Consider the following 230,686-nt stretch of genomic DNA (forward strand, 5'->3'; position numbering starts at 1 on the left):
GGCACCAAGATCCGGAAAAAACCGACCTTATGGTCGGTTTTTTTATGCCTGAATTTTGGTCTCACGTAGAGATTGCAGCTTGGAAAGTCACGGCAGGAGCGGCACGGAATAATTGACGGCACCCCAATGACTTCGCGCCCTGCAGCCATATCTCCATTCTATTGGCCGCAGTCAGGATTAACACTTAAGCTGTCATTCGTCGGATATAAGCCGAAAGTATTGTTAGCGTAATAGCACTTGGCCATAGTTGCGCTCCCATTTCTCCACGCCTGTGTGACCCATGAAAACAATCGCGCCCTGTATGGCGGCAATGATGCTGCTCAGTGGGTGCAATGGAGTGCCAACGTCGTACGTTTCAGATCCCGTTTACAGCCAGGCTTTCGTGGTCACCTCAGGTGCGCCCCTGCCGATGTTGCTGATGGCCAGTGCTATCCAGTGGAACGAGGATTACGCAGTAACCGCCAAACACACCCCCTTCCTGCGCAACGTGGTCCACGAGGGCCTCGGCGATGTGGTGTTCTTCAAGCACAAGGCCAGCAGCGTGCCGCGCTGGCGCCAGTACGTGCCAGGGGAAGCGGTGACGGCGGTAGGTTTCAACAGTTTCATGATGCCGATGCAGGGCAAGGGCCATGCCATGCCGTCATTGGTACGCCTGGAAGGCACCCCTGGCAGTGTCTTCTACTCGGTGCATGACGGCCCGATCACCAAGGGCATGTCGGGCGGACCCGTGTTTGCCGATGACGGCACGGTGGTGGGCATCAACGTCGCCATCATTCCCACCAGCGAGATTGACGCCGGCAAGCGTCCCGACCTGGCCGGCAAGGACCGTATCAGCGTGTTCATGTCGTTCAGCGAAATCGACAAGGAATGGCGGCGCTATCAGTACCTGCTGGCGCACAAGGCCAAGCCCCAGGCACCGGCTTCGGTCAAAGGCTACGTGGCGGTGGCCGCCAAGCCGTGAATCGGGGCGCGATGTTGGATGGAAAGCGGCCTATGATGTGAGGCTGATGGCCTCTTCGCGGGTAAACCCGCTCCCACAGGGCCTGCACACGATTTGAGTCTTGTGCAGTACCTGTGGGAGCGGGTTCACCCGCGAAAAGGCCCGATCCGCCAGCGCAAGAGGGACCTGCCATGCACCTGACCCACCGCCCCATCCACCCTGACGACATCCCGCTCATCTGCAATTTCCCGCAGGGCCCAGACGAACTGTTCTACATGTTCCCCAAAGCCACCTATCCCTTCACCCCTGCCCAGCTGAGCGACGCCATAGCCCAACGCAGCGGCTCCACGGTGGTGGAAGGCAACGGTACTGTCCTGGCCTTCGCCAACTTCTATAAAGCCGAACACGGCGGCGCGTGTGCCCTTGGCAATGTGGTCGTGGCCCCTGCCGCCCGTGGCCATGGCGTAGCGCGTTACCTGGTAGCCACCATGATCGACCTCGCCCGCCAGCAATACGCTGCCCGGGAGGTGTGGGTGTCTTGCTTCAATCACAACACCGCCGGCCTGCTGCTTTATCCACAGCTGGGCTTCACACCGTTCGGCATCGAGGAGCGGCAGGCGTGGGACGGCACGCGGGTAGCGTTGGTGCAGATGAAGCAAATACTGACTTAACCGAGCTGGATCAGGGGGTCATTGCATGTGGCTGAACGAGAAGGTCCACTCCCAAGGCACGAATGACCCTCAATACAGTGTCAAAACGAGGCTTCGCGCCAGGGCTCAGCGCCTTGTACAGGCTTTCTCTACCCAGCCCACTCTCCGTAGCAATATGTGTCATGCCCCGTGCACGAGCGATATGGCCAAGTGCTCGAATGATTTCCTCGGTATCGCCATCTGATAGCACCTGGCTAAGGTATTCACTGATTGCCTCATCGCTGCTCAACAAGGCTGCCATATCAAACGGGATCGATTTTTCGCTCATTTCATCTCCTTCAGGAGCTTTCTGGCTTTGAGGATGTCGGCGGCTTGGGTCGACTTATCGCCGCCGACCAGCAGTAAAACCAACCTCTGCCCCTTTTGCGTGAAATAGACGCGATAACCGGCAGCTACGTCGATGCGAAGCTCACCAATACCGCCTCCAAGCCACTTGAAGTCACCAAGATTGCCCGCCGCTGCTCGCTCCAGCCTACGACCTATCGCCAGCCTGGCCCTCAAATCTCTCAAGCTCGATAGCCAAGCGGCAAAGCTTTCTGTCTGTTCAACGAGAAACATCAAGTGGCCACCCAATCGTATCCTTATGGATACACCCATTCAAGGATTGAAGCGACCCACTCTGTCGTTTTTCAGCTAAATCAGGAATTCAGGCACATCTCATAAGCTGGTCGGATTTTTCCCTTTGTTTCAGCTACAAAATCCCTTGCAACATTCCACCCTCGAACCTTCGACGAGCCTCGACGTCCCATCCTGCATCCCCCGCGTTTCGAGGTACCCCGCGTGAAAGACATCATCACCCGCAAGTACCGCCTGGTCGTGAAGACCATCGGCTACATCGGCTGGTCGCTTTTCTGGCTGCTGATCTGGGATGTGCTGGTCACCATCGATTTCATGCTGTTCTTCAACAGCAAGTTCACCCTGCCGCTGATCCCGCTGACCTTGCTGGGCTCGGCGCTGGTGGTGCTAGTGAGTTTTCGCAACAGCAGTGCCTACAACCGCTGGTGGGAGGCGCGCACGTTGTGGGGGGCGCTGGTGAACGGGTCGCGCAGCTTCGCCCGGCAGACGCTGACCCTGATCGATGACCCGGATGATGGCCTGAACCCGGTAAAGGCCACCCTGCTGCGCAGGCATATCGCCTATGTGAACTGCCTGGCGGCGCACTTGAAGGGGGAACGCTGCCCGGACGAGCTGATGGCCTTCATCCCGCCCGCGGAGTTCGAACGCCGCAACCGTTCGAACAACTTCGCCAATGACATTCTCGGCGGTTCGGCGGCCTTGCTGGCGCGGGAATACAAGGCCGGGCGGCTGGACAGCATTCGCCTGGCCCGGCTGGAGTCGACGCTGGTGGACCTGTCCAACGCCCAGGGTGGCATGGAGCGGATTGCCAACACGCCGCTGCCCTACCCTTATGTGTATTTTCCGCGGCTGTTCATTACCTTGTTCTGCCTGATCGTGCCGGTGGGGCTGGTGGAGTCGCTGGGCTGGTTCACACCGCTGGCATCGACGGTGGTGGGGTTCATGCTGCTGGCCATCGAGCGGATCGGGACTGATTTACAGAGCCCGTTCAGGTTCAGTGAGCACCAGATTCAGATGGATACCATTTGCGAGACGATCGAGCGGAACCTGGAGTCGATGCAGCGGGAGGCGCAGTGTGCTGAAGTTGTGGGGGCCTGAGGTATTTTGGGGCTGCTTTGCAGCCTATCGCGACACAAGGCCGCTCCTACAGGGACCGAGCAAATGTCATGGGCCGCTAAGCGGCCCCACAAACACTCAGGCGCGCACATAGCGCTGACGCAACGCATCGCTCAATACATCCACCAGCAACACCAGCACCAGCATCCCGATGATCACCGTGCTGGCCTGGGCCTCCTGGAACAGGCTCAAGGTGGTGTACAGCATCTGCCCCAAGCCACCCGCGCCGACAAACCCCAGCACGCTGGCCATGCGGATGTTGTTCTCCCAGCGGTACAAGCTGTAGGCCAGCAATTGCGGCCATAGATTAGGCAAGGTACCAAAGCAGAACGCCGCCACCTGGCTGCCGCCCTGCAGGCGGATAGCCGCTGCCGGCTCTGGCGGTGCGTTCTCCAGCGCCTCGGCAAACAACCGCCCCAGCACGCCAGCGGTGTGCAGCGCCAGGGCCAGGGTACCCGCATTGGGGCCAAGGCCTGCCGCCAGCACCGTCAGCGCCGCCCACACCAGTTCAGGGATGGCCCGCAGGGCATTCAGCAACAACCGCGCCGCGCCCTGCAACGGCCAGCCGAAGCGCCCCGCCGCCGGCAGCGCCAGCAGCATCCCCAGTACCATCGCCAACAAGGTGCCCAGGCCAGACATGGCCAGGGTCTCCAGCGCCCCTCGCCACACTGCCTTCAGGTGATCGGCAGACAGGTCCGGATGCAGGAAACGCCCGGCATACTCGCCCATCTGCCCCAACCCGCCATTGCCGACCAGTGCGCGCAAGTCCAGTTCCAGATAAGCAAATGAGGCCACCACCGCCACCGCGATGGCGCCAAGCAGCAACAGGTTGATTGCGCGGTTCATGCCAGCCTCCAGCGCAGCAGGCGGCTGAGCAGGTCGGCCAGCATCACCAGCAGCAGGAACGTCAGCAGCATGCTCGCCACTTGCGCACCGGCGAACATGCGCATCGACAGGTCGATCTGCTGGCCCAGCCCGCCAGCACCGACAAAGCCCATCACCACAGAAGCCCGCACCGCGCACTCCCAGCGGTACACGGTGTACGACACCACTTCAGATGCAGCATTGGGCAGGATGCCGTAGAGAAACGCCGCCAGCCGGCCACTGCCCGCCTGCAGCAAGGCATGGGCCGGGCGCTGATCGACCGACTCGAAGATTTCGGCGTAGACCTTGCCGAGCATGCCGCTGTAGGTGATGGCGATAGCCAGTACACCCGCCGTCGGCCCCAACCCCACGGCGCGCACAAACAGCAGCGCCCAGACAATTTCCGGCACGCTGCGCAGAAAAATGAGCAACCCGCGCACCGGCAGGCGCAGCAGCCGCGACCAAAGCCCGGCACGCCCGCCACGGGAGGCTGCACGCAACGACAAGGCGCGGCTAGCCATAAGGCCGGCCGGAACGGCCAGCAGCAATGCCAACGCCATGCCGGCGGTGGCCACGGCCAGGGTCTGCAGCGTGGCTTCGTACAGCAACGCAAGAAACTCGGCATCGTGTGCCGGTGGCCAGAAGGCGCTGGTAAAACTGGCAATCTGCTGTCGGTTCTCAGCTTGCAGCAGTACCCATGGGTTCAACTCGCTCAACTGAATGCCAGGCCACAGCACGACCACGGCCAGCAAGGCCAGCAGCAACCGCGGCAGCAGGGCCGGGTCGCGGGTGTGGGCCTTCAGCATCGCGGAATCTGCACGGTCAGGCTCGGCCCTTGGGTTGGCGGCGAAGCCAGTTGTTCGTTGGCGTACAGCGCATCCAGCATGGGTTGGGTGACCGCATCGGCCGGGCAGTCAAACACCACCCGCCCCTCGCGGATACCGATCACCCGCGGAAAATGCGCCAGCGCCAGCTCCACGGCATGCAGGCTCGCCACCAGCGTCACACCGTTGGCCTGGGCATGGCGGTTGAGCAAGGCCAGGCTGTGGTCGGCCAGCACCGGGTCCATGGCCGACACCGGCTCATCGGTCAGCAGCACCTGCGGCCGCTGGTACAGCGCCCGGGCAATGCCCACGCGCTGCAACTGGCCACCGGACAATTGCCCACACTGCACGAACAGTTTGTCGGCCAGCCCCAGCTCCGCTAAAACCTGCCGTGCCCCGGGTACATCGCCGGGGTACAGCAGGTTGAGCAAGCCGCGCATTACCCCCCACTGCCCCAGGCGGCCGGCCAGTACTGCCGTCACCACCCGCTGGCGTGGCGGCAAGGGCGGCGCCTGATGCACCAGGCCAACCCGCGCCCGCAGGCGCTGGCGTGCCCGGGCCGACAACGCCCAAGGCTGCTCGCCGAGCAGCTCCAGGCGCCCGCCGCTGGGCTGGATGGCCGTGGCCATCAGGTGCAGCAAGCTCGACTTGCCCGCCCCCGACGGCCCGATGATGGCGACTCGCTCGCCCTGCACGATGCGCAGGCTGACCGCATCAAGCGCGCGAACCTGGCCATGGCGCAGGCTGGCACCGTGCAGATGGATGGCTACATTCGAAGCAGTCACTTGAGCAGGCCGGCCTCGCGTGCGGCTTGCTCGGTGCCCTCGTAGTTCTCAGGCTTGGTTTCGATGAAGCGGCTGGCAGCCTGCAGGTCCAGGATCGCCTTGTGCTCCGGGTTGGCCGGGTCGAGGCCAAGGAAGGCTTGCTTGATCTTCTCCTTCAACGCCGGGTCCATGTTGCCGCGCACGGTCCAGTTGTAGTCGAAGTAGGTAGGCGTGGTGGCAAACACCTTCACCTTGTTGGTATCCACCTTGCCGGCGTCCACCAGCTTTTGCCACACACTGGCGTTGAGCACGCCACCATCGACCTTGCCAGCCTGCACCCAGGCCACGGTGGCGTCATGGGCGCCAGAGTAGGCCACACGGCTGAAGTACGCTTCAGGCTTGATGTTGTCCTGCTTGAGCATGAAGTAACGCGGCATCAGGCTGCCCGACGTGGACGAAATGGAACCGAAGGCAAACGACTTGCCCTTGAGGTCGGCCAGGCTCTTCACGTCGGGGTTGGCAGTGATGAACTTGGAGGTGAACTGCGCGTCCTGCTCACGCTGCACCAGCGGCGTGGCAGTCGGGTCCTTCAGGTGTACCTGGACAAACGTGAACCCGCCCAGCCAGGCCAGGTCCAGGCGGTCGGCGGCCAGCGACTCGACCACCGCCGGGTAATCAGCCACCGGTACGAACTTCACTTCCATGCCCAGCTGCTTGGCCAGGTATTCACCCAGTGGCTTGAACTTGCGCTGCAGTTCGGTAGGCGCTTCGTCGGGGATGGCGCTGACCCGCAGGGTTTCAGCAGCCTGAACGGCAACGGCACAGCAAGACAGCACGAGACCTGCGGCGAGCGCCAAGGGGCGGTTGAGCATGTGTATTCTCCGGTTCAATAGCGGGGAAATGCCGACAAATCCGCCGACGCTGTGAATTATAAGAGGCAGGGGCACAAAGGCCAGCTTTGCTACAATCGCGCAACAATTTGACCTGCTGAGGTACACATGAGCGAGCCGATTCGCCTGACCCAGTACAGCCATGGTGCCGGCTGTGGCTGCAAGATTTCCCCCAAGGTGCTGGACGTGATCCTCGCCGAAAGCGGCACCCAGGCCCTGGACCCTAAACTGTGGGTCGGCAATGCCTCGCGCGACGATGCAGCAGTGTACGCACTGGACGATGAGCGCGGCGTGGTCTCGACCACCGATTTTTTCATGCCGATCGTCGATGACCCGTACGACTTCGGCCGCATCGCCGCCACCAACGCCATCAGCGACATCTATGCCATGGGCGGCGACCCGCTGATGGCCATCGCCATCCTTGGCTGGCCAGTCAACGTGCTACCACCAGAAGTGGCCCGTGAAGTGATCCGCGGCGGCCGCGCCGTGTGCGCCGAAGCCGGCATCCCGCTGGCGGGTGGCCACTCCATCGACGCCCCTGAGCCAATCTTCGGCCTGGCCGTCACCGGTGTGGTCAGCAAGCGCCACCTCAAGCGCAACGACACCGCCACTGCAGGCTGCCAGCTGTACCTGACCAAGCCACTGGGCATCGGCATCCTCACCACCGCCGAGAAAAAGGCCAAGCTGCGCGAGCAGGACCAGGGCCTGGCCCGCGACTGGATGTGCACCCTCAACACCCCCGGCAGCCGCTTCGGCAAGCTTGACGGGGTCAAGGCCATGACCGATGTCACCGGCTTCGGCCTGCTCGGCCACCTGGTCGAGCTGGCCGAAGGCAGCGGCCTCACCGCGCACCTGGACTACGCCGCGGTACCGCGTCTGCCCAGTGTCGACCACTACCTGGCCGAGGGCTGCATCCCCGGTGGGACCCTGCGCAACTACGAAAGCTACGGGCACAAGATCGGCGCCCTCAACGACGACCAGAAACACCTGCTGTGCGACCCGCAGACCAGCGGCGGCCTGCTGGTGGCGGTTGCGCCGGAAGGTGAAACCGAGTTCCTCGCCGTAGCTGCCGAACTGGGCCTGCAACTGTCGCCTATCGGCAAGCTGGTCGAGCGACAGAGCCACGCGGTCGAGGTGATCTGATGCGCCCCGACTGCACCCACTTCCGTCAGCTGTTCCTCGACGACGTGCCGATGATGGACATGCGCGCGCCTGTCGAATTCGCCAAAGGCGCCTTCCCTGGCGTGGTCAACCTGCCGCTGATGAGCGACCAGGAGCGGCAGAAGGTTGGCACCTGCTTCAAACAGCAGGGCCAGGCGGCCGCCATCGCCCTGGGTCACCAACTGGTCAGCGGCGCCACCAAGCAAGCGCGGATGGACGCTTGGGTGGCGTTCGCCCAGGCCCACCCGCAAGGTTACCTGTACTGCTTCCGGGGCGGCCTGCGTTCGCAGATCGTGCAGGGTTGGCTGCGCGATGAGGCGGGCATTCAGTACCCGCGTGTCAAAGGTGGCTACAAGGCCATGCGCACCTTCCTGCTGGAGACTACCCAGCAGGCGGTGGCGCAATGCGATTTTGTACTGGTGGGCGGTTTGACCGGTACCGGCAAGACCGATGTGCTGCACCAGCTGGACAACGTGCTCGACCTGGAAGGCCACGCCAACCATCGCGGTTCCAGCTTCGGCAAGCGTGCCACTGCACAACCGGCGCAGATCGATTTCGAAAACCAGCTGGCCATTGATGTGCTGAAAAAGCGCGCCCGCGGCTGCGAGCAGTTCGTGCTGGAAGATGAAGGCCGCATTGTCGGCAGCTGCACGGTGCCACTGGAGTTGTACCAAGGCATGCAGCAGTACCCCCTGGTGTGGCTGGAAGACAGCTTCGCCAACCGCGTGGAGCGCATCTTGCGCGACTACGTGGTCAACCTGAGTGCCGAGTTTATCGCCGTGCATGGCGAAGAGGATGGCCGCCGGTTGTTTGCCGAGCGCATGCTGCAAAGCATGGCCAACATCTGCAAGCGCTTGGGTGGGGAGCGCTATCAGCGGCTTTCGGAGATCCTGCGCCTCGCCCTTGAAGCGCAACAGCGCAGCGGCGCGGTGGACCTGCACCGGGGCTGGATCGAAGGCTTGCTGAACGAGTATTACGACCCGATGTATGCCTACCAGCGTGCGGCCAAAGCCGAGCGTATCGAGTTTGCCGGGGATGCCGTGGAAGTGCGCGAATACCTCAAAGCCCGGGCGCTGCGCGAACCGCGCAAGTAAAAGCGGGGCCGCTTCGCGCCCCATCGCCGGCAAGCCAGCTCCCACAGGTTGAGTGCCATCTTCTGCCAGTGAGCTGTACCTGTGGGAGCTGGCTTGCCGGCGATGAGGCCGGTACAGGCAACCTCACTGCCCCGGGCTGAGCACCCGTTCCAGCTCCGCAGCCCGGTCGCGGGTCATGTCCATCATGCATGATCCTCCCTCCAGCTGCGCCATGGTCCCGCCACTGATCTGCACATGGAACTGGCAATTGCCATCGCGGTAGGCAAGCCATTTACGCTGCACATCCCGCAAGCTTTTCTGCTGCCCGGCATCCAGCTTGCCCATCAATTGCTTGTACACCCGGTTCAGACGCTGGTCCTGCACGTGCGTCTCGGCCTGGATGCACTCGCTCATAGCCACGGTGCTGGAGGCCTTGTCCATGCACTGGCCGTAGGCCGGCGTGTAATCGTCCGCCACGGCCAGCGGCAAAATGCAGGCCAGTGCCAGGCCTGTCAGGCAATGCTTGATCATGCAAACCCTCCTTGCGGGTATCAAAACGACTGCGGCTGTTCCGGCGGCATCAGTACCTTGCCTGGCTGGAAGCGCAACGATGGCATCTGCGTGGCCGAATATAGCGCCACGCCCAGCGCCGCAATCAACGCCACATCCAGCCAGTTCCAGCCCGGCATGTCGTCGGCGCTACGTGCTTTCCAGCAATGCCAGGCCTGCCCCAGGCAGAACACCCCGATGGCCGCCAGCCACAGATAGAAACCAGCACCAAAACCGGTCAGGTCGTGAAACTCATAGCTCTGGTTGTCCGGCAGACGGGTGATGCCGAAACTGCTGGCCGCCAGGTACGCCGCCGCCAACCCGGCCAGCAATGCCAGGCGGCGGAACCGCCGATGGGCAAGAATGGCCAGGGCCAGCAGCGGGTTGGCAAACCATTGGTACAAGCCGAAGGGCATGCCCCATGGCCCGTACAGCAACATCTGCAGGGCCGGCATGTGGCGTGCGCCGCTCATCAGCGCGCCATCGAAAAACAGGGCGAGCAGATACAGCAGCAGGCTGATGCTCAAGTAGAAAACGGGCAAGGGGCACACCTGGAGGAAACGGGACAGCCTACGACCATAACCCAGGCCCTGCCCCGCTTCCAGACCCTCAATAGGTGCCGCGCAGGGTTACCATGAAGTTGCGTGGCTCACCGTAGAAGTTGCCATAGGTCGAAGTACCCACAGTTTCGTAGTACTTCTTGTCGAACAGGTTGTTGCCATTGAGCGTGACGTTCCAGTGGTCATCGACGCGGTACTCGACCAGTGCGTTCCAGATGGCATAGCCGCTCTGATCGAAGTCGAAGGGCACATTGCGCTCCGCCACTGCGCCATTGCTGTCATAGCGGTTCACCGTCCCGGACGTGTAGGTGGCACTTTGCACCTGCACGCCACCACCGACTTTGAAGTCGCTGAAGATGCCCGGCAGGCGGTAGGTGGTGTACAGCTTGAACAGGTGCTTGGGCATAACCGTGCTCAGCGGGGCGTCGGCGCTGCGGTTGCGATTGAGGTTGAAGGTGTAGCCACCCACCAGCATCCAGTCTGGCAACAGCTCGCCGGACAGCTCCATGTCGATGCCCTTGCTCACTACCTTGCCATTGGACACGTAGCAGCAACTGCCAGAGAAACCGGCATTGGTCGCCGCGAAGTTCGGGTCCTGCACCGCCTCGTTTTCGCGGGTGGTGTAGTACACCGCCAGGCTGGCGTTGAGCGCGCCGTTGAACAGTTCGCCCTTGAGGCCGGTTTCGTAGGTTTTGCCGGTCATGGGTTCAAGCGGCGAGCCTGTTCCTGCCGGGCCGCTGATCCTGCTGGACTGTGGTTTGTAGATTTCCGAGTAGCTGGCATAGGCCGACCATTGGTCGTCCAGGTCGTAGACCAAGCCACCAAACGGCGTGACCTTGGTGCCGATGCGCTGCTCGGGGCTGGAGATGCTGGCCGGCGTCACAAGGTTGTTGGTGTAGGTCTGCCAGAAGTGAAAGCGCTGGGCACGTGCACCGACTATCAGGTGCAGCGGCTCGGCAAGCTGCAGGCGCAGGCTGCCATACAAACCATACTGGCGCTGCGAGTTGGGGCTGTAGTCGCGCTTGTAGTCACGCCCATTCCCAGGGTCGTCAAAGGCCGAACTGTCGGGGTCAAACACGTTGGCCGGCGAGCCCGATGCGGCAAATGGCGCGGTGCCCAGCCAGCGGCTGTCAATCTTCTGGTAGTCGGCGCCGAACACCACTTCATGGTTCAGGCCAAAGGCCTGGAAGTGGCCTGAGACATTACCGTCGTAAAGGTGCTGCTCGTTCTCCTGACGGGACGAGGTGCCGTACCAGGTCGCCCCGGTATTGGTCACCGGGTCCACCGCATTGAGGGTGGTGGCGCTCTTGAACAGCCCCAGGTCCCAGGTGTTGGTGTAGCTGAGGTTGAGCTTCCAGTCGTCGTTGAAGCGGTGGTCGATCTTGGCGAAGTACTCGCGTGCGGTGGCATCGAGGTAAGCCCAGTTCCGGGTCAGGCCGGTATGCCGTGGCAAGTTCAGGTCGGCACCATTGCTGTAGCGGGGCACCGCGCTGTTGGTGCCATTTTCGTGGGACTTGTTGTAGCGGGCACCGAAGGTGAGCATGGTGTCGTCGGTGACGTCCGCTTCAAGCACACCGTACACCAGCGGGCGCTCGGTGGAACGGTTGTCCGTGAAATACTGGCGATCGGTGTTGGACATCACCAGACGTCCGCGCAGGCGGCCATCCCAGCCTAGCGGGCCGGAGAGGTCGAACTCCTGGCGGTAGTTGTCCCAGCTGCCGGCCGACAGGGTCAGCTTGAGCTGGTTGTAGGCAGTCGGCCGCTTGCGCACCATGTTGATGATGCCGCCCGGGTCGCCCGAGCCGCCATACAGCGCCGCGGTACCGCGCAGCACCTCGATGTGGTCGAACTCGGCCAGCTCGAAGATGTTCGACGAATAGAACGAGCCCATCGCGGTACCCAATGCCTGTGGCGCAGCGCCGTCGATCTGCAGGTTCTGGATGCTGAAACCGCGTGAAAGGAAGTCCTGGGTGCGGAAGGTGGTGCTCTGGGTGACGATGCCCGGCGTCACTTTCATCGCCTGGTTGATGTCGGTCAGTTGCTGGTCTTCGATCAGCTGTCGGGTCACCGTCGACACCGATTGCGGGGTCTGGCGCAGGCTGGTCGGGGTTTTGGAGCCGACGCTGATCAGGCCCGGGGCATACGAGCCGGTGTTCTCGGTGCTCTCACCCATGCCTTGCCCGGCCACGGTGGTAACGCCCAGTTCCATCGCGTCACCGCTCACGGCCGCCTGCGGCTCGGCCACCAGCCGGTAGCCGTTGTCGCTGCGCTCCACCCGGTAACCACTGCCAGCCAGCAACACGGCAAAACCGCTGTCCACCGAATACAGGCCGTGCAGGCCACTACTTTGCAGCCCGGTCAGCGCTTCGGGGGTGAAGGCCAGCGGCACGGCGGCTTGCTGGGCATACCTGCCAAGGGCCTCGGCCAGGTTGCCGGCGGGCACGTCGAAGCTACGGCGGGCGGCCTCCTCGGCCACGGCCGGCAGGGCTGCAACAGATAGGGCCAGCCCAGCGCAGGACAGGCGCAAGGCCAGGGCTAGGGGGCTGAGGACGGGGTGGCCAGGGAATCGGCGCATGGTGGATCGGCTCCTTGTTCTTGATCGGTTGGCCTCTTGTTTGACGGGCCACTGCGCAGAAGCGGAACCACCCTTATCAATTTTCTCGCGGGGCTGGCTCGACCGTGGTCCACCAGCGGCCAAAACCGCCGATACGAATCGGCAGCGCCTCGGCCAGCAAGCGCAGGGCGCGCTCGCTGTCATCCAGCGGCAGCACCGCCGAAACCTTGATGGCCTGCATGGCCTGGCGGTCGAAGCGCAGCACGCCGCGCCGCTGTTGCGACAACGCGTCCAGCACCTGATCGAGCGGCACGCCTTCGGCCACCAGTTGGTGGTGCTGCCAGGCCCGGTCTACCCGCGCCGGGTCGATGGCCGGCAGCGGTCCAAGCCCGTCGCGTGCCACCCAGGCGCGTTCACCCCGCCCGGCGACCAGCTGATCACCGGACACCGCACTGCGCGCCTCGACCCTGGATTCGAGCATGGTCAGCTCGCTGCGTGCGTTACGTTGGCTGACCACGAAGCGCGTCCCCAGCGCCTTGAAGCTGCCCTCATCGGTTAGCACCACGAACGGCCGCGTCGGGTCATGGCTGACATCCACCAGCACCTGGCCATGCAGCAGGCGGATGCGCCGCTCGCCAGCGCTGAGTTGCACATCCACGGCAGAATTGCCCGCCAACGTCAGCTGCGAGCCATCTGCCAGGGTTTCGCTGTGCCACTCGGCCGGCGCGGTGTGCAGATCGGCCAGCCAGTCCGTTGGCGATACCCCGGCAAACGGCAAGGCGCCCAGCAACGAGGCCGCCAACACCAGGCCGAGCAAGGTGCGCCGCGCGCCCGAGCGTGGCGTCGAAGGCTGTAACCCGGCGCGCAACCCGGCGCCCACCGGCCCGCGTTGCTGACGCAGCGCCTGGACTTGGCTGATCACCCCCTGCATGCGGCGCAAGGTGGCGCCGTGGCGCGGGTCGGCCTGCAGCCAGGCCTCAAGTTCGCACGCATCAGCGGCATCCAGTTCGCCTTCGCCCAGGCACAGGGCCCACTCGGCAGCCTCCTGTTCGATGCGGGACGGGTTCACGGTGCGGCAATGTCCAGCGTGCGGTGGCAGTGGATAAGCGCTTGGGCCAGGTACTTGCGCACCATGCGCGGGGAAATCTGCAGGCGCTCGGCAATCTGTGTCTGGGTCAGGTCGTCCAGGTAGTACCCCACGAACGCTTCACGTGCATTCACATGCAGGCCTTCGAGCAGGAAGGCGATCTGCTCCAATGCCTCAAGGGTGATGAGGATGCTCTCGGGGGACTGGTGCCCTTCCAGCGCCTCGGCAGCCTGGGCCAGTTCACTGAGGTAGGCCGCTTCGATCTGCTGCCGGCGTACCCGGTCGATCAGCAGGCGGCGCGCCGTGGTGCTGAGGTAGGCGCGTGGCTCGCGCATGCCCAGCAGGGCATCACGCGAAGCCAGGATACGCACGAAAGTGTCCTGGGCCAGGTCGGCTGCGCTGTGCGAACAGCGCAGCTTGCAGCGTAGCCAGCTGAACAGCCAGCCGTGGTGCTCGCTGTACAGCTGTTCAAGCGGGTACGGGCTGGTTGAGTCGGCTACGGGCATGGGGTACCGGGACACAAGTGAGAATTGTTCCCGAATAGTAGCTATTCGCCGTAAGACTATGCAACAGGTGGTTCAAGCAACAACCCGTAGATACCCGAGTCGGACAGCTCGCCGGCCACGCACCAGCGCGCCCGCAGGGTGCCTTCAAGCACGAAACCTTGGCGTTCGAGGGTACGCGCCGAGCCCTGGTTACGCGGGTCGATCTCCCCTTCCAGGCGGCGCATGTGGAGGGTGTGAGCGAGATAGTCGATGAAGCAGGTGAGCGCTTCGTCCATGTAGCCCCTGCCCTGCACGGCACTGGCCAGGCAGTAGCCGATTTCGCCGCGGCGGGACACATCGTCGATGTTGAACAGCTGCACCATGCCGATGAGCTCACCATTGTCACGGCGATACATGCCGAGCTTGAGCTGGTCGCCATTGGCATAGGCTTCGCGGTCGGCGGCCAGGGCGCTTTCGGCTTCGGCCAGGTCTTGCCAGGGTGCATGGTGCCAATAACGCATGACCTCGGGGTCGGCCATGATCGCCAGCCATTGCGCGGCATCGGCATGGCGCATGGGGCGCAATTGCAGACGCGGGCTGTCGAGGCAGAGGTCACTGGGGAAACTGCGGGGTGGGGTCACGCCGGATCTCCTGTCCATTGCTGGGGAGATGACAGTTTAACGTCAAGTGGCGTGGCTGGGGCAGGTCTATGGAGTGTGTTTGAGGAGGCTTGGCTTGGGATTTTTAGTGGCGCGCAAATCGAGCGCCGCCCGCGCGGCGCATCGCGAGCTAAGCTCGCTCCTACGTTTGTTTCTGGCCAGTCATTCCTGTGAATGCGCGCGCGACCTCTTGGCGTATGGCGCGAAATCGAGTCGGGCGAACGAGGCGGTCGCGCGGGTTGGCACAGGCCGCATGGCCCGAAAAATGGAGGAGCGAGCTTCGCTCGCGATGCGCCGCGCGGGCGGCGCTCGGTCTCAAAACCACTGCAACCATTTCGGCATAACCTCAGATCCAGACCGCATCCCAGTGCGGATAATCCCCTACCTTGGAGACCAATCCCGCTCTTATCGGATTGGCAATGATGTATCTGGCGACCTTCACCACATCATCTTCATGACGCAAAGCCCGGTCGTGATAACCCGCCTGCCAGACAGGTACAACCCTTGCTCCAGCTTTTCGTAAAGCATGACTGGTTCGGGATTTGAAACGCTGCATCAATGTCCCGAGCGTTACGTCTTTCAACTCAAACAACCAATGCACATGGTCGGGCATCACAACCCAGGCCAACGTTCGACAGTGGTGTTCCAGATCTGCTCTGTGCAGGTGATGGACCACTAGCCGAGCAAATTGGAAGTTTTGGAATAACGGGCGACGGAGGTACGTGACGGAGGTAAGCATGTAGAATCGGCCAGGCTCTGAACATCTTCCGCGGCGGAGTAGGCATCCATGAGGTTTGGGCATGTGGTCATCCTTGCACAGACATGTCCAGGGCAGGATAGCCATGGCCTGCAAAAGGCGATCAGGTATAGGGTAACAGGGTGTGTGCTTGCATCTGCATGGTTGTAGATTGCGACAAGGCCATCAAGTGCACGATTTGGTTTTTGTGGTAGCGCACAAATCGAGCGCCGCCCGCGCGGCGCATCGCGAGCGAAGCTCGCTCCTACATTTTTTCGGGCCAATGCGGCCGGTGCCAACCCGCGCGACCGCCTTGTTCGCCCGACTTGATTTCGCGCCATGCGCCAAAGGGTCGCGCGCGCATCTCACAGAAATGACTGGCCCGAAACAAACGTAGGAGCGAGCTTCGCTCGCGATGCGCCGCGCGGGCGGCGCTCGATCTCGAAGGCGACGAACAACTCAAGGCATGCACCTCGCAGCCGCAACTGGCCCGCCGGACAGGCACACCAAGCCTTACTCAATTCCCTCGGTTCATGCCCATTTCCATGTCATTGATCAGCGCCTTGGCCATGGCACTGAGAATCCGCGCTGCGCTGCCGGCGATCTTGTCGCCCTCCATCTCGGCTTCCTCGTTGAGGTGCTTGATGCAGCCGATCAGCACCGACAATTCATCGAATGCCAGATCAAGCGGTACACCTGGCTCTACCCGGTACAGCTCAAGGAATTTTTCCACGCCTGCGGTGGTGCGGGATTTAAGGTGGTTGGTCATGCCTTTGCCTCCAGCGCTTTCATATGGGCTAGCAGGGCATGCAGCTGGCTGGTCTGGGCCGACATGGCTTCGAGCAGTGAAGCACGCAAAATCGGCGCTTCGGCGTCGAGATACTGGATGATGATGCTGGAGAGGGTGTCCATTACCTGGGTGGCCTGGGACTTGGCGGCTTGATGGGTAAGTGCTGTAACAGAAGGATCAGGTGCGAGTTCAGTCATAGTCATCTCGGAAGTATTCTCAAAGGCACCCCATAACGACGGGCTTCTCACACCCGGTAGCCAATTACGGCGACGCTGGAACGGTATCTCTGAGGTAGGTACTTGCCTATCAGACGGCATCCGACTGAGGTCGTAGGATAATTCCCAATCCCTGGCAACCTGAAGCATTTGGTTTCAGGTTCAGAATTTTCTTACAGCTGATGGCCCTATCGCCGGCAAGCCAGCTCCCACCAGATCACCACAGAACCTAAGCCTTGTGCAGTACCTGTGGGAGCTGGCTTGCCGGCGATAGGGCCAGTCCAGGCGAGCAAAAAGGGGGTTCAGGCCACCTCAGCCCCATCATCCGGCCAATGCGGCTCGTTGGCCCCTGGCGGGGTCAGTGGTGGCAGCCCATAGGCGGCACGCGCATCGTCGCAGCTGGGGTTATGCACCCCACCCTCCCACGATGCATCGAACTCGCGGCAAGGGCTGGAACGGTTGGCATAAATGGTACAGGCCACCTCTTTGCCGATCTCGCCCTCAAGGCTGACGCAGCGGCAGGGCTTGGCATCGGTGCCGATCATGGCAACGCGGGTGGGGTTGATCTGTACCACCAGGTCGTCCGGCACAAGGCCCCCGGCAGACTGGCATTCGCCCCAGAAGAAAGACACACGGAAGTACCCGCAGCAGGCGCCGCAGTCAAGGCAAGGGTTATATTCAGACATGATGCCACGGAGGGAAGGTTGTTGTTATCGGGGTTGGCCCGCGGCGCCATTCTCAATCGAACCCGGGGCGGCTGGATAGAGGGTGCATGCAAAAAAAATTGCCACTGATCCGGCCGCCCGCTTCATTCAGCCCAATGCCTTGTAGGTGGAGGCATCCCAACGCTGCAGGGCAAGCCCTTCGGTCGGGTCATAGTCATCACCACACACCTTGCTGAAGTGCGTACGGTCTTCGCCGCAATGCACCAACCGGTCGTGCTTTTCACCCTCGGTCAGCACCGTGTAGGAGTTACCGCGCATGGCTTGATACTGTGCTTCGGCTGCGGCCATTGCCTGGTGACATTGCATCAACTGGCTGTCATTCAAGGCCAGTCGCTTGCCCAGTTGAACACCCCAGCGGGTCAGGCACACTTCGGCGAAATGGCGCACGATCAGCCCGGGTTCCTTTAGCACCTTGCCGTCGCTTGCACCATCGACCGATGCATTACCGACCAGCGTGGCATGACGCCCCGGCATCGGATAAATACAGATTTGCGTGCCACTGGCGACTGACGGGATCACGCAGGCAAACCCTTTGGAACGCTCATCCCGCGAGTAGAAGCCGACATACTCACGCACGTTTTCCGCCAGTGCGATGCGCTCGGCTTGCACATTGCCGACACCGGGCACCGGGTCGATCGCAAAAATATTGACCGGTACGTTTTGCAATACCGGGTCTTTCGCCATGGCGTTGGCCAGCATGTGGCAGCTGATGCCACCCCGGCTCCAGCCCACCAGGTTCACCTGGGTCGGAATGCGCGGCTTGCGGAACATGCTGATGATGCCCTCTTGCAACGCTTGCGGGGTTGGGTGGCGGTCACCGTAGTCGTAGGTACGCCAGAACCAGGAGGCCGTGGAGGAAGCCTCCGGAACAGGCACGCCTGCGTCCTTCAGCCGCTCGTATTCTTCCTCGCTCAGCTTGGTGCGCTGCCAGCTGCTTTCGCCTTTGATCACCTGCAGTACATGGTTGACGTTTTCTTCCCAGCCGCGGCCGAACAACTGGCCGGTCCAGTTGAAGTAGCCGCCGGGCTCGACGAACAGGTTGTCATCCTGAAGGTTGCCGCTGCCGGGGCCATCAACGGCGATCCAGTGGGCGAATTCGCGGCCCTGGTCGTTGCTGGCCAAGGTCGAGACCAGCTCGCCGTTCCAGAAGTTGGGGTTTGCGTCGTCGAAGCGGTGGGAACCGGTGCCGCAGAAGTAGGCGGTGAACACACTCATGGGTGGGTCTCTGTAATGAGAAATGAGTGCTGAAGATAGGTAGGCTGATCGGTGAAACGCAGGCGGAAAGCTCGCCCTGCTGCAAAATCGAGGGGCTGCTTTGCAGCCCATCGCCGGCAAGCCAGCTCCCACAGAGCCCCCACAGGTCGTGAGAGCGGCGCCGCACCTGTGGGAGCTGGCTTGCCGGCGATGGGCCGCAAAGCGGCCCAGGTTGCTTACTTGCGGGCCAACCCGTCAGCCCGGAACATCTGCCGGATGCCGCGAATGGCCTGGCGAATGCGGTCCTGATTCTCGATCAGGGCAAAGCGCACATGGTCATCACCATACTCACCAAAACCGATCCCCGGCGACACGCACACCTTGGCCTCGGCCAGCAGTTTCTTGGCAAACTCCAACGAGCCCATGTGCGCATACTGCTCAGGGATCTTCGCCCACACGTACATCGATGCCTTGGGGTTCTCGACCATCCAGCCCAGTTCGTGCAGCCCTTTCACCAGCAGGTTGCGGCGCTGGCGATACTGCTCGGCAATGTCCCGTACGCACTGCTGGTCGCCTTCCAGCGCGGCAATGGCCGCCACCTGTAGCGGGGTGAAGGTGCCGTAGTCGTGGTAGCTCTTGATCCGCGCCAGGGCGCTGACCAGCTCGGGGTTGCCGACCATGAAGCCGATCCGCCAGCCTGCCATGTTGTAGCTCTTGGACAGGGTGAAGAACTCCACCGCAATGTCCTTGGCCCCCGGCACCTGCATGATCGATGGGGCTTTCCAGCCGTCGTAGACGATGTCGGCGTAGGCCAGGTCATGCACCACCAGCACGTCGTACTGCTTGGCCAAGGCCACCACACGCTCGAAGAAGTCCAGTTCCACGCACTGGGCGGTGGGATTGGACGGGAAGCCGAGGATCATCATCTTCGGCTTGGGGATCGACTCACGGATCGCCCGCTCGAGTTCGTTGAAGAAGTCCACACCGGGTACCAACGGCACCGAACGCACCTGGGCACCGGCAATGACCGCACCGTAGATGTGGATGGGGTAGCTGGGGTTGGGCACCAGCACCGTGTCGCCCTGGTCGAGCGTGGCCAGCATCAGGTGGGCCAGGCCTTCTTTCGAGCCGATGGTGACGATGGCTTCGCTTTCCGGGTCGATGTCGACCTCGTAGCGTTCCTTGTACCAGTTGGAAATGGCCCGGCGCAGGCGCGGGATACCGCGAGAGGTGGAATAGCCGTGGGTATCTTCACGCTGGGCAACCTGCACCAGCTTCTCGACGATGTGCGGCGGGGTGGCGCCGTCGGGGTTGCCCATGCTCAGGTCGATGATGTCCTCGCCACGGCGGCGGGCAGCCATCTTGAGCTCGGCAGTGATGTTGAAGACGTAAGGGGGGAGACGATCGATGCGCGCAAAGCGGCGCGGCGAACCTGGGTTGGCCATGGCTTCCTCTGAGTACGTAAGCGCCCGGAACCGTCCGAGCGACGTTGGCCGATGTAGCGGCCCGGGTCAGAAGATAGTGCCGAAACATGATAGCTGTAAAGGGCAAATTCCTGTTTTGTTAGATCTTTTCAGAAGTATTTTTTGAAAATCCAGGATTTATGTTTTCCTGCGCTGGCCTCTTCGCGGGCTCGCCCGCTCCCACAGGGTTACCCGCAGCCCCTGGGACCTGCGCCGTACCTGTGGGAGCGGGCAAGCCCGCGAAAGGGCCGGCACAGATAAACACCCATAAAAAACCCCGGCACATGGCCGGGGTTTTCGTGAAACAGGCAGCAGTATCAGCGTGCGTAAGTCATCAGCACGTCCGCAGCGGTCTGGCTGTCCACACCCATCATCACGCTCAGGGCGGTAACGGTGAGGATGGAGAAGCCGAACACCTTGCGGGCCCACTTGCTGTCGTCCTCGGCCTTGTAGCCACCCCATGCCATATACAGCCAGTACAGGCCCATGGCAGCTGCCACGGCCAGGTAGCCGAGGCCGGCGTAACCGCCGAGGGTGAGCATCAAGGTGGCGAGCACGAAGGCCAGCACGTACAGCACGATCTGCTTCTTCGCCGCGAGGATGCCACGTGCCACCGGCAGGACCGGAATGTTGGCAGCGCTGTAATCCTTGAAGCGGAAGATGGCGATGGCAAAGCTGTGCGGCATCTGCCACAGGCTGAACATCACCAGCAGGGTTACCGCAGCCAGGTCGAAGCTGTTGCTTACGGCGCAGTAGCCGATCACCGGAGGCATGGCACCCGAAAGGCTGCCGACCAAGGTGCCGTGCACCGATTTACGCTTCAGCCACAGGCTGTAGAAACCGACATAGACGATGAAGCCTACAGCTGCGCAGAACGCCGACAGCGGGTTGGCCTGGACATACAGCAGGCTGAAACCCGCCACCCCGAGCAGGGTGGCGTAGATCAGCGCGAGGGGCAGCGACATGCCGCCCTGCACCATGACGCGGTTCTTGGTGCGCTCCATCTTGTGGTCGATGTCACGGTCAATGCAGTTGTTGAACACGCATCCGGACGCAACCACCAGCGAAGTACCGATCACCACCGCCAGGAACAAGGCGAAGTCCACATGGCCCTTCGAGGCAAGGAAGAAACCGCCTGCCACGGAAAGCACGTTACCGAAAATGATCCCCGGTTTGGTGATTTGGATAAAGTGCTTAACGGACATGCAGTCTTACCTCACTTGGCCATCATTTCGATGTGGATGTTGAACATGATCCACAGCGACAGGCCGACCAGCAGTGCAATTACCAGTACGGTGAACAGGAACGTCGACACGTTGTTGCGTTGCTCTTTCGAGCGGTCCATGTGCAGGAAGTACACCAGGTGTACAACTACCTGGATCACGGCCATGGCAACAATGATGAGAACGGTCAGGTTCTTCGGCAGGCTGGCGGTCATGGCCAGTGCGAACGGGATCGCAGTCAGGATGATCGACAGGACAAAGCCGATCATGTACGACTTGACGCTGCCGTGGTTACCTTCGTGATGAGTGTCGTGTGCGCTAGCCATTACAGAACCCCCAGCAGGTAGACGACGGTGAACACGCAGATCCAGACCACGTCCAGGAAGTGCCAGAACAGGCTCAGGCAGCTCATGCGGGTCTTGGCGGTCGGCGTGATGCCATGCTTGTTGATCTGGTACATCATGATTGCCATCCAGATCAGGCCGGCAGTCACGTGCAGACCGTGGGTACCTACCAGGGCGAAGAACGCCGACAGGAAGCCACTGCGCTGCGGGCCGAAGCCCTCGCTGATCAGGTGATGGAATTCATAGATTTCCATCGCGATGAAGCCTGCACCGAACAGGAAGGTCACAGCCAACCAGCCCAGTACACCGGCTTTCTTGCCATCGAACATCTTCAGCATGGCGAAGCCGAAGGTGATCGAGGACAGCAGCAGGAACAGCGTTTCAACAGCTACGAAATCGAGCTGGAAGATGTCATGACCCGACGGGCCGCCGGCAAAACTGCCGGACAGCACCGCGTAGGTGGCGAAGAGCGACGCAAACAGGATGCAGTCGGTCATCAGGTACAGCCAGAAACCCAGTACGGTCATCTGGCCCGAGTCGTGGTGGTGGTCGTCATGCCCATGGTCGTGACCATGAGCAGCGCCGCCGTGCATTACTTGACTGGACATTGATTACACCCGCTCAAACGATTCGACACGTGCGCCGGCAGGCAGAGCACCTGCTTTGGCCAGCGCTTTCATACGCTCGCCTTCGATGCGCGCCACTTCTTCGGCCGGAACCATGTAGCCCTGGTCGTCACGTGCAGCGTGGCGAACGAAGACTGCGATGGTTGCCAACAGGCTCGCGCCCACCAGCCACCAGATGTGCCAGATGAAGGCGAAGCCGAACACGGTCAGGAACATACCCATGAACAGACCGGTGGAGGTGTTGCTCGGCATGTGGATCGCTTCGTACTTGGCCGGGACCTTGTACGCAACACCGGCTTCCTTGGCTTCGTGCCAGGCGTCCAGACCAACTTTCTCAGGCATGTGAGCGAAGTTGTAGAACGGCGGTGGCGACGAAGTGGACCACTCGATGGTACGGCCGCCCCATGGGTCGCCAGTGACGTCCATGTTGTCTTTGCGGTCGCGAACCGACACGTAGATCTGGATCAGCTGGCAAGCGATACCGAACAGGATCAGCACGGCGCCGACAACGGCTACGTACAGGTAGGGTTCCCACAGTGGGTTGTCGGAGTGGTTCAGACGACGGGTCATGCCCATGAAGCCCAGGGCGTACAGCGGCATGAACGCAACGTAGAAGCCCGACAGCCAGAACCAGAAGGCAGCTTTGCCCCACTTCTCGTTCAGGGTGAAGCCGAAGGCTTTCGGGAACCAGAAGGCGAAACCGGCGATGTAGCCGAATACCGCGCCACCGATGATCACGTTGTGGAAGTGCGCAATTACGAACAGGCTGTTGTGCAGAACGAAGTCAGCACCCGGAACGGCCAGCAGTACGCCGGTCATGCCACCGATGGAGAAGGTGACCATGAAGCCCAGGGTCCAGAGCATCGGTGCGGTGAAGCGCACACGGCCTTGGTACATGGTGAACAGCCAGTTGAACAGCTTCACACCCGTCGGGATGGAGATCAGCATCGTCGCCAGGCCGAAGAAGGTGTTGACGCTGGCGCCGGCACCCATGGTGAAGAAGTGGTGCAGCCATACCGCAAAGCCGAGGATGGCGATCGCGCCCGATGCGTAGATCATCGAGTGGTGGCCGAACAGGCGTTTGCCAGAGAACGTCGAGGTAACTTCCGAGAACACGCCGAAGGCCGGCAGGATCAGGATGTACACCTCAGGGTGACCCCACGCCCAGAACAGGTTGACGTACATCATCGGGTTCCCACCAAGCTCGTTGGTGAAAATGTGGAAGTCCAGATAACGGTCAACAGTCAGCAGAGCGAGTGCAGCAGTCAGAATCGGGAACGAAGCAACGATCAGTACGTTGGCCCAGGTGCAGGTCCAGGTGAAGATCGGCATGTCCATCAGCTTCATGCCAGGTGCGCGCATCTTCATCACGGTGACGAGGAAGTTCACGCCGGTAAGCGTCGTACCCAGTCCGGATAGCTGTAGCGCCCAGATGTAGTAGTCGACACCTACCCCAGGGCTGTACTGAATGCCTGCGAGCGGCGGATAGGCAACCCAGCCGGTCTTGGCGAATTCACCAACGCCCAGCGAGATGTTGACCAGCAGCACGCCTGCCAGCAGCAGGTAGAAGCTCAGGGAGTTCAGGAACGGGAAGGCAACGTCACGTGCACCGATCTGCAGAGGAACCGCCAGGTTCATCAGGCCGGTGAAGAACGGCATCGCCATGAAGATGATCATGATCACACCGTGAGCGGTGAAGATCTGGTCATAGTGTTCAGGCGGCAGGTAGCCTTCGGAGCCACCGGTAGCGGCAGCCAGCTGGGTACGCATCATGATGGCGTCGGCAAAGCCGCGCAGCAGCATGATCATCGCGACGATGATGTACATCACGCCGATCTTTTTGTGGTCGACAGTAGTCAGCCACTCGCTCCACAAGTAGGTCCACTTGCGGAAATAGGTGATAAGACCGACGACAGCGATACCGCCGAGCGCGATCATGGCAAGCGTCACCATGACTATCGGCTCGTGATAGGGTATCGCCTCCAGGCTTAGTTTACCGAACATCTCTTACTCCTCTGCACCGGCAGCTGGTTGCATACTCGATTCCACACCCTTGGTTGTGGCCAGATCTTTGCTGCCTGCTTCTTCGTGGACCGGCTTGCCGCGGTTCATGCCTTCGTACTTGTCGACGATGGACTGGAACAGCTCTGCTGGCGCCTCGCTGTACAGCGCGACTGGGTTGTATTCGCTAGGTTTGGCCAGAGCTTCGTACTCGGCTTTGCCCAGTTTCAACGGCGACTGCTTGACCTCGGCGACCCATGCATCGAAGTCGGCCTGGGAAGTGGCAGTAGCCTTGAATTTCATGCCGGTGAAACCAGCACCGCTGTAGTTGGCGCTGATACCGTCAAACACACCGTTTTCGTTGGCGATCAGGTGCAGTTTGGTGGTCATGCCGGCCATGGCGTAGATCTGGCCACCCAGGCCCGGGATGAAGAACGAGTTCATCACGGCGTCGGAGGTGACGCGGAAGTTCACCGGGGTATTAGCCGGGAAGTTGATCTTGTTGACGGTGGCAATGCCCTGTTCCGGGTAGATGAACAGCCACTTCCAGTCCAGCGCGACCACGTCGATCTGGATCGGCTTCACGTCCGAGTCCAGCGGACGGTAAGGGTCCAGCTTGTGGGTGGAGTGGTAGGTGACGTAACCCAGGGCGATGATGATCAGGATCGGGATGATCCACACCGCAGCCTCGATCTTGGTCGAGTGCGACCAGTCAGGGGTGTAGGTGGCTGCCTTGTTGGAAGCACGGTACTTCCAGGCGAACGCCAAGGTCATGATGATCACAGGGATAACCACCAGCAGCATCAGGCCGGTAGCGATCAGGATCAGGTTCTTTTGCTCAATGCCGACCTGGCCCTTCGGGTCGAGCAGGGTCCAGTTGCACCCACTGAGTAAAAGCATGCCTAAAAAGGGCAATATGCCAAACAGTCTGGGGTAACGCTTTTTACTCATCTCACGACCTCTAGATCAGCTTGCTTCAATGCAATTTGTGTTTTGGTAGCCAACACTTCGTCCTGCCAAGTGAGGCATTTTGCGCCCGTACTCGCTCCTGCCTGGGGTCCGGCTGCAGGACCTTGGCTTCAAGCGTTGTTAGCGGTGCTTATGGTTTCGTAGGCAACAGGCCTGTACTTCAGACCAAGTCCATTTGGTGCGGGAAAACGCGGAGGGGGGTCCGCCCGGTATCGCCGTTGGGCGAAACTTGACGAAGTCAGCAAAAAGGAGCGCTGGGGCTTCCTTCAATCCTGCGACTCGCAAGCAGTGCCGAACGGAAATTGGGGGCGATTGTAGTGAGGTCGCCAACCCTTGACTATGACTTATTGAGCAACAGTCTTTTACAGAATGCGTAACAATGATGCTCGATAATTCAACTTCGCGACAGTTTGTCGCACCCCGCTTGCCAGGCCTCAAAGCCGCATTCTGCAAGGCTTTGTGGTTGATCTGGATCAAGCGGTGGGCGACCTTTCCCTCTTCACACGCGGTGTAAAAGACCCCATGCAATTCGGGACTTTTGTCTAAGCCTGGCGCCGGTTGCGGTAGATGCCGAGCGGTACCAGGATGGCGGTCAGCACGAACGCCACGAGCGCCCATTGCGCCAGCGACAAACCGAGAAGTGGCGGGTACGGCGTGCTGCAGAAGCCGTCGACCTGGAACGCCAGCGGCCAGAGTTTGGCCAGCGGCAGGTCATCCACGATTGGCTGGAGGGTGTCGATACCGCAACTGACCATGGGGTTGGCGAGTATATACACATGGTTGCCGGCCGCAATGATTCCGCCAATTGCGCTCAGCACCACCAGTGCCTCGAAGAAGGTCAGGCTGCGGCGCCCTGGCATCGCCGCAGCGATAAAGGCAAATATGGCAATGAACAGCAGCGCGTAACGCTGCAGGATACACAGCGGGCACGGTGCCTCGCCCAGCACCACTTGCATGTAAAGGGCGCCGCCGATCAGCGAGAGGCAGATCAGGCCCAACAGCACCAGAAAGCGCCGTTCCCGATTCAGGCGCGATGTTTGTTCATTCATTGCCGGTTCCTTCGATGGATAGTGGCAGCGTGGTCCGCCTGCCTGAGCGCAAGTCTACACGCTGGGCAGGGCCTTTGAGCGTGCCGAGGAAGCGGCGTGATAGCACTGCGCAGGGCTATCCGGTGTGGCTGAGACCGGCCGCAACAACGTCGGTTCAACGCCGGGCGGCAAAAAACGGCTGCCCGGGTGCCGCGCAGGGGCAAGCCCCTCGACACCCGGGAGTGAAGGATACCGTGATTAAAGGAGGATTAAAGATGAAAGCTGAGCAGGCGCTTTTCATCTCTCCTTATATATAGGCAGGAAGGAGTACTGTGGCTGGGATACACATTTGTGCCTGTACCGGCCCCTTCGCGGGCTTGCCCGCGAAGGGGCCGGTACAGGCGTTACATCACTCCAGGGCAGCCGCCGGCCCGAAGAACTCGTAGCGGCTCTGCTGCTCCGGCACACCCAGGCCCTTCAACTGGCGCTTCACCGCCGCCATGAAGGCTTTGGGCCCAAGGAAGTAGGCATCCACATCACGTTCCGGCGGCAGCCACTCGGCCAGCAAGTCCTCGCTCAGCAGGCCGACAGCATCGGCCTCGGCGCCACCCGCAGGCTCCGCATAGCAGTAGAAACGCTTGAGCTGCGGATGACGCGCCGCCAGGCCATCGACCCAGTCACGGAAGGCGTGCACCGCACCGTTACGCGCACAGTGGATGAAATGCACCTCGCGCCGGGTTTGCAGCGCCGCCTGCAACATCGCCAGGGTCGGCGTGATGCCCACGCCCCCGCTGATCAGCACCAGCGGCTTGTCGCTGGCAGCCAGGGTAAAGTCACCCGCAGGCGGGAACAGTTGCAGGGTATCGCCCACCACCAGCTCATCGTGCAGGTAATTGGACACCTTGCCGCCCGCCTCGCGCTTGACGCTGATGCGGTACTCCTTGCCATCGCACAGCGCCGACAGGGAATAGTTGCGGCGCTGTTCGGCACCGTCAATATCCAGCTTAAGACCGATGTACTGGCCTGGCTCGGCCTTGAGCACCGGCTTGCCGTCCACCGGGGCAAAGTAGAACGAGACGATCTCGCTGCTTTCCTGCTCGCGACGTACCAGGCGGAATTCGCGGGTACCGCGCCAGCCGCCCTCGGCCTCTTCCTTCTCTTTATAAAGGTTTTCTTCAGCGCCAATCAGGATGTCGGCCAGCTGACCATAGGCCGCGCCCCAGGCGTCGATCACCGCAGGGGTGGCGATTTCCTTGCCCAGCACTTCCTCGATGGCGCGCAGCAGGCAGCTGCCGACGATCGGGTAGTGCTCCGGCAGAATCTGCAGGGCAACATGCTTGTTGATGATCTGCCCGACCAAGCCGCCCAGCTGCTCCAGCTGGTCAATGTGGCGGGCATACATCAGCACGCCGTTGGCGAGTGCGCGTGGCTGGTCACCACTGGCCTGGTGGGCCTGGTTGAACAGTGGACGGACCTCTGGGTACTCGTTGAGCATCATCTTGTAGAAGTGGGTGGTCAGTGCTTCGCCGCCGCTTTCCAGCAGGGGTACAGTGGCCTTGATGATTGCACGTTGTTCGGCATTGAGCATTGCAACAACTCCTGAGCTGTGGCTTCAAATGACTGCCCTAGCCATTTCAGCAATCGTGCCAACTTTTATCGCCAGCAAAATCAGGGGTTTGACACAGGTCATGTCAAAACGACCCACCCCGGCGTATAGTCATATCGACCCATCGGAGTCTTTATGACCACAAAGCCATTGCTTACCGCCTTGCTGCCCCTGGTCAGCGACCTGTCCCGCGATTTGCCCGACCAGGAACGCTACCGCCGCCTGTTGCAGGCCATGCGCGGCCTGCTGCCGTGCGATGCCGCCGCGCTGCTGCGCCTGGATGGTGAATGGCTGGTGCCGCTGGCTGTGGACGGCCTGAGCCCCGACACCCTGGGGCGGCGCTTCCGGGTCAGCGAGCACCCACGGTTCCAGATTCTGCTTAGCCGACCGGAACCCACTCGATTCGCCAGCGACTCCGATCTACCCGACCCCTACGATGGCCTGGTCAACGCGCCGGATGCCGACCTTGAAGTGCACGACTGCATGGGTTGCCCGTTGATGGTCGATGAACGCCCTTGGGGCCTGGTCACCCTCGACGCCCTCACCCCCGGGCAGTTCCAGAGCCTGGAACTGGATGCCCTGCAGGCCTTCGCCAGCCTGGCCGCCGCCACCGTTACCGTGGCCGAGCGCATTCAGCACCTGGCCTTGCGTGCTGAAGACGAACACCACCGCGCCGAGATCTACCGCCAGGCCAGCGGCCAGGATAAAGAGCTGATTGGCCAGAGCCCGGCGCACAAGCGCCTGGTAGACGAAATCCGCCTGGTCGGTGGCAGCGACCTGACCGTGCTGATCACCGGCGAAACCGGGGTCGGCAAGGAACTGGTGGCCCTTGCGCTGCACCAGGCCAGCAGCCGCGCCGACAAGCCGCTGGTCAGCCTGAACTGCGCCGCCCTGCCCGACACGCTGGTAGAAAGCGAACTGTTCGGCCATGTACGCGGTGCCTTTACCGGTGCGCACGGCGAGCGCCGCGGTAAGTTCGAACTGGCCAACGGCGGCACGCTGTTCCTCGACGAAGTGGGTGAACTGCCACTCACCGTACAGGCCAAGCTGCTGCGTGTGCTGCAAAGCGGCCAGTTGCAGCGCCTGGGCTCGGACCGCGAGCACCGCGTGGACGTGCGCCTGATTGCCGCTACCAATCGCGACCTGGCTGCCGAAGTGCGCAGCGGCAACTTCCGCGCCGACTTCTATCACCGCCTCAGCGTGTACCCGCTGCATGTGCCGCCCTTGCGCGAACGTGGTCGAGATGTAGTGCTGTTGGCTGGCTACTTCCTCGAACAGAACCGATCACGGCTGGGCCTGAACAGCCTGCGCCTGAGCCACGAAGCCCAAGCCGCGCTGATCGCCTACGACTGGCCAGGCAACGTGCGCGAACTGGAGCACCTGATCGGCCGCTCGGCACTCAAGGCACTGGGCCAACACCCTGATCGGCCACGCATCCTCACCCTCGAAGCCATCGACCTGGACCTACGCGTGTCCCCAGCAACGCCAGGCACGTTGCCCTCCCCCACAGCCTCGTCACACGTAGCCACCGTGCCGGAAGGCAGCCTGCGCGAAGCGGTCGATATCTACCAGCGCAAGGTGATCGAAGCCTGCCTGCAACGGCATCAGGAGAACTGGGCAGCAGCGGCTCGCGAACTTGGCCTGGACCGCGCAAACCTGAGCCGTCTGGCCCGCCGGCTGGGGCTTCGCTGAGGCCTCTCTACCAAAGGATTAACCCAGAAAGCCATCTGGTTGCTTCCCCACCGGCTGCTATATCTCCCTAACCACCCGTTTCTCGACTGCCTGGTCGAGACTGTGCGTAAGAACCCTGAAAGGGCTCTGTTACGCCGGTTGTGGCCCGAACAGTCGGGCCGGGGGATCCGGACACCAGCAGGGAGCATCCATGGACAACATCGTCGTCGCCGATAAGCAATCCGAAGTCGCCACTCAGAGCGCCTGGGGCAATATCAATCTCAAAGGGCCAGGCGTCGTGCAGATGCCGGTGTCTCCCGACAAGGTGGCCACTGTTACCCAGCGCGGGCAGGACCTGATCGTCACCCTGAAGTCGGGTGAAAAGGTCACTATCGGCAACTTCTTCGCCGTGGACCAGGCGGGGGTTGGCAGCGACATCGTCTTCGTCGGCGAAGACGGCACCCTGTGGCACGCCCAGTACGATGCGGCAGCGTTCACCGGCTTCACCTTCGAAGACGTGGCCTCGCTGGACGAACTGGTCGCGGGTATCGGCACCGCCGGCAGTGCCATGCCAACCTGGGCGATTGCCGGGCTTAGCCTGCTCGGCGTGGGCGGTGCAGCAGCAGCGGCAAACAACGGCGGCGGTGGCAGCAGCGGCGGTTCCGACCCCGACACCACCGCACCGGCCACCCCCATCGACCTGCTGGTTTCGCCGGATGGCCTGCGCCTGACCGGCCGCGGCGAAGCGGGCACCACGGTGAACATCCGCGACGCCGCCGGCAACCTGATCGGCAGCGGCACCGTGGGTGCCGATGGCAGCTTCAACGTGACGTTGAACCCGCCGCAGGTCAATAGCGAAAACCTTGAAGTGACCCTGACCGATGGCGCCGGTAATGCCTCGGCCCCAGGCACCGTCACCGCCCCGGACGCAACCGCGCCACTGGCACCGACCGACCTCGCCATCAATGAACAGGGCACCACTCTTAGCGGTCGTGCCGAACCCGGCTCGACGGTTTCCGTGAGGGGCGCTGGTGGTGTATTGCTGGGCACTGCCGTAGCCGGTGCGGACGGCCAGTTCAGCATCACCCTGCAACCGCCACAGACCGATGGCCAGGCGCTGGACGTCAGCGCCGCAGACGCGGCCGGCAATACGTCGCCAGCTGCCAGCATCACGGCACCGGACGTCGACACCCCTGACACTACCGCCCCTGACCAGCCGACCGACCTGGCCCTGGCCAACGGTGTTACCCTCACCGGCCGCGGCGAACCCGGGGCCACCGTGCAGGTGCGCGATGCTGCCGGCAACCTCATCGGCAGCGGCCTGGTCAACGCTGACGGTACCTTCAACCTCACCCTCTCGCCTGCCCAGGCCAACGGCGAAGCCCTGGACATTCGCCAGGTCGATGCCGCGGGCAACAGCTCGATACCACTGGAATTCACCGCCCCGGACATCACCCCGCCCGAGGCCGTCACCGACATTCTGGTCGGCCCGGGAGGCACGGCCCTGAGCGGTCGTGGCGAAGCTGGCGCCACCGTCGAAGTGCGCGATGCCAACGGTAACGTCATCGGCTCTGGCGTGGTGAGTGCCAACGGTACCTTCCTGATCGACCTCGACCCGGCGGTGCAGCCGGGCGAACAGCTGAGCCTGGTGCAGACCGATCCGAGCGGCAACGCTTCCGTGGCAGTCGAGTACGACGTACCGCTGACCACCGCGCCAGACAGCCCGAGCAACCTGGCCATCGATGCCGACGGCACCACCCTCAGCGGTTCCGCGCCTGCCGGTACTCGCGTGGAGGTGCATGACGCCAACGGCACCCTGATCGGCAGCGCCATCGCCAATGCCGATGGCACCTTCAGCATCGAGCTCAACCCGGCCCAAGCCAACGGCGAACTGCTGGACGTGGTCGCCATCGATGACAGCGGCGTTTCTTCGCTGCCGGCGCAGGTCACCGCGCCAGACATCACCGCGCCTGCCGCCCCGACTGACCTGGCTGTCAGCGCGGATGGTAGCGTCATCACCGGTCGTGCCGAACCAGGCAGCACCGTGCGCATCGTTGCTGCCGACGGCAGCGAACTGGGCACGGCCGTGGTCGGTCCGACCGGCGTGTTCAGCATCAATCTCGCGCCGCCACAAGTCGATGGTGAAGTGCTGCAAGCGACGGCAACAGATGCCGCCGGCAACACATCGCCCACCAGCGCGGTTACTGCACCGGACATCGACGGTGTCGATACCACGCCACCGGCAGCCCCGACTGACCTGGTAGTCGGCCTGGCCGGCAGCCAACTGAGCGGTCGTGGCGAAGCCGGCACCACCGTGCAGGTGCGTGACGCAGCAGGCAACGTGCTCGCGACCGGTACCGTTGGCGCCGATGGCACCTTCGTCATTGCCCTGACTCCTGCCGTGAACGACGGCAGTACCTTGCAAGTCACGCTCACCGACGCCGCTGGCAACATATCGCAGCCGGGCTCGGTCACCTCTACCGACCTGCTGCCGCCTGCTCAACCGACTGACCTGGCCTTGGCCGATGGCGTGACCTTCACCGGTCGCGGCGAACCAGGCGCTACCGTCCAGGTGCGTGATGCCGCAGGCACTCTCATCGGCACTGGCACTGTTGGCGCCGATGGCCTGTTCAGCTTGACCCTGAACCCTGCGCAGGCCAATGGCGAAGCCTTGGATGTGCGCGTGGTGGATGCCGCCGGCAACAGTTCTGCCCCGCTGCAGTTCGATGCACCGGACATCACTCCGCCTGAGGCTGTGAGCAATATCGTGGTCGGCGCGGGTGGCACGGCCCTGAGTGGCCGTGGCGAGCCGGGTGCCACGGTCGAAGTGCGCGATGCCAACGGCACCGTGATCGGCACTGGCGTTGTCGGTGACAACGGCACCTTCCTGATCGACCTCGACCCGGCGGTGCAGCCGGGCGAACAGTTGAGCCTGGTGCAGACCGACCCGAGCGGCAACGCTTCCGTGGCAGTCGAGTACGACGTACCGCTGACCACCGCGCCAGACAGCCCGAGCAACCTGGCCATCGACGCTGACGGCACCACCCTGACCGGTACCGCGCCCGCTGGCAGCCGCGTAGAGGTGCATGATGCCAACGGCACGCTGATCGGCAGCGCCATCGCCAATGCCGATGGCACCTTCAGCATCGAGCTCAACCCCGCTCAAGCCAACGGCGAACTGCTGGATGTCGTTGCCATCGATGAAAGCGGCGTTTCTTCGCTGCCGGCGCAGGTCACCGCGCCAGACATCACCGCGCCTGCCGCCCCGACTGACCTGGCTGTCAGCGCGGATGGTAGCGTCATCACCGGTCGTGCCGAACCAGGCAGCACCGTGCGCATCGTTGCTGCCGACGGCAGCGAACTGGGCACGGCCGTGGTCGGTCCGACCGGCGTGTTCAGCATCAATCTCGCGCCGCCACAAGTCGATGGTGAAGTGCTGCAAGCGACGGCAACAGATGCCGCCGGCAACACATCGCCCACCAGCGCGGTTACTGCACCGGACATCGACGGTGTCGATACCACGCCACCGGCAGCCCCGACTGACCTGGTAGTCGGCCTGGCCGGCAGCCAACTGAGCGGTCGTGGCGAAGCCGGCACCACCGTGCAAGTGCGTGACGCAGCAGGCAACGTGCTCGCGACCGGTACCGTTGGCGCCGATGGCACCTTCGTCATTGACCTGACTCCTGCCGTGAACGACGGCAGTACCCTGCAAGTCACCCTGACCGATGCTGCTGGCAATGTGTCGCAGCCGGGCTCGGTCACCTCTACCGACCTGCTGCCGCCTGCTCAACCGACTGACCTGGCCTTGGCCGACGGCGTGACCTTCACCGGTCGCGGTGAACCGGGTGCCACCGTGCAAGTGCGTGATGCCGCAGGCACTCTCATCGGCACTGGCACTGTTGGCGCCGACGGCCTGTTCAGCTTGACCCTGAACCCTGCGCAGGCCAATGGCGAAGCCCTGGATGTGCGCGTGGTGGATGCCGCCGGCAACAGTTCGGCGCCGCTGCAGTTCGATGCCCCGGATATCACGCCACCGGATGCAGTAAGCAATATCGTGGTCGGCGCTGATGGCCTGGCCCTGAGTGGCCGTGGCGAGCCGGGTGCCACGGTCGAAGTGCGCGATGCCAACGGCACCGTGATCGGCACTGGCGTTGTCGGTGACAACGGCACCTTCCTGATCGACCTCGACCCGGCGGTGCAGCCGGGCGAACAGTTGAGCCTGGTGCAGACCGACCCGAGCGGCAACGCTTCCGTGGCAGTCGAGTACGACGTACCGCTGACCACCGCGCCAGACAGCCCGAGCAACCTGGCCATCGACGCTGACGGCACCACCCTGACCGGTACCGCGCCCGCTGGCAGCCGCGTAGAGGTGCATGATGCCAACGGCACGCTGATCGGCAGCGCCATCGCCAATGCCGACGGCACCTTCAGCATCGAGCTCAACCCGGCCCAAGCCAACGGCGAACTGCTGGATGTCGTTGCCATCGATGAAAGCGGCGTTTCTTCGCTGCCGGCGCAGGTCACCGCGCCAGACATCACCGCGCCTGCCGCCCCGACCGAACTGGCTGTCAGCGCGGATGGCACCGTGCTCACTGGCCGTGCCGAACCGGGCAGCACCGTGCGCATCGTTGCTGCCGACGGCAGCGAACTGGGCACGGCCGTGGTCGGTCCGACCGGCGTGTTCAGCATCAACCTCAACCCACCGCAGCTGGACGGCGAAGTCCTCCAAGCCACTGCAACCGATGCCGCTGGCAATACGTCCGTGGCCACCTCGGTCACTGCGCCGGACATCGACGGTGGCGATACCACACCGCCTGAAGCCCCGACTGACCTGGTAATCGGCCTGGCCGGCAGCCAACTGAGCGGTCGTGGCGAAGCCGGCACCACCGTGCAGGTACGCGATGCGGCAGGTACTGTGCTGGCCACCGGCACTGTTGACGCCGATGGCAGCTTCGCAGTTACCTTGGCCCCTGCCGTTACCGACGGCAGCGCCCTGCAGGTGACCCTGACCGATGCCGCTGGCAACGTCTCGCCACCCGGTTCGGTCACCTCGCCGGACCTGCAGGCCCCTGCCCAGCCCACCGAGCTGGCCCTGGCTGACGGCGTGACCTTCACCGGGCGCGGCGAACCGGGTGCTACCGTCCAGGTGCGTGATGCCGCAGGCACTCTCATCGGCACTGGCACTGTTGGCGCCGATGGCCTGTTCAGCTTGACCCTGAACCCTGCGCAGGCCAATGGCGAAGCCCTGGATGTGCGCCTGGTGGATGGCGCCGGCAACAGTTCTGCCCCGCTGCAGTTCGATGCACCGGACATCACTCCGCCTGAGGCTGTGAGCAATATCGTGGTCGGCGCGGGTGGCACGGCCCTGAGTGGCCGTGGCGAGCCGGGTGCCACGGTCGAAGTGCGCGATGCCAACGGCACCGTGATCGGCACTGGCGTTGTCGGTGACAACGGCACCTTCCTGATCGACCTCGACCCGGCGGTGCAGCCGGGCGAACAGCTGAGCCTGGTGCAGACCGATCCGAGCGGCAACGCTTCCGTGGCAGTCGAGTACGACGTACCGCTGACCACCGCGCCAGACAGCCCGAGCAACCTGGCCATCGATGCCGACGGCACCACCCTCAGCGGTTCCGCGCCTGCCGGTACTCGCGTGGAGGTGCATGACGCCAACGGCACCCTGATCGGCAGCGCCATCGCCAATGCCGATGGCACCTTCAGCATCGAGCTCAACCCCGCTCAAGCCAACGGCGAACTGCTGGATGTGGTCGCCATCGATGACAGCGGCGTTTCTTCGCTGCCGGCGCAGGTCACCGCACCGGATATCACCGCACCTGCCGCCCCGACCGAACTGGCTGTCAGCGCGGATGGCACCGTGCTCACTGGCCGTGCCGAACCGGGCAGCACCGTGCGTATCGTTGCCGCCGACGGCAGCGAACTGGGTACGGCCGTGGTCGGCCCGACCGGCGTGTTCAGCATCAACCTCGCGCCGCCGCAAATAGACGGCGAAGTACTCCAAGCTACCGCTACCGATGCTGCTGGCAATACGTCCGTGGCCAGCTCGGTCACTGCGCCGGACATCGACGGTGGCGATACCACACCGCCCGACGCGCCTATCGACCTGATCATCGGCCTGGCCGGCAGCCAACTGAGCGGCCGTGGCGAAGCCGGCACCACCGTGCAGGTGCGTGACGCAGCAGGCAACATCCTCGCGACCGGTACCGTTGGCGCCGATGGCACCTTCGTCATTGCCCTGACTCCTGCCGTGAACGACGGCAGTACCCTGCAAGTCACCCTGACCGATGCTGCTGGCAATGTGTCGCAGCCGGGCTCGGTCACCTCTACCGACCTGCTGCCGCCTGCTCAACCGACTGACCTGGCCTTGGCCGACGGCGTGACCTTCACCGGTCGCGGCGAACCGGGTGCCACCGTGCAAGTGCGTGATGCCGCCGGCACCCTTATCGGCACTGGCATCGTTGGCACCGACGGCCTGTTCAACGTTACCCTTGCACCCGCCCAGGCCAACGGCGAAGCACTGGACGTACGTCTGGTGGACACGGCCGGCAACACCTCTGCACCGCTTCAGTTCGATGCCCCAGATATCACACCACCTGGCGCAGTAAGCAATATCGTGGTCGGCGCTGATGGCCTGGCCCTGAGTGGTCGCGGTGAAGCCGGTGCCACTGTCGAAGTGCGCGATGCCAACGGCACCGTGATCGGCACTGGCGTTGTCGCTGCCAACGGCACCTTCCTGATCGACCTCGACCCGGCGGTGCAGCCGGGCGAACAGCTGAGCCTGGTGCAGACCGACCCGAGCGGCAACGCTTCCGTGGCAGTCGAGTACGACGTACCGCTGACCACCGCGCCAGACAGCCCGAGCAACCTGGCCATCGATGCCGACGGCACCACCCTCAGCGGTTCCGCGCCTGCCGGTACTCGCGTGGAGGTGCATGACGCCAACGGCACCCTGATCGGCAGCGCCATCGCCAATGCCGATGGCACCTTCAGCATCGAGCTCAACCCCGCTCAAGCCAACGGCGAACTGCTGGATGTGGTCGCCATCGATGACAGCGGCGTTTCTTCGCTGCCGGCGCAGGTCACCGCGCCAGACATCACCGCGCCTGCCGCCCCGACTGACCTGGCTGTCAGCGCGGATGGTAGCGTGCTCACTGGCCGTGCCGAACCGGGCAGCACCGTGCGTATCGTTGCTGCCGACGGCAGCGAACTGGGCACTGCCGTGGTCGGCCCGACCGGTGTATTTAGCATCAGCCTTGCGCCGCCACAGGTAGACGGTGAAGTCCTGCAGGCCACCGCGACCGATGCCGCCGGCAACACATCACCCACCAGCGAGGTTACCGCGCCGGACATCGACGGTGTCGATACCACGCCACCGGCAGCCCCGACGGACCTGGTAATCGGCCTAGCCGGTAGCCAGCTGAGCGGGCGCGGCGAGCCTGGCACCACCGTGCAGGTACGCGATGCGGCAGGTACTGTGCTGGCCACCGGCACTGTTGGCGCCGATGGCAGCTTCGCAGTTACCCTGGCCCCTGCCGTTACCGACGGCAGCGCGCTGCAAGTGACCCTGACCGATGCCGCTGGCAACGTCTCGCCACCCGGTTCGGTCACCTCGCCGGACCTGCAGGCCCCTGCCCAGCCCACCGAGCTGGCCCTGGCTGACGGCGTGACCTTCACCGGTCGCGGCGAACCGGGTGCTACCGTCCAGGTGCGTGATGCCGCAGGCACTCTCATCGGCACTGGCACTGTTGGCGCCGATGGCCTGTTCAGCTTGACCCTGAACCCTGCGCAGGCCAATGGCGAAGCCTTGGATGTGCGCGTGGTGGATGCCGCCGGCAACAGCTCGGCGCCGCTGCAATTCGATGCACCGGACATCACCCCGCCTGGCGCAGTAAGCAATATCGTGGTCGGCGCTGATGGCCTGGCCCTGAGTGGCCGTGGCGAGCCGGGTGCAACGGTCGAAGTGCGCGATGCCACCGGCACCGTGATCGGCACCGGTGTGGTCGCCGACAACGGCACCTTCCTGATCAACCTCGACCCGGCGGCGCAGCCGGGCGAACAGCTGAGCCTGGTGCAGACTGACCCAAGCGGCAACACTTCCGTTGCCCTTGAATACGATGTACCACTGACCACTGCACCGGTCAGCCCGAGCAACCTGGCTGTCGATGCCGACGGCACCACCCTCACCGGTTCCGCCCCTGCGGGTACCCGCGTAGAGGTGCATGACGCCAATGGCACCCTGATCGGCAGCGCCATCGCCAATGCCGACGGCACCTTCAGCATCGAGCTGAACCCGGCCCAAGCCAACGGCGAACTGCTGGATGTGGTCGCCATCGATGACAGCGGCGTTTCTTCGCTGCCGGCGCAGGTCACCGCACCGGATATCACCGCACCTGCCGCCCCGACTGACCTGGCTGTCAGCGCGGATGGTGGCGTCATCACCGGTCGTGCCGAACCAGGCAGCACCGTGCGTATCCTGGCTGCCGACGGCAGCGAACTGGGCACTGCCGTGGTCGGCCCGACCGGCGTGTTCAGCATCAATCTCAACCCGCCACAAGTCGATGGTGAAGTGCTGCAAGCCACGGCAACAGATGCCGCCGGCAACACATCGCCCACCAGCGCGGTTACTGCACCGGATATCGACGGTGTCGATACCACGCCACCGGCAGCCCCGACTGACCTGGTAGTCGGCCTGGCCGGCAGCCAACTGAGCGGCCGCGGCGAAGCCGGCACTACCGTACAGGTACGCGATGCGGCAGGCACTGTAGTGGCCACCGGCACCGTCGGTGACGATGGCACCTTTGTGGTGTCCCTGAGCCCTGCCGTGAACGACGGCAGCACCTTGCAAGTCACCCTGACCGATGCCGCCGGTAATGTTTCCCAGCCGGGCTCGGTGACCTCTGCCGACCTGCTGCCGCCTGCTCAGCCGACTGACCTGGCCTTGGCCGACGGCGTGACCTTCACCGGTCGCGGCGAACCGGGTGCCACCGTGCAAGTGCGTGATGCCGCCGGCACCCTTATTGGCACTGGCATCGTTGGCACCGACGGCCTGTTCAACGTTACCCTTGCACCCGCTCAAGCCAACGGCGAAGCCCTGGATGTGCGCCTGGTAGATGCCGCCGGCAACAGTTCGGCGCCGCTGCAATTCGATGCACCGGATATCACACCACCTGGCGCAGTAAGCAATATCGTGGTCGGCGCTGATGGCCTGGCCCTGAGTGGCCGTGGCGAGCCGGGTGCAACGGTCGAAGTGCGCGATGCCACCGGCACCGTGATCGGCACCGGTGTGGTCGCCGACAACGGCACCTTCCTGATCAACCTCGACCCGGCGGCGCAACCGGGCGAACAGCTGAGCCTGGTGCAGACCGACCCAAGCGGCAACGCCTCCGTTGCCCTTGAATACGATGTACCGCTGACCACTGCACCAGTAAGCCCGAGCAACCTGGCCGTCGATGCCGACGGCACCACCCTCACCGGTTCCGCCCCTGCGGGTACCCGCGTAGAGGTACACGATGCCAATGGCACCCTGATTGGCAGCGCCATCGCCAATGCCGACGGCACCTTCAGCATCGAGCTCAACCCCGCTCAAGCCAACGGCGAACTGCTGGACGTGGTCGCCATCGATGACAGCGGCGTTTCTTCGCTGCCGGCGCAGGTCACCGCGCCGGACATCACCGCACCCGCCGCCCCGACCGAACTGGCTGTCAGCGCTGACGGCGCCGTGCTCACTGGCCGTGCCGAACCGGGCAGCACCGTGCGCATCGTTGCCGCCGACGGCAGCGAACTGGGCACTGCCGTGGTCGGCCCGACCGGCGTGTTCAGCATCAATCTCAACCCGCCACAAGTCGATGGTGAAGTGCTGCAAGCCACGGCAACAGATGCCGCCGGCAACACATCGCCCACCAGCGCGGTTACCGCGCCGGACATCGACGGTGTCGATACCACGCCACCGGCAGCCCCGACTGACCTGGTAGTCGGCCTGGCCGGTAGCCAGCTGAGCGGGCGCGGCGAGCCTGGCACCACTGTGCAGGTTCGCGATGCGGCAGGTACTGTGCTGGCCACCGGCACTGTCGGCGCCGATGGCAGCTTTGCAGTTACCCTGACCCCTGCCATTACCGACGGCAGTGCCCTGCAAGTGACCCTGACCGATGCCGCTGGCAACGTCTCGCCACCCGGTTCGGTTACCTCGCCGGACCTGCAGGCCCCTGCCCAGCCCACCGAGCTGGCCCTGGCTGACGGCGTCACCTTCACCGGTCGCGGCGAGCCCGGTGCCACCGTGCAAGTGCGTGATGCGGCCGGCACCCTCATCGGCACCGGCATCGTCGGTGCCGATGGCCTGTTCAGCTTGACCCTGAACCCTGCGCAGGCCAACGGCGAAGCACTGGACGTACGCCTGGTGGATGCCGCCGGCAACACCTCGGCGCCGCTGCAGTTCGATGCACCGGATATCACGCCACCTGGCGCAGTAAGCAATATCGTGGTCGGCGCTGATGGCCTGGCCCTGAGCGGCCGTGGCGAACCGGGCGCCACCGTAGAGGTACGCGATGCCAACGGCGCCGTGATCGGCACTGGCGTAGTCGGTGCCAACGGCACCTTCCTGATCGACCTCGACCCGGCGGTGCAGCCGGGCGAACAGCTCAGCCTGGTGCAGACCGACCCAAGTGGCAACGCTTCCGTGGCAGTCGAGTACGACGTACCGCTGACCACCGCGCCAGACAGTCCGAGCAACCTGGCCATCGATGCCGACGGCACCACCCTCACCGGTTCCGCCCCTGCGGGTAGCCGCGTTGAAGTACACGACATCAACGGCACCCTGATCGGCAGCGCCATCGCCAATGCCGACGGCACCTTCAGCATCGAGCTCAATCCTGCCCAAGCCAACGGCGAACTGCTGGATGTGGTCGCCATCGATGACAGCGGCGTTTCTTCGCTGCCGACGCAGGTCACCGCACCGGACATCACCGCGCCCGCCGCTCCGACTGACCTGGCTGTCAGCGCGGATGGTAGCGTCATCACCGGCCGTGCCGAGCCCGGCAGCACCGTGCGCATCGTTGCCGCCGACGGCAGCGAACTGGGCACGGCCGTGGTCGGTCCGACCGGCGTGTTCAGCATAGACCTCGCGCCGCCGCAAATAGACGGCGAAGTCCTCCAAGCCACTGCAACCGATGCCGCTGGCAATACGTCCGTTGCCAGCTCGGTCACTGCACCGGACATCGACGGTGGCGATACCACACCGCCCGACGCGCCTATCGACCTGGTAATCGGCCTGGCCGGCAGCCAACTGAGCGGCCGTGGCGAAGCCGGCACTACCGTACAGGTACGCAATGCGGCAGGCACTGTACTGGCCACCGGCACCGTCGGTGCCGATGGCACCTTTGTGGTGTCCTTGAACCCTGCCGTGAACGACGGCAGCACCTTGCAAGTCACCCTGACCGATGCTGCTGGCAATGTGTCGCAGCCGGGCTCGGTGACCTCAGCCGACCTGCTGCCTCCGGCACAGCCGACTGACCTGGCCTTGGCCGACGGCGTGACCTTCACCGGTCGCGGCGAACCGGGTGCCACCGTGCAAGTGCGTGATGCCGCCGGCACCCTTATTGGCACTGGCATCGTTGGCACCGACGGCCTGTTCAACGTTACCCTTGCACCCGCTCAAGCCAACGGCGAAGCCCTGGATGTGCGCCTGGTAGATGCCGCCGGCAACAGTTCGGCGCCGCTGCAATTCGATGCACCGGATATCACACCACCTGGCGCAGTAAGCAATATCGTGGTCGGCGCTGATGGCCTGGCCCTGAGTGGCCGTGGCGAGCCGGGTGCAACGGTCGAAGTGCGCGATGCCACCGGCACCGTGATCGGCACCGGTGTGGTCGCCGACAACGGCACCTTCCTGATCAACCTCGACCCGGCGGCGCAACCGGGCGAACAGCTGAGCCTGGTGCAGACTGACCCAAGCGGCAACACTTCCGTTGCCCTTGAATACGATGTACCACTGACCACTGCACCGGTCAGCCCGAGCAACCTGGCCGTCGATGCCGACGGCACCACCCTCACCGGTTCCGCGCCTGCCGGTACTCGCGTGGAGGTGCATGACGCCAATGGCACCCTGATCGGCAGCGCCATCGCCAATGCCGACGGCACCTTCAGCATCGAGCTCAACCCGGCCCAAGCCAACGGCGAACTGCTGGATGTCGTTGCCATCGATGACAGTGGCGTTTCTTCGTTGCCGGCGCAGGTCACCGCGCCGGACATCACCGCACCCGCCGCCCCGACCGAACTGGCTGTTAGCGCTGACGGCGCCGTGCTCACTGGCCGTGCCGAACCGGGCAGCACCGTGCGTATCGTTGCTGCCGACGGCAGCGAACTGGGTACGGCCGTGGTCGGCCCGACCGGCGTGTTCAGCATCAACCTCACCGCGCCACAAGTCGATGGTGAAGTGCTGCAAGCCACGGCAACAGATGCCGCCGGCAACACATCGCCCACCAGCGCGGTTACCGCGCCGGACATCGACGGTGTCGATACCACGCCACCGGCAGCCCCGACGGACTTGGTAATCGGCCTGGCCGGTAGCCAGCTGAGCGGGCGCGGCGAGCCTGGCACCACCGTGCAGGTACGCGATGCGGCAGGTACCGTGCTGGCCACCGGCACCGTCGGCGCCGATGGCAGCTTCGCAGTTACCCTGACCCCTGCCGTTACCGACGGCAGTGCCCTGCAAGTGACCCTGACCGATGCCGCTGGCAACGTCTCGCCACCCGGTTCGGTTACCTCGCCGGACCTGCAGGCCCCTGCCCAGCCCACCGAGCTGGCCCTGGCTGACGGCGTCACCTTCACCGGTCGCGGCGAACCGGGTGCTACCGTCCAGGTGCGTGATGCCGCCGGCACCATTATCGGCAGTGGTATCGTTGGCGCCGATGGCCTGTTCAGCTTGACCGTGAACCCTGCGCAGGCCAACGGCGAAGCCCTGGATGTGCGCCTGCTAGATGGCGCTGGCAACAGTTCAGCGCCGCTGCAATTCGATGCACCGGATATCACGCCACCTGGCGCAGTAAGCAATATCGTGGTCGGCGCTGATGGCCTGGCCCTGAGTGGCCGTGGCGAGCCGGGTGCAACGGTCGAAGTGCGCGATGCCACCGGCACCGTGATCGGCACCGGTGTGGTCGCCGACAACGGCACCTTCCTGATCAACCTCGACCCGGCGGCGCAGCCGGGCGAACAGCTGAGCCTGGTGCAGACTGACCCGAGCGGCAACGCTTCCGTGGCAGTCGAGTACGACGTACCGCTGACCACTGCACCAGTAAGCCCGAGCAACCTGGCCGTCGATGCCGACGGCACCACCCTCACCGGTTCCGCCCCTGCGGGTACCCGCGTAGAGGTACACGATGCCAACGGCACCCTGATCGGCAGCGCCATCGCCAATGCCGATGGCACCTTCAGCATCGAGCTGAACCCGGCCCAAGCCAACGGCGAACTGCTGGATGTCGTTGCCATCGATGACAGCGGCGTTTCTTCGCTGCCGACGCAGGTCACCGCACCGGACATCACCGCGCCCGCCGCTCCGACTGACCTGGCTGTCAGCGCGGATGGTAGCGTCATCACCGGCCGTGCCGAGCCCGGCAGCACCGTGCGCATCGTTGCCGCCGACGGCAGCGAACTGGGCACTGCCGTGGTCGGCCCGACCGGCGTGTTCAGCATCAACCTTGCTCCGCCACAGGTAGACGGTGAAGTACTCCAAGCTACCGCCACCGATGCCGCTGGTAATACGTCCGTAGCCAGTTCGGTCACCGCGCCGGACATCGACGGCGTCGACACCACGCCGCCTGAAGCCCCGACTGACCTGGTAATCGGCCTGGCCGGCAGCCAACTGAGCGGCCGTGGCGAAGCCGGCACCACCGTGCAGGTGCGTGATGCCGCTGGCAACATCATCGGCACGGGTGTAGTCGGCGCCGATGGCCTGTTCAGCCTGACCCTGAACCCTGCGCAGGCCAACGGCGAAGCACTGGACGTACGCCTGGTGGACGCGGCCGGCAACAGTTCGATACCACTGGAATTCACCGCCCCGGACATCACCCCGCCCGATGCGGTCAGCAACATCGTGGTTGGCAACGGCGGTCTGGCCCTGAGTGGTCGCGGTGAAGCCGGTGCCACTGTCGAAGTGCGCGATGCCAACGGCACCGTGATCGGCAACGGCGTTGTCGCTGCCAACGGCACCTTCCTGATCGACCTCAGTCCAGCTGCACAGCCGGGCGAACAGCTGAGCCTGGTGCAGACCGACCCAAGCGGCAACGCTTCCGTGGCAGTGGAGTACGACGTACCACTGACCACTGCACCGGTCAGCCCGAGCAACCTGGCCGTCGATGCCGACGGCACCACCCTCACCGGTTCCGCGCCTGCCGGTACTCGCGTGGAGGTGCATGACGCCAATGGCACCCTGATCGGCAGCGCCATCGCCAATGCCGATGGCACCTTCAGCATCGAGCTCAATCCTGCCCAAGCCAACGGCGAACTGCTGGATGTGGTCGCCATCGATGACAGCGGCGTGTCCTCGCTGCCGGCGCAAATCACCGCGCCAGACATCACCGCCCCGGCCAGCCCGACCGAACTGGCCGTCAGCGCTGACGGCACCGTGCTCACTGGCCGTGCCGAACCGGGCAGCACCGTGCGTATCGTTGCTGCCGATGGCAGCGAACTGGGTACGGCCGTGGTCGGCCCGACCGGCGTGTTCAGCATCAATCTCAACCCGCCACAAGTCGATGGTGAAGTGCTGCAAGCCACGGCAACAGATGCCGCCGGCAACACATCGCCCACCAGCGCGGTTACCGCGCCGGACATCGACGGTGTCGATACCACGCCACCGGCAGCCCCGACTGACCTGGTAGTCGGCCTGGCCGGCAGCCAGCTGAGCGGGCGTGGCGAGCCTGGCTCCACCGTACAGGTACGCGATGCGGCAGGTACCGTGCTGGCCACCGGCACCGTCGGCGCCGATGGCAGCTTCGCAGTTACCCTGACCCCTGCCGTTACCGATGGCAGCGCCTTGCAAGTAATCCTGACCGATGCTGCTGGCAACGTCTCACCACCCGGCTCGGTCACCTCGCCGGACCTGCAGGCCCCTGCCCAGCCCACCGAGCTGGCCCTGGCTGACGGCGTGACCTTTACCGGTCGCGGCGAACCCGGTGCCACCGTGCAGGTACGTGATGCCGCCGGCACCCTAATTGGCACTGGCATCGTTGGCACCGACGGCCTGTTCAACGTTACCCTTGCACCCGCTCAAGCCAACGGCGAAGCCCTGGATGTGCGCCTGGTGGATGCCACCGGCAACACCTCTGCCCCACTGCAGTTCGATGCACCGGACATCACCCCGCCTGAGGCGGTCAGCAACATCGTGGTCGGCAACGGCGGCCTGGCCCTGAGTGGTCGCGGCGAAGCCGGCGCCACTGTCGAAGTGCGCGATGCCAACGGCACCGTGATCGGCACCGGTGTGGTCGCCGACAACGGCACCTTCCTGATCAACCTCGACCCAGCGGTGCAGCCTGGTGAGCAACTGAGCCTGGTGCAGACCGACCCAAGCGGCAACGCCTCCGAAGCGCTGCCCTTCGAAGTGCCGGTAGCCACCACCCCGGAAAGCCCCAGCGAGCTGGTGTTTGCCGAAGACGGCAGCAGTATCAGCGGTACGGCACCCGCCGGCACCCGCGTGGAAGTGCACGATGCCAACGGCACGCTGATTGGCAGTGTCGTGGCAGGCCCGGATGGTAGCTTCACCGTGGTCCTCGACCCGGCCCAGGCCAATGGCGAACTGCTGGATGTGGTGGCCATCGACGATGCTGGCGTAGCGTCCCTGCCAACGCAGGTCTCCGCACCGGACATCACGGCACCTGTCGCCCCGAGCGAACTGGCCGTCAACGCTGACGGTACGGTAGTCACCGGCCGTGCCGAACCCGGCAGCACCGTGCGTGTGCTGGCCGCCGATGGCACCACCGTGCTGGGTAGCGTGGTGGTTGGCGCCACCGGCAGCTTCAGCATCACCCTCGACCCGGCACAGGTCGACGGCGAAGTGCTGCAAGTCACCGCCACCGATGCAGCGGGCAACGCCTCGACCGCTGGCTCGGTCACCGCGCCAGACATCGACGGTGGCGATACCACGCCACCCGATGCACCGGCCAACCTGGTGATCGGCCTCGCCGGCAGCCAGTTGAGCGGGCGTGGGGAGGCCGGCACCACCGTACAGGTGCGTGACGCTGCGGGCACTGTTCTGGCAACCGGCACTGTCGGCCCGGATGGCACCTTCGCTGTAACCTTGTCCCCCGCCGTGAACGACGGCAGCACGTTGCAAGTCACCCTCACCGACGCAGCCGGCAACGCCTCGCAACCCGGCGCGGTCACCTCACCGGATCTACAGGCTCCTGCGCAGCCGACCGAACTGGCCCTGGCCGATGGCGTCACCTTTACCGGGCGCGGCGAACCCGGCGCCTCGGTGCAGGTGCGCAACAGCGCCGGCAACCTGATTGGCACCGGCCTGGTCAACCCAGACGGCACCTTCAGCGTCACCCTGTTCCCGGCTCAGGCCAATGGCGAGGCGCTGGACGTGCGGTTGGTAGATACTGCCGGCAACACCTCGGCGCCGCTGCAGTTCGATGCACCGGACATCACCCCGCCTGAGGCGGTCAGCAACATCGTGGTCGGTGCCGATGGCCTGGTGCTCAGCGGTCGCGGCGAGGCCGGTGCCACTGTTGAAGTGCGTGATGCCGTCGGTACTGTCATTGGCACCGCTACAGTTGGCGCCAACGGCTCCTTCGTGGTCAGCCTCGACCCGGCAGCCCAACCGGGCGCCGCACTGAGCCTGGTACAAACCGACCCGAGCGGCAACGCGTCCGAAGCCTTGCAATTTGAGGTGCCGCTGACCACTGCCCCCACCAGCCCAAGCGACCTGGAAGTCGCTGAGAATGGCACCAGCATCACGGGTTCTGCCCCGGCCGGAAGCCGCGTGGAAGTACACGATGCCAACGGCACGCTGGTAGGCAGTGTGGTGGTGGGTGCCGAAGGTACCTTCACCGTCATCCTCAACCCGGCCCAGGCCAATGGTGAGCTGCTGGAGGTGGTAGCCATCGATGGCACGGGAGCATCGTCCCTGCCGGTGCAGATCAGTGCGCCGGATATCACCGCCCCGGCCGCCCCGAGCGAACTCGCGATCAATGCCAACGGTACCGTCGTCACCGGCCGTGCCGAATCGGGCAGCACCGTGCGTGTGCTGGCAGCCGATGGCACTACCGTGCTGGGTACGGCGGTAGTGGGCGCCACCGGTAGCTTCAGTATCACCCTCAGCCCGGCACAGGTGGACGGTGAGGTGCTGCAAGTCACCGCTACCGACGCCGCCGGCAATGCCTCCAGCGCCGGTAGTGTCACTGCCCCAGATATCGACGGTGTCGACATCACGCCACCCCAGGCCCCGACCAACCTGGTCGTCGGCCTTGCCGGTGGCCAGCTGAGCGGCCGTGGCGAAGCGGGCGCCAGCGTGCAAGTGCGCGATGCCCAGGGCAACGTGCTGGCTAACGGTACGGTCAACCCGGATGGCTCCTTCCAGGTCACCCTGGCCCCGCCGGTCGACGATGGCAGTACCCTGCAAGTGGTGCTGACCGATGCCGCCGGCAATGCCTCCACCCCTGGCACGGTGGCCACCCCAGACCTGCAAGCCCCTGCACAACCGACCGGCCTGGACCTGGCCGGCGGCGTCACCTTGACCGGTAGTGGTGAGCCTGGCGCTACCGTGCAGGTACGCGACGCCTCGGGCAACGTGATTGGCACCGGCGTGGTCAACCCCAGCGGCAGCTTCAGCGTTACCCTGTCCCCTGCCCAAGCCAATGGCGAGGTCCTCGACATCCGCCTGGTGGACGCCGCTGGTAATGTCTCGACCCCGTTGCAGTTCGACGCGCCGGACACCACGCCCCCTGCCGTAGTCGACAACATCGTCGTCGGTGCAGACGGCCTGACCCTGAGCGGTCGCGGCGAAGCCGGGGCAACCGTCGAAGTGCGCGACGTCAATGGCACCGTGATCGGCACTGGCACGGTGACCGCCAACGGCACCTTCCTGCTCGACCTGGACCCGGCCGCGCTGCCGGGCGAGCGCCTGAGCCTGGTGCAGACCGACGCCAGCGGCAACGCGTCCGGGGCCTTGACCTTCGACGTGCCGTTGGTGGCTACACCGGCCAGCCCGAGCGACCTGGTGGTCGCTGAGGATGGCACCAGCGTCAGCGGTTCCGCGCCGGTCGGCAGCCGCGTGGAAGTGCATGATGCCAACGGCGCCGTGGTCGGCAGCATCGTGGTTGGCGCCGAGGGCACCTTCACCGTGGTGCTCAACCCGGCCCAGGCCAACGGCGAGTTGCTGGACGTGGTCGCCATCGACAACAACGGGGCTTCGTCACTGCCGGTACAAGTGACCGCGCCCGACATCACCGCACCCGCCGCACCAAGCGAACTTGCAGTCAACGCCGATGGCAGCCTGGTGAGCGGGCGTGCCGAAGCCGGCAGCACCGTGCGCGTGCTGGCAGCCGACGGCACTACCGTACTGGGCAGCGTCGTAGTGGGTGCCAGCGGTACATTCAGCATCGGCCTCACCCCGCCACAAGTGGCGGGCGAGCAGTTGCAGGTGACCGCCACCGATACTGCAGGCAACGCCTCCACTGCCGGCAACGTCACTGCACCGATCATAGATAACGGCGGTGATACCACGCCGCCCGCGCCAGCCACCCAACTGGCCATCAGCGACGATGGCCGCACAGTCTCCGGGCGTGGTGAAGCAGGCACCACAGTGGAAGTGCGCAACGATCAGGGCCAGGTGCTGGTAAGCGGCACCGTTCAGCCCGATGGCAGCTTCAACGTGCAACTGCCAACCCCGGTGGTGGATGGCTCCTCCCTGCAAGTGACCCTGACTGACGCCGCCGGCAACGTCTCTACACCTAGCCCGCTGACCGCCCCGGACCAAGTGGCACCACTGCAACCCGCCGACCTGGTGCTGAGCAATGGCGACAGCCTGGTCGGCACTGCAGAAGGGGGCGCCCGGGTGGAGGTGAAAGATGCCTCGGGCAACCTCATCGGCAGCGCCATTGCCGGGCCGGATGGCAGCTTCAGCCTGACCCTCGACCCGCCACAGGCCAATGGCGAAACCCTGTCCATCACTGTGACCGATGCGGCAGGCAACACCTCGGTGCCGCTAAGCTACGCGGCCCCGGACATCACCGCACCGGCGATCGTCAGCGACGTGGTGGCAGGCGATGGCAGCCTGGCCGTGTCTGGCCGTGGTGAGCCTGGTGCCACGGTGGAAGTGCGTGATGCGCAAGGTACTGTCATCGGTACCGGCATCGTGGCGCCAAATGGCACCTTCGTGGTTGACCTGGAGGCACCGCTGGCCGCAGGTGAGGATATCGTGCTGGTGCAGACCGATGCCGCCGGCAATACCTCGGCAGGGGTCAGCGTGACGGTTGCCGATACACCGCTGCCCGAAAGCCCAAGCGGCGTGGTGGTGGCCGGCGACGGCTCCAGCGTTTCCGGTACTGCACCGGCCGGTACGCAGGTGCAAGTGCGTGACGCGCAGGGCAATGTCCTGGGCAGCATCGAGGCCGGCCAGGATGGCAGCTTCACCATCGGCCTGAGCCCGGCCCAGGCCAACGGCGAGACACTGGATGTGGTGGCGGTTGACGGCGCTGGCAACAGCTCGCTGCCAACCCAGATCACCGCCCCCGATATCACCCCGCCCAATGAAGCCAGCGAACTGCAACTGAGTGCCGATGGCGGCCTGCTCACCGGCCGCGGCGAAGCGGGCACCACCGTGCAGGTGATCAGTGCCGACGGCACTGTGCTGGGCAACGCCCAGGTTGGTGTCGACGGTGTGATCAGCGTGGTATTGACCCCACCGCAGACTGACGGCCAGGAACTGGACGTGGTGCTGCGCGACCCCGCGGGCAATACCTCGACCGCCACCATCGTGGCACCGGACACCGATGGCCCGCTGCAACCCTCGGGGCTCGCTATCGATACCGCTGGCATTCACCTTACCGGCCAAGGTCAGAGCGGCTCCATCGTCACCGTGCGTGACGCTGACGGCAACGTGCTGGGCACCGCGACCGTGGGCGGCGACGGCCGCTTCGACATCACCCTCGACGCACCGCAGCGCAATGGCGAAAGCCTGACCGTCGAAGCCACCGACAGCCTGGGCAACAGCGCAGGGCCGGTGAACTTCACGGCACCAGACTCTACTCCACCGCAAGTGGTCACCAGCCCGGCCATCGATGGCAACGGCACCACGGTCACCGGCAACGGCGAACCGGGCGCCACCGTCACCGTGCGCGGGCCGGACGGCAGCGTGCTGGGCAGCACCGTGGTCGGCACTGACGGCGCATTCGAAATCACCCTCGATACGCCGCAGACCAACGGCCAGGCACTGACCGTGGAACAACGCGACCCGGCTGGCAACCTGTCAGCGGCGGTCGACTTGTCGGCGCCGGATACCCAGGCACCCGATATACCCACCGGCCTGGTCCTGGCTGGCGACGGCAGCAGCGTGAGCGGTAGCGGCGAGCCGGGTGCGCAGGTGACCGTGACCGGCACTGGCGGCGCTGTACTGGGCACCGCAACGGTCCAGCCTGACGGCACCTTCCAGGTGACAATCGACCCGCCACAGCTCAATGGCCAGACGCTGTCTGTCACTCAGGCCGACAATACTGGCAACGACTCGCTCGCTGGCACCGTCACCGCACCTGACCTCGAGGCACCGCTGGCGGCGCAAGGCCTGGGCCTTGACCCTACCGGCACAGTGCTCAGCGGGCAGGGCGAGGCTGGCAGCACCGTAGAGGTACGCAATGCTGCGGGCGACCTGCTAGGCACCATTGCGGTGGATACAGACGGCACGTTCGAAGTGACACTTGTCCCCGCCCAGACCAACGGTGAAGTATTGTCGGTGGTGCTGATCGATGGCGGCGGCAATGCCTCGCCGTCGGCCACCTTCACCGCTGACGACAGTACTGCGCCAACTGCGCCGGCCGGCCTCACCATCACCCCGGGCGGCAGCGCCATCCAGGGTACCGGTGAGGCAGGTTCCACGGTGGAGGTGCGGCTTGCCGACGGCACGCTGATAGGCACCATCGTCGTCCCTGCAGGCGGCAACTTCACGGTGCCACTGTCGCCCGCCCAACTGGACGGCCAGGCCCTCGATGTGACACTGATCGATGCCGCCGGCAATACCTCGGAGCCCAGCCAGGTCTTCGCTCCGGACATCACGCCACCGGCACTGCCCACCGACGTGGTCGTCAACGACGAAGGCACTGCTGTGACCGGTAACGCACCTGGCGCCAGCTCGGTGACCGTGAACGATGGGGCCGGCAATGTGATCACTGTGCCGGTCAACCCGGACGGCAGTTTCAGCGTGCCGCTGGATACCCCGCAGAACAACGGCCAAACCGTGACCGTGGTAGTGACCGACGCAGCCGGTAACGACTCGGCGCCGGTCTCTGTCACCGCCCCGGACACTACCGACCCACTGCCGGCCACTGGCATCAGCGTGAGCCCGGACGGCGGCACGGTCGGCGGCACCGCCGAACCTGGCAGCACGGTAGAAATCCGCAACCCTGATGACACCGTGCGCGGCACAGTACCCGTAGGGCCGGACGGTACCTTCGTGGTGCCGGTCGACCCGCCGCTCACAACCGGCGAAACCGTCGCTGTGGTGGTGATCGACCCTGCCGGCAATGAATCACCCGAGGTGCCGGTAGATGGCCCGACGGGCACGGAAGTGGCCACACCGTCGGCCCTTGCCATCAGCGCCGACGGCTTCCTGCTGACCGGTCAAGGTACGGTCGGCTCGCTGATTACCGTGACCTCCGGGGGCACCACCCTGGGCACCGCCACGGTCGGCAGCGACGGCACCTTCCGTGTGTTCTTCCAGAATGCCCAGCTCAACGCCCAGACCTTGCTGGTCAGTGCCAAGGCGACCGCCGATGGTGAGCCTTCGGTGCCGGCCATCATCGTGGCCAATGACACCACGGCACCCAACGCGCCGGCCCAGGTAGCCCTCAACGCCACCGGCAGTACCCTGACCGGCCAGGGCGAAGTGGGCGCAACCGTGCGCGTGACAGACGCACAAGGCACGCTGCTGGGGACTGCCACCGTCGGCAGCAATGGCCTGTTCAGCATCAGCTTCTCGCCGGCTGTGGACAATGGGCAGAACCTGATCGTGACCCAGGCAGATGCTGCGGGTAACGTTTCGCTCGCGGCCACCCTGCAGGCGCCCGACCTGCAGGCACCGCTGGCGGCCAGCAACCTCAGCCTCAACGGCGCAGCTACCGTGCTCAGTGGCCAGGGCGAAGCCGGTGCCAGCGTCACCGTACGCGACGCCAGTGGCGCCATCCTGGCCACCGGCACCGTCAACCAGAGCGGCCAGTTCCAGATCACCCTGCCCAACGCGCAGGTCACCGGCAGCCCGCTGCAGGTCACCCTCAGTGATGCTGCGGGCAACGTGTCCGGCCCGGCCAGCCTGGCCACACCAGACCGCACACCGCCAGCGGCCATCAGTAACCCGCAGTTGAGCCAGGACGGCCGGCAGCTTTCCGGCAGCGGAGAGGTGGGCGCCACGGTACAGGTACGCAACGCCGCCGGTGCCGTGCTCGGCACCGCCACGGTGGGCACCGACGGTCGCTTCACGGTGACCTTCGATACGCCGCAAGCCAACGGCCAGGCCATCGGCGTCACACAAGTGGATGCCGCCGGCAACACCTCGCCAGCCGTCAACGTGACGACCCCGGACCTGACCCCACCCGCACCGCTGACCAACGTGGTGCTGAACAACAACGGCCTGACCCTGACCGGCCAAGGCGAAGCCGGCGCCACGGTTACCGTTCACGGCCCGGACGGTACCATCATCGGCACCGGCGTGGTTGCCGCCAATGGCAGCTTTACCCTGACCCTGAACAGCGCACAGCTCAACGCCCAGCACCTGAGCGTTACGCAAACCGACGCGGGCAACAACACCTCCACCGCCGTGGCGGTCACCGCGCCGGACTTCACCCCGCCTGCGGCGCCCGCAGCACTCGCCCTGTCCAGTACCGGGCTGCAACTGACGGGTAACGCCGAAGCCGGCAGTACCGTGACCGTGCGCGATGCCAGCGGCAACGTGCTGGGCACGGCGGTAGCCGGCAGCAACGGCACCTTCCAGGTCGCCCTGAACAGTGCCCAGACCAATGGCCAGACCCTGCAGGTGACCGCCACCGACGCAGCCGGCAACGTGTCGCCGGCCGCGCCTTACACCGCAGCCGACACCACGCCGCCAGCCGCCGTGAGCAACCTGGCGGTCTCCGCCAGTGGCGCCACGCTGACAGGCAATGGCGAAGCAGGCGCAACCGTCACCGTGCGGGCACCCGACAATACCGTGCTGGGCACCGCCACGGTCGGCGCCGACGGCCACTTCAGCGTCACCCTGTCGCCGGCCGCGATCACCGGTGAAAGCCTGAGCGTGGTGCAGGCCGATGCCGCACAGAACGTCTCCCCTGCGCAAAGCGTCACTGCGCCGGGCGTTCTGGCACCGGCCACGCCGGACAACCTGGTACTGGCCGCCGACGGCCTGTCGGTGACCGGCACGGCCGGCGCGGGCAGCACAGTCAAGGTGTATGGCCCCAACGGCGAATTGCTGGGCAGCAGCCCGGTCGCCAACGACGGTACCTTCACGGTCAACCTGGGCAGTGCACAGGCCAATGGCGAGGTGCTGCAGGTCAGCGCAACGGGCACCGATGGCGCAGTATCGCTGCCCGCCACCCTCCAGGCACCGGACACCACGGCACCGCAACCGCTGACCAACCTGGTGCTGTCCAACGACGGCCTGGTACTCAGTGGCCGCGGAGAGGCAGGTGCCACCGTTCGCGTGCTTGGCGAAGGCGGTATCGACCTGGGTACTGCCGTGGTCGATGCCAGCGGCAACTTCAGCGTCAACCTGGGCGCCGCACAGATCAACGGCGAACAGCTCAGCGCCAGCCAGTCCGACGTGGCCGGCAACGAGTCCAACAGCGTCAGCCTGACCGCCCCTGACCGCGTCGCCCCGGATGCTGCCGACAACCTGGCCTTCGCCGGGGGCGGCAGCTTGCTAAACGGTACCGGCGAAGCGGGTGCCGCCGTGCGTGTGCTGGGCGCCGACGGTTCGGTACTGGGCAGTGCAACGGTGCGCGCGGACGGCACCTTCCAGGTCAACCTCGCATCGCCTCAGGCCAACGGCCAGCAAGTGCAAGTGGTGCTGACCGATGCAGCGGGCAACCAATCTGCCGCCAGCGCCATCACCGCACCCGATACCACGCCGCCAACGGCACCAGGCGAACTGGCCGTTTCCGGAGATGGCGCCACCCTCACCGGCCGCGGCGAAGTTGGCGCGCTGGTGACCGTGACCAACCCGGCAGGCGAAGAAATCGGCAGCGCCACGGTCGATGCCAGCGGCCACTTCACCATCACCCTGAACCCGGCACTGGGCAACGCCGAGCTGCTCAGCTTCACCCAGGCCGATGCAGCCGGCAACGTGTCGGCAGTGGCAACCCTGCAAACCCCGGACTTCACCCCGCCCGCCCCGCTCACCCAGGTGGTGATCAACGCAGACGGCAGCGTTGTCAGCGGCCAGGGCGAAGCCGGCGCGACGGTAATCGTGAGCAACGCCGCCGGTACCGTACTGGGCACAGGTACCGTGCTTGCCGACGGCAGCTTCCGCGTCGAACTGTCACCTGCACAAATCAACGACCAGCTACTGTCGGTGCTACAGGCCGACCCACCCGGCAACGTCAGCCTGCCGGTCGACGTGCGGGCGCCCGACCTTACGCCGCCAGCTGCAGCAACCGAGCTGCGGCTCAATGCAGCAGGCGATGAGCTGGGCGGTGTCGGCGAAGCGGGGGCCACGGTGCGCGTCTATGTCGGTACCACGCAGGTCGGTACCGGCACAGTGGGCGCCGATGGCACCTTTGTCGTCGAGCTTGATGCGGCGCAGCTCAACGGCCAGGTGCTGCAGGTAACCCTGACCGACGGCAAGGCCAACGTATCGGCGGTCAGCACTGTCACGGCCGTGGATATCACCCCACCGGCTACCGTGATCGCCACCATCAACGACAGTGGCACCCAAGTGGTCGGTACCGCCGAAGCCGGCACCCGGGTTACCGTGGTCAACAACAACGGCGACCTGCTGGGCCAGGTGACGGTCGATCCGGACGGCACCTTTGTCCTCAACCTGAACAACCCGCAGATCAACGGTGAGGTCCTGACCGTCATCGCCCAGGACACCACCGGCAACCCGTCGGCGCCCCTGCAGGTGAACGCGCCAGACCTCACGGCGCCAGTGCAACCCGATAACCTGTTGCTCAACCCGGCAGGCACGTCGATGACCGGTACGGCAGAAGCCGGCACCACCATCACGGTGCGTGACCCGAACAACAACGTCGTAGGCACCGTGGAAGTGGGTGCAAACGGCCAGTTCACCGTGCCGATCAACCCGGCGCAGAACAACGGCCAATTGCTCACAGTGGTGTCCACCGACGATGCCGGCAACGCCTCGGTGGTTGTCCCCTATCAAACCAACGACACCTCACCGCCTGGGGTGGTCACCGACATGGCCATCAACAACACGTTCAACGTGCTGACCGGCAAGGGTGAACCTAATGCCACCGTCACCATCAGCCGCGGCGGATCGGTGCTCGGCACTGGCACGGTAGATGCCGCGGGTAACTTCCAGATAACGCTGGTGCCGGCGGCGGGCTCGCTCGCAACCCTGGCAGTGACGCAATCCGACGGCATCAATACCTCTGCGGTCGCGACGTACATCACACCACTGATCGCACCGCCAGTGCCCCCCACCAACGTGACGCTGGGCAGCGATGGCCTGACCTTGGCCGGTAATGCGCCTAGTGGCGTGGGCATTCGCGTCTACGATGCCGCAGGCAACCTGATCGGCACAGGCGGCGCTACCCTGAACGGCACCTTTACCCTGACGCTGAACACAGCGCAGCTCAACGGCCAGCATATTTCGGTGACTGCTGTAGCACTGGTAGGCGGTGAATCGCAGCCGACCTTCCTGCAAGCCACCGACGTCACGCCACCGGCCAACCCGCTGGTGACCGGGCTGTCTCTGAACGGCCTGGTGCTGACCGGCACCGGTGAAGCAGGGGCGACGGTGACCGTGCGCGACGCCAGCAACAACGTGCTCGGCACGGCGGTGGTAAATGGCGGTGGCGTGTTCACCGTCAACCTGAACGCCGCACAGCTCAACGGCCAGGTACTGGGCGTGAGCCAGGCCGACGCTGCGGGCAATGTGTCCGGCAGTACAAGCTACACCGCCACGGACGTGCAACCACCTGCAACACCGACCAACGTCACCATCAACGGCGCAGGTACCGTGCTCACCGGTAACGGTGAAGCGGGCGCCACGGTTACGGTCCAAGGCCCGAACGGCCAGGTGGGTACCGGTGTGGTGCAAGCCGATGGCACCTTCACCATCAACCTGACCTCGCCACAGAACGACGGGCAACTGCTGGTGGTGCGCCAGGCCGATGCTGCCGGCAACCTGTCCGGTAGCACCAGCCTGACCGCGCCCGACACCACCCCGCCAGCCGCCCCGCTGGCCACCATCAACACCAATGGCACCTCGGTCAGCGGTTCTGGCCAGATCGGCAGCACGGTCACCGTGCGCAATAGCGCCGGCACCGTGCTGGGGACTGCGACAGTGGGCAGCAACGGCCTGTTCGTGGTCAGCCTGACTGCGGCGCAGATCGACAACCAGGCGCTCAGCGTCACCCTCACCGACAGCGCCGGCAACGTCTCCACCGGCACTACGCTGACCGCACCAGACCTGACCCCACCTGCGGCTGCCGGCAACCTGCTGATCAGTGCCGACGGCGGTACCCTGACCGGTACTGGCGAAGTGGGCGCCACCGTGACCGTACGCAGCGCCAACGGTACCGTGCTGCAAACCGCGACGGTGCAGCCGGACGGCAACTTCACCGTGACCCTGAGCCCGCCTCAGGACAACGGCCAGATCCTCTCGGTGACCCTCAGCGACCCGCGCGGCAACGTGTCGGGCAACGTCAACGTCACCGCGCCGGATGTGGATGCCAACGCGCCGGTCATTGCCACCGACAACCTGGCCACCGCCACGGTCAACCTGGCAGCGGTCAGTGCCACCAAGACCTACACCGACAGCTTCACCACGCTGCTGTCGGGCTTCTCCAAGACCTACACCTGGACGGTGACGGCAGGCACCACGGCCGACCCGACCCTTACACTGACCACCAACAGCGTGCTGGCACTGCTCAACAACACCAGTTTCACCCTGCAGGTAAAAGACGCCAGCGGCGCCTGGGTGACCATCGCCACCGGCAGCACGCAGGGCCTGCTCGACCTGATCGTGCTGCCGATCGGCTTGCAGGTGGACATCGGCGTGCTGCAAGCCGGTGATTACCGCCTGACCGTGGGCAGTGGCGGCATCGGCCTGGTGACCAACGTGAGCACCACGCTGGACATCACCTCCACCAGCTTGACCCAGTTTACCGGCACCGGCACGGCCACCTCGGGCAACGTCATCACCGACGTGGGCACTGATGGCGCGGTGGATGCCCGTGGCCCGGACAGTAGCGCCGTGTTGCAAGTGCTGAAAAACGGCAGCTATGTCTCGGCCGGTACCTCAACCACGGTTCAGGGCCAGTACGGCACCTTGGTGATCAGTGCCGATGGCAGTTACACCTACACGCCAAACGGCAGCCCGAACAGTGTCGGCAAGGTGGACGTGTTCAGCTACCAGCTGGTGCACCCGAACGGCCTGTCCGATACCGCCAACCTGTACGTGCGCATCGACAGCCCGCAAGCCACGGAGATCTGGAGCAGCACCAACTACGCTGCACCGGCCACGGTGGTCGACGCAGTCAACGATGTCGGTACCAGCCACGTCACCTTGGCCAACCGCGTGGACACCAGCAGCAGTACGCTGGGCTCGCTGAGCCTGCCGGTGATCGGTTCGCGCCAGGCCACCTACACCACCACGGTTGCCGCCGATACCACGGCCAACCTCCAGGTGGTGGTCAACTCCACCAACCTGTTGAGCCTGCTCAACGGCACCACCATCGAACTGCTCAAGCTCAACCCGGCCACCGGCCAGTACGTGCTGGTGCAGTCGGTGCCAGGCGGGTCGCTGATCAGCCTGCTGGGTGGCGGCGCGGGGTATACCTTCCAGAACCAGGGGGCCGGCACCTACCACGTACGTGTCACCGCCGGCGGCATCGGCCTGCTCAGCTCCATCACCACCAGCCTCAACGCCACCACCACACACCTGACCGAGTTCGTGGTCAGCGGCGCCACGGCAGCCACCGGCAACCTGCTGAGTGACGACAACGTCGGTTCGGCACTGACCGTGCTGAGCGTGCTGACAGCGGCCAACACCTACACCATCCCCGGCTACAACGGGGTGAGCGTGGCCGGCACCTACGGCACACTGCTGGTGCATGCCGACGGCAGCTACACCTACACGCTCAACCCGGGGCTTACCTCGGCGGTGGTCGGCCAGCACGACACCTTCACCTACGAGCTGACCCACCCGAACGGCACCACCGACACCGCAACGCTGACCGTCAACCTGGACAACGCAGCAGGCCTCACCACGACCACCTCGCTGCTGGCCGACACCGGCGACGAGGCTGTGGCGCTGGCCAGCCTGGCAGCCGCCACCGATGTGATCGCCGGCACCGACGGCAACGACCATCTCGATGGCAGCCAAGGTGGCCACATCACCCTGCAGGGTGGTGCGGGTAACGACACGCTGGTGGTGGTCGACCAGAACTTCGCCAGCGTCGAAGGCGGTACGGGGACCGACACCCTGCTGTGGGGCGGCGGTGATGCCAGCATCGACCTGGGCAACCTGGCCGGGCGCGTGCACGACATCGAAGTCATCGACCTCAACGACACCAGTTCGGTGGCGCTTACCCTCAACCTGGCGGACGTGGTGGCAATCACCGAAACCGGCACCGACACACTCATCATCAAAGGGGACGACAAAGACACGGTTCACATGACGGACAACTGGACGCTGGTCGGGAACCAAACTGCCGACGGTATCGACTATAACCAATACACGGCCCAGGAGGATCCAAGCCATCACCTGTGGGTACAGAACGGTATCCATGTGGTCTGAGGCCGCTGCAATCCCGCCGGGCAAATGCCCGGCGGCATGGACGACCAGCAGTAAGGGAACTATGTGAAGCGAAGCAGTCCGCTGTCACCGCTGTTGCTGGGAGCCTTCGGGCTCCTGGCCCTGAACTTCCACCCGGTTGCCCAGGCAGCCGATGATATAGACCCCCAACTGCGCCAGGTCGGGCCATCGCTGTTACGCGATGCGCCCGAAGCAGTGCCCGCACGCCCCGCCACCGGCATGGCCCCGGTCGCCAGTGGCGAGCGGCTGCAGCTGACCGATGCGGTGCTGCAGGCAGCGCAATGGCACCCCAGCATCGCCGAAGCCATCGGCAACCTGTACAAGCAGGGCGAAGGCATCAACGTCGCCCGCGCGGGGTATTACCCGCAGATTTCCGGCGGTATCCGCACCGGTTATGACACCGGCTATGGCGGCGACCGCAACAGCCAGGCGTTGAACCTGTCTCTCAAGCAGATGCTCTACGACTTCGGCAAGGTCGACAGCGCCGTCAGCGCGGCCCAGGCTGCCGCCGCCCGCGCCCAGGCCAATATCCTGCTGGTGGTCGACGACCTGGCCCGCGACACCGCTTATGCCTGGATCGAAACCCGCCGCTACGAGCAACTGATGACCATTGCCCGCGACCAGATTCGCGGGGTCGGTGACATTGCCGGCATGGCCCGCCAGCGCAGCGACATGGGCGCCAGCACCCGTTCCGACGTGGTGCAGGCCGAGTCCCGTGTGGAAAGTGCCCGCGCCACGCTGGAGGAGTACCAGTCGCAGTACGAACGCTGGCGTTCGACCTTGGCGGCACTGATGGGGCGCATCACCCCACCGGCGCTGGCCGAGGATTCGCCAGCAGCGCTGAACCAGGCCTGCAAGCGGCCCTCGCAAGGCGATGACCGCCTGCCTGCCGTGCTCATGGCCCTCGCCCAGCGCGCGCAGGGCCAGGCCGAACTGGCCCAGGCCAAGGCCGAGGCCTACCCGACGCTGTCGTTGCAACCGCAGGTCAACCACTACCTGGACAACGACTACAACCGCGACAACTCACGCATGGACCGCACCCAGGCGGGCATCTACCTGAACGTCGAGGTACCCATCTATCAAGGGGGTGCCATCAGTGCCCGCAGCCGCGCCGCCGGTCACGCCCTGACCGCCGCCGACTCCGCCGAGGATGCGGCCCGCCTGCAAGCCCGTCGTGGCCTTGCCGAGGCCATGGCACAAACCTCCGGGCTGGGCCGCCGACTGACTTCGCTGGAAGCGCGCCAGGTCAGCATCCAGGAAGCACGCATGCTCTACGGCCGCCAGTACCTGGACCTGGGCACGCGGCCGCTGCTCGACCTGCTCAACGCCGAGCAGGAAATCTACCAGTCACGCTTCGAACTCGCCGGCACCCGCTCTGACCTGCTGCGCCTGGATGTCGACTGCCTGTACAACACCGGCGCCCTGCGCACGGCCTTTGGCCTTGAGGGGCGCAACCTGCAAGGGGTGGAGATCCAGCCATGACCGATTCGATCAATGTGACCCTGCCTGAACAACCCACTGCCCCCGCGGCCGAAGCGCCTCATCGACCGGACCTTGGGCCTTGGCTGGAAGTGATGCTGCAGGTGGCGCACCACTACCGCCTGGACGTGTCGCCCCAGCGTATTCGCCTGGCCGCCGTCGAGGATGCCCGCCCGCTGGACGAGATCCTTCGGCACATGGCACGCCAGGCCGGCCTGGCCCTGCGCTTCGTGCGCTTCGACGCCAAGGGCTTGCGACAGTGGCGTACACCGCTGGTACTGGAACTGGATGATGGCCAGCTGGCGGTGGTCGAGTCGGTCACCGAAGAGGACGACCTGGCGGTGGTGTTTGCCGGTGACCAGGGCCTGACCTCACGCCTGCCCCGTGACAGCCTCAAGGGCCGCATCAACCGCGTGGCCCTGCTGCGCCCGGCACGGCCGCTGCGTGATGTGCGCACCGATGACTACACCGCACCCTACGACCGCCACTGGTTTGCCCGCATCGTGCTGCGCGACCTGCGCCCTTATGGGCAGGTGATGGTCGCCTCGCTGGTGGCCAACGTCCTGGCCCTGGCGGGGGTACTGTTCTCGATGCAGGTGTACGACCGGGTGATCCCGGCCGAATCGCTGCCAACCCTGTACGTGTTGTTCGGTGGTGTGGTGCTGGCGCTGGTGTTCGACTTCAGCATGCGCCTGCTGCGGCTGAAGGTGACCGACCTGCTCGGCAAACGCGCCGACCTGCGGGTGAGCGACCTGGTCTACGGGCATGCCCTGCGCCTGCGCAACTCGGTGCGGCCGAAGTCCACCGGTTCGTTCATCTCGCAGCTGCGCGAGCTGGAATCGATCCGCGACCTGATCACTTCCAGCACCGCCACGGCGCTGGCCGACCTGCCGTTCTTCCTGCTGTTCCTGTTCGTGTTCTGGCTGATCGGCGGCGTGCTGGTATTCATCCCGCTGGTGGCTTTGCTGGCGATGGTGGTACCTGGGGTGCTGGCACAACGGCGCCTGGCGCGGCTGGCCAATGCCTCCATGCGCGAGTCGGCGCTGCGCAACGCCATGCTGGTAGAAAGCATCCAGGGCCTGGACGAGATCAAGGCACTGCAGGCCGAAGCACGCTTCGAGCGGCAGTGGAACCAGTACAACGCCGCCTGCGCCCATACCAACCTGCGCCTGCGCACCCTCACCAACGGCCTGGTGACCTGGACCCAGAACGTACAGGGCGCGGTGTTTGCCGTGGTCATCGTGGTCGGTGCACCGATGGTGATCGCCGGCGACCTTACAACCGGTAGCCTGGTGGCGGCGTCGATGCTGTCGTCGCGGATGATGGCGCCACTGGCGCAACTGACCCATGTGCTGACCCGCTGGCAGCAGGCCAAGGTGGCCCTGCAAGGGCTGGACAAGCTGATGCAGTCCCCCGTCGACCACCCCGAAGGCGAAGCCCGGGTGCACCTGCCGGCCATCCGCGGCGAATACCACTTGCGCCAGGCCAACTTCCGCTACAGCGAGGAGTCCCCGCCAGTGCTGAACATCGGCCAGCTGGATATCCAGCCGGGCGAGCGCATTGCCGTGCTCGGGCGCAACGGCGCCGGCAAGTCGACCCTGCTGCAAGCCCTGGGTGGAGCCATGGACCTGGTGCAAGGCGAGGTCAGCCTGGACGGCATCGCCATGGGCCACCTCGACCCTGCCGACCTGCGCCGTGACGTGGGCCTGCTGCCACAGTACGCGCGCTTGTTCCACGGCACCCTGCGGGAAAACCTCACCCTCGGTGCCGGCCAGGCCAGCGACCAGGAACTGGTGGCCGCACTGGCTGCCACGGGCGCGCTGGACTTCGTCCGCCGCCTGCCCAAGGGCATGGACCACCTGATCCTGGAAGGCGGCCTGGGCTTGTCCGGCGGCCAGCGCCAGGCCCTGGTGCTGTCGCGCCTGCTGGTGCGCCAGCCGCAAGTACTGCTACTGGACGAGCCGACCGCGTCGCTGGACGACATGACCGAGCGCAAGCTGCTGGATAACCTCGAACGCTTCTGCCAGGGCCGCACCCTGGTGATCGCCACCCACCGCCTTAGCGTGCTGCAGCGTGTCGACCGCATCCTGGTGCTGGACGGCGGGCGCATCGTCATCGACGACACCCGCGATGCCGCGCTGGCCAAACTGCAAGGAGCCCAGGCATGAGCAACCATGAACTACCGGCCTCCTACCTGGATGGGCAGGACGACCAGGCGGTGTTCCGCGCCGGGCGCATCATCACCATTTGCGCCTTGATGCTGGCCGCGTTCCTGGCCTGGGCCGCCTGGTTCGAGGTGACCGAGGTGTCCACCGGCACCGGCAAGGTGATCCCCAGTTCGCGGGAGCAAGTAATCCAGTCGTTCGAGGGCGGCATCGTCGCGCAGATGAGCGTGGCCGAAGGCGACCTGGTCGAGCGCGGCCAGGTGCTGGCCCAGCTCGACCCGACCAAGACCGCCTCCAGTGTCGGCGAGAGCGACGCCAAGTACCGCGCTGCCAAGGCCAGCCAGGCCCGCCTGCAGGCGGAGGTGACTGGCAAGCCGCTGACCTTCCCGGAAAGCCTGCGCGACTCGCCCGACCTGATCGAAGCCGAAACCGCGTTGTACCAGACCCGCCGCCGCGGCCTGGAGCAGACCCTGGCGGGTATCCAGGACTCGCTGCAACTGGTGCGCAGCGAGCTGAAGATTACCGAGAACCTGGCAAAGATGGGCGCCTCCAGCCGGGTTGAAGTGATCCGTCTGAACCGCCAGCGTTCGGAGCTGGAGCTCAAGGCCAACGAAGCCCGCTCCGACTACCTGGTGCGTGCCCGGGAAGAACTGGCCAAAGCCAGCGCCGAGGCCGACAGCCTGTCGGAAGTGGTCCGCGGGCGCAGTGACTCGCTTACCCGCCTGACCCTGCGCTCGCCGGTGCGTGGCATCGTCAAGGACATCGAGGTCAACACCCTGGGCGGCGTGGTGCAGCCCGGTGGCCAGGTGATGAAGATCGTGCCGATGGACGAACGCCTGCTGATCGAAACCCGCATCGCGCCGCGCGATATCGCCTTCATTCACCCGGACCAGGCGGCCAAGGTCAAGATCAGTGCCTATGACTATTCGGTGTATGGCGGGCTGGAAGGCAAGGTGGTAGGTATTTCGCCGGACACCCTGCAGGATGAGGTGAAACCGGAAATCTACTACTACCGGGTGTTCATCCGCACCGAGCAGGACAGCTTGCAGAACAAGGCCGGCAAGCACTTTGCGATCGTGCCGGGGATGATTGCCACGGTGGATATCCGCACCGGTGAGAAGACCATCCTCGATTACCTGATCAAGCCGCTGAACCGGGCCAAGGAGGCACTGCGCGAACGCTGATCCAGGCGTTTACACACATCCCCTGTGGGAGCGGGCATGCCCGCGAACACCGGCGAAGCCGGTGCCATGTACCGCGTCGCACGCTTCGCGGGCATGCCCGCTCCCACAGGGTCCCAAGCATCCCCGGGTTCTGTGCAAAATGCCTAAAGCCCGACCGGAACAGGCCGATAACCGGTTATCCCCTGTTCCCCACCGAAGGTCACCATGGCCACGCAAAATGCCCGCGCGGACTCGTTGTCCCTGCTGCTGTTCACCCTGCGCAGCGGCAAGTTGATGGCAATCAACCTGCTCAAGGTCAGCGAAATCATCCCCTGCCCGCCGCTGACCAAGCTGCCGGAATCGCACCCCAACGTGAAAGGTGTGGCGACCCTGCGTGGCCATTCGCTGTCGGTCATCGACCTGTCACGCGCCATCGGCGAGCGGCCACTGGAAGACCCGCAAGGCGGCTGCCTGATCGTCACGGAGATCAGCCGCTCGCGCCAAGGGCTGCATGTGCAGGCGGTAAGCCGCATCGTGCATTGCCTGAGCACCGACATCAAACCGCCGCCCTTTGCTTCGGGCAACCGCTCGTTCATCACCGGCGTGACCCGGGTCGACAACACCCTGGTGCAGGTGCTGGACATCGAAAAAGTCATCCACTCCATCGCCCCACCGCAGGCCGAACCGCCGCACGGCACCTTGAGCGAAGAAGACGCCAGCCTGCTGGCCGCCGCCAACATCCTTGTGGTGGACGACAGCCAGGTGGCCCTGCAGCAGTCGGTACATACCCTGCGCAACCTGGGCATCGAATGCCACACCGCGCGCAGCGCCAAAGATGCCATCAACGTGTTGCTGGAGCTGCAAGGCACCGCGCAGGAGATCAACATCATCGTCTCCGACATCGAAATGAGCGAAATGGACGGCTACGCCTTCACCCGTACCGTGCGCGAAACCCCTGACTTCCAGCACCTGTACGTGCTGCTGCACACCTCGCTGGACAGCGCCATGAGCAGCGAGAAGGCAACCCAGGCCGGGGCCAACGCCATCCTCACCAAGTTCTCCTCGCCAGAGCTGACCGATTGTCTGGTGGTGGCCGCACGTACCGTGGTGTTTGCCGAGCACTGATATATTAAGCGACAAACTCCCCGGCTTGCCGCCGGGGGTGAGTCGGGCATAATTCGCGCCCCTTGCAAGCAACTTGCCGGAATCGCGTATGAAGTTTTTCAGCTCTATCCTGATCACCTGCGCCCTCTTCAGCGGTGTCGCCCAGGCCTCCAGCAGCCAGGCCTGGAACGAGCAGCGCCAACAGATGCTCAAGGCCTGCCTGGCCGCCAGCCAGTTCAAGGATGCCCACGCCCGCGGCAAGCCCGCCGAGTTCGATGACCAGGTTGGCATGAGCGCCCTGCTGGTCGAAGGCGTCTATCCGCAGAAGCACATGCAGCAACGCACCGGCACCGAGCTGTGCCTGTACGACCGCCAGCACCAGCGTGCCTTCATCAGCGAGTGGAGCCCGGAAGCCAAGTGACCGACAGCTTGCGATTCGGATGTACCGGCTGCGGCAAGTGCTGCACCGGGCACCACGTGCCCCTGACGCTGGCTGAGGCCCGCCGCTGGGCAGATGATGCCGGCCAGGTGATAGTGCTGATCGAAGCCTTCGTGGCCGATGGCCCCGGCATGCCGCCTGAGCAGCGCGAACATGTGCTGCGCCGCTCGTATCCGGTGGCCTGCGGCGACGGCGAGGCACGCGTATCGGTGACCTTTGCCGCGTTCAACCCCGGGCGCTGCCGCAACCTCGACGACAACGACCTGTGCACCATCTACGACCAGCGCCCGTTGGTCTGTCGCATCTACCCGGTAGAAATCAACCCGCACATTCCGCTGCGCCCGGACAGCAAGGACTGCCCGCCAGAAGCCTGGCAGCAGGGGCCGGAACTGATACACGGCACCCAACTGGTGGATGCGGAACTGGAAGCGCTTGTGCAAGCCTCGCGGCAGGCCGACCGCGATGACATTGCCGCCAAGGTGGCGGTGTGCCAGGCGCTGGGCATGACCACCAGTGCGCTCAAGGGCAATGGCTTTACCGCCTACCTGCCGGACATGGGCGCTTTTGCCACGGCGCTGGCGCGCGAGCAGTGTAATGACGATGGGCAGTGGACCTTGCATGTGCAGGATGAACCGCTGGTCGCCAGCTTGCAGGGGCTTGGTTTGCGCACTACCAGCGAAACCCCGGTGTACTACGCCTTTATCGGTTTCTAGCCAAGACATACGCCATCCCCTTGTAGGAGCGGCCTTGTGTCGCGATCGGGCTGCCAAGCAGCCCCCGGATTTCGGCGTTACCACATAGATTGCCGGGGCCGCTTCGCGGCCCGATCGCGACACAAGGCCGCTCCTACACGGGATCGCATTCTGCGGCACGCGAAACTGACAGCGCTGTCAGCCAGCCGTCACGCTGCCGACCCGGTTCGGGGGCTATAAGATTGAGTGCAGACAACCGTTTCCTACTCTTCTGGCCAAGGTGCCCGCTCCGATGCGACGTCCCTCCCGCTCTGCCTTCCTCGCCGCCCTGGCGCTCCTGGCCCTGGTGGTAGCAGGCATCTGGTTCAGCCAGCGCCAACCCGCACCGGCTACTCGCGCGCAAACCGCCATACCGGTACGCGTGGTCAGCGTCGCCCAGCAGGACGTGCCACGCTATGCCAGCGCCATCGGCTCGGTGTTGTCGCTGCACAGCGTCGAGGTCAGGCCACAAGTGGAGGGGATACTCACTCAAGTGCTGGTCAAGGAAGGCCAATGGGTCAAGCAAGGCGACCTGCTCGCCACCCTCGACGACCGCAGCATCCGCGCCAGCCTTGACCAGGCCCGCGCACAACTTGGCCAGAGCCAGGCACAGATCCAGGTGGCCGGCGTCGACCTCAAGCGCTACCGCCTGCTCAGCAGCGATGACGGCGTGTCCAAGCAAACCCTCGACCAGCAACAGGCACTGGTCAACCAGTTGCAGGCCACGGTCAAGGGCAACCAGGCGGCCATCGCCAACGCCCAGGTGCAACTCTCCTACACACAGATTCATTCACCGGTGACCGGGCGCGTCGGCATCCGCAATATCGACCCCGGCAACCTGGTGCGCACCAGCGACACCCAAGGGCTGTTCAGCGTGACCCAGATCGACCCGATCGCCGTGGAGTTCTCGCTGCCGCAACAGATGCTGCCGACCCTGCAAGGCCTGCTGAAGGCGCAAACCCCAGCGCTGGTCGAGGCCTACATGGATGCCGATGGCGAGCGCAACCTGCTGGGCACAGGCCACCTTGCGCTGATCGACAACCAGATTTCGGCCAACACCGGCACCGTGCGGGTCAAGGCCGAATTCGACAACAAGGACGGCCTGCTGTGGCCGGGGCAACTGGTCACCGTACGGTTGCGCACGGCAATGGACGAAGACGCCCTGGTGGTACCGCCCCCGGTGGTGCAACGCAGCATCGATGGCCACTTCGTCTACCGCGTCGACGGCGACAAGGTCACCAGCGTGCCGGTCAAGGTGCTGTACCAGGACAGCACGCTGAACATTGTCGCCGGGGTCAAGGCCGGTGACCAGCTGGTGCTCGACGGCCAGTCGCGCCTCAAACCCGGCTCCAGGGTCGAGATCACCCCTGATGCCCCGGCGCCTGCCGAGATGGCCGACCGCAGGAGCCAGCCATGAACACCCGCAATGGCGTCTCGGCCTGGTGCATCGACCACCCCATCGCCACCCTGCTGCTGACCTTCGCCCTGGTGCTGCTGGGCGCCATCGCCTTCCCGCGGCTGCCCGTGGCGCCGCTGCCCGAGGCCGACTTCCCGACCATCCAGGTCACCGCCCAGCTGCCCGGTGCCAGCCCGGAAACCATGGCCTCGTCGGTGGCCACGCCGCTGGAGGTGCAGTTCAGCGCCATCCCCGGCATGACCCAGATGACCAGCAGCAGTGCGCTGGGCTCGACCACGCTGATCCTGCAGTTCACCCTCGACAAGAACATCGACACCGCCGCCCAGGAAGTGCAGGCGGCGATCAACACCGCCACCGCCCGCCTGCCCCAGGACCTGCCCAGCCCGCCCACCTGGCGCAAGGTCAACCCGGCCGACAGCCCGGTGGTTATCCTCACCGTCAGCTCTGCACAGATGCCCGGCAACGAGCTCAGCGACTACGCCGAAACCCTCTTGGCCCGCCAGCTCAGCCAGATCGACGGGGTGGGCCTGATCAACATCACCGGCCAGCTGCGCCCAGCCATACGGGTGCAGGCACAACCCGAGAAACTCGCGGCCATCGGCCTGACCCTGGCCGACGTGCGCCTGGCCATCCAGCAGACCAGCCTGAACCTGGCCAAAGGCGCGCTGTACGGCGAGCACAGCGTGTCGACCATCGCCGCCAACGACCAGCTGTTTCACCCCGAAGACTATGCGCAGCTGATCGTCAGCTACCGCAACGGCGCCCCGGTGCACCTGAAGGACGTGGCCAAGGTCATCAACGGTGCCGAGAACGCGTATGTAAGGGCCTGGTCGGGCAATCAGCCGGGGCTTAACCTGGTGATCTTCCGCCAGCCGGGCGCCAATATCGTCGACACCGTGGACCGGGTGCTCGACGCCTTGCCGCGCCTGCAGGAAATGCTGCCGGCCTCGGTTGAAGTGTCGGTGCTGCAGGACCGCACCCAGACCATCCGCAGCTCGCTGCACGAAGTCGAGCTGACCATGATGATCGCGGTAGCGCTGGTGATCGGGGTAATGGCGCTGTTCCTGCGTCAGTGGTCGGCCACCTTCATTGTCTCCAGCGTGCTCGGCGTCTCGCTGATCGCCACCTGCGCGCTGATGTACGTGTTCGGTTTCAGCCTCAACAACCTGACCCTGGTGGCCATCGTCATTGCCGTCGGTTTCGTGGTCGATGACGCGATCGTCGTGGTGGAAAACATCCATCGCCACCTGGAAGCCGGCGACGATAGCCGCACCGCGGCGCTCAAAGGCGCCGGCGAGATCGGTTTCACCGTGGTGTCGATCAGTTTCTCGCTGATCGCCGCGTTCATTCCGCTGCTGTTCATGGGCGGTGTGGTGGGCCGGCTGTTCAAGGAGTTCGCCCTGACCGCCACGGCGACCATCCTGATTTCGGTGGTGGTATCGCTGACCTTGGCCCCCACCCTTTCGGCGCTGTTCATGCGCCGCCCACCCGGCGACCACCAGGGCGGTTTCGGCCAGCGCCTGCTGGGCTGGTACGAAAAAGGCCTGGACCGCGCGCTGGCCCACCGGCGGATCACCCTGGGGGTGTTCGGCATTACCCTGGCGCTGGCCGTGGCCGGCTACGTGGGTATCCCCAAAGGTTTCTTCCCGCTGCAGGACACCGGCTTCATCCTTGGCACCACCGAGGCAGCGGCGGATGTGTCCTACCCGTCGATGATCGAGAAGCACCTGGCGCTGGCGAAGATCATCGGTGACGATCCGGCAGTGCGCGCCTATTCGCACTCGGTGGGGGTGACAGGCAGCAACCAGACCATTGCCAACGGCCGTTTCTGGATCTCGCTCAAGCCCCGCGGCGAGCGCGACGTCTCGGCCAGCGAATGGATCGACCGGCTCCGCCCGAAACTCGCCCAGGTGCCGGGCATCGTCCTGTACATGCGCGCCGGCCAGGACATCAACCTCAGCTCCGGCCCGTCACGCACCCAGTACCAGTACGTGCTCAAGAGCAATGACGGGGTCGCGCTCAACCTGTGGACCCAGCGCCTGACCGACCGCCTGCGCGAAAACCCGGCGCTGCGCGACCTGTCCAATGACCTGCAACTGGGCGCCAGCGTCACCCGCATCGATATCGACCGCCAGGCTGCGGCGCGTTTCGGCCTGACCACCACCGACGTCGACCAGGCCTTGTACGATGCCTTCGGCCAGCGCCAGATCAGCGAATTCCAGACCGAGACCAACCAGTACAAGGTCATCCTCGAACTGGACGCGCAACAGCGTGGCAAGGCTGAAAGCCTCAATTTCTTCTACCTGCGCTCGCCCCTGACCAACGAGATGGTGCCGCTGTCGGCCCTGGCGCATGTGGCCGCGCCAAGCACCGGGCCGCTGTCGATCAGCCATGACGGCCTGTTCCCGGCCGCCAACCTGTCGTTCAACCTGGCGCCCGGCGTGGCCTTGGGTGATGCGGTGCAGATCCTGGAGCGTGCGCAGCGCGAGCTGGGCATGCCCGACTCGATCACCGGCAATTTCCAGGGCGCCGCCCAGGCGTTCCAGAGCTCGCTGTCGAGCCAGCCCTACCTGATCCTCGCCGCGCTGGTGGCGGTGTATATCATCCTTGGCGTGCTCTACGAGAGCTTCGTCCACCCGCTGACCATTATCTCCACCCTGCCCTCTGCGGGCCTGGGCGCGATCATCCTGCTGTGGGCCAGCGGGCAGGACTTCAGCATCATGGGGCTGATCGGCATAGTGCTGCTGATCGGCATCGTCAAGAAGAATGGCATCCTGCTCATCGACTTCGCCCTCGAGGCCCAGCGCCACCACGGCATGACGCCCGAGCAGGCGATACGCCAGGCCTGCCTGGTGCGCTTCCGCCCGATCATCATGACTACCCTGGCCGCGTTGCTGGGCGCAGTGCCGCTGATGTTCGGCTTTGGCACCGGCGCCGAACTGCGCCAGCCACTGGGCATTGCGGTGGTGGGTGGCCTGCTGGTGAGCCAGGCCCTGACGCTGTTCACCACCCCGGTCATATACTTGGCCCTGGAGCGCCTGTTCCACCGCCGCCAGGCTGCCCGTACGGCAGCGCCAAGTGCCAGCTAGGACAAGACCATGCGTGTGCTGATCATCGAAGACGAAGAAAAAACCGCCGACTACCTGCATCGCGGCCTGAGCGAACAGGGCTTTACCGTTGACCTGGCACGGGACGGCATCGATGGCCTGCACCTGGCCCTGGAGGGCGACTACGCAGTGATCGTGCTGGATGTGATGCTGCCTGGTCTGGACGGCTATGGCGTGCTGCGCGCCTTGCGCGCGCGCAAGCAGACGCCGGTGATCATGCTGACCGCCCGCGAGCGGGTCGAAGATCGCATTCATGGCCTGCGCGAAGGCGCCGACGACTACCTGGGCAAGCCGTTCTCGTTCCTCGAACTGGTCGCCCGCCTGCAGGCCCTGACCCGTCGCAGCAGCAGCCATGAACCCTTGCAGGTGCAGGTGGCAGACCTGTGGATCGACCTGATGGCGCGCAAGGCCACCCGCGCCGGCCAGCGTCTGGACCTGACTGCCAAAGAGTTCTCGCTGCTTAGCGTGCTGGCCCGTCGGCAGGGTGAAATCCTGTCGAAGACGGCGATTGCCGAGCTGGTCTGGGACATCAACTTCGACAGCGATGCCAACGTCGTGGAAGTGGCGATCAAACGCCTGCGCGCCAAGCTCGACGGGCCCTTCGACAACAAGTTGCTGCACACCATCCGAGGCATGGGCTATGTCCTGGAAAACCGTGCGGGGTAATTCCATCGCCCTGCGCCTGTCGGCGCTGTTCATTCTGGTGGCGCTGGGGGTGTTCCTGCTGATCGGCTCGGCGCTGTATCGCCAGGTCGACCGCAGCCTGGACCTGCTGCCGCAGGCCGAACTGGATGCACGCTTCAGCGTGCTCGAATCCACCCTCAACCGCTTCGGCACGCAGGAACACTGGGCGAAGATCAACAACAAGCTCAACCTGCTCAGCGAAGAAGACAAGCGCATCCGCTTCTGGGTGGTCAGCAGCAATCCGGCCTACGAATACGGCCACCCCAGCGAGCTGGTACGTGCCTTCGCCGAAGGCCCGCAGGGTATGCGCGACCTGCACTTGCCCGACCGGCCCTACCCGTACAAGGTGCTGGTCAGTGAGCTGCCGGCGCTGGGCGAGCGGCCAGCGCTGCGCTTTCTGATCGGCATCGACACCGAAACCTTCTGGCAGGCCCAGCACAGCCTGCTGGTGGCGATTGTCGGGCTGGCAGTACTTGGCGTGCTGCTGGCTTCAGTACTGGGCTACTGGGTGGCGCGCATTGGCCTGCGCCCGCTGCTGGCGTTGTCAAACGAGGCCCAGGCCCTGGCCCCGCCACGCCTGGACGGGCGTTTGCAAACCCACGCCCTGGCCCCGGAGCTGGCACAGTTCGCGGGCGCCTTCAACGCCGCGCTCGACCGGGTCAGCCAGGCCTACTCACGGCTGGAAGCCTTCAACGCCGACGTCGCCCACGAGCTGCGCTCGCCGCTGACCAACCTGATCGGCCAGACCCAGGTAGCGCTGACCCGCGGCCGCAGTGCCGAGCATTACTTCGAAGTGCTGCAATCGAACCTGGAAGAGCTGGAGCGCCTGCGCAGCATCATCAACGACATGCTGTTCCTGGCCAGCGCCGACCAAGGCAGCAAGGCCACCGCCCTGACCCAGGCCTCGCTAGCCGAAGAAGTGGCAACCACCCTCGATTACCTGGACTACATCCTCGAAGACGCCCAGGTCAGCGTGAGCGTGATCGGCGACGCCCAGGCGCCCATCGAAAAGGCCCAACTGCGCCGGGCGCTGATCAACCTGCTGAACAACGCCGTGCAGCACACCGCGCCGCACCAGGTGATCCAGGTGCAGATCGCTGCCGGGCCAGATCAGGTCAGCATCGCGGTGAGCAACCCAGGGCCGGCGATTGACGATGAGCACCTGCCGTTGCTGTTCGAACGCTTCTATCGGGTGGATGCGGCGCGCAGCAACAGTGGTGGGGGCAACCATGGGTTGGGGTTGGCGATCGTCAAGGCGATTGCGCGGATGCATGGGGGGGCGGTGTTTGTGCGCAGTGGGGCCGGGGTCAATACCTTCGGTATCCAGTTGCCGATCCATACCTGACTGTCGACGCGCCACCCCCCCTGTGGGAGATTCTATGGTTTTCAGCAAGCCGGTTTCCCACCTTTGGAGACATATTCGTCCTGATTCTTCATCAGGGCGAATGCCACTCGTGCAAGCTTTCTAGCCAGGATTACCAACGCCTGGGTTGTTGCTTTACCCGCATTGCGATGTTGTTCGTAGATCCCTTTCCAAGTGGCCGTCCGGCTGGCTGACATCGCCGCGTTATGCAACAGACGACGGATTTCTGAGCAGCCTCGCTTGGTCAGGCGGCGACGTCCATTCTTCTGCCCAGAATCAATCACTCGTAGATCCATTCCCAGGAATGCAATGTACGAATCACTGCTCTTGAACTCGCCCCGCATAAAGGCCATTACCAAGGCAGTGGCGGTGAGAAACCCAATGCCCTCTACCGCTTGGCAGCGAGCAACTTGCTCGTGCAGCCCAGCTTCGCGCAGCACTTCTTTAATTTTCTTTTGGATCAACAAATCCAGCCGGTCTATCGATTTTACAAAGGTTTGGAAGGCGGCTTTCAAGAGGGCTTCATTAGCCCAGCTCTGAGTCATCGCCGTGCGGGCAGTCACCAAGGCCGCTCGGCGTCGCAGAAGGCTCTGAAGCTTGCCGTAGACGGCGGGAGGGGGAGTCCAAGGGCGGAGGTCTTCCCCCTCGTTTTTCAAAAATCGGGATAACAACCGAGCATCAGAGGGGTCCGTTTTTACCCGCACACCCACGCTTTTGCGGTAGTTGCTCAGTTGGAATCCATCAATGACATAGACCTCGAAACCCAGGCTATGGGCCAGCTCAACCAAGTCCAGGTGGTAACATTGGTCGCCTCAACAGCAATTGCCGTGTTGAGAGGCTGTTGCTTCAGCCATTTCTTGATTTCCGGTTTGGTATTTTTCACCTTGATGATCTCATCGCGATCATCGTGATGAAGCACTAACTCTGCTTTCGCGACATCCGCACCCACGATCAATTTGCCAACCTGCATTGCCACGGGAGCCTCCTCACGTTATGGTTTTTTGGCTTGAAGGGGTTTCACCAAGAGGCGCTGGCTTGCTTCTATCGTCGTTTGCAAACGATGCATTCTTTATCGACGCTTTGGTGGAAGGGGTGGGGCGATGTCTCCCACGGTCTGTACTGCTGTGAACAGTCAGAATCGGGCATTTAGTCCCACCACCCCTTCAAGTCTAACCATACAAGCGGGCAAGCCCGTGCCATACACCGCGCTGCCTGCTTCGCGGGCTCGCCCGCTCCCACAAAGAACGCGTAACGCGTCTAGCGCGGGGTTTTACGGCCAAAGTCCTATTGCTTTCTCTGGGATCGTTACCTTTTGCGCAACAGTGCTTATCGCACTTCGCTCTGTTTCAAGTGCATTGAAAGGACTAACTTTACCCCCGTCCTCATTAGCACTTGCACCGCAAGAAGGTAGTTTCAAATGTCCAACAGTATGGGTATTGCCAGCGTCTTCGTTCTGTCTTCCCTGTTGTTGTCGCCCCTGGCCATGGCCGAAGAATCCAGCGCTTTCGTCACCCGTAATGCAGAGCTCGCCGCCGTCCATCAAGACGCCCGCGACGCGGTAGCTGCAAACAAGGCCGACGCCGCCAAAGACGCAAAACAGACAGCTTCCAAAGTTTCTGTCGATGCCAACGCCGACAGCTGATCAAACGCTGTTGCTGCTCCCGATTTCCCTTGGCTACGCCATGGGCACCACCGGTGCCGATATGTTAGCCTTTTAAAGCCGCTGCCGATCAGCGGCTTTTTTTATGTGCTTTAACGCTCAGCCCGGCTGTAACGTCTACCTAAAAAAAGACGCACATTCAAAAATAAAAACTGCCCCACCGTCAGACCAAAGGAGCTAGTACCGGTGCCTTCCGCGTTCCGTTTTACCCCGCTGTTCATTGCGTTGACTGCAACGATCCCTTTCGCCGCCCAGGCAGATGAAGACAAGGCTGATGGCTTCATCGAAGGGTCGTCCTTCAACCTGCACTTTCGTAATGCCTACTTCAACCGCGACAACCACAACGCCGGCGTGCGTGACACCCGCGAGTGGGGCCAGGGCGCTGTTGCGCGCTTCGAGTCGGGCTACACCCCAGGCGTGATCGGCTTTGGCCTGGATGCGCATGCCATGCTGGGCCTCAAGCTGGACGGCGGTGGCGGCCATGCCGGCACCAGCATCCTGCCCGAGCACATCAAGGACGACGGCGAACTGGGTGCTGCCCCGCACTCGTTCTCCACTGCTGGCGCTGCGATCAAACTCAAGGCTTTCGACACCGAGCTGAAAGCCGGCGACCTGTTCCTCACCAACCCGGTGATCGCTGGCGGCGAAACCCGCATGCTGCCGCAGACCTTCCGTGGTGTGAGCCTGACCAACACCAGCATCGACGGCCTGCTGCTCGAAGGCGGCCAGGTGAGCTTCACCCACCCGTACAACCAGAGCGGCCACCGCCGCATCGACACCTACTATGGGTCGCTGGACGAGCACGACAAAAGCAAGCACCTGAACTGGGCCGGCGCGTCGTGGAGCGGTACCGAAAACATCACCACCAACCTTTACGCCGCCGAGCTGAAGGACATCTGGAACCAGTACTACGCTGACTTTGACTACACCTACGTGGTCAACGACCTGGTCAGCCTGAACCCGGGCGTGCACTTCTACCACACCCAGGACACCGGCCAGGCCCTGCTGGGCAAGATCGACAACAACACCTACAGCGTGCACTTCACCGTCAACGCAGGTTTTCACAGCGTCACCGCCGCCTACCAGCGGGTCAATGGCAACACGCCATTCGACTACATCAACCTGGGCGACAGCGTGTACCTGGACAACTCGCGCATGTACTCGGACTTCAACGCGCCAAACGAGCGCTCGTGGAAGCTGCAGTACGACTATGACTTCGCCGGTGTCGGCGTGCCTGGCCTGACCACCTCGCTGTCGTACTCACGCGGTGAGGCCGACCTGACCAAGGCCACGCAGGACACCAGTCACTACGACTACTACCGTGAAGATGGCAAGAACGCCACGCACTGGGAACGTGACCTCGACGTGAAGTACGTGTTCCAGGAGGGTGACCTCAAGGACCTGTCGGTACTGGTGCGCTACGCCACCCACCGTGGCAGCCAGGGTTATGCGTCGATCGACAGCAACAGCGACAACGACGAAGTGCGGGTGATCGTCGACTACCCGCTGAACGTGTTCTGATCTGTAGGAGCGGCCTTGTGTCGCGAAAGGGGCGCGCAGCGCCCCCAGGTTTTCAGCTTCGCCGCAGATATCGCCGGGGCCGCTTTGCGGCCCACCGCGACACAAGGCCGCTCCTACAACAGCGAAGACCCGCATCACGCCACGTGATTCCGTCGGACAAATCTTGTTCGACAATCACGGCTTCCCTAGAATGTCGCCGCCGCGAATGGCCCTGCCCACGCAGTAGCGAGCATGCCCACCCGATTACCGCGTTTCGCATTTCTCAGGTCGCACCCCGAGCTGACCCTCAACCTGGGCAGTTGCCTTGCCGTGCTCGCCATCGTGGCCATCGTCAGCTTCTTGCTGGCGCGTGAACGTGACAGCGTCGAACTGTCGGCGATTCGCTCGTCCAACAACATCGTCCAGCTGATCGAAAGCGACATCCTGCGCAACGCCGAACTCTACGACCAGTCACTGCAGGGCCTGATCTGGGCCGTGGGGCGCAAGGAGCTGCCGGAAATACCCGGCCCGCTGCGCCAACGCCTGCTGTTCAATGAAGCCTTCGTCGACCGCAAACGCGGTGACGTGCTATGGCTGGACAAGCAAGGCAATGTGGTGGGCGACTCCACCAGCAGTGTGCCACGCAAGGCCAACTTCAGTGATACCGGGGTGTTCAAGGCTCATCAGGGCAACCCCAACCTTGGCTTGCTGGTAGGCCCGCCATTCAAGGCCAAGCTCGGCGACCTGGACTGGTGTATCAGCTTCAGCCGGCGCATCTCCGGCCCCGATGGCGAGTTTGCCGGGCTGGCAGCAGGCGCATTGCGCCTGTCGTACTTCAGTGAGCTGTTCCAGCGCCTGGACATTGGGGACGACAGCAGCATCAACCTGTTCAATACCGACGGGCAGCTCCTTGCGCGGCAGCCATCGCGCCCGCAGGACCCGCTGATCGGCAGCAACTATGCCGAGCGGCCCAACTTCAAGCGCATCCTCAACGAACAAAGCGGTAACTTCACTGCCCGCTCTGGCAGCGACGGCAACCCGCGCATGTATACCTTCGCCCGGGTCGCGCAGTTGCCGCTGATCGTGCTGGTGGTGCACCCGGCCGATGAGGTGTTCCAGTCCTGGCGCCGCACCGCGATCCTGGTCAGCGTCGCCACAGGCGTGCTGTGCGTGGGCATTCTCTGGCTAACCCTGCTGCTAGGCCGCGAACTGCGCCGCCGCCAGGACGCTGAGCAGGGTCTGGCGACGTTGGCCGCCACCGACAGCCTGACCGGCCTGGCCAACCGTCGTCGTCTGGACCAGGTGCTGCGCCATGAATGGTCGCGCGCCCAACGCAGTGGCAAGCCGCTGGCGGTGCTGATGATTGATGTGGACCACTTCAAGGCGTTCAACCAGCGCCATGGCCACGCCGGTGGTGACCACGCGTTGCGTGAGGTGGCCAAGACCATCGAGGCGAGTATTCGTCGCCCGGCGGATCTGGCTGCTCGATATGGCGGGGAGGAGTTTCAGGTGGTGCTACCGGAAACCGATCTTGCAGGCGCGCGACTGCTAGCCGAGCGCATTCGTACCAGCGTCGAAGCGCTGGCACCGTTTGCCGATGATGCCCACGCGGTTACGGTGAGCATCGGCATCGGCGTGTCCGGCACCCAGCACGACCTGAGCGGCGTGCTGGGCGCTGCAGACGAAGCGCTCTACCGGGCCAAGGCCAAGGGCCGTAACCAGGTAGAGGGGCCTGACGCCTAGGAACGGGCGCGGGCGGCGTTGCGCAGGGCCTTGACCTGGTCATGGTTGCGCTGCACGCCTTGCAGCTGTTTTTCCACCAGGTTATAGGTCATGTCGCTGGCACTGCGGCCCAGTTTTACCAGCTTCTCGCGGGCTTCCTTGTAGGCCTTGAGGGCGTGGTCCTCACCGCGCTCGACCTCGTTCAGCACCGCTTCTTCGTCCTTGCCGGTGACCAGCGACTTCAGGTTGACCCAGCCGCGATGCAAGTCGCCGCTGATGCTGGTGGAGGTTTCCGGGTCGCCGCCCAGGCGGCGCACTTCGCTTTGCAGTTCACCAGCGGCGTTGGCGCATTCACCGGCACGCTGAACGAAGAACGCTTTCAGCTCGGGATTCTTCACATCATCGGCCGAGGCTTTGAAACCTTTCTCGCCATCCTTGCTGTATTCGATCAGGTCGTTGAGTACGTCAATCACGTCTTTGTTGGGGTTGCTCATGGTCGAACTCCTTGGCAGGTGATAGTCATCTACACCGGTGCAGCGTTCGTGCCACGCTTTCAAATTAAATAAAATCTTTATTATTCAATTACTTATATAAAACGGAAGAACGACTGATGACGGCGTTCTGCATGATTGCCGCTTGGGGCTTCGTGCAGATTGCAGTATGGTCGGCGCTTTTCCACAGGCAGGGGCGCCGAAGATGAAGCCGGAAATGCTCGAATTGCTGGTGACCCGCAGCATGCCGTTCGGCAAATACCAGGGGCGCGTCATTGCCGACCTGCCGGGGGACTACCTGGCATGGTTTGCGCGCAAGGGCTTCCCCACGGGGGAACTGGGTGGGTTGCTGGCGTTGATGCATGAAATCGACCACAACGGGCTGGGGGATCTGCTGGTGCCGTTGCGCAAGAAGCATGGGCGTTGACCTGCTTCGGCCTCTTCGCGGGTAAACCCGCTCCCACAGGTCTGCATGATCTCGAAATGCGCAGGAACCTGTGGGAGCGGGCGTGCCCGCGAAGAGGCCAGTAAAGGCTACAGAAGTCGCTAGCCTTTCACTGGCGCCACGGCCAGCTCTACCCGCTCGCTCTTCTTGATCACCGCATACACCACCGCCGTCAGCAGGCTACCCGCCACGATCGCCAGCAAATACAGCAAGGCATGGTTGATCGCATTGGGGATCAGCAGCACGAACAAGCCGCCATGCGGCGCCATCAGCTTGCAACCGAAGTACATCGACAACGCTCCGGTCAATGCACCGCCGACCACGCTGGCCGGAATTACCCGCAGCGGGTCTTTGGCAGCAAACGGGATCGCCCCTTCGGAAATGAAGCACAGCCCCAGCGCCAAGGCGGCCTTGCCCGCCTCGCGCTCGCTCTGGGCGAACTTGCGCCGGGCCAGAAAGGTGGCGATGCCCAGGCCGATCGGCGGCACCATGCCGGCGGCCATGGTCGCCGCCATCGGTGCGTAGCTCGACGACGCCAGCAGCCCCACCGAGAAGGCATAGGCGGCCTTGTTGATCGGCCCACCCAGGTCGACACACATCATGCCGCCCAGCAACAGCCCCAGCAGAATGGCATTGGTGGTGCCCATGCTGTCGAGGAAGTGCGTGAGGCCTTCGAGCATGGCTGCCACCGGCTGGCCGACCACATAGATCATCACCAGGCCGGTGATCAGGCTGGCCAGCAGCGGAATGATCAGGATCGGCTTGAGCGCCTCCAGGCTGCTGGGCAAGCGCGCCCAGCGGGCAATGGCCTTGGCGCTGTATCCGGCAATGAAGCCGGCGACGATGCCACCGATGAAGCCGGCACCCAAGGTGCTGGCCAGCAGGCCACCGATCATGCCCGGCGCAAGCCCCGGGCGGTCGGCGATGGACCAGGCGATATAGCCCGCCAGCAGCGGCACCATTAGCTTGAACGCAGCCTCCCCGCCGATTTGCATCAACGCAGCCGGCAAGGTGCCCGGCTGTTTGTAGGCCTCGATGCCGAACACGAACGACAGGGCAATCAGCAGGCCGCCAGCCACCACCATGGGCAGCATGAACGACACGCCGGTGAGCAGGTGCTTGTACACACCGGTCTTTTCACCCTTCGCTGTCGTGGCCGCCGCTGCGGCATCGGCGCTGTTTTCCACCTTGGCTTCGGCCAGGGCTTTGTCCAGGGTGGCAGGTGCCTGCTTGAGTGCAATGCCGGTGCCGCATCGGTAGATGCGCTTGCCGGCAAACCGCGCGGTCGGCACTTCAATGTCAGCAGCCAGCAGCACCACATCCGCTTCAGCGATGGCTTGGGCTGACAAAGGGTTGCGCGCACCGACCGAGCCTTGGGTCTCGACCGTGAGCTGATAACCCATTTGCTGTGCGGCTTGCTGCAAGGCCTCCGCCGCCATGAAGGTGTGCGCGACGCCCGTCGGGCAGGCAGTGACCGCAACGATGCGTGTGCCCGTGCTGCCAACCTCGGCCGGCGCACCTGCTGCAGCTAGCAGCAGTTGGGCATTGGCCGCCGCTTCGTCGAGGAAGCCCTCGCGGTCGGCCAGGGCCTGGGCGGGCGTGCTCTGGTACACGCGCTTGCCAACGAAGCGGGCCAGGTCCACCGGGCCGGTGCTGACCACCAGCACCCAGTCGGCCTCAGCGATCTGCGCGGCGCTCAGTTGCCGCTCGGGGTGCCCGGCATCCTGCACTTCCACACTGGTGCTCCAGCCGCGCCGCTGGGCAGCGGCAGACAGCAAGCGCGCGCTCAGCACACTCGACACCTGGCCGTTGGGGCAGGCGGTGACAATGGCAATGTTCATCGGCAACCCTCTTGTTGTTCTGTCAGTTGCACCGCGGCTTCCAGTCGCGCCAGCTGCTCACGGTCACGGATGCCGAAGCCAACCTGGGTGACGGCCTGGGCGGCAATCGCCGTGGCACGGGCCAGCGTCTGCGCAGGGGCCTCGCCCTGCAGCAGGCCATGGACCATGCCGGCCACCAGCGAATCCCCCGCCCCTACCGTGCTGGCAATCGTTACCTTGGGCGGGCAGGCATGCAGGGCCAGGTCGCGGGCGAACCAGCTGACGCCCTGCTCGCCCGCAGACACCACGACGTGTTCGACACCGCTGGCCAACAGCTGCGCGGCAGCGGCGCGCTGCTGCGCCGGGTTATCCACAGCCTGGCCCAGCACTTCGCCAAGCTCTTCGGTATTGGGTTTTACCAACCAGGGCGCGCTTTGCAGGCCGGCGCGCAAGGCTTCGCCGCTGCTGTCCAGCGCCACCTTCAGGCCAAGGGCCTTCAAGCGGTCCAGTAACTGGCGGAACCAGTCGGCGCTGATCCCTCGCGGCAGGCTGCCCGCCACCACCACGGCATCGTGCCCCGGGGCGACCTGCTGCAGGCGCTGCAGCAAGGCACTGCATGCCGCCTCGTCGACCTCCGGGCCTTGGCCATTGATGTCCGTGACGCGGCCATCGGCCTCAACCAGCTTGATGTTGCTGCGGGTTTCGCCCGGCACGCGAACAAAGCAGTCGGTAAAGCCGCGCCAGTCGATCAGCGCCTCGAACGGCTGCAGGTTATCGCGCCCGAGGAAACCAGCAACGGTCACGCTGTGCCCCAGGTCGGCCAATACCTGGGCAACGTTCAGCCCTTTGCCCGCCGCGTGGCTCTGTTGGGCCTGGCTGCGGTTGACCTGCCCCGGGCGCAGGGTATCGAGGCCGATGGTGATATCCAGCGCCGGGTTCAGGGTGAGGGTGAGGATCTTGGCCATTCAGTAACGCTCCACCAGCGCGCGAACCGCTGCGGCGCTGTCTTGTTGCAGGGCCTCGCGCGCCAGGGCGCGGGCCGTCTGATGATCGGCCTGGCGCACCAGGGCCTTGACTTCGGCGATGCTGCGCGCGGAGACGCTGAGTTCGTCCACGTCCAGCCCCAGCAGCACAGGTACTGCCTGCGGATCGGCCGCCAGCTCGCCGCATACACCCACCCACTTGCCGTGGGCATGGGCGGCGCGCACGGTCATGTCGATCAGGCTCAATACCGCCGGGTGCAGGCCGTCGGCCTGGGCCGAAAGGCTGGGGTGGCCACGGTCGATGGCCAGGGTGTATTGGGTCAGGTCGTTGGTGCCGATACTGAAGAAGTCCACTTCGCGGGCCAGTTGCGCGGCCAGCAGGGCCGCCGAAGGCACCTCGACCATGATGCCCAGTTGCAGGTCGGCCACCGGGATTTCTGCACGCAGGCGCTCGACCATGGCCCGCGCCTCGCGCCACTCATGCACCTGGCCCACCATCGGGAACATGATGCGCAGCGGGCGCTGGTCGGCAGCCCTGAGCAAGGCGCGCAGCTGGTCTTCCATCACTTGCGGGCGTTGCAAGGTCAGGCGTACGCCACGCACGCCTAGGAAGGGGTTTTCCTCGGCGGTGATCGGCCAGTACGGCAGCGGCTTGTCGCCGCCAACATCGAGGGTGCGCACCACCAGCGGCCGCCCGTCCAGGCCATCGAGCACACGACGGTACTCGGCCTCCTGGGTGGCAACGTCCGGGGCCTGGGGGTGGGCCATGAAAATCAGTTCGGTGCGCAGCAAGCCGACACCTTCGGCGCCCTGCTCCACCACTTTGGCGATACCGCTGCTCTCGCCAATGTTGGCGAACACTTCCACGGCGTGGCCATCCCGGGTGACGGCCGGTTCGAAACGGTTGGCCCAGGCGGCCTGCAAACGCTGTTCGCGCGCATCACGTTCGGCCAGGGCGCGTTGCAATTCATCCTGCGCCGGCGCCACGCTGACCACGCCGCGCTGGCCATCAAGCAGCAACGGGGTGCCCGCTTCCAGCAGCAGGATCGCCGCCCCTGCGCCCACCACAGCCGGGATGCCCAAGGCACGGGCGACGATGGCGCTGTGTGCAGTGGCGCCACCCTGGGCAGTGACGATACCGGCGACCCGGCTTGGGTCCAGCCGGGCGACATCGGACGGGCCGACTTCGGTCATCACCAGTACGTAGGGTTGCTCGGGCTCAGCCTGGGCGTGCACACCGCACAACTGCGCCAGTACGCGGCGGCCGATGTCGCGCAAGTCAGCGGCGCGCTCGGCCAGCAGGGCATCGTGCAACGCCTCTTGCTGGCGCGCCGCTGCCTCGATCACAGCCATCCACGCCGCCGCAGCGCTCTCCCCCTGGGCAAGGCGCTGCTCGACATCATCGGTCAAGGCCGGGTCGGCGAGCATTTCCTGGTGCGTGACGAAAATTTCGCCAATGGCCTTGTCGCTGCGCTGTACCAAGGCCTGCAGCTCACTGTCCACCGTTGCCATGGCCTGGCGCAGCTTGTGCCGTTCCTGGGCACAGGATTCACCCCGCAGGGGGTAGTCGAACTCACGCTCGACACACACATGGGCAGGGCCACTGGCAATGCCGGGGGCAGCGCCCACGCCCTGAACGCGGCTACCGGCTGCGGGGGCTTGCAGCACTTGGGCCGCAACACTGGCAAGGGGCTCGACACTTTGCGGCAGCGGCTCCACTTCTTCACCCAGGCCTTGTTCAATAGCGGCCAGCAGTACCGGCAAGGCATCGGCGGCGATACCCGGCTCGGCCACCAGTTCCAGGGCCTGGCCACGACGTGCACCGAGGCTGAGCAGCTTGCTCAGGCTCTTCACCGACACCGCCGGCTGCGCGCTGTCGACCAGGCGTATGCGGATTTCCCCTTCGAAGCCTTTCGCCAGTTGCGCCAGCACCTTGGCCGGGCGGGCATGCAGGCCATGCGGGTTGGCCAGCACGATGCGCGCGCTAGGCCAGTCCGCTGGCGCCTCGCCGCCCAGCACTGCCAGTACCGCACGGCTGCTGGTGGCCTGGTAGAGCATCTGCCCGCGGCCTTCGATCAGCACTTCGCACAGGCGCTCAAGCAGGGCCTGGTGAGCAGCGCCAAGGCTGGCCAGGCAGAACAGGCCATTGAGCGGCTGGTCGCGGTAACGCAGGGGCTGCTGTGGGGTAATAAAGGCCAGGCCCGGCTGGCGCACCTGGCGCTCGCTGTGCAGCCACCACAGGCCCTCGCCCAGCGGCAGCGGCTCGGCCTGCTGCAGCACAGCGGCAAAACCGCTATCGACACAGTCGGCACGCTGCAACAGGCGGGCACCACGCCAGGCCAGTTCGTCGAAGTCTTCAGCCGGCAGGTTCAGGCCGACCAGTTGCGCATCCAGCGCCAGCTCTTGGGGCGCGCCTTGCAGCAGCTTGAGCAGCGCTTCGGCGGAACTGGCACGGCGCAGCGCTTCGGCCAGGTCGGTTTCGCCCAAAGCGCGGGTCAGCAGTTGCAGCAAGCGCAGGTGTTCGTCGGAACGGGCGGCGATACCGATGGCCAGGTAGACCATTTGCCCATCGCCCCAGTCCACACCTTCGGGAAACTGCAGCAGGCGCACGCCGGTGGCATACACCAGGTCACGGGTTTGCGGGGTGCCATGGGGGATGGCGATGCCCTGGCCAAGGAAGGTGGAGCCTTGCGCCTCGCGGTCCTGCAGCCCTTGCAGGTACCCCTGTGCGACAAGGCCATCAGCAACCAGCCGGTCCGCCAGCAGGCGCAACACCTCGGCCTTGTCGGCGGCCGTCTGGCCCATGGCTATCTGCTCCTTGGCGAGTTCGAGCATGACCTTCTCCTTTTGCAGTTCCCGGTCGGGTACTGGAGTATTGTTGTGAAATTCACTTGAAGGGCCAGTTCAACAGCCTTGCACAGGTGGCAGCCGAGGCAGAAAATTCGGCAGCTGAAACGTTTAATCTGACCAGACGGCCACGTTACTCGATAATCTGCCCGGTAAAAAGCCCCATCCTGTCGGACAATTGCGACAATGGTCGTCTGCGCATGGCGCCAGCGCCGGGTCAAAATACCCGGTCCGGCCTCACAGCCAGCCCCGGAAATAACAAGGAAAATTCGGTGAAACTCAGCGATATCGCCCGTCTGGCCGGTGTGTCCGTGACCACGGCCAGCTACGTCATCAACGGCAAGGCTGAACAGCAGCGCATCAGCAACAGCACTGTCGAACGGGTGCGCGCGGTGGTCGAAGCCCACGGCTTCACACCCAACCCGCAGGCCGCTGGCCTGCGCAGCCGACACACCCGCACCCTGGGCTTCATTCTCCCGGATCTGGAGAACCCCAGCTACGCCCGCATCGCCAAGCAGCTGGAGCAAGGCGCCCGCGCCCGTGGCTACCAGTTGCTGATCGCCAGCAGCGATGACCAGCCCGACAGCGAGCGCCAGTTGCAGCAACTGTTCCGCGCGCGCCGTTGTGATGCCCTGTTCGTCGCCAGCTGCCTGCCGCCAGAAGACGACAGCTACCGTGAATTGCAGGACAAAGGCCTGCCGGTGATAGCCATTGACCGCCGCCTGGACCCTGAGCACTTCTGCTCGGTGATCAGCGATGATCGCGATGCCAGCCGCCAACTGGCCGCCAGCCTGCTCAACGCAGCACCACGCAGCATTGCCCTGATTGGCGCACGCCCCGAGCTGTCGGTGAGCCAGGCGCGTGCCGGCGGGTTCGACGAAGCCCTGCAAGGCTATGCCGGTGAAGTCCGTCGCTACCAGGGCGAAGCGTTCAGCCGTGGGTGCGGCCAGCGCCTTATGCAACAGCTTATCAATGACCTGGGCGGTCTGCCGGATGCCCTGGTGACCACCTCGTACGTGTTGCTGCAAGGGGTGTTCGACACCCTGCAGGCGCGCCCTGCCGACTCGCGCCAGTTGCAGCTGGGCACCTTTGGTGACAACCAGTTGCTCGACTTCCTGCCACTGCCGGTCAATGCCATGGCCCAGCAGCATGGCCTGATTGCCGCCACCGCGCTGGAACTGGCGCTGGCCGCGATCGAGGAGAAACGCTACGAACCGGGCGTGCATGCCGTCGGCCGCACCTTCAAACAGCGCATTACGGCGGCCTGAACATGCGCCTGATCGACACCCACACCCATCTGGACTTCCCTGAGTTCGACGCCGACCGCCCGCGTGTGCTGGCCAACGCAGCGGCACGCGGAGTGGAACGGATGGTGGTACTGGGGGTTTACCAGGCGAATTTCCAACGGGTGTGGGACCTGGCCTGCGCCGATCAGCGCCTGTTTGCAGCATTTGGCCTGCACCCGGTGTACCTCGACCAGCATCGCCCAGAGCATTTGACGCAATTGCGCGAATGGCTGGCGCGCCTGCACGGCGACCCACGGCTGTGCGCCGTGGGTGAGTTTGGCCTGGACTACTACCTCGAAGACCTGGACAAGACGCATCAACAGGCGCTGTTCGAAGCGCAACTGCAAATGGCCTGCGACTTCGGCCTGCCTGCGCTTTTGCACGTGCGCCGCAGCCATGCCCAGGTGATCGCCACGCTCAAGCGCTACAAGCCGGCGCGGGCGGGCGTGATTCATGCGTTTGCCGGCAGTTACGAAGAGGCACGTGAATACATCAAGCTTGGCTTTCGCCTTGGGCTTGGCGGTGCCGGCACCTGGCCGCAGGCGCTGCGGCTGCGCAAGACCCTGGCGCGGCTGCCACTGGAGAGCGTGGTGCTGGAGACCGATTCGCCGGATATGGCGCCGGTGATGTACCCGGGGGAACGGAACAGCCCGGAGCATCTGCCGGACATTGCCGGGGCGCTGGCCCAGGTGATGGGCGTGGATGTAGAGGCGCTGGCGCAGGCCAGTAGCCGCAATGCTTGCGAGTTGTTTGGCTGGTGAAACTCAGGTGAACGCGTTTCTTGTGGGAGCGGCCTTGCGTCGCGAAAGGGCTGCACAGCAGCCCCGAAACCTCAGCTTCGCCGCTTAAATTGCTGGGGCCGCTCTGCGGCCCTTTCGCGACGCAAGGCCGCTCCCACAAGCTTCAGATCAGACCAGCACGGTCCACAGCGCGAACCCGGCATACCACAGCACCGCACAGCGCAGCAGCAGCTCCCACAGGCTGTCCAGCCGCCCCAAACCACGCTGGCTGTCTTCTTCATCGGGAATGTCATCGGCAATGCGCCCCACCCGCGCCACCAGGTGCGCAGCACTGATGTGCCAGTTGAGCACCTCGTGCAGCATCACCCGGGTCACTGCGAGGAAGTTGCCCACCAGCGCAAAGCTCAACGCCAGCATGCGAACCGGTAGCCAGTCCATGATGTGCCGCAGTTGTTCGGCACGCGCCTTCAGCTCCGGCTGCTGGCTGTGCTCGCCGCACAGCGCCAACAGGCGATAAGCCAGCGCCGCACCAGGCCCCAGCACGAAATACCAGAAAATCACCGCAAAAAAGCCTTGGTACACCTGCCACAACAGGTTGCCCTGCACACGGACCAACAGGCTATGCGGCTCATCCGCCACCACGCCCAGGTCGCGCTCTGCAACATGCAGCGCCGCTTGATCATCACCGCGCCGCCAGGCATCACGGAACGGGCCCAGCGACGCCTTGGCATCGCCACGGCCCAGGCTGTAGACCAATACCAGCAGATGCACCGGCAAGGCCAACAGCCCATAGGCCACCGGTTCCAGCACATGCAGCAGCAACACCAGCAGCGCTACCGGTGCCAACACCACGATGGTCAGCGTCCACCAAGGGTGCACCTTGCCACCGCGTTCCAGGCGAACCAGCTCGCCCAGGAAGAACCCATCACGCTGCACTTGATGGCGCAGGGCCGAAAATTTCTCGACCCACAGCGCCAGCAACAACACCAGAAAACTCATGCCTTGTCCTCGTTGTGCAACAACGCTTCGCGGTAGCGCGGCCAATCGAAGGACGGGCCGGGGTCGGTCTTGCGTTGCGGGGCAATGTCGCTGTGGCCCTGAATGCGGCCCAGGTCGATGGCCGGCCAGGCGCTACGAATGTGCCGGGTAAGCTCCTCCAGCACGCCATATTGAGCATCGGTATAGGGCAGCTCGTCAGTCCCCTCCAGCTCGATGCCGATGGAAAAATCGTTGCAGCCTTCGCGCCCGTCGAAGCACGACACACCCGCGTGCCAGGCGCGATCGAGCAACGAAACGAACTGGGTCACCGCGCCGTCACGCTCGACGAACAGGTGCGCCGACACGGTCAGGTGGCCGATGCTGGCGAAATAAGGGTGTTCGTTGGGGTCCAGCCGGTTCTGGAAGAACTGCTGCACCTTGCCGGTACCAAAACAGGCCGGCGGCAGGCTGATGTTGTGTATCACCAGCAGGGAAACTGATTCGCCTTCGGGGCGGGCATTGAAGTTCGGCGAGGGGCAGTGGGTGATTCCGATTCCGTGGAACCAGCCAGTGGCACGGTCCAATTGCATGGGGCAAATCCTGAAAGCGCCTTGAACAGAGCCACAGTATGCCCTGCCGTCAACACCGTTTGCATGTGAATGATTGTAATGTTGCCGCCTACCGCACGTGCGGCTGCCGCAGCCTGTCGAGCACCGCCTCCAGCGCCCGCTCGAACAACAACCCGTCATCCAGCACCCGCACGTCCCCTCGGTACAGCGCCTGCGCCAGGCCGGCACCGTTCCACTCTCGCACCTTCATGCCGGTGCGGTTGGCAAACACCAGCCTGTCGCCGCTGTCGATTTGCGCCACCAGTTTGCAGCGCAGCGGTTCGTCGTCATCAAGTACTTCAACCCAGGTACCGATGCGTAAGCGCTGCACCTGCCGCAATGCTGCGGCCTGGCCCTCGGCGACGTGCAGCGGCGCACAGGAGGGTTCTTCGGCAATCGCCAGCACGATCTCTTCATCCACCAGCACTTCGGCCAAGGGTTGGTCAAGGCCAACCGGTAGCCCGGCACCTGTGCAGGCACGCAGGTGCAATTGCTCCAGTTGCAGGAAGAACTCACGGGTTGCCGCCGAGTTCAAGGCCACGCTGGCCAACCCGTCACGCAGCGCCTTGAGCAGGCCAGGTACCTGCTGCAACAGGGTTTGCGGCTCATGCCCAGGGGTGATGCTGACCAATAGCGTGTCCAGGGTGCACAGGGCATCTTGCCAAGCCTGCGAGGCCTCACCCTGCTTGAGCCAGGCCAGCAGCAGCACCTGGCTCCAGGCCTGCACCAGCATTTGCACGACCACCAGGGGCAAGACACGGCCGCGCAGGCGCTGGTTGAGCACCCGCTGCACCTGCTGACGGGCCTGCAAGGCACGGGCGCGCCCTTCTTCGGCGTCGCGGGTGCGTTGCTCAAGCAACTCGTTGCGCCGCCGCTCCTCCTGGTTGAACGCAAGGAAATCATCCAGAAGTTCGGCAAAAATACCAACATCTTCGACAAAATCATTGATCAAGCGCTGGACTATGCGCTCTACCCGCAAGTGCAGGCTGTCGCGCAGGCCTTCGCCGCCGCACGCCCAGCCAATGGCTGCGCCAGCAATTTCGTTGAGCAGCCGGCGTGCAGGGTGACTGGCCCGGCTGAACAGCCCCTTGTCCAGCAGGGCGACCTTGAGCAGCGGGATATGCAGGCGCGCGATCAGCGCACGCAGGCTGGCCGGCAGGTTGTCGTCGCCTTGAATACAGGCGAACAGCAGGCCGACCAGGTTGATCATGTCCTCGTCGGCCACGGCGATGCGCCGGCGCGTGCCGCTGCGCACGCTGACCCTCAGCAGCAGTTGTTCGAGCTGTTGGCCAAGCTCGAAATCCTCACTCTCGCCGGTTGCAGGCACGTAGTGCTGCAAATGCGAAAGCAGGCGGACCAGGTCTGCGGTGCTGATCGACTGGGCGGCAGCCACCGCCTGCAATCGCGGGGCGAACTGCCCACGCGCTGGGGCCAGCAAGGTTTGCAACGAGGCAAAGAACGCCTGCCCTGCCGCGTCCGCACCCACTTCCTGGCCTTGGCTCGCCGGCCCTCGTCCTGCCCTCATGCGCCGGTCCTCGGCGCGGCGGCGCGGGGCCGGTTGCAACTCGGGCAGCACACCGGCTACGGCCAGCAACTGGTTGGCTTCGGCATAGATAACGTCGACGTCGCGCAAGACGAAACGCTCGAACAGCTTCAGCAGGACCAGTTTGACCCTCAGGCCAACCCCAAGGTTACGGCCAGCCTCCAGGAAGTAGCCGCACAACGCGGCAGGGCCCAGCGGGTTGCGTTGCTCATGCACGGGGCGATCGAGCAAGGCCTGCAAACGCAGGCCCAGTTGCTGCAGGGCGATGCCATCGCGCGACAGCACCCGCGCAACCATGCCTTCGATGGCCGCAGCCCGCTCTAGCTGCACCTTGCTGCGCAGGGGGTCCGGTGCGGCCAGATGCGCCAGCAGGTCGACCTGGCCGATGCCGGCGTAGGTCTCGTAGAAAGTATCAAGGAAGCCGCGTTCAATACTTTTGCGCTTCAGGCGCAGATCGCGCATCGCCTCGAAGTACAGGTTCTGGTCGCAACGATCAACGGCCTTGTCGGCCATCTCGAACAAGGTGTCGTCGGCATTGTCGAACAACGCTTGCAAGCCTTGACGCAATTGCAACGCCGCCTTGTCGCGCACTTGCAGGAGCAATACAGGAAGGCAAGGCAGAGGCGTACGCCCCCCTCGGTCGATGGCTGCCGCCAGGGGCACCACCTTGCCTTCTTTCTGCATCCTGGACTCCTTGCAGGTGTCATGCCCGAAGGGGCTGAAATCGTCAAAGCTATGACGCCAAATACTGGTCGCCATTATCGGTAAAAAATCGCACAGCTGCCAGCGCCTATTCATGGAAGGGTTAATGACCCACGTTTGCAGTCACTGCTCACCAAGACCGACCAAAGGTCATTGCCGGGGCGGCTGTACACATCGGTCCCCTGCCCTATAATCGCCGGCATCTAGCTTGTGGAGCCAACCATGCCGAACCTACGCCTTGCCGACCTGACCGCTGAAATCGAAGCCAACGTGCGCCGCGCATTGCTGGAGGACATTGGCAGTGGCGATATCACCGCGCAGCTGATCCCGGCCGAGCGCCTGGCCAAGGCAACCATCATCACCCGCGAAGACTGCGTGATTGCCGGCACTGCCTGGGTCGACGCCGTGTTTCGCCAGCTCGACCCGCGTGTGGCCGTGCACTGGCAGGTGGCCGACGGTGATCGCGCGACGGCCAACCAGCCGCTGTTTCACCTGGAAGGCCCGGCCCGTTCGCTGCTCAGTGGTGAACGCAGTGCGCTGAACTTCCTGCAGATGCTGTCGGGGGTTGCCACCCGTGCGCGCTTGCTCGCCGACCTGGTGGAAGACACCCAGGTGCGCCTGCTGGACACCCGCAAAACCCTGCCCGGCCTGCGCCTGGCACAGAAGTACGCGGTAACCTGCGGCGGCTGCGACAACCACCGCATCGGCCTGTACGACGCCTTCCTGATCAAGGAAAACCACATCGCCGCCAGCGGTGGTGTTGCCGAGGCGGTAACGGCGGCGCACCGTATTGCGCCGGGCAAGCCGGTAGAGATCGAAGTGGAAAGCCTGGATGAACTGCGCGAGGCGCTGGCAGCGGGCGCGGATATCATCATGCTCGACGAGCTGAACCTGGACGAAATGCGCGAAGCGGTGCGCATTACCGCTGGCAAAGCCAAGCTTGAGGCCAGCGGCGGGGTGAACGAGACGACCTTGCGGGTAATTGCCGAGACCGGGGTGGACTACATCTCGATTGGTGCCATGACCAAGGATGTGAAAGCCGTGGACCTGTCGATGCGCTTGAGCCTGTGAGCTGAGCGCAGGCAATAAAAAACCGGCCAATGAGCCGGTTTTTTTGTCGTTGCCGAGGGCCCTGTCGCCGGCAAGCCAGCTCCCACAGGTAACGCACTACCTTCAGGCCTTTAGCATTACCTGTGGGAGCTGGCTTGCCGGCGATGGGCCGCAAAGCGGCCCCGGTGTTGCCGGATCAGAACGAGGCGTTGGCCAGGCCGTCCAGGTAACGCTCTACGTCCAGGGCCGCCATGCAGCCAGCGCCGGCCGAGGTAATGGCCTGACGGTAAACGTGGTCAGCCACGTCACCTGCAGCGAACACACCTTCAACGTTGGTGGCGGTAGCGTTGCCTTCACGGCCGCCGTTAACCACCAGGTAGCCGTCCTTGAGGGTCAGCTGGCCTTCGAACAGCGAAGTGTTCGGGGTGTGGCCAATGGCGATGAATACGCCGTCGACCTTGATTTCGTCGCTGCTGCCGTCGTTGTTCTTCAGGCGCGCACCGGTCACGCCCATGTTGTCACCCAACACTTCGTCCAGGGTGGCGTTGAGCTTGAGCTCGATCTTGCCTTCGGCCACTCGGGCGTTGAGCTTGTCGACCAGGATCTTCTCGGCGCGGAAGGTCTCGCGACGGTGCACCAAGGTAACCTTGCTGGCGATGTTGGCCAGGTAAAGCGCTTCTTCCACGGCAGTGTTGCCGCCGCCAACCACAGCGACCGGCTTGTTGCGGTAGAAGAAACCGTCGCAGGTGGCGCAGGCCGAAACGCCCTTGCCCATGAAGGTTTCTTCCGACGGCAGGCCCAGGTAGCGGGCGCTGGCACCGGTGGCGATGATCAGTGCATCGCAGGTGTATTTGCCGCTGTCACCCTGCAGGGTGAACGGCTTGTTGGCCAGGTCGACAGCATTGATATGGTCGAAGACGATTTCGGTTTCGAAACGCTCGGCGTGTTCCTGCATGCGCTGCATCAAGGCCGGGCCGGTCAGGCCGTGGGGGTCGCCCGGCCAGTTGTCGACCTCGGTAGTGGTGGTCAGCTGGCCGCCCGCCTGCATGCCGGTGATCAGCAGCGGCTTGAGGTTGGCGCGGGCAGCGTAGACCGCAGCGCTGTAACCGGCAGGGCCGGAACCGAGAATGATGACGCGCGAATGACGTACTTCAGACATGTCGAACTCCTGTCGAGCCGGCCGCTCGGGCCGGCATCGGTGTACCGGCTGCGCCAGCTGGAAAATTAAAACGGACCCACGCAGCACTTGGGGAAGGCTACAACGCGCAGGCCCGAAAAGCGGAAAGTTGAGCGCACTGTAGCGAGGTCGCAAAGATTAAGGAAATATCCTTAGACAATCCACCTCATAGGCACCGTCTATTCAGTGATTTCATCCATAGCTCAGCCCCGGCACTTTTGTTACAGCCCGTGTCCCGCTTGCCAGCCACCTTTCGTCGGCGCGGCAAACTCGGTAAGGTCAGCGCGTTTTCCTTCTCTGCGGAGTCTCCCGATGCAAGCCCCTGTCCTCTCCGGCCCCCAATACCTGCGCGAAGGCCTGAAACTGGTGCTGAGCCCCAACCTGCGGCTGTTCGTGCTGCTGCCGCTGGCGGTCAACCTGTTGCTGTTCGGTGGCATGGTCTACTTCGCCGGCCACCAGTTCGGCCTGTGGCTCGATGCCCTGATGCCGACGCTGCCAGACTGGCTGAGCTTTCTCAGCTACATACTCTGGCCGCTGTTCGTTGCCCTGCTGGTGCTGATGGTGTTCTTCACCTTCACCCTGGTGGCCAACATCATTGCCGCGCCGTTCAATGGCTTCCTGGCGGAAAAGGTCGAGGTCGTGGTACGTGGCGAAGACACCTTCCCGGCGTTCAGCTGGGGCGAGCTGGTGGCCATGGTGCCACGCACCTTCAGCCGCGAAATGCGCAAGTTGGGCTACTTCCTGCCACGGGCCATCGGCCTGTTCATCCTGTCGCTGATCCCGGTGGTCAACGTCGTCGCCGCGCCACTGTGGCTGATGTTCGGGGTATGGATGATGGCCATCCAGTACATCGACTACCCGGCAGACAACAACAAGATGAGCTGGCAGGACATGCTCGCCTGGCTGCGCAGCAAGCGCTGGCAGTCGCTGGGCTTTGGCGGCATCACCTACCTGGCGTTGATGATTCCAGGGGTGAACGTGCTGATGATGCCAGCGGCGGTGGCCGGGGCTACGTTGTTCTGGGTGCGGGAGCGCAACTGACTGCCGAGGTGTACGCGCCCCCTGTAGGAGCAGCCTGAGTGATGGTGAAAGACATTGGGTCCATCAAAAGGCAAATCTGCTCGGGGCTCTACTGCCCCAACCGGCTGGAGAACTGCCCCACCACATCCACCACCCGCTTCGCCCCGTCCTGGATCTCGACAATCACGTTGCCCGTCTCGTCAGCCAACGCCAGCCCCTGCTCGGCCTGGCGTTTGCTGGTGTCGATGATCGCCACTGCCGCCTGAGCCAGCTGTTCGTTCTGCTGTACCACCCGGGCGATTTCCTCGGTGGCGGTGCTGGTGCGCGAAGCCAGCTGGCGCACTTCGTCGGCAACCACGGCAAAGCCCCGCCCTTGCTCGCCCGCGCGGGCCGCTTCAATGGCCGCGTTAAGGGCCAGCAGGTTGGTCTGCCCGGCAATGTCGCTGATGGTCTTGATGATCGACCCGATCACCCGTGACTGGGTGTCCAGCGCCTGGATGCCCTCCGCCGCCTCTTGCATCGAGGCCTCAAGGCCGCGCATCACACTGACGGTCTGGGTGACCACCTCGGTGGCCTTGCGCGCGCTGACATCGGTACCCAGCGAGGTGCTATAGGCGACATCTGCCGCCTGGGCCACGGCCTGCTCCTGGTTGACCTGGTCGGTGATCACAGTGGCGAACTTGACCACCTTGTACAGCACATCGTGGGCATCGAAGATCGGGTTGTACGAAGCCTCCAGCCAGATTACCCGGCCATGGGCATCGATACGCTTGAAACGTTCGGCAACGTATTCACCCCGGCGCAGCTTGTCCCAGAACGCCTGATAGCCGGCCGAGTTAACCTCCTCCGGCTCGCAGAACATACGGTGGTGCTTGCCGCGAATCTGCTCCAGGCGATAACCGACTGTGGCCAGGAAACGCTCGTTGGCAGTGAGGATGGTGCCGTCGAGGTCGAACTCGATCACTGCAGTAGAGCGCATCAGCGCCTTGATCAGGCTTTCGTGCTCGCGAGACGTCTCGATGGTGCGGGTCAGGTCGCTGGAGTGCAGCGTGAAGTACTTGATGCGCCCCTCGCTGTTCTTGACCGGCTGCAGGATCGAGCGCAGCCAGGCTTCCTGGCCGTTGCCACGCAGCAGGCGGAAGGCGCCGTTCAGGTGCTCGCCACGGCTGATCGCGCTTTTCATGCGCTGGTAGAAGTCGAGTGACTTCACGTGGGAAGGGACAATGTCCTCGATGTTGCGTCCAAGCAATTGTTCGCAACGGTAGAGCATTTCGCTCTCGAAATTACCGTTGACCATCTCGATACGTCCCTGTGGATCGAGCTGAAGTACCAGCATCTCGCTGTCGAGACTACTCTTGACCTGTTCCACGGACATCAGGTCTTCGCGCAGCTGCCGGATTTCTTGCTTGAGCTTGCTGTTGAACATCACCGCACTCCTGGAGCGCATCGCCTTTTCGAATGCATCTTCATCGGCTGCCGGTTACACCTTCTTGAGCACCGTGCAACGAAATATTCATGCAGGCAAAAGCGTCAGCGGTCAGGCGTCATCTGTACGTCACATTACGGTCACATCGGCGCAACCCGGCAGGCGGAAACTTTTTGTCATGAATACAGCCGCCCTACGCATTACCCTGGTCAGCGAAACCTTCCCACCCGAAATCAACGGCGTGGCCAACACACTTGGCCGCCTTGGCGAAGGGCTGCGCCAGCGCGGCCATGAGGTCGAGGTGGTACGCCCGCGCCAGGCCGGCGAAGCGCCTGTGCACAACGACCCGCACCTGATGCTGTGCCGTGGCTGGGCGCTACCGGGCTACCCGGGATTGCAGTGGGGCGAGGTGTCCATGCACACGTTGTTGCGCCGCTGGCGGCGCCAGCGCCCGGACGTGCTGTACATCGCCACCGAGGGGCCGCTGGGGCTCAGCGCCCTGCGCGCGGCCAGGCGCCTGGGCATCGCGGTGGTCAGCGGCTTCCACACCAACTTCCCGCAGTACTCCGGCCAGTATGGCCTGGGGTTGCTGGCGCGCCTGCTCACCCACTACCTGCGCTGGTTCCATCGGCGCACGGCGATTACCCTGGTGCCCAGCCTCAGCCAGCGCCTGGAGCTTGAACGCCGTGGTTTCGAGCGCCTGGAACTGCTGGCCCGCGGTGTCGATGCCTGCCTGTTCAACCCGGCCCGGCGCAGCCTGGCGTTGCGCGAAAGCTGGGGGCTGGGCCCGGAGGATATCGCCGTGTTGCATGTCGGGCGGCTGGCGGTGGAAAAAAACCTCGGGCTATTGCGCCCATGCCTGGAGGCATTGCAGAAGACTTATCCACAGAAACGTCTGCGCCTGATCCTGGTGGGTGACGGCCCACAGCGTGCCGCCCTCCAGCAGCAGATGCCAGGTGCCATGTTCTGCGGCGCCCAGCGCGGTGAGGTGCTGGCCGAGCACTACGCCAGCGGTGACCTGTTCCTGTTCCCGAGCCTGACCGAAACCTTTGGCAACGTAGTACTCGAAGCCATGGCTTCGGGGTTGGCGGTGGTTGCTTATGACGAGGCAGCCGCAGCGCAGCACATACGCCATGGTCACAGTGGGGCGCTGGCCATGCCGGGGGATCAGCCGGCATTTGTCGATGCGGCTTGCTGGCTGCTGGAGGAAGAGGAAACCTTGCGCCGTGTGCGCCTGAATGCGCGGCAGCATGCCAGCCGCCAGGGCTGGCCGGCGATTGTCGAGGAATTTGAGGGGTACCTCGATACGGCCCGGAACCAGGCTGCGGCCTCACCCGCTTCGCGGCTGGGTGCTACGCGATCTGTGTAGGAGCGGCCTTGTGTCGCGAAAGGGCTGCAAAGCAGCCCCTCGATACTTGCAGCAACGCTGATATCCGGGGGCCGCTATGCGGCCCGATCGCGACACAAGGCCGCTCCTACAGAGGGACCGTATTAAACGCTTCAGGCCAGCGCTTTCTCGATTGCCTGCACCACCGCCGGGTCATCCGGCGCCGTGCGCGGCGAAAAACGCGCCAGCACCCGCCCGTCCTTGCCCACCAGAAACTTCTCGAAGTTCCAGGTGATGTCGCCAGGGAACTCGGCCCCCTCGCCCGCCAGCAGGCGGTACAACGAATGGCGTTGCGGCCCGTTGACCTCCAGCTTGCCCCCCAGCGGGAAGCTCACCCCGTAGTTGAGACTGCAGAATTCCTGGATTTCCTTTTCGCTGCCCGGCTCCTGCCCGGCAAACTGGTTGCATGGCAGGCCAAGCACGTTGAAGCCCTTGGCCTTGTAAACCTGGTAGAGGTTTTCCAGGGCCTTGTATTGCGGCGTGAGACCACATTTGGAGGCAACGTTGACCACCAGCACCACTTGGCCCTTGAACGGTGCGAGGGACAGCTCCCCACCGTTCAGCGCGTCCAGTTTCAGGTCGTGAAATGCACTCATCATGAAATCCCCTCTCAGGTTCCCGGTTGCCGCGCAGGCGAATTCCGCCCACTAAAAAGGCGCCCGTCCAAACCGTCCACCTCCCGAAGGAAGGCAAATCGGCTTGCCCGAGCGCCTGGCGACTTTCTGAGCTTAGCGCAGAAAATCAGTGGTGATGGCCACCTTCACCGTGGATGTGACGGTGAGCGATTTCTTCTTCGCTGGCGTCACGCACGTCGACTACCTTGACCTGGAAGGTCAGGCGCTGACCGGCCAGCGGGTGGTTGCCGTCAACGGTGACATCGTCGCCGTCGAGGTCGCGGATGGTGACGATCTGCATCTGGCCGTCCGGCGCCGAAGCGTGGAACTGCATGCCCACTTCCAGCTCGTCAACGCCTTCGAACAGGCTGCGGTTCAGGGTGCTGACCAGCTCGGCCAGGTATTCGCCGTAGGCGTCTTCCGGCTCGATGGTAACGTTCAGCTCGTCACCGGCCTGTTTGCCTTCCAGGGCTTTTTCCAGGCCCGGGATGATGTTGCCGGCACCGTGCAGGTAGACCAGCGGCGCGCCACCGGCGGAGCTGTCGATGGTCTCCCCGGCGTCGTTGGTCAGGGTATAGTCGATGGAGACAGCCTTGTTGGCGGCGATCAGCATGGGGCAAGACCTTTTGCAAAAGTATGTAGAGCGGACAAGTGTAACCAAGCCATCGTCCGATTGCGAACGCACTGCGGACGAGCAGCGGCCCATCAGTCGGATCACCGGCTTCTATCAGGACGAAGAAGGCCACTGGGTGGCCGAGCTGTCTTGCGGCCATACCCAGCACCTGCGCCACCAACCGCCGTGGCAGGCACGCCCCTGGGTGCTCGACCCGGCACAACGCGCGCAGCGCATCGGCCAGCCTTTTACTTGCGGCTGGTGCGCGCAAGGGGCCGATAGCGCTACCCTTGGCCGTTAATTTCTTGCACCGCTTATTTCGAGAAGCACGCATGCAGACATTTTTCATTGCGCCGACCGACTTCGGTGTCGGCCTGACCTCTATCAGCCTCGGCCTGGTGCGCACCCTGGAGCGCGCCGGCCTGAAGGTCGGTTTTTTCAAGCCGATCGCCCAGCCCCACCCGGGTGACACCGGCCCTGAACGCTCGACAGAACTGGTGGCGCGCACCCACGGCATCAAGCCTCCCGTGCCACTGAGCCTGGCCCAGGTCGAGCGCATGCTCGGCGACGGCCAGCTGGACGAATTGCTCGAAGAAATCATCCGCCTCTACCAGCAAGCCTGCGTCGGCAATGACGTGGTGGTGGTCGAGGGCATGGTGCCCACGCGCCACGCCAGCTACGCGGCGCGGGTCAACCTGCACCTGGCCAAGAGCCTGGATGCCGAGGTGATCCTGGTATCGGCCCCGGAAAACGAAGTGCTCAGCGAATTGTCCGGCCGGGTTGAACTGCAGGCCCAGCTGTTCGGCGGCCCACGCGATCCGAAGGTACTCGGGGTAATCCTCAACAAGGTGCGCACTGACGAAAGCATGGCGGATTTCGCCACCCGCCTGCGCGAGCACTCGCCCCTGCTACGCGGCAACGACTTCCGTCTGCTCGGCTGCATCCCCTACCAGCCTGAGCTGAACGCCCCGCGCACCCGCGACGTGGCCGAGCTGCTCGGCGCTCAGGTGCTCAACGCCGGCGACTACGAACAGCGGCGCATGAGCAAGATCATCATCTGTGCACGCACCGTGGCCAACACGGTGCCGCTGCTGACGTCGGGTACCCTGGTGGTCACCCCGGGCGATCGCGACGACATCATCCTCGCCGTCAGCCTGGCCGCCATCAATGGCGTACCGCTGGCCGGGCTGCTGTTGACCAGCGACAGCAAGCCCGACGCGCGCATTCTCGGCCTGTGCCGCGGCGCGCTGCAGGCCGGCCTGCCGATCCTGTCGGTCAGCACCGGCTCGTACGACACGGCCAACCAGCTCAATTCGCTGAACCGCGAAATCCCGGTCGACGACCGCGAGCGCGCCGAGTTCATCACCGATTTCGTCGCCAGCCACCTCGATGCAGCCTGGCTGCACCAACGTTGCGGCACCCCGCGCGAAATGCGCCTGTCACCAGCGGTGTTCCGCTACCAGCTGATCCAGCGGGCGCAGCAGGCCAACAAGCGCATCGTCCTGCCAGAAGGTGCCGAGCCGCTGCTGGTGCAGGCTGCAGCCATCTGCCAGGCGCGCGGCATCGCCCGCTGCGTGCTGCTGGCCAAGCCCGAAGATGTCGAGGCCGTGGCCCGCGCCCAAGGCATTAGCCTGCCGCCTGGCCTGGAAATCCTCGACCCCGAGCTGATTCGCGGGCGCTACGTGGAGCCGATGGTCGCACTGCGCAAGAGCAAGAACCTCAACGCACCGATGGCCGAGCAGCAACTGGAAGACCCGGTGGTGATCGGCACCATGATGCTGGCCCTGGACGAAGTGGACGGCCTGGTATCGGGCCTGGTGCACTCTACCGCCAACACCATCCGCCCGGCCCTGCAGTTGATCAAGACCGCGCCGGGCTCCAGCCTGGTGTCGTCAGTGTTCTTCATGCTGTTCCCCGAGCAGGTGCTGGTGTACGGCGACTGCGTGATGAACCCACACCCGAGCGCTGCCGAACTGGCGGAGATCGCCCGGCAGAGTGCTGAATCGGCGCAGGCCTTCGGCATCGCGCCGCGGGTGGCGATGATCAGTTATTCAAGCGATTCGGCCAGTGATGAAGAGGTCGGGAAAGTGCGCGAGGCGACACGCCTGGCACAGGGTGCAGCGCAGCAGCTGCTGATTGATGGGCCGCTGCAGTATGACGCGGCGGCCAACCCGGCGATTGCACGGGAACTGGCGCCGGATAGCCCGGTGGCCGGGCGTGCCACGGTGTTCGTGTTCCCTGACCTCAATACCGGCAATACCACGCATAAAGCGGTGCAACGCAGTGCCGACGGGGTCAGCCTGGGGCCGATGCTGCAGGGATTGCGCAAGCCGGTGAACGACTTGCCGCGCGGGGCTCAGGTTGACGATATCGTGCATACCATTGCCCTGACGGCGATTCAGGCCAGCGTGGCGCGCTAAAAGCTGGGGCTGCTTTGCAGCCCATTCGCGGCACAAGGCCGCTCCTACAGGGATCGCGTAATGCCTGTGGGAGCGGCCTTGTGCCGCCAATGGGCCGCAAAGCGGGCCCGGGCATCAATCACGGATACTGCTGAACCTGGCCTTGCTGCTGGTCATACTGCTGGCCCGGAATCGGCTTCAGGTTCACTTCCACCCGGCGGTTCTGCGCCCGGCCATTGGCGTCGGCGTTGCTGGCGATCGGCTGATCCGGGCCCATGCCACGCACCGAGATACGCGAAGCATCAACACCCTGAGAGGTCAGGTAGGTGCTGACCGCCTGCGCGCGGCGCTGGGACAGGTCCATGTTGTGCTGGCGGCTGCCGGTGCTGTCGGTGAAGCCGACCACTTCGATGGTGTTCTGGTTGAACTGCTTGAACGAGCCTGCGAGGTTGTTCAGCGGCGAGTAGAAGCTTGGGGCGATGTTGGCCGAGTCGGTGGCAAAGGTGATGTTGCCCGGCATGATCAGTTTGATCTGGTCGCCCTGACGCTGTACTTCCACGCCGGTGTTGGCCATCTGGGCGCGCAGTTCGGCCTCTTGCTTGTCGGCGTAGTAGCCATAACCCGCTGCTGCCGCACCCACCGCAGCGGCGCCGATCAGTGCACCCTTGCCACGGTTGTTGTGGTCGATGGCAGCACCGGCGATGGCGCCAGCCAGCGCGCCCAGGCCGCCATACTTGGCGGTCTTGCTCATCCCAGTGGAACCCTGCGCCTGACCCTGGTTGTCATAAGGGTTCTGGCTGGCACAGCCAGTCATCAGGGCCGCGGCGGTTGCGACGATAATCAGGCGACGCATGGTGAACATGGACAAGCTCCTACTGAAATTCATAAATGCGGCAGATCAAAAAGGGATCTATGCCAGCCTTGGATTGCATCGGCAATGAAAAATTCAATGAAAGAGCCTTCATGTGCCTTCAGGCACGGACAAAGGGATTTTCACGCATCTCGTCGCCCAGGCGGGTATCGGGCCCGTGGCCGGTCACCACGATAGCCTCTTCGTCCAGCCGGTACAGCCGCTCCTTGATGGAGCGCACGATAGCCCGCTGATCACCCCCCCACAAATCGGTGCGGCCAATACCACGGCGGAACAGGGTGTCGCCGGCGATCAGCAGTTTGGCCTCGGCGAACCAGAAGCTCATCGAGCCCGGGGTGTGGCCTGGCGTATGCAAGGCCACACCACAGCCACAGGCCAGTTCTTCGTCATCGCCCAACCAGCGATCGGGTGCCGGTACCGGCGTGTAGGGAACGCCGAACATCTGGCACTGCATCTCCAGGTTGTCCCACAATACCTGGTCGTCCTTGTGCAGGTGCAGCGTGGCGCCGGTCAGCTCCTTGAGCTTGCCCGAGGCAAGAAAATGATCGAAGTGCGCGTGGGTATGGATGATGCTCACCAGCGTCAGGCCGTGGGCCTGCAGGCGCGCCAGGATCTTCTCCGGGTCACCGCCCGGGTCGACGACGATGGCTTTCTTGGTCAGCGGGTCGCCGATCAGCGTGCAGTTGCACTGCAGGGGGCCAACAGGGAAGGTTTCGCGGATGAGTGCTGACGATGGATTCTGCATGGTGGGTACGGGAACCGGTTAATCGAATAGGGTTTGCACACGGGCCAGTGCATCTAGGATGACAACTTCGGGCACCGACTCTACGCGCTTGGCAAAGCGTGCTTCAAGGTCGACTGTGCGGACCTGGTTGCAGAGCATCACCCCCTGAGTCTGCGTGCCCGCACCGCTGAGCGTCACTGCGAAACCCGCATGCCTTGCAAAATCACCACCTTGGGTGATCGGGACGATCACTGCCAGGCCTGACGCATTGAACGCCGCCGGGGTGAGTACCAGTGCGGGTCGCCCCTCACCCTGTTGTTCTCGTCCCACTGTGGGGTCGAGGTTGACGCGAACGATATCGCCCCTGGCGAACTTCACCCGCTTCACACTTCACGTCCTACTGGGCGCATCGCGCTCCAGTCGGCCATGTCCTCTGGCTCCGGCGCGCTCAGGTCGCACTGGGCCATCAATTCCTCAAGGGTGTATTTGGGTTTCGATCGGACGGGCTTGAGCACCATCGTCTCTCCCGCTGTGTCCAGGCTCAGGGTGGAGCCGACACCGAGGCGCATCTGTTTGAGCACTGCGGCCGGCAAGCGGATGGCGGCGCTGTTGCCCCACTGCTGAATCTTGATCTGCATGAGTATCTCCCAAGGTAGATACATAGTAGAAACCCTCCAAGCGATTGCAAGCGAAATGTAGAGACGTCGTATCTACATTGTCATCTGTCCGGACCGGACAAAAGCCCTGCAACCTCAAGAAGGAAATCCCCTACATCACCTTGGGAAGCCACCTTCCAACTGCAAAAACACGAAGCGCAAACTCATCCATCTATCAAGGCAGGAACAACCTGAACAACCCGCCCCCAAGCGCGCCGCCATTGGAGATCTCGATCCGCCCGCGCACCCCGCCGCTTTCATGCAACGCCGCGATCCGCGCCGCGAAGTACAGACCCAGGCCAGTGCTGCCGCTGGTCGAGTCAATGCCCTGGATGTATTCCTCCTGGCGCTCGAGCATGTGTTTTGGATAACCCGGGCCGTCATCGTTTACACAGATGGCCAGTTGGTTGTCGGCTTCTTCGATGGTGATCAGCAAGGCGTGCCCGGCAAAGCGGGTGGCGTTGGTGATGACGTTTGCAATCACCGAAGCCACCAGTTCGCGGTCGAAGAAGCCCAGCGGGTTGTCGGTGTCGATGCGCCAGGTGGCGAGGATGTCGTTGTGCTTGAGCACTTCCTGGTGCGCCGCCAACTGGGCTTCGATGAAATCATCCAGCTCGTGGTAGTCCGGGCACACCGGCAACTGGTTGATACCCAGCTTGTACAGCCCAAGCAGTTGCACCAGCATGCCGTTGAGGTGGCGAAACTCGTGCTCCATGATTCCCTGTTCGACACCACCGCGCAGCTCTTCGGGCAAGCGTTCCACCCACTGGTTGTGGGACTGGATCAGCGCTGACAAAGAGCTTTTGAGGTCGTGCACGGTGGAGGCGATCACCGTGGAAAAATCCAGCCCCTGATTGTCTTGATTCATGCGCCGAACACTCGGATGTGCAGTTTGCGGTAACGGTCATAGCGATTGTCGCTGGCAGGGATACCGGCCACGCTGGTCAAGGCGTCCTGGCATTCCTGCATGATCGCGGGCTGAGGGTTTTCACCGCCAATGCGCAGCAGCGCCTGGGCGGTGTTAAGGGCGATGCTGATGTTCTTCGGCTGCATACCCAGCGCCTTGCGGAACAGTTGCAACGCCTCGCCAAGCTGCCCTCCCTGGTAACTGCGCACACCCTGGCGATTGAGGGTGACCGCTTCGGTAATGGCGTTGAGCACACTGGGGTCGTCCGTCAGCTTGCCGACTTTTTCCATGACCTTGGGGTCGTCGCCATAACTTTCCACACAGCTCTTCAGCACGCCGAGGGCGGCGGCTTCCTGCCCCATTGCCTGCAACTGGGCGGCAACGGTCAGGGCCGAATCGACCGAGAAGAACTGGTTCATCTTGTCCAAGCGCTGGATCGCCTGTTCGGTCAGCTTGCCGGCCGTTTCCGGGTCGCCCGCCTGCTGCAGGCTGGCCGCCTTCATCATCCGCGCACGCACCTGCAAGCCCTGGTCCTCGGGGTTTTCCTTGGCCACTTCGCTGAGCGTGGTGTTGATCTCGACACGGGTACGGGCGTCCAGGCCAAAGCCTGCGTTCTTGCTCATCAGCGCCTGCACCAGGCCAAGGTTGTTTTCAGCATCCTTGTAGCGCGAGCTCTGGCCCTGGTTCACGGCATGGCGGAACGCCTTCGACGCGGTCTCGAAGTCTTCGTTTTCCAGCGCCAGCTTGCCCAGCGTCGACTGCCGGCGTACCGACAGTGGCGATAGGCGTACGGCTTCTTCAAGCAGGTTTTGCGCGCGCCTGGAATCGCCCTGGGCCACCAGCACTTCGGCCATGCCATCGTAAAGGCCGGGCATGATCGGGAACGCCTTGAGCGCCTGCTCGTACACACCTTGGGCCTGGGCATTCTGGCCACGTTTATGCATCAGGGCACCCAACGCGGCGTACACCCACGGCTGCGGGCGGCTGGCCAGGATGGCCTTGAGGAACTTTTCCAGTTCCTCGAAGCGGTTGAGGTTGCGCAGGGCATCGGCCCGATAACGCAGGCACAGCGGTGCCAGGCGCGGGTCCTTCTTGCACAGCTCGGCACAAGCAGCCAGCACTTCGGCCGGGCGATTGCGGTCCAGCGCCTGCAGGATCGGCTTGAGCAGTGTCTTGCGCTGGAACAGTTTCTCGACGCGCTGGGCCAGGCCAACGCGGTTGAACGGCTTGGTCAGGTAGGCATCGGGCTCGTGCTCGATGGCACTGAGGACAATGGCCTGGCTGCTCTCGGCCGTGACCATGATGAACACGCACTCATGGCTGATGTGCTTGTCGATGATCAGGTCTTCAAGCACCTGCTGGCCGTTCTTCTTGCCGTCGCCCAGGTGGAAGTCCTGCAGGATGAAGTCATAGCGCTTTTGCGCACACATGCGCAGCGCCTGCTCGCCGCTGTCGGCGGTGTCCACGTCGCGCACGCCCAACTCACGCAGCATGGAACGGGTCGACGTGCGAAAGTCGGTAAAGTCGTCGACGATCAGAAAGCTTTTTTGCCCGTACTGCAGCATCAACACGACCTGCCTTGGAATGATTGAAAAATCGCGCTAGGCGATGCCACCGATCGCTGTATCGGCAGCCGGTCGGAAAAGATGAGGGTAGAGCATTGCTGGCCACAATCCATGGCCTCAGGCCATCACTTTAGCGATCAATGACCTGCAGGGCCAGTATCACGCCAGCAGCCCCAGCGATTTGGCCTTGGCCACCGCCTGTGTGCGCCGCTCGACCCCCAGCTTGCTGTTGATGTGGCTGGCGTGGGTCTTCACGGTGTGCAAGGAAATGAACAGCCGCTCGCTGATCTGCTGGTTGGAACAGCCCTGGGCAATCAGTTGGAGCACGGCCAGTTCGCGGCCACTCAGGGCTTCGCCAGTGCCCATGGTAGCGCTTGGTAGCTGCGGCAGTCGCTTGAGCAGTTCGGCCTGAACCGGGCAGGCGGCACCTGCCTGCAGTTGCTCATGAAGCCATTGCGGATGTTTTTCCAGCAGCAGCTGGAACGGTTGAAGTACGCCGCCACGCGCGGACTCCAGCAGGCTTGGCAGCAGCTGCGCGGCCTGCCCTTCCCGGCCTTCGTCCAGCAGCTGGGTGAGCCATTGGCACAGGGCGCTGACGGTAAGCATCATGCCGCCACTGGCCCGGCCTCGCTCGACCAGGCTTGCCAGCCGTTGCACGGCATCGTCGCCACGTAACTGGATGCGCTCGAGCAGCGCCTGCTGCAACGCAATGTGCAAGGGCAGCAATGGGTGGAACTCCGGTGCTGCCGCCGGCTGCTCGCCGCCGTAGGTCTGGCCCAGGCGCAGCAGCCAGGACTCGGCCAGGTCGGTACGCCCCTGGGCCAGCCACAGTTCGCATTTGATCAGGGTAATCATGGCCAGGTAGTAGACCGGGGGCACGTCCCAGATATGCATCAGGCGCTCGGCCTCGGCCAATTCGGCAAAAGCCTCTGAAAAGTGCCCTTCCCTGCCATCGAGCGTAGCAATCACGCAATGGCCGATAAGCACACTGATATCCCGGCAGGCCCGCGCCTCGCCCAGCCCAGCGCGCAAACGCGCACGGCCCTGGGCCGGCTGCAGGCGCGAGACCAGCAGGTAACCTTCGTAAAGCGTCAGGCGCGCACGCACGGCATACAGCCGCTGCGCCGAAAGCCCTTGCAGGCGCTGAAGCCCTTGGCGCACTTCGTCCAGCGCGCGCAGCACCTCGCCACGGGCATGCAGCACGCGCGCCCGGTCGTAATGGGCCAGTGCCTCGAACAGCGGGTTGCCAACCCGCTGGGCCAGCTCCAGGGCTTCGCGGTTCCAGCCTCGGGCCCGCCAGAAATCGCCGTCGGCAATGGCCAGGTTGGACAGCGTCGACAAACACACCAGGCGTTGGCCATAGCGCTTGCACGGCAGGCTCTGCAGCGCTTCGCCGCAATAAGCCACAGTACGTTCGCGGTCGCCACGGCCGCGGGCAATGACCCCACTCAGCGCCAGCCACTGGGCCAGCATCGACTTTTGCGCGGTCGCCGAAGGCGCGGGCAAAAAGCGACTGAGGTAGCCCGCCAGTTCCTCGGCTGCGTCGAGCTGGCACGCCAGGCCCAACGCCCAGCTGTACAGCACGATCAAGCGTGGGGTGCTGATCAGCAGGCTGTCGGGCAGGTCCATCTTCCAGCGCAGCAACATGCCGACGTTTTGTTCCGCCAGCAGTTGCTCCTCGGACAGGCTTTGCACCAGGTCGGCAGCAACATCGAGGTGGCCGGCACGCAACGCCTGCTCCACCGCCTCGTCCAGCAGGCCCTGGCTTTCAAACCAGCGACAGGCACGCAGTTGCAGACCGGCCAGTGGCTCGCTGGCCTGCCGGCTGCGCAGCAGGTCGGAAAAAAGGTGATGGTAGCGGAACCAGTGGCCATGCTCGTCCAGCGGCACCAGGAACACCTGGTGCGCCTGCAGGTAGCGCAGTACAGCGGCGCTGTCGTGGCGGCCACGCAAGGCATCGCACAACGGGGCGCAGAATCGCTCCTGGCAGGCGGTGTCGTACAGGAACGCCTGTACATCGGCGGGCAGCATGTCGATGACTTCTTCAAGCAGGTAGTCGCGGATCAGCCCTTCGCCGCCGTGCAGGGCCTGGGGCAAGGCTTGCTCGTCCGCCGACTCGCTGGCTGCCAGTTGCCAGAAGCGCAAACCGGCCACCCAACCGTCGCTGCGCTGGATCAGGTTGTCCAGCGCCTGGCCGCGCAGGCCGGTTGGCTGCCGGCCGATCACCGCCAGCGATTCTTCGGCGGTGAGGCGCAGATCCTGTTCGTTCAGTTCGACAAGCTGGCGCGACAACCGCAAACGCGCCAGGTGCCAGTCCGGGCGCTGGCGGCTGGTAACCAGCAACACCAAGCCGGCCGGCAGGTGGTTGAGGAAGAATTGCAGGCAGCGGTCGAGCACCGGCCCCTGGGCCAGGTGATAGTCGTCCAGTACCAGCAGCAAAGGGGTATCGGTTTGCAGGTACAGCGCCAGCTCGTCGAGCAGGCCGTCGATCCACTCTTCGAAGGCGAACGGCTGGTGGCGCTGGCGCATTTTCAGCAAGCCCATGGCCTGCCCGCCCAGTGCCGGGCAGTACTGCTGCAGGCCTTCCAGCAGGCGCTCAAGGAAGCGGCCAGGGTCGGCATCACGTAGGCTGAGGCCCAGCCACAGGCTGCGCCAGTGCTCGGGCAGCGCTTCGCAAAATTCGATGGCCAGGGAGCTTTTGCCGAAACCGGCCGGGGCGTTGACCAGCAGCAACCGGCCAGCCAGCCCGGCGTGCAAGCGCTGACACAGGCGCAGCCGCGGCACATGGCCGTCCGGCAGCGGCGGCCGGAAGAAACGCCCGTCCAGCAGGCCCAAGGCCTGGCTGGCAAATCCATGTGTACGGGACAAATCTGTCATGGCCGGCTCGGTCTGGGTGGAGGACTACGGCGGTATGGATGCTTGCGAGACTAGCCGGTAATGCAGCGCATTTGAAGATGATGGGCGCAATTGCCCCGGAAAAGACTGCGACAAAAAGCAACATGGCTGATGGACAGGGGGCTGGGGCGGGGGTTTGGGTGGGTATTCAGCAGATTTATTGCCTGTTCCGGCCTCTTCGCGGGCGCGCCCGCTCCCACAGGGATTTGCACTGCTTTCAAGGCCGGTGCTGTACCTGTGGGAGCGGGCGTGCCCGCGAAGAGGCCGTACTGGTAAAAAGAACGCCCCGGGCAGGCCGGGGCGTTCTGGGGATCACACGGAGTGGAGGGTTTTCAGATCAACGAATACCCGACTGGCGCAACGCCGCAGGCTGGAAGTCCGCTTTGCTGGCACTGAAGCCGAAGTCGTAGGCACGCTTCTCTTCGTTTTTCATGCCCAGGGCCAGGTAACGACCCGACTGCAGGTCGTAGATGGTTTCCAGGGTGTACCAAGGCACCTCTTTGTTGTAATACGGCTGGGAATGGGCTTCGGACACGCGCCACAGCTGGCCACGGCCGTCGTACTGGTCGATCACTGCGGCCTGCCAGGTGTCTTCGTCGATGTAGAAGTCACGCTTGGCGTAGATGTGCCGCTGGCCCGGCTTCAGGGTTGCGACCACGTGCCAGACGCGGCGCAGCTCGTAACGGGAAAGGTCCTGGTTGATGTGCCCGGCCTTGATGATGTCGGCGTACTTCAGCTTGGGGTCATCCAGCTTGAAGGCGTTGGAGGCGATGTAGAGCTCCTTCTTGCCTTCCAGCTTCCAGTCGTAGCGGTCTGGCGCACCGTTGAACATGTCCAGGTTGTCGGAGGTACGCAGGCCGTCGGCGGCGGTACCCGGGCCGTCGTACGACACTTGCGGCGCCTGGCGCACGCGACGCTGGCCGGCGTTGTAGATCCACGCCTTGCGCGGCTCCTTCACCTGGTCGAGGGTTTCGTGCACCAGCAGCACGGTCCCGGCCAGGCGCGCTGGCGCGGTCACTTCCTGCTTGAAGTAGAACAGGATGTTGCCTGGGTTGTTCGGGTCGTAATCCTTCATCCTGTCGCGGAAGACGAACTGGTCGGAGAAGTAAACCGGGCTGAAAGAGCCGTTCTGCTGTGGCGTGGCCTGGATCACCAGGCGGCTTACACTGCCCCCCGGTAACGGGTGATGTGGTTCCAGATCACTTCCAGGCCGCTTTTCGGGATCGGGAACGGCACCGCCGTGTTGAAGTTGTTCAAACCGTTGCCGCCTTCCGTCAGCGTGGTCTGGGTGGCGTTTTTCTTGATGGCGGCGAACACGTCCGCAGGTACCGTGGAGCCGCGATGGGTTTTGAATACCGGGATCTTGAAGGTGTCCGGGTAGCGCTTGAGCATGGCCAGCTGGCCCGGCGAAAGCTTGTCCTTGTACTGCTCGGCGTTTTGCGCAGTGATGGTGAACAGCGGCTTTTCACTGCCATACGGGTCAGCAAGGAAACCCTTGCCGTCGACGCTGCCCGCACTCTTCGACAGCGGCTCCCAAGGGCCGATGGAGCCATCGGCGTTGCCGGCCTTTTCCGCCCCCATCGGGGTCAGGGTACTGCCCAACTTGGCCGCCTCGTCGGCGGATACCGCAGCCATGACGCTGGTCGCCAGCAGGGACAGGCCCAGTACACCGGCTTGCAGCAGACTTCTGGTCTTGTTCATGTCGTGTCGTCCTGGATCTGTATGCTTAGAAGTTCACGCCGAAGCTGAGCGCGACGAAGTCACGGTCATCCACGGTGGTGTACTTGCCGTCGAAGAAGTTGGTGTACGACAGGCTCGCCGTGTAGGTGTTCTGGTACTCGGCGTCCAGGCCCAGGCTGACTGCCTTGCGGCCTTCCTCGAAGTTGCCGCCTGGGCCTGGCGAGTAGCCAGATACGTCATGGGACCAGGCCACGCTGGGCTTCAGGTTGACCCCGGCGAAGACGTCGTTGTAGTCCCAGATGGCGCGAGCGCGATAACCCCACGAAGTGCTGGTGGTGAAACCATCGCTGTTGCAGTTGCGCGACAGGTTGGCGGTGGAGCTGCCCAGCCCGGAGCCATTGATGGTGGAGCCGTTGAGCGCAGTACACATGCCACCAGGCAGTTCGCCAGGGCCGTAGACCGGGTCGCGACCATAGCGTGCCTTGCTGGTGCTCTCCAGGCCGCCGACATGCGTAACACCGACTTCGCCCACAACTGTGAGCCGGCTGGCGCCCATGACCTGGTCGAAGAAGTGGGTGAAGGTGGTCTGGAACTGGGTGATTTCCTTGCGCCGGTAGCCGTGCAGGTCCTGGCCCGGTGTGCCCTGGAGCACGGACGCATTACCAAACCCGGCCAGCGGCGTGACACCGGCGAACAGGATATCAGTAGAGTTCAGCTGCACCGGCGCATTAGGGCGATAGCTAAGCTCGCCGCTCCACGCAGTACCGGTAGGCAGCGTGGTGGCGAAGCTCAAACCGTACAGGCGGATATCCTCTGGATACTCGACAAAGTACTGGGAGTTGCCTGCAATGAGCAGCGGACGAAGCCCGGCAAGCGCTGTGGGCGTAAGGCTGTTGGCAAAAGCGAACGCAGCCGGGGAAGCGCCAGTCGCACTGAAGATCGGCGCACGGCTGTGGTAGTTCATGAAGTACGCGCCGAACTCGGTATCCAGCGGTTCGAACATATAGCGGAACGCAACACCGAACTGGCCACTGTCGCGGGCGTCTCGATCGGCACCACGCCTTACCAGCACGCCTTCTTCGTTGTAGTTGACATTGTTGGCGGCCAGCACGCCCCTGGCAATGGCAGGCAGTGCATTGAGGGTGCGGCTGCTGTTGAGCACACGCAGGTTGTCGGTGCAGCCGTCGGCAATGATGTCCGGCTGGGAGAAGAACGTACCGCAGTTATCAACAACCGTCTGGTCCCACTCGATCTGGTAGAAGGCCTCGGCCGACAGGTTGTCGGTCAGGCTTTGCGAGACATAGAACATGTTGACCGGGATCAGGCCTTCCTTGATCTCGGCCCCCGGGCGGCGGAACGCCGACACGTCGATGGGGTTGATCGAGTTGATGCCGCCGCCGATGAAGGTACTTTCACCCCAGCTCACCACCTGCTTGCCCAGGCGCACCGAGCCCGGCTGATCGCCGATGGAGTAGTTGTGGTAGACAAAGGCGTCGAGCAACTGGGCGCCGGACGACTTGGCGCCTTCCTTGCGGCCGGAGTCGCTGATGTCCTTGAACTCGCGGCCTTCGTCCTTCAGCTCGAAGTCGTACCAGTACTTGCCGCGCACGAACACGCCGGTGTCGCCGTACTTGAGCTCCAGGTCGTGGATGCCCTTGAAGATCTTGGAGAAAGTTTCGCCCTTCTTGAAGTTCAGGTGGCCATCGTCGGATGTCTGCGACAGGCCCTTGCCGCCGTTGTTCACCCCGATCAGGTTCTTGTTGGGGTTGGCCGTCGACCAGCTGGCGCCGATGGAGAGCGACGAGTCGAACTGCCCTTCGATTTCACCAATGTTGAAACTGACAGCGAAAGCAGGACTTGCGAGCGTGGAAGCAAGGCTGACGGCCAGGGGCAACTTGGCCCGGCGCCAGAACAGGTTTGCAGATTTCATCGACGCTACTCCATGTACTTTATTGTTATGGCAGTGAGTCCTTTCAAGAACGGCCCGAGCGACCGGTTTGCAGGTTTGCACCTGCGGCGATACGGCTTGCGCGTATCGCCCTCCCCCATTCCTGAAAATCCCCTGGCCCCGACTATAGCCAGCAAGGCACAGGCGCTTGATCCCTCTAAAGTGTGATTTGCGCTCCATGCCGCCAACTCGCTGCAGTGTTGTCCCGGTTGCGGGCTGGCAGAGCTCAAGGATGGCGCATTTCTGCCATTTGGCAAGCCGTCGAGGCCTCTAGCGTGCGGGTCGCGTTCTGACGTTCGCGACCCGCACGGCGCTTACAGCGTGGAAAGGAACGCACTGTTGCTGGCCTGCCACTGGACGATGTCCTGGCGGATGCGTTTCTTGTCGAGCTTGCCGACACTGGTCTTGGGAATTTCAGTAACAACGGCGATCTGGCTAGGAATCGCCCACTTGTTGATGTGCCCTTGCTCGACAAATGGCTTGAGATGCTCCTTGAGCGCCTTGGCATCGATGGCCTGGCCATCGCGCACCACCAGCAGGGCAAACGGGCGCTCGCCCCACTGCGGGTCGGCCACCCCCACCACCGCCACTTCGCGCACGGCTGGGTGACGGCTGATCAGGTCTTCCAGGTCGAGCGAGGAAACCCACTCGCCGCCGGTCTTGATCACATCCTTGATGCGGTCACGAATGTCGATGTAGCCCATGCCGTCGAGGGTGGCGACATCTCCGGTGTGCAACCAGCCCCCCTGCCACAGCTCCTCACTCTTTTCCGGCTCCTTGAAATAGCCCATGGTCAGCCACGGTGCACGCAGCACCAACTCGCCCTGGGTCTCGCCGTCTGCCGGCAGGAAGTTGCCGTCGCCATCGACAATGGCCGCCTCGACCAGCGGCACCGGCACGCCGGCCTTGATGCGGTAGGTGACGCGCTCATCCTCGCTGCCGGCCTGCAGCTCGTCGTTCAGGTGCGCGGCGGAGATCAGCGGGCAGGTTTCGGACATGCCATACGCCGCGGTCAACTGGATGCCACGCGCCAGGGCAGCCTGGTACAGCGAACGGTTGAGCGAGCTGCCGCCAATGATGATCTTCCAGCCGCCGAAGTCCTGCCCTTGCGAGGTCGGGCAGCTGAGCAGCATCTGCAGGATGGTCGGCACGCAATGGGAGAACGTGACCTTTTCCTCACGCCACAGCTTGACCAGCATGTCCGGCTCGTAGCGCCCCGGGTACACCTGCTTCATGCCAAGCATGGTGGCGGCGTAGGGAATGCCCCAGGCATGTACATGGAACATCGGCGTGATGGGCATGTACACGTCGTTGCTGCCCAGCAGGCGCACGCTGTCGATGCTGCCGGTGACCGAAGCTTCGGCCAGGGTGTGCAGCACCAGTTGCCGGTGGGTGAAGTACACACCCTTGGGGTTGCCGGTGGTGCCGGTGGTGTAGAAGGTGGTGGCCACCGAGTTTTCATCGAAGTCCGGGAAATCGTAGCGCGGGCTGGCGGCTGCCAGCAGCTGCTCGTACTCGCCCACCAGGTCCGGCAGCTCGGCGGTCTTGTCCGGACCATCGGTCAGCAACAAGGTCTTTTCAACGGTAGTCAGTTGCCCGGCAATGGCCTGGTAGAGGCCGACGAAATCGCTGTTGACCAGCACCACGCGGTCTTCGGCGTGGTTCATGGTGTAGAGGATCTGCTCGGGCGACAGGCGCACGTTGATGGTATGCACGACGGCGCCAATCATCGGGATGGCGAACATGCACTCCAGGTAGCGGTGGCTGTCCCAATCCATTACCGCCACAGTATCGCCGGCCTTTACCCCGGCCTCGGTCAGCACATTGGCCAGGCGCGCGATGCGCTCGTTGAGCTGAGGGTACGTCAGGCGCAACTGGTCGCGGTAGACGATTTCGCGGGTCTTTTCATAGCGGCTGCCGGACATCAAAAGGCGTTTGATCAGCAGCGGGTAGTCGTAGGCGCCCTCGGCGGGCTTGATGATGCGGGTCTGCAGCATGGGTATCCCTTTTCTGAAAAAGCGGGCCGGACAAGTCTGGGAACTACTGTAGTTCGCGAATGTGACGGCTAAATCAGCCGAAGGAATGATTTGGCTGCGCGGGGTATGAGTGGCATTGTCCGGGGGATGGATCATCCCTGCCCTGCCAACGGAGCCTTACTGATGCCCAGCCCGCGTCGCGCCGTGTTTCTCGATCACCAATCCCTGGACCTTGGTGACCTCGACCTTTCCCCGCTACGAAGCCAGTTCGATGAGTTCGAGCTGTTCGATGCAACCCGCCCTGACCAGGTAAGCCAGCGCCTGCAGGGCGCCGTGGCAGTGGTCAGCAACAAGGTCATGCTCGACGCCGCGACCCTGGCCGCCAACCCACAGCTCAAGCTGATTCTGGTGGCCGCCACCGGCACCAACAATGTCGACCTGACAGCAGCGCGAGCCCAAGGCATCACGGTTTGCAACTGCCAGGGCTATGGCACGCCGTCCGTCGCGCAGCACACGCTCGCCCTGCTGCTGGCGCTGGCCACGCGTCTGTGCGACTACAACCAGGCAGTAGCCGATGGCCAGTGGGCCAAGGCCAGCCAGTTCTGTCTGCTGGACTTCCCCATCGTCGAGCTGGAAGGCAAAACCCTCGGCCTGCTCGGCCACGGCGAACTGGGCGGCGCGGTGGCGCGGCTGGCCGAAGCCTTCGGCATGCGCGTACTGAGCGGGCAGATTCCCGGCCGCCCGGAACGCGCCGACCGCCTGCCGCTGGACGAACTGCTGCCACAAATCGATGCCCTGACCCTGCACTGCCCGCTGAACGAGCACACGCGGCACATGCTCGGTGCCCGCGAACTGGCCTTGCTCAGGCCAGGCGCACTGCTGGTCAACACCGCCCGTGGCGGCCTAATCGACGAGCAGGCCCTGGCCGATGCCCTGCACCGTGGTCACCTGGGCGGCGCGGCTACTGACGTGCTGAGCGTGGAGCCGCCAGTAAACGGCAACCCGTTGCTCGAACCCGGTATCCCGCGGCTGATCATCACCCCGCACAGCGCATGGGGGGCAGTGGAGTCGCGCCAACGCATCGTCGGCCAGCTCAGCGAGAATGCCCAGGCCTTCTTCGCCGGTCAGCCACGCCGCGTGGTCAGCTGAGCGGGGCGCGCACCTCTGCTACACTGCGCCACTTTTTCAGGAGGCGTCGTCCATGGACCCGCGCAGTGAAGTATTGCTCCGCCAGGCAGAGCTGTTCCAGGGGCCGCTGCTGATCGCCGGCGCCCCCGCCGATGGCCTGCTTGGCCAATTGCCGCAGGCCCAGGCCTGGACGTGGCATGCGGGCGATCACGCCATGCTCGACAGCCGCTTCCCCGGCCGCAGCCACTATGGTGTCGAGCCGCCTGAGGTGGCCTTCGACAGCGCCGTGCTGTTCCTGCCCAAGTCCCGCGAGCTGGCTGCCTACCTGCTCAATGCCCTGGCGTCGCGCCTGGCCGGCCGTGAGCTGTACCTGGTCGGCGAAAAGCGCGGCGGCATCGAAGGCGCGGCCAAACAGCTGCAAGCCTTTGGCAAACCGCGCAAGCTGGACAGCGCCCGGCACTGCCAGCTGTGGCAAGTGACCATCGAGCAGGCGCCCGAGGCCAAGCCGCTGGAAAGCCTGGCCGAACGCTTCGAACTGGCCCTGGAAGACGGCCCGTTGCAAGTGGTCAGCCTGCCTGGCGTATTCAGCCACGGGCGCCTCGACCGCGGTACCGCCCTGCTGCTCAAGCACCTCGACGGCCTGCCGAGCGGGCATGTGCTGGACTTCGGCTGTGGCGCCGGGGTATTGGGCGCAACGGTCAAGCGCCGCTATCCACAAAACCGGGTAACCCTGCTGGACGTGGATGCCTTCGCCGTGGCGGCCAGCCGGCTGACGCTGGCGGCCAATGGCCTGGAAGGCGACGTGATCAGTGGTGATGGTATCGACGCGGCGCCCACCGAACTGAGCCTGATCCTGAGCAACCCGCCGTTCCACACCGGGGTGCACACCAACTACCAGGCTTCGGAAAACCTGCTGAAAAAATCGGCCGTTCATCTGCGAAAAGGCGGTGAAATGCGCCTTGTTGCCAACAGCTTCCTGCGCTATCAGCCGCTGATCGAAGGGGCGCTGGGCAACTGCACGGTGCGCGACGACGCTGACGGTTTCCGTATCTATCAGGCAACACATGGATAAAAACAGCGCTTGCCGAAAGCGTTTAGCCTAGGCAGAATCCGCACCGTCCTAGGGGAGTAGTCTCCCGCGAGCACTCAGCTCGCCCGGTACGCGTCAACATACTTGGTCAACAGACCATGGCGCGTGCGACCCACCATGCCAGCCTGCATGGAGAGATCCGCAAAGACGGATCCAGGGTTTGACAAGACCTATGACACGCACACCTTACCCGGGGCGGGGAGGCTGTACGTGTCATAGCCGTGTCGACCCGCCCCCGTAGGAATCCTGATGCTGGAATCTCTGCTGGTCCCCACCGCCATCGTTGCCCTCGCCGAAATCGGCGACAAGACGCAACTGCTCGCGCTCATTCTCGCTGCCCGCTTCCGCAAGCCGTGGCCGATCATTGCCGGCATCATCGCCGCCACCTTGGCCAACCATGCCGCAGCCGGCGCCGTGGGTGCCTGGTTTGGCAGCTTCTTCAGCGACTCGGCATTGCACTGGATCCTGGCCGCGAGCTTCACCGCCACTGCGCTGTGGACCCTGGTACCCGACAAGATGGATGACGACGAGAACCCGGCGCGCCGCTTCGGGCCGTTCCTGACTACGCTGATCGCGTTCTTCCTGGCCGAAATCGGTGACAAGACCCAAGTCGCCACCGTCATGCTGGCGGCGCAGTATCCGCACCTGATCATGGTGATCATCGGTACCACCCTGGGCATGCTGATCGCCAACGTGCCGGTGGTTCTGGCAGGTAACTTCGCGGCAGACAAACTGCCATTGACCCTGATCCGTCGCCTGGCGGCCACGGCGTTCTTCGTGCTGGCCATCGTGGCGGTCTATACGGCGATGAAAGCCAGTGGTTGGGTTGGCTAACTGCAGAAGGGGCCGCTCTGCGCCCCAATCGCCGGCAAGCCAGCTCCCACCCCGACCGCACCGGCTTCAAGCCATGTGCGGTACATGTGGGCGCTGGCTTGCCGGCGATTGGGCTGCAAAGCAGCCCCCTTGCGGTCTTACTGCTTTGCCGCCTGATACAGCGGCATCACCTTCGGAATCGCCGCCTGCAGTGAAGCGATGCGGCTCGCGGATGCCGGGTGAGTACTCATGAACTCAGGCGGTGCACCCTCGGAAGCCTTGCTCATCTTGTTCCACAAGGTGATCGCGGCATTCGGGTCGTAGCCGGCACGCGCCGAAAGCTCCAGGCCAATCAGGTCGGCCTCGTTCTCGTTGGACCGGCTGTTGGGCAAGGTCATGGCGTAGTTGACCACCGTGTCGGCCATGGCCATGCTGCCCTGGCCGAGGCCGAAGATGGCACCGGCACCCTGGCGGGCCATTTCCACACCGTACGCCTTGGACATGGCTTCACGGCTGTGCTCGCGCAAGGCGTGGGCAATCTCATGGCCCACTACTGCGGCAATTTCCGCATCGGTGAGCTTGAGCTGATCGATCAGCCCGGTGTAGACGATGATCTTGCCGCCGGGTCCGCAGTTGGCGTTGAGCTCGTCGCTCTTGATGACGTTGACTTCCCAGTTCCATTGCGCGGCATCCGGCCGGAACTTGGGCGCCTGAGCGATCAGGCGGCTGGCGATTGCCTGCACACGCTTGGCATCGGCGCTGGACTTGTCGAGCACACCTTTGCTCGATGCTTCTCCCAGGGTCTGCTGGTACGACTGGGCGTACATCTGGTTGACCTCATCGGTCGAGAGCATGCTGAACATGTACTGCTGGCGCTCGACGCCAACAGCACCGCCGCTGGTGGTGTTCACCGCCTGGCAACCGGCCAGCAGGATGCCAGCACTGAGCAGGCTGACGACAAAAGACTTACGCATGAAAACACTCCCTTTTTACATGCGGCGTATCCTAGGCCGAGTCAGCAGTGCCCGCTATAGCCGTAGGGAAGATTTTCTTCAGCTGTACCGGCCTCTTCGCGGGCATGCCCGCTCCCACAGGTATTTCATTTCCCCCAGGTATACCGAACAACCTGTGGGAGCGGGCGTGCCCGCGAAAGGGCCAGTGCAGGCAGAGCATCAGGCCGGGGTCAGGCACTCCGGCGCATCCAGTTTCGGGTCATTGACGAAATTGGCCAAGGCCCGTTCCCGCAAGGTTGCCGACGGGCTGGCCAGCAACTCGTGCAAGCGGGTAACCGGCGTATCCGGGTCAAGCCAGGCCGCCTGCCCCGCCTCGTCCAGTATCAGCGGCCGACGCTGGTTCATGGCTGCCTGGGTCACCACTGCACAGCTCAGCCACACCTGGTCCTGCACCGGGTAGGCCTCCCACACTGCCGCAAAATACAGCGACGAGCCCTCCCCCGGGGTCAGCCAGTACGGGCGTTTACGCACGCTGCCACGCCACTCGTAAAAGCCGTTGGCCGGCATCAGGCAGCGACGCTGGCGAAATGCATCGCGAAACATTGGCTGCTCGGCCAGGGTTTCGGCGCGGGCGTGAGCAGGGGTACGGGACAGGTCGGTGAGCCAGGCCGGAGTAAGCCCCCAGCGCGCCTTGGCCAGTTGCTGCTGGCCATCGAGCTGGCGCTGGATCAGCACCGAAGCCCCGGGTGAAATGTTCCATTGGGCCGGCTGGCCTTCGGGGAAGCCAGGCAGGCTGGCAAGCGCCTGGGGCCAGCGAAACAGGGCATAACGTCCACACATGGGCGAATTCAGAACCTAGCAGATCAAGGTACCGGGGAAGCTCTCCGGTTCGTCGCCAACCAGTGGCTGGGCATCATTGTACGCATCGATCAGCTGCCGTGCGTACTCGGCCTGCTCATCCGCTACCGCAAGCCCGAGCAGGCCTTGCAGGGGCAGTTCGCCTACGCCCCCCATCAAGTCACGGCCTACCAGCTGCACGTTGATGCCTTCACTGGCCAGCATGCCGACCAGCATTTCGGCTTCGAGCAGGTTTTCAGGTTCGTAGATCCGTCGCATCAGTCATTCTCACCAAAGACATCCAGCATCCACTCCTCGCCATGGACCTGCAGCACGAAGCGGATAGGCTTGCAGCACACCTGACAGTCCTCGATGTACTCCTGATCACCACCGGACAGGTCCACCGTGGTTTCGACTTCTTCGCCACAATAAGGGCAATCGTAGTTCGCAGTTTCCAGCATCGCGGCCTCCGGGGTGACTTATGCGTATAATTGCCGGTCTGTTTACAGGGCCTGTGTGTGTCCGAGCCGTTTATCGGAGCCCGCCCCTACCTTATTACCCTAGCCGTTTCCAACAAGAGAGCATGATGGGCGAATTCGATGCCATCCGACCGTACGACGACGCTGAGGTCCCTGCCGTTCTGGCACGCCTGCTCAGCGACCCGGCATTCCTCGATATCCTCACCCACTTCCGCTTCCCGCGTGCGGCCGGTGCTCTCGGCTGGTTGCTCAAGCCACTGATTGCACGCCGCCTGCGCAAGGAATTCGCCGGCGTCACCTGCGTTTCGACCCTGCAGGACAAAGTCGAGTATTACGTCGACCAGACCATCGACCGCGCCACCGACGGTGTTACCTATTCGGGCGTGGAACAGCTCAAGGCCGGCACCGCCTATCTGTTCCTGGCCAACCACCGTGACATCGTCATGGACCCGGCGTTTGTCAACTACGCGGTGTACCACGCAGGCTTGCCCACCCCGCGCATTGCCATTGGTGACAACCTGCTGCAAAAGCCGTTTGTCAGCGACATGATGCGCCTGAACAAGAGCTTCATCGTGCACCGCTCGATCAGCGGGCGCCGCGAGAAGCTGGCGGCTTACCAGTTGCTCTCGGCCTACATCAACCACTCGATCCGCAACGACGCCGCGTCGATCTGGATCGCCCAGGCCGAAGGCCGCGCCAAAGATGGTGACGACCGTACCGATTCGGCGATCCTCAAGATGTTCCACATGAGCCGCAAGGACGAGCCGTTCGGTGCAGTCATCCAGAGCCTGAACCTGACGCCGGTGTCGATCAGCTACGAATACGACCCATGCGACCAGGCCAAGGCCCGCGAGCTTTACATCCGCGCCACCACCGGTACCTACACGAAGGCGCCGGGCGAGGATGACAACAGCATCGCCAAGGGCATTACCGGCTACAAGGGACGGGTGCACATCAACTTCACCCCGCCAGTGACCGCGTACCACGAAGACACCAAGCAGCTGGCAGCGGAAATCGACCGGCAAATCCTTGGCGGTTACCGCCTGTTCCCGGTGCATTACCTGGCGTATGCGATGTGGGACAGCAAGGATGAGGCGCTGCAGGTGCCGAGTGCCGAGAAAGTGTTCCCGGCGGACGAGCTGGCCAAGGCCAAGGAAGAATGGCAACGCCGCCTGGATGCCTGCCCCGAAGAGCAGCGGCCTTACCTGGTGTTGCAGTATGCGACGCCGGTGCGTAACCAGTACCAGGTCAGGCAGCAGGCACCTGTAGCCTGAAAGATTGCCGGGGCTGCTTTGCAGCCCATCGCGACACAAGGCCGCTCCTACAGGGGGGCGCGATCTCTTGTAGGAGCGGCCTTGTGTCGCGATGGGCCGCAAAGCGGCCCCAATTTCTCAGACCCAGGTACTGAACCAGGACAGTAGCAGCGCCATCGCCAGGCAAGCGAACCCGAGGATGTAGAAGTACTTGGGCACCCGCAGCTCGAACGCGTCCACCACCCCCTCCTCCACTGCCATGTATTCGCGGGCCTCGGCCTCGCGTCGGCGTGCGCTGTGCAGCAGCAACCCGCCTGGGCAGGTCAGCAGCAGCGCCAGCAGATTGATCAACTTGGTGGGATGGGCGGCCAGGAACCCCCAGAGCACTTGCAAGGACATCACGCAACCTCGGTGTGAGCAGCGGCAAAGGCACGCATTCTACCCAAGTCGCTCTTCGGCGCCCGGCATGGGCGACAAAGTGTCATTAAATTTCATCTGTCATCGGCTCGTCATCTGAACAGGCCACCCTGTCGGCCTTCCATGACCCGGAGCTTGTTCATGTTGCACGCCGAAAACCAGGACCGACTCTACCTCGTTGCCCAGAGCGATGAACAACAGGCGTTGATCGATGGTTTTGCCATCAATGTGCAGGACCGCCAGTGGCTGGTCTACTGTGCGCTGGGCGGGCATGTACATGAAGATTTGCCAGAGGTGGATGCCGGGACGGGCTTCAGCTTGCTGGATTTCTACGTAGAAGCAGCGTAAGCCTGAACCGGCCTCTTCGCGGGTGAACCCGCTCCCACAGGGACCACACCGAATCCGAGGCCTGCGCTGTACCTGTGGGAGCGGGTTTACCCGCGAAGAGGCCAGCACAGGCTACAAAAAACCCGCTACCTGGCACAGGGAGCGGGTTTTTTTCATCCAGCCAAACGCTTACTGGCCCAGCACCTGCCCGATGGTCGGGTCTTTGAACAGGCGGGTCAGGGCATCGCTCAGCACATCACCCACCAGCTGGGTATTGGTGTCCTGGTTCGGCGCCATGCCGAAACGCTGGTCCAGCGAAGCGCCGTAACGGCCGCTGTAGCTGCGCCCGCCATTGCGCACGTCGGCGCGGAAGGTGGCGCCGATGGTGGCCTCGGTCACGTACAGGTTGTCTTTGGGCGACTGATATTTCAGCTCGGCCAGGGTCACGGTCAGCTGGGGTGCACCAGAGGCGTTCGGCGTTGGGGTGAAGCCGAGCAGGCGCACCGCAGCTTCGGCCTGGGCCTGCAGCTTGGGCACCACGTCGTTCCCGCTGACGCTGATGGTGCTGGTCTCGGGGTACATGCCACCACGGGTGCCCAAGGATTGCGAAGGCCGGCCGTCAACCACCCGCACTACGACCGGCTGGCCGTGACCCACAGGTGCGAGCTGGGCCTTGAGCGTGGGTTGCGGGTTGAGTTGTTGCGGGCTGTGGGCACAACCGACCAGGCTGAGGCTGGCCACGGCGATCAAACCGAACAACAGACGTTGCAACATGCGCGTTTCTCCAGAAAATGCGGCAAAGGCCCACAGTATACCTAGCCAGGCACAGACCAGTCATCGGCGCGAACCGCTTGTCACAATCGTTTCATGGCCCCGCCCTTATCCTTGCGCCAAGCCCTCACGCAAAGGACTCGCCGCCATGGCCTCGCTCTGGACCCTGCTCTTCCAACGCCCGCGCCACCTCACCTACGCCCGCCTCGATGGCCAAGGTAAATGCCTGGCTTTCAAGCAATGCAGCCAGGTGCCAAGCGGCAGCGGCTGGGTCCAGGTCGGTGAAATCCAGCTGGCCTGGCTGGGCCGCGAGCTGCCCGTCGACGCCCGGGTTTGCGCCCGCGCAAGCCGCCGCTGGCACCAGCGCATCCTCGCGGCCTGACAAACGCTGCAATAAAAACCACGAATGGCGACATTTCTGCCCGCGACATCGCTATAATCTCCCCCCGATTATAAGGACGTCTCCTGATCGGGCCCCGCATTCGCCGATTGACCCCGGCAACTACACCGCTTCGCCCACAGAGAGCCTTCCACTCAGGTCTTGCATCGGCTGTCGTGCCTGCTTTTCCGGCCCTTCACACTGCATGAACCTGCGGGTTGCCATCGCGCAGTCCCCTTTTGAGGTTCACGTCTCCAAAAGAGCGTGAAAAAACGGTTTTCACAACTTCACAAGAGTGTGGCGAGCAAATGAACAGTCTGGCATGTGCAAAAGCGGCAGATGTGTCCCGAACAGCCCTGAACAGGCGGCAAATGCGCTCATCCCGTATGAGTGTCTGAACCGTTCCATAACGCACGCACGACACCTTGACCATAAGTCGAATTGCCGCACCCGTGGCAAACGGCGTTCAATAGCTGAACCCGAAGACTGATTGGCGGTGTCCGCGGAAGTTGCAAGAACTGCGAAAAGTCGGACATGGCGACCCTGGCTACCCCAGGTCCTATGCTGTCAATTAGGTAGCTGTAGATTGTGGAGACGCGTTAAATGGCGCAGAACGAATCGGTTGATGTAGTACTGGTAGGCGCGGGCATCATGAGTGCCACCCTGGCCGTACTGCTGAAGGAGCTTGACCCGACCCTGAAGCTTGAGGTCGTCGAGGCGATGGACTCCGGAGCCGCGGAAAGCTCCAACCCCTGGAACAACGCAGGCACCGGCCACGCTGGTCTGTGCGAGCTTAACTACACGCCCCAGGCCGCCGATGGCAGCATCGACATCAAGAAGGCCGTGCACATCAACGCCCAGTTCGAGGTGTCGCGCCAGTTCTGGGCCTACCTGAGCAAGAAGGGCAACTTCGGCTCGGCGCGTGCGTTCATCAACCCTGTCCCGCACCTGAGCTACGTCGAGGGTGACAAGGGTGTTTCCTTCCTCAAGAAGCGCTTCGAGCTGCTCAAGCAGCACCATGCCTTCGCTGACATGGAATACACCGAAGACAAGGCGGTGATGAGCGACTGGATGCCGCTGATGATGCCAGGCCGCCCGGCCGACCAGCACATTGCAGCTACCCGCGTAGCCAAAGGCACCGACGTCAACTTCGGCGCCCTGACCAACAAGCTGCTCAAGCTGCTGGGCGACTCGCCGGACGCGCAGGTGAAATACAGCAAGAAGGTCGTCGGCCTGCGCCGTAACGGCAAAGGCTGGACCGTGAGCATCAAGGACGTCAACAGCGGCGGCAGCCGCGAAGTCGACGCCCGCTTCGTCTTCCTCGGCGCCGGTGGCGCGGCCCTGCCGCTGCTGCAGGTCTCGGGCATCCCGGAAAGCAAAGGCTTTGGCGGCTTCCCGGTCAGCGGCCAGTGGCTGCGTTGCGACAACCCGGAAATCGTCAAGCAGCACCAGGCCAAGGTCTACAGCCAGGCCGCCGTAGGCGCCCCGCCGATGTCGGTACCGCACCTGGATACCCGCGTTGTGGACGGCAAGACTTCGCTGCTGTTCGGCCCGTACGCCGGTTTCACCACCAAGTTCCTCAAGCACGGTTCGCTGATGGACCTGCCGCTGTCGGTGCGCATGGGCAACATCGGCCCGATGCTGGCCGTGGCCCGTGACAACATGGACCTGACCAAGTACCTGGTCAGCGAAGTGATGCAGTCGATGGAGCAGCGCCTGGAAGCCCTGCGTCGCTTCTACCCGCAGGCCAAGGCCGAAGACTGGCGCCTGGAAGTGGCGGGTCAGCGCGTGCAGATCATCAAGAAAGACCCGAAAAAAGGCGGCGTGCTGCAGTTCGGTACCGAGCTGGTCTCGGCCCAGGACGGCAGCCTGGCCGCACTGCTCGGTGCTTCGCCAGGCGCTTCGGTGACCGTGTCGATCATGCTGGAACTGATCGAACGCTGCTTCCCCGAGCAGGCCAAAGGTGCCTGGGCTGCCAAGCTCAAGGAAATCTTCCCGGCGCGCGAGAAGACCTTGGCAACCGATGCTGCCCTGTACCAGAAAATCAGTGCCGACAACGACGTGGCGCTGGACCTGGTGGAAAGCAGCCCGGCGGCCAAGCACTACGCCTGAACCGCCCGGTAACGAAAAAACGCCCCTCGGGGCGTTTTTTTATGCCTGCATCTCTATCAGCCTGTGCTGGCCTCTTCGCGGGCTTGCCCGCTTCCACAGGTTCGGCACTGCCCTCACCCCTGTGGGAGCGGGCGAGCCCGCGAAAGGGCCAGCACAGGTTGAAGATCAGCCGCGGGCCTTGTCGATGATCTCGATGTACTCAGGCGCATTGCGCTGGTCGGCAATCTGCTCGACGAAGGTCTTGCCGTGCTCGTCCTTGCCATCCAGGTCCAGGCCTGCTTCGACAAAGAAGCCGACAAAGCGCTCGAAATCGTCGACACGCAGCCCACGGTAGGCCTTGACCAGCTTGTGGTGCGACGGCGAGGTCACGCCATCGGCCGGTTCGAACTGGAGGAACGACTTGATGTAGTCGTCGCTGATTTCGTCGCCGATTACCTGTTTCTTGTCTTTACGCATTGCCGACTCCAACTGGACCATCACGGGATTTCGAAGGCCGGCAGTTTACCCCTCGCAGGCCGCGTGCCTCAACGCGTACGTACGGTGCCGGTGTGCAGGTCGGCCCAGATATGGCCGTTGCCATAGGTGAGAAACTGCACGTACAAGGTCTCGTTGCGCAGCAAGTCCATGATTACCCGGTAGTCACTGACCGGGTAATTCAGGCTCAAGGTGCGGCTTTTTTCGTCATACACGGGCTTCTTCAGGCTCTTGGCCGCTTCGCCGTCGAAGGTCAGCAGCACCTGGGCAATGGTCGCGCCCTTGCTCAACGGTTTGCCCTTCAGGCGCACCTGCAACGACGAGGTGATCGGGATCGGCTGCTGGTCGGACTGGCGCTGGGCCCCCACCACCACCGAGTAGTCGGTCACTTGCAGCAGTTGCTGGCCGGTCGGCGCTTCCTGGCGCAAGGACTGATCATCGGGAGGCAGGAACTGGCTGTGCAGGGGGGCGGCGGCGAGTGGCATGCTGACGGCCAGCAGGAGGGGGAAAATCGCACGCATGTGAGGCTCCTTGTATGAAGGAGCACTCTAGCATGCCGGGTGCAGGCAACCTCAATCGAACTGCGCGAGCATCCAGGCCTGGTACTCGGCCACGCCGGCTTCCCCCTCGCGCGGCGCCCAGTGTGCATGTTCGCCTTCGCCCACCGGCCGGTAAGGCCCGGCCTTGCATTCGAACAGGATGCTGTCCGGCTCCAGCACCACCAGCCCATGGTAGGTACCGGGTGCCAAGTCCACACCCAGGCAGTCACCGCCTGCCTGCAGCACTCGCTTGTCTGTCACTGCGCCCTGCTCATCGAAGATCAGCAAGCCCAGGCGGCCCTTGAGCACGATCAGGCCTTCGGCCTTGTCGTCGCTCAGGTGGCGGTGCGGCGGAATGTAGGTACTGGGCTGTAGCCCGACCGCCATGCGGTGGCAGGGCTCTTCCATCTCATGGAAATTATGGTGCTGCCGCCCGCGCGGGTTGGCGGCAGCCTTTTCGGCCAGCCCGGCGAACAGCGATTGGTCGATGAACGCAGGCTGGCGCATGGTCACAGCCCCTTGACGGCGAAAATGCCGTTGGCATTGCGCCAGTAGCCTTTGTAATCCATGCCGTAACCGAAAATGTAGCGGTCGACACATGGCAGGCCCACGTAGTTGGCCTTGAGGTCCGGGCTGGCCTTGCGGTCGTGGTCCTTGTCGATCAGGACCGCGGTGTGCACCGAGCGCGCGCCGGCATGCTTGCAGAACTCGATGATGGCGCTGAGGGTGTGGCCTTCGTCGAGGATGTCGTCGACGATCAGCACATCGCGGTCGATGAACGACACTTCCGGCTTGGCCTTCCAGAACAGCTCACCGCCGCTGGTCTGGTTGCGGTAGCGGGTAGCGTGCAGGTACGAGGCTTCCAGCGGGAACTGCAGGTGGGTCAGCAGTTTGCCAGAGAAAATCAGGCCACCGTTCATCACGCAGAACACCACCGGGTTCTTGTCGTGCAGGTCCTTGCAGATCTGCTCGCCGACTTTGGCGATGGCCGCTTCGACTTCGGCTTCGGTGTACAGGCAGTCAGCTTCACGCATGACTTGACGGATGTGCTCGAGATCGGCGGACATGGCGCTCTCCGGGGGGGCATTTTGGAAAAGCGGGCAAAGGTACGCATCCGCTCGTCCCAGATCAAGCATTTATGGACTAACGTCCAGAATGACCAGACGACAGCACAGGCTGAATAGATTAATCTAGCGCGGTTTTTTTGCCCGCCTTTCGGAGCCCCCCTATGCCCACTCGTGAGATCCGCCACCCGCTGATCCGCCACAAGCTCGGCCTGATGCGCCGTGCCGATATCAGCACCAAGAATTTTCGCGAACTCGCCCAGGAAGTCGGCGCGCTCCTGACCTATGAAGCCACCCAGGACCTGCCACTCGAAACCTACGAGATCGACGGCTGGTGTGGCAAGGTGCAAGTTGAAAAAATCGCCGGCAAGAAGATTACCGTAGTCCCCATCCTGCGCGCCGGCATCGGCATGCTTGACGGCGTGCTCAGCCTGATCCCGGGTGCCAAGGTCAGCGCCGTCGGCGTTGCCCGCAACGAAGAAACTCTCGAAGCCCATACCTACCTGGAAAAGCTCGCGCCAGACATCAACCAGCGCCTGGCCCTGATCATCGACCCGATGCTGGCCACCGGCGCTTCGATGGTCGCTACCATCGACCTGCTGAAAAAGGCCGGCTGCAAAGAGATCCGCGCCATGGTGCTGGTCGCCGCGCCAGAGGGCATCGAAGTGGTGGAAAAAGCCCACCCGGACGTGAAGATCTACACCGCCTCGATCGACCAGCGCCTGAACGAACACGGCTACATCGTGCCGGGCCTGGGCGATGCCGGTGACAAGATCTTCGGCACCAAGCAAAAGGACGCCTGACCATGCAGGACGGCTTCAACGACCCGCTCTGGCGCCAGGTCGTTTCGGGCGCGCAGATGCTCTTCGTGGCATTTGGCGCGTTGGTGCTGATGCCACTGATCACCGGCCTCGACCCGAACGTCGCGTTGTTCACCGCAGGCATCGGCACGCTGCTGTTCCAGCTGGTTACCGGCCGCCAGGTACCGGTGTTCCTGGCCTCCAGCTTTGCCTTCATCACCCCGATCATCCTCGCCAAGGGCCAGTTTGGCCTGGCCGAGACCATGGGCGGCGTGATGGCGGCCGGTTTCGTGTACACCTTCATGGGCCTGATGGTAAAAATCAAAGGCACCGGTTTCATCGACCGCATGCTGCCGCCTGTGGTGATTGGCCCGGTGATCATCTCCATCGGCCTGGCCATGGCACCGATCGCTGCCAACATGGCAATGGGCAAGGGTGGCGACGGCGTTGCGTTGATGCCCTACAAGACCGCCATGCTGATCTCCATGCCAGCCCTGCTGACCACCTTGATCGTCGCTGTGTTCGGCAAGGGTATTTTCCGCCTGGTACCGATCATCTCTGGCGTGCTGGTGGGCTTTGCCCTGTCGTTCGCCTTTGGTGTGGTCGACACGGCCAAAATCGCCGCTGCACCGTGGCTGGAAATCCCCAATTTCACCGCACCGGCGTTCAACTGGCAGGCCATCCTGTTCATCGTCCCGGTTGCCCTGGCACCGGCGATCGAGCACATCGGCGGGGTGATTGCGGTCGGTAGCGTGACCGGCCGTGACTACCTGAAAAAGCCTGGCCTGCACCGCACCTTGCTAGGTGACGGCCTGGCCACCACGGCAGCCGGCCTGTTCGGCGGCCCGCCCAACACCACCTACGCCGAAGTGACTGGCGCGGTGATGCTGACCAAGAACTACAACCCGAAGATCATGACCTGGGCGGCGGTCTTCGCCATTACCCTGGCGTTTATCGGCAAGTTCGGCGCGCTGCTGCAAAGCATCCCGGTGCCAGTAATGGGCGGTATTCTTTGCCTGCTGTTCGGTTCGATCGCGGCAGTGGGCATGAACACCATGATCCGCCACAAGATCGACCTGGCCGAAGCGCGCAACCTGGTGATCGTGTCGGTAACCTTGGTGTTCGGTATCGGCGGCGTGCTGATCGGCAGCGGTGACGGCCCGGATGACTGGGGCCTGAAGGGCATCGCCCTGTGCGCCATCGTGGCGATTGCCCTGAACCTGATCCTGCCGGGCAATGATGGCTGGAAGCACAAGAAACTGGATGATCAGTTGCCTTGATCCGGCTTTAACCTCAGCCGGCCCTATCGCCGGCAAGCCAGCTCCCACAGGTACACCACAGGTTTCAGAGACTGTGATGCTCTTGTGGGAGCTGGCTTGCCGGCGATAGGGTCGGTATAGGCAGCCGCAATGTCAGGCCTTTTCGCACATATCAGCCAACACCCTCACCCACTCGGGGTGATCATTCAGGCACGGCACCAGCACCAGCTCCCGCCCGCCCGCCTCGACAAACTGTTCGCTGCCCCGCATGCCGATCTCTTCCAGCGTCTCGATGCAATCGGCCACGAACGCCGGGCACATCACCAGCAACTTCTTTACGCCGGCCTTGGCCAGCTCATCCAGCCGCGTCTCGGTGTAGGGCTCGATCCACTTGTCCCGCCCGAGCCGAGACTGGAACGATACCGACCATTTGCCATCCGGGATGCCCATTCTCTGCGCAAAGGCTTTGGCCGTAGCCAGGCATTGCCCGCGGTAACACACCGCACGCACCTCGGCGGATGCACCGTGGCAGCAATCAGCGGTACGCAGGTCGTGCTTGCTGCCCTTGGGAAACAGCTTCTTCAAGTGCCGCTCCGGCAAGCCATGGAAGCTCAGCAGCAGGTGGTCGTAATCCTGTTCCAGGTAAGGCCGGGCGCTGGCCGCCAGCGCCTCGATGTAGTCAGGGTGCTCGTAGAACGGCTGCAGCACACGCATCTGCAGTGGCAGCTGGCGTTCGTTGATCACCTGTTTTGCCAGCTCGACCACAGTGGTCACGGTACTGTCGGCGAACTGTGGATAAAGCGGCGCCAAGGTCACCTTGCGCACGCCTTGGGCTGCCAGGCGTTCCAGCACTTCGGGCAAAGCTGGCTGGCCATAGCGCATGGCGATTTCCACCGGGCCACGGGGCCAGTGCTCGACCATTGCTGACTGCAGACGACGGGTGAGCACCACCAGCGGCGAGCCCTCCTCCCACCAGATCGAGCCATAGGCATGCGCCGACTGCTCCGGGCGCTTGACCAGGATCAGCGACACCAACAGGCGCCGTACCGGCCAAGGCAGGTCGACCACGTACGGGTCCATGAGAAACTGGTTGAGGTAGCGGCGCACATCGGCCACCGAGGTGGAAGCCGGGGAACCCAGGTTGACCAGCAGCAGGGCGTGATCGGTCATGCAGCGTCCTATGTCAGAGGCGGCTGGACAGGTTGTCCAGGGCCGATTGCAGATCGTTGAAGCGGAAAGTGAAGCCAGCCGCCAGCAAGCGTACCGGGCGTGCCCGCTGCCCGCCCAGCAGCAAGGTCGACATCTCGCCCAGGCCAGCCTTGAGCAACAATGCCGGCACTGGCAGCAGCGCCGGCCGATGCAGGGCCCGACCCAGGCGCCTGGCGAACTCGCGGTTGCGCACCGGCTCCGGGGCGCAGGCATTATAAGGACCGCTGGCATCGTTGTGCTGCAAGAGAAAATCAATCAGGGCGACCTGGTCGTCTATATGGACCCACGGCATCCACTGCCGTCCATTGCCCAATGGCCCGCCCAGCCCGAGCTTGAAGGGCACGCGCAGGCGCGACAAAAAGCCGCCATCGCTGGCCAGCACCAGCCCGGTGCGCACCAATACCACGCGGATACCCTGTGCCTGGGAGCGCTGGGCCGTCTCTTCCCAGGCAATGCACAACTGGCTGGCGAAATCTTCGCGCACCGGGGGCGAAGCTTCGGTCAGTTCGCGTTCGCCACCGTCACCGTACCAGCCCACTGCGGAGCCGGAGATCAGCACGTGTGGGCGTTGCTCACGGGTGCCCAACCAGGTCAGCAGTTGCTCGGTCAGGGTGACCCGGCTGGCCCACAGCAGGTTGCGTCGGGCAGCCGTCCAGGGCCGATCGGCAATCGGCGCACCGGCCAGGTTAACCACCGCATCAAGGTGATCGTCCGCCTCCAGTTGCTCCAGGCGGGCGATGCCACGTACGCCACTGCCACATATTTTTGCCACCTGTTCAGGTCGCCGGCTCCAAACCGTAAGCCGATGCCCCTGGCCTAGCCAGTACTGGCAAAGATGCTTGCCAATCAAACCGGTGCCACCTGTCAGCAATATATGCATGGCTGTGTCCTCGCAGAATGCGGCGGTGGTCTATTTTTAACATCAAGGCACTTTTTTGACCCGACGCTCTCGGATAAACATAGGCCAACCTGACCGCCAAAGCGGAATAACCTTATACAGAATTTCTGGATTGTACAGGTTTGCCTGACAGCGTAGTCTGCTAACAGCAAGGTTTGAAGAGGCCATCATGACAGTACCTATTGCCATCATCGGAGCCGGTATCGCCGGCTTGTCAGCCGCCCAGGCGTTGCAAAAGGCCGGGCAATCCGTGCATCTGTTCGACAAAGGCCACGGCAGTGGTGGGCGCATGGCCAGCAAGCGCAGCGAGGCCGGCGCGCTGGACCTCGGCGCCCAGTATTTCACTGCCCGTGACCGGCGCTTCGTCGAGCAGGTGCAACAGTGGGTTGCCGCCGGCTGGGCCGAGCAGTGGAAGCCACAGCTGTACAACTACCGTGATGGCGAGCTCACCCCCTCCCCTGACGAACAGACCCGCTGGGTAGGCGTACCACGCATGAGCGCCATCACCCGTGGCCTGCTCAAGGATGTGACGGTGAACTTCGGCTGCCGTATCGCCGAAGTGTTCCGTGGCAAGCAGTACTGGCACCTGCAAGACACCGAAGGCTGCAGCCATGGCCCTTACAGCCGCGTGGTGATCGCCGTGCCGGCACCGCAGGCCACGCCACTTCTGGCCTCCACCCCGAAATTGGCCGCCGTGGCTGCGGGCGTGCAAATGGAACCTGTATGGGCTGTCGCGCTGGCCTTCCAGACACCTTTGGACACCCCGATGCAAGGCTGCTTCGTGCAAGACAACCCGCTTGACTGGCTGGCCCGTAACCGCAGCAAGCCCGGCCGCGACGAGCAACTCGATACCTGGGTGCTGCACGCCACGTCTGACTGGAGCCGGCAGCATATCGACCTGCCCAAGGAAGAAGTGATCGAACAGCTGTGGGGCGAGTTCGCCGAGCTGGTCGGTTGCGTGGTGCCGGCCCCCACCTTCGCCCTGGCTCACCGCTGGCTCTATGCGCGCCCCAGCAGCAATCATGAGTGGGGCGCACTGGCCGATGCCGACCAAGGCTTGTACGCCTGCGGCGATTGGTGCCTGTCCGGGCGCGTAGAAGGCGCCTGGCTCAGCGGCCAGGAAGCGGCGCGGCGACTGCTCGAACACCTGGAGTGATGTAGCGTTATACACAAATTCTAGTTTGCATAACTTCCCGGCTGTGCTGGAATAAACTTGTACAAAATTTTAGATTCGTACAGGTTTACCGGAGGCAGCCATGCACGACCCTTCAGCCCATAGCAAGCCGCGTATCGCCATCAGCGCCTGCCTGACCGGGCATAGCGTGCGTTACAACGGCGGCCACAAAGCCTCAGACCTGTGCCGTACGCAACTGGATGCTCATTTCGACTGGCTGCCGGTGTGCCCGGAAGTCGCCATCGGCCTTGGCGTACCGCGCGACCCGATTCGGCTGGTCGGCAACCCCGAACGACCGGAAGTGGTCGGCACCCGTAACCCTGGCATGGACCTGACCGGCCCGCTACGCAGCTATGGCGTGCAGATGGCCGCCGAGCTCGACAGCATCTGCGGCTATATTTTCATGCAAAAGTCGCCCTCCTGCGGCCTGGAGCGGGTCAAGGTGTATCAGGACAACGGCCATCCGGCCATCCAGGGGGGGCGCGGCGTGTATGCCCAGGCCTTCTGCGCACAACGCCCGGACCTGCCAGTAGAGGAAGAAGGTCGCCTGCATGACCCCGTGCTGCGCGAGAACTTCATCAGCCGCGTGTACGCCTACGCCGACTGGCAGCGCCTGCTGGCCGGGGGCCTTACTCGGGGAGGCCTGGTGCGCTTTCATTCGCGTTACAAGTACCTGGTGATGGCCAACAACCCCCAGGCCTACCGCACGCTGGGCCGCCTGCTCGGCAGCATGAGCAAGGATGACGACCCACAAAGCATCGGCCCACGCTACTTCAGTCAGCTGATGCAGGCCCTGCGTCGCTGCGCCAGCCGCGGCACCCACTGCAATGTGCTGCAGCACCTCAGCGGCTATTTCAAGGACAGCCTGACGCAACAGGACAAAGCCGAGCTGCAGACAATCATCAGCCAGTACCAGCAAGGCGTGGTGCCGCTGGTAGTGCCGCTGACCCTGCTCAAGCACCATTTGCGCAAGCACCCCGACCCGTATCTGCTGCAACAGGCCTACCTGCAGCCGCATCCGGAAAGTCTGGGCTTGCGCAATGCAGTCTGACACCTTGCTCCCCATCGGTGAACTTGCCCGTCGCACGGGCGTAAACCCGGTCACCCTGCGCGCCTGGGAGCGCCGGTATGGCCTGCTCAAGCCGCAACGCACCGCAAAGGGGCATCGCCTGTACCCGCTGGACCAGATTGATCGGGTCGAGGCAGTCCTTGGCTGGCTGCAGCGTGGGGCATCGGTCGGGCAAGTACGCGAGCTGCTCGACAAACCCTCCAGCACGCTGCCCAAAGGTGACTGGCAGGCCCGGCAATTTCAGCTGATCGAAGCCATTGCCAGCCTGTCACAACGCGCCCTTGACCAGCAGCTCAACCAGGCCATGGCCCTGTACCCGGCCGTCACCCTGTGCGAACAACTGCTGCTGCCGCTGCTCGACCTCCTCGACCTGCGTTGGCGCAATTACTTCAATGCGCAGCTGGAACAGGCGTTTTTCCACAGTTGGCTACGCAGCAAGCTAGGTGCCCGGGTCTACCATGACAACCAGTTGCTGCAGGGCCCTGCGGTGTTGCTGGTGGAAGACAGCGAACGTGCCTTCAGCCCAGGTTTATGGCTATGCGCCTGGCTGTTCACCAGCAACGGGTTCCCGGTCGAGGTGTTGGAGCACCCCGTTGCCGGCCCGCACCTGCAACGCGCCGTCAGCACACTCAGCCCCCGCGCCGTGCTCCTGCACCTGGGGCCCCGCATCGATGGCAAGGCGCTGCAACGCACCCTGCACAACCTGCCCATGATAATCCTGGCCGGTGGCCCGATGCTGTTGCTGCATGAAAAGCAGCTGCGTGCCCTCGAGCTGCCCAACCTCGCCCTCTTCGAAACCCCGCAGGTGGCACTGCGCTTGCTTCAAGCCCAAAGCGGCCACCCTGTAGAGATGAATGCCCCATGCACCTGACCTGGCTGCGCAGCGACCTGCGCATCGATGACAACAACGCACTCAGCGCCGCCACCGAGCGCGGGCCGACCATTGCCCTGTGGCTGGTCAGCCCCGGGCAATGGCAAGCCCATGATGACGCCGCCTGCAAAGTCGATTTCTGGCTGCGCAACCTGCACGACCTGCGCCAGTCGCTGGAAGGCCTGAATATCCCGCTGCTGATCCGCAAGATCGACACTTGGGACCAGGCACCACAAGCCGTGCTTGAGGTATGCCGCCAACATCAGGTGGCAAGCGTTCACTGGAACGAAGAGTACGGCATCAACGAGCAGCGCCGCGACGATGCCACCCGGGCCCTGCTGGAAAAGTCGGGCATTCAGGCACAGAGCCACCTCGACCAGCTGTTCTTCCGCCCGGGCACCATCCTGACCCGCAGTGGCGACTACTTTCAGGTATTCAGCCAGTTCAAGAAAACCTGCCTGGCGCACCTGCACCGCAGCCTGCCTGCCATGGCCCACCGGGTTAAGCGCCAGGCACCGCTGCAAATCCCCAGTGACCCTGTTCCGCAACACGTGGACGGTTTTGAAACACCCGCGCGCGCCTTGCGTGAACATTGGCCAGCGGGTGAAGCCGAGGCGCAGCGGCGGCTGTCCCGCTTTCTCGACGAAACCATCGATGACTACCAGCAACTGCGTGACCTGCCTGCCAAACCGGGTACCAGCCAGCTTTCGACGTACCTGGCCGCCGGGGTGATCTCGCCCCGGCAGTGCCTGCACGGTGCCCTGGCCAGCAACCGGGGCGAGTTCGACAGTGGCAGTACGGGCGTGCAGACCTGGATCAACGAGCTGCTCTGGCGCGAATTCTACAAGCACATCCTCAGCGGTTATCCACAGGTCTCGCGCCACCGCGCCTTCCGCGTCCAGACCGAAGCCCTGCCCTGGCGCGATGCACCCGCCGACCTCGAAGCCTGGGAACAGGGCCGCACGGGTTTCCCGATTATCGACGCGGCCATGCGCCAGTTGCTGCACACCGGATGGATGCATAACCGGCTGCGCATGGTGGTGGCCATGTTCCTCAGCAAGAACCTGCTGATCGACTGGCGCAAGGGCGAGCGGCATTTCATGCGCCACCTGATAGACGGTGACCTGGCTGCCAACAACGGCGGCTGGCAGTGGAGCGCGTCCACCGGCACCGACGCGGTGCCCTATTTCCGCATCTTCAACCCTGTTTCACAGTCCCAGCGGTTCGATCCACAGGGGCATTTCATTCGGTACTGGTTGCCGGAGCTACATGACCTAGATGAGAAAACTATCCATGAACCGATGAAATCCAGGGATCTATTTGCTAATAATTTGTATCACAGTCCTATGGTCGATCTCAGCAGCAGTCGCCAGCGTGCACTGGAAGCCTTCAAAGGCCTTCCACGCCGGCAGGATTAGAGGGCAACGTCTTGAATGACTCACGAAGTTTTTGGGTTACGGGCGCCAGCAAGGGACTAGGTCTGGCTTTGGTGGAACGCTTGCTCGAACAGGGCCATCGCGTTGCCGCCAGTGCTAAGGAAAGCGAGGAATTGAATACATTGGCAGCACAACATGGTCGGCGTTTTTTGCGCCTGCCATGGCAGCTGCATGCCGAACCCGACGCAGCCGATGCCTGCCAGCAGATATGCCATGCCTGGTGCTCGCTGGATGGCTTGATCATCAATGCCGGGACCAGCGATTACCTGCCGGACGATGTAGCAGACAGCGAGCTGTTCGAGGCCATAGGCACTACCAACCAGCTGGCAGGTGAGCTTTGCCTGACCAAAGCGCTGCCTTTGCTGGCGAAGGGCAATTCGCCGCAGGTGATGGCGTTGTTCAACCGTTATTCGGCGTTGCAGCTGTATGCACCGACACAGGTCATTGCGGGCTGGAACAACCTGCCGCAATGGATGCGTGAGCAACGCAAAGGTCTGAAGGAGCTGGGCATCGAGCTGACCGTAGTGGCGCCACAGTCGCTGAAGGTGCCGGTGACGTCGGTGCAGGCGATACCGGAGCAATGGACGCCACAGAGTGTTGCACAAGAGTTGTTGCGTCGATGGCCGCAGGCTGAACCGGAACTGGTTCTGGAGACCCTGGACGTCAGTAGCCTGTGGCCGTTGACGCGCTAATGCCTGAAAACAGCGTTAGCTTCTTCGCGGGCGCGCCCGCTCCCACAGGAATAGCCAGATCTTGAATGCTGCAGTATCCCTGTGGGAGCGGGTTTATCGAAGCGTCGAACCGCCGCGAAGACGCCGGCGCAGGCGAACTCAGAGCGCCATGCGGTAATGGAGGCTGTAGCTCTCAACCCCATCGTTGGGCTCTTTGATACCCGCGTTGGAGTAATGGATCGCCCGCACCCCAATCTCATGCCCGCCGGCAAAGCGCAAACCAAAGCCGATGCGGTCCTCGAACTGGAATGCCGAGCCTAGCTCGTTGCTTTCCAGCTCGGTGCTGGAGAACGCCGCCACACCGATCCCCGCTTCGATGTAGGGCTTCACCGACTCCCCGGCAAATTCATAGACGAACACTGGCGCGAACGACAGGCTATGGTTGCTCGCCGTCTCGTCACCCTCCCAATAGGTGTAGGCTCCATCCCAGTAGCCGGTCAGCCGACCGACGCTGGTCTGCCACCAGCTCGCGTCCCAGTTCGATTGCAGCCCCAGCCGATAGACCATGGTCGAGTCACCGGTCTGCCCCACCGAAAACGAAATGTCGGCAGCCTGTGCCGACATCGCTTGACCCAAAGTAAAGGCGGCAGCCGCCGCCAAGCCGAGCAGTTTCCTCATGAGAAACATCCTTCTTCCTGATGCTGTTATTAGTGTCCGCCTCAAGCAGGCAAGCGGTAGAAAGCAGAAGTGGAACGATAGTTCAGCTGTTTTTCACGTTTTTTTCACAACGCAAAGCTTTGCACATCGTCGGACTTATGCCACAGCACAGGTAGGATTTTTCTGAGGGTTTCAGGGTCAGCGCTGGTCCAGAAGCGGGCGTCGCCGGCCGGGCCGTCGGCTAACAGGTCATTGGCACCCAGCAGCCTTTGCAACTGACGCGCCACCGCGGCGCCGGTGTCGATGATCGCCACATCGGCTGGCACAAGTTGGGCCAGTAACGGGCGCAAGAAAGGGTAATGGGTGCAGCCGAGGATCAGCGTGTCGCAGCCGGCGGCCAGCAACGGCTGCACATAGCCCTGCAGCATCTGGCGCAGCGCCAGGCTGGCCAGGTCACCGGTCTCGATCAGCTCGACCAGCCCCGGGCAAGGTTGCGTAATAACCTGTACGTCGTTGGCGAAACGGTCGAGCAAGGCTGCGAACTTGGCGCTTTGCAAGGTACCGGTGGTTGCCAGTACACCGACCACGCCCGAGCGGGTGGCGGCCGCAGCAGGCTTCACGGCCGGCTCCATGCCTACCAGCGGCCAGGTCGGGTACAGCTCGCGCAAGTCAGCCACTGCCGCCACCGTGGCGGTGTTGCACGCCAGGACCATGGCCTTGGCGCCTTGCGCATGAAAGAACCCGGCAATGTGCCGGCAGCGCTCGCGGATATAGTCCGGCGACTTTTCACCGTAAGGCACATGGCCGCAATCGGCCACATACAGCAGCGTCTCGTTGGGCAGCAGGCGCTGGATCTCGGCGAGTACCGACAAACCGCCGACCCCCGAGTCCATCACGCCGACCGGCGCCGAGCGCTCAGCCATCGCGCTTGCCGCAAACAGTACAGGCCGGGTCGCGCTTGACGCGCAGCTCGCGGATACGGGTGCCGAGGGCATCGATCAGCAGCAGGCGGCCCACCAGCGGCTCGCCGAAGCCGGCCAGCAGTTTCATGGCCTCCAGCGCTTGCAGGCTGCCCACCAGGCCCACCAGTGGCCCGATGACGCCAGCTTCGCTACAGGTCAGCTCATCTTCACTGCCATGCCCATACAGGCAGTGGTAGCAGGGGCTGTAGTCGCGTCGAGGGTCGAACACCGACAGCTGCCCTTCCAGGCGGATCGCCGCGCCGCTCACCAGGGGTTTGCCAGCAGCCACACAAGCAGCGTTGACCGCTTCACGGGTAGCAAAATTGTCGGAGCAATCCAGCACCAGGTCGACCGCCGCCACAGCAGCAGCGAGCGAGTCTTCATCCAGGGCCTGGCGATGGGCAACCAGGCCGATCTCCGGGTTGATCGCCTGCAAGCGTTGCAAGGCCGAATCGACCTTGCTCATGCCGACGCTGGCACTGTCGTGAATCACCTGGCGTTGCAGATTGGTCAGGTCGACGGTGTCGAAGTCGGCCAGGTGCAGCTCACCTACCCCGGCGGCAGCCAGGTACAGCGCAACCGGAGAGCCCAGGCCGCCGAGCCCCACAATCAGGGCCTTGCTCTGCTTGAGCCGCAGTTGGCCGTCGATGTCGATCTGGGCCAGCAATACCTGCCGGCTGTAACGCAGCAGTTCCTGATCACTCAGCATGGCAGGCGCCCCAGGGTAATGCGTTCATGGCCGCCCAGGTCCGTTCGGCTGGCGACCTCGATAAAGCCTTGCTCAGCCAGCAAGGCGCGTACCGCCGCTGCCTGGTCGTAACCATGCTCCAACAGCAACCAGCCACCCGGCAACAGGTGCGCGGGGGCCTGGGCAGCAATCACGCGCAGGTCGTCCAGGCCATCGGCGCCGGCCACCAGCGCACTGCTGGGCTCAAAGCGCACGTCACCGGCCACCAGGTGCGGGTCTGCGGCGGCAATGTAGGGCGGGTTGCTGACAATCAGGTCGAAACGCTCGCCGGCCAGGCTGCCGAACCAGTGGCTGACCCGCACCTGGGCGTTGCCCAGGCCCAGGCGCTGGCGGTTGCGCTCGGCCAGGGCAGCGGCTTCTTCCACCCGGTCAACCGCAGTTACCTGCCAGGCCGGGCGGTCGCTGGCCAGGGCCAGGGCAATCGCACCGGTACCGGTGCCAAGGTCGAGGACCTTGGCTGGCGAGGCGGGTTGCAGCTCGAGGGCAGTCTCGACCAATAGTTCGGTATCCGGCCGCGGGATCAGGGTATGCGGCGCCACCTCCAGGTCGATCTTCCAGAAGCCCTGCTGCCCGAGGATGTAGGCGACCGGCTCGCCGCCACGGCGGCGCTGCAGGTAATCGGCGTAGGTCTGGGCATCTTCGCTGCTGACGATTCGCTCGGGCCAGGTGTGCAGGTAGCTGCGCGACTTGCCGATGGCAGCAGCCAGCAGCAATTCGGCATCCAGCCGCTCGGTGGGCGATTCGGGCAACTGCGCGTTGCGCAGCAAGCTGGCGATGATGGTCATCAGTCCCCCAGGGCAGCCAGTTGGTCGGCCTGGTATTCGGCCAGTAGCGGTTCGATCACTGCGTCCACGCCACCGCTGAGGATGTCGTCCAGCGAGTACAAGGTCAGATTGATACGGTGATCGGTCACCCGGCCCTGTGGATAATTGTAGGTGCGGATGCGCTCGGAACGGTCACCGGAGCCCACCAGCAGCTTGCGCTCGCTGGCAATGGCATTCTGTGCTGCGCTGGTCTGCATGTCGTTGAGCTTGGCCGACAGCCAGGACATGGCACGGGCGCGGTTCTTGTGCTGCGAACGCTCTTCCTGGCATTCGACCACGATACCGGTGGGCAAGTGGGTAATACGGATCGCCGAGTCGGTCTTGTTCACGTGCTGGCCACCCGCGCCAGATGCACGGTAGGTGTCCACGCGCAGGTCGGCCGGGTTGATTTCGATGGCTGCTTGTTCGTCCGGCTCGGGCAGCACCGCCACTGTGCACGCGGAGGTATGCACGCGGCCCTGGGATTCGGTTTCGGGCACGCGCTGGACGCGGTGTGCGCCAGACTCGAACTTGAGCTTGCCGTAGACGTTCTCACCCTCGACACGGGCGATGATTTCCTTGTAGCCGCCGTGCTCGCCTTCGTTCTCGGACAAGATCTCCAGGCGCCAGCCGCGTTTTTCGGCGTAGCGCGAATACATGCGGAACAGGTCGCCGGAGAAGATCGCCGCCTCGTCGCCACCGGTCCCGGCGCGAATTTCGAGGAACACGTTGCGGCCGTCGTTGGGGTCTTTGGGCAGCAGCATGCGTTGCAGCTTCGCCTCCAGCGTCAGCAGCTGTTCCTTGGCTTCACGCACTTCTTCCACGGCCATTTCGCGCAGGTCCGGGTCGCTGTCCTTGAGCAGCGCCTGGGCGCCTTCAAGGTCGCCCTGGACTTTGCACCACTCTTTATAAGCAGCGTACACCGGCTCGACCTCGGCGTATTCACGGGAATACGCGCGAAAGCGCGTCTGGTCGGAGATGACCTCGGCATCACCGAGCAGGGCGGTGAGCTCTTCGAAGCGGTCCTGGAGGATATCCAGTTTGTTCAGCAGCGACGCTTTCATTGCGGGGATTTGTCCGTGGAGCCCTCGTTGAGGGCAAAGAGTTCCTGGGCCATGGCCAGCGCATCAAGGCGGCCCTCGGCCGAGAGCTTTTTCAACTGCACGCTGGGCGCATGCAGGAGTTTGTTGGTCAGTCCCCGGGCCAGCTGGGCCATTACGTCCTCGGGGTTGCCGCCGTTGGCCAGCAGGCGCAGGGCCTTTTGCAGTTCGTCGTCGCGCAGGCGCTCGCTCTGCTGGCGGTAGGCCTTGAGCACGTCCACCGCAGCCAGTTCACGCAGGCGCAGCATGAAATCTTCGGCACCTACCGATACCAGCTCTTCGGCAGCCTGGGCTGCGCCCTGGCGGCTCTTGAGGTTTTCCGCCACCACGTCGTGCAGGTCATCGACAGTGTACAGGTAGACGTCGTCCAGCTCGCCGACTTCAGGTTCGATGTCGCGCGGCACGGCAATGTCGACCATGAAGATGGGCTTGTGCCGTCGCTGTTTCAGCGCACTCTCGACCGCGCCTTTGCCCAAAATGGGCAGCTGGCTGGCGGTGGAACTGATGACGATGTCGCTGTTGGCCAGTTCCTGGGGGATGTCGGCCAGCAGTACGGCGTGTGCGCCAAACTGCTCGGCCAGGGTACTGGCCCGCTCCAGGGTACGGTTGGCCACGACGATACGCCGCACGCCTTGCTCATGCAGATGGCGAGCGACCAGGGTGATGGTTTCGCCCGCCCCGATCAACAAGGCCTGGCTTCGTCCCAGGTCGCTGAAGATCTGTTTGGCCAGGCTGACTGCGGCAAACGCCACCGATACCGGGTTTTCACCGATGGCGGTGTCGGTACGCACCTGCTTGGCAGCACTGAAGGTGGCCTGGAACAGGCGCCCGAGCAGCGGGCCGACGGTACCGGCCTCGCGCGCCACGGCGTAGGCGGACTTCATCTGGCCGAGGATCTGCGGCTCGCCGAGCACCAGCGAGTCCAGGCCCGAAGCCACGCGCATCATGTGCTTCACGGCATCGTGCTCTTCATGCACGTAGGCACTGGCGCGCAGCTCGTCCAGGCTGAGGCGGTGATAGTCGGCCAGCCATTGCAGCACGGCGTCGGCGGACAGGTGGTCCTGCTCTATATAGAGCTCGCTACGGTTGCAGGTCGACAGGATCGCCGCTTCGCGGCTGGACGTCAGTCGGCAGAGCTGCTGCAGGGCGTCTACCAGCTGCTCTGGGGTAAACGCCACGCGCTCGCGTACGTCTACCGAGGCAGTCTTATGGTTGATACCAAGTGCAAGAAAGGCCATGCAAGGTCGCTGGTTGTGACGGGAAGCCGATAATTGTCCTCTTTCGCAGGTTTTAGAACAACCACCGTTCGCTATTGCGCTGATAGCGCCGCGGCTATCGCCGCTCGCGGGCCAGCATGAGCGTTGATTTCAGCTTTCACTCCCGCTTTTGATCTGGCGTTTGATCTGCTTTTGATCTGGCTTTTGATCTGGCTTTTGATCTGGCTTTTGATCTTCGCGACTTCAGGAGGCCGAACGCAGGCCTTGCGAAGGGAGGTGACGGGCATGGATGCCCGTCAAGCGCTGGGCCCCAGGATGGGGCCTGCAGCGCGGTCCTCCCGGGAGCAAGGCCGGAGTGAGGGAACCCCGGAGCGCAGCGCAGGGGCCGGATGATGGGAGCGCAGCGTTTTTTGGTTACTTTTTGTCGCGTTTGACAAAATCGGCATAGGGGGCGGCCATCAGGCCGCGCCCCTGCCACACCACCCGGCATGCGGGTCCGCACCGGGCGGTTCGAGAGGTCCAGGTCAAATGAGACGGGGAAGTCCCATCCGGTCAAACCATGCCACCGTCAGAACACCGTGAATCCAACCGGCACTGTTGTGCCAAATTCTGTGGCTGTCGGCCGCAATCTGCGCGGCTAGATCGGGGTTAGCCCCCATCCTGCGCAGCTCACGGTGCGTTGTTCTACCGGTTCTCCATTGCTTGAGCTGGAGCGCCCTGAGCCTTCGTCGTATCCACCCGTCCAAACGCTTCCACATCGCAGTGGTTTGCGACAGACAGAAATACGCTTTCCAACCCAGTAGATAGGGCCGTAGTTTCCCAATCACCTGCTCCAAACTCTGACCACCATTACGCGCGGTCATTATTCGGATACGATGCTTGAAACTCCCTAGTGCCTTAGACGCGGTAACTCGCCTGATCTTTCCATCAGGGGCCAGCCAAAGGCTGTACCCTAAGAATTTTCGACCAAACACGCTGGCTACCGCACTTTTGTCTTCGTTCAAACGCAACCCAAGTCGACCGTAGAGGCGTCGGAGCACTGCCATCACCCGCAGGCCGGCTTTGGGGCTACGCACGTAAACGTTGGCATCATCGGCATACCTGACGGAGCAATGACCTCGCCGCTCTAATTCTTGATCTACTTCATCCAGCACTACATTGGCCAACAGTGGTGAGAGCGGACCACCTTGCGGGGCTCCTTGTCTGCTGACCACGATGTCGCCGCCGATCCACGCCCCGCAGTTCAGGTAGGCCCGGATCAGGCGGAGTACGCCACGATCAGTCACCTTCCTGCCCAGTCGGGCGATCAGCAGATCATGATTGATGCAGTCGAAGAACTGCTCCAAGTCGACATCCACTACAACCTTTCGCCCCGATTGGACATACTGCTGCGCTGCCAGAACAGCCTGGTGAGCGTTGCGTCCCGGGCGAAAGCCGTAGCTGTGGGAGCTGAAGTCAGGGTCCAGCATCGGCTGGAGGACCTGCAACAGTGCCTGCTGAATGATCCTGTCCGTCACCGTCGGGATGCCGAGCTTGCGCTCACCTCCTCCCGGCTTAGGGATCAATACCCTGCGTACGGGGGCCGGCCGGTATTGACCAGCCAATATCTGGCTGCGCATGCCTGGCCATGCCGTCTTCAGGTGCTCTATGGTTTCGTCGATCGTCAGACCGTCCACTCCAGCAACACCTTTGTTCGAACGCACCCGCTTGAGGGCAAGCAATAGATTTTCTCTGGTCAGGGCTGCTAGAAGCAGCCCCCCACCTGTGGGGTTTGGATCACGTTGCGGACAGCAGGCTTCAGCACTGGTAGCAAAACCTCGGGATTCACCCTTCGTCGTTGCTTCCCGCCCTGGTTCCCCAGGCATCTGCTGCGTGGCCTGCTGTATCTTCATGTCAAACCACTTTCCTTCTCGTTTGGCCCTTCACTGCCAGGCAGCTACTACGGCCTCTGCTGACTTCTCGCTCCGGTTCACACCGTTGTCCTTTCAGACACGAGGCAAGATCTCCCCGGGTAAGAACGTCATCCTTCACCTCACAACCGCCGCATTTACGTATCCGGCCTCTAGGCCACAAGAGCTTCGCAGGCACTTGGCTGCTCGCCCTAACCGAATACGCCTCGGATGCGATTCGTGTACCTCGGCTCAAGGTTTACGCTCCACGCTTCCTTCCCACAGTCGGTCGCCCTTCTGCAGTTGCGCTTCGCTTCGTTCGCTGTGGCCAGCTAACGGGAGGACTTGCACCTCCAAGATGACGCCCATGACGGGCGCACAAGTGACTCGCCGTAAGGGCGAAAAGGTGAGTCAGCGTCGACATCGCAAATGGCCTATGCGCGAGCTAAAAACCAGCGCTGTTTCGCTGTTCGCTGTTCGCTGTTCGCTTTCAGGTGCGGGCATCAACAATGCGGTCAACATTCATTTTCAAAGGTGGCGCTTAGTCACCTTTCCGCCCTTACGGCGGGTCACTTTTTGTCAAACGCGACAAAAAGTAACCAAAAAACGCTGGCTCCCATCATCCGGCCCCTGCGCTTCGCTCCGGGGTCCCCTCGCTCCGGGCTTGCTCCCGGGAGGACCGCGCTGCAGGCCCCATCCTGGGGCCCAGCGCTTGACGGGCATCCATGCCCGTCACCTCCCTACGCAAGCCCTGCGCTCGGCCTCCTGAAGTCGCAATCTGCGTAGCTTGAACTATCGCGCGCTTAGAAGCAGAAACAGAAACAGAAACAGAAACAGAAACAAAAGCGTGAGCTCGCGCGAGCGCTGGGCATCGTGGCAATGCCTGGGCGAACCCTGCGCGCGCTGCGCGGTCTGCATGTGCTAAGCATATGCTTCATACCTTCGCAGGTGGGTTTTGCCCCCGCGCTTGTGTCATCATGCTCCGACCGCCGGTGAGTCCTCCTATAAGCCTTTCTATGAACAAACCATACGCATTGCTGCTTGCCTTCGCCCTGCTCCAGGGCTGCCAGAGCCTGGCCCCGCAAAAGGCCGAGCCTCCCGTCGCCGAAGCCGGCAAGGGCGAGGCGGAAAAGCCCGTGGTGTATGGCTCGTTCAAGCAGGACACACTGTATAGCCTGCTGGTCGCGGAACTGGCCGGCCAGCGCAACCGCTTCGACATTGCCCTGGCCAACTACACCGACCAGGCAGCAAAAACCCAGGACCCCGCGGTTTCCGAGCGCGCCTACCGCATTGCCGAATACCTCGGCGCCGACGAGCCTGCGCTGGACAACGCGCTGGTCTGGGCCCGCAACGACCCGCAGAACCTCGACGCCCAGCGCGCCGCCGCCATCCAACTGGCCCGCGCCGGCCGCTATGACGACTCCATGGCCTACATGGAAAAGGTGCTGCAGGGCCAAGGCGACACCCACTTCGACTTCCTCGCCCTGTCCGCCGCCGAAACCGACCAGAGCACCCGCGACGGCCTGCTGCAAAGCTTCGAGCGCCTGCTGGTGAAATACCCCGACAACGGTCAGTTGGTGTTCGGCAAGGCCCTATTGCTAAACCAGGACGGCAAGGCCGAAGAGGCGCTGGAGTTGCTCGAATCGCACCCGACGCAAAACGGCGAAATTGCCCCGATCCTGCTGCGCGCCCGCCTGCTGCAAGCCCTGGACCGCGGCCCCGAGGCACTGCCCCTGCTGCGCGGCGCAATCCGCGACAACCCGGATGACAAGCGCCTGCGCCTGACCTACGCCCGCACCCTGGTCGAGCAGGACCGCATCGCCGATGCCAAGGGCGAGTTCCTCAGCCTGGTCCAGCAATACCCCGACGATGACGAGCTGCGTTACTCACTGGCTCTGGTGTGCCTGGAAAACAAAGACTGGGATGAAGCCGAAGGCTACCTGCAAGAGCTGATCGAGCGTGACAGCAACGTCGACGCCGCACACCTGAACCTGGGCCGCATCCGCGAAGAACGCCACGACCCCGCTGGCGCCCTGCGCGAGTACGCCCTGGTCGGCCCTGGCCCCGACTACCTGCCGGCGCAGCTGCGCCAGGCCGACATCCTGATTGCCAACGGCCGCGGCACCGAGGCCTCGCGCCTGCTCGCCGAGGCCCGCGAAGCCCAGCCGGACTACGCCATCCAGCTGTTCCTGATCGAATCGGAAAGCTACAGCAATAACAACAAGGACGCCCAGGCCAGCCAGGTGCTGCAGCAAGCCATCCAGCGCTACCCGGACGACCTCAACCTGCTGTACACCCGCGCCATGCTGGCCGAAAAACGTGACGACCTTGGCCAGCTGGAAAAAGACCTGCGCGCCATCATCGCCCGCGAGCCGGAAAATGCCATGGCCCTGAACGCCCTGGGCTACACCCTGGCCGACCGCACCACTCGCTACACCGAAGCCAAGGCGCTGATCGACAAGGCCCACCAGCTGACCCCGGACGACCCGGCGGTCCTCGACAGCCTGGGCTGGGTCAACTACCGCCTGGGCAACCTCGACGAGGCTGAAACCTACCTGCGCCAAGCCTTCTCCAACTTCCCCGACCACGAAGTGGCTGCCCACCTGGGCGAAGTGCTGTGGGCCAACGGCAAGCGCCGCGAAGCCCGCCAGGTATGGGCCAAGGGCTTCGAAGCCCAGGCCGACAGCCCCATCCTGCGCAAGACCCTCCTGCGCCTGACCGGATCCGAGACCCTTTAACGCCATGTTTTTGCGCCATTGCATCACCTTCACCCTGATTGCCCTGCTGGCCGGCTGTGCCGGCTTCGGTAGCCGCGAGGCCCTGCAAGGTCACGGCGACCCACAACAGTGGCGGGCCCATAAAGAGCAGCTGAGCAACCTTGATGGCTGGCAGATCAACGGCAAGGTCGGCATCCGCGCCCCGCGCGACTCCGGCAGCGGCACGCTGTTCTGGCTGCAGCGCCAGGACTACTACGACATCCGCCTGGCCGGCCCGCTCGGCCGTGGTGCCGCACGCCTGACCGGCCGCCCCGGCGGCGTGGTACTGGAAGTAGCCAACCAGGGCCGCTTCGAGGCCACCAGCCCGGAAGCCCTGCTGGAAGAGCAGCTTGGCTGGCGGCTGCCAGTGTCGCACCTGATCTGGTGGGTGCGCGGCCTGCCCGCCCCCGACAGCAAGAGCAAGCTGACCCTGGACGGTGACAGCCGCCTGGCCAGCCTCGACCAGGATGGCTGGCAGGTGCAGTACCTGAGCTACACCGAGCAGAATGGCTACTGGTTGCCCGAGCGCCTGAAACTGCACGGCAAGGACCTGGACGTGACCCTGGTGGTAAAGGACTGGCAGCCACGCCAGCTGGGGCACTGATTTCATGCACACGCTCACCCTGCCCGCCCCGGCCAAGCTCAACCTGTGGCTGCATATCATCGGCCGCCGCGCGGATGGCTATCACGAGCTGGAAACCGTGTTCCAGTTTCTCGACCATGGCGACGAACTGAGTTTCGCCGTACGTGACGATGGCGTGATCCGCCTGCACACCGAGATCGAGGCAGTACCGCACGACAGCAACCTGATCGTGCGTGCCGCGCGCAAGCTGCAGGCACAGTCCGGCAGCCCGTTGGGTGCCGACATCTGGCTGACCAAGGTGCTGCCCATGGGTGGCGGTATCGGCGGTGGCAGCTCGGATGCCGCTACCACCCTGCTGGCCCTGGCCCACCTGTGGCAACTGGACTGGGACGAAGACCGCCTGGCCGCACTGGGCCTGAGCCTGGGTGCCGACGTACCGGTATTCGTGCGTGGCCATGCGGCGTTCGCACAAGGCGTGGGCGAACAGCTGACCCCGGTCGACCCGGAGGAGCCCTGGTATGTCGTGCTGGTGCCGCAAGTGTCTGTCAGTACAGTAGAAATTTTTTCACATCCACAGTTGACACGTGATTCCCTCCCCCTTAATATGCGCCCCGTTCCCGAGGGAAACAGTCGAAATGACTGCCAACCGGTGGTAGAGCAGAGTTACCCAGAAGTTCGCAATGCGTTGAATTCACTGGGCAAATTCACTGAGGCTCGACTAACCGGCACTGGAAGTTGTGTGTTTGGGGCCTTCCCAAGCAAAGCCGAAGCTGATAAAGTTCTGGCCCTTCTTTCAGCGACCCAAACAGGGTTTGTGGCGAAAGGAAGCAATATTTCGATGTTGCATCGCAAGCTGCAAAGTCTGGTCAAGAAGTCGAGCGCATAAGCGTTCGCAGCAACAGATACAGGGGCGTCGCCAAGCGGTAAGGCAGCAGGTTTTGATCCTGCCATGCGTTGGTTCGAATCCAGCCGCCCCTGCCATTTTCCTTATACTCATCCAGGTATACCCTCAGCCTTCAGGTACTGCGCGTGTCCAAGATGATGGTCTTTACGGGGAACGCTAACCCCGATCTGGCTCGGCGTGTCGTACGTCAGCTGCATATCCCTCTCGGTGACGTCTCTGTCGGTAAATTCTCCGACGGCGAGATCAGCACTGAGATCAATGAAAATGTTCGCGGTAAAGACGTTTTCATTATTCAGCCGACCTGTGCCCCGACCAACGATAACCTGATGGAACTGGTAGTGATGGCCGACGCCTTCCGCCGCTCCTCAGCATCCCGAATCACCGCCGTGATTCCTTACTTCGGATATGCCCGCCAGGACCGCCGTCCGCGTTCGGCACGTGTAGCCATCAGCGCCAAAGTTGTCGCTGACATGCTCACTGTCGTGGGTATCGACCGTGTTCTCACCGTCGACCTGCACGCTGACCAGATCCAAGGCTTCTTCGATATCCCCGTCGACAACATCTACGGCTCGCCCGTACTGGTCGACGACATCGAAGACCAGCGTTTCGAGAACCTGATGATCGTCTCCCCGGACATTGGTGGTGTCGTGCGCGCACGTGCCGTTGCCAAGTCCCTGGGCGTCGACCTGGGTATCATCGACAAACGCCGCGAGAAGGCTAACCACTCCGAGGTCATGCACATCATCGGCGACGTCGAAGGGCGCACCTGCATCCTGGTAGACGACATGGTCGACACCGCCGGCACCCTGTGCCATGCGGCCAAAGCCCTGAAAGAGCACGGCGCTGCCAAGGTTTACGCCTACTGCACGCACCCTGTCCTGTCGGGCCGCGCGATCGAGAACATCGAGAAGTCGGTACTGGACGAGCTGGTGGTGACCAACACCGTTCCGCTGTCCGCCGCTGCTCAAGCCTGTGACCGTATCCGCCAGCTGGATATCGCACCGGTTGTCGCTGAAGCGGTCCGCCGCATCAGCAATGAAGAATCGATCAGCGCGATGTTCCGCTAAGCGGAACGCGTGTTGATGTGAAGCGCCCCGCCCCAGCATGTGTTGGGGCGGGGCTTTTTTGCCATCCCCGTTGGCGCTGGTCGCAAACGCCCTCGGGGGGCTATTTTGGAGAAACAAAATGACTGATTTTATTCTGAACGCCCAAGCGCGTACTGACCTGGGGAAAGGTGCGAGCCGCCGCCTGCGTCATGCGCTGAGCATCCCGGCCGTTGTCTACGGTGGTGACAAAGAAGCTCAATCCCTGACCATCCTGGCCAAGGAAATCACCAAGCTGTTCGAAGACGAGGCTGCCTTCAGCCACGTGATCGAGCTGAACGTTGACGGCGTCAAGCAGAACGTCATCATCAAGGCCATGCAGCGCCACCCAGCCAAGCAGTTCATCATGCACGCCGACTTCGTTCGCGTCGTTGCTGGCCAGAAACTGACCGCTGTTGTCCCAGTGCACTTCATCAACGAAGAAGCACCGGTCAAGAAAGGCGGCGAGATCTCGCACGTTGAATCGCAGATCGAAGTTTCCTGCGAAGCCAAAGACCTGCCTGAGTTCATCGAAGTTGACCTGGCAAACGCCGAAGTCGGCACCATCATCCACCTGTCGGACCTGAAAGCTCCGAAAGGCGTAGAGTTCGTAGCTCTGGCCCACGGTGATGACAAAGCTGTTGCCAACGTTCACGCTCCACGCGTTGCTCCAGAAGCAGAAGGCGCTGCCGAGTAATCCACTCGCACGCCGGCGTTGATCGGGTTACAGTGCCGCGCGCACTGTAACCCACCAACTCCAAGGAAGAGCCCCTGACGTGACCGCCATCCAGTTGATCGTTGGCCTGGGTAACCCCGGCCCCGAATACGAACAGACCCGGCATAACGCAGGGGCTCTTTTCGTTGAACGCATTGCCAGCGCACAGCGTGTTTCGCTCGCCGCTGACAAAAAGTATTTCGGCCTGACGGCTAAATTCAGCCATCAGGGCAACGACGTTCGTTTGTTGATCCCCACCACCTACATGAACCGCAGCGGCCAGGCCGTGGCGGCCTTGGCCAATTTCTTCCGCATCAAGCCGGAAGCAATCCTGGTGGCGCACGACGAACTCGACCTGCCTCCGGGCGTTGCCAAGCTCAAGCGCGGCGGCGGCCATGGTGGGCACAACGGCCTGCGCGACATCATCGCGCAGCTCGGCAACCAGAACGACTTCCACCGCCTGCGGCTTGGCATTGGCCACCCGGGTGACGCCAAACTGGTCTCCAACTTCGTCCTGGGCCGCGCGCCGCGCGCCGAGCAGGAGAAGCTCGACGCCAGCATCGATTTTGCCCTCGGCGTGCTGCCGGACGTGCTTGCCGGCGACTTTGCCAAGGCGATGCGCGAGCTGCACAGCCAAAAGGCCTGATTTCCTTTAGAGAGGGGAATACCCATGGGTTTCAATTGCGGCATCGTCGGCCTGCCCAACGTCGGCAAGTCCACCCTGTTCAACGCACTGACCAAGTCTGGCATCGCGGCGGAGAACTTCCCTTTCTGCACCATCGAGCCAAATAGCGGCATCGTGCCGATGCCCGATGCTCGTCTGGCTGCGCTGGCTGAAATCGTCAAGCCAAACCGCATCCTGCCGACCACCATGGAATTCGTCGATATCGCCGGCCTGGTCGCCGGTGCCTCGAAAGGCGAAGGCCTGGGCAACAAGTTTCTCGCCAACATCCGCGAGACCGACGCCATTGCCCACGTGGTGCGCTGCTTCGAAGACGAAAACGTGATCCACGTTTCCAACAGCGTCGACCCCAAGCGTGACATCGAGATCATCGACCTCGAACTGATCTTCGCCGACCTCGACAGCTGCGAAAAGCAACTGCAGAAGGTAGCCCGCAACGCCAAGGGCGGCGACAAGGAAGCCCTGGCGCAAAAGGCCATTCTGGAAAAGCTGATCCCGCACTTTACCGAAGGCAAGCCTGCGCGCAGCCTGATGAAGAACATGGCTGACGACGAAAAAGCCGTCATTCGTGGCTTCCACCTGCTGACCAGCAAGCCGGTGATGTACATCGCCAACGTTGCCGAAGACGGCTTCGACAACAACCCGCACCTGGACGTGGTCAAGGCCATCGCCGAGGAAGAAGGCGCGGTAGTGGTGCCGGTGTGCAACAAGATCGAAGCAGAAATCGCCGAGCTGGACGACGGTGAAGAGAAGGACATGTTCCTCGAGGCCCTGGGCCTGGAAGAGCCTGGCCTGAACCGCGTGATCCGCGCCGGTTACGAGCTGCTGAACCTGCAGACCTACTTCACTGCCGGCGTGCAGGAAGTGCGTGCCTGGACCGTACGCGTCGGCGCCACTGCACCGCAGGCTGCTGGTGTTATTCACACCGACTTCGAAAAAGGTTTCATCCGCGCTGAAGTGGTGGCCTATGACGACTTCATCCAGTTCAAAGGTGAAGGCGGTGCGAAGGAAGCCGGCAAGTGGCGCCTGGAAGGCAAGGATTACATCGTCAAGGACGGCGACGTGATGCACTTCCGCTTCAACGTCTGATGTAGCCACTGTTTTCACAGCGTCCCATGAGACTGTCCAGCCCTGAGAACAGGTGCAAATCTTGTTCAGGACCGGGCACTCAATACGAAGAAGCCGCGCAATAGCGCGGCTTTTTCGTTTCTATTACATCACTTCAGATTCTTGATCCAGAACCGACGATCATCAACGGTAAAGTTCTGGTCGTAACCCACCAGCGTCAGCAGCGACCCCACATAGTAGAGCCCGAACTGGTTCATCACCCAACTGTCCATGGCAGGGTCGCTGGGCAACTTCATATACGGCGGCGTTGGCCCATCGGTGCGCACCTGGCCAGTGGTTTTTCCTGAAATGGAAAAGCTCTTCCAGGTCAACACGAAGTTGTTGGACTGCTTGGGCAGCTCCGGTGCACAAAGGGAAAGATTACTGAAGCGCTCAGGTCGCTTGGCATCGTGCCAAAGCACTGCATCAAAATGAATGCAGTCGGTGGCCTTGAGGGTGAGGCTGCGGCTCAGGCTAAGTTGATCAGCCGGAATCTCCAGGTTAGTGATAACCACCTTGGGCCACTCAGGTGCACGCCCATCTTTCGAGAGGTTCTGGCGCAAGGCGTTGTACAGGGGTGACCGAACCAAGCTGTTCTTGCTAGCACTCCCCGTCGATGCAGTGGCTGCCTGTTGCAGGTTGGCACCAATGGATTGACCAACCCCATTGAGCGAGTCCAACGCCCCCTGCATTTCGGTTGAAGAACAACCCGTCAGGAAAAAAGGCAGAAGCGCCAAGGCTCGGTATTTCTTCATTGCAGTCCCTCGCAAGGTTCATCGTTTGAATATTCGAAGCAAGTGTTCATCTGGCGGCTAACGGGCCTGCCCTGTCAGTGCATGGCATGGCAACTGCGCAGGCGCTACAGGCCTGAAAGCGAGAGTCAGATCGCCGGGATGAAGAAGAGTTCAATGGGTAGCAGCCGTAGTAAACCTGTGGGAGCGGCCTTGTGTCGCGATGGGCCGCAAAGCGGCCCCCGATGTCAGCATCTAAGCTGTGATGGAGCACCCTCCTCCCCAGAGCCCGCACCATGCCCGAACCACCTCGCGTCGACTGGCAACGCTGGCTGCCCGGCCTGGTTACCCTGCTCCACTACCAACGCGCCTGGCTCGCCAAGGACATCGCCGCCGGCCTGGTGCTGACAACCATGCTGGTGCCCGTGGGCATTGCCTACGCCGAAGCGTCCGGCGTACCCGGTATCTACGGCCTGTACGCCACCATCATCCCGTTGCTGGCCTACGCCTTGTTCGGCCCCAGCCGGATCCTTGTGCTGGGCCCGGACTCGGCACTGGCCGCGCCGATCCTGGCGGTGGTGGTGCAGTACGCCGCCAGCGACCCGCAGCGGGCAATCGCCATCGCCAGCATGATGGCGCTGGTCGCCGGGGCGTTCTGCGTGATTGCCGGCCTGCTGCGCCTGGGCTTCATCACCGAGTTGCTGTCCAAGCCGATCCGCTATGGCTACATGAATGGCATCGCCCTGACGGTGTTGATCAGCCAGCTGCCGAAACTGTTCGGCCTGTCTGTGGACAGCCAAGGCCCGCTGCGGGATATCTGGAACCTGATCCAGGCCTTGCTCGCCGGCCAGGGTCATTGGCCAAGCTTCATGGTCGGTGGCGCCAGCCTGGCGCTGATCCTGCTGCTCAAGCCCTTCAAGCGCGTGCCAGGCATCCTCATTGCGGTGGTACTGGCGACGCTGGCGGTGAGCCTGCTGGGGCTCGACCAGCAAGGCGTGAACGTGCTCGGCAAGTTGCCGCAAGGGCTGCCCAGCTTCGCCTTGCCCTGGGTCAGCGATATAGACCTGGTGGAGGTGCTGCTTGGTGGCATCGCGGTGGCGCTGGTGTCGTTCGCCGATACCAGTGTGCTGTCACGCTCCTATGCCGCACGCCTGAAAATGCCGGTCAACCCGAACCAGGAAATGTTTGGCCTGGGCGTAGCCAACCTCGCCTCGGGGTTGTTCCAGGGCATTCCTATCAGCAGCAGCGCGTCGCGCACACCGGTGGCCGAGGCAGCCGGCTCGCAAACCCAGCTCACCGGCATTATCGGTGCGCTGGCGGTAACCCTGTTGCTGCTGGTAGCGCCCAACCTGATGCAGCACCTGCCCAGCAGCGCCCTGGCGGCTGTGGTGATTGCCGCAGCAGTGGGGCTGTTCGAGTTCGCCGACCTCAAACGTATATTCCGCATGCAGCAGTGGGAGTTCTGGCTGTCGTTCACCTGCTTCGTCGGCGTGGCGGTGTTTGGCGCCATTCCCGGTATCTGCATTGCGGTGGCAATAGCGGTGATCGAGTTTCTGTGGGACGGCTGGCGGCCACACCATGCAGTGCTGGGCCGGGTGGATGGCACCCGGGGGTACCACGATGTGCAGCGTTATCCACAGGCACGACGCATTCCGGGGCTGGTGTTGCTGCGTTGGGACGCGCCGCTGTTCTTTGCCAATGCCGAGCAGTTCCAGAGCACAGTGATGGCGGCTGTAGACGAGTCGCCGACGCCGGTGCAGCGGCTGCTAATAGCCGCGGAACCGGTGACCAGTATCGACATCACCTCGGCAGACATGCTGGCCGAGCTGGACCGGGCACTGGAGGCACGAGGGGTGGAATTGCAGTTTGCCGAGATGAAAGACCCGGTAAAGGACAAGATGCGGCGGTTCGGGTTGTTTCAGCATATGGGGGAAAAGGCCTTTCACCCCACGGTGGGTGCCGCTGTGGATGCCTATCTGGAAGAAAGTGGGGTTGATTGGCAGCCCTAGGTTCCCTGTGCTGGCTGCTTCGCGGACTCACCCGCGAAGCAGCGCACGCCGAACCCGAAGCCGGTCAATCCAGATCAACATGGCACTGGCATACACCGAGACCGCCAGAAACAAGGCCATGCGCACCGCAAAGGCCTTGTACACATCCTGCCCACCCGCACTGTCCTGCACCGACTGCCCCAGCAAGATCAGCATGGTGGTCAGGCAACTGACCCAGTACGCCGGGCTCTGCCGGTTGGGCACCGCCTGATACAGCCGCCGCGCCTGCCACAGGACGAACAGCAGCACCCAGAGGAAGAACATCCACAGGTGCACGAACAGGCTCAACGCGCCCCACATCAGTATCGCCAGCAGACCGGCAAGCAAGGTCGAACCAATCAGCTCTCGGCTGGCGTGCCGCGCGCGGGTTTCGCCCGCTTGTTGCCCCACACTCACTGCCTTCATGATCAGCGGCATGTACTGGTCCGGGGCAATCAACGCCAGCAGAAACGCAGGCATCACGATCAGCGTGGCGCGCAATGCCACCCAGCTGACATGCTCGCTGCCCGGCAGCGGTGGTACCGGTTGCGCCGGTGCTTCCGCAGGTTCGGGAAACAGCACATGCGCCAGCGCCGTGCCCAGCACTGCCAGCAGCATGCCTTTGGCCAGCGCTTCGACCACCGACAGCGCCAAGGTGAAGTCGCTGGTGCCGGCGGCCGCGATCATGGTCAGGCCGACCACCATCAAGTTCGCCAGCAGGCCGTTGCCGCCCTTCAGCGCGTAGCGCAAGGTGAGGAACACACCCACGCCCACCAGCAATACCCCGCTCACCGGCGCGTGACGCAACAGCGGAACCAGCAATAGCCCGCTGCCACAGGCGAGCAGTACCAGCACCGCCAAGGCCGGCGCCGCTCGCAGAGGCAATGGCTGGCTGCGCATGGCCAGCAACAGCACGGCGAACACCGGTGCCAGGATCGGCACCGGCAAGCCGATGCCAAAACTCACTGCCAGGCACAGCGCCACACCCCAGGCCAGGCGCAGGGCCCGCAAGCGGCGCAACTCAATAGGCATAGGACAACCAGCTCATCAGCCACATGAACAGCCGGCCCAGCAGGTTCAGCGGGTTACCTTCGCTGGGCAACGCCATGACCTCGGCCTGCCCGCCTACCCGCAGCCCGCGCTTGTCCGGCAGCTGATCACGCTCCAGCTCGACAATCACCGGAAAGCGCTGGGCCGAACGCAGCCACTCGCGGCTGTTCTGCACGGTGGGCAATGTGCCCGGCGGGGTGCCCTGGCCCACGCTCACGCCGTAGCCGATGCTGCGGATATGCCCCTTCAACACGGTGCCGGGCAATGCATCAAGCACTACCAGCACCGGGGTGTCGGGGCGCAGGCGGCCGAGGTTGTTCTCGGTCATGTCGGCACTTATCCACACGTCATGGATACTGATCAGGGTCATCATCGGGCTACCCGCCCCGACATAGTGGCCAACATCGGTGCGCAGGTCGGTGATGAGCCCGTTGGCATCGGCGCGCACCACGGTACGAGCAAGGTCCAGGCGGGCCTTTTCCACATTGGCCGCGGCACTGCGCAGCTGGGCGTTGTCATCCTGTGCCCCGCCCTGCTGCTCGCGGGCGCGCTGCACTTCGGCACGGGCCGCTGCCACCTGGCTGATGGCCTGGTCGCGGGTGGCCTGGGCGCCTTCCAGGCGGCGCACCGATACCGTGCCGGGGTCCTCATCGATCAGGCGCTTGAGCCGCTCGGCATCCTGCCGCGCCTTGCGCTCGTTGGCCTGAGCGGCCACCAGCGCTGCCTGGGCCGAATCGATGCCAGCGGTACTGGCGCCGATCTGCCGGCGCACCGTATCGAGGTCTGCTTCGGCGCGGGCCAAGGCAATGCGGTACTGCTCCTGGTCGAGTTCGAACAGCACATCGCCCTGGCGCACTTCCTGGTTGTTGCCTACCGCCACGCGCTTGATCTGCCCTGCCACCTCGGCGGCCACCGGTACCACGTAGGCCTGCAGGCGGGCCTGCTGGGTGTATGGCGTGAAGCGGTCGGCCAACAGGTACCAGAGCAGGCTCACGGCGATCAGCAGCAGCACCCAGCGCATGCCGCGATCAGGGGCTGACGGGGGCATGGCGTCGCTCATTGGCTTTCACCTTGTGCATGTGCGGTGGGGGCTGGCGGGTCGAGCAGGTCGCCCCAATCAGTGCGTTGCTGCATCTGCTGACGCGTGGCCGGGTCGATCGGTGCGCGGCGGGTGTCCCAGCCACCGCCCAAGGCCTTGTACAAGCTCACCAGGCTGCTGACGGCGTTGCCGCGGCTGACCAGGTAGCCATCCTGTTGTTGCAACAGCAGTTGCTGGGCGTCGAGCACGCGCTGGAAGTCGGCGAAGCCTTCGCGGTACTGCGAGCTGGCCAGGTTCAGCGAGCGTTGCGCAGCCTGGGAGGCCTGGTCGCGAATGGTTGCACTCTGCAGCGAGCGCACCAGCCCGCTGGCGGCATCGTCGGCCTCACGGGCGGCTTCGCGCACGCTCTGGTGGTACAACTCGATCAGTTGCTGCAAGCGGGCATCTTCTACCCGCACGGCATTCTTGCGCCGGCCATAGTCCAACGGGTTCCAGATCAGGCTGGGCCCGGCGGCGATGTCGAAGGTATTGGGCAGGTGGCTGGCCGAGACGAAGCTCCAGCCGATGCTGCCCAGCAGGCTCAGCTGTGGATAAAGATCCGCCTCGGCCACGCCGACCAACGCCGATTGCGCCGCCACTGCCTGCTCGGCGGCGCGGATATCCGGGCGGCGCTGCAGCAGGCTGGCAGGTACGCCCTGCAACACTGCGCGGTCTGGCAGCGGCAGCTGGCCATGGCCGGGCTCCAGCTGCGGCAGCGGCCCGGGTGGGCGGCCCAGCAACGAGCACAGCACGTTACGCAGGGCGTTGAGCTGGTTCTCGAATTCGGGGATGGTGGCCAGGGTTGCCAGGTATTGAGTGCGCGCTTGCTGCCAGTCGAGTTCGTCATTTTCGCCATGGCGGAACAACCGTTCGGTGATCTCCAGGCTGCGCGCCTGGCGCTTGCCGTTCTCTTGCGCGATAGCCAGCCGCGCCTCCGCAGTACGCAGGGCAAAGTAGGTGTCGGCCACTTGTGCACGCAGCAGCAGCATGGCGTCGGCATAGTTGGACTGAGAGGCGAAGTACAGGGCATCGGCGCTTTCGATGGCGCGACTGAAGCGGCCCCAGAAGTCGATTTCCCAGCCAATGTCGAAGCCGACACTGGATTGCCAGAACACCGAGTCGCGCGCAGTGGCAGTGCCGGACTGGTTCTGCTTCAGGTACAGGCTCTGCGCACTCAGCTGCTGCAGCTGTGGATAACGCCCGGTCTGCACGATGGCCAACTGGGCACGGGCTTCAGCAATGCGCAGGCCAGCCACGCGCAGGTTGGTGTTGTTGGCATCGGCCTCGGCAATCAGCGCATCCAGCTTCGGGTCGGCGAATACCGCCCACCACTGGCGCAGGTCGGGTGTTGCGGCGCTGCGCCCTGCCTGCTCCAGCAATGGCGTGCTCCAGCCGTCCAGCCACGGGTGTTGGGGCTTTTCGAAATCCGGGCCGACCTGGGTGCAGCCGGCCAGCACCATCAGCAACCCTAGGCCATAGCAGTGGTTGGGCATGGTTCAAGCAGCAGGGGGTGCCGGTTGCTCCGGCACCTGCAGCGCTACCCATTGCCAGAACAACACGTAGGTCACACCAAGGATCACCGGGCCGATGAACAAGCCAATGATGCCTTTGACCACCATGCCACCCAGTGCTCCAATCAGCACCACCGGCATCGGTACGTCCACCCCGCGCCCCAGCAGCAGTGGTTTGAGCACGTTGTCGGCCAGCCCGGCGACAAAGGTGTAGATGGCAAAGATGATGGTGGCCACAGTGAAGCCTTCGACGTTGAACACGTAGATGATCACCGGCAGCGTGACCAGGGTGGCGGGTGCCTGGGCAATGCCCAGCATGAGGATGACGATGGCCAGCATGCCGGCCCCGGGCACACCTTTGATCACAAAGCCAACCCCGATCAGCAGCATCTGGATGAAGGCGATGCCGATCACGCCCTGCGCCACCGCGCGAATGGTGGCGGTACACAACTTGGCCAAAGGTTTGCCGCGCTCTTCGCCCGATACCCGCATGGCGATACGCTGCGCGGCGACTTCACCGCGGTCACCGAAGGCCATGATGACTCCGGAAATGATGATCGCACCGATGAACAGAAAAAAGGCCGCACCGGCGCTGGCCGCAGCGCCTAACACCGTAAGCCCGGCACCCTTGATTTGCGGCATCCACTGATTCAGTACGCTGGCCATGTTTTCGGAGGCCGCCAACCATAGCGCATGCACCTTCGGCCCGATCAGTGGCCAGGCGGCCACAGACTCAGGTGGCGTCGGCACGCTCCAGGCCCCGCTCTTGAGCAACGTCACCAGGCTGTCCACCGACTCGCCGATGGACATTACCACCAGGTAGATCGGCACCAGCAGCACCACCAATACCAGTAGCACCACCAGCGTCGCCGCATAGCCATGCTTGAGCCCGGTACGGCGCTGAAGGCGGCAATGCAACGGGTACAAGGTAACCGCCAGGATCACCGCCCACAGCATCAGCTCAAGGAACGGCTGGAACACCTCGAACGCGAATATCACCAAGGCAGCCACCAGGCCAGCCTTGATCAACACATCGAGCAAGCCCCGCGACAGCGCACTGTCCAGCTTGATACCCGGTTGCATGCTGCACCTCCGAACATTCAGTTCGCGTGTGTCTCGATTCAGGGGTCCGTTTCCGGGGTTGCCTGCGCGGGGGGGACGTCGCGCAGCCGCCGCGCCAAAGCCATCATCACCAACGGCACCACGGCCATCGACAGGGTGATGGCCAGTACCAGCAAGTCATGCACCTGTGGCGACAACACCTGATGGTCCCGCGCCAGCTTGAACACCACGAAGGCGAACTCGCCCCCAGAGGCCAGCACCACGCCCAGGCACAACGCCTGGGACGGGTTCAGGCCACCGGCCATGCGCCCCAGGCCATACAGCAACGGCAGCTTGATGCTCACCAGCAGCAGCGTCAGCCCCAACACCGCCAGCGGCATGCCCAACAGCAGGTGCAGGTCGGCGCTCATCCCCACGCCCACGAAAAACAGCCCCAGCAGCAAGCCCTTGATCGGTTCGACCTGGGTTTCCAGCTCGTGGCGAAACGGCGACTCGGCCATCAGCACGCCGGCCAGAAATGCCCCTAGCGCCATCGACACGCCTATGTGCTCCATCAACCAGGCGGTACCCAGCACCACCAGCAAGGCCGTGGCGGTGGACAGCTCAGGCAGCCCCGAACCCACCGTCCACTTGAACACCGGGGTCAACAGATAGCGACCAAAGATAATCAGCACACCAATGCCCGCAGCCACAGCCAGCAACGGCCAGGCCCCTTCGTCGGCGGTGCTGACATTGCCACCGAGCAGCGGCACAACGGCAATCAAGGGAATGGCGGCGATGTCCTGGAACAGCAGGATGGCCACGGCCAGGCGGCCATGCGGCTTGCCAAGGTCCTTGCGCTCGGCCAGTACCTGCAAGCCAAAGGCAGTGGAAGACAGCGCCAGGCCTACGCCGAGCACGATGGCAGCCGGCCTGGACTGGTCGAACAGCCAATAGGCCAGCAGCCCAAGCACCACGGCGGTCAGCCCCACTTGCAGCGTACCCACACCGAACAGCGCCCGGCGCATGGTCCACAAGCGCCGGGGCGATAGCTCCAGGCCAATGACGAACAGCAGCATCACCACGCCCATCTCTGACAGACGCGCCACGTTATCGGGGTTGTTCAGCAGGCCGAGCACCGAGGGCCCGATGAGCATGCCGGCCAGCAGATACCCAGGCACAGCGCCCATCCGCAAACGCTGCGCCAGTGGCACCAGAAGCACCACGGCCAACAGGAACACCACCGTCGCCTGCAACAGGCTGCCGTCATGTGGCATGAGCTCTTACCCTCGCAGCTCCCCGCAGGAAGGGGTTCAGAAGCGTTCTTCGACGACCTTGAACGGGTAGGCCACAGCCTTGTACTTGCCGATCTTGCCGCGCTTGGGCAGCTTCACCACCTGGTCACGGGTGATGTCCTTGTACGGAATCCGGCTGAGCAAATGGCTGATGATGTTCAGCCGGGCGCGGCGTTTATCGTTGGAATGGGCCATGAACCACGGCGCCCAGGCGGTATCCGACGCGGCGAACATGTCGTCACGCGCCTGGGTGTAGTCATCCCAGCGGGTATACGACTTGAGGTCCATGGGCGAAAGCTTCCACAGCTTGCGGCCATCGTTGATGCGATCCTGCAGGCGGAGGGTCTGCTCCTCGGCGCTGACCTCGAGCCAGTACTTGATGAGGATGATCCCCGACTCGACCATGACCTTTTCGAACACGGGCACACCGGTGAGGAACTTGTCGACGAGTTCGTCGGAGCAAAAGCCCATTACCCGCTCGACGCCCGCACGGTTGTACCAGCTGCGATCGAAGATCACCACCTCGCCCGCTGCGGGCAAATGCCCCAGGTAGCGCTGCAGGTACATCTGGGTTTTTTCCCGCTCGGTCGGTGCCGGCAGCGCCACCACGCGAAACACCCGCGGGCTGACGCGCTCGGTAATGGCCTTGATGGTGCCGCCCTTGCCGGCGCCATCGCGGCCTTCGAAGACGATGCATACCTTCAGCCCCTTGGCCACCACCCACTCCTGCAACTTCACCAGCTCCACATGCAGGTGCTTGAGCGCTTTCTCGTACGCCTTGCCGCCCAGTTTTTCTGGCTGTTCCTGGGTGGGTTTCTTCCTGGACGGCTTCGACATGACACTCTCCTGAAGGCGAATGAAGAGTCAGTATGGTCGATTCATGACGGTTTGCCGCTTCGAGGCGGGGCTGCGTGCAGCCCCGAAGAGGTACTATTTGGCCAGCTTGTTGTAACTGGTCATCAGGTTGCGGTAGTCCGGGATATGGTTGGAGAACAGGGTACCCAACCCCTCGACGTCGTTACGCCAGTCCCGGTGCAGCTCGCAGGCCACGCCAAACCAGGTCATCAGCTGCCCCCCGGCGGCCTCCATGCGCCGCCACGCCGAGTCACGGGTCAGTTCATTGAAGGTGCCAGAGGCGTCGGTGACGACGAACACCTCAAAGCCCTCCTCCAGCGCCGACAAGGCCGGGAAGGCCACGCACACCTCGGTGACCACACCAGCGATCAGCAGCTGCTTCTTGCCAGTGGCTTTTACCGCTTTGACGAAATCTTCGTTGTCCCAGGCGTTGATGTTGCCGGGGCGTGCGATGTAGGGGGCGTCAGGGAACTGCTCTTTCAGCTCCGGCACCAGCGGGCCGTTGGGGCCGGTCTCGAAGCTGGTGGTGAGAATGGTCGGCAACTTGAAGTACTTGGCCAGGTCGGCCAGCGCCAGTACGTTGTTCTTGAAACGGTCGGGGTCGATATCCCTTACCAGCGAGAGCAGACCGGCCTGGTGGTCGACCAGCAGGACGGCGGCGTTGTTCTTGTCCAGACGCTTGTATTGGAAGGTCACGGTGAACTCCTTGCTTCAGCGGGTTGGGAGTATCAGCGTAGGCAAGGATCAAGGGTGGGACAGACCGTCAGTCGGTTCGCTTGTTGTTGCCTGTACCGGCCTCATCGCCGGCAAGCCAGCTCCCACAAGGTACTGTGTCTTCCTTGGGCATCAGGCACGGGGAGATGGCAGAAATGTGGCTGAACATTCGCTGCTGTGAGATGACAGTTGGATAACTGAGGCAGATCTCAATGGGAGCGGGACGTAGCCTATTTGGCGACCCGACGATACTGCTGCTTGGGACTGCGAGGTGAATCGGGATCTGTCATTTCGATCAAGCCAGCAGCCAAGGCCGGGTGCAAATAACTCTTACGGAATGTGGCACGGTGCGAGAGACCCAGCTGATGCATGAGATCACTTGTCTTCAAAGCAACACCAGCGGGCAGCACCTTGAGAAGATTCGCTACTTGGTCGGTTACTTGGTCGGTTACTTGGTCGCTCTCTTTGGCTTCTACAAGCGCACTTAGCAACGCTTCAAGCATGTACTCGACAAACGGGGTAGCTTCAGCAGCCTGGTCAGCCGCAGCCAGCGCTGCGTAGTAAGCGTCCTGCTGCTCACGGATAACGGTTTCGACCGGCAGGTAGGCCATCGCTGGTCGCCACCGGCTAAGCAGAAGGGTTTGCCATAGCCGTCCCATGCGCCCGTTGCCGTCAGCAAACGGGTGGATGAATTCGAATTCGTAGTGGAATACACAGCTGGTAATCAGCGGATGCCAATCGTTGTTCGAGAGCCAATCCAATAAATCGTGCACCAGTGTCGCCACCCGGCTGGCCGGTGGTGCCATATGTAACAGGCGAGAACCCCGATAAATGCCCACTCCACCGCGCCGGTAACGCCCAGCGTCGTCTATCAGGCCATGCATCAGCATCCCATGCGCGGCAAGCAGGTCGCTCGGGGACTCGGCACGCCAGTCAGGCATCGCATCGTAGGTAGCAAATGCATTGCGGACCTCCTGAATTTCACGCGGCAGACCTAGAACACGCTTGCCATCCAGCAGCGCGGTTACCTGCTCGACGCTCAGGGTGTTGTTTTCAATGGCAAGCGACGCCTGAATGGTACGAATCCGGTTCCCTCGCCGAAGTTGCGGCGTAAGCGCTGCATTGCGATAGGCAGTCAATAACCCCACTTGCTCACTGACTTCGGCAACCAGAGCCAGAATCCGGGGGGTCACCGTCAGCGGTGGTTGGTAATTGCTCATTGCCTGCAACCTGAAGGGGTGGTGAACGACGCCGGCCATGGAAGGGATCGTGGAAATGCTGGATGCCACAGCTGCAGACACCTTAATCGACACGTTACGCGAGGGTAAAGGAAGCATTGCCATCACTTCACAAATTCCTGAACTGATTATTTGCCTCCAGCGATTTGTCCCCTCTTCAACCACCACCAGAATCGCTTCACCATAATCACAAAAACCGTGAGGCCACTCCCGTGGACCAGACCCTTCAGGTGCGCCAAGCCGCCGCCGACCTCGTTGCCGCGTTCGCCAGCAACGACACCGCCCGCTATTTCGCCTGCTTCAGCGAAGACGCCACGTTCCTCTTCCACACCTTGCCGCAACCGCTGCTGTCGCGCCGTGCCTACGAAGACCTCTGGGCGCAGTGGCAGGCCGATGGTTTTGCCGTGCTTGCCTGCGAGTCGGGCAATGCCCACGTGAGCCTGCAAGGTGACGTGGCGATCTTCATGCACGACGTGGCCACGTCTATCCGCATCGCCGGCGAAGAACACCAGTTGAGCGAGCGCGAGACCATCGTCTTCCGCCGCCAGGGTGACCAGTGGCTGGCCTGCCACGAGCACCTGTCGGTCGTGTCGCCGGCCTGAACATCTTTTTACGCGGCCCTGCCGCCCTGCCATCGCACCCACAAGAAGGCCCGCGCACGCGCAGGCCCACAACAACCGCGCTGGAGCATCACCATGAGCCACTCGACCGGTATCGAGACCAACGGCGTCGAACAGATCCCTGATGATCAACGCGACGCCTCCCCGCTGGACCTGTTTCGCCTGATTTTCGGCGGTGCCAATACCTTCGCCACCGCCGTGCTGGGCAGCTTCCCCGTGCTGTTCGGCCTGTCGTTCCAGGCGGGCGTGTGGGCCATTCTGCTCGGCGTTGGCGTGGGCGCGCTGATTCTTGCGCCGATGGGGTTGTTCGGTGCGCTTAACGGCACCAACAACGCCGTGTCGTCGGGCGCACACTTTGGCGTGCACGGGCGTATCGTCGGCTCGTTCCTGTCGCTGCTCACGGCGGTGGCGTTCTTCTCGCTGTCGGTGTGGAGCTCGGGCGATGCCCTGGTCGGCGGCGCCAAGCGCCTGGCCGGCCTGCCGGAAACCGACCTCACCCTGGGCCTGGCCTACGGCCTGTTCGCGGTGCTGGTGCTGGTGGTGTGCATCTTCGGCTTCCGCTTCATGCTGTGGGTCAACAAGATTGCCGTGTGGGCTTCGAGCCTGCTGTTCCTGCTGGGCATCGTTGCCTTTGCCGGGCCGTTCGATGCCGGCTACGCAGGTAGCGTCAACCACGGCCAGGCGGGCTTCTGGGCGGCGTTCGTCGGCGCAGCGATCCTGGCCATGAGCAACCCGGTGTCGTTTGGCGCCTTCCTGGGCGACTGGTCGCGCTATATCCCGCGTGCGACACCCAAGACGCGCATCATGCTGGCAGTAATTGCCGCCCAGGGCGCAACGCTGATTCCGTTCCTGTTCGGCCTGTGCACCGCCACCTTGGTAGCGACCCAGGCACCGGACTACATCGCCGCCAACAACTATGTGGGTGGCCTGCTGGCGGTGGCGCCAAGCTGGTTCTTCCTGCCGGTGTGCCTGATTGCGGTGATCGGCGGCATGTCCACCGGCACCACTGCGCTATATGGCACCGGCCTGGACATGTCCAGCGTGTTCCCGCGCCTGCTCAGCCGCGCCGGCGCCACGCTGCTGATCGGTGTGCTGGCGATCGGCTTCATCTTCGTCGGCCGTTTCACCTTCAACCTGGTGCAGAGCGTGTCAACCTTTGCGGTACTCATCATCACCTGCACCAGCCCGTGGATGGTGATCATGATCCTCGGCCTGATCACTCGCCGCGGCTTCTACCACGCCGATGACCTGCAGGTATTCACCCGCGGCCAGCGTGGCGGCCATTACTGGTTCCTGCATGGCTGGAACTGGCGCGGCATGGGGGCGTGGCTCCCCAGCGCGGCGGTCGGCCTGTGTTTCGTCAACCTGCCGGGGCAGTTCGTCGGCCCGCTGGGTGACCTGGCTGGCGGCATCGACCTGAGCCTGCCGGTCACCCTGGGGCTGGCAGGCGTGTTGTACCTGCTGCTGCTCAACTTGTTCCCTGAACCTGCTGGCGTGTATGGCCCCCGGGGCCCGCGTTGGGTGCGTTGCAAAAGCACCGCGCACACGCCTGTGACCACTGCCGAAATGGCCTGACTGGAAACCGACCATGACCAATTCCCACTACATCGCCGGCCGCTGGGTCGAAGGCCAAGGCAGCGACTGCATCAGCGTCAACGACCCTGCGCTGGGGCAACCGTTCGCCGAGTTCATGGCTGCCAGCGTGGCCCAGGTCGACCAGGCCGTAACCGCGGCCCGCAGCGCCCTGCCCGCCTGGAAAAGCACCAGCGCCAGCGAACGCGCGGCCTACCTGCGCGGCTTTGCCGAACAGCTCGGGCAACGCCGCGAAGCGCTGATCGCCTTGCAAATGCGCAACAACGGCAAGCCGCGACACGAAGCCGAGATCGATCTGGACGACGCCATCGCCACCTTCGGCTACTACGCCGAGCTGGCCGAGCAACTGCCTGCGAAGAATCGCGACGTGCCACTGGCCGCCCCAGGCTTCACCGCGCGCACTCGCCTTGAGCCGGTGGGTGTGGTCGGCCTGATCGTGCCGTGGAACTTCCCGCTGGTGACCAGCGCCTGGAAGCTAGCCCCGGCGCTGGCTGCCGGCTGCACCGTGGTGCTCAAGCCGTCGGAAGTCACCCCGCTGATCGAACAGGCCTACGGCCAGATCGCCGACGCTCTGGGCCTGCCGGCCGGGGTGCTGAACATCGTCAACGGCAAGGCCGAGACTGGCGCCGCACTGAGCAACCACAACGGCCTGGACAAACTGTCGTTCACCGGCAGCAACAGCGTCGGCAGCCAGGTAATGCGCAGCGCGTCGGCACAGTGCCGGCCGGTGACGCTGGAGCTGGGCGGCAAGTCGGCCATCGTGGTGTTTGACGATTGCGATGTCGATCAGGCGGTCGAGTGGATTGTCGCCGGCATCAGCTGGAATGCCGGGCAGATGTGTTCGGCCACCTCGCGGCTGCTGGTGCAGGACGGTATTGCCGATGCGCTGCTGCCGCGCTTGCAGGCGGCACTGGACAACCTGCGGATTGGCAACCCGTTGACCGAAGAGGTCGACATGGGCCCGCTGACCAGCCAGGCGCAGTGGCTGAAGGTGGCCGGCTACTTTGCCACGGCGCGCGAGGAAGGCTTGCAGTGCCTGGCCGGTGGCAAGGCGCTTGACCGTGACGGCTGGTTCGTCAGCCCTACGCTGTATACCGATGTGCCGAAACACAGCCGCCTGTGGACCGAGGAAATCTTTGGCCCGGTGCTGTGCGCACGCCGGTTTGCCAGTGAAGAGCAGGCGATTGCCGAGGCCAACGACAGCCGCTTCGGGCTGGTCGCGACAGTGTGCTCTGCCGATTTGGACCGCGCCGAGCGCGTGGCCGATGCGCTGGAGGTTGGCCATGTGTGGATCAACTCGGTGCAGGCGGTGTTCGTCGAAACCTCGTGGGGCGGTACCAAGGGTAGCGGCATCGGCCGTGAACTGGGGCCTTGGGGGTTGTCGGCCTACCAATCGGTCAAGCATGTGACGCGTTGCCTCGGCTGATATCGCAAGGGGCCGCGTTGCGGCCCATTCGCGGGTAAACCCGCTCCCACAAGTACGGTGCTGTCCTTGAAGATTGCACTGAACCTGTGGGAGCGGGTTCACCCGCGAAGAGGCCGGCACAGGTAGAACAAAACTCCGCCCCGCGTGACTTTCCCCGCCCGCTGCAAAGTCCCACTTCCTGGTACCCCAACAATCACAACACCAGGCCGGACCACCCATGCACCCTCAACGCACCGCCTTGCACAACGAATTGCACGCCCGCCCGTCGCTGTACTTCGACGGCCCGGCGCATGTCTTCCACCTGGCCTTGCTCGGCGGTGATGCTGCCTGTGCAGCGCTGCTGCAACGCTGCTGCCCGGAGGCCCCGGACACCGCTGCCGCCCAGGGCATCACCCGCCTGGATGGCCACCCGTTCAAGTGGGAACGCCACACCGAGTTCTTCACCCTGACACTGGTGGTGCCCTGCAGTAACACCGGGACTGAATGGCAGCCCCTGCCGCCGGTGCTGGCCGAGGCGATTGCCCCGCAGGCAGCGCAGGTAATCAATGCAGTGCAGGTGCTGGTGCGTGACGAACAGGGGCTGGACCTGCCTCGCTATGGTTTCAAAGACCCGTGCGGCTCGTGCGTTGGCGGGGGCGATGCGGTGGTGTGGAGCGATTTCCGCCTGACAGAAGATGGCACCAACCGCTTCCTGTTCATCAATCGCCGCCTCAATGCCTATCGACAGGGCCGCATGATCCGCCGCCTGCTCGAAATCGAGACCTACCGCATGATGGCCTCGCTGACCTTGGCCACGGCCAAGGCCCTGAGCCACGAACTGGACACTTTCGACAAGACTTTGGTCAGCCTCTCGGAGCGCAGTGCCGGGGGGGACGGCCATGACTCCAAAGGGCTGCTGGACGCCATTGCCCACTTGTCACGCCAGGTGGTCAGCCACACGGTAAAGACCCGCCACCGCTTCGGCGCCACACAGGCCTATGCGCAACTGGTGTTCGAACGCTTGGGCGAGCTGCGCGAAAGCCATGTAGGCGACTGCCAGCGTCTGGGGGTGTTCATCGAGCGTCGGTTCAAACCGACTGTGCGCTATTGCGCGGCTACCGAGCAGCGGCTGGAGCAACTGGCGAAGAACGTGGCAAACCTGGGCGACCTGTTGCAGGCGCGGGTGCAGGTAGAGATGGAAGAACAGAACGCCGAGATCCTGCGCAGCCTCAATGCACGCGCTGATGCCCAGGTGAAGATCCAGCGGGCGGTAGAGGGGCTGTCGATCATTGCCATCACCTACTACCTGCTGAATTTGTTCAAGCTGCTGTATGGCGGGCTGAATGTGCTGGGGTTGGGGCTGACGGCGCGCGATGGATTGCTGGCCATGGCGCCGCCGGTGCTGCTGGTGTTGTTGGTGATTCTGCTGCGGATCAAGCAGGCCAAGCAGCATTGAATTCGGGGGCGCTATGCGCCCCCGCTCTTTACACCGACTCGTCAGCGGGGCGCGTACCCTCTTGCACCAGCACCATGCTCTGCGGCGAAGACAGCGGAATGCCTTCATCACGCAGCCGCCCAAGAATGGTGAACAGCAGGTCGCTACGGGTACCTGATACCTGCCGCGGCCCCGCCACGTAACCACTGACGCCAATCACCATGCCACTGGCAGTCAGGTCCTTGAACGACACCGAAGTGGCGGGCGCATCCAGAATCGCCTCATGCTCGTGGTACGCCGCCAACAACAGTTCGCGTACCCGGTTGGCATCGGTCTCCAAGGGCAAGGTCAGGGTAATGCCGACCACGCCCAGCGCATTGCCCATGGTCACGTTGCGCACGTTCTGCGAAATGAACTGCGAATTGGGCACGATCACCGTCGAGCGGTCGGACATCTGGATTTCGGTGGCGCGCACATTGATGCGGCGGATATCACCCTCGACACCCGCCAAGCTGACCCAGTCACCCACCTTGACGGGGCGCTCGGTGAGCAGGATCAGGCCGGAGATGAAGTTTTGCACGATCTGCTGCAAGCCAAAACCGATACCCACCGACAGGGCACTGACTACCCAGGTGAGGCTGGTGAGGTTGATGCGCAGGGTCGACATGACCAGCATGGCCAGGAACAGGAAGCCCAGGTAACCCACCAGGGTCACCAGCGAGGCCCGCATGCCGGCGTCCATGTCGGTTTCCGGCAGCAGGCGATCACTCAGCCAGCGCTTGACCACGCGAATGGCGAACAGGCCGCCGAAGAAAATCGCCAGGGCCAGCAGGATGTCCTGCGGCACGATGTTGAGGTTGCCAAGCAGCTTGCCGCCGGTGCCGTCCCAGTCGCCCAGGCTCATCAGCAGCTCGCTGGGGCTGGTGCCCGACGGCATCAGCGTCAGCAGCAGCGCCAGAAACAGCACGATGGTGCGGCCGATGCCGGCCAGGATGGTGCTGGCCTGCGCCTGGTGGCGAGGCGCCAGGCCCAAGGTGGAGGCCAGCGCCAAGCCACCTGGCTGACGTGGCGACAGCAAGGTTTCGCACAGGTCACCGAAGAAGGTGGTCAGCAGGTAGGCACAAGTGACCACCAGGCTGACCCACAGCAATTTGGCGGTGAGGAAGTACGCGAGCGTCAGGTAGCCGGCGAGCAGAGCCAGCAAGATCAGCGTCAGCCAGATGACCATCACGAACGGGATAAGCCCGGCGAGGCCCGTGGGGCGCTCCAGGTCATGCTTGCGCAAGGTTCGGCGATAACGCAGCAGCGCGCCGGCAAAGATGAATGCCACGACCAGCGCGGTGAGGCCATTGACCGCCACGGTCAGCGCCAGGCTGGCGCCGATGACGCTGTTGATGCGCTCCAGGGTCATCATCACCATCAGCGCCAAGGCCAGTACCTTGGGGAACCAACCGAGCGCACTGGCCACTTCGTCATGGATCGACGGCAGGCGCCAGGACGGACGCTGCAGCATCAGCATGGCGCGGCCCAGGCCGGTGATGAAGGCGCTGAACACCACCAGGGTGAGAATGTGGTTGACCAGGCTAGCGATATCCGAGCCCAGCTCGGCGCTGCTCTCCAGCCCCCAGCGCAGCAGCGATACAGAACCGGCAATGGTACCCAGGGTTGCCAGGCTGACGCCCAGGGCCAAGGCGCTGCGGCGCAAGCGGCCTTCGGGCAACCAGCCGACCATGGCACTGGCCAGCAGGCGCTCGAGCACGCGCCGCACCAAGGTCCAGACCAGAACCGCCGCCACCAGGCTGGCAATGAACAGCCAGCGGTTTTCGGCGCTGAAGGCACTGCCGATAGCGTCAGCCGCCTCGCCGCGCAGGTCACGCAGACGCGCCACGTCGTCCTGGGTGGGGCGGATGATGCTCTGCCAGAACGCCGGGGTCAGTGGCGAGGCCGCACGGCTGGTAATTTGCGAGTTGAACTGGCTACGGCGCAGGTTGACGATTTGCGTGGAAAGGTCGCGGGCCGACTGATTCAGCTTGGTGGCCTGGTCCTGCTGGGCTACCAGCGCTTTTTTCTCGGCCTCCAGCGCTTTGCGCTGCTGGGTCAGGGTGGCGGCCTCGTCCGGCTGCACCGGGCCGATGACCTTGAGCTTGTCCTCGAGCTTTTCTATGTCGGCGGTGCGCTGTGCACTCAATGCATCAGCCTGGCGCTGAACCTGCATCGCCGCCAGGCGCAACTGCGACAGCAAGTCGTCGTTGGCCTCGCTGGTGACGCCCTGGCGGATCAGGTCCAGCCGGTCGCTCAGCTGTTCGATGCTGGCGTTTTCATCCAGCGCTGGCGCTTCGGCAGCCGCCAGATTGGACAATGGCGTGGCCGGCGCCGACCAGGCCGGGCTGGCAATGGCCAGCATCAGGGCCAGCAGGACCATCAGGCCTGGGCAATAACGGGCAAGGCTGACACGCCTCATCGAAGTATCCTCTTTACAACTCGATTTGGCGGGGGATTCTACGCGGCTTCAGGCAATCAGGAGAGTGCCGTCTCTCGCTTGAGCAGTTGCTGTTTGCGCTCGACACCCCAACGGTAGCCGCTGATGTCGCCGTCCCGACGCACCACCCTATGGCAGGGGATGGCCACGGCGATGTGGTTGGCCGCACAGGCCATGGCCACTGCGCGCACCGCTTTGGGCGCACCGATACGTTCGGCAATGTCGGTGTAGCTGACCCGGCTGCCGGCCGGCACCTCGCGCAACGCCTGCCACACCCGCTCCTGAAACGCCGTACCTTGCACATCCAGGGGCAACGCCAGGCCCAGCGCCGGGGCTTCGACAAAGCCCACCACTTCGGCGACCAACTGTTCGTAGGCGCTGTCGCCACCGATCAGGCGGGCCTTGGGGAACTGGTCCTGGAGGTCGTGCAACAGGGCCTCGGGGTCGTCGCCAAGCAGAATCGCGCAAATACCCTTCTCGCTCTGGGCCACCAGGATCGCCCCCAGCGAACACTGGCCGAGGGCAAAGTGGATGGTTGCCCCGGCACCGCCGGCACGGTACTGCCGGGGGCGCATGCCCAGGCGCTGGTCGGCGCTTTCGTAGAAGCGGCTGTTGGAGTTGAAGCCGGCATCGTAGATGGCGTCGGTGACTGAACGCTGGCCATCTTCCAGGTGCTCACGCAGGCGCCGGGCACGGAAGGCGGTGGCATAGGCCTTGGGGGTAACGCCGGTTTCGGCCTTGAACAGGCGGTGCAGGTGGAAGGGGCTGACGGCGAGTTGCGCACCGAGCTGGTCGAGGCTGGGGGCGGGGTCGATGGTTTCGATCAGGCGGCAGGCGCGGGTGACCAGTTGGCTGTGGCGGGTGGTGCTGGCCTTGCTGACACAACGCTTGCAGGCACGGTAGCCTGCGGCTTCGGCAGCAGCGGGGGTGTCGTAGAACTCGACGTTGGTGCGCTTGGCCATGCGTGATTTACAGCCGGGGTGGCAGTAGACGCCGGTGGTGCGGACGGCGTAGACGAAGTGGCCTGTGGCGGTGGAGTCGCGGGACTCGACGGCTTGCCAGCGTTGGTCGGGGGTGGTGTAGAGCGTCATGGGTCAGCTTCCATATAAGTTGTCGCCTGTACGGGCCTCTTCGCGGGCACGCCCGCTCCCACAGGGCCTCTGCAGGGTTCGAGCCTTGCGCGGTCCCTGTGGGAGCAACTGCCCGCGAAGGGGCCCGTTCAGGCGATGCAAAAACCTCAGGCCCGCCACAGGTACCAGGCCGCCACGGTTCGAAACGGCCGCCAGCCGCCGCCCAGCGAGCGCATCTGCGCTGGTGTCGGCGCCTTGTCCAGCCCCTTCAGCCGTCGGTAACCCTCGCGCACGCCAAAATCATCTACGGGCAGAATGTCCGAACGCTCCAGGCTATAGATCAGCAGCATCTCCACCGTCCATCGCCCTACCCCGCGCAAGGCTACCAGGCGTTCGATCAGTGCCTCGTCGGCCATGGCCAATGCCTCTTCCCGCGTCGGCACCAGGCCTTCCAGCCGTGCCTGGGCAATGCCTTGCACCGTGGCCATCTTGCTTGCCGAGAACCCACAGGCGCGCAGGGTTTCCGGGCTGACCGTCAATAGCTGCTGTGGCGTCGGGAACGCATCCTCCGGGAACAACGCCAGCAGCCGGCCAAGGATTGCTTCGGCAGCACGGGCATGCAGTTGCTGATAGGCGATGGCCCGCACCAATGCCTCGTAGGGCTCACGCCCCGGCGTGGCCTGGTGCAGGCAAGGCCCGATTGCAGCAATGTGCCGCGACCAGTCCGGGTCGAGTGCTGCCAGGTATTCAGTGGCCTCGCAGTAGGCCTCGGGCGAAAGGTCGGCCAGAATCATGGCGCCTCCAACAGGTTGAATGCAGGCCCAGCTTAGCTCAGCCGTTCATCGGCTAAACGCCAATTCTTGCGCGGCTAATTCCTGGCATACCATTGCCCTGCGCCGCGTTCCCCGCATAGAATTGAGAACTATTCACAATCGCACAGTTCACAGGGCCGGGCCTTCGCTACGATGCAGATCAACGACACGCTCAAGCCGACCGAGGTCGCTCTGCTCTACCAGGCCCACCACAGCTGGCTTCGCGGCTGGTTGCGCAACCGGGTAGGTTGTAGCGAGCATGCCGCCGACCTGGCCCAGGATACCTTCGTGCGGCTGTTGCGGGCCCGCCAGGCTTCACCACTGAAAGAGCCACGCGCCTATCTCAGCAGCATCGCCCGTGGCCTGATGATCGACCAGTTCCGCCGTCGCGCACTGGAACACGCCTACCAGCAAAGCCTGGCCCACCTGCCCGAAGCCGAGGTACCCAGCGAAGAGCACCGCCTGGTCATTCTCGATGCCCTGGGCCGCCTCGACCGTGCCCTGCACCAGCTCAAGCCGCGTGTTCGCCAGGCGTTTCTGCTGGCTCAACTGGACGGCTTGAGCATCGTGCAGATTGCTCAGCAGCTGGAAGTGTCGCGGGCCACCGTCGAGCGCGACCTGGCCAAAGCCCTGGGCGTCTGCTACCGGTTACGTTATGCCGATGCATGAGCCCGCGCCGGCGCAGGCGCAGGTCGACCAGGCCATCGACTGGCTGGTGAAGCTGCGCTTCGACCGCCCCAGCGCACGTACCGAGCAGCAATTCCAGCACTGGCTGGCCAGCCACCCGCACAACCCGCTGGCCTGGCAACGGGTCAGCCAACTCGGCGACGAACTGGCCGGGCTGCCCAAGGACCTGAGCCGGCGCACCCTGGACGGCAGCCAGCGCCAGCGCAGCAGCCGCCGTGACCACCTCAAGTTACTGAGCCTGCTGGCCGTGGGCGGCAGCCTGGGCTGGGCCACGCGCGAACCTCTGGGCCTGCCGCAACTGCTGGCCGACAGCAGCACCGCCACGGGTGAGCGGCGCCAGTGGCAAGTCAGCGACGGCAGCCATATACAGCTCAACACTGCCAGCGCCATCGACCTGCATTACAGCGCCGAGCAACGCCAGTTGGAACTGGTACGTGGCGAGGTCAGCCTGGACAGCAACCCCGACGATACCCGCCCGTTTTACATCAACACCCGCATCGGCCCGCTGACCACCCTCAACGGCCAGTTGCTGCTGCGTGAAAATAATCAGGGTCTGCTGCTGGCAGTGCGACGTGGTGAAGTCACGCTGTTCCCCACGTCGGCCTCACCGCGCCAGGTGCATTCGGGCGAAACGGTACAGGTTGGGGCCAATGGCAGCGTCCACACGGTGGCGCTGCACAGCGACCCTTGGGGCTGGACCGACGGTGTGCTCAGCGTGCAGCAGATGCCACTGGGCGAGTTTGTCGCAGAGCTCGCCCGCTACCGCCCGGGCCTGTTGCGCTGCGCCCCTGAGGTGGCGAACTTGAAGGTGTCAGGCACCTATCAGCTGGCCGATACCGGTCAGATTCTGCAGTTGCTCACCCGCAGCCTGCCGGTGCGTGTCGACTACAAAACGCGCTACTGGGTAAGCATTGGCGCAGCCTGAAAAGCACATCACTCCGCCACGGCGCGCATCCGGCCCGCGCGTCGATACGATTGCCGGGCAAAACACACGAACAACCCGGCCATCAGCGCCAGCGCCATGGGCAGGCCATGCGGGGCCACATCCATCGCCGCACCACTCACCAGCGGGCCGATCAGGCTACCAACGCCCCACAACAACCCCACACTGGCATTGGCAGTGACCAGATCCTGGCCTTTGAAACGTTGCCCGATCAGCACCAACGCCAGGGTATAAATGCCCCCCGCAACCGCGCCCAGCACCACCAGCAGGGGCCACAGCAGCCAGGTCATGTTCAGCAGCCACGGCAGGCCGATGCCAATCGACATCGCCACCAACCCGCACACCAGGTGCAGCCCGGTGCGCTCCACCCGGTCGGCCAGCCAGCCCAACGGCAGCTGGAACAGCATATCGCCGGCAAACACCACCGTCACCATCAGCGCCGCCACGCCTACGGCAAAGCCATGGCTGGTGGCGTACACCGGCAACAGCGACAGCACCACGGCATCGAAGAACGAGAAGAACAGCACCGCCACACACAACGCCGGTGCCACGCGGAAGAAGCCGGCCAGGCCGAAGCTCTTGTCGCCCTCTTCATGTTCGACATGGTCATTGGGAACGGTCAGCACGATGCACAGCAACGCCAGGCCATAGCAGGCGGTGACCACACCGGTGATCCACGGGCTGTTGGCGCCCAGCAGCGCGAGCATCGCCGGGCCCAGCACCTGGAAGCCGGTAAAGCTGGTGGCATAAAGGGCCATGATCTTGCCGCGATTGTGCTCAGGGCACAGCTCGTTGACCCACGACTCGCCGAGGATGATCGCGATGCCCATGCCCAGCCCCAGGCCCAGGCGCAGCAGGGCCAGCAACCACATCGAGCCGAAAGCCGATTCGAGCAAGGCGATGCTGACGGTGCACAGGCTGAAGCTCAGCAGGTAGATGGTGCGCCGGGTAAGGTGACGGCAGCAGGCATCGACCAAGAACGCCGAGAGCATCATGCCCGCAGCGGGGATGGCCGAGATGATGCCGATTTCCAGGGTACTGGCCCCGGCCTCATGCAGGCGCAACGACACCAGCGGCAGGCTGGCCCCCAGGCTGAAGCCCACGACAGAAACGGCGAACAACAGGCCCGCCAGCAAACGCATGTTCATGTACCACTCCTTGCAAACCAAAAAGACGTGCAGACACAGGCGCGCACGCCGGGGCGGCGAGCGACGCAAAAGCGCAGATCAGTTCAGGCGAGGTGTGGCGAGAAGGTGAAGGCAAACAGCACGCTGCGGCGACGCTTGAGTACCGTATCGCTCGGCCACGCACGACGCAGGGCCTGGAGCGCAGGCTGGCGGGCATGTGGGAGGGACGGGTTACGGCGCATTGCTTTGGCTACTTTGTAGAAGGTTGAAAAGAGGCGGCACTCTAGGCGAAGGGTATCAGGCAGTCAATTGTCGGGGGCCGCTGCGCGCCCCATCGCCGGCAAGCCAGCTCCTACAGGTTTTGCACATGACTCAAGGTATGTACAGCCGAGGTGGGAGCTGGCTTGCCGGCGATGGGCTGCAAAGCAGCCCCGCATAATCAGCGCTTGCCGGTACTTGGCAAGAACACCGCCAGCAACCCGAACAACGGCAGGAACGAGCATAGCCCGTACACATACTCGATACCGCGCAGGTCCGCCACATACCCCAGCAGCGCCGCGCCAATGCCGCCAAAGCCGAACATCAGCCCGAAGAAGATCCCGGCGATCATGCCCACGCTACCCGGCACCAGCTCCTGCGCATACACCACGATCGCGGAAAACGCCGAAGCCAGGATAAAGCCGATCACCACGCTCAGCACGGTGGTCCAGAACAGGTCGGCATATGGCAGCGCCAAGGTGAACGGCGTCACCCCCAGGATCGAGAACCAGATCACGGCCTTGCGCCCGATGCGGTCACCGATCGGGCCGCCAAAGAACGTGCCCGCCGCCACTGCACCCAGGAACAGGAACAGGTGCAACTGCGAGCTGGCTACCGATACATCGAACTTCTCTATCAGGTAGAAGGTGAAGTAGCTGGTGAAGCTGGCCATGTAGAAGTATTTGGAGAACACCAGCAGGCCCAGCACGATCAGCGCCGCAATCACCCGATTGCGTGAAATGCCATGGGTGGCCTGCACCGCCTTGCGCGCCTTGGCCTGGTTGAGGTGCTCCTTGTACCAGCTACGCAGCATCAGGGTTACACCGAGGAAGAACAACCCTGCCAGGCCGAACCAGGCCACGTGGCTCTGGCCGAACGGAATGACGATGGCCGCGGCCAGCAGCGGGCCCAGTGCCGAACCGGTGTTGCCGCCAACCTGGAAGGTCGATTGGGCCAGGCCGAAGCGCCCGCCCGAGGCCAGGCGTGCAATACGCGAGGTTTCCGGGTGGAACGTCGACGAGCCAATCCCCACCAGCGCCGAGGCCAGCAGAATCATCGGGAAGCTGCCGACGAAGGCCAGCATCACGATACCCACCAACGTGCACAAAGTGCCCAGCGGCAAGAGGTTCGGCGTTGGCCGGCGGTCAGTAAAAAAGCCGACCCAGGGTTGCAGCAGCGAAGCGGTGATCTGGAACGTCAGGGTAATCAGGCCGATCTGGGCGAAGCTCAGGTCGTAATTGGCCTTGAGCATCGGGTAGATCGCCGGCAGCACCGACTGGATCAGGTCGTTGATCAAGTGCGCCAAGGCGCAGAAACCGATGATGCGCATTACCAGCGGCGTCGCGTGGCTCGCCGCTGCGCTGGTGGACGCCGTGGAGGCGCTACTGGTGGCCATGTGCCTGAATCTCCGTCCGTAGTTTGGGATCCGATTATCGGGAAACAAATAGATACATAGCTACCTTTTTTATCCCTCCGTCGTCACGTACTTGAAAATGGTTCTCAATATAATTAGCATCCTTAATCCAATCCCTGTCATCGTTGGGCGAAACGGCCCCTATCGTGAGCAGACTGAACCCATGAGCCCGATGCCCGCCAAGCAGCTGCAGCCCGACCCACAGCAAGAAGCGCTGGAGTGGTTTTCGCTGTTGCGCCAGCCCGGTTGCGACGAAACCCAGCGCCAGGCATTCGCAGCCTGGTGCCAGGTCCAGGAGAACGCCCACGCCTACGCCGAGCTGGAGACATTCTGGCAACAGCTGCAACCACCACCCGCCCGCCCTCGCCCACGGCACGTCACTGTGCGTCGCAGCCACCTGGGCAAATGGATGGCGCTGGTGTTCCTGCTCGGGTTGGGCGCCGCCGCCTACCTGTACTGGCCGCTGATGCAGCGCCTGGCCAGCGAACTGCACACCGATGTGGGCGAGCGGCGCAGCACCCGCCTGGCGGATGGCACGACCTTGAACCTGGACAGCGCCAGCGCCATGAACGTCAACCTGCGCGGCCGCACTCGCCAGCTGCACTTGGTGCAGGGCCAGGTGCACCTGGAAGTCGTGCTCGACGGTCGGGCCATGGAAGTGGAAGTGGGCAACGCACGCATCCAGGTGTTCGGCACCCGCCTGCAGGTAGCCCGCCATGCCGGTCATGATGAACTTGTCGTACTCAGTGGCAAGGCCATGGTCACCCAGGGGGGTGAACAGCGCCTGGTTTCGGCGGGTGAGCGGGTCACCTTCGATGACACACGCATAGACCCGGTGCAGAAGGCCAACCTGAAAACCGTCGACAGTTGGCGCAACGGCCGCCTGAAAGCCACCGACATGCCATTGGGGCAGGTACTGGAGCGCCTGGCCGGCTACCAGGGGCAGCGCGTGTGGATGATGGATGAACAAATGGCCCACCGGCGCGTAAGCGGCGATTTCAACCTCGACCGGCCTGGCGAAAGCCTGCAATCCCTGGCGGCGGCCCAGCATCTGCAGCTTCAGAGCGTGCTCGGGCACTGGCTGGTGGTGCGCTGAAACCACGCCCGGCGGCTAAGTTTTTGAAAGCGTGCAAATTTTTTTTGAAATGAGTGTTGACAGAGGGTCCGTTCAAGAGAATAATGCGCGCCATCGGCTACATAGCTCAGTTGGTTAGAGCATAGCATTCATAATGCTGGGGTCCGGGGTTCAAGTCCCTGTGTAGCCACCAAACAAGACGAAGGGCTTACCGCAAGGTAAGCCCTTTTTCTTTGCCTGCGAAAAAGTTGTCGTCTCGATGGAAGCGGATGAAGGTTGCTATTTACTTGAGCGCTGACCCAGGCAGGTAGCTCACCCGCGTGATCCAAGCACCCAAAGCCCCAACGGCAGCGCCAATGCCACAGCCAAGGCCAGTGCTTTTAGCACCAGCCTCAAACGCCGCCGCTGCTGAAACGCCCGCAGCGCGCTGCGGGCCGGAGCCGGCTTGAGCACCTGCAAGGGGGCCAGGGTTTCCTGCATGCGCTGAAAGGCTTCCAGATGTTCGCTGTCCTGCGATAACCAGGCACGGAACGCTTCACGCTCGCGGCCACTGGGCTGGTCGTCAAGACGGACCAGCCATTCGGCGGCTTCGTGAAGTATTTCCGGGCTCACAGGTGAGCCTCTGCTGCGACGGGTAGGACTGGTTTCATCGCGAGACTTCGCAAATGGGAATGATTCTATTCTAAATGGCCATCACCCCAACATGCAATCGCCGCTCACCGGATTCCGGTCACCGCCACTGCCAGCCCAAGGCCGATCAGAGCCAGCCCGATGAAGCGGTCCACCAGCACTTGCCGGTCGATCATCGCCTTGCGCAACGCCGTACTGGAGAAAAACACTGCGACCAGGCTGAACCACAGCCAATGGGCAAAGGACATGAACGCGCCGTAGGCAAAATCCAGCGCCAGCGGGCTGCCCGGTTGCACCACCTGGGTGAAAGCGCTGATAACGAACAACATGGTCTTGGGGTTCAGGGCATTGGTCAGAAAGCCCGTGCGCAGGGCGTGCAGCATGCTGGCGGCGGGTTGACTGCCGCCCTCGAGGTGGATGCGCTGAGTGTTGGTAAACGACTTGTAGCCCAGGTAGATCAGGTAACCCGCACCGAGCACTTTCATGACCAGGAACAGCGCCGGGCTCTGGCTGATGATCACCGCGATGCCCAGCACGGTGTACAGCACGTGCACCTGCACCCCCAACGCGATGCCGATCGCGGCGGCCAGCCCGGCCTTGCGGCCTTGTGCATAACTGCTGCGGGTAACCATGGCGAAATCGGCGCCAGGGCTGATGACGGCGAGCAAGGTGAACAGGGCGACGGCGATGAGTTCGGTCATGCTGGTGGCTCTCGATAGGCGATGAAAATGCACAGGCCTGGGGATTATCGAGGGCTTAGAAATCAGGAAAAATCGATTTATAGTGCGGCATATCTGATAGTTTTTTTCACAGACTAATAACGCCTATGCCGGCCTCTTCGCGGGCATGCCCGCTCCCACAGGGATCTCATCACACCTGAGAAAAGCACATTACCTGTGGGAGCGGGCGTGCCCGCGAAGAGGCCGGCACAGGTAAAAAGGGATGCCATGAAGCTGCCGCCGCTCAACGCCTTCCGCTACTTCGACATCGCCGCCCAGACCGAGAACTTCGTGCGCGCCGCCGAGCACCTGCACGTCACCCACGGCGCGGTCAGCCGCCAGATACGCCTGCTTGAAGAAAGCCTTGGCGTGGCGCTGTTCGAGCGCCGTAACCGGGCCATTTTCCTCACCCCCGCCGGCCGTGCCCTGCAGGGCACTACCCAGGCGATATTCGAACAGCTCGAAGGCGCCGTGCAGCGCTTGCAACAACAGGCGCGCGACAATGTGCTGGTGCTGTCCTGCGAGCCGACCATCGCCATGCGCTGGCTGATCCCGCGCCTGCCCCGCTTCCATGCAGACCACCCCGGCCTGCAGTTGCACCTGGTGGCCGCCGGCGGGCCGCTGGACTTCGCCCGCAGCGGTGTCGACCTGGCAATCCGCCGCGACGACTTCCACTGGGACAAACAGCTGTTTAACCAGAAAATCTGTGACGAATGGATCGGCCCGGTGTGCCACCCCTCCTCCCCCACCCAGCTCGAAGGCCAACGCCTGCTGCACAGCACCACCCGCCCCGCTGCCTGGCCCACCTGGCTGCGCCTCAGCGGCCAGCAGGCGCGGCACAACGAACGCAGCGACTACGAACACTTCTACCTGACGATCCAGGCCGCCAGCGTTGGCCTGGGCCTGGCCATGGCCTCAGCCCTGATGGTGCGCGATGAACTCGACAGCGGGCAGCTGCAGGCACCGTTCGGTTTTGTGCGTGATGGCTCGGCGTACCACCTGCTTAGCCCACAGCCCCTGGACGACAGCGGCAAGCGCCAGCGCTTCACCGAGTGGGTAATGGGCGAATGCCAGCACTGCCTGGCTCACTTGGGCTTGACGCAGAACGACGACCCCGCGCTGCCATCGCCCCCCCAGGTGCGATAGCCAGCGGTATCCAGATGGATGCGCCCCGACGGGTAGCGCCCCAGGCCCATCCTCCACGCCTGGCCATGCTGCTGCCAGAAGCGACACAGCGGGTTGGGGTCGGCCCAGGCCGGCAGCAGGATATCGACGGCGAAGGCGCGGGTATGGGCACTGTTGGCAGCACCGCCTGCGCACCTATTGAGACGTGGGTCGCGATAGGCAGAAACCACCTCGAACTGGCGCAAGATGCCTTGGTCGTCGAGCGTCTTGATCAGCGAAAGGGTCGAGCGTACAGCCGGCCAGTTGCTGGCAGGCGGCACGGCGAAGGGAGACGCGTGGCACAGCTTCCAGTCCGAGGCCGACCGCAGCAGTTGGTGGATAGGCACAACACCGTAAAGACGGGCATCCACCAGCATTTCACGGAAGGGACGGGTTTGATGCTCGCCGGCCCATTGGGCGAACATCCACAGGTCGCGTTGGTCGGCGTGGGCAGTACCCGCTATCAGCAGGCCTGCCGCCAGAAGCAGTTTTTTCATTCTTCATCCATCCCTGCATAGAGAACAAAGAAAGCTGCGCGCTGGATGGCACCGACTATGCCAGGTCAATCCTCAAGCAGGGTGCAGGCCATCACCAGGGCGTCTTCACGTCCACCGGCAATTGGATAATAGTCGCGGCGGCGGCCGATCTCGTTGAAACCGTAGCGCTCGTACAGACGATAGGCTGACTGGTTGCTGGCGCGTACTTCCAGGAAGCATTCGCGGCCATTGAGCTGATAGGCCCGGGCCATCAGGTGCTCCAGCAGGCGCAGGCCCAGGCCGCGCCCCTGGTTTTCCGGTTTGACGGTGATATTGAGCAGGTGTGCCTCGTCGATGATCACGTTGATCACCCCATGGCCAACCTGCTGCTGGCCATCGAACATCAGCCAGACTTCGTACGACTTGAGAGCATCCTGAAAGATCCCGCGGGTCCAGGGGTGACTGAACGCGGCATATTCGATCTTAAGTACGGCTTCCAGATCCGCCTCGGTCATCGGGCGGAAACTGATCGATTCACTCATTCAACGCTCTTCCAGCGCGCCATCAGCTGGCGCATGGCTTTCCAGACGTCCGCCTTGCGCTGCGGCTCGTCCATCAACAGTTCAAGGCCCGGCAGCGCCCAGGCGACGCCCAGGCCGCCCAGCTCAAGGGTTTGGTAATAGGCCTCGGCCTCGGCATTGGCGGCAAAGCGCAGTGCCGGCAAGCCGATCAGCCACAAGCAGGTGCTTGGCGCGTCTTCCAGGCGCGCCTGGACAAAGCCCTGGACGAAATCGCGCGCGGCCTCGGGGCCCTGGTCCATGTTCCCGCGTACCAGTAACGGCCAGCGCACCGGTTCGCCGATGATCTGCGGGGCGTCAGGCAGGCCGGCGGCGCGCAGCATGTCCTTGAGCAGCAGGTAGGACGGGTCGCGGCTCTGGAACGGCTGGCCGGTGGCCAGTTCTACCAGCAGCAGGCAGCTGCCAGCGCGCAGCAGCTGCAGCGAGAAGCGCGGTGGCGGCACCGGGGCCGGCCGTGGCGGTGCGGGCTGCTCCTCGGCCTCGACGGGCTTGGCGGCAGGCTTGGGCGCACTACCCGGGCGCGGGATCTCGATTTTCGGCCGCTCACCGGAGCGGGCCTGCGGGCTGACGGGCGCTTCGTTTGCAGCCGGTACAGGCCTGACTTCGAAGTCGATGCCCTCTACCGGCGCCACCGGCAATAGCAGCTCGGGGCGCGACGGTGCGGCGAACGGCAGTTCGGCGCGCGGCAGCCAGTGCACCACTTGCATGGCGGAAAGGTAGGCGCGGCGACGGGGTTCGGTCAGCAAGGGGCGGGTATCCGAGGGGCTCAAGACAGTAGGGCATTCTAACGTGTACGCCGTGGCTTTTGCAGCGCCTATCAGACCGAGCACCGCGCGGGCGGCGCTCGATCTCCACACCACCACAAAAACAACGCCATACACCCACAAACAAAAAGGTTATCTCTCATTACAGACCAAGGGGTGAAAACCTCCCCCCGGATGCAGTACAATCGCCCCCTTTTTCTTGGCAACGAGTCGAAGCCAATGATCGAACCCAAGCGCGTCCTGCGCGCCCTAGCCGAACACTGGGCCCTGATCGAGCCGCTGTGCGAGCGTTTCGACCAGGGCACCCTGAGCCTGGTCGAGTTGCGCCAGCATGTGGGCCGCCAGCAGCTCGAAAGCACCCCGCAGGACATCACCCAGCTACTCGACGTGTGGATCCGCCTGGACATCCTGGTCCCGGTGGCCAAGAGCCCGAACCGCTTCGAGCTCAACGCGCAGATCCACGACTTCCTCGCCTACCTGCGCCGCGAACACCGCCTGGGCCTGTGCCTGGAGATCGAAGCCTACCTGCGCCACCTCGAACGCCTGGCCGGCCATATCCAGGACGCCTTCGACAACCGCGACAGTGACGACCTGGCGCGCCAGCTGCGCCTGCTCGACATGCGCGTACGCGATGTGCTGAAAAAGCTCGATAACGACGAACAGGCACTGGTCGCCGTGGCCGAGCGGGCCAAGACCAGCAACCGCCAGATCCCGCTGCGCCAGCGTTATGCCGAAGTACTGGCCACCTGGGACGAATACGTCGAGCCGATGATCCAGCTGGTGAACGCCGACGGCGCCTTCGAACAAGGCGTGCGCAAGGTCGAGACCGTGCTGCTGAAGCTGCTGGGCGAACAGGCCCGCCTGGGCCACCTGGTCGACGACGACATGCTGCTGCGCACCCACGCACGCATCCTGGAAATGCAGACCAGCGCCCAGCTGACCCTGCGCCACGCCCGTGAACTGCTGCTGCCGCTGCGCGAAGAAGCCCGCCGTCACAACGCCGTGACCCGTGGCGCCGCGCTGGCCCTGTCGGTGATCCGGCGCAAGGGCATCGACGCCGTGCCGCAGGCGGCCATGCCGATGTTCACCCGCCCGCAGAGCACCTTCCTCGGCAGTGCCAGCCAGGTCGAAGCCTACGTGTACGCCCTGGCGCGCTTCGAGCCCAAGCCGGCGCGCTTCCCCAAGGCCCACAAGACCCAGTCCGGCGCCCTGCCCCGTGCACCACGCACAGTCAAGGAAATGGCCGAACGCTGCGGACAGGCCCTGCCGCTGCCCGACCTGATGGTCTGGCTGCTGGAGCAGGAGCCCGAAGGCGCCACCGACGAACTGCTGTACTGGTTCTCACGCCTGTCGCGGGAAAAGCGCTTCAAGCGCGAACGCCTCGAGCGCCGCGAATACACCACCCAGGAACACCTGGTCAGCCTGCGCTCGTACGCCCTGACCTCCAGCCGCGAAGACGCCACCAGCGCGCCTACCGAACCCAACGCGAGCCCAGCCCATGCATCTTGATCTTTCCGAACTGTCCCAGCTCGCGCCGATCTTCCGCGAGCTGTTCAAAGGTTTCCACGTCAGCCGCCGCGACCCCGAGCTGTACGCCCAGCTGTCGAACTTCCAGGACCAGTACCGCACCCTGTTCAAGGCCCTGGGCTTCGAGCTGGTGTGCGATACCCGCGGCTTCTATTACTTCGTGCCGGACATGACCGCCGCGCAGGTCAACAAGACCGCGCAGCGCTTGTCGCTGTTCACCTTCATCCTGGTCGAGCACCTGGCTGACCAGGGCCGTGACCCAATGGCCGTGCTGGACGGCGGCAGCATCGGCCGCGACGAACTGCCCTCGCTGCTGGACAAGTACCGCGACCTGTTCCTGCAGGCCGAAGTGCAGACCGTGGACGAGCTGGAAGAAAAAATCCTGCGCCGCATGACCCAGCTCGGCTTCGCCCATGAAGAAGGCGGCATCTACCGCTTCCTGCCGCCGATGCACCGCTTCCTCGATGTGTGCCTTTCGGTGCAGCAGGACCGCGACCTGGCCGCCACCCTGCACAGCGTACTGCCGCTGCCGACCCCGGTGCTGGTCGAGGAAGAAAGCCCCGAAGAACTCAACCGCACCGACGACCCGCTCGACCTCACGCCCTTCGAGGGCGAGGAAAGCGAAGAGGACGCCCTGGCCCGGGCCATCCGCGAAGAGCAACAGGAGATTGACGCATGAGCCAGGAACGCTACGGCATCCGCCGCTTTGCATTGCTCAACACCGCCGGCTACAGCCTTGGCCTGTTCCCGCTGGAGCATCCGCTGTCGGTATACGGTGCCAACAACCTGGGTAAATCGGCGTCGATCAACGCCCTGCAGTTCCCGATCCTGGCGCGTATGTCGGACATGAGTTTCGGCAAGTACAGCCTCGAACAGTCGCGCCGCTTCTACTTCGCCAGCGACACCTCGTACATTCTCTGCGAACTGAGCCTGCCCCACGGCCCGCACGTGATCGGCGTAGTCGGCCGCGGCCCGGGCGGCGGTTTCGGTCACCAGTTCTTCGCCTACAAAGGCGAACTGGACCTGGCCCACTACCAGAAGAACGACACCTGCCTGCGCCAGAAAGAGCTGTTCACCAATCTGGAGCGGCTGGGCATCAAGGCCTATGAGCTGAAGCCGGACGAACTGCGCCGCCTGCTGGTTGGCGGCCACACCTCGGTGCCGCTCGACCTGACCATGATCCCGCTGCGCTCCACCAGCGAGCAAAGCCTGAAAACCTTCCGCGCGCTGTTCATCAACCTGCTGCACATGCGCGAAATTACCGCGGCCAAGCTCAAGCAGCTGTTCCTTGATGCCTTCGAGCACAGCCTGCGCTCGGGCAGCGTCGACTACATCGCCGCGTGCGAGGAAGCCTTCCGCGACGTGCGCCGCATGGAGCAGGACTACAACGCCCTGGTCGCTGCCGGCCCATTGGTCGAGGCCCTGGCCGGTGGTGTAGCCCAGCGCGACATCCTGCGTGGCAAGCTGCACCGCATTTCGCCAGTGCTCGATACCCTGCTGGGCACCTGGCAGGAATACGCCATGGCGCGCAAGGAAGAGCTGGTCATCCAGTCCGAGCATTACCGCGGCGAGCAGGACCGCCTGCAGAACGACCAGCGCGGCGGCACACAGGAGCTGATGCGCCTGGAGCGTGAAATCACCGGCATCCAGCGCTGGCTGGGCGAGCTGTCGGTGCTCAAGCACCGCTTTGCCCTGGTCGATGACGTCAAGGTACTGGAGCAGCAACTGCTGGCAGCCAAGGATGCCCACGACGAACTGGCCGGCGCCCTGGCGCAGTCGCGCCAGTTCAGTGCCGAAGACCTGGACGAGCGCGTACGCGACCTGGAAAAACGCCTGAAGCAGGTCAAGCAGCAGCTGGACCACGCTGACAACAACAGCTACGCCCGCCTGCGCGAAGAGTTCTCTCAGCAGGACGTCGACCGCCTGATGCGCCTGTTCAACGGTGCACTGTTCAGCCTGCCGCTGGGCGACCGTGGCATCGAGCTGGACGACAGCGCCCTGTGGGTAAAATCGCTGGAAGCGGTGCTGGACGGTTTCAAGGGCGAGCGTTTCGAAGCCCCGGGCCTGTCCATCGACCTCACCCACATCGACCCACCGGCGCTGCAGGCCCTGGCCGACCGCGCCGCCCTGCGCGACCAGAAAGAACGCCTGGAAAAAGAGCTGAAGCAGCTCAAGACCCAGCAGGCTGTAACCGCCGACCGCACCGCCTCCAAGGCGCAGACCGAAACCCTGTACCAGCAAGTGCTGGACGCGCAGAAGGCGCTGGAAGACTTCCGCCGCAGCGAAACCCTGGCCGCTGAAGAACCCGAGAAGCTGGAACAGCTGTCGCAACTGGAAGCTGCCCAGGACGAACTCAAGCGCTCCAGTGATGCATTCACCGAGCGGGTTCAGCAGCTGTCGGCCAAGCTGCAGCTGGTGGGCCGGCAGATCGGCGACCTCGAGTCCAAGCAGCGCACCCTGGAAGATGCCCTGCGCCGTCGCCAGCTGCTGCCGGCCGACCTGCCCTATGGCACCCCGTTCATGGAAGCCATCGACGACTCGATGGACAACCTGCTGCCCCTGCTCAACGACTATCAGGACAGCTGGCAGGGCCTGCAACGGGTAGACAACCAGATCGAGGCGCTGTACGCCCAGGTGCGCCTCAAGGGCGTGGCCAAATTCGACAGCGAAGACGACATGGAGCGCCGCCTGCAGCTGCTGGTGAACGCCTATGCACACCGTACCGAAGAAGCCCTGACCCTGGCCAAGGCACGCCGCGCGGCGGTCACCGACATCGCCCGGACCCTGCGCAATATCCGCAGTGACTATGACAGCCTCGAGCACCAGCTGGCCCTGTTCAACCGCGAGATCAACAAGCGTCAGGTTTCCAACCTGGAGAGCTTCCGCGTGGTGCTGGCGCCGAACAAGGAAGCGCTCAAGCACATCGACCAGATCATCCACAGCGCCGGCCAGTACGAAGAAGGCGAAACCTTGTCGGTGTTCGACCTGACCCAGAGCGCCGAACAGGACAACAAGAACGAAGAGGCCAAGGAATACCTGGCACGCCTTGTGGCAGCCAACCACAACCAGTTGGGCCTGAAAGACCTGTTCGAGCTGGCGTTCGAGATCACCAAGGTCAACGGCCAGCCGATCATCCACGCCGACATCGACGGCGCCGCGTCCAACGGCACCACCATGACCATCAAGGCGCTGACCAACATGTACTTGTTGCTGCACCTGATGGACCGCGACCTGGCCGGGCGCATTCGCCTGCCGTACTACCTGGACGAAGCAGCGGACATCGACGAACGCAACCAGGCCGCACTGCTGGAGACCAGTTTGCAGCTGGGCTTCGTACCGATTCTGGCGAGTGTGAAGCCACAGGTATCCGCGCACGTGGCGATCGACCTGGAAGGCGGCAGCGGGCCGAACGGCATCTACATCGACGAGGCGGACTGGAAGTTCATCAGCAGGCTGGATGAGGTGAAGAAGGTTGTGCGTGAGGATCAGGCCGAGGAACTGGCCTGATATCGGGGTATTGGGGCCGCTATGCGGCCCATTCGCCGGCAAGCCAGCTCCCACAGGTACTGCACAAGGCTCATGGTCTGCGCGGTACCTGAGGGAGCTGGCTTGCCGGCGATTGGAGGCCGTAGGCCTCCCGCGATTCAACAGGCTATCAATGAGCCCAAGGCAGGATCGGGATCGCGGTCACCGCGTTCTGCGGGCTGCCTTCGATCACTTGGCGGACATCGACGAGGCGGACTGGAAGTTCATCAGCAGGCTGGATGAGGTGAAGAAGGTTGTGCGTGAGGATCAGGCCGAGGAACTGGCCTGATATCGGGGTATTGGGGCCGCTTTGCGGCCCATTCGCCGGCAAGCCAGCTCCCACAGGTACTGCACAAGGCTCAAGGTCTGCGCAGCACCTGTGGGAGCTGGCTTGCCGGCGAATGGAGGCCGTAGGCCTCCCGCGATTCAACAGGCTATCAATGAGCCCAAGGCAGGATCGGAATCGCGGTCACCGCGTTCTGCGGGCTGCCTTCGATCATGCGGTCGCTGTACACCAGGTACACCAGCGTATTGCGCTTCTTGTCGAGAAAGCGCACCACCTGCATGGTCTTGAACACCAGCGAGGTGCGTTCCTTGAACACTTCCTCGCCGTCTTTCAACTCACCCTTGAAGTTGATCGGCCCGACCTGACGGCAGGCAATCGACGCCTCCGCACGGTCCTCCGCCAGCCCCAGGCCACCCTTCATGCCGCCAGTCTTGGCCCGCGACAGGTAGCAGGTCACGCCCTCGACCTTGGGGTCGTCAAACGCTTCGACCACAATGCGGTCGTTCGGCCCCAGGAACTTGAAGACAGTGGACACCTGGCCGACTTCCTCGGCCCCGGCCAGCATTGGCAGCGCCAGTGCCGCCACGGCAATTACCCGCTTGAACATGCTCATACCAGCACCAGATTGTCGCGGTGTACCAACTCGGGCTCCGCGCTATAGCCGAGGATCGACTCGATGGCATCGGACGACTGACCAATAATCTTCTGCGCCTCCAGGGCGCTGTAGTTGGCCAGGCCGCGGGCCACTTCAACACCGTCCGGGCCAACGCACACCACCATCTCGCCACGGCGGAAGCTGCCCTGCACGGTCTTCACGCCAACCGGCAGCAGGCTCTTGTTGGCCTGGCGCAGCGCCTGCACGGCGCCGGCATCCAGCACCAAGGTGCCACGGGTCTGCAGGTGGCCAGCCAGCCACTGCTTGCGCGCAGCGAGCATGCCGCGCTCTGGCGACAGCAAGGTACCCAGGCGCTCGCCCGCCTTGAGGCGGTCCAGCACGCGCTCGATGCGGCCACCGATGATGATGGTGTGGGCACCGGAACGGGCAGCCAGGCGCGCGGCGCGCAGCTTGGTCTGCATGCCGCCACGGCCCAGGGCACCACCGGTACCGCCGGCCACGGCATCCAGCGTCGGGTCGTCGGCACGGGCTTCGTAGATCAGCTGGGCTTCGGGGTTGTTGCGCGGGTCGGCGTCGAACATGCCATCGCGGTCGGTGAGGATCACCAGCAGGTCGGCCTCGACCAGGTTGGCCACCAGCGCCGCCAGGGTGTCGTTGTCGCCGAAGCGGATTTCGTCGGTGACCACGGTGTCGTTCTCGTTGATCACCGGCACCACGCCCAGGTCGACCAAGGTGCGCAGGGTGCTGCGGGCGTTCAGGTAGCGCTTGCGGTCGGACAGGTCGTCATGGGTCAGCAGGATTTGCGCGGTGTGCTTGCCGTGCTCGCCGAAGCTCGACTCCCAGGCCTGCACCAGGCGCATCTGGCCGAGCGCGGCAGCCGCCTGCAGCTCGTTCATCGCGCTCGGTCGCGTGGCCCAGCCCAGCTGGCTCATGCCGGCAGCCACGGCCCCGGAGGAGACCAGTACCAACTCCACGCCTGCCTCACGCAGCGCGACCATCTGCTCGACCCAAACGGCCATGGCACCGCGGTCGAGGCCTTTGCCATCGGCGGTCAGCAGAGCACTGCCAATCTTCACGACCCAGCGCTTGGCGCCCGTCACCTTGCTTCGCATCTTCTTCCAACCTATGTCGAATCTGTAGATACCGTGGATACAAAAACGCCGCTCCAGAGAGCGGCGTTTAGTGTACTGCAACCGGTCAGTCGCGCACGTAAATGATTTCCGGACCGTCTTCGTCGTCCTCGAAATCATCGTCCCAACCGTCATCGTCGCCGATGTCGTGCACGCTCTTGACGCCAGTACGGCGCAAGGTACGCGCGTCGTCCAGGGCCTGCAGCTGGGCACGGGCTTCGTCTTCGATGCGCTGGTCGAGGTCGGCCAGTTCTTCGGCGTAGGCCGGGTCGTTGGCCAGGCGGTCGGCGCGGTCTTCGAGGTAGCGCATCAGGTCGTGGCTGAGCTTGTCGGTACCCTGCTTGGAGATAGCCGAGATCACGTAGACCGGGCCTTCCCACTCCAGGCGATCGATCACCTCCTGCACACGCTCATCGCGCTCGTCGTCCATGACCATGTCCGACTTGTTCAATACCAGCCAACGCTCACGCTCGGCCAGCGACGGGCTGAAGCGGGTCAGCTCGTTGACGATCACTTCGGCCGCATCGGCCGGGCTGCTTTCGTCCAGCGGCGCGATGTCCACCAGGTGCAACAGCACACGGGTACGCGCCAGGTGCTTGAGGAAGCGGATACCCAGGCCGGCACCTTCGGAAGCGCCTTCGATCAGGCCGGGGATGTCGGCGATGACGAAGCTCTTCCAACGGTCGACGCTGACCACACCCAGGTTTGGCACCAGGGTGGTGAACGGGTAATCGGCCACTTTCGGCTTGGCGGCCGAGACCGAGCGGATGAAGGTACTCTTGCCGGCGTTCGGCAGGCCCAGCAGGCCCACGTCGGCCAGTACCTTCATTTCCATCTTCAGGTCGCGCTGGTCGCCCGGCTTGCCTGGCGTGGTCTGGCGCGGTGCACGGTTGGTACTGGACTTGAAACGGGTGTTGCCCAGGCCGTGCCAGCCGCCTTGGGCGACCATCAGCTTCTGGCCAGGGGTAACCAGGTCACCGATCACTTCCTGGGTGGAAGCATCAATTACGGTGGTACCGACCGGCACGCGCAGGAACAGGTCTTCACCCTTCTTACCGGTGCAGTCGGTGCTGCCGCCATTGGAGCCGCGCTGGGCTTCGTGGTGACGGGTGTAGCGGTAGTCGACCAGGGTGTTCAGGTTTTCGTCGGCAACCATGTACACCGAGCCGCCGTCACCGCCGTCACCGCCGTTAGGGCCACCGTTCTCGATGAACTTCTCGCGACGGAAGCTCATGCAACCGTTGCCGCCGTCACCGGCCTTGACCCGAATCGATACTTCGTCAACAAACTTCATTAAAACCGCCTCTCGTCGGTAGACGAGTTGAATGACTCAAAAACATGAGGCTCTTGCAAAAATGAGCGCGGCGGCCCCGTACGACCGTAGAAACCAACGCCGGCAACCCAGACAAACAGCTTTGCAAGAGGCTCACCACAAACGAAAAAGCCCCGTCGCATGACGGGGCTTCTGGAGCGACGTCGCGATTAAGCGGCGACGATGCTCACGTAACGGCGCATGAACTCGCCTTTCTTCTCGAACTTGATCACGCCTTCGATCTTGGCGAACAAGGTGTGGTCCTTGCCCATGCCAACGCCGTAGCCAGCGTGGAATTCGGTGCCGCGCTGACGGACGATGATGTTGCCTGGCTTGATAACCTGGCCGCCATACATCTTCACGCCAAGGCGTTTAGATTCTGAGTCGCGACCGTTACGAGTACTACCACCAGCCTTCTTGTGAGCCATGGTTCAATTCTCCAAATAAATTCAGGGGATCTAGGGGATTAAGCCTGGATGCCGGTGATTTTGATCTCGGTGAACCACTGGCGGTGGCCCATACGCTTCATGTGGTGCTTACGACGACGGAACTTGATGATGCGAACCTTGTCGTGGCGGCCTTGCGAAACGACTTCGGCCACTACTTTAGCGCCAGCAACAACTGGAGCACCGATGGTGACTTCTTCACCGTTGGCGACCAGCAGAACGCGATCGAAAGTCACGGATTCGCCAGTGGCGACTTCCAGTTTTTCGATCTTGAGGAATTCACCTTCAGCGACTTTGTACTGCTTGCCGCCGGTAACGATTACTGCGTAAGACATGGTATTTCTCCGATAATCCTGCTCACCCAGCGCTTTATATGATGAGTATTGGCTGGCATGGCTGCACAAGGCTGGAACGGCCCGGCGCAATTGCGTAAGGCAGGTGCTGCCCAGGAAGTTAGGGTGCGCGATTGTACGCAACCCTGGTTTTGCTTGCAAGTGCCGCCCCCGGCCCGCTGGCACCGCGCCTTGACACACCGGTACCCGCGACCTAGCATGCCGCGCAACCTCACTGGAGCAGCCGATGCAACCCCAAACCTTCTACCGCGCGGTGGCTGATGATTTCAGCGCCGTCGACGAGATCATCAAGAAGCAGCTGACCTCGCGCGTGCCGCTGGTATCGAAGATCGGCGACTATATCACGTCCGCCGGTGGCAAACGCCTGCGCCCCCTGCTGGTACTGCTGTGTGGCAAGGCCCTGGGCCGCGAAGGCGACGACCTGCGCCTGCTGGCCGCCACCATCGAATTCCTGCACACCGCCACCCTGCTGCACGACGACGTGGTCGACATGTCCGGCATGCGCCGTGGCCGCTCCACCGCCAACGCCCTGTGGGGCAACGCGCCGAGCGTGCTGGTGGGCGACTTCCTTTATTCGCGCTCGTTCGAAATGATGGTCGAACTGGGCTCGATGCCGGTCATGCAGATCCTGTCCAAGGCCACCCGGGTGATTGCCGAGGGTGAAGTGCTGCAGTTGTCGCGGGTACGCGATGCCAGCACCACCGAGGAAATCTACATGGAGGTCATCCGCGGCAAGACCGCGATGCTGTTCGAAGCCTCGACCCACAGCGCCGCCGCGCTGGCCGAAGCAACCGACGAGCAGCGCGAAGCCCTGCGCACCTTCGGTGACCACCTGGGCGTGGCCTTCCAGCTGGTCGACGACCTGCTGGACTACAAGGGCGACTCGCAAACCCTGGGCAAGAACGTCGGTGACGACCTGGCCGAGGGCAAGCCTACCCTGCCGCTGATCTACACCATGCGCGAAGGCACTGCGGAGCAGGCTGCGCTGGTACGCCAGGCGATCCAGAAGGGTGGCCTTGAGGATCTGGAACAGATTCGCGTGGCCGTCGAAGCATCGGGCGCGCTGAAGTACACCGCCGAACTGGCGCGCGACTATGTGAAGCGTGCCATTGCCTGCCTTGAAGTGCTGCCAGCCAGTGAATACCGGGATGCCCTGGTCGAGCTGAGCGAGTTTGCGGTCGCGCGTACGCACTGACAGACCGAGTCGCCTTCATTCGCGGGCAAGCCCGCTCCTACAGGACTGTGTGGCCTGTAGGAGCGGGCTTGCCCGCGATGCTTTTGTCCGGACATAATCACTTCTGGGAAAATACCTTTTACAATGTGGGTTTTTAACCGCCCGTCTGTTTGTTTGAGGAACCGAAGTGAGCACTTTGCCACCCTGCCCAAAATGCAATTCCGAGTACACCTATGAGGATGGCACTCAGCTGATCTGCCCTGAATGCGCCCACGAGTGGTCAGCCAGTGGCGACGCCGAAGCGGCCAGCGACGAGGCGGTGAAGAAAGACTCGGTCGGCAACGTCCTGCAGGATGGCGACACCGTCACCGTGATCAAGGACCTCAAGGTCAAGGGTTCGTCCCTGGTGGTGAAGGTCGGCACCAAGGTCAAGAACATCCGCCTGTGCGACGGAGACCACGATATCGACTGCAAGATCGATGGCATCGGCGCCATGAAACTGAAGTCCGAGTTCGTTCGCAAAGTCTGATTACACAAAAAATTGCCAATAGGCGCTTGCTATTCTGATAATAAGAATTATTCTCATTGGAACTGGTATCCAAGGAGAATAGCCATGACTTATCTGATTGACGCCTGGCTTGACCGCCCTCACCCCTACCTGCGCATTCTTCATCGCGAAACCGGCGAAGTGTGCGCGGTGCTTGAAGAAGAAGCGCTCGACGAACTGCGTGACCAGGGCGACCTGGACATGAGCGGGCTGAATTCGAGTGAACCGGGGGTGCTGAAGGAGCTGGTGCGCAACCTGTTTCTGTTCTGCTATGCGCGGGCATTGCGCCCGATGGGAACAGACTGGAACTGAGGGCCCTGGCGAGGGCTTCGCCCTCGATCGCGGCGCAAGGCCGCTGCTACAGGGAACGCATCCCGCCGAGGGATCGCATATTCCTGTAGGAGCGGCCTTGTGCCGCGAATGGGCCGCAACGCGGCCCCAGCGGTATTACAGAACGTCGAGCAGCTCGACGTCGAACACCAGCACGCTGTGCGGCGGGATGCTGCCAACGCCTTGGGCGCCGTAGGCCAGCTCGCTTGGCACGTACAGGCGCCATTTGCTGCCAGCGTTCATCAGCTGCAGGGCTTCGGTCCAGCCAGCAATCACGCCACCTACCGGGAATTCAGCCGGCTGGCCACGCTCGTAGGAGCTGTCGAACACGGTGCCGTCGATCAGCGTGCCGTGGTAGTGCGTGCGCACGTTGTCTTCGCGGGTCGGCTTGGCGCCTTCGCCTGCGGTCAGTACTTCGAACTGCAGGCCCGAAGCCAGGGTGGTGATGCCATCACGCTTGGCGTTTTCGGCCAGGAATTCCTTGCCAGCGCCAGCAGCAGCTTCTGCCTTGGCAGCCGCTTCGGCTTGCATGATGTCGCGGATCACTTTGAAGCTGGCCGACAGGTCGGCTTCGCTGACGCGGCTGTCGGCGCCGTTGAAGGCGTCGGTCAGGCCGGCCAGGATGGCTTCCAGGCTTACGCCTGGTGGCGGGTTGTCGCGCAGCTGGCCGCCCAGCTGACGGCCGATACCGTAGCTGACGCGCGTTTCGTCGGTAGACAGATTGAGTTCGGACATTGTCGTGCTCCACTGCAGGGCGCAGTGCAGCCGCGCCCTTGATGAAAAGGGCGAGCAGCCTAGCACACTGGGAAGCTGCGAGCAGCTACCAGGCCGAACGCTGGGAAATCGGCACCTTGAGGTCTTCTTCCGGGTGCGAACCCATGCCGCACATTTCGTCCTGCACCGACCAGTGCACCAGGTTCATCGAGACCATGGGGATGGTTTGCAGCAACTTGCGGGCATCCTCCACCGAGTGCACGCGCAAGCGCTCGCCACGGGTGTCAGACAGCGGGTGCGCGCGGCCTTTGAGCCGGGCTTCAATGAGGTAATCGCCGCCTTCGATGGCGATCAGATTCACTTCGTCGACATGGCCAGCCCTGGCCTCGAGATTGAGCTGATGCAGGTTCATGTAAGCACCTCGCGATGAGAACCACGCATGAGTGCTCATTTTTCGTACAGGCGAGCCTAAAGCACAAGCCAGAAACGACACCGCCCGTCCGTTTTGCAACAGACGGGCGGTGCAGGCAACAACCGGGCTCAGTGCTTGGTCAGCTTGTCCAGGTAGCCCATGCAGAACGCCGAAACCACAAAGGTCATGTGGATGATCACGTACCACATCAGGTAGTCGGTGGAGATGTTCTGCGCATCCATGAACACCCGCAGCAGGTGAATGGACGAAATCGCCACGATCGACGCAGCCACCTTCATCTTCAGCGACGAGGAGTCCATCTTGCCCAGCCAGTTGAGCTTTTCCTTGCTGTCGTCGATGTCCAGCTGCGAGACGAAGTTCTCGTAGCCGGAGATCATCACCATCACCAGCAGGCCACCCACCAGCGACATGTCGATCAGCGAGAGGATCACCAGGATCAGGTCAGCTTCGCTCAGGGCAAAGACGTTGGGCAGGACGTGGACCACTTCCTGGAAGAATTTCAGCGCCAGGGCCAGCAGGCCCAGGGACAGGCCGAAGTAGATGGGGGCGAGCAGCCAGCGCGAGGCATACATCGCGTTTTCGAGAATACGTTCCATGGAGGGTTTGGGACTCGTCAGGTGACTAAAAAAACGACAGCGAGTATAGCCAGCCACCTGTTACAGCAAAAGCCCGGTGAATCGGGGCTGCTTTGCAGCCCATTCGCAGCGCAAGGCTGCTCCTACAGGGGACCGCGATTTCCTGTAATCGATGGACTCGCCCCCGCCGAGGCATCACAGTGCCACGGTGGCGTTCGAAGAAGCCAACGGCAGCGAGGGCGAGACCATGAAAAAGCATAGTTCGAAGCACGATTCCCTGTCTTCCACCGATGTGGAACTTTGCACAACCATCTGCGTAGACCTGGCCAAACAGGTCTTCCAGTTGGCAGGCGAGGACGCTACTGGTCGGGTGATCTACGAAGATCGCATCAAATCCCGTCAAGCATTCCATGACTTCCTGATCAGGCTGCCAACGACCGTGGCCGTCTTGATGGAGTGCGGTCCAGGTGCACAAGCCTGGGCCAGGCTGCTGCAAACCAAAGGTAATCCGGTTCGCATCCTGCCTGCGCAACGCGTCGCCGAACACCGTAGCGGCGCGAAGAACGACCGTAACGATGCCCATGCCATTCTGCGTGCCGGTCGCGATACCAGCATTGCCTCCGTACCGATCAAGAGCACCACAGCGCTGGCTATTCAAGCACTGCATCGCATCCGGCGCGGCAACATCAAGCGGCATACAGCGCTGGGCAATCAGATACGTGGCCTGCTGCTTGAGCATGGCGTATCCATGCCTCAAGGCGATGCCGCGATCAGTCAGCAGGTACCGCGGGCGCTTGAGGATGCCTCCTTGCCTCTGCCCGACTTGTTGCGCGAGTTGCTTGATGAGCTGCTGACTGACTGGCTGTCTTTAGGTGAACGCATTGCGGCGCTGAGTGGACGGCTCGAAGTGACAGCCCAGCAAGATAAGGTGGCACAGCGGCTGATCACCATTCGTGGCGTTGGCCCAATCATCGCCACGGCGATCGTGGCAAAACAGACCGAACCCAGCCGCTTCGCGAGTGGCCGAATGTATTCCGCCTTCTTCGGTATCGTGCCGGACCAGCACAGTAGCGGAAACAAAATCAGGCTGGGCAGAATGAGCAAGCGAGGTGACGGCTACATACGCAGCCTGATGATCCAGGGCGCGCATGCTGTCTTGAGTCAGCTAAGACCTGATTCCGATCAGCCAGACGATCGCCGCCTCTTGCGCTGGCTATCCCGCCTTGGACGCAAGGAGGCGGCGATCAGACTGGCTAATCGAAATCTGCGCATTATCTGGGCTCTGTTACAGAGCAATCAGGTCTACCAACGCAAACCGAACAACAACCCGGAGGCTGCTATGAGCCTCTGACCAACCGAGCAATGCCACCGGGGCGCTGAGCGCTCCAACCCCTGCTAGTGAACATTGACCCTAGGTAAGACCGTCGCAGACAGATGCCTCCGCTCCTACAGGCCTAACGTAATGGCCTCAATGTAAACGGCACACTGCGAGCTCACCACGATGTTGGCCAGAAGCGAAAAGCTTCCTCGAATAGGCCTGATACATAGATGCAACCGGGTTCCTATGTTCAAAAGCAGCTAGACAGTGTGGGCGAGTCCATACATAGGAGCGGCCTTGTGTCGCGATGGGCCGCAAAGCGGCCCCGGCAATGGTTCAGGTCTCAGGATGAAACTGGTAATCCCCCAGGTTCCGGCACCGCTCGCCGTTGATCCGCCGCAACTGCGCCTGCAGGTGCAAGCACCAGATCTGCGGGTCTTCGGATACCTGATAGCCATGCAAGGTCAGGCTGTCGACAATGGCGTTGAGCACCGATTCGGCCACCAACGGCCCATGAAACGGCCCTTGAGCCTTGATCGCGGAAGGTTGCTCACCGGCCATGCCGGCGGCGAACAGTAAGGTCCACATGCCGTTGTCCCCGGCCAGTGGGCGGATGCTGCATTCGATGCGGGTCACCAGGCCCAGGCACTGGCGTGTGAGGCTGAGGTTGCGCATGGCCGCGTCCCCTCCAATAAGCCTTGTTCAGCCTGAACACCAGGCTGTTTCCATCCTGAACGCTGATACTGTCCTTAAGTTCCAGCATAGAATAACAGTACCGGAAGATGGAATACCGGCGCTGAACGGTAGCACATCGCCGCCAGCGCCGGTTTATTGACTCAGGCCGGCTTGGCCTGGGCAATCACCTCTTCCAGGCGTTCCTTTTCTGCCTTCTCGATGTCTTCCTCGCTGATCATTTCGGCGATTTCACGCAGCCGTTCCACCACACGGGCGTTGACGCTGCCCTCGGTAAACTGCCCCTGCTCATCGGGCACCCCGGCCTCCTCGCCCACCAGCAGGCTCAGTGCCTCATCAGCCTGGCTGACCGCATAAACGTGGAACATGCCGTTCTCCACGGCCTGCAGCACGCGCTCGTCGAGCATCAGGGTGGCGACGTTGGCACGCGGGATGATCACCCCCTGCTCGCCGGTCAGGCCACGCGCCTCGCACAGGCGGAAGAAGCCCTCGATCTTCTCGTTGACCCCACCCACGGCCTGCACCTCACCAAACTGGTTGATGGAACCGGTGATGGCGAAGCACTGCTTGAGCGGCGTGCGCGACAAGGCCGAGATCAGTGTGCAGGCTTCGCCCAGCGAGGCGCTGTCACCGTCCACATAGCCGTAGGACTGCTCCAGGGCGATGCTCGCGGAAATCGCCAGCGGGAACTCCTGGGCATAGCGGCTGCCCAGGTATCCGGTGAGGATCATCACACCCTTGGAGTGGATCGGCTGGCCAAGGTTGACCTCGCGTTCGATGTCGACAATGCCGCTGCCGCCCGGGTACACGGTGGCAGAGATACGCGCCGGCATACCGAACGCCGAGTCGCCCACTTCCAGCACGGTCAGGCCGTTGCACTTGCCGATGGCCGCCCCTTCGGTATCGATCAGGATGATGCCGGCCAGCATGTCGTCCAGCACCCGTTGCGAAACACGCCCGGTGCGGGTGGCCTTGGCCTTGAGCGCACGTTCGATGTGCCCGGCGTCGGTCATTTCGTCACTGGCCAGCTGACGGATGAAATCGGCTTCGCTGACCAGCTGGAACAAGTCGCCGATACGCGCCGACAGGCGTGACTGGTTTTCTGCCAGGCGGGCGCTGTAGGTGGCCAGGCGTGCTACCGCGTCACTGGTCAGCGGCGCCATGCCCTCTTCGTTGGTACGGGTACGCAACAGCTGGGCGAACTGCTCCAGGTTCTCGTCGACCATGGGCATGTCTTCGTCGAAGTCCACCAGCACGCGGAACATCTCCTGGAAGTCCGGGTCGTGGTCCTGCAGCGCGTAGTACAGCTGGCGTGAGCCGATGATCACCAGTTTCACGTTCAGCGGAATCATCTGCGGCTGAAGGCTGACGCTGGCCACACGGCCCAGCTCACCGATCGGTGACTCCATCTTCAGCTTGCGCGACTGCAGCGCACGCTTGAGCGCATCCCACACAAACGGCTCGCCCAGCATTTTCTCGGCTTCAAGAATCAGGAAGCCGCCGTTGGCACGGTGCAACGCGCCTGGGCGCAGCTGGCGGTACGAGGTGTACAGCGCGCCCTGGTCGGTGCTGTATTCGATGCGGCCGAACAGGTTGTCGTAAGTCGGGTGCGGCTCAAACACCACTGGCGCGCCACCGGCGGCATGGTGGCCGACCACCAGGCTTGGGGCGTACTGCTCTTCCAGCAGCTTGCGCGCAGCGGCGTCGGTCTTGCTGTCGTCGACCAGTTGCTCGACCACGGTGCGCAGCAGGTTCAACTGCACCGACTGCAGGTAGGCGCACACCGCTGCGTTCTCGGCGTACTTTTCCGACAGCGGCGCCAGCAACGGCTGCAAGGCCAGGGTGATGGTTTCTTCGTTGAGCTGGCGCAGCTGGTTGTTCGACTCGCGCTTCCATTGCGGCAGGCTGGCCAGCTCTTCGTTCAGCTGTTCCTCGAGCGAGGCAATGTCTTCGTGGAACTGCTCGCGCACCGCTTCCGGCAGCTGGGCGAACTCGGCTTCGTCCAGCGCCTTGCCGTCAGCCATCGGGGTGAAGGCGACGTTGCTGGCGTCGCGGTACAAGGCCACGTCCTTTTCCAGCGAGGCCCGCTCGATCACATCCAGGGCGCGGTCATAGCGCTGGTTGAAGGCACGGTCGATGGCGCCTTTCTTCTGTTGGTACGACGGGTGCTCGAACACTGCCGGGAAGGTGGACAGCAGGTTGTCGATCAATCCGCCCATGTCGCTGATGAACTCGGCGGCGCTGCCCGACGGCAACTCCAAGGCGCGGGGCTCGCGGGTGTCATCGAAGTGGTTGACGTAGACCCAGTCGGCCGGGGTGTGCTGGCGCTTGCCCTCGGCCTTGAGGTAGCGCTTGACGAACGAGAAGCGCCCGGTGCCGGGCTCGCCCATCACGTATACGTTGTAACCAGGGCGGGGCATGGCCACGCCGAACTGCAGGGCCTCGACAGCACGTTCCTGGCCCAGTACTCCGCGAAACGGCTCCAGATCGTCGGTATGGGTAAAGGCAAACTGCTCGGGGGAGAAACGCCGGGTCAGGGCTTCAGGCGCGAGACGCAGGCGCGCAGCGACAGGATCGGGCATTGGGTTTCCTTACTTCGGCGGGCAGATGAGCAGCATTCTGGCGCTGCCCCAGCGCGCCTTGCAAGGCTCTACGGGACTTTATATCGCGGCAGGTCGCAGCCCGTGCAGGTCATGTAACAGCAAATTTTTCGCAATCAACAACGCAACCTTTAGATCGTGCCTAAACTCCAAGCTGCGCGGGTGGGTGAAAAGCTTTCCCGACCTGGCAACCGAGTTGCCAGAAACCCTGACCCTTGGTTAAGACAAAGAGAACAAATGCTATGAAACGGATTCTTCTGGGTACTCTGTTCACCGTGGTCTCGCTGAACGCCATGGCCGAAGCGCCAGGCGGCCCGAACTGCGGCTGGGGCAACATGCTGTTCGAAGGCCAGCGTGGCACTCCGGCACACTTCCTGGCTTCTACCACCAACGGCACTTCCGGTAACGCCACCTTCGGCATGACCTCCGGCACCAACGGCTGCTCGACCAAGGCTTCGCTGACCTACGGCGGCAAGTCCTGGTTTGCCATGAACGGCATGATGAACGAGCTGTCCGAAGACATGGCCATGGGCCAGGGCGAAGCACTGACCACCTATGCCGTAGTGCTTGGCGTGGCCCCGGAAGACCGCGTCTACTTCAACTCGGTTACCCACCAGCACTTCAACCAGATCTTCAGCAGCGCCGATGTCACTGCCGAAACTGTCCACACCAACACCCTGGCCGTTCTGAAGAGCGACCCACGCCTGGCCAAATACGCTACCGAGGCCTAAGCACTGCTGTTCCCGCCCCCCACGGGGGCGGGTTTCGCCTTTTTCGGCATCGTGAAGAAGTAGTTGCCCGATATGCTCAAACGCCTCGCTTCCCTGGCGCTGTGTGCCTGCGCCCCTGTTCATGCCGCGCCCGTGCTGGATCAAGGCCGTCTCCAGCAACTGGCCAATACCCCTTACTGGCTCGCCATTGGTCACTACGAAACCGCCAAGCTCGGCGGCTGGCGTAGCTATGTGGACGATGATGCCTTCTTCCTCGCCGAAGACGGTGCGCACCACCCGGATCAAGAACTCAAGGCTACGGTCGATGCGCTGTATGCCCCGGCCAGCCTCGGCGACAAGCACGCGCAGTGCGTATTCCCCGCGCGCACCCGCTGGCTGCGCGAACAGCTTGACCTGCAAGGCTTGCCGCAGCCGGACTGCCAGGAATTCAAGACCTGGTACAAGTCGATCGACCCGCACAACGCCGCGTTGATCTTCCCGGCGGCCTACCTGAACAGCCCGTCGTCGATGTTCGGCCACACCCTGCTGCGCATCGACCAGTCCAGCACGCGCAACGACGACACCACGCTGCTGAGCTACGCGATCAACTTCGGCGCCTACATTGAAGGCAGCGACAACAGCATCCTGTACGCCTGGAAGGGCCTGATGGGCGGCTACCCAGGGCTGTTCGCGCTGATGCCCTACCAGGAAAAACTGTCCGAATACCGCAGCCTGGAAAACCGCGACCTGTGGGAATACCAGCTGGACCTCACCCCCGAAGAAACCGGGCGCATGGTCGAGCATGTGTGGGAACTCAAGCAGATCCAGTTCGACTACTTCTTTTTCGACGAAAACTGCTCGTATCGCCTGCTGGAGCTGCTGCAAGTGGCCCGGCCGAGCCTGGACCTGACCTCGCAGTTCCCGCTGACCGCCATCCCGACCGATACGGTCAAGGCCGTGAAACAGTCCGGCCTGGTCGCCAGCGAGGTTTACCGACCTTCCCGCGAACGTGAGTTGCTGGCCCGTGCGGAGCCGCTCGACCACAACGAAAAGCGCCAGGTACTGGCCGTGAGTGCCAACACCGCACAGTTGCAAAGCCCCGAATTCAAGGCCCTGCCCCGCGAACGCCAGGCATTGGTGCAAGATGCCGCGTATCGCCTTGAGCGCTACCGGGCCAACGGCCAGGAACGCGACCCAGGGCAAGCCAAGCGCAGCTTCGAGCTGCTGCGGGCGATCAACAGCAACCCGCCGCCGCCCTTGCAGATCGAGCGCCCTGGCCTGCCCGAGGATGGCCATGACTCACGCACCTGGCAGTTGGGCGTGGGCACCCGTGAAGACCGCGCCTACGCCGAGTACGGCCTGCGCATGGCCTACCACGACCTGAACGACAATGCCTACGGCTTCCCGCTGGGTGCGCAAATCGAGATCCTGCAGCTGAAGGTGCGCCAGTACGAGGGTAATGACTGGCAGGTGCAGCGCCTGGACCTGGCCACCATTCGCTCGCTGACACCTCGTAACGAGCTGCTCAAACCCTGGTCGTGGCAGGTGGCCGGCGGCCTGGAGCGGGTGCCGGGCAAGCATGATGACGAGGTGCTGGTAAGCCACGTGAACGGCGGCGCCGGTGGCACTTGGCAACTGGCCGACGGGTTGCTGGGTTTTGCCCTGGGTACGGTGCGGGTCGAGCATCACAACGACTTCGCCCAGTTCATCGCCCCGGCGGCAGGGTTCAATGGCGGGCTGCTGTGGCGCAACGGCTTGGGCAACATGACGCTGGAGGCCAAGGGTGATTACTTCACCAATGGCGAAGTGCGGCGCAGTGTGAGCCTGAACCAGCAGTGGGAGCTCAGCCAGAACCTGGGGCTGCGGTTGAGCGCTTCGCGCGAGTTCAGCCACCTGGCTACGGCGCAGAACGAAGTGATGCTGGAACTGAAGTGGTATCACTACTAGCTGGTCGGGCCTGCGCGCTTTTTGTAGGAGCGGCCTTGTGTCGCGATCGGGCCGCAAAGCGGCCCCAGCAATATATGCATCATCGCTAAAATTCTGGGGCCGCGTTGCGGCCCGATCGCGACACAAGGCCGCTCCTACAGACAGCGCGTCAGACTGGAAACTGTGTATCCAACCAACTCTTTGACACTGTTTTGACACGTCCCCGACAAATGGCCGCCTAGACTTTCCACTATCTACGGGAGGGTCTGGTGGTCATGTCGCGGTACTGGTTCGGCGTGTGCGTTGCGTTGTTGCTGTCAGGTTGCGAAACCACCCACGAGCAGATGCTCAACCACGGTTATCCCCCTGCCTATGCCGATGGCTTTCAGGACGGCTGCAGCAGCGGCCGGCAGGCGGCCGGGCTGATGGTGGGCGGCTTCAGCAAGAACGTGCCGCGCTACCTGCACGAGCGCCAGTACGAAACCGGCTGGGACGACGGCTTCCGCCAGTGCCATGCCATGCAGAACAGTGAAGAACAGCGCGAGTACCACGAGCGCTTCTGGGACCAGCGCGACCGCGATTGGGAGCAGGAAAAGGACCGTGGCGCCGCCAAGGCTTATCGCCACAACTGAGTCGCAAACGGACATTCCTTGAAACCGGCGGCCGGCCATGATGGTCTCCTGCACATAGGAGGCCCTGCATGAGCCGAGCATTCGTCAACGAAGACCAGGCTGCCGCCCAGGCCGACCAGCCGGTGGAGCGACGCGTCAGCGAACAACCCAACTACGTCACCGCCAACGGCCTGCGCCAGTTGCAAATGCGCGTGGCCGAGCTGAATGCCTTGCGCAGCGAACTGCAGGCGCAGGGCGAACGTGGCGACAAGCAGCGGCTGGCCGATACCGAACGGGACCTGCGTTACTTCAGTGCGCGAGTGCAGAGTGCCCAGGTAGTGCCGGCAGCCACTTCACGCAGCAAGGTGCAGATTGGTAGCCGGGTGCGGTTTGTCGATGCGCAGGACCAGGAGCAGGTGGTGCAACTGGTGGGCGAGGATGAAGCGGATGCCGGGCGGGGGTTGATCAACTGGGGTTCGCCGCTTGGGCGGGCTTTGCTGGGCGCGGGGCCTGGGGATGAAGTGGTTTGGCGGCGGCCGGTGGGGGATCAGGTGATTGAAGTGGTCGGGATCGAGGTCGAGGGTGAACATTGAGGGCCAAGTGGGCTGCTTTGCAGCCCATCGCGACACAAGGCCGCTCCTACACAGGGGCCGCGACAACCTGAATGATCGCGCGATCCTGTAGGAGCGGCCTTGTGTCGCGATGGGCCGCAAAGCGGCCCCCTGCGGCTTCAGGTCAGACTACGCCTTGGGCCAGCATCGCATCAGCCACCTTCACAAAGCCTGCGATGTTCGCACCTTTGACGTAGTTGATACGGCCATCGGCCTCTTCACCATAGTGCACGCAGGCATGGTGAATCGACTGCATGATGTTGTGCAGCTTGCTGTCTACTTCACCGGCAGTCCACAGCAGGCGCATGGCGTTCTGCGACATTTCCAGGCCCGACACAGCCACGCCACCGGCGTTGGAGGCTTTGCCCGGGGCATACAGGATGCCGGCGTCCAGGAAGATATCCACAGCTTCGAGGGTGGTCGGCATGTTGGCGCCTTCGGCCACGCAGATGCAGCCATTGCGCAGCAGCGTGCGGGCGTCTTCGGCGCCCAGTTCGTTCTGCGTGGCGCACGGCAAGGCGATGTCGCACGGCAGGCTCCACGGAGTCTGGCCCTTGCGGAACTCAAGGCCGAACTGCCCGGCCAGCTCGCTGATGCGGCCGCGCTTGACGTTCTTCAGCTCCATCAACGCGTCCCACTGGGCATCGGTCAGGCCGGCTTCGGCGTACAGGGTGCCTTCGGAGTCGGACAACGAGATCACCTTGCCGCCCAGGTCCATCACTTTACGCGCCGCATACTGGGCCACGTTGCCCGAGCCGGAAACCGCCACGCGGCGGCCGTCAATGCGCTTGCCCTGGCGCTTGAGCATTTCTTCGGCGAAGTACACGCAGCCGAAGCCGGTGGCTTCCGGGCGGATCAGGCTGCCGCCGTAGGTCATGCCTTTACCGGTCAGCACCGACGTGAACTGGTTGGCCAGGCGCTTGTACTGGCCAAACATGAAGCCGATTTCGCGGGCGCCCACGCCGATGTCACCGGCCGGTACGTCGCAGTCAGCGCCAATGTGACGGTACAGCTCGCTCATGAACGCCTGACAGAAGCGCATCACTTCGGCGTCGCTCTTGCCTTTAGGGTCGAAGTCCGAGCCGCCCTTGCCGCCGCCCATGGGCAGCGAGGTCAGGGAGTTCTTGAACACCTGCTCAAAGGCCAGGAACTTCAGCACGCTGAGGTTCACCGACGGGTGGAAGCGCAGGCCGCCCTTGTACGGGCCGATGGCGCTGCTCATCTGGATGCGGTAGCCGCGGTTGACCTGCACCTTGCCCTGGTCATCGACCCAGGAAACGCGGAACAGCACCGCGCGCTCAGGCTCGACCATACGCTCGAGGATGCCCGATTGCAGGTAGTGGGGGTTGGCTTCAAGGAACGGCCACAAAGTGCGTAGCACCTCTTCCACCGCTTGGTGGAATTCCGGTTGGCCGGGGTCACGCTGTTGTAGGCGTGCAAGGAAATGGTCGACAGATTCGATCATGGTAGACATCTCACCAAGAGGATTGGACTTATTGGTTTTTTTTCGAATGTACCAAGAAGCAATCGCACTGGAATAGGGCGAAATGTCGTTTTTTTGAAATTATTTGGTGCGTTTTATATAAGTGTATACAAAGCACGCGCTCGATCAGCTGTTTTCCCGATTGAGCCAGGCACGAAAATGGGGCCACCAAGGGCCCCATTCTTGTGCATCAGAAAACCGGCTTACTGGGCCAGTTTCTTGTGCCGTACACGGTGCGGCTGGGCAGCTGCATCGCCCAGGCGCTTCTTGCGGTCGGCTTCGTACTCGGTGTAGTTGCCTTCGAAGAACACCACGTTCGAGTCGTCTTCGTACGCCAGGATGTGGGTAGCCACACGGTCCAGGAACCAACGGTCGTGGGAAATCACGATCGCAGCGCCCGGGAAGTCCAGCAGGGCTTCTTCCAGCGAACGAAGGGTTTCGACGTCGAGGTCGTTGGACGGTTCGTCGAGCAGCAGGACGTTACCGCCCTCCTTCAGGGTCAGGGCCAGGTGCAGGCGGCCACGCTCACCACCGGACAGGTCCTTGACGAACTTCTGCTGGTCGCCACCCTTGAAGTTGAAGCGGCCAACGTAGGTACGCGACGGGATCTCGTAGTTGCCGATGCGGATCTGGTCGGAACCGTCAGAAATCTGCTGGAACACGGTCTTGGCGCCGTCCAGGTCTTCGCGGCTCTGGTCCACGCAGGCCAGTTGCACGGTTTCACCGATCTCGATGCTGCCCGAGTCCGGCTGTTCCTTGCCCATCAGCATGCGGAACAGGGTCGACTTACCGGCACCGTTACCACCGATCACGCCGACGATGGCGCCTTTTGGCATGGCGAACGACAGGTTGTCGATCAGCACGCGGTCGCCGTAGCCTTTGGAGACGTTCTTGAACTCGATGACCTTGTCGCCCAGGCGCGGACCAGCCGGGATGTAGATCTCGTTGGTCTCGCTGCGTTTCTGGAATTCCTGCGACTGCATTTCTTCGAAGCGCTGCAGACGGGCCTTGGATTTGGACTGGCGAGCCTTGGCGCCTTTGCGCACCCATTCCAGTTCCTCTTTCATGGCCTTCTCGTGGGCGCTCTGCTGCTTGGATTCCTGCGCCAAGCGGTCCGACTTGGCTTCCAGCCAGCCCGAGTAGTTGCCTTCGTACGGGATGCCGGCGCCGCGGTCCAGTTCCAGGATCCAGCCAGCGACGTTGTCGAGGAAGTAACGGTCGTGGGTAATGGCTACCACGGTGCCCGGGAAGTCGTGCAGGAAGCGCTCAAGCCACGCCACCGAATCGGCATCCAGGTGGTTGGTCGGTTCGTCGAGCAGCAGCATGTCGGGGGCCGACAGCAGCAGGCGGCACAGGGCCACACGGCGCTTTTCACCACCGGACAGGTGCTCGATTTTTGCGTCCCAGGCCGGCAGGCGCAGGGCGTCGGCGGCGACGTCCAGCTGGCGCTCCAGGTTGTGGCCGTCGGCGGCCTGCAGGATGGCTTCCAGCTTGGCCTGCTCGGCGGCCAGCTTGTCGAAGTCGGCATCCGGGTCGGCGTAGGCGGCGTAGACCTCGTCCAGGCGTGCCTGGGCGTCCTTGATCACGCTGACCGCTTCCTCGACCACTTCACGCACGGTCTTGGTCGGGTCCAGTTGTGGCTCCTGCGGCAGGTAGCCAACGTTGATGTCGGGCATCGGACGGGCTTCGCCGTCGAATTCCTTGTCGACGCCCGCCATGATCCGCAGCAGGGTCGATTTACCGGCGCCGTTCAGGCCGAGCACGCCAATCTTGGCGCCCGGGAAGAACGACAGGGAAATGTTCTTGAGAATTTCCCGCTTCGGCGGCACGACCTTGCTCAGCCGATGCATGGTGTAGACGTATTGAGCCAAAACCAAGCCCTCTAATTCAGATAGGTAAAGACATCGACGATCGCCCAGGCAGCATGGCCAGGGGGATGCGTGTTCGGGTGTCATTGAACAAAGTCGACCATTCTACGCCAACGCGCGGCGTTGCATAGGAGGGGTCGAGAGTGGGGTGGGATCGGTGTTGTCCCTGGGGGGAATTTGTTGCCTTTGCCGGCCTCTTCGCGGCTAAAGCCGCTCCCACAGGTACTGCATTGCCCTTGAAGGCGGTGATATCCCTGTGGGAGCGGCTTTAGCCGCGAAGAGGCCGGCACAGCAGCCGAGATGGCTCAGACGTGGTGCTGTTTGGCCTTGCCCCGCGGCAACCGGCAACGGTCGCCCTGCCCGGCCAGGCGCGCGGCCCAGGCGGACTTCACGCTGAAGCCGCCGCTGCGGGCAGGTTGCTGCTCGGCCGGTTTGGCCGGTTTGGCAGCCGCAGGCGCAGTGCTGACCACCTTGGCAGCAGGCTTGACCGCCGCCACTGCCGGCGTTGGCGCTGCTGCCGCCTTGGCGGTCTTGCGCAGTTCAGCCAGCGAGGGCGCTTTGCTCTTGGCGCTGGCGCCAGCGTCAGGTTTGACCAGCGAGCGCTGGCAAGACTTGCAGGATACGTCCTCGGTCACGGCAGTGCTGACAAGGGTCTGACTGCTGCGCCCACAGGCGGAATCGAGGCCATTGGAGGAAAAGTGAGTAACCAAAACCGAACATCTCCGATGCGTTGTCATGTATAGCGGGCGCTATTCTCGCACAGGTTGCAGGGGCTTGCCGAACCACCGGGCCGGCACCATCGGTCAACATGGCTGGCACTTTGCCATAATCCTAGGCATGCTAGCCGGTTTCGGGTGTCCGGCCTTATAGTGCGCCACCGTTGTGCGCCACCAGACACCGGCATACACCGTGCATGATGCTTCCCTGCCATCGCCAGCCCAATCGCAGGATCAACGCTTGACCAACCTTACTCATCCGTCGACATTGCGTACCGCGCCACAGGCGCCCGCCGCTACCCTGCGCGGGTCGGTCAAGGGTGCGCTGGCGATGCTTGCCCTGATCCTGCTGGGCCTGCTGCTGTGGCAGCTTTTTGCCCAGTTCAACCACACCCAGGCCGACCTGCGCAAACAAAGCCTGGACGCCACCGCGGAACTGGCCGACCACCTGAGCCTGAACATGGCGTTCAAGGCGCAGCAGGCGGTAAATGTGGTGCAGCCTTACGTCAATCCGCCGACGCCCGACGCCCTGCCGGGCCTTGTGCATACCTTGCGCGAGCGCCTGCCTGCCCTGCAGAGCGTGGCCTGGCTGGACAGCGCAGGGCAACTGCGCGGCGACAGCCTGGCCGGCAGCCCTGACCGGAAGTTGCTTGACGAGTTGCTCACACTGAACCAGGGCCGCCCGTACTTCTTCACCAATTCCGCCGACAACCGCACCCTCTATCTGCTACTGCGTCAGTCCCCCGAGCAGGACCGTGGCTTCTGGCTGCTGCGCCTTTCGCCGGACTACTACCGCACCCTCACCGTCCACCTCGATGGCGCCGGCCACCCCCTGTGGCTGCTGGAAAACAGCCGCAGCGGCGAGGTACTGCAACGCCACGCGCCGGCCGACACCGGCAGCGAGCCGCTACAGAGCGTGATGCTGGCCTTTATCGACAACAGCACCTGGCAGCTGCGCGGCCTGTTCGACGCCCAACTGACCCAGCAAAAACTGCTGCCTGCGCTGATCGGCAAGTGCCTGCTGGTGCTGTTCTGCGCCCTGCTGCCGGTGCTGGCCCTGATCAACATGCGCCGCCGCCAGCGCGCGCTGCAGGAAGACCGCCGGCGCTACCAGGAAATTTTCGAAGGCACCGGCGTGGCCTTGTGTGTACTCGACCTGTCCAGCTTGCCCAGCCAGCTCGACCGCTACCACCTGCGCAACCGCGCCGCGCTCAAGCACAGCCTGGCCCTGGACCCGAACCTGCGCCGCTCGCTGCTGCTGGAACTGAAAATCACCGAGGTCAACCAGGTTGCGCGCCAGTTGCTGAACATCAACTGTCACGAAGGTGCCTGGCAGCGGCTGATCGACGGCACGGGCGATGGCCGCGACAGCATCGGCATGCAACTGATCGACGCGCTGATCGAACAACGGCCACTGCTGGAGCTGGAAGTACGCCTGCCGGCGCCACTGGGCGGCGAGCTGCACCTGTGGCTGATGGCACGCCTGCCGCAGCAGCGCCGCGACTACCAGGCGGTCATTCTCAGCATCAGCGACATCACCAGCCGCAAGCAGGTAGAGCTGTCGCTGCTGGAGCGCGAAAGCTTCTGGTCGGACGTGGTGCGCACCGTCCCCGACCAACTGTACGTGCAGGACGTGCTCAGCCAGCGGATGATCTTCAGCAATCGCCACCTGGGCCAGACCCTGGGTTACGACCGCACCGAGCTTGCACAAATGGGCGACCGCTTCTGGGAATTGCTGCTGCACCCCGAAGACGCCGCGCATTATCAGGCCCTGCGCCAGCAACAGCGCGATAGCGGCCATGACCACCCGCTGCACTGCCAGTTACGCTTTCGCCACCGTGATGGCGGCTGGCGCTGCTATGACATCCGCGAGCAGGTGCTGACCCGTGACGCCGAAGGCCTGGTAACGCGCATCATCGGCGTGGGCAAGGACGTGACGGTGCAGATAGAGGCCAGCCAGTCGCTGCGCGACAGCGAACAGCGCTACCGCATGCTCGCCGAAAGCATCAGCGACGTGATCTTCTCCACCGACAGCCTGCTCAAGCTCAACTATGTCAGCCCTTCGGTGCAGAGCGTGCTGGGCTACCAGGCCGACTGGATTTTTGCCAACGGCTGGCAGTCGATCATCGCCAACCCGGCCCAACTCACCGGCATCTACAGCCTGATGGAGCGCGTGAGCAAGGCCATGAGCGACCCGGTTCAGCTGGCCCAACTGCGCAGCCAGCTGCCGACCCAGCTGTTCGTGTTCGACTGCCTGCGCGGCGATGGCCGCAAGATCCCAATCGAGCTGCGCCTGGTGCTGGTGTGGGACGACGACCAGCGCTTCGAGGGTGTGCTTGGGGTAGGCCGTGACATCAGCCAGCAACGCCGCGCCGAAAAAGACCTGCGCATGGCCGCGACGGTGTTCGAGCATTCCACTTCGGCCATTCTCATCACCGACCCGGCCGGTTATATCGTGCAGGCCAACGAGGCGTTCAGCCGCGTCAGCGGTTACGCCGTCAGTGAAGTGCTCGACCAATTGCCGGGCATGCTCACCGTCGACGAACAGCAGGAAGGCCACCTGCGCTATGTGGTCAAGCAACTGCACCAGCGCGGCAGTTGGGAGGGCGAGGTGTGGCTCAAGCGCCGTGACGGCGACCACTACCCGGCCTGGGTCGGCATTACTGCGGTACTGGACGACGAAGGCGACCTGGCCAGCTACGTGTGCTTCTTCACCGACATCAGCGAGCGCAAGGCCAGCGAACAGCGCATCCACCGCCTGGCCTACTACGACGCCCTCACCCACCTGCCCAACCGCACGCTGTTCCAGGACCGCCTGTACAACGCGCTGCAGCAGGCCGAGCGGCAGAAGGCGTGGGTGGTGCTGATGTTCCTCGACCTCGACCGTTTCAAGCCGATCAACGACTCCCTCGGCCATGCCGCCGGCGACCGCATGCTCAAGGACATGGCCCTGCGCCTGCTGGCCTGCGTGGATGACGACGACACTGTGGCGCGCATGGGCGGCGACGAGTTCACCCTGTTGCTGCAACCGCGCGCCAGCCGCGAACTGGCGCTGAACCGCGCCATCCACGTGGCCGAGAACATCCTCGGCAGCCTGGTGCGGCCGTTTGTGCTGGAAAACCGCGAGTTCTTCGTGACGGCCAGTATCGGCATCGCTCTCAGCCCGCAAGATGGCAGCGAGCTGAGCCAGCTGATGAAAAACGCCGACACCGCCATGTACCACGCCAAGGAACGCGGCAAGAACAACTTCCAGTTCTACCAGGCCGAGATGAACGCCAGCGCCTTGGAGCGCCTGGAGCTGGAAAGCGACCTGCGCCACGCCATGGAGCAGAACGAGTTCATCCTTTACTACCAGCCGCAGTTCAGCGGCGATGGCAAGCGCCTGACCGGCGCCGAAGCACTGCTGCGCTGGCGCCACCCCACCCGGGGCCTGGTGCCGCCGGGCGACTTCATCCCGGTGATCGAGGAACTGGGCCTGGTGGTGGACGTGGGCGACTGGGTGCTGCGCGAGGCCAGCCGCCAGCTCAAGGCCTGGCACAAGGCCAAGGTGCGGGTGCCGAAGGTGTCGGTGAACATTTCGGCACGGCAGTTCTCCGACGGCCAGCTGGGCACGCGGATTGCCAACATTCTTGAAGAAAGCGGCCTGCCACCGGCCTGCCTGGAGCTGGAGCTGACCGAAAGTATCCTGATGCGCGAGGTGAACGAGGCGCTGCAGATTCTGGCCAGCCTGAAAAACCTCGGCCTGAGCATTGCGGTGGACGACTTCGGCACCGGCTACTCATCGCTCAACTACCTCAAGCAGTTCCCCATCGACGTGCTGAAGATCGACCGCACCTTCGTCGACGGCCTGCCCGAGGGCGAGCAGGACGCGCAGATAGCCCGGGCGATCATCGCCATGGCCCACAGCCTCAACCTGGCGGTAATCGCCGAGGGCGTGGAAACCCACGAGCAGCTGGAGTTCCTGCGCGAGCATGGCTGCGACGAGGTGCAGGGCTACCTGTTCGGGCGGCCGATGCCGGCACACCAGTTTGAGGCGCAGTTCTCCAACGAAACGCTGTTCATGTTCCATTGATGCGGTACCTGCACTGGCCTCATCGCCGGCAAGCCAGCTCCCACCAGTGATGCATCAGCCTCAAGGCCAGCGCCAATCCTGTGGGAGCTGGCTTGCCGGCGATGGGGCCATATGCGCCCAAAAAAATGGACTTGAGAGTCAGCTCCGGCACCCACCCAGCCCAGACACGGCGCGGGATGCAACATGAGCCCCATTGGTCCGCGACTTGATGCCACTTCATATGCCAGCTGCGAATCAATCGGTTAGAATGCCCCCCCAAACTACCCCGATCCTTGAGGACCGCCATGTTCAGCCGTGATTTGACCATTGCCAAGTACGACGCCGAGCTCTTCGAAGCCATGCAGCAAGAAGCCCTGCGCCAGGAAGAGCATATCGAGCTGATCGCTTCGGAAAACTACACCAGCCCGGCAGTCATGGAAGCTCAGGGCTCGGTCCTGACCAACAAGTACGCCGAAGGCTACCCGGGCAAGCGTTACTACGGTGGTTGCGAGTACGTCGACATCGTCGAGCAACTGGCCATCGACCGTGCCAAGGAACTGTTCGGCGCCGATTACGCCAACGTCCAGCCGCACGCTGGCTCCCAGGCCAACGCCGCTGTCTACCTGGCCCTGCTGTCGGCCGGTGACACCATCCTGGGCATGAGCCTGGCCCACGGTGGCCACCTGACCCACGGTGCTTCGGTAAGCTCGTCGGGCAAGCTGTACAACGCCATCCAGTACGGCATCGACGGCAACGGCCTGATCGACTACGACGAAGTCGAGCGCCTGGCGGTCGAGCACAAGCCGAAAATGATCGTTGCCGGCTTCTCGGCCTACTCGCAGGTTCTGGACTTCGCCCGCTTCCGCGCCATTGCCGACAAGGTCGGTGCCTACCTGTTCGTCGACATGGCCCACGTTGCCGGCCTGGTTGCCGCTGGCGTGTACCCGAACCCTGTTCCGTTCGCCGACGTGGTCACCACCACCACCCACAAGACCCTGCGCGGTCCACGTGGCGGCCTGATCCTGGCCCGTGCCAACGCCGACATCGAGAAGAAGCTGAACTCGGCTGTCTTCCCGGGCGCCCAGGGCGGCCCGCTGGAGCACGTCATCGCCGCCAAGGCCATCTGCTTCAAAGAAGCCCTGCAGCCTGAGTTCAAGACTTACCAGCAGCAGGTGGTGAAAAACGCCCAGGCCATGGCCAGCGTATTCATCGAGCGTGGCTTCGACGTGGTGTCCGGTGGCACCCAGAACCACCTGTTCCTGCTGTCGCTGATCAAGCAGGAAATCTCCGGTAAGGACGCTGACGCCGCTTTGGGCAAAGCCTTCATCACCGTCAACAAGAACTCGGTACCGAACGACCCACGTTCGCCGTTCGTCACCTCGGGCCTGCGTTTCGGCACCCCAGCCGTCACCACCCGTGGTTTCAAGGAAGCCGAGTGCAAGGAACTGGCTGGCTGGATCTGCGACATCCTGGCTGACCTGAACAACGAAGCGGTGATCGACGCCGTACGTGAGAAGGTCAAGGCCATCTGCAAGAGGCTGCCGGTTTACGGCAACTGATTGGCGCCAGCCTGAAGTAAAGAAGCCCGGCCCAGTGCCGGGCTTTTTTGTTTTTCATGAACCAGGTTCGCTAACCTGTCGCGGTCCCTGTGGGAGCGGGTTTACCCGCGAAGAGGGCAACGAGGTGGATGGCACCGGCTACGCCGGTGTTCGCGGGTGAACCCGCTCCCACAGGTAATATGCTTGCCTTCACTACCTGGGCTCAATTCAAGTTACTTCCACATTACCAACCACAGGCCACACCTTGACCAGAGAACAACTCGAGACCCACCAGATCCCGATCTACTTCGCTGCCGTGCTCGCAGCCGTTGCCATCGGCTTGATGGCCAGCGACAGCGCGCGCCACCTGGAAGCCCTGGTCACCCCCGCCATTGCCGTGCTGATGTACGCGATGTTCCTGCAAATACCCTTCCTCGACCTGCGCCAGGGCCTGGGTAATCGCCGTTTCATCGGCGCGCTGCTGCTCGCCAACTTCATTCTTGTTCCGCTGTTGGTCTGGGCGATCACCCGCGGGTTAGTCGAGCACCCGGCGATCCTTGTCGGCGCCCTGCTGGTACTGCTTACACCCTGCATCGACTACGTGGTGGTGTTCACCCACATCGGCAAAGGCGACTCGCGCCTGACCCTGGCCGCCACCCCCGTGCTATTGCTGGTGCAATTGGCACTGCTGCCGATCTACCTGGCCCTGATGCTGGGAGACAGCAACAACGTGGCCATTTCCATCACCCCGTTCGTGGAAGCCTTCGTACTGCTGATCGTGGTGCCCATGCTGCTTGCGGTGCTCACCAGCTTAGGTGCCCGCCACTCGCGCACAGTCGCGACCTGGAACGACGCCTGGGCGTGGTTGCCCGTGCCGGCGATGGCCTTGGTGCTGGTGGTTGTGATCGCTTCGCAGATTGCCACGGTACTGCGTGATTTCGACCGCTTGCTGCCGGTGATTCCGGTGTACATCGGTTTCATGCTGCTGGCGCCAGCGCTCGGCTTCATCGCGGCGCGGCTGTTACGCCTGCCGGCCACCGCAGCACGCTCGGTAACGTTCAGTGCCGCCACGCGTAATTCGCTGGTGGTGTTGCCGCTGGCGTTAGCGTTGCCGGAGGGGATTCGCGGGCTGGCCGCAGCGGCAGTGATTACCCAGACGCTGGTGGAACTGGTGAGTGAGCTGGTTTATGTGCGCGTACTCCCCGCATTAGTGCGAGGCTGATGAGCAAAGGCAGGTTCAGGGAAGCTGAACCTTTTGCTTGTACGCGCGCGACCCTATCCTGATAGAATGCGATGAATTCTCATTAACATCCAATCTATCCCGTGCAATCCACTTCATCGGCAAACCGCCACCAGCATCAGGCCATCGACCAGCTCTACAGCCACCATCACAGTTGGCTGCAGAGTTGGTTGCGCAAGCGCTTGGGCAGTGCCGCCGATGCCGCAGACCTGGCCCAGGACACGTTCGTGCGGCTTCTCTGCAGTGCGGCTGGCGAACCGCTGAACTGCTCGGCTCCACGCGCCTATCTGGCCACCATTGCCAATCGCCTGACCATCAACTTCTACCGCCGCCGGTCACTGGAACAAGCCTATCTGGCCGCGCTGGCGGAAACACCGGAAGCACTGGCACCGTCGTTGGAACATCAGGCGCTGGTGCTCGAAGCCCTCGACGAAGTTGACCAGGTACTTGCGTTGCTGCCAGCCCAAAGCCGGCAAGCGTTTCTGATGGCGCAGCTGGAAGGTTATACCCAAGAAGAGATTGCCAGCCGCCTCAAGCTCAGCGTACGCACGGTACAACGCCACCTTGCGCGGGCGTTTGAGGAATGCATAGTGCTCGCCAGCCTGTGCGTGCAACATGAGTAATACGCCCATCGACCGGCGCATTGCCCGTGAAGCGGCCAGTTGGTTCGTGCGCTTGCAGAACAGCAGCGCCGGCGCCGCAGAGCATGCGGCCGGTGCCGAGTGGCGAGCGCGGCACACTGACCACGAACGCGCCTGGCAACTGGCCGAGCGCTTCAGCAGCCGGGCCCAGCAGCTTACCGGTGAGCCCGCACGGGCGGCCCTGGAGCGCCCGCGCAGCCTGGAACGCCGGAACGCGCTCAAAACCCTTGCGCTGCTGATCGCCGCCGCTCCGCTTGGCCTCGCTGCCTACCGAGGGCTGCCGTGGCGCGAATGGCAGGCGGACGCGCGCACCGCCGTCGGGGAGCTACGCACCGTGCACCTGCCGGATGGCGGGCAGATTCGTCTGAATACCGGCAGCGCCATCGATATCGCCTACGACGACAGTGCTCGCCGCGTGCACCTTATCACCGGTGAGATGCTGGTCGAAGTGCTGAGCGAGCCTGCAAGGCGCCCATTCATCGTCGATACCGCCGAAGCGCAAATCACCACGCTCGGTTGCCGTCTGCTAGTGCGTCATTACCCAGGCAGCACGTTCCTCGCCGCACTGGAGGGCGCTGTGGAAGTGCGCCCGCGGTTGTCACCGGGTGATGATGGCCTGGTGCGCCTGGCTGCCGGCCAGCAAACCCATGTCAGCATCCAGGCTGCACAGCCCCCCATGCCGCTGGCCCAGCATCATCTCGACTGGCTCAGCCATGTGCTGCGGGTAGAAAAGACACGCCTGGATGACTTCATCAGCGAGCTGGGGCGCTATCGACCCGGCCTGTTGCGGTGCGATCCGGCCGTGGCCGGGTTGCTTATTTCCGGCACCTTCCAGTTGCGCGACACCGATCAGATTCTGCGCGCCCTAAGCCAGACATTGCCGGTGGATGTCCACTACCGGACGCCTTACTGGGTCACCCTCACCGCGCGTGCCAACGCGTAAAAAGAATCGTTGTCGTGTTTTCCTGAAGCTGCGTGTCCCTTCCGTAAGCACATCACTTTCACAGGGCGGGGACGAACACATGGCGACGACACAGGGCATGCAACCATTGGCGCGGGCAGTGCATGCTGCTGCACTGGGCCTGATCATCACCGGTGGCAGCCTGGCGGCAGTTGGGGCGCAAGCCGCCGGGCAGACCGCGCAGCAGAGCCGTACCTTTCAGGTACCAGCCGGTAACCTGAGCAGCGTCCTCGCCGAGTTCGCCAGCCAGGCGGGTATCACCCTGCCCATCGAACCGGGGCTGGTGGAAGGTTTGCGCAGCCCTGGCCTGAACGCCGCCACCAGCGTGCAAGACGGCCTGCACCAACTGCTGCAGGGCACAGGCCTGCAAGCTTCACCACAAGGCAATGGTCTGTACCTGCTGACACCGCAGGTTACAGGCACAGGCATGGAGCTGGGCGCTACCAGCATTACCGGGCAGGGCCTGTCGGCAACTACCGAGAACAGCGGCTCCTACACCACCGGCACAATGCAGACTGCCACCAAGCTGCCCCTGAGCCTGCGCGAAACGCCGCAGTCGGTCAGCGTGGTTACGCGCAAGCGCATGGACGACAAGGCCATGACGACTATCAGCGATGTGGTCAAAAGTGCGCCGGGGATTTTTCTCAGTAACTCCGGTGGCGCTGGGCGGCCTTCTTTCAGCGCCCGCGGTTTTGACGTCGACAACATCATGTACGACGGGTTTCCCACCAGCTTCCTGACCTACCTGCCCAGTGGGGAAGCGAACCTGGCCATGTATGACCGGGTGGAGATCGTACGCGGGGCCACCGGGCTGGCCCAAGGCGCCGGCAACCCCGGTGGTGCTATCAACCTGGTTCGCAAGCGCCCCACCCATGAATTTCAGGGCACGCTCACCGGCAGTGCTGGTAGTTGGGACGATTACACCGGCACGCTGGATGTCGGCGGCCCGCTCAATGAAACCGGCACCCTGCGTGCCCGCACCGTGGTCTCCCGGCAGGACGCCAAAAGCTTCCGTGATTCGGTAGAGAGTGATCACGACCTGTTCTACGGCGTGGTCGACGCCGACCTGAGCGAAAGCACCACCCTGACGCTGGGGGCCTACCGCCAGAAGAACCACACCAACTATATCTGGGGCGGGTTGCCCATGGCCCGGGGCGGCGGCCACCTCGGGCTGCCGCGCGACACCTTCCTGGGCCATGACTGGGAATATTCGGACAATCGCACAACCGGCTATTTCGCCACCCTGGAGCATGCCTTCGCCAACGACTGGTCGCTTCGCCTGGCGGCCATGCAGACGAAAACCGACACCGACGTATTGGCCTCTTCGGTATGGGAATACGATCGCCACTATCTATGGACAGAAGCCATGGAGCAAAAGGAAAAAGGCTACGACCTGGCACTCAGTGGCCCCTTCCAGTTGCTCGGCCAGACACATGACCTGACCCTGGGCGTCAGCAAGCGCCAGCTGGACTATCGCTCTGGCAAGGCCTGGAGCGACTACATCGACACGGGTAGCAACCCCTTCGAATGGAACCCCCGTGGTCATGCCAAACCGGATTACGTTACCGGCCCTGACGGCCTGCCCGAGACCACCACGCAGGACAGCGTTTATGCCAGCAGCCGCCTGCGCCTGACTGAACCACTGTCGCTGATTCTGGGTGGCCGTCTCGACTGGTATGAATTCGATGACAGCGAAAACAGTGAAGGCAACTACAAGATCACGCGTAACCTGACCCGCTATGCCGGCCTGATCTACGACCTGGACTCCCATCACTCGGTCTATGTCAGCTACACAGATATTTTCAAGCCGCAGACCAGCAAGGGCATGGACAGAAAAGTGCTCGACCCTGTGGTCGGTGAGAACTACGAAGTGGGCATCAAGGGCGAGTACTTTGGTGGCGCACTGAACGCCAGCCTGGCTGTTTTTCAAATTGACCAGAAGAACCGCGCCCAAGAGTTACCTGACAACAAGGGTTGCGGTTCAGGCGCCGCCAGCGCCTGCTACGAGGCGGCCGGCCTGGTACGCAGCAAGGGCATCGACCTGGAAATTCAAGGCGCCCTGACCGACAACTGGCAGCTGGCTGCCGGCTACACCTATACCCAGACAAAATACGTCAACGACGCCAACAAGGCCCGCGAAGGCGAAGACTTCGACCGTGCCAAACCGCGCCAGCTATTCAAGCTGTCCACGATCTACAACCTGCCCGGCGAGCTGCAGCGCTGGCGCGTTGGCGGTGATATCTACCAACAGAGCCGCATCCGTACCTCTGGGGGCGCCGGTGCTACTGCATGGCAAAACCAGCAGGGCTCGTACACGGTGGTGGGCCTGGTGGCAGGCTACAAGGCCAGCGAGCAGCTGGACCTGCAGGTGAACGTCAACAACCTGTTCGACCGTACCTACTACAGTAGCGTCGCCAACGGTGGGTGGAGCCCATACGACATCTACGGTGACCCACGTAACGTGAAACTGACTGCCCGGTACAGTTTCTAGTAGCCGGTTAATCGCCGCGCGCGTGCTGGGGGTGGCTGGTGCGGCGATGTCAGCGTTGCGGGGTCGAGGCTGCCGGTTAGAACCTTGCCCGCAATGCCACGTGGACGAAATACAGAGTGACAATTAATGCCGAGCGTTCTGGGTTACGGAACCTTCATGACCGGTAACTTCCCCTCACGAGAGAGACAATCGCCCCCAAGCCGAAGAGGAGCGTTTTCGACATCAGTGGGCGACAGATCACACTAGGGTTCGGGAAGAAATCTGTTCTCACGACTCCTTGGGAATATCCCGCAATTCAGCGAGTAATGCCGCCCTGCCACCAGGACCGGAGAATGGGGCAGACGAGCGTATTTGGCGCGCGCTCAATGAGGTTCAGGGGCAGGCATAGAGGTCGAGATATGCGCTCCGAGCATCCGTGGTTAGTGTTGCGAACTATAAGGGAATCCCGTACATTCATATGCGCACAGTAATTGAGACGCCCACGTTTCAGAAAGCGGCAGCCAGGTTGTGGTCTGAAGAAGAGCGCGTAGCTTTCATCGACTGGATTGCGATCAACCCGCTTGCAGGAGATGTCATACCCGGTGCAGATGGCGCGAGAAAAATACGTTGGAATCGCTCTGGCTGCGGTAAATCCAGCGGTACTCGAGTGATTTACTTCAACCTGCACGAAGATGAAATTGTGCTGTTGCTAACTGTTTATACCAAGGCCGAGCGCAGCAACATGAGCCCTGCCGACATCAGCAAGGTGGTATGAAATGCGTGATATTGAAAGTATTGCCAAGGCCATCGAGGCCGATGCAGGTGAACCGCTCCCTGACCTGCGTCAAGCACTCAAGGAAGCCAAGGTGGGCGCCGGACGGGTAACCACCCCAGAGCAGATTCTGGTGCGCCAGGCCCGCGAGCGATGCGGCCTGACCCAGGCTTCTTTTGCCGAGCGCATCGCAACGCCAGTGGCCACCCTGCGGGATTGGGAACAGGGCCGCTTCGTGCCTCCGGGTGGTGTATTGTGCCTTTTGCGCCTGATCCTCAAGCACCCTGAGCTATCACAGGAACTGGCCGAGATCTGACCGCAGTTTCCAATGGCGTTATCGCCTACCTTCGCGTCGGCGATAACGCCATCCCGATCGCTCAAAGCGCCATCATCTCGGCAATATCCCGCGCCACCTGATCCGCAGAATGGTCGAACATCGCCTGCTCCTGCGCATCCAGTGGCAACTCGATCACCCGCGCCAACCCTTGGTCTGCCAGTACACAGGGCACGCCCATGGCAATGTCCGCGCGCCCGTACTCGCCCTCCAGGATCGCCACCGCCGGCAGGATGCGGTTTCGGCCATTGGCGATGGCGTCGACCATCTGCGCGATGGCCACACCCGGCGCATCGCAGGCGCTGCCCAGCTTCTTCAAGCCCAGAATCTCACCGCCGCCCTTACGGGTGCGCTCGACAATCTGTTCGATCTGCTCGCTGGACAGGAAGTGCGACAGCGGCACCGAGCCGATCTGGCAGTAACGCATCAGCGGCACCATGCTGTCGCCATGCCCGCCCAGCACCAGCGCCGTGATATCCCGAGCAGAAAACCCGGTCTGTTCAGCGATGAAACACTTCATGCGCGCGGTATCCAGCACCCCCGCCTGCCCGAACACCTTGTCGCGCCCAAGGCCGCTGACGCTCCAGGCGCGGTAGGTGAGCACGTCGACCGGGTTGGACACCACCAGCACCGTGGCTGCCGGGGCATTGTGCTTGATGTCGGCCATGATGCTGTCGAGAATCGGCAGGTTGATGCTCAGTACATCCTGGCGCGACTGCCCGGGCTTGCGCGGCACGCCTGCGGTAATCACCACCAGCTCGGAGCCGTCCAGCATTTCGGCCTTGGCCCCGCCGTAAACCCGGGTATCGGAGCCTGATTCCACGGCTGCCTGCCACACGTCCAGCGCCTTGCCCTGCGCCAGCTCACCCTGCACGTCCATCAGCACCAGCTCACGACACAACTCGTCCCGGGCGATGATCTGCGCCGCCGCCTCGCCGACCAAGCCGGCGCCCACGATTGTTAGCTTGTTCACCTGACACCTCCCAGCGGCGCGTGCCACCAGGAACACGCCTGCATATACAGAGGAGTATTGACTGCTGGGGCTAAAAGGCCACCCGAAAGTGATGCCTGGCAATTGAACGAGCGCCCATTCGTCAGGAGCGGGTTCACCCGTGGAGAATGCGGCTGAAGAAGGCGAGCAATTAAACTACCAAGCCTGTACCAGGCAGTAGCGAACAAGCTGAAGTTCTACACTTTGCTTTTGCCTGAGCACCAGACCTACTGAGATGAATTTGTCCTGATCGTAAACTTCATAAAAAACACGATACCCGCTGGTATTCAGCTCGCGATAATGCAGTACCCCAAGATCACTGGCTTGGTCACTCACCGGATAGCCAAGGGGAGCAGCACAAAGCCTTGCGACAACCTCATCAAGCAAGGCTGAAACCGTTCGCAGGGCAGTTTCCGTTCCGTGATAGTCAGCCAGATAACGGACTTGGTCTTCAATACTTTGCTGTGCAGTTTCGGTGAAACGAATGTCGTAGGTGATCATTTAAAGCCCTGTTTCAAGTTTCAGAAAACCTCCTGCTCAAGCGGGCTTTTAGATCGTCTGCAGAACAATGTTTGCCTTGTGCGTACTCACGCGAACTGATAGCAAGCAGCTTGACCAGGGCAATGGCTTCGTCGCGTCGCTTACGATCGGCGTAAGACTCCACAACGTAAGCGGGAACACCGTTTTGCGTAACGACCAATGGCTCCTCAAGAGGCAGGTCGGCGGCGTGACGCTTTAGATAACTTATTGTTTCAACTCTCATGAGTTGAGACCCTCCACATTTTTTGCACCGTTATATCGGTGCTTGATATACCAAACTGCTCTATTGGATCGTTTAATATCGATTCGCCCATCCATGTTTTTTCGACTCGGTCACTCCCATTCAGGACAGTGAAACAACGGTAGCATACCATCGGTCCAAATCAAGACTTTTTTTAGACCGACCCTAATCGCTGTGCCGTTTGGCCACTGCGAGCGTGGCCCTGGCGGCGATGACGGCACTCCAGCCGATTCTTGCCAAGGGCCTGGGGCTTGTGGAGAGGTCCCAATACCAAGACCGACACCTGCCATGGCCCTTGTCAGAGCAACTGCCTTGCTCAGAACCTCAAAGCTCACGCGATCGCGCTGTAGATGCTTGTTGGCGGTCAAGCTTTTAGAAGGTGTTCAGAGCTGAACACCTTGGCCGACCCTCGCTTGATCGACCAGAGCGTCCGCCGCTTCGATTTCAACGTAGTTTGACTCCCCACCACCCTGTGCCCCCGACAACCAACCCCATACGAAATGGAGCCTAGTACGCCCCGCATCATCGACCCCGACCCTGCCGCGTGACCAACCGGCGAGCATTTCGCCGTCGTTAGTGATGCAGTGGTAAAGCAGCTCGATGGTATCGGGGCCAGTTACTCGGCCCACCTGATGGCCGGTCCGAATCCGGCCACCCTGGTAGGTGCTGGTGATCGCAACACCATCGACCTGGTAATGGAAAACCGTGCCAGTGCCAGACAGGCCCTGGGCATTGTTGGCGACGGCGAAACGACGATTGTGCAGCCGGTCTCTGACTTGGGCGAAAGTGCTTTCCATAGCGATGTATTCTCGATGTTGGATGGAACTGGGGGCAGCTAGCTGCCGGTAAATCAACGGACCAAGCTACGAACCACAACAAACAGTACTACCAGGCTCACAAGCCCAGAAGCAACCAGCCACCCGGTCGAGGCCATTGCCTGGAAAAACCCCGGGAAGAAAGGAATTTTCCCAAGCTTGACCAGCGCCAGGCAAAGCCATGGCATCAGGAGGATGTAAAGCAGCGGGATATAAACGATTGCCTGAAGGACTAGCGTCAATCCGCCGGCCCAGTCATTCCAGTGGTGGTTGGACATTGTGATTTCCTTTTCTTGAACGTGACGGGGAATCGTCCGCCTCTTGGTACCCCATACCGCCGGTAGTACACAAGGCATGAGGTCGATGCGGCCGGTGTAGGCGCTGGCTTGCCTGCGATGGGCTGCGCCGCAGCCCCATTCACCATACCTGCAAAAATATCCCCAACCCGCCCCAACGCGGTCATTTGTAGGAGCGGCCTTGTGTCGCGAAAGGGCTGCAAAGCAGCCCCAGTAATCTATACCTCCGCACCAAACACCGGGTGTACGGCAGCTGCCCTGCTCAACGCCTGAGACCTGGCACGCTCCCTGTGGGAGCGGGCGAGCCCGCGAACACGGGCGCAGCCCGTGCCATCCACCGTGATGCCTGCTCAACGGCTAGCCGGCGGCGCACTGCGGAGGAAGCACCAATCAGCAAAGGCCCAGCCTAATCAGCCGGGGCCTGACCACCCTGCTCCATCACCTTCCCACACTGCTCACTGGCCAATCGGCTGATGATCCGGATCGCTTGGTGAATGCCGGCAGTGTTGCGAAAGCTCAATTCCGGGTTGTGTTCGCACTCCAGCATTTCGTCATGCTGGACCAGGGCCTCGCCGAGCAGTTCGAGGGTCCAGGCGTAGCTTTGGATGGTGGAGAGGCGTTCTTGATCAGTCATGGCGTGCCTCCGGTTGGGCGGAGAGGAAGCGGGATTGGCTGACGGTGAAATAGCTGAGGGTCGTCGAGGAACGACGGAGGAGATCGGATGCGAGGTTCAGTAACGGACTTACGGTGGTCATGCATGAGTTCCTTTCGTGATGGAACTGCCACCGCTCGCGGCCAAGCAAGTTAAGGTGGCAGCAGTACGCGGGTTGGCCGACCGGGACGAAAGGAGCCCGGCACACCCGAAGGTGTCCCGCGCACCACCGCCATAACACGACATCGCGGGCACAAAAAAGCGCCTGCGATGAAGACTGGGCGCTGATGCGCCTTTCGATTCCGACCGGCCAAGGTCGCGTCGCCGATGCTTCGGCGACTGAGGGACTTTATTCCTGGGTGGCTGTTTTCGCAAGTTTTCGAGGATACGAAAGGGCTGCGCGTTTCGTAGGAAATTGCTCGCCACAAGTAACGCACTCACTCCAGGCCATATGCGGTCCGTGTAGGAGCTGGCTTGCCTGCGATGGGCTGCGCAGCAGCCCCCATACCCCGGCCTGGCAGGAATAACCCACCATCGGCCTCATCAGAAGGCGCCAGCTGCAACCCCGACATCTGGCCCATCACTCATCAAAGACCTCCCCTATCCCTCCAACTCATGGCCGTTCCGCTCCATCACCTTCCCACACTGCTCACTGGCCAACCGGCTGATAATCCGAATCGCCTGATGGATACCGGCCGTGTTGCGAAAGCTCAATTGCGGGTTGTGTTCGCACTCCAGCATTTCATCGTGCTGGACCAAGGCCTCGCCTAGCAGTTCGAGGGTCCAGGCGTAGCTTTGGATGGTGGATAGGCGTTCTTGATCAGTCATGGCGTGCCTCCGGTTGGACGGAGACAAAGCAGGATTGGCTGACGCTGACGTAGCCGGGGACTGTCGAGGCACGACGGTGGAGAACGAATGCGAGGGTCCTGCTTGGACTTGAGGTAAGCATGCATGAGGCTCCAAGTTTTAGTTGGAGCTGCCACGATCCTTCCTACGGGATTGGGTGGCAGCTGTGTGCGGGGTAGGAATACCGGGAAACTTGGAAACCCGGCCAGGCCGAAGCCTGCCCACACACAGCCGCCATGACACAGCACGGCAGACACAAAAAAGCGCCAGCTGTGGTGCAGGGGCGCCTAGTGCATGCGCCAAGTTTACCAACGGGTTCCTACGCCCGGTCACGGGATTTACCGTGACGCAGAGGTTTAGCCTCACATTGCGTGGTGGGGCAAGCATGGAAGTTGTAGGAAACGTCTCTGAATAATGTACGAACTGCGCCGAAGCAGCTGCTAACCGTACGGACGACTTCTGCATTTCTACTTACATGCCTGGGCTCATGGCCGACCCTCGCTTAATTGACCAGAGCATCCGCCGCTTCGACTTCAACGTAGTTTGACTCCCCACCACCCTGAGCCCCCGACAACCAACCCCATACGAAATGGAGCGTAGTACGCCCCGCATCATCGACCATGACCCTGCCACGTGACTAACCGGCGAGCATTTCGCCGTCGTTAGTGATGCAGTGGTAAAGCAGCTCGATGGTATCGGGGCCAGTTACTCGACCCACCTGGTGGCCAGTCCGAATCCGGCCACCCTGGTAGGTGCGGGTGATCGCAACACCATCGACCTGGTAATGGAAAACTGTGCCAGTCCCAGACAGGCCCTGGGCATTGTTGGCGACTGCAAAACGACGATTGTGCAGCCGGTCTTTGACTTGGGCGAAAGTGCTTTCCATAGCGATGTATTCTCGATGTTGGATGGAACGGGGAGCAGCTAGCTGCCGGAAAATCATCGGAGCAAGCTACGAACCACAACAAACAGTACTACCAGGCCCACAAGCCCAAAAGCAACCAGCCACCCGGTCGAGGCCATTGCCTGGAAAAACCCCGGGAAGAAAGGAATTCTCCCAAGCTTGACCTGCGCCAGACAAAGCCATGGAATCAGGATGATGAAAAGCAGCGGGATATAAACGATTGCCTGAAGGAATAGCGTCAGTCCGCCGGCCCAGTCATTCCAGTGGTGGTTGGACATGGTGATTTGCTTTTCTTGACCGTGACGGGAAATCGTCCGCCTCTTGCTACCCCATACCCCCGGTAGTACACAAGGCATGGGTTCGATGCGGCCGGTGTGGGAGCTGGCTTGCCTGCGATGGGCTGCGCAGCAGCCCCATACCCCGGCCTGGCAGGAATAACCCACCATCGGCCTTCGACAGAAGGAGCCAGCTGCAACCCCGACATCTGGCCCCCACTCATCAACGACCTCCCCTATCCCTCCAACTCATGGCCGTTCCGCTCCATCACCTTCCCACACTGCTCACTGGCCAACCGGCTGATAATCCGAATCGCCTGATGGATACCGGCCGTGTTGCGAAAGCTCAATTGCGGGTTGTGTTCGCATTCCAGCATTTCATCGTGCTGGACCAGGGCCTCGCCTAGCAGTTCGAGGGTCCAGGCGTAGCTTTGGATGGTGGAGAGGCGTTCTTGATCAGTCATGGCGTACCTCCGGTTGGGCGGAGGTGAAGCGGGATTGGCTGACAGCGAAGTAGCTGATGGCCGTCGAAGAACGACGGTGGAGAACGAATGCGAGGATCCTGGATGGACTTGAGATGAGCATGTATGCGGTCCTTTTCGATTGAAGCACCACGCTAACCGTCGCCAAACGATTAGGGTGGCAGCTGTACGCAGGTTGGCGAACCGAGGAAAAGGAACTCGGCAGACCCGAAGGTCTCCCACGCACAGCCGCCATTACACGAAACTGCGGACGCAAAAAAAGCGCCTGCAATCGTGGTCGGGGGCGCCGATGCGCCTTTTCGTTCGGGTCGCCAAACCCGGTCGCGGAATTGGCCGCGACTTGAGTACGGTATCGCTGCGGGGGTTGCAATGCAAGGTTCGGGGCTATGTGAATGGCCGCTCGAGATCGTAGGAAAAGTCAGAGAGAACGAGCTGGAAGATATTGCCCACCTCAAGCAACTGGCCTGCTCCCTTTGACTTTGCTTTCGATGCCGTCGTGGTTTGGAACTGCTGCAAGCAACCAGACTTAATGCCGCAATCGATCAGTTAGATGAAAATGGGATGAGACTTTATTTGCATCCCACATCAATCTCACTTTTCCTGACTGCTTATCCGTGCCCGTGGCGATGCCGGCCTCGACACTGCCTTCTTCGCTTTGACCGCCGCAGGGCTTTTCCCTCTTTTCGGTCCGGCCACCACGTAGGAACCAGCCAGCGGCGCGGCCACAGCGATTGGCCCACCCGCCTTCAACTGGCCGACATTGTTGCCAACGACCGTTGCAGTGGCCTTATCTTTGGCAGTCATCACCATTCCTATCCGCACGCCAAAGAGACGCAGCACGGCATCCAACGTGCTGAGCTTCGGATTTGACTTCCCGCTTTCCAGTTCGTACAGGCTTTTCGTGGACATCTTGCACATGGCCGCGAAGGTCTCTTGGTCAAGCCCGGTGACTTCGAGCCGCAGACGGCGGATGGATGTCCCAATGGAATCGAGCCCCGCCGCGTTGCGCTTGACAATATCCTCTACGAGCTGGGCGCGCTCTTCAGGCTGTAGTTTTTTCATCGCAGTCCCCACTCCACGAGTCGCTTATCCAGGTTATTCACGGGTAGAGAGGCTGCATTGCGCATCGATTCAGGAGCATCGGTCAGCAGATCGGGCAACGCCCTGAACTCCTCAGCCGCATTCTTCAACCGTTGCAGCAGAACATCGGAATCTGTGTAACCAACAAGCTCAGCGCAGTTGTCGCTCCAATTAGAAGACCCCTTGCGCTCCGCCGCCCACTTCGTCGTCCGTGTGATGCCCTCTTCATCCAGGATCATTGGCGCGAGGTCATAGATTGGCGCCAAGCGAAACCTCCCACCCACACGCATGATGGAGGTGTTGCGGCCGTGGTTATCGGTGTTCCCTAGAATGCGGTTCAGCAGATCGCGCCGCACGTACTCGAACACCAGGTCGTCTACCTCATCCTGCTGGCCGTTATCGATCCATAGACCTACCAGTCGGTGAACCACTTCGGCATGCGCCATCGGATGTGCGTAGCCGGTAATGCCGCAGATCGAGTACACCGACTCCAGCGGTATCCGCTGCACCACGCCATCCACTACTCGGCGATCAAATCGTGGCATCCAGAGGCTTGGCTTCACTGCCGCTTCAAGTGCCAAACCATCAGTGGGAACCGTATCCAGGCCGAGGGCAGCAACCGCCTTGTAGTAATGAAACTCTGTTCGCAGGATGTCCTGGTCGCGCTCGCCGCCTCGATTACGCGCGAACTTGATCAGCCAGTGGCGGCACGCCTGGTCATCAGGGAGCATTGCATCAGCGTACAAAGCACCGTCGTGGGCTTCGGTCATGACCAGCTTGGGAGCTTGCCCGTTGGCACCGGTAGCACCGCCTACCGCCGCGCCAGTTTCATAGGCGTACTCAAGAAATTCGTTCGTCCTGTCCACGACCTCAGCATGCGCGAAAGCTTCTTTCCGATCTGGCTGAAGGCCTTCAACCGACTCCTTGATGCGCAGGTGCCCAATAGGGGCCGGCGTGAAACGTTCTAGAAGGTACAGCCCCATTTCCACGCCTTCGGGCTTAAGACGCCCGTAGCGGGATTCAAGAGAATCCTTGGCAGCACCAGAGGGAATGATGTCGTAGAGGAATGCTGGATACCCTTTGCCGTCATGGTGGTCCCAGTTCAACGGAAGGTTAACGCTTAGGGCCAGTTCACAACGATCTTCCATGCGATCAATGTTGGCGATGATGTAATCGTCGTCGTATGCGACAAGGCACCTTCCATCAGCAACACGCTCGGGGTTCTCAACCGTGAGTGTCGCTGCATCGCTCCATGCACCATCGGAGAAAGCCTGGATCGTGAGTCTGAGCGGCATCGCGACACCGTTAATCAGTATTTTAATGCTGATTATCATAGTGCGGACGACAGAAACCGGCAATATTTTGCCGATTAAAAGCTTCAGGATGGAAAAACCCGGCACCACACTACCGATTATGCATTCACAGCGCGCGGGATGGTGCTAGAGGTTAGTTGCTGCGCCTGGGAAGCAGGAACTGCCTGTGGTTTGTTTATTTGCGTTGGGTCGGTGGTGGATGACACGGGCTTCGCCCGTGATCGCAGGTAAACCCGCTGCTACAGGGAGGGGCTGCCTTTAAAAATTGGTCGCGTGGTAGCGCTGACTGCAGGGGTTGGATAGGTTAAGTCCGACGTGTGCCGGCCTGCTGAGAAAAGACAGGCGCAAGAAAGCCCGCATTAAGCGGGCTATGGCCTGATAGCAAAATCACCATCGGCCAAATTGTCTGGTGCCGGAGACAGACGGACGGTTGTTGGCCGTGAGGGCCCGGTTTTCGCGGGGCTGGAATTTGGTGGATTTTTTTGTGTACCTCATAGAGTATCTACAAACAAATCAGCTAGTTATGGCTTTCAGTGGAATCGAATCGGGAATTGCGGAGGTCCCAGTGAGAGCTACGCCCACTCGCTTCAAATGCTAGGTGAGGAGTGGCAGAAAACGCCCCGAATCTGCCCTTCACCAGGTGCTCGGCACCGCGCTTCAGGCATGCCTGAAACGGTAATGGGCTCAAGTCTATCGGTAGCCAGTCCCCACCGCGCATGAAACTAATACTGGGAGCCAACGAAAACCAGCTGGTACCTGAAGTCCTCTACGAGAAATTGCTGTCCCGATCGCTTGTCCATACTGCACAATCGGCGTGGCACCGCGGTGTGCTAACTGAGATCAGATTTGGACGATTGGCGCTGCAGCGAGACTAAAATGACACTCCTGACATTGACAGACACCTCAGGTGCTAGAAATGGCGGAAAGTTTGTTACTTTTGGCCGAAACAAAGCCTAAACATTGATCATGGGCGCTATAGAAAAACGACCGCTGCATCAGTCAAGGTGGTTCCACTATGACAATAAGTACAATAGATACAAAGATACTGTGGGGACGAGCTGGCGGCCGGTGCTCCAAGCCAGGTTGTGGGGATGACCTTACGGTACTTGTGGGCACAGGGCGTTATATTGTTGGCGAAATGGCCCACGTTATCGGCAGCAAACCTACTGCTGCACGAGGAACACCGGAAGGCGGAGAAGACACTTACGACAACCTAATACTCCTCTGCCCCACCCACCATACACATATCGACAAGTCTCCAGAAGGAACGTACTCGGTCGAACTACTTCACGAGTGGAAGAAGGCACACGAGGATATTATTAGCAACGCGGGCAAAACTGTCAAATACGATAGCTATGGAAAACTTCAAATTGAAATAGCACGCATCCTCATCACCAACAAATTAATTTTTGACACTTATGGCCCTCATAGTGCCACGGCACAATCGGACCCAAACTCCAACGCTTATTTAATATGGGAGTTGAGGCGCATTGACCGAATCATACCGAACAACCAAAAAATCCTGAACATTATCGATGCAAACATCGATCTTATTAATGACATATCAGCAATTCGAGCCATTGAGAAATTCCGCTTGCATGCAGAATCCTTTGAGAAACATGTTTACCACAGGATGGACTCATACCAACTATTCCCCTGTGAATTTTCGGAGATATTTTCATTATGACCAATGGCACCAACTCGTGGGGTGTTTCCTACAGCCGAATTGCCTGGTTAGAAAAAGCTATTAAATCTCATGATAACGTAGCTAGCCTCTCTCGCCATGACGATATCATAATAGAAGTAACGCGAAAAAAAGGATGTCCTTTAGTTATAATATGCCTAGATGAGTACACCCTTGGAGAGGCTGCTGCTAGACGGGTGATGCAAGAATTTCCTTCTGTAAACTTCATCTCGGTTGGTGGGAACTGGAATGGATACGCCCCTGAAGCAAAAGACCTATGCCTATCCCACAGAATTGGTCTATTTAATTCTAGCGAACTATCTGGAGCTCTTTTCAAAGATGAATTCTGGAAATATCATAAAAAAGATAAAGAAGGGAATCCTGTATATCCATTCAAGACACCATGACCTATTAGAAATATACGGATTCGGTTCATTTTTTCGAAGCGAAGAAGCGAATGATTGCGATCTTTTGCTCGTCGTTAGCAACGACTGCATAGATCTTGGGCGACTACATGCAGAATTAAGCAAAGCTTTCCAACTATTAGGCAGTAGACTATCCCTGCCATTTGATCTCACAATTCTAACCGAGCGCGAGCATCAGAGAAAACCGCTCAGAGAACACGACATTTTGATACCTTTATCAAAGAAATTCTTGAAAGCATCTAATTGCAAACGACAAAACCCCCGATAAACGAGGACTGCAGCCTGGAATTTTGCAAAAGAATTTATGGTATCTGAATCGCGCTCGGTTTAGGCAGCGAATAACTTCCTGCTTCAAATGTCTCTCTGCGGGACGTCGTCTGACATAAGCCTGGGTGCGGGCGTCTGTCCGAAGCCGTCCAATTCTCGAAAGGAAAGCAGCTCCACTCGCTAAGCCTGCCCCGGGCTCTGGACTGTCTTCCTATAGGCGCTTACCTTTTCCAAGCCATATGGAGCTACAATGCCATCATCGAGCTCTCGAACCTTGATGCTTCGAGGGCACTCTCAACTATTCAGGGATTAGAAATGGGCAGAGCTATTGATCCAACACTTTTCGAGCATGGATTTATTAACGAAAGCACTCTATTCAAGAGAATGTTTTCTCATAACGCCCTAGTATTTGCTTACAGAGAGAAATTTAAAAACTCACAAGCTAAAGGTGTCGATAGAATCAATGGATTTCAATACTTATCCAGATCGAGCCTAGAACTAGAGAAAGTCTCACAAAAATGCTTGGACGGTTCATTTAGGTTTTCGCCATTTTTGGAAAAATTGAAACTGAAAGGTCGAGGCAAACACCCGCGCGTCATAGGAATACCAACCATAAGAGACCGCATTGTGTTGCATCAAATCCACAAATATCTGGCTATAGTATTTCCTGATACCGTACCCCGAAATGTGGCCAGCACATACGTGCGAGCCGTAGCTGAAGATATAGCAGAGCTAGACATTTCAAAAACCTTGATCTGTTGCACCGATATTGAAAAATTCTATGACTCAATACAACAACCAAGATTGATTCGTCTGCTTAAGAAAAAAATAACCTGTGAACCGGCTATTTCCTTAATATCGCACGCTCTACAAACACCCACAATCCCGAAAAACACGCGCCGAACCCAATATTCAAGCTACCGGCAAGACTTAGGTGTACCTCAAGGACTGGCCATCTCCAACATTCTTGCCGCTATTTATATGGCAGAAGTAGACGACGTCATGAGGGCCATCCCTGGTATAACGTACTATCGCTACGTCGATGACGTCCTCATGTACGGCGACCCCGACACCATTACTTCTGCCTACATCTCGCTACGCGGACGTCTACGTACCCGCGGGCTCACCTTACATCGCCGAAATTCCGACAAAACCTATATCGGTAGAATTGATAAAAAATTCTCTTATCTAGGTTACGAATTCCGACTACCAAAAATTACAGTTCGAGACTCGACTTTTGAGCGATTCCTACAAACTATAGCCGCCAAGGTCAGCGACTTTAAGCACAACTATTCGCGTAGACTGGAAAAGCACAAATATCTGAATAAAGAACGCCTTGTGGAGATTTTCTTTCTAGAGCTAAACGAGAAAATTACAGGCGCCCTTAGTGGAAACAAACGTTACGGCTGGATAGCTTATTTCAACCAGATCACTGACGAACGACTTCTTCATCAAATGGATCAAGCGATCTTACGGATGGTCAGCAGGGTACCAGCCCTCATCGAAGGGGGTAGTCCGCCTCTGAAGAACCTCGTACGTGCTCACTTCGAAATGAAATTTAGCCCCAGAGCTGGCTACATTCGCGATTATGATTTGAACGTCAGCATTGCGCAAAAACTACGGTTTCTTGAGATCCGGGGCCGAGTAGACCCAGCTACCCCATTGACTGAAGCTCAGATCAATGAGCGCTATGAATCCTACGTGAAATTCGTACTGGCAAAAATGCATGAGGACGAGGGTGAAGTTTACTAGTTTTGATGTATATTATCCGCGGGTGGCGCCTACCGCTGACGCGGTACCTTTGGTCTCTAGGGCCAAAGCGGAAGTGCTCCGGGCTCTGAAAATGGGCGTGACAC

General features: G+C 62.9%; 190 protein-coding genes, 3 tRNA genes, 4 pseudogenes and 1 riboswitch (1 of these 198 running past the window's edge). Of the genes and pseudogenes, 85 read left to right on the forward strand and 112 right to left on the reverse strand.

All coding sequences use genetic code 11. From position 1 onward, the window contains the following. The 3 genes from N805_RS17985 to N805_RS17995 form a co-directional block, all read left to right on the forward strand. Positions 1 to 7, forward strand: a tRNA-Leu gene (locus N805_RS17985) (it extends 78 nt beyond the left edge of the window). Positions 8 to 313: 306 nt separating this feature from the next. Next, positions 314 to 961 (forward strand): trypsin-like peptidase domain-containing protein, encoded by a 648-nt coding sequence (locus N805_RS17990; protein WP_019472640.1) that lies wholly within the window; start codon positions 314 to 316, stop codon positions 959 to 961. 170 nt (positions 962 to 1,131) lie between these two features. Then, a complete protein-coding gene (locus tag N805_RS17995; RefSeq protein WP_019472639.1) occupies positions 1,132 to 1,611 on the forward strand; it encodes a GNAT family N-acetyltransferase in 480 nt (159 codons plus the stop codon). 10 nt (positions 1,612 to 1,621) lie between these two features. Here N805_RS17995 and N805_RS18000 read toward each other — a convergent pair whose 3' ends face one another. Then, complete coding sequence (locus N805_RS18000) at positions 1,622 to 1,918, reverse strand: addiction module antidote protein (RefSeq protein ID WP_019472638.1); 297 nt, start codon at positions 1,916 to 1,918, stop codon at positions 1,622 to 1,624. After that, complete coding sequence (locus tag N805_RS18005; protein WP_019472637.1) at positions 1,915 to 2,208, reverse strand: type II toxin-antitoxin system RelE/ParE family toxin; 294 nt, start codon at positions 2,206 to 2,208, stop codon at positions 1,915 to 1,917. The genes N805_RS18000 and N805_RS18005 overlap by 4 nt, the downstream gene beginning before the upstream one ends. Positions 2,209 to 2,430: 222 nt before the next feature. On the opposite strand from N805_RS18005, the gene N805_RS18010 reads away from it, so the two are divergent. Then, a complete protein-coding gene (locus N805_RS18010) occupies positions 2,431 to 3,324 on the forward strand; it encodes a bestrophin family protein (RefSeq protein ID WP_019472636.1) in 894 nt (297 codons plus the stop codon). Between the two features lie 96 nt (positions 3,325 to 3,420). Here N805_RS18010 and phnE read toward each other — a convergent pair whose 3' ends face one another. The 4 genes from phnE to N805_RS18030 are packed head-to-tail and all read right to left on the reverse strand — an operon-like array spanning position 3,421 to position 6,666. Further along, positions 3,421 to 4,188, reverse strand: a complete 768-nt coding sequence (gene phnE / locus N805_RS18015) for a phosphonate ABC transporter, permease protein PhnE (RefSeq protein WP_019472635.1) — start codon at positions 4,186 to 4,188, stop codon at positions 3,421 to 3,423. Further along, positions 4,185 to 5,012: a PhnE/PtxC family ABC transporter permease gene (locus N805_RS18020; protein ID WP_019472634.1), complete on the reverse strand. Its 828-nt coding sequence runs from the start codon at positions 5,010 to 5,012 to the stop codon at positions 4,185 to 4,187. The genes phnE and N805_RS18020 overlap by 4 nt, the downstream gene beginning before the upstream one ends. After that, a complete protein-coding gene (locus N805_RS18025; RefSeq protein ID WP_019472633.1) occupies positions 5,006 to 5,815 on the reverse strand; it encodes a phosphonate ABC transporter ATP-binding protein in 810 nt (269 codons plus the stop codon). Before N805_RS18025 ends, N805_RS18020 begins: the two co-directional genes overlap by 7 nt. Next, positions 5,812 to 6,666: a putative selenate ABC transporter substrate-binding protein gene (locus N805_RS18030; protein WP_019472632.1), complete on the reverse strand. Its 855-nt coding sequence runs from the start codon at positions 6,664 to 6,666 to the stop codon at positions 5,812 to 5,814. The genes N805_RS18025 and N805_RS18030 overlap by 4 nt, the downstream gene beginning before the upstream one ends. Positions 6,667 to 6,792: 126 nt before the next feature. Between N805_RS18030 and selD the strand changes: the two genes are divergently transcribed. Together selD and mnmH are read left to right on the forward strand one after the other, a co-directional pair. Then, positions 6,793 to 7,827: a selenide, water dikinase SelD gene (gene selD / locus N805_RS18035; protein WP_019472631.1), complete on the forward strand. Its 1,035-nt coding sequence runs from the start codon at positions 6,793 to 6,795 to the stop codon at positions 7,825 to 7,827. Further along, a complete protein-coding gene (gene mnmH, locus N805_RS18040) occupies positions 7,827 to 8,939 on the forward strand; it encodes a tRNA 2-selenouridine(34) synthase MnmH (protein ID WP_028614160.1) in 1,113 nt (370 codons plus the stop codon). The genes selD and mnmH overlap by 1 nt, the downstream gene beginning before the upstream one ends. A gap of 123 nt (positions 8,940 to 9,062) precedes the next feature. Here the strand turns inward: mnmH and N805_RS18045 are convergent, their stop codons facing one another. From N805_RS18045 to hmpA, 19 genes are all read right to left on the reverse strand, one after another. Beyond that, positions 9,063 to 9,449 carry a lysozyme inhibitor LprI family protein gene (locus N805_RS18045; RefSeq protein WP_019472629.1) on the reverse strand — a complete coding sequence of 129 codons (387 nt, stop codon included), beginning with the start codon at positions 9,447 to 9,449 and terminating at the stop codon, positions 9,063 to 9,065. A 20-nt stretch (positions 9,450 to 9,469) separates the two neighbouring features. Next, entirely contained in the window at positions 9,470 to 10,009 is a 540-nt protein-coding gene (locus tag N805_RS18050) for a hypothetical protein (RefSeq protein WP_019472628.1), read from the reverse strand. A 67-nt stretch (positions 10,010 to 10,076) separates the two neighbouring features. Further along, complete coding sequence (locus tag N805_RS18055) at positions 10,077 to 12,602, reverse strand: TonB-dependent siderophore receptor (protein WP_019472627.1); 2,526 nt, start codon at positions 12,600 to 12,602, stop codon at positions 10,077 to 10,079. 76 nt (positions 12,603 to 12,678) lie between these two features. Next, positions 12,679 to 13,650, reverse strand: a complete 972-nt coding sequence (locus tag N805_RS18060; RefSeq protein ID WP_019472626.1) for a FecR family protein — start codon at positions 13,648 to 13,650, stop codon at positions 12,679 to 12,681. Then, positions 13,647 to 14,174: a sigma-70 family RNA polymerase sigma factor gene (locus tag N805_RS18065; protein WP_019472625.1), complete on the reverse strand. Its 528-nt coding sequence runs from the start codon at positions 14,172 to 14,174 to the stop codon at positions 13,647 to 13,649. The genes N805_RS18060 and N805_RS18065 overlap by 4 nt, the downstream gene beginning before the upstream one ends. A 56-nt stretch (positions 14,175 to 14,230) precedes the next feature. Then, complete coding sequence (locus N805_RS18070) at positions 14,231 to 14,794, reverse strand: GNAT family N-acetyltransferase (protein WP_012270565.1); 564 nt, start codon at positions 14,792 to 14,794, stop codon at positions 14,231 to 14,233. 364 nt (positions 14,795 to 15,158) lie between these two features. Continuing rightward, a complete protein-coding gene (locus N805_RS30025) occupies positions 15,159 to 15,614 on the reverse strand; it encodes an REP-associated tyrosine transposase (protein WP_019472624.1) in 456 nt (151 codons plus the stop codon). A gap of 451 nt (positions 15,615 to 16,065) precedes the next feature. Continuing rightward, a complete protein-coding gene (locus N805_RS18075; RefSeq protein ID WP_019473718.1) occupies positions 16,066 to 16,317 on the reverse strand; it encodes a DUF3077 domain-containing protein in 252 nt (83 codons plus the stop codon). Then, positions 16,314 to 16,535 (reverse strand): hypothetical protein, encoded by a 222-nt coding sequence (locus N805_RS30555; protein WP_177313776.1) that lies wholly within the window; start codon positions 16,533 to 16,535, stop codon positions 16,314 to 16,316. The genes N805_RS18075 and N805_RS30555 overlap by 4 nt, the downstream gene beginning before the upstream one ends. Positions 16,536 to 16,855: 320 nt before the next feature. After that, on the reverse strand, positions 16,856 to 17,239 hold the full coding sequence (locus N805_RS18085) for a YkgJ family cysteine cluster protein (protein WP_026034689.1): 384 nt from the start codon (positions 17,237 to 17,239) through the stop codon (positions 16,856 to 16,858). 126 nt (positions 17,240 to 17,365) lie between these two features. Next, positions 17,366 to 18,493, reverse strand: a complete 1,128-nt coding sequence (locus N805_RS18090) for a hypothetical protein (RefSeq protein ID WP_019473715.1) — start codon at positions 18,491 to 18,493, stop codon at positions 17,366 to 17,368. 215 nt (positions 18,494 to 18,708) lie between these two features. Next, positions 18,709 to 19,917, reverse strand: a complete 1,209-nt coding sequence (gene alaC, locus N805_RS18095) for an alanine transaminase (protein ID WP_019473730.1) — start codon at positions 19,915 to 19,917, stop codon at positions 18,709 to 18,711. A 335-nt stretch (positions 19,918 to 20,252) separates the two neighbouring features. Continuing rightward, positions 20,253 to 21,140 (reverse strand): heme o synthase, encoded by an 888-nt coding sequence (gene cyoE / locus N805_RS18100; protein ID WP_016484944.1) that lies wholly within the window; start codon positions 21,138 to 21,140, stop codon positions 20,253 to 20,255. Positions 21,141 to 21,151: 11 nt separating this feature from the next. After that, positions 21,152 to 21,484 (reverse strand): cytochrome o ubiquinol oxidase subunit IV, encoded by a 333-nt coding sequence (cyoD, locus tag N805_RS18105; RefSeq protein WP_016484943.1) that lies wholly within the window; start codon positions 21,482 to 21,484, stop codon positions 21,152 to 21,154. After that, entirely contained in the window at positions 21,484 to 22,110 is a 627-nt protein-coding gene (gene cyoC / locus N805_RS18110; protein WP_016484942.1) for a cytochrome o ubiquinol oxidase subunit III, read from the reverse strand. The genes cyoD and cyoC overlap by 1 nt, the downstream gene beginning before the upstream one ends. Before the next feature lie 3 nt (positions 22,111 to 22,113). Continuing rightward, positions 22,114 to 24,132, reverse strand: a complete 2,019-nt coding sequence (gene cyoB / locus N805_RS18115) for a cytochrome o ubiquinol oxidase subunit I (protein WP_019473729.1) — start codon at positions 24,130 to 24,132, stop codon at positions 22,114 to 22,116. A gap of 3 nt (positions 24,133 to 24,135) precedes the next feature. Further along, a complete protein-coding gene (cyoA, locus tag N805_RS18120) occupies positions 24,136 to 25,080 on the reverse strand; it encodes a ubiquinol oxidase subunit II (RefSeq protein WP_016501430.1) in 945 nt (314 codons plus the stop codon). A gap of 560 nt (positions 25,081 to 25,640) precedes the next feature. Continuing rightward, positions 25,641 to 26,147 carry a disulfide bond formation protein B gene (locus tag N805_RS18125; protein WP_019473728.1) on the reverse strand — a complete coding sequence of 169 codons (507 nt, stop codon included), beginning with the start codon at positions 26,145 to 26,147 and terminating at the stop codon, positions 25,641 to 25,643. A 388-nt stretch (positions 26,148 to 26,535) separates the two neighbouring features. Continuing rightward, complete coding sequence (hmpA, locus tag N805_RS18130; RefSeq protein WP_019473727.1) at positions 26,536 to 27,714, reverse strand: NO-inducible flavohemoprotein; 1,179 nt, start codon at positions 27,712 to 27,714, stop codon at positions 26,536 to 26,538. A 153-nt stretch (positions 27,715 to 27,867) separates the two neighbouring features. On the opposite strand from hmpA, the gene norR reads away from it, so the two are divergent. The 12 genes from norR (at position 27,868) to N805_RS18195 (ending at position 72,240) form a co-directional block, all read left to right on the forward strand. Next, on the forward strand, positions 27,868 to 29,424 hold the full coding sequence (gene norR, locus N805_RS18135) for a nitric oxide reductase transcriptional regulator NorR (protein WP_019473726.1): 1,557 nt from the start codon (positions 27,868 to 27,870) through the stop codon (positions 29,422 to 29,424). A 190-nt stretch (positions 29,425 to 29,614) separates the two neighbouring features. Continuing rightward, positions 29,615 to 58,588 (forward strand): BapA/Bap/LapF family large adhesin, encoded by a 28,974-nt coding sequence (locus tag N805_RS30035; protein WP_033742736.1) that lies wholly within the window; start codon positions 29,615 to 29,617, stop codon positions 58,586 to 58,588. Positions 58,589 to 58,651: 63 nt separating this feature from the next. Beyond that, the gene (locus N805_RS18150; protein WP_028614158.1) at positions 58,652 to 60,088 is read left to right on the forward strand and encodes a TolC family outer membrane protein; all 1,437 of its coding nucleotides are present in this window, start codon (positions 58,652 to 58,654) and stop codon (positions 60,086 to 60,088) included. Beyond that, positions 60,085 to 62,253 carry a type I secretion system permease/ATPase gene (locus N805_RS18155; protein WP_028614157.1) on the forward strand — a complete coding sequence of 723 codons (2,169 nt, stop codon included), beginning with the start codon at positions 60,085 to 60,087 and terminating at the stop codon, positions 62,251 to 62,253. The genes N805_RS18150 and N805_RS18155 overlap by 4 nt, the downstream gene beginning before the upstream one ends. Continuing rightward, entirely contained in the window at positions 62,250 to 63,434 is a 1,185-nt protein-coding gene (locus tag N805_RS18160) for an HlyD family type I secretion periplasmic adaptor subunit (protein WP_028614156.1), read from the forward strand. Before N805_RS18155 ends, N805_RS18160 begins: the two co-directional genes overlap by 4 nt. A 204-nt stretch (positions 63,435 to 63,638) precedes the next feature. Beyond that, positions 63,639 to 64,538: a chemotaxis protein gene (locus N805_RS18165; RefSeq protein WP_028614155.1), complete on the forward strand. Its 900-nt coding sequence runs from the start codon at positions 63,639 to 63,641 to the stop codon at positions 64,536 to 64,538. Positions 64,539 to 64,626: 88 nt separating this feature from the next. Beyond that, positions 64,627 to 64,938 carry a hypothetical protein gene (locus N805_RS18170; protein ID WP_028614154.1) on the forward strand — a complete coding sequence of 104 codons (312 nt, stop codon included), beginning with the start codon at positions 64,627 to 64,629 and terminating at the stop codon, positions 64,936 to 64,938. After that, on the forward strand, positions 64,935 to 65,669 hold the full coding sequence (locus N805_RS18175; protein ID WP_028614153.1) for a YkgJ family cysteine cluster protein: 735 nt from the start codon (positions 64,935 to 64,937) through the stop codon (positions 65,667 to 65,669). Before N805_RS18170 ends, N805_RS18175 begins: the two co-directional genes overlap by 4 nt. Positions 65,670 to 65,940: 271 nt before the next feature. Beyond that, positions 65,941 to 67,104 (forward strand): efflux RND transporter periplasmic adaptor subunit, encoded by a 1,164-nt coding sequence (locus N805_RS18180; protein ID WP_028614152.1) that lies wholly within the window; start codon positions 65,941 to 65,943, stop codon positions 67,102 to 67,104. After that, positions 67,101 to 70,193 carry a multidrug efflux RND transporter permease subunit gene (locus tag N805_RS18185; protein ID WP_028614151.1) on the forward strand — a complete coding sequence of 1,031 codons (3,093 nt, stop codon included), beginning with the start codon at positions 67,101 to 67,103 and terminating at the stop codon, positions 70,191 to 70,193. The genes N805_RS18180 and N805_RS18185 overlap by 4 nt, the downstream gene beginning before the upstream one ends. A gap of 9 nt (positions 70,194 to 70,202) precedes the next feature. After that, complete coding sequence (locus N805_RS18190; RefSeq protein WP_012270545.1) at positions 70,203 to 70,877, forward strand: heavy metal response regulator transcription factor; 675 nt, start codon at positions 70,203 to 70,205, stop codon at positions 70,875 to 70,877. Then, a complete protein-coding gene (locus tag N805_RS18195; RefSeq protein WP_028614150.1) occupies positions 70,852 to 72,240 on the forward strand; it encodes a heavy metal sensor histidine kinase in 1,389 nt (462 codons plus the stop codon). Before N805_RS18190 ends, N805_RS18195 begins: the two co-directional genes overlap by 26 nt. A 41-nt stretch (positions 72,241 to 72,281) precedes the next feature. On the opposite strand, the pseudogene N805_RS18200 reads toward N805_RS18195, so the two are convergent. After that, positions 72,282 to 73,234: pseudogene (locus N805_RS18200) on the reverse strand (IS110 family transposase). 441 nt (positions 73,235 to 73,675) lie between these two features. Here N805_RS18200 and N805_RS18205 point away from each other — a divergent pair. The 3 genes from N805_RS18205 (at position 73,676) to N805_RS18215 (ending at position 77,161) form a co-directional block, all read left to right on the forward strand. Continuing rightward, positions 73,676 to 73,900 (forward strand): hypothetical protein, encoded by a 225-nt coding sequence (locus N805_RS18205; protein ID WP_019470382.1) that lies wholly within the window; start codon positions 73,676 to 73,678, stop codon positions 73,898 to 73,900. A 204-nt stretch (positions 73,901 to 74,104) separates the two neighbouring features. Further along, positions 74,105 to 75,439, forward strand: coding sequence for an OprD family porin (locus N805_RS18210; RefSeq protein WP_019470383.1), 1,335 nt, complete (start codon positions 74,105 to 74,107; stop codon positions 75,437 to 75,439). A gap of 231 nt (positions 75,440 to 75,670) precedes the next feature. Then, a complete protein-coding gene (locus N805_RS18215) occupies positions 75,671 to 77,161 on the forward strand; it encodes a sensor domain-containing diguanylate cyclase (RefSeq protein ID WP_019470384.1) in 1,491 nt (496 codons plus the stop codon). On the opposite strand, the gene N805_RS18220 is transcribed toward N805_RS18215, so the two are convergent. Continuing rightward, positions 77,158 to 77,634: a ferritin-like domain-containing protein gene (locus tag N805_RS18220; RefSeq protein WP_019470385.1), complete on the reverse strand. Its 477-nt coding sequence runs from the start codon at positions 77,632 to 77,634 to the stop codon at positions 77,158 to 77,160. The genes N805_RS18215 and N805_RS18220 overlap by 4 nt on opposite strands. A gap of 202 nt (positions 77,635 to 77,836) precedes the next feature. Here N805_RS18220 and N805_RS18225 point away from each other — a divergent pair, with 202 nt between their 5' ends. Then, positions 77,837 to 78,058 carry a DUF3820 family protein gene (locus tag N805_RS18225; protein WP_019470386.1) on the forward strand — a complete coding sequence of 74 codons (222 nt, stop codon included), beginning with the start codon at positions 77,837 to 77,839 and terminating at the stop codon, positions 78,056 to 78,058. Positions 78,059 to 78,177: 119 nt separating this feature from the next. Here N805_RS18225 and N805_RS18230 read toward each other — a convergent pair whose 3' ends face one another. From N805_RS18230 to ptsP, 3 genes are read right to left on the reverse strand one after another with little or no spacing between them, the layout of a single operon-like run. Continuing rightward, complete coding sequence (locus N805_RS18230; protein WP_019470387.1) at positions 78,178 to 79,917, reverse strand: PTS fructose-like transporter subunit IIB; 1,740 nt, start codon at positions 79,915 to 79,917, stop codon at positions 78,178 to 78,180. Continuing rightward, complete coding sequence (gene pfkB / locus N805_RS18235; protein ID WP_019470388.1) at positions 79,914 to 80,861, reverse strand: 1-phosphofructokinase; 948 nt, start codon at positions 80,859 to 80,861, stop codon at positions 79,914 to 79,916. The genes N805_RS18230 and pfkB overlap by 4 nt, the downstream gene beginning before the upstream one ends. Next, on the reverse strand, positions 80,862 to 83,714 hold the full coding sequence (ptsP, locus tag N805_RS18240) for a phosphoenolpyruvate--protein phosphotransferase (protein ID WP_019470389.1): 2,853 nt from the start codon (positions 83,712 to 83,714) through the stop codon (positions 80,862 to 80,864). It lies immediately after the preceding gene. Between the two features lie 284 nt (positions 83,715 to 83,998). Here ptsP and cra point away from each other — a divergent pair, with 284 nt between their 5' ends. Then, positions 83,999 to 84,994: a catabolite repressor/activator gene (cra, locus tag N805_RS18245; protein ID WP_019470390.1), complete on the forward strand. Its 996-nt coding sequence runs from the start codon at positions 83,999 to 84,001 to the stop codon at positions 84,992 to 84,994. 2 nt (positions 84,995 to 84,996) lie between these two features. Beyond that, the gene (locus tag N805_RS18250) at positions 84,997 to 85,773 is read left to right on the forward strand and encodes a TatD family hydrolase (RefSeq protein ID WP_019470391.1); all 777 of its coding nucleotides are present in this window, start codon (positions 84,997 to 84,999) and stop codon (positions 85,771 to 85,773) included. A 147-nt stretch (positions 85,774 to 85,920) separates the two neighbouring features. Here the strand turns inward: N805_RS18250 and ampE are convergent, their stop codons facing one another. From ampE to N805_RS18265, 3 genes are all read right to left on the reverse strand, one after another. Then, complete coding sequence (gene ampE, locus N805_RS18255) at positions 85,921 to 86,751, reverse strand: regulatory signaling modulator protein AmpE (RefSeq protein WP_019472450.1); 831 nt, start codon at positions 86,749 to 86,751, stop codon at positions 85,921 to 85,923. Further along, positions 86,748 to 87,320 (reverse strand): 1,6-anhydro-N-acetylmuramyl-L-alanine amidase AmpD, encoded by a 573-nt coding sequence (gene ampD, locus N805_RS18260; RefSeq protein ID WP_019472451.1) that lies wholly within the window; start codon positions 87,318 to 87,320, stop codon positions 86,748 to 86,750. The genes ampE and ampD overlap by 4 nt, the downstream gene beginning before the upstream one ends. An 88-nt stretch (positions 87,321 to 87,408) precedes the next feature. Continuing rightward, positions 87,409 to 89,565: a DUF1631 domain-containing protein gene (locus N805_RS18265; protein ID WP_019472452.1), complete on the reverse strand. Its 2,157-nt coding sequence runs from the start codon at positions 89,563 to 89,565 to the stop codon at positions 87,409 to 87,411. A gap of 240 nt (positions 89,566 to 89,805) precedes the next feature. Between N805_RS18265 and nadC the strand changes: the two genes are divergently transcribed. Next, entirely contained in the window at positions 89,806 to 90,654 is an 849-nt protein-coding gene (nadC, locus tag N805_RS18270) for a carboxylating nicotinate-nucleotide diphosphorylase (RefSeq protein ID WP_019472453.1), read from the forward strand. Positions 90,655 to 90,829: 175 nt separating this feature from the next. On the opposite strand, the gene trxB is transcribed toward nadC, so the two are convergent. After that, entirely contained in the window at positions 90,830 to 91,792 is a 963-nt protein-coding gene (gene trxB / locus N805_RS18275) for a thioredoxin-disulfide reductase (protein WP_003247318.1), read from the reverse strand. Between the two features lie 330 nt (positions 91,793 to 92,122). Between trxB and cysZ the strand changes: the two genes are divergently transcribed. Beyond that, positions 92,123 to 92,851, forward strand: coding sequence for a sulfate transporter CysZ (gene cysZ / locus N805_RS18280; protein ID WP_019472454.1), 729 nt, complete (start codon positions 92,123 to 92,125; stop codon positions 92,849 to 92,851). A gap of 88 nt (positions 92,852 to 92,939) precedes the next feature. Here cysZ and N805_RS31310 read toward each other — a convergent pair whose 3' ends face one another. Beyond that, positions 92,940 to 93,371, reverse strand: coding sequence for a methyl-accepting chemotaxis protein (locus N805_RS31310; RefSeq protein WP_371113233.1), 432 nt, complete (start codon positions 93,369 to 93,371; stop codon positions 92,940 to 92,942). A 156-nt stretch (positions 93,372 to 93,527) separates the two neighbouring features. After that, positions 93,528 to 94,277: pseudogene (locus N805_RS31315) on the reverse strand (PAS domain-containing protein); the annotation flags it as partial. A 157-nt stretch (positions 94,278 to 94,434) separates the two neighbouring features. Between N805_RS31315 and N805_RS18290 the strand changes: the two are divergent. Then, the gene (locus N805_RS18290; protein WP_019472456.1) at positions 94,435 to 95,625 is read left to right on the forward strand and encodes a glycosyltransferase family 4 protein; all 1,191 of its coding nucleotides are present in this window, start codon (positions 94,435 to 94,437) and stop codon (positions 95,623 to 95,625) included. A gap of 131 nt (positions 95,626 to 95,756) precedes the next feature. Here N805_RS18290 and N805_RS18295 read toward each other — a convergent pair whose 3' ends face one another. Together N805_RS18295 and N805_RS18300 are read right to left on the reverse strand one after the other, a co-directional pair. After that, positions 95,757 to 96,239 carry a glutathione peroxidase gene (locus N805_RS18295; protein ID WP_026034578.1) on the reverse strand — a complete coding sequence of 161 codons (483 nt, stop codon included), beginning with the start codon at positions 96,237 to 96,239 and terminating at the stop codon, positions 95,757 to 95,759. A gap of 145 nt (positions 96,240 to 96,384) precedes the next feature. Further along, a complete protein-coding gene (locus tag N805_RS18300; RefSeq protein WP_016484906.1) occupies positions 96,385 to 96,870 on the reverse strand; it encodes an FKBP-type peptidyl-prolyl cis-trans isomerase in 486 nt (161 codons plus the stop codon). Here N805_RS18300 and N805_RS18305 point away from each other — a divergent pair. Next, on the forward strand, positions 96,869 to 97,171 hold the full coding sequence (locus N805_RS18305; RefSeq protein ID WP_026034579.1) for a DUF3565 domain-containing protein: 303 nt from the start codon (positions 96,869 to 96,871) through the stop codon (positions 97,169 to 97,171). The two genes, N805_RS18300 and N805_RS18305, sit on opposite strands and share 2 nt — an antisense overlap. A 31-nt stretch (positions 97,172 to 97,202) precedes the next feature. Further along, entirely contained in the window at positions 97,203 to 99,290 is a 2,088-nt protein-coding gene (gene pta, locus N805_RS18310) for a phosphate acetyltransferase (protein ID WP_019472459.1), read from the forward strand. Positions 99,291 to 99,408: 118 nt separating this feature from the next. Here the strand turns inward: pta and N805_RS18315 are convergent, their stop codons facing one another. The 10 genes and pseudogenes from N805_RS18315 to N805_RS18360 form a co-directional block, all read right to left on the reverse strand. Then, positions 99,409 to 100,131 (reverse strand): OmpA family protein, encoded by a 723-nt coding sequence (locus tag N805_RS18315; RefSeq protein WP_012270522.1) that lies wholly within the window; start codon positions 100,129 to 100,131, stop codon positions 99,409 to 99,411. Positions 100,132 to 100,240: 109 nt separating this feature from the next. Next, the gene (locus tag N805_RS18320) at positions 100,241 to 100,885 is read right to left on the reverse strand and encodes an MBL fold metallo-hydrolase (RefSeq protein WP_019472460.1); all 645 of its coding nucleotides are present in this window, start codon (positions 100,883 to 100,885) and stop codon (positions 100,241 to 100,243) included. 18 nt (positions 100,886 to 100,903) lie between these two features. Beyond that, positions 100,904 to 101,251 (reverse strand): type II toxin-antitoxin system ChpB family toxin, encoded by a 348-nt coding sequence (locus N805_RS18325; protein ID WP_019472461.1) that lies wholly within the window; start codon positions 101,249 to 101,251, stop codon positions 100,904 to 100,906. Next, complete coding sequence (locus tag N805_RS18330; protein ID WP_019472462.1) at positions 101,248 to 101,526, reverse strand: AbrB/MazE/SpoVT family DNA-binding domain-containing protein; 279 nt, start codon at positions 101,524 to 101,526, stop codon at positions 101,248 to 101,250. Before N805_RS18330 ends, N805_RS18325 begins: the two co-directional genes overlap by 4 nt. 169 nt (positions 101,527 to 101,695) lie before the next feature. After that, a complete protein-coding gene (locus tag N805_RS18335) occupies positions 101,696 to 102,388 on the reverse strand; it encodes a sensor histidine kinase (protein ID WP_019472463.1) in 693 nt (230 codons plus the stop codon). Continuing rightward, positions 102,385 to 103,992: a tetratricopeptide repeat-containing response regulator gene (locus N805_RS18340; RefSeq protein WP_019472464.1), complete on the reverse strand. Its 1,608-nt coding sequence runs from the start codon at positions 103,990 to 103,992 to the stop codon at positions 102,385 to 102,387. Before N805_RS18340 ends, N805_RS18335 begins: the two co-directional genes overlap by 4 nt. A 159-nt stretch (positions 103,993 to 104,151) precedes the next feature. After that, entirely contained in the window at positions 104,152 to 106,869 is a 2,718-nt protein-coding gene (locus N805_RS18345; RefSeq protein WP_019472465.1) for a LuxR C-terminal-related transcriptional regulator, read from the reverse strand. A gap of 355 nt (positions 106,870 to 107,224) precedes the next feature. Then, positions 107,225 to 108,588: pseudogene (locus N805_RS18350) on the reverse strand (DUF1329 domain-containing protein). Positions 108,589 to 108,613: 25 nt separating this feature from the next. Then, complete coding sequence (locus N805_RS18355; RefSeq protein WP_019472467.1) at positions 108,614 to 110,497, reverse strand: DUF1302 domain-containing protein; 1,884 nt, start codon at positions 110,495 to 110,497, stop codon at positions 108,614 to 108,616. A gap of 332 nt (positions 110,498 to 110,829) precedes the next feature. Next, complete coding sequence (locus N805_RS18360) at positions 110,830 to 112,512, reverse strand: fatty acid--CoA ligase (RefSeq protein ID WP_019472468.1); 1,683 nt, start codon at positions 112,510 to 112,512, stop codon at positions 110,830 to 110,832. A 162-nt stretch (positions 112,513 to 112,674) separates the two neighbouring features. On the opposite strand from N805_RS18360, the gene N805_RS18365 reads away from it, so the two are divergent. The 3 genes from N805_RS18365 (at position 112,675) to N805_RS18375 (ending at position 115,543) form a co-directional block, all read left to right on the forward strand. Beyond that, positions 112,675 to 113,640 carry a 2-hydroxyacid dehydrogenase gene (locus tag N805_RS18365; RefSeq protein ID WP_019472469.1) on the forward strand — a complete coding sequence of 322 codons (966 nt, stop codon included), beginning with the start codon at positions 112,675 to 112,677 and terminating at the stop codon, positions 113,638 to 113,640. Positions 113,641 to 113,692: 52 nt separating this feature from the next. Further along, complete coding sequence (locus N805_RS18370) at positions 113,693 to 114,691, forward strand: class I SAM-dependent methyltransferase (protein ID WP_019472470.1); 999 nt, start codon at positions 113,693 to 113,695, stop codon at positions 114,689 to 114,691. A 39-nt stretch (positions 114,692 to 114,730) separates the two neighbouring features. Continuing rightward, a riboswitch (yybP-ykoY riboswitch) is annotated at positions 114,731 to 114,870 on the forward strand. Positions 114,871 to 114,958: 88 nt separating this feature from the next. Beyond that, positions 114,959 to 115,543 (forward strand): TMEM165/GDT1 family protein, encoded by a 585-nt coding sequence (locus tag N805_RS18375; RefSeq protein WP_016501477.1) that lies wholly within the window; start codon positions 114,959 to 114,961, stop codon positions 115,541 to 115,543. Between the two features lie 137 nt (positions 115,544 to 115,680). Here the strand turns inward: N805_RS18375 and N805_RS18380 are convergent, their stop codons facing one another. From N805_RS18380 to N805_RS18395, 4 genes are all read right to left on the reverse strand, one after another. After that, a complete protein-coding gene (locus tag N805_RS18380) occupies positions 115,681 to 116,496 on the reverse strand; it encodes a M48 family metallopeptidase (RefSeq protein ID WP_019472471.1) in 816 nt (271 codons plus the stop codon). A gap of 198 nt (positions 116,497 to 116,694) precedes the next feature. Continuing rightward, the gene (locus tag N805_RS18385; protein WP_019472472.1) at positions 116,695 to 117,315 is read right to left on the reverse strand and encodes an SOS response-associated peptidase; all 621 of its coding nucleotides are present in this window, start codon (positions 117,313 to 117,315) and stop codon (positions 116,695 to 116,697) included. A gap of 15 nt (positions 117,316 to 117,330) precedes the next feature. Continuing rightward, on the reverse strand, positions 117,331 to 117,591 hold the full coding sequence (locus tag N805_RS18390; RefSeq protein WP_016501480.1) for a putative signal transducing protein: 261 nt from the start codon (positions 117,589 to 117,591) through the stop codon (positions 117,331 to 117,333). Further along, on the reverse strand, positions 117,591 to 117,773 hold the full coding sequence (locus tag N805_RS18395; protein ID WP_019472473.1) for a CPXCG motif-containing cysteine-rich protein: 183 nt from the start codon (positions 117,771 to 117,773) through the stop codon (positions 117,591 to 117,593). Before N805_RS18395 ends, N805_RS18390 begins: the two co-directional genes overlap by 1 nt. 122 nt (positions 117,774 to 117,895) lie before the next feature. Between N805_RS18395 and N805_RS18400 the strand changes: the two genes are divergently transcribed. Then, a complete protein-coding gene (locus N805_RS18400) occupies positions 117,896 to 119,065 on the forward strand; it encodes a 1-acyl-sn-glycerol-3-phosphate acyltransferase (RefSeq protein WP_165931664.1) in 1,170 nt (389 codons plus the stop codon). A 117-nt stretch (positions 119,066 to 119,182) separates the two neighbouring features. Here the strand turns inward: N805_RS18400 and N805_RS18405 are convergent, their stop codons facing one another. Beyond that, positions 119,183 to 119,443: a hypothetical protein gene (locus tag N805_RS18405; RefSeq protein WP_019470527.1), complete on the reverse strand. Its 261-nt coding sequence runs from the start codon at positions 119,441 to 119,443 to the stop codon at positions 119,183 to 119,185. A 159-nt stretch (positions 119,444 to 119,602) separates the two neighbouring features. Between N805_RS18405 and N805_RS18410 the strand changes: the two genes are divergently transcribed. Next, positions 119,603 to 119,809, forward strand: coding sequence for a hypothetical protein (locus N805_RS18410; protein WP_016501484.1), 207 nt, complete (start codon positions 119,603 to 119,605; stop codon positions 119,807 to 119,809). Between the two features lie 168 nt (positions 119,810 to 119,977). Here the strand turns inward: N805_RS18410 and N805_RS18415 are convergent, their stop codons facing one another. Next, complete coding sequence (locus N805_RS18415; protein WP_016484885.1) at positions 119,978 to 120,562, reverse strand: YajG family lipoprotein; 585 nt, start codon at positions 120,560 to 120,562, stop codon at positions 119,978 to 119,980. 145 nt (positions 120,563 to 120,707) lie between these two features. Between N805_RS18415 and N805_RS18420 the strand changes: the two genes are divergently transcribed. Both N805_RS18420 and mqo read left to right on the forward strand, forming a co-directional pair. Further along, a complete protein-coding gene (locus N805_RS18420) occupies positions 120,708 to 120,941 on the forward strand; it encodes a hypothetical protein (RefSeq protein WP_019470526.1) in 234 nt (77 codons plus the stop codon). A 600-nt stretch (positions 120,942 to 121,541) separates the two neighbouring features. After that, entirely contained in the window at positions 121,542 to 123,050 is a 1,509-nt protein-coding gene (gene mqo, locus N805_RS18425) for a malate dehydrogenase (quinone) (RefSeq protein WP_019470525.1), read from the forward strand. Between the two features lie 165 nt (positions 123,051 to 123,215). Here the strand turns inward: mqo and N805_RS18430 are convergent, their stop codons facing one another. The 4 genes from N805_RS18430 to N805_RS18445 form a co-directional block, all read right to left on the reverse strand. After that, on the reverse strand, positions 123,216 to 123,506 hold the full coding sequence (locus N805_RS18430; RefSeq protein ID WP_019470524.1) for a PA4642 family protein: 291 nt from the start codon (positions 123,504 to 123,506) through the stop codon (positions 123,216 to 123,218). 68 nt (positions 123,507 to 123,574) lie between these two features. Then, positions 123,575 to 124,045 carry a hypothetical protein gene (locus tag N805_RS18435; RefSeq protein WP_019470523.1) on the reverse strand — a complete coding sequence of 157 codons (471 nt, stop codon included), beginning with the start codon at positions 124,043 to 124,045 and terminating at the stop codon, positions 123,575 to 123,577. A gap of 51 nt (positions 124,046 to 124,096) precedes the next feature. After that, positions 124,097 to 124,570, reverse strand: a complete 474-nt coding sequence (locus N805_RS18440) for a WbuC family cupin fold metalloprotein (protein ID WP_019470522.1) — start codon at positions 124,568 to 124,570, stop codon at positions 124,097 to 124,099. Between the two features lie 2 nt (positions 124,571 to 124,572). Continuing rightward, positions 124,573 to 125,130 carry a hypoxanthine-guanine phosphoribosyltransferase gene (locus N805_RS18445; RefSeq protein WP_016501490.1) on the reverse strand — a complete coding sequence of 186 codons (558 nt, stop codon included), beginning with the start codon at positions 125,128 to 125,130 and terminating at the stop codon, positions 124,573 to 124,575. Positions 125,131 to 125,291: 161 nt separating this feature from the next. Between N805_RS18445 and upp the strand changes: the two genes are divergently transcribed. Further along, positions 125,292 to 125,930 (forward strand): uracil phosphoribosyltransferase, encoded by a 639-nt coding sequence (gene upp, locus N805_RS18450; RefSeq protein WP_016501492.1) that lies wholly within the window; start codon positions 125,292 to 125,294, stop codon positions 125,928 to 125,930. Between the two features lie 2 nt (positions 125,931 to 125,932). Next, positions 125,933 to 127,207, forward strand: a complete 1,275-nt coding sequence (locus tag N805_RS18455; protein ID WP_019470521.1) for a uracil-xanthine permease family protein — start codon at positions 125,933 to 125,935, stop codon at positions 127,205 to 127,207. A 132-nt stretch (positions 127,208 to 127,339) separates the two neighbouring features. On the opposite strand, the gene hemH is transcribed toward N805_RS18455, so the two are convergent. Beyond that, a complete protein-coding gene (gene hemH / locus N805_RS18460) occupies positions 127,340 to 128,356 on the reverse strand; it encodes a ferrochelatase (RefSeq protein ID WP_019470520.1) in 1,017 nt (338 codons plus the stop codon). A gap of 13 nt (positions 128,357 to 128,369) precedes the next feature. After that, the gene (locus N805_RS18465; RefSeq protein WP_019470519.1) at positions 128,370 to 129,275 is read right to left on the reverse strand and encodes a TIGR01777 family oxidoreductase; all 906 of its coding nucleotides are present in this window, start codon (positions 129,273 to 129,275) and stop codon (positions 128,370 to 128,372) included. A gap of 187 nt (positions 129,276 to 129,462) precedes the next feature. Here N805_RS18465 and N805_RS18470 point away from each other — a divergent pair, with 187 nt between their 5' ends. The 5 genes from N805_RS18470 to N805_RS18490 all read left to right on the forward strand — a co-directional run bounded on the left by N805_RS18470 (position 129,463) and on the right by N805_RS18490 (position 134,535). Further along, positions 129,463 to 130,449, forward strand: a complete 987-nt coding sequence (locus tag N805_RS18470; protein WP_019470518.1) for an NAD(P)/FAD-dependent oxidoreductase — start codon at positions 129,463 to 129,465, stop codon at positions 130,447 to 130,449. Positions 130,450 to 130,549: 100 nt separating this feature from the next. Next, positions 130,550 to 131,518: a YbgA family protein gene (locus N805_RS18475; RefSeq protein ID WP_019470517.1), complete on the forward strand. Its 969-nt coding sequence runs from the start codon at positions 130,550 to 130,552 to the stop codon at positions 131,516 to 131,518. Beyond that, positions 131,508 to 132,407, forward strand: coding sequence for a MerR family transcriptional regulator (locus tag N805_RS18480; protein ID WP_019470516.1), 900 nt, complete (start codon positions 131,508 to 131,510; stop codon positions 132,405 to 132,407). The genes N805_RS18475 and N805_RS18480 overlap by 11 nt, the downstream gene beginning before the upstream one ends. Then, on the forward strand, positions 132,398 to 133,825 hold the full coding sequence (gene phrB / locus N805_RS18485) for a deoxyribodipyrimidine photo-lyase (RefSeq protein WP_019470515.1): 1,428 nt from the start codon (positions 132,398 to 132,400) through the stop codon (positions 133,823 to 133,825). The genes N805_RS18480 and phrB overlap by 10 nt, the downstream gene beginning before the upstream one ends. An 11-nt stretch (positions 133,826 to 133,836) precedes the next feature. Next, entirely contained in the window at positions 133,837 to 134,535 is a 699-nt protein-coding gene (locus tag N805_RS18490) for an SDR family oxidoreductase (protein WP_019470514.1), read from the forward strand. A 138-nt stretch (positions 134,536 to 134,673) separates the two neighbouring features. Here N805_RS18490 and N805_RS18495 read toward each other — a convergent pair whose 3' ends face one another. The 7 genes from N805_RS18495 to ltrA all read right to left on the reverse strand — a co-directional run bounded on the left by N805_RS18495 (position 134,674) and on the right by ltrA (position 141,893). Then, positions 134,674 to 135,192 carry an acyloxyacyl hydrolase gene (locus tag N805_RS18495; RefSeq protein ID WP_026034358.1) on the reverse strand — a complete coding sequence of 173 codons (519 nt, stop codon included), beginning with the start codon at positions 135,190 to 135,192 and terminating at the stop codon, positions 134,674 to 134,676. 104 nt (positions 135,193 to 135,296) lie between these two features. Then, a complete protein-coding gene (murI, locus tag N805_RS18500) occupies positions 135,297 to 136,094 on the reverse strand; it encodes a glutamate racemase (RefSeq protein ID WP_019470512.1) in 798 nt (265 codons plus the stop codon). Further along, positions 136,087 to 136,842, reverse strand: coding sequence for a molybdopterin-synthase adenylyltransferase MoeB (locus N805_RS18505; RefSeq protein ID WP_019470511.1), 756 nt, complete (start codon positions 136,840 to 136,842; stop codon positions 136,087 to 136,089). Before N805_RS18505 ends, murI begins: the two co-directional genes overlap by 8 nt. Then, positions 136,836 to 137,666 carry a peptide chain release factor N(5)-glutamine methyltransferase gene (prmC, locus tag N805_RS18510; RefSeq protein ID WP_019470510.1) on the reverse strand — a complete coding sequence of 277 codons (831 nt, stop codon included), beginning with the start codon at positions 137,664 to 137,666 and terminating at the stop codon, positions 136,836 to 136,838. Before prmC ends, N805_RS18505 begins: the two co-directional genes overlap by 7 nt. Further along, positions 137,666 to 138,748 carry a peptide chain release factor 1 gene (gene prfA, locus N805_RS18515; RefSeq protein WP_016501505.1) on the reverse strand — a complete coding sequence of 361 codons (1,083 nt, stop codon included), beginning with the start codon at positions 138,746 to 138,748 and terminating at the stop codon, positions 137,666 to 137,668. Before prfA ends, prmC begins: the two co-directional genes overlap by 1 nt. Beyond that, positions 138,745 to 140,022 carry a glutamyl-tRNA reductase gene (gene hemA, locus N805_RS18520; protein WP_019470509.1) on the reverse strand — a complete coding sequence of 426 codons (1,278 nt, stop codon included), beginning with the start codon at positions 140,020 to 140,022 and terminating at the stop codon, positions 138,745 to 138,747. The genes prfA and hemA overlap by 4 nt, the downstream gene beginning before the upstream one ends. A gap of 503 nt (positions 140,023 to 140,525) precedes the next feature. Next, entirely contained in the window at positions 140,526 to 141,893 is a 1,368-nt protein-coding gene (ltrA, locus tag N805_RS18530) for a group II intron reverse transcriptase/maturase (protein WP_019473142.1), read from the reverse strand. Positions 141,894 to 142,906: 1,013 nt separating this feature from the next. On the opposite strand from ltrA, the gene N805_RS18535 reads away from it, so the two are divergent. From N805_RS18535 to ychF, 8 genes are all read left to right on the forward strand, one after another. Beyond that, a complete protein-coding gene (locus tag N805_RS18535; RefSeq protein ID WP_019470985.1) occupies positions 142,907 to 144,628 on the forward strand; it encodes a tetratricopeptide repeat protein in 1,722 nt (573 codons plus the stop codon). Positions 144,629 to 144,632: 4 nt separating this feature from the next. Then, positions 144,633 to 145,250: a lipoprotein insertase outer membrane protein LolB gene (gene lolB / locus N805_RS18540; RefSeq protein WP_019470986.1), complete on the forward strand. Its 618-nt coding sequence runs from the start codon at positions 144,633 to 144,635 to the stop codon at positions 145,248 to 145,250. 4 nt (positions 145,251 to 145,254) lie between these two features. Continuing rightward, a complete protein-coding gene (gene ispE / locus N805_RS18545) occupies positions 145,255 to 146,115 on the forward strand; it encodes a 4-(cytidine 5'-diphospho)-2-C-methyl-D-erythritol kinase (protein WP_019470987.1) in 861 nt (286 codons plus the stop codon). Positions 146,116 to 146,135: 20 nt separating this feature from the next. Continuing rightward, a tRNA-Gln gene (locus tag N805_RS18550) sits at positions 146,136 to 146,210 on the forward strand. A gap of 48 nt (positions 146,211 to 146,258) precedes the next feature. Next, positions 146,259 to 147,200: a ribose-phosphate pyrophosphokinase gene (locus N805_RS18555; RefSeq protein WP_003247410.1), complete on the forward strand. Its 942-nt coding sequence runs from the start codon at positions 146,259 to 146,261 to the stop codon at positions 147,198 to 147,200. Between the two features lie 118 nt (positions 147,201 to 147,318). Next, on the forward strand, positions 147,319 to 147,912 hold the full coding sequence (locus tag N805_RS18560; RefSeq protein WP_019470988.1) for a 50S ribosomal protein L25/general stress protein Ctc: 594 nt from the start codon (positions 147,319 to 147,321) through the stop codon (positions 147,910 to 147,912). Positions 147,913 to 147,991: 79 nt separating this feature from the next. Beyond that, on the forward strand, positions 147,992 to 148,576 hold the full coding sequence (gene pth, locus N805_RS18565) for an aminoacyl-tRNA hydrolase (protein WP_019470989.1): 585 nt from the start codon (positions 147,992 to 147,994) through the stop codon (positions 148,574 to 148,576). Between the two features lie 24 nt (positions 148,577 to 148,600). Further along, positions 148,601 to 149,701 (forward strand): redox-regulated ATPase YchF, encoded by a 1,101-nt coding sequence (gene ychF, locus N805_RS18570; protein WP_016484859.1) that lies wholly within the window; start codon positions 148,601 to 148,603, stop codon positions 149,699 to 149,701. A gap of 128 nt (positions 149,702 to 149,829) precedes the next feature. Here the strand turns inward: ychF and N805_RS18575 are convergent, their stop codons facing one another. After that, positions 149,830 to 150,474 carry a hypothetical protein gene (locus N805_RS18575; RefSeq protein WP_026034409.1) on the reverse strand — a complete coding sequence of 215 codons (645 nt, stop codon included), beginning with the start codon at positions 150,472 to 150,474 and terminating at the stop codon, positions 149,830 to 149,832. Between the two features lie 272 nt (positions 150,475 to 150,746). Here N805_RS18575 and N805_RS18580 point away from each other — a divergent pair, with 272 nt between their 5' ends. Beyond that, on the forward strand, positions 150,747 to 152,459 hold the full coding sequence (locus N805_RS18580; RefSeq protein ID WP_019470991.1) for a SulP family inorganic anion transporter: 1,713 nt from the start codon (positions 150,747 to 150,749) through the stop codon (positions 152,457 to 152,459). A gap of 27 nt (positions 152,460 to 152,486) precedes the next feature. Here N805_RS18580 and N805_RS18585 read toward each other — a convergent pair whose 3' ends face one another. The 8 genes from N805_RS18585 to N805_RS18620 form a co-directional block, all read right to left on the reverse strand. Beyond that, the gene (locus N805_RS18585) at positions 152,487 to 153,509 is read right to left on the reverse strand and encodes a DUF2955 domain-containing protein (RefSeq protein ID WP_019470992.1); all 1,023 of its coding nucleotides are present in this window, start codon (positions 153,507 to 153,509) and stop codon (positions 152,487 to 152,489) included. Beyond that, the gene (locus tag N805_RS18590) at positions 153,499 to 154,587 is read right to left on the reverse strand and encodes an HlyD family secretion protein (RefSeq protein ID WP_019470993.1); all 1,089 of its coding nucleotides are present in this window, start codon (positions 154,585 to 154,587) and stop codon (positions 153,499 to 153,501) included. The genes N805_RS18585 and N805_RS18590 overlap by 11 nt, the downstream gene beginning before the upstream one ends. Then, on the reverse strand, positions 154,584 to 156,098 hold the full coding sequence (locus tag N805_RS18595; protein ID WP_019470994.1) for an efflux transporter outer membrane subunit: 1,515 nt from the start codon (positions 156,096 to 156,098) through the stop codon (positions 154,584 to 154,586). Before N805_RS18595 ends, N805_RS18590 begins: the two co-directional genes overlap by 4 nt. A gap of 3 nt (positions 156,099 to 156,101) precedes the next feature. After that, positions 156,102 to 157,199 carry an AI-2E family transporter gene (locus N805_RS18600; RefSeq protein ID WP_019470995.1) on the reverse strand — a complete coding sequence of 366 codons (1,098 nt, stop codon included), beginning with the start codon at positions 157,197 to 157,199 and terminating at the stop codon, positions 156,102 to 156,104. A gap of 38 nt (positions 157,200 to 157,237) precedes the next feature. After that, on the reverse strand, positions 157,238 to 158,434 hold the full coding sequence (locus N805_RS18605) for a monovalent cation:proton antiporter-2 (CPA2) family protein (RefSeq protein WP_019470996.1): 1,197 nt from the start codon (positions 158,432 to 158,434) through the stop codon (positions 157,238 to 157,240). 36 nt (positions 158,435 to 158,470) lie between these two features. Further along, positions 158,471 to 159,289 (reverse strand): polyphosphate kinase 2, encoded by an 819-nt coding sequence (gene ppk2 / locus N805_RS18610; protein WP_016501519.1) that lies wholly within the window; start codon positions 159,287 to 159,289, stop codon positions 158,471 to 158,473. A gap of 93 nt (positions 159,290 to 159,382) precedes the next feature. Then, positions 159,383 to 160,003, reverse strand: coding sequence for an isochorismate family cysteine hydrolase YcaC (gene ycaC / locus N805_RS18615; RefSeq protein WP_019470997.1), 621 nt, complete (start codon positions 160,001 to 160,003; stop codon positions 159,383 to 159,385). Positions 160,004 to 160,251: 248 nt separating this feature from the next. After that, positions 160,252 to 161,241 (reverse strand): Fic family protein, encoded by a 990-nt coding sequence (locus N805_RS18620; RefSeq protein ID WP_026034410.1) that lies wholly within the window; start codon positions 161,239 to 161,241, stop codon positions 160,252 to 160,254. A 49-nt stretch (positions 161,242 to 161,290) separates the two neighbouring features. On the opposite strand from N805_RS18620, the gene N805_RS30560 reads away from it, so the two are divergent. From N805_RS30560 to N805_RS18640, 5 genes are all read left to right on the forward strand, one after another. Further along, entirely contained in the window at positions 161,291 to 161,446 is a 156-nt protein-coding gene (locus N805_RS30560; RefSeq protein WP_155412700.1) for a hypothetical protein, read from the forward strand. A gap of 25 nt (positions 161,447 to 161,471) precedes the next feature. Beyond that, positions 161,472 to 161,861, forward strand: a complete 390-nt coding sequence (locus N805_RS18625) for a YybH family protein (RefSeq protein WP_019470999.1) — start codon at positions 161,472 to 161,474, stop codon at positions 161,859 to 161,861. A 93-nt stretch (positions 161,862 to 161,954) separates the two neighbouring features. Continuing rightward, a complete protein-coding gene (locus N805_RS18630) occupies positions 161,955 to 163,454 on the forward strand; it encodes a purine-cytosine permease family protein (protein ID WP_019471000.1) in 1,500 nt (499 codons plus the stop codon). Between the two features lie 13 nt (positions 163,455 to 163,467). After that, entirely contained in the window at positions 163,468 to 164,898 is a 1,431-nt protein-coding gene (locus N805_RS18635) for an aldehyde dehydrogenase family protein (protein ID WP_019471001.1), read from the forward strand. Positions 164,899 to 165,115: 217 nt separating this feature from the next. Further along, the gene (locus N805_RS18640; protein ID WP_019471002.1) at positions 165,116 to 166,333 is read left to right on the forward strand and encodes a DUF3422 domain-containing protein; all 1,218 of its coding nucleotides are present in this window, start codon (positions 165,116 to 165,118) and stop codon (positions 166,331 to 166,333) included. A gap of 28 nt (positions 166,334 to 166,361) precedes the next feature. On the opposite strand, the gene N805_RS18645 is transcribed toward N805_RS18640, so the two are convergent. The 3 genes from N805_RS18645 to N805_RS18655 all read right to left on the reverse strand — a co-directional run bounded on the left by N805_RS18645 (position 166,362) and on the right by N805_RS18655 (position 170,655). Then, complete coding sequence (locus N805_RS18645) at positions 166,362 to 168,773, reverse strand: DUF3772 domain-containing protein (protein WP_019471003.1); 2,412 nt, start codon at positions 168,771 to 168,773, stop codon at positions 166,362 to 166,364. Positions 168,774 to 168,829: 56 nt separating this feature from the next. Then, a complete protein-coding gene (gene ada, locus N805_RS18650; RefSeq protein WP_019471004.1) occupies positions 168,830 to 169,882 on the reverse strand; it encodes a bifunctional DNA-binding transcriptional regulator/O6-methylguanine-DNA methyltransferase Ada in 1,053 nt (350 codons plus the stop codon). 146 nt (positions 169,883 to 170,028) lie between these two features. Continuing rightward, positions 170,029 to 170,655 carry a DNA-3-methyladenine glycosylase family protein gene (locus tag N805_RS18655; protein WP_019471005.1) on the reverse strand — a complete coding sequence of 209 codons (627 nt, stop codon included), beginning with the start codon at positions 170,653 to 170,655 and terminating at the stop codon, positions 170,029 to 170,031. Between the two features lie 171 nt (positions 170,656 to 170,826). Here N805_RS18655 and N805_RS18660 point away from each other — a divergent pair, with 171 nt between their 5' ends. Further along, positions 170,827 to 171,342, forward strand: a complete 516-nt coding sequence (locus tag N805_RS18660) for a sigma-70 family RNA polymerase sigma factor (RefSeq protein WP_019471006.1) — start codon at positions 170,827 to 170,829, stop codon at positions 171,340 to 171,342. Beyond that, positions 171,329 to 172,285 (forward strand): FecR domain-containing protein, encoded by a 957-nt coding sequence (locus N805_RS18665; protein WP_019471007.1) that lies wholly within the window; start codon positions 171,329 to 171,331, stop codon positions 172,283 to 172,285. Before N805_RS18660 ends, N805_RS18665 begins: the two co-directional genes overlap by 14 nt. A gap of 8 nt (positions 172,286 to 172,293) precedes the next feature. On the opposite strand, the gene N805_RS18670 is transcribed toward N805_RS18665, so the two are convergent. The 3 genes from N805_RS18670 to N805_RS18675 form a co-directional block, all read right to left on the reverse strand. After that, on the reverse strand, positions 172,294 to 173,451 hold the full coding sequence (locus N805_RS18670) for an MFS transporter (RefSeq protein WP_019471008.1): 1,158 nt from the start codon (positions 173,449 to 173,451) through the stop codon (positions 172,294 to 172,296). 83 nt (positions 173,452 to 173,534) lie between these two features. After that, complete coding sequence (locus tag N805_RS30815) at positions 173,535 to 173,672, reverse strand: hypothetical protein (protein ID WP_016484845.1); 138 nt, start codon at positions 173,670 to 173,672, stop codon at positions 173,535 to 173,537. 197 nt (positions 173,673 to 173,869) lie between these two features. Then, positions 173,870 to 175,084 carry an MFS transporter gene (locus N805_RS18675; RefSeq protein ID WP_019471009.1) on the reverse strand — a complete coding sequence of 405 codons (1,215 nt, stop codon included), beginning with the start codon at positions 175,082 to 175,084 and terminating at the stop codon, positions 173,870 to 173,872. Between the two features lie 190 nt (positions 175,085 to 175,274). Here N805_RS18675 and N805_RS18680 point away from each other — a divergent pair, with 190 nt between their 5' ends. Next, a complete protein-coding gene (locus N805_RS18680; RefSeq protein ID WP_019471010.1) occupies positions 175,275 to 176,198 on the forward strand; it encodes a FecR family protein in 924 nt (307 codons plus the stop codon). Positions 176,199 to 176,293: 95 nt separating this feature from the next. Continuing rightward, positions 176,294 to 176,370 (forward strand) — tRNA-Met (locus N805_RS18685). A 119-nt stretch (positions 176,371 to 176,489) separates the two neighbouring features. Here the strand turns inward: N805_RS18685 and N805_RS18690 are convergent. Both N805_RS18690 and N805_RS18695 read right to left on the reverse strand, forming a co-directional pair. Beyond that, complete coding sequence (locus N805_RS18690; protein WP_019471011.1) at positions 176,490 to 176,789, reverse strand: FecR/PupR family sigma factor regulator; 300 nt, start codon at positions 176,787 to 176,789, stop codon at positions 176,490 to 176,492. Between the two features lie 104 nt (positions 176,790 to 176,893). Further along, positions 176,894 to 177,508 (reverse strand): LysE family translocator, encoded by a 615-nt coding sequence (locus tag N805_RS18695; RefSeq protein WP_019471012.1) that lies wholly within the window; start codon positions 177,506 to 177,508, stop codon positions 176,894 to 176,896. A 246-nt stretch (positions 177,509 to 177,754) separates the two neighbouring features. Between N805_RS18695 and N805_RS18700 the strand changes: the two genes are divergently transcribed. After that, positions 177,755 to 178,672 carry a LysR substrate-binding domain-containing protein gene (locus N805_RS18700; protein WP_019471013.1) on the forward strand — a complete coding sequence of 306 codons (918 nt, stop codon included), beginning with the start codon at positions 177,755 to 177,757 and terminating at the stop codon, positions 178,670 to 178,672. Here N805_RS18700 and N805_RS18705 read toward each other — a convergent pair. From N805_RS18705 to N805_RS18715, 3 genes are all read right to left on the reverse strand, one after another. Continuing rightward, the gene (locus N805_RS18705) at positions 178,612 to 179,187 is read right to left on the reverse strand and encodes a D-Ala-D-Ala carboxypeptidase family metallohydrolase (RefSeq protein ID WP_019471014.1); all 576 of its coding nucleotides are present in this window, start codon (positions 179,185 to 179,187) and stop codon (positions 178,612 to 178,614) included. The genes N805_RS18700 and N805_RS18705 overlap by 61 nt on opposite strands. Before the next feature lie 65 nt (positions 179,188 to 179,252). Next, positions 179,253 to 179,708: a ribosomal protein S18-alanine N-acetyltransferase gene (gene rimI / locus N805_RS18710; protein ID WP_016484839.1), complete on the reverse strand. Its 456-nt coding sequence runs from the start codon at positions 179,706 to 179,708 to the stop codon at positions 179,253 to 179,255. Next, positions 179,705 to 180,490 carry a hypothetical protein gene (locus N805_RS18715; RefSeq protein WP_026034411.1) on the reverse strand — a complete coding sequence of 262 codons (786 nt, stop codon included), beginning with the start codon at positions 180,488 to 180,490 and terminating at the stop codon, positions 179,705 to 179,707. The genes rimI and N805_RS18715 overlap by 4 nt, the downstream gene beginning before the upstream one ends. 237 nt (positions 180,491 to 180,727) lie before the next feature. Here N805_RS18715 and mksB point away from each other — a divergent pair, with 237 nt between their 5' ends. From mksB to N805_RS30565, 4 genes are all read left to right on the forward strand, one after another. After that, on the forward strand, positions 180,728 to 182,017 hold the full coding sequence (gene mksB / locus N805_RS18720) for an Mks condensin complex protein MksB (RefSeq protein ID WP_019471016.1): 1,290 nt from the start codon (positions 180,728 to 180,730) through the stop codon (positions 182,015 to 182,017). Further along, positions 182,007 to 182,714: an Mks condensin complex protein MksE gene (gene mksE / locus N805_RS18725; protein WP_016484836.1), complete on the forward strand. Its 708-nt coding sequence runs from the start codon at positions 182,007 to 182,009 to the stop codon at positions 182,712 to 182,714. Before mksB ends, mksE begins: the two co-directional genes overlap by 11 nt. Next, the gene (gene mksF, locus N805_RS18730) at positions 182,711 to 185,542 is read left to right on the forward strand and encodes an Mks condensin complex protein MksF (protein ID WP_028614149.1); all 2,832 of its coding nucleotides are present in this window, start codon (positions 182,711 to 182,713) and stop codon (positions 185,540 to 185,542) included. Before mksE ends, mksF begins: the two co-directional genes overlap by 4 nt. 151 nt (positions 185,543 to 185,693) lie before the next feature. Further along, the gene (locus N805_RS30565) at positions 185,694 to 185,849 is read left to right on the forward strand and encodes a hypothetical protein (protein ID WP_155412701.1); all 156 of its coding nucleotides are present in this window, start codon (positions 185,694 to 185,696) and stop codon (positions 185,847 to 185,849) included. Between the two features lie 148 nt (positions 185,850 to 185,997). On the opposite strand, the gene N805_RS18735 is transcribed toward N805_RS30565, so the two are convergent. The 5 genes from N805_RS18735 to rplU all read right to left on the reverse strand — a co-directional run bounded on the left by N805_RS18735 (position 185,998) and on the right by rplU (position 189,685). After that, positions 185,998 to 186,459 (reverse strand): CreA family protein, encoded by a 462-nt coding sequence (locus tag N805_RS18735; RefSeq protein ID WP_019470641.1) that lies wholly within the window; start codon positions 186,457 to 186,459, stop codon positions 185,998 to 186,000. Then, a complete protein-coding gene (gene proB, locus N805_RS18740; RefSeq protein ID WP_019470642.1) occupies positions 186,456 to 187,574 on the reverse strand; it encodes a glutamate 5-kinase in 1,119 nt (372 codons plus the stop codon). The genes N805_RS18735 and proB overlap by 4 nt, the downstream gene beginning before the upstream one ends. 85 nt (positions 187,575 to 187,659) lie before the next feature. Then, positions 187,660 to 188,886, reverse strand: coding sequence for an Obg family GTPase CgtA (gene cgtA, locus N805_RS18745; protein ID WP_012270434.1), 1,227 nt, complete (start codon positions 188,884 to 188,886; stop codon positions 187,660 to 187,662). Positions 188,887 to 189,074: 188 nt separating this feature from the next. Next, a complete protein-coding gene (gene rpmA / locus N805_RS18750) occupies positions 189,075 to 189,332 on the reverse strand; it encodes a 50S ribosomal protein L27 (protein WP_003247464.1) in 258 nt (85 codons plus the stop codon). A 38-nt stretch (positions 189,333 to 189,370) separates the two neighbouring features. Continuing rightward, complete coding sequence (gene rplU / locus N805_RS18755; RefSeq protein WP_003247466.1) at positions 189,371 to 189,685, reverse strand: 50S ribosomal protein L21; 315 nt, start codon at positions 189,683 to 189,685, stop codon at positions 189,371 to 189,373. Between the two features lie 244 nt (positions 189,686 to 189,929). Here rplU and N805_RS18760 point away from each other — a divergent pair, with 244 nt between their 5' ends. The 3 genes from N805_RS18760 (at position 189,930) to N805_RS18770 (ending at position 191,736) form a co-directional block, all read left to right on the forward strand. Continuing rightward, entirely contained in the window at positions 189,930 to 190,898 is a 969-nt protein-coding gene (locus N805_RS18760; RefSeq protein ID WP_016501544.1) for a polyprenyl synthetase family protein, read from the forward strand. A gap of 166 nt (positions 190,899 to 191,064) precedes the next feature. Then, on the forward strand, positions 191,065 to 191,406 hold the full coding sequence (locus N805_RS18765) for a zinc ribbon domain-containing protein YjdM (RefSeq protein WP_019470643.1): 342 nt from the start codon (positions 191,065 to 191,067) through the stop codon (positions 191,404 to 191,406). Positions 191,407 to 191,490: 84 nt separating this feature from the next. Further along, positions 191,491 to 191,736, forward strand: coding sequence for a hypothetical protein (locus N805_RS18770; protein WP_016484829.1), 246 nt, complete (start codon positions 191,491 to 191,493; stop codon positions 191,734 to 191,736). Positions 191,737 to 191,871: 135 nt separating this feature from the next. Here the strand turns inward: N805_RS18770 and N805_RS18775 are convergent, their stop codons facing one another. The 3 genes from N805_RS18775 to N805_RS18785 form a co-directional block, all read right to left on the reverse strand. Continuing rightward, positions 191,872 to 192,489: an FKBP-type peptidyl-prolyl cis-trans isomerase gene (locus N805_RS18775; protein ID WP_016484828.1), complete on the reverse strand. Its 618-nt coding sequence runs from the start codon at positions 192,487 to 192,489 to the stop codon at positions 191,872 to 191,874. Positions 192,490 to 192,574: 85 nt separating this feature from the next. Then, positions 192,575 to 192,880 (reverse strand): DUF6482 family protein, encoded by a 306-nt coding sequence (locus tag N805_RS18780; RefSeq protein ID WP_016501545.1) that lies wholly within the window; start codon positions 192,878 to 192,880, stop codon positions 192,575 to 192,577. 128 nt (positions 192,881 to 193,008) lie between these two features. After that, positions 193,009 to 193,497 carry a TIGR00645 family protein gene (locus N805_RS18785; protein WP_016501546.1) on the reverse strand — a complete coding sequence of 163 codons (489 nt, stop codon included), beginning with the start codon at positions 193,495 to 193,497 and terminating at the stop codon, positions 193,009 to 193,011. A gap of 271 nt (positions 193,498 to 193,768) precedes the next feature. Between N805_RS18785 and N805_RS18790 the strand changes: the two genes are divergently transcribed. Next, entirely contained in the window at positions 193,769 to 194,827 is a 1,059-nt protein-coding gene (locus tag N805_RS18790; protein ID WP_080956862.1) for an IS110 family transposase, read from the forward strand. A 303-nt stretch (positions 194,828 to 195,130) separates the two neighbouring features. Here N805_RS18790 and N805_RS18795 read toward each other — a convergent pair whose 3' ends face one another. Both N805_RS18795 and N805_RS18800 read right to left on the reverse strand, forming a co-directional pair. After that, the gene (locus N805_RS18795; RefSeq protein WP_016484826.1) at positions 195,131 to 195,469 is read right to left on the reverse strand and encodes a hypothetical protein; all 339 of its coding nucleotides are present in this window, start codon (positions 195,467 to 195,469) and stop codon (positions 195,131 to 195,133) included. 161 nt (positions 195,470 to 195,630) lie between these two features. After that, entirely contained in the window at positions 195,631 to 198,069 is a 2,439-nt protein-coding gene (locus tag N805_RS18800) for a Lon protease family protein (RefSeq protein WP_019471670.1), read from the reverse strand. Between the two features lie 260 nt (positions 198,070 to 198,329). On the opposite strand from N805_RS18800, the gene N805_RS18805 reads away from it, so the two are divergent. The 4 genes from N805_RS18805 (at position 198,330) to N805_RS18820 (ending at position 201,927) form a co-directional block, all read left to right on the forward strand. Continuing rightward, positions 198,330 to 198,818 (forward strand): DUF3015 domain-containing protein, encoded by a 489-nt coding sequence (locus N805_RS18805; protein WP_016501548.1) that lies wholly within the window; start codon positions 198,330 to 198,332, stop codon positions 198,816 to 198,818. 72 nt (positions 198,819 to 198,890) lie between these two features. Then, on the forward strand, positions 198,891 to 200,744 hold the full coding sequence (locus N805_RS18810) for a DUF4105 domain-containing protein (protein WP_019471671.1): 1,854 nt from the start codon (positions 198,891 to 198,893) through the stop codon (positions 200,742 to 200,744). A gap of 254 nt (positions 200,745 to 200,998) precedes the next feature. Continuing rightward, positions 200,999 to 201,355, forward strand: a complete 357-nt coding sequence (locus N805_RS18815) for a hypothetical protein (RefSeq protein ID WP_019471672.1) — start codon at positions 200,999 to 201,001, stop codon at positions 201,353 to 201,355. 68 nt (positions 201,356 to 201,423) lie between these two features. Continuing rightward, on the forward strand, positions 201,424 to 201,927 hold the full coding sequence (locus tag N805_RS18820) for a GreA/GreB family elongation factor (RefSeq protein WP_019471673.1): 504 nt from the start codon (positions 201,424 to 201,426) through the stop codon (positions 201,925 to 201,927). Positions 201,928 to 202,069: 142 nt separating this feature from the next. Here N805_RS18820 and gdhA read toward each other — a convergent pair whose 3' ends face one another. The 3 genes from gdhA to N805_RS18835 form a co-directional block, all read right to left on the reverse strand. Beyond that, on the reverse strand, positions 202,070 to 203,410 hold the full coding sequence (gdhA, locus tag N805_RS18825; protein WP_019471674.1) for an NADP-specific glutamate dehydrogenase: 1,341 nt from the start codon (positions 203,408 to 203,410) through the stop codon (positions 202,070 to 202,072). Positions 203,411 to 203,631: 221 nt separating this feature from the next. Next, on the reverse strand, positions 203,632 to 205,299 hold the full coding sequence (gene ettA / locus N805_RS18830; RefSeq protein WP_016501553.1) for an energy-dependent translational throttle protein EttA: 1,668 nt from the start codon (positions 205,297 to 205,299) through the stop codon (positions 203,632 to 203,634). A 302-nt stretch (positions 205,300 to 205,601) separates the two neighbouring features. Beyond that, a complete protein-coding gene (locus N805_RS18835; protein ID WP_019471675.1) occupies positions 205,602 to 206,006 on the reverse strand; it encodes a hypothetical protein in 405 nt (134 codons plus the stop codon). 247 nt (positions 206,007 to 206,253) lie between these two features. Here N805_RS18835 and N805_RS18840 point away from each other — a divergent pair, with 247 nt between their 5' ends. The 8 genes from N805_RS18840 to N805_RS18875 all read left to right on the forward strand — a co-directional run bounded on the left by N805_RS18840 (position 206,254) and on the right by N805_RS18875 (position 218,001). Further along, positions 206,254 to 210,084, forward strand: a complete 3,831-nt coding sequence (locus N805_RS18840; RefSeq protein ID WP_019471676.1) for an EAL and GGDEF domain-containing protein — start codon at positions 206,254 to 206,256, stop codon at positions 210,082 to 210,084. A gap of 284 nt (positions 210,085 to 210,368) precedes the next feature. Further along, complete coding sequence (glyA, locus tag N805_RS18845; RefSeq protein WP_019471677.1) at positions 210,369 to 211,622, forward strand: serine hydroxymethyltransferase; 1,254 nt, start codon at positions 210,369 to 210,371, stop codon at positions 211,620 to 211,622. Positions 211,623 to 211,866: 244 nt separating this feature from the next. After that, positions 211,867 to 212,823: an arsenic resistance protein gene (locus N805_RS18850; protein WP_019471678.1), complete on the forward strand. Its 957-nt coding sequence runs from the start codon at positions 211,867 to 211,869 to the stop codon at positions 212,821 to 212,823. A 101-nt stretch (positions 212,824 to 212,924) separates the two neighbouring features. Further along, positions 212,925 to 213,464, forward strand: a complete 540-nt coding sequence (locus tag N805_RS18855; RefSeq protein WP_019471679.1) for a sigma-70 family RNA polymerase sigma factor — start codon at positions 212,925 to 212,927, stop codon at positions 213,462 to 213,464. Further along, positions 213,457 to 214,425 carry a FecR domain-containing protein gene (locus N805_RS18860; protein WP_019471680.1) on the forward strand — a complete coding sequence of 323 codons (969 nt, stop codon included), beginning with the start codon at positions 213,457 to 213,459 and terminating at the stop codon, positions 214,423 to 214,425. Before N805_RS18855 ends, N805_RS18860 begins: the two co-directional genes overlap by 8 nt. A 79-nt stretch (positions 214,426 to 214,504) precedes the next feature. Next, positions 214,505 to 216,934: a TonB-dependent siderophore receptor gene (locus tag N805_RS18865; protein WP_033692291.1), complete on the forward strand. Its 2,430-nt coding sequence runs from the start codon at positions 214,505 to 214,507 to the stop codon at positions 216,932 to 216,934. Between the two features lie 457 nt (positions 216,935 to 217,391). Continuing rightward, complete coding sequence (locus N805_RS18870; RefSeq protein ID WP_026034476.1) at positions 217,392 to 217,688, forward strand: DNA-binding protein; 297 nt, start codon at positions 217,392 to 217,394, stop codon at positions 217,686 to 217,688. Between the two features lies 1 nt (position 217,689). Continuing rightward, a complete protein-coding gene (locus N805_RS18875; protein WP_019471683.1) occupies positions 217,690 to 218,001 on the forward strand; it encodes a helix-turn-helix domain-containing protein in 312 nt (103 codons plus the stop codon). A gap of 61 nt (positions 218,002 to 218,062) precedes the next feature. On the opposite strand, the gene N805_RS18880 is transcribed toward N805_RS18875, so the two are convergent. From N805_RS18880 to N805_RS18930, 12 genes and pseudogenes are all read right to left on the reverse strand, one after another. Then, a complete protein-coding gene (locus N805_RS18880; RefSeq protein ID WP_026034477.1) occupies positions 218,063 to 218,992 on the reverse strand; it encodes a malate dehydrogenase in 930 nt (309 codons plus the stop codon). Between the two features lie 174 nt (positions 218,993 to 219,166). Beyond that, positions 219,167 to 219,511, reverse strand: a complete 345-nt coding sequence (locus tag N805_RS18885) for a type II toxin-antitoxin system RelE/ParE family toxin (RefSeq protein ID WP_019471685.1) — start codon at positions 219,509 to 219,511, stop codon at positions 219,167 to 219,169. A gap of 13 nt (positions 219,512 to 219,524) precedes the next feature. Then, positions 219,525 to 219,773 (reverse strand): type II toxin-antitoxin system Phd/YefM family antitoxin, encoded by a 249-nt coding sequence (locus N805_RS30065; RefSeq protein WP_080956824.1) that lies wholly within the window; start codon positions 219,771 to 219,773, stop codon positions 219,525 to 219,527. A gap of 401 nt (positions 219,774 to 220,174) precedes the next feature. Beyond that, positions 220,175 to 220,588 carry a hypothetical protein gene (locus N805_RS18890; protein WP_019471687.1) on the reverse strand — a complete coding sequence of 138 codons (414 nt, stop codon included), beginning with the start codon at positions 220,586 to 220,588 and terminating at the stop codon, positions 220,175 to 220,177. Positions 220,589 to 220,641: 53 nt separating this feature from the next. Beyond that, complete coding sequence (locus tag N805_RS18895; RefSeq protein ID WP_019471688.1) at positions 220,642 to 220,884, reverse strand: hypothetical protein; 243 nt, start codon at positions 220,882 to 220,884, stop codon at positions 220,642 to 220,644. 424 nt (positions 220,885 to 221,308) lie between these two features. Then, positions 221,309 to 221,536 carry a hypothetical protein gene (locus N805_RS18900; protein ID WP_028614148.1) on the reverse strand — a complete coding sequence of 76 codons (228 nt, stop codon included), beginning with the start codon at positions 221,534 to 221,536 and terminating at the stop codon, positions 221,309 to 221,311. A 618-nt stretch (positions 221,537 to 222,154) separates the two neighbouring features. Continuing rightward, entirely contained in the window at positions 222,155 to 222,382 is a 228-nt protein-coding gene (locus N805_RS18905) for a hypothetical protein (RefSeq protein WP_019471225.1), read from the reverse strand. A gap of 520 nt (positions 222,383 to 222,902) precedes the next feature. Beyond that, a pseudogene (locus N805_RS18910) lies at positions 222,903 to 223,286 on the reverse strand (hypothetical protein). Between the two features lie 53 nt (positions 223,287 to 223,339). Next, the gene (locus tag N805_RS18915; protein WP_019473640.1) at positions 223,340 to 223,582 is read right to left on the reverse strand and encodes a hypothetical protein; all 243 of its coding nucleotides are present in this window, start codon (positions 223,580 to 223,582) and stop codon (positions 223,340 to 223,342) included. 233 nt (positions 223,583 to 223,815) lie between these two features. Then, positions 223,816 to 224,043 carry a hypothetical protein gene (locus N805_RS18920; protein ID WP_019471225.1) on the reverse strand — a complete coding sequence of 76 codons (228 nt, stop codon included), beginning with the start codon at positions 224,041 to 224,043 and terminating at the stop codon, positions 223,816 to 223,818. A gap of 609 nt (positions 224,044 to 224,652) precedes the next feature. Next, on the reverse strand, positions 224,653 to 225,123 hold the full coding sequence (locus N805_RS18925; protein WP_019471224.1) for a helix-turn-helix domain-containing protein: 471 nt from the start codon (positions 225,121 to 225,123) through the stop codon (positions 224,653 to 224,655). Beyond that, positions 225,120 to 226,541, reverse strand: a complete 1,422-nt coding sequence (locus tag N805_RS18930) for a type II toxin-antitoxin system HipA family toxin (RefSeq protein WP_080956866.1) — start codon at positions 226,539 to 226,541, stop codon at positions 225,120 to 225,122. Before N805_RS18930 ends, N805_RS18925 begins: the two co-directional genes overlap by 4 nt. Positions 226,542 to 227,469: 928 nt before the next feature. On the opposite strand from N805_RS18930, the gene N805_RS18935 reads away from it, so the two are divergent. The 3 genes from N805_RS18935 to N805_RS18940 all read left to right on the forward strand — a co-directional run bounded on the left by N805_RS18935 (position 227,470) and on the right by N805_RS18940 (position 230,582). After that, complete coding sequence (locus N805_RS18935) at positions 227,470 to 228,141, forward strand: HNH endonuclease (protein WP_033692138.1); 672 nt, start codon at positions 227,470 to 227,472, stop codon at positions 228,139 to 228,141. Continuing rightward, a complete protein-coding gene (locus N805_RS30570; RefSeq protein ID WP_155412702.1) occupies positions 228,138 to 228,545 on the forward strand; it encodes a hypothetical protein in 408 nt (135 codons plus the stop codon). The genes N805_RS18935 and N805_RS30570 overlap by 4 nt, the downstream gene beginning before the upstream one ends. A gap of 600 nt (positions 228,546 to 229,145) precedes the next feature. Further along, positions 229,146 to 230,582, forward strand: a complete 1,437-nt coding sequence (locus tag N805_RS18940) for a reverse transcriptase domain-containing protein (protein ID WP_026034431.1) — start codon at positions 229,146 to 229,148, stop codon at positions 230,580 to 230,582. Positions 230,583 to 230,686: the final 104 nt, after the last annotated feature.

The organism is Pseudomonas putida S13.1.2, from assembly GCF_000498395.2.
GTDB lineage: Bacteria > Pseudomonadota > Gammaproteobacteria > Pseudomonadales > Pseudomonadaceae > Aquipseudomonas > Aquipseudomonas putida_Q.

What these genes read in the sequence shown, in the direction of transcription:
- N805_RS17990 (WP_019472640.1), top strand. Translation starts at nt 314, where the DNA reads ATGCTGCTCAGTGGGTGCAATGGAGTGCCAACGTCGTACGTTTCAGAT.
- N805_RS17995 (WP_019472639.1), top strand. Translation starts at nt 1,132, where the DNA reads ATGCACCTGACCCACCGCCCCATCCACCCTGACGACATCCCGCTCATC.
- N805_RS18000 (WP_019472638.1), bottom strand. Translation starts at nt 1,918, where the DNA reads ATGAGCGAAAAATCGATCCCGTTTGATATGGCAGCCTTGTTGAGCAGC.
- N805_RS18005 (WP_019472637.1), bottom strand. Translation starts at nt 2,208, where the DNA reads ATGTTTCTCGTTGAACAGACAGAAAGCTTTGCCGCTTGGCTATCGAGC.
- phnE (WP_019472635.1), bottom strand. Translation starts at nt 4,188, where the DNA reads ATGAACCGCGCAATCAACCTGTTGCTGCTTGGCGCCATCGCGGTGGCG.
- N805_RS18020 (WP_019472634.1), bottom strand. Translation starts at nt 5,012, where the DNA reads ATGCTGAAGGCCCACACCCGCGACCCGGCCCTGCTGCCGCGGTTGCTG.
- N805_RS18030 (WP_019472632.1), bottom strand. Translation starts at nt 6,666, where the DNA reads ATGCTCAACCGCCCCTTGGCGCTCGCCGCAGGTCTCGTGCTGTCTTGC.
- selD (WP_019472631.1), top strand. Translation starts at nt 6,793, where the DNA reads ATGAGCGAGCCGATTCGCCTGACCCAGTACAGCCATGGTGCCGGCTGT.
- mnmH (WP_028614160.1), top strand. Translation starts at nt 7,827, where the DNA reads ATGCGCCCCGACTGCACCCACTTCCGTCAGCTGTTCCTCGACGACGTG.
- N805_RS18045 (WP_019472629.1), bottom strand. Translation starts at nt 9,449, where the DNA reads ATGATCAAGCATTGCCTGACAGGCCTGGCACTGGCCTGCATTTTGCCG.
- N805_RS18055 (WP_019472627.1), bottom strand. Translation starts at nt 12,602, where the DNA reads ATGCGCCGATTCCCTGGCCACCCCGTCCTCAGCCCCCTAGCCCTGGCC.
- N805_RS18065 (WP_019472625.1), bottom strand. Translation starts at nt 14,174, where the DNA reads ATGCCCGTAGCCGACTCAACCAGCCCGTACCCGCTTGAACAGCTGTAC.
- N805_RS30025 (WP_019472624.1), bottom strand. Translation starts at nt 15,614, where the DNA reads ATGCCCAAACCTCATGGATGCCTACTCCGCCGCGGAAGATGTTCAGAG.
- N805_RS18075 (WP_019473718.1), bottom strand. Translation starts at nt 16,317, where the DNA reads ATGACCAACCACCTTAAATCCCGCACCACCGCAGGCGTGGAAAAATTC.
- N805_RS30555 (WP_177313776.1), bottom strand. Translation starts at nt 16,535, where the DNA reads ATGACTGAACTCGCACCTGATCCTTCTGTTACAGCACTTACCCATCAA.
- N805_RS18085 (WP_026034689.1), bottom strand. Translation starts at nt 17,239, where the DNA reads ATGTCTGAATATAACCCTTGCCTTGACTGCGGCGCCTGCTGCGGGTAC.
- N805_RS18090 (WP_019473715.1), bottom strand. Translation starts at nt 18,493, where the DNA reads ATGAGTGTGTTCACCGCCTACTTCTGCGGCACCGGTTCCCACCGCTTC.
- alaC (WP_019473730.1), bottom strand. Translation starts at nt 19,917, where the DNA reads ATGGCCAACCCAGGTTCGCCGCGCCGCTTTGCGCGCATCGATCGTCTC.
- cyoE (WP_016484944.1), bottom strand. Translation starts at nt 21,140, where the DNA reads ATGTCCGTTAAGCACTTTATCCAAATCACCAAACCGGGGATCATTTTC.
- cyoD (WP_016484943.1), bottom strand. Translation starts at nt 21,484, where the DNA reads ATGGCTAGCGCACACGACACTCATCACGAAGGTAACCACGGCAGCGTC.
- cyoC (WP_016484942.1), bottom strand. Translation starts at nt 22,110, where the DNA reads ATGTCCAGTCAAGTAATGCACGGCGGCGCTGCTCATGGTCACGACCAT.
- cyoB (WP_019473729.1), bottom strand. Translation starts at nt 24,132, where the DNA reads ATGTTCGGTAAACTAAGCCTGGAGGCGATACCCTATCACGAGCCGATA.
- cyoA (WP_016501430.1), bottom strand. Translation starts at nt 25,080, where the DNA reads ATGAGTAAAAAGCGTTACCCCAGACTGTTTGGCATATTGCCCTTTTTA.
- N805_RS18125 (WP_019473728.1), bottom strand. Translation starts at nt 26,147, where the DNA reads ATGAATGAACAAACATCGCGCCTGAATCGGGAACGGCGCTTTCTGGTG.
- hmpA (WP_019473727.1), bottom strand. Translation starts at nt 27,714, where the DNA reads ATGCTCAATGCCGAACAACGTGCAATCATCAAGGCCACTGTACCCCTG.
- norR (WP_019473726.1), top strand. Translation starts at nt 27,868, where the DNA reads ATGACCACAAAGCCATTGCTTACCGCCTTGCTGCCCCTGGTCAGCGAC.
- N805_RS30035 (WP_033742736.1), top strand. Translation starts at nt 29,615, where the DNA reads ATGGACAACATCGTCGTCGCCGATAAGCAATCCGAAGTCGCCACTCAG.
- N805_RS18155 (WP_028614157.1), top strand. Translation starts at nt 60,085, where the DNA reads ATGACCGATTCGATCAATGTGACCCTGCCTGAACAACCCACTGCCCCC.
- N805_RS18160 (WP_028614156.1), top strand. Translation starts at nt 62,250, where the DNA reads ATGAGCAACCATGAACTACCGGCCTCCTACCTGGATGGGCAGGACGAC.
- N805_RS18165 (WP_028614155.1), top strand. Translation starts at nt 63,639, where the DNA reads ATGGCCACGCAAAATGCCCGCGCGGACTCGTTGTCCCTGCTGCTGTTC.
- N805_RS18170 (WP_028614154.1), top strand. Translation starts at nt 64,627, where the DNA reads ATGAAGTTTTTCAGCTCTATCCTGATCACCTGCGCCCTCTTCAGCGGT.
- N805_RS18180 (WP_028614152.1), top strand. Translation starts at nt 65,941, where the DNA reads ATGCGACGTCCCTCCCGCTCTGCCTTCCTCGCCGCCCTGGCGCTCCTG.
- N805_RS18185 (WP_028614151.1), top strand. Translation starts at nt 67,101, where the DNA reads ATGAACACCCGCAATGGCGTCTCGGCCTGGTGCATCGACCACCCCATC.
- N805_RS18190 (WP_012270545.1), top strand. Translation starts at nt 70,203, where the DNA reads ATGCGTGTGCTGATCATCGAAGACGAAGAAAAAACCGCCGACTACCTG.
- N805_RS18195 (WP_028614150.1), top strand. Translation starts at nt 70,852, where the DNA reads ATGTCCTGGAAAACCGTGCGGGGTAATTCCATCGCCCTGCGCCTGTCG.
- N805_RS18205 (WP_019470382.1), top strand. Translation starts at nt 73,676, where the DNA reads ATGTCCAACAGTATGGGTATTGCCAGCGTCTTCGTTCTGTCTTCCCTG.
- N805_RS18215 (WP_019470384.1), top strand. Translation starts at nt 75,671, where the DNA reads ATGCCCACCCGATTACCGCGTTTCGCATTTCTCAGGTCGCACCCCGAG.
- N805_RS18220 (WP_019470385.1), bottom strand. Translation starts at nt 77,634, where the DNA reads ATGAGCAACCCCAACAAAGACGTGATTGACGTACTCAACGACCTGATC.
- N805_RS18225 (WP_019470386.1), top strand. Translation starts at nt 77,837, where the DNA reads ATGAAGCCGGAAATGCTCGAATTGCTGGTGACCCGCAGCATGCCGTTC.
- N805_RS18230 (WP_019470387.1), bottom strand. Translation starts at nt 79,917, where the DNA reads ATGAACATTGCCATTGTCACCGCCTGCCCCAACGGCCAGGTGTCGAGT.
- pfkB (WP_019470388.1), bottom strand. Translation starts at nt 80,861, where the DNA reads ATGGCCAAGATCCTCACCCTCACCCTGAACCCGGCGCTGGATATCACC.
- ptsP (WP_019470389.1), bottom strand. Translation starts at nt 83,714, where the DNA reads ATGCTCGAACTCGCCAAGGAGCAGATAGCCATGGGCCAGACGGCCGCC.
- N805_RS18250 (WP_019470391.1), top strand. Translation starts at nt 84,997, where the DNA reads ATGCGCCTGATCGACACCCACACCCATCTGGACTTCCCTGAGTTCGAC.
- ampE (WP_019472450.1), bottom strand. Translation starts at nt 86,751, where the DNA reads ATGAGTTTTCTGGTGTTGTTGCTGGCGCTGTGGGTCGAGAAATTTTCG.
- ampD (WP_019472451.1), bottom strand. Translation starts at nt 87,320, where the DNA reads ATGCAATTGGACCGTGCCACTGGCTGGTTCCACGGAATCGGAATCACC.
- N805_RS18265 (WP_019472452.1), bottom strand. Translation starts at nt 89,565, where the DNA reads ATGCAGAAAGAAGGCAAGGTGGTGCCCCTGGCGGCAGCCATCGACCGA.
- nadC (WP_019472453.1), top strand. Translation starts at nt 89,806, where the DNA reads ATGCCGAACCTACGCCTTGCCGACCTGACCGCTGAAATCGAAGCCAAC.
- trxB (WP_003247318.1), bottom strand. Translation starts at nt 91,792, where the DNA reads ATGTCTGAAGTACGTCATTCGCGCGTCATCATTCTCGGTTCCGGCCCT.
- cysZ (WP_019472454.1), top strand. Translation starts at nt 92,123, where the DNA reads ATGCAAGCCCCTGTCCTCTCCGGCCCCCAATACCTGCGCGAAGGCCTG.
- N805_RS31310 (WP_371113233.1), bottom strand. Translation starts at nt 93,371, where the DNA reads ATGCGCGGCCTTGAGGCCTCGATGCAAGAGGCGGCGGAGGGCATCCAG.
- N805_RS18290 (WP_019472456.1), top strand. Translation starts at nt 94,435, where the DNA reads ATGAATACAGCCGCCCTACGCATTACCCTGGTCAGCGAAACCTTCCCA.
- N805_RS18295 (WP_026034578.1), bottom strand. Translation starts at nt 96,239, where the DNA reads ATGAGTGCATTTCACGACCTGAAACTGGACGCGCTGAACGGTGGGGAG.
- N805_RS18305 (WP_026034579.1), top strand. Translation starts at nt 96,869, where the DNA reads ATGGGGCAAGACCTTTTGCAAAAGTATGTAGAGCGGACAAGTGTAACC.
- N805_RS18300 (WP_016484906.1), bottom strand. Translation starts at nt 96,870, where the DNA reads ATGCTGATCGCCGCCAACAAGGCTGTCTCCATCGACTATACCCTGACC.
- pta (WP_019472459.1), top strand. Translation starts at nt 97,203, where the DNA reads ATGCAGACATTTTTCATTGCGCCGACCGACTTCGGTGTCGGCCTGACC.
- N805_RS18315 (WP_012270522.1), bottom strand. Translation starts at nt 100,131, where the DNA reads ATGTTCACCATGCGTCGCCTGATTATCGTCGCAACCGCCGCGGCCCTG.
- N805_RS18320 (WP_019472460.1), bottom strand. Translation starts at nt 100,885, where the DNA reads ATGCAGAATCCATCGTCAGCACTCATCCGCGAAACCTTCCCTGTTGGC.
- N805_RS18330 (WP_019472462.1), bottom strand. Translation starts at nt 101,526, where the DNA reads ATGTATCTACCTTGGGAGATACTCATGCAGATCAAGATTCAGCAGTGG.
- N805_RS18335 (WP_019472463.1), bottom strand. Translation starts at nt 102,388, where the DNA reads ATGAATCAAGACAATCAGGGGCTGGATTTTTCCACGGTGATCGCCTCC.
- N805_RS18340 (WP_019472464.1), bottom strand. Translation starts at nt 103,992, where the DNA reads ATGCTGCAGTACGGGCAAAAAAGCTTTCTGATCGTCGACGACTTTACC.
- N805_RS18345 (WP_019472465.1), bottom strand. Translation starts at nt 106,869, where the DNA reads ATGACAGATTTGTCCCGTACACATGGATTTGCCAGCCAGGCCTTGGGC.
- N805_RS18355 (WP_019472467.1), bottom strand. Translation starts at nt 110,497, where the DNA reads ATGAAATCTGCAAACCTGTTCTGGCGCCGGGCCAAGTTGCCCCTGGCC.
- N805_RS18360 (WP_019472468.1), bottom strand. Translation starts at nt 112,512, where the DNA reads ATGCTGCAGACCCGCATCATCAAGCCCGCCGAGGGCGCCTACGACTAC.
- N805_RS18365 (WP_019472469.1), top strand. Translation starts at nt 112,675, where the DNA reads ATGCCCAGCCCGCGTCGCGCCGTGTTTCTCGATCACCAATCCCTGGAC.
- N805_RS18370 (WP_019472470.1), top strand. Translation starts at nt 113,693, where the DNA reads ATGGACCCGCGCAGTGAAGTATTGCTCCGCCAGGCAGAGCTGTTCCAG.
- N805_RS18375 (WP_016501477.1), top strand. Translation starts at nt 114,959, where the DNA reads ATGCTGGAATCTCTGCTGGTCCCCACCGCCATCGTTGCCCTCGCCGAA.
- N805_RS18380 (WP_019472471.1), bottom strand. Translation starts at nt 116,496, where the DNA reads ATGCGTAAGTCTTTTGTCGTCAGCCTGCTCAGTGCTGGCATCCTGCTG.
- N805_RS18385 (WP_019472472.1), bottom strand. Translation starts at nt 117,315, where the DNA reads ATGTGTGGACGTTATGCCCTGTTTCGCTGGCCCCAGGCGCTTGCCAGC.
- N805_RS18390 (WP_016501480.1), bottom strand. Translation starts at nt 117,591, where the DNA reads ATGCGACGGATCTACGAACCTGAAAACCTGCTCGAAGCCGAAATGCTG.
- N805_RS18395 (WP_019472473.1), bottom strand. Translation starts at nt 117,773, where the DNA reads ATGCTGGAAACTGCGAACTACGATTGCCCTTATTGTGGCGAAGAAGTC.
- N805_RS18400 (WP_165931664.1), top strand. Translation starts at nt 117,896, where the DNA reads ATGATGGGCGAATTCGATGCCATCCGACCGTACGACGACGCTGAGGTC.
- N805_RS18405 (WP_019470527.1), bottom strand. Translation starts at nt 119,443, where the DNA reads ATGTCCTTGCAAGTGCTCTGGGGGTTCCTGGCCGCCCATCCCACCAAG.
- N805_RS18410 (WP_016501484.1), top strand. Translation starts at nt 119,603, where the DNA reads ATGTTGCACGCCGAAAACCAGGACCGACTCTACCTCGTTGCCCAGAGC.
- N805_RS18415 (WP_016484885.1), bottom strand. Translation starts at nt 120,562, where the DNA reads ATGTTGCAACGTCTGTTGTTCGGTTTGATCGCCGTGGCCAGCCTCAGC.
- N805_RS18420 (WP_019470526.1), top strand. Translation starts at nt 120,708, where the DNA reads ATGGCCTCGCTCTGGACCCTGCTCTTCCAACGCCCGCGCCACCTCACC.
- mqo (WP_019470525.1), top strand. Translation starts at nt 121,542, where the DNA reads ATGGCGCAGAACGAATCGGTTGATGTAGTACTGGTAGGCGCGGGCATC.
- N805_RS18430 (WP_019470524.1), bottom strand. Translation starts at nt 123,506, where the DNA reads ATGCGTAAAGACAAGAAACAGGTAATCGGCGACGAAATCAGCGACGAC.
- N805_RS18435 (WP_019470523.1), bottom strand. Translation starts at nt 124,045, where the DNA reads ATGCGTGCGATTTTCCCCCTCCTGCTGGCCGTCAGCATGCCACTCGCC.
- N805_RS18440 (WP_019470522.1), bottom strand. Translation starts at nt 124,570, where the DNA reads ATGCGCCAGCCTGCGTTCATCGACCAATCGCTGTTCGCCGGGCTGGCC.
- N805_RS18445 (WP_016501490.1), bottom strand. Translation starts at nt 125,130, where the DNA reads ATGTCCGCCGATCTCGAGCACATCCGTCAAGTCATGCGTGAAGCTGAC.
- upp (WP_016501492.1), top strand. Translation starts at nt 125,292, where the DNA reads ATGCCCACTCGTGAGATCCGCCACCCGCTGATCCGCCACAAGCTCGGC.
- N805_RS18455 (WP_019470521.1), top strand. Translation starts at nt 125,933, where the DNA reads ATGCAGGACGGCTTCAACGACCCGCTCTGGCGCCAGGTCGTTTCGGGC.
- hemH (WP_019470520.1), bottom strand. Translation starts at nt 128,356, where the DNA reads ATGACCGATCACGCCCTGCTGCTGGTCAACCTGGGTTCCCCGGCTTCC.
- N805_RS18465 (WP_019470519.1), bottom strand. Translation starts at nt 129,275, where the DNA reads ATGCATATATTGCTGACAGGTGGCACCGGTTTGATTGGCAAGCATCTT.
- N805_RS18470 (WP_019470518.1), top strand. Translation starts at nt 129,463, where the DNA reads ATGACAGTACCTATTGCCATCATCGGAGCCGGTATCGCCGGCTTGTCA.
- N805_RS18475 (WP_019470517.1), top strand. Translation starts at nt 130,550, where the DNA reads ATGCACGACCCTTCAGCCCATAGCAAGCCGCGTATCGCCATCAGCGCC.
- N805_RS18480 (WP_019470516.1), top strand. Translation starts at nt 131,508, where the DNA reads ATGCAGTCTGACACCTTGCTCCCCATCGGTGAACTTGCCCGTCGCACG.
- phrB (WP_019470515.1), top strand. Translation starts at nt 132,398, where the DNA reads ATGCACCTGACCTGGCTGCGCAGCGACCTGCGCATCGATGACAACAAC.
- N805_RS18495 (WP_026034358.1), bottom strand. Translation starts at nt 135,192, where the DNA reads ATGAGGAAACTGCTCGGCTTGGCGGCGGCTGCCGCCTTTACTTTGGGT.
- murI (WP_019470512.1), bottom strand. Translation starts at nt 136,094, where the DNA reads ATGGCTGAGCGCTCGGCGCCGGTCGGCGTGATGGACTCGGGGGTCGGC.
- N805_RS18505 (WP_019470511.1), bottom strand. Translation starts at nt 136,842, where the DNA reads ATGCTGAGTGATCAGGAACTGCTGCGTTACAGCCGGCAGGTATTGCTG.
- prmC (WP_019470510.1), bottom strand. Translation starts at nt 137,666, where the DNA reads ATGACCATCATCGCCAGCTTGCTGCGCAACGCGCAGTTGCCCGAATCG.
- prfA (WP_016501505.1), bottom strand. Translation starts at nt 138,748, where the DNA reads ATGAAAGCGTCGCTGCTGAACAAACTGGATATCCTCCAGGACCGCTTC.
- hemA (WP_019470509.1), bottom strand. Translation starts at nt 140,022, where the DNA reads ATGGCCTTTCTTGCACTTGGTATCAACCATAAGACTGCCTCGGTAGAC.
- ltrA (WP_019473142.1), bottom strand. Translation starts at nt 141,893, where the DNA reads ATGAAGATACAGCAGGCCACGCAGCAGATGCCTGGGGAACCAGGGCGG.
- N805_RS18535 (WP_019470985.1), top strand. Translation starts at nt 142,907, where the DNA reads ATGAACAAACCATACGCATTGCTGCTTGCCTTCGCCCTGCTCCAGGGC.
- lolB (WP_019470986.1), top strand. Translation starts at nt 144,633, where the DNA reads ATGTTTTTGCGCCATTGCATCACCTTCACCCTGATTGCCCTGCTGGCC.
- ispE (WP_019470987.1), top strand. Translation starts at nt 145,255, where the DNA reads ATGCACACGCTCACCCTGCCCGCCCCGGCCAAGCTCAACCTGTGGCTG.
- N805_RS18560 (WP_019470988.1), top strand. Translation starts at nt 147,319, where the DNA reads ATGACTGATTTTATTCTGAACGCCCAAGCGCGTACTGACCTGGGGAAA.
- ychF (WP_016484859.1), top strand. Translation starts at nt 148,601, where the DNA reads ATGGGTTTCAATTGCGGCATCGTCGGCCTGCCCAACGTCGGCAAGTCC.
- N805_RS18575 (WP_026034409.1), bottom strand. Translation starts at nt 150,474, where the DNA reads ATGAAGAAATACCGAGCCTTGGCGCTTCTGCCTTTTTTCCTGACGGGT.
- N805_RS18580 (WP_019470991.1), top strand. Translation starts at nt 150,747, where the DNA reads ATGCCCGAACCACCTCGCGTCGACTGGCAACGCTGGCTGCCCGGCCTG.
- N805_RS18585 (WP_019470992.1), bottom strand. Translation starts at nt 153,509, where the DNA reads ATGCCTATTGAGTTGCGCCGCTTGCGGGCCCTGCGCCTGGCCTGGGGT.
- N805_RS18590 (WP_019470993.1), bottom strand. Translation starts at nt 154,587, where the DNA reads ATGAGCGACGCCATGCCCCCGTCAGCCCCTGATCGCGGCATGCGCTGG.
- N805_RS18595 (WP_019470994.1), bottom strand. Translation starts at nt 156,098, where the DNA reads ATGCCCAACCACTGCTATGGCCTAGGGTTGCTGATGGTGCTGGCCGGC.
- N805_RS18600 (WP_019470995.1), bottom strand. Translation starts at nt 157,199, where the DNA reads ATGCAACCGGGTATCAAGCTGGACAGTGCGCTGTCGCGGGGCTTGCTC.
- N805_RS18605 (WP_019470996.1), bottom strand. Translation starts at nt 158,434, where the DNA reads ATGCCACATGACGGCAGCCTGTTGCAGGCGACGGTGGTGTTCCTGTTG.
- ppk2 (WP_016501519.1), bottom strand. Translation starts at nt 159,289, where the DNA reads ATGTCGAAGCCGTCCAGGAAGAAACCCACCCAGGAACAGCCAGAAAAA.
- N805_RS18620 (WP_026034410.1), bottom strand. Translation starts at nt 161,241, where the DNA reads ATGAGCAATTACCAACCACCGCTGACGGTGACCCCCCGGATTCTGGCT.
- N805_RS18630 (WP_019471000.1), top strand. Translation starts at nt 161,955, where the DNA reads ATGAGCCACTCGACCGGTATCGAGACCAACGGCGTCGAACAGATCCCT.
- N805_RS18635 (WP_019471001.1), top strand. Translation starts at nt 163,468, where the DNA reads ATGACCAATTCCCACTACATCGCCGGCCGCTGGGTCGAAGGCCAAGGC.
- N805_RS18640 (WP_019471002.1), top strand. Translation starts at nt 165,116, where the DNA reads ATGCACCCTCAACGCACCGCCTTGCACAACGAATTGCACGCCCGCCCG.
- N805_RS18645 (WP_019471003.1), bottom strand. Translation starts at nt 168,773, where the DNA reads ATGAGGCGTGTCAGCCTTGCCCGTTATTGCCCAGGCCTGATGGTCCTG.
- ada (WP_019471004.1), bottom strand. Translation starts at nt 169,882, where the DNA reads ATGACGCTCTACACCACCCCCGACCAACGCTGGCAAGCCGTCGAGTCC.
- N805_RS18655 (WP_019471005.1), bottom strand. Translation starts at nt 170,655, where the DNA reads ATGATTCTGGCCGACCTTTCGCCCGAGGCCTACTGCGAGGCCACTGAA.
- N805_RS18660 (WP_019471006.1), top strand. Translation starts at nt 170,827, where the DNA reads ATGCAGATCAACGACACGCTCAAGCCGACCGAGGTCGCTCTGCTCTAC.
- N805_RS18665 (WP_019471007.1), top strand. Translation starts at nt 171,329, where the DNA reads ATGCCGATGCATGAGCCCGCGCCGGCGCAGGCGCAGGTCGACCAGGCC.
- N805_RS18670 (WP_019471008.1), bottom strand. Translation starts at nt 173,451, where the DNA reads ATGAACATGCGTTTGCTGGCGGGCCTGTTGTTCGCCGTTTCTGTCGTG.
- N805_RS30815 (WP_016484845.1), bottom strand. Translation starts at nt 173,672, where the DNA reads ATGCGCCGTAACCCGTCCCTCCCACATGCCCGCCAGCCTGCGCTCCAG.
- N805_RS18675 (WP_019471009.1), bottom strand. Translation starts at nt 175,084, where the DNA reads ATGGCCACCAGTAGCGCCTCCACGGCGTCCACCAGCGCAGCGGCGAGC.
- N805_RS18680 (WP_019471010.1), top strand. Translation starts at nt 175,275, where the DNA reads ATGCCCGCCAAGCAGCTGCAGCCCGACCCACAGCAAGAAGCGCTGGAG.
- N805_RS18695 (WP_019471012.1), bottom strand. Translation starts at nt 177,508, where the DNA reads ATGACCGAACTCATCGCCGTCGCCCTGTTCACCTTGCTCGCCGTCATC.
- N805_RS18700 (WP_019471013.1), top strand. Translation starts at nt 177,755, where the DNA reads ATGAAGCTGCCGCCGCTCAACGCCTTCCGCTACTTCGACATCGCCGCC.
- N805_RS18705 (WP_019471014.1), bottom strand. Translation starts at nt 179,187, where the DNA reads ATGAAAAAACTGCTTCTGGCGGCAGGCCTGCTGATAGCGGGTACTGCC.
- rimI (WP_016484839.1), bottom strand. Translation starts at nt 179,708, where the DNA reads ATGAGTGAATCGATCAGTTTCCGCCCGATGACCGAGGCGGATCTGGAA.
- mksB (WP_019471016.1), top strand. Translation starts at nt 180,728, where the DNA reads ATGATCGAACCCAAGCGCGTCCTGCGCGCCCTAGCCGAACACTGGGCC.
- mksE (WP_016484836.1), top strand. Translation starts at nt 182,007, where the DNA reads ATGCATCTTGATCTTTCCGAACTGTCCCAGCTCGCGCCGATCTTCCGC.
- mksF (WP_028614149.1), top strand. Translation starts at nt 182,711, where the DNA reads ATGAGCCAGGAACGCTACGGCATCCGCCGCTTTGCATTGCTCAACACC.
- N805_RS30565 (WP_155412701.1), top strand. Translation starts at nt 185,694, where the DNA reads ATGAGCCCAAGGCAGGATCGGGATCGCGGTCACCGCGTTCTGCGGGCT.
- N805_RS18735 (WP_019470641.1), bottom strand. Translation starts at nt 186,459, where the DNA reads ATGAGCATGTTCAAGCGGGTAATTGCCGTGGCGGCACTGGCGCTGCCA.
- proB (WP_019470642.1), bottom strand. Translation starts at nt 187,574, where the DNA reads ATGCGAAGCAAGGTGACGGGCGCCAAGCGCTGGGTCGTGAAGATTGGC.
- cgtA (WP_012270434.1), bottom strand. Translation starts at nt 188,886, where the DNA reads ATGAAGTTTGTTGACGAAGTATCGATTCGGGTCAAGGCCGGTGACGGC.
- rpmA (WP_003247464.1), bottom strand. Translation starts at nt 189,332, where the DNA reads ATGGCTCACAAGAAGGCTGGTGGTAGTACTCGTAACGGTCGCGACTCA.
- rplU (WP_003247466.1), bottom strand. Translation starts at nt 189,685, where the DNA reads ATGTCTTACGCAGTAATCGTTACCGGCGGCAAGCAGTACAAAGTCGCT.
- N805_RS18760 (WP_016501544.1), top strand. Translation starts at nt 189,930, where the DNA reads ATGCAACCCCAAACCTTCTACCGCGCGGTGGCTGATGATTTCAGCGCC.
- N805_RS18770 (WP_016484829.1), top strand. Translation starts at nt 191,491, where the DNA reads ATGACTTATCTGATTGACGCCTGGCTTGACCGCCCTCACCCCTACCTG.
- N805_RS18775 (WP_016484828.1), bottom strand. Translation starts at nt 192,489, where the DNA reads ATGTCCGAACTCAATCTGTCTACCGACGAAACGCGCGTCAGCTACGGT.
- N805_RS18780 (WP_016501545.1), bottom strand. Translation starts at nt 192,880, where the DNA reads ATGAACCTGCATCAGCTCAATCTCGAGGCCAGGGCTGGCCATGTCGAC.
- N805_RS18785 (WP_016501546.1), bottom strand. Translation starts at nt 193,497, where the DNA reads ATGGAACGTATTCTCGAAAACGCGATGTATGCCTCGCGCTGGCTGCTC.
- N805_RS18795 (WP_016484826.1), bottom strand. Translation starts at nt 195,469, where the DNA reads ATGCGCAACCTCAGCCTCACACGCCAGTGCCTGGGCCTGGTGACCCGC.
- N805_RS18800 (WP_019471670.1), bottom strand. Translation starts at nt 198,069, where the DNA reads ATGCCCGATCCTGTCGCTGCGCGCCTGCGTCTCGCGCCTGAAGCCCTG.
- N805_RS18805 (WP_016501548.1), top strand. Translation starts at nt 198,330, where the DNA reads ATGAAACGGATTCTTCTGGGTACTCTGTTCACCGTGGTCTCGCTGAAC.
- N805_RS18810 (WP_019471671.1), top strand. Translation starts at nt 198,891, where the DNA reads ATGCTCAAACGCCTCGCTTCCCTGGCGCTGTGTGCCTGCGCCCCTGTT.
- N805_RS18815 (WP_019471672.1), top strand. Translation starts at nt 200,999, where the DNA reads ATGTCGCGGTACTGGTTCGGCGTGTGCGTTGCGTTGTTGCTGTCAGGT.
- N805_RS18820 (WP_019471673.1), top strand. Translation starts at nt 201,424, where the DNA reads ATGAGCCGAGCATTCGTCAACGAAGACCAGGCTGCCGCCCAGGCCGAC.
- gdhA (WP_019471674.1), bottom strand. Translation starts at nt 203,410, where the DNA reads ATGATCGAATCTGTCGACCATTTCCTTGCACGCCTACAACAGCGTGAC.
- glyA (WP_019471677.1), top strand. Translation starts at nt 210,369, where the DNA reads ATGTTCAGCCGTGATTTGACCATTGCCAAGTACGACGCCGAGCTCTTC.
- N805_RS18860 (WP_019471680.1), top strand. Translation starts at nt 213,457, where the DNA reads ATGAGTAATACGCCCATCGACCGGCGCATTGCCCGTGAAGCGGCCAGT.
- N805_RS18865 (WP_033692291.1), top strand. Translation starts at nt 214,505, where the DNA reads ATGGCGACGACACAGGGCATGCAACCATTGGCGCGGGCAGTGCATGCT.
- N805_RS18870 (WP_026034476.1), top strand. Translation starts at nt 217,392, where the DNA reads ATGCGCACAGTAATTGAGACGCCCACGTTTCAGAAAGCGGCAGCCAGG.
- N805_RS18875 (WP_019471683.1), top strand. Translation starts at nt 217,690, where the DNA reads ATGCGTGATATTGAAAGTATTGCCAAGGCCATCGAGGCCGATGCAGGT.
- N805_RS18885 (WP_019471685.1), bottom strand. Translation starts at nt 219,511, where the DNA reads ATGATCACCTACGACATTCGTTTCACCGAAACTGCACAGCAAAGTATT.
- N805_RS30065 (WP_080956824.1), bottom strand. Translation starts at nt 219,773, where the DNA reads ATGAGAGTTGAAACAATAAGTTATCTAAAGCGTCACGCCGCCGACCTG.
- N805_RS18890 (WP_019471687.1), bottom strand. Translation starts at nt 220,588, where the DNA reads ATGGAAAGCACTTTCGCCCAAGTCAGAGACCGGCTGCACAATCGTCGT.
- N805_RS18895 (WP_019471688.1), bottom strand. Translation starts at nt 220,884, where the DNA reads ATGTCCAACCACCACTGGAATGACTGGGCCGGCGGATTGACGCTAGTC.
- N805_RS18900 (WP_028614148.1), bottom strand. Translation starts at nt 221,536, where the DNA reads ATGACTGATCAAGAACGCCTCTCCACCATCCAAAGCTACGCCTGGACC.
- N805_RS18905 (WP_019471225.1), bottom strand. Translation starts at nt 222,382, where the DNA reads ATGACTGATCAAGAACGCCTATCCACCATCCAAAGCTACGCCTGGACC.
- N805_RS18915 (WP_019473640.1), bottom strand. Translation starts at nt 223,582, where the DNA reads ATGTCCAACCACCACTGGAATGACTGGGCCGGCGGACTGACGCTATTC.
- N805_RS18920 (WP_019471225.1), bottom strand. Translation starts at nt 224,043, where the DNA reads ATGACTGATCAAGAACGCCTCTCCACCATCCAAAGCTACGCCTGGACC.
- N805_RS18925 (WP_019471224.1), bottom strand. Translation starts at nt 225,123, where the DNA reads ATGAAAAAACTACAGCCTGAAGAGCGCGCCCAGCTCGTAGAGGATATT.
- N805_RS18935 (WP_033692138.1), top strand. Translation starts at nt 227,470, where the DNA reads ATGACAATAAGTACAATAGATACAAAGATACTGTGGGGACGAGCTGGC.
- N805_RS30570 (WP_155412702.1), top strand. Translation starts at nt 228,138, where the DNA reads ATGACCAATGGCACCAACTCGTGGGGTGTTTCCTACAGCCGAATTGCC.
- N805_RS18940 (WP_026034431.1), top strand. Translation starts at nt 229,146, where the DNA reads ATGGGCAGAGCTATTGATCCAACACTTTTCGAGCATGGATTTATTAAC.